This window comes from Nonomuraea sp. NPDC048892 (genome assembly GCF_040649735.1).
Taxonomy (GTDB): Bacteria; Actinomycetota; Actinomycetes; order Streptosporangiales; family Streptosporangiaceae; genus Nonomuraea; species Nonomuraea maheshkhaliensis.
On sequence record NZ_JBEZFZ010000003.1, the window covers coordinates 454,450 to 685,135 of the forward strand.

Consider the following 230,686-nt stretch of genomic DNA (forward strand, 5'->3'; position numbering starts at 1 on the left):
AGCAGGCCCGGCCACGTCTGCCAGTCCTGCGCGACGTAGGAGGACAGGAGCAGGACCACGGTCACCGCGAGCAGCACCGTCGGCCACGGCCGCAGATAGAGCGAGGCCAGCGCCACCCACAGCAGGGCCGCGTCCACCCACGTCGTCGTCATGTCGCTCGTGTGCGGCAGCACCGGCACCAGGGCGGCCGCGCAGGCCCCGCTGACCAGCAGCAGCGCCGACGGCCTCGGCCGGTGTTCGAAGGCCCGCCGCATCAGCACGGGGAAGATGCCGAAGGCGCCCATCAGCAGGAGGACGGCGAACACCGCCCTGAGCGGCGCCAGCCGTCCCTGGACCGTCATCACGACGCTCCAGGACGTGTACATGAGGAAGACCAACGCCATCGAGGCGTCCATCCAGTACAGCAGGAGCTTCTTCGCGGTCTCAGGACGTGTCGCCATCACGCCCTCCCCCGCCGCCTGAATCCTTCCCGGTCAGCGGAATCCTACCTATAGGACGAGGTACGCCAAAGAATGCGGGAAACGTCCGGCTCAGGGGTGACCCCGCGCAACGACAGCCAGGCCAGCCCGTGGTGGGCGGCGTAGGCGGCCAGCTTGCGGGCGTCGAGCTCGCTCAGGTCGTCCCGGCCCGCCAGCACCGGCGTCAGCGCGATGCGCCGCCATGCCTCGCCGGGCTCCGCCAGGCCCTGGGCCCGCGCGATCTGCTCTCCGGCCGCCCGAACGGCGGTGGCCACCCGGCCCAGGCGGGCGCCCCGTGTGGTGCGCGGCTCGATGGGGGCCAGCAGGTTGACGGTGGCGACCTCCGCGCCTGCCTGGCGGGTGGCGCGCAACATGGCCACGTCGCCGGGGGTGAGCCCGTCGTGCCGCAGCGGCAGCGTGAAGCTGACCCGGAGCCGCCGTTCGCGCTGCACGGCCTGGATGGCGCGGGCCCGGCGCAGCACGGCGGCCCTGTCGGCGCTGTCGCGGACCTCGAAGGCGAGCTCGGCGGCGTCGAAGGCCCCGACCACCCGGCGGTAGGCGGCGCTCAGGCCACCAGGCCTGGTGCAGGTGGCGGCCAGTTCGCGGCCTGCCGGGCCGCCGAGCACGGGGGCCGCGTCGCCGCCCATGGCTCTGAGCCTGGCGAGCCGGCCCGCCATCGGGCTCCTGCGGGGGCCGGCCTGGCCGCTCCACCTGGGCGAGCAGCCGTCGCCGCCGGCGACGAGGTGGCCGAGCGCGTACCGGCGGACCCCGGTGCGGCGGGACTCGGCGGGCAGGTCGATGCCCGGCTGCCTGGCCAGGTCCACAAAGCCGACGAACCCGACAAACCCTGCGGGCGGCTCGCCGGCCTGGTCCGGTAAGGGCGCGGGCGTGGCGGGCGGGCGCGCGGCGGGCGGGCGTGACGGGGAGACGGCGCCCGCCGGGAGCATCCTGATCGCCACGGCGGTGGCGGTGGCGAGCAGAAGGGCTCCGAGCAGGGCGAGCGGGCGCGGGAGCGTGCCCGGCTCCCTCTTGTGCCGAGACATGTGGCCACCCCAGGTGGTCGATCGGCTACGGAACGGCGCTGGCGGGTGGAACGCTAGCAACCCCGCGCGGCGGCGCGCGGGCCTTTTCCGGTACGCGTCCGTTGTGTGCGGATAATGTGCACATGAAGTTGCGGATCTTCACCGAACCTCAGCAGGGCTCCACGTACGACGACCTGCTGTCCGTCGCCCAGGCCACCGAACGGCTGGGTTTCGACGCTTTCTTCCGTTCTGACCACTATTCGCGCATCAACCCCGGCGACCCGGGCGCCGGCTCGTCCGACGCCTGGATCACCCTGGCCGGCCTGGCCCGCGAGACGTCCAGGATCCGCCTGGGCACGCTGGTGACACCGGCCACGTTCCGGCTGCCGGGGCCGCTGGCGATCAGCGTGGCCGGGGTGGACCAGATGAGCGGTGGCCGGGTGGAGCTGGGTCTCGGCACCGGCTGGTTCGACGCCGAGCACGCGGCGTACGGCATCCCGTTCCCGCCGGTGGGCGAGCGGTTCGCCCGGTTCGAGGAGCAGCTGGAGATCATCACCGGCCTGTGGACGGCGGAGAAGGACTACTCCTTCGAGGGCAGCTACTACCGGCTGGCCGACTCGCCCGCGCTGCCCAAGCCGGTGCAGTCGCCGCGCCCGCCGATCATCATCGGGGGCTTCGGGACCAAGCGCACGCCCCGGCTGGCGGCCACGTACGCGGACGAGTACAACCTGCCGTTCCACACCCTGGCCGACACCGGCGCGGCCTTCGACCGGGTGCGCGCGGCGTGCGAGCAGACCGGGCGCACGCTGACGCTGTCGGTGGCGCAGACCACCGTGGTCGGGGCCGACGAGGCCGAGATCGAGCGGCGCGCCGCCGCCATCGGCGAGGACGCGGGACGGCTGCGCGAGAACGGCCTGGCGGGCACCCCGGCCGAGGTCGTGGAGAAGATCGGGAAGTTCGCCGAGCTGGGGGCGGACCGGTTCTACCTGCAGATCCTCGATCTGCAGGACCTGGAGCACCTGGAGCTGATCGCCGCCGAGGTGCTGCCGCACGTGGAGTAATCGGTTGGACACTTCGCGGCGTTACGGCAGACTTGGCCCGTGCTGCTGACGATATCGACCACTGGCTCGACCCCTGGCAGGCCCGCGACCGATCTTGGTTTCCTCCTGCACAAGCATCCTGAGCGCGTGCAGGAGTTCGGGCAGTCGTTCGGCACGGCCACGGTGTTCTATCCCGAGGCGGGCGACGAGCGCTGCACGGCCGCGCTCCTGCTGGAGGTCGACCCGATCGCGCTGGTCAGGTCGCGCGGCAAGAACTCGCCCGACTTCACCCTGTCGCAGTACGTCAACGACCGGCCCTACGCGGCCTCCTCGCTGCTGTCCGTGGCGCTGGCCGACGTCTTCAGGACGGCTCGGGCGGGCCGCTGCAAGGCCCGGCCCGAGCTGCCCGGCCGGCCGCTGCCGCTGGAGCTGCGCCTGCCCGCGCTGCCCTGCCGGGGCGGCCCCGAGCTGGCGCGGCGGCTGTTCGAGCCGCTCGGCTGGGAGGTGGACGCCCGGCCGGCGCCGCTGGACGAGGGCTTCCCCGAATGGGGCGACTCCCGCTATGTCGGGCTGACCCTGCGCGGCACCGCACTCCTGTCCGACGCGCTCAACCACCTGTACGTGCTGCTGCCGGTCCTCGACGACGCCAAGCACTACTGGATCGCGCAGGACGAGGTCGACAAGCTCATCAGGGCGGGCGAGGGCTGGCTGCACGGCCATCCGGAGCGCGGCCTGATCTCCCGGCGCTACCTCGGCCGGCGCTGGGCCCTGGCACGTACGGCGCTGTCGCGGCTGGCGGAGCTGGGCGACGAGGTGGAGGAGGAACTGGAGCCCGCGGTCGAGGAGGACGCCCCGGCCGAGACCACCGCCTCCGACGAGGCGGCCGCCGCCGAAGCCGAGGCCGCCGCCTCCGAAGCAGCCACCTCCGGCGAAGCCGCCTCCAGGGAAGCCGGGGCCGCCGTATCGGAAACCGAGACCGCCTCCGTACCGGAAGGTGAGGCCGCAGCGGGCCCGGGGGCCAAACCGAAGCCGCTCAACCTCAAGCGGCGCGAGGCCGTGCTGGCCAAGCTGGAGGAGCTCGGCGCGTCCAGCGTGATCGACCTCGGCTGCGGCCAGGGCGAGCTGGTCGGCGCGCTGCTGTCCCGGCCCAGGTTCACGAAGGTCGGCGGCATGGACGTCTCGCCGATGGCGCTCACCATCGCCGCCCGCAAGCTGCGCCTGGAACGCATGCCCGACGCCAAGCGCGCCCGGCTCACCCTGTTCCAGGGCGCGCTCACCTACACCGACAAGCGGATGACCGGCTACGACGCCGCCGTCCTGATGGAGGTGATCGAGCACGTCGACCCGCCGCGCCTGCCCGCGCTCGAACGAGTCGTGTTCGGCCACGCCAAGCCCCTCCACGTGCTCGTCACCACCCCCAACATCGAGCACAACGTCCGCTACGAGTTCCTGACCGGCCTGCGTCACCCCGACCACCGCTTCGAGTGGACCAGGGCCGAGTTCGCCGCCTGGGCCGCCCGGGTCGCGGACCGCTACGGCTACCAGGTCGCCTTCGAACCGGTCGGCGACGACGACCCCGAAGTCGGCCCGCCCACCCAGATGGGAGTGTTCACCCGTGATCAGCGTTCCTGAGCTCTCCCTCGTGGTGCTCGTCGGTGTCTCCGGCAGCGGCAAGTCCACGTTCGCGAGCAAGCACTTCAAGCCCACCCAGGTCATCTCCTCCGACTACTGCCGCGGCCTGGTCTCCGACGACGTCAACGACCAGTCGGCCACCCCGGCGGCCTTCGACCTGCTGCACCACATCGTCGGCGTGCGCCTGGCCAGGGGCCTGTTCACGGTGGTCGACGCGACCAACGTCCAATACCAGGCCCGCAGGAGCCTGATCGACCTGGCCAAGCGCCACGACGTGCTGGCCGACGCGATCGTCCTCGACGTGCCCGAGGAGCTGGCGATCGAGCGCAACGCCGACCGGCCGGAGCGCGACTTCGGCGCCGGCGTGGTGATCCGGCAGCGCAAGGACCTGCGCCGCTCGCTCGGCAAGATCCAGCGGGACGGGTTCCGCCGGGTGCACATGCTGCGGGGCACCGAGGAGATCGACCAGGCCGTGATCACGTACGAGAAGGCGTGGTCCGACCGGACGGAGCTGACCGGCCCGTTCGACATCATCGGCGACGTGCACGGCTGCCGCTCGGAGCTGGAGACGCTGCTGCGCGAGCTGGGCTGGCGCTTCGACGGGCCGCTGCCGCGCCATCCCGAGGGCCGCACGGCCGTGTTCGTCGGCGACCTGGTGGACCGGGGCCCCGACACGCCGGGCGTGCTGCGCCTGGTCATGGACCTGGTCGAGGCCGGCACCGCGATCTGCGTGTCGGGCAACCACGAGCAGAAGCTGGTGCGCGCACTCAACGGCCGCAAGGTCACCGTCGCGCACGGCTTGCAGGAGTCGCTCGACCAGCTCGCCGCGCAGCCGCCCGAGTTCGTGGAGCGGGCCAGGACGTTCATGGACGGTCTGCTCAGCCACTACCGGCTCGACGGCGGCCGGCTGGTGGTCGCGCACGCCGGCCTGAAGGAGGCCTACCACGGCCGCGCCTCCGGCCGGGTGCGTTCGTTCGCCCTGTACGGCGACACGACCGGCGAGACCGACGAGTACGGCCTGCCGGTGCGCTACCCGTGGGCCGACGAATACCGGGGCCGGGCCATGGTCGTCTACGGCCACACGCCCACGACCAGGCCGGAGTGGGTCAACAACACGATCTGCCTCGACACCGGCGCCGTGTTCGGCGGCCATCTGACCGCGCTGCGCTACCCGGAGCGCGAGATCGTCCAGGTTCCGGCGGAGAAGGTGTGGTACGCGCCGGCCAAGCCGCTCGGCGACGCGGCCCGCGACCCCGGCATGCTCGACATCGACGACGTGATCGGCACCCGGCACGTGGAGACGCGCTTCGCCACCACGGTCAAGGTCAGGGAGGAGAACTCCGCCGCCGCGCTGGAAGTCATGAGCCGCTTCGCGGTCGACCCGCGCTGGCTGGTCTACCTGCCGCCGACCATGGCCCCGCCGGAGACCTCCCGGCTCGACGGCTACCTGGAGCACCCGCGCGAGGCGTTCGAGGAGTTCGCCGGCGCCGGGGTGGGCGAGGTCGTGTGCGAGGAGAAGCACATGGGCTCGCGGGCCGTGGCCGTGCTGTGCCGCACTCCCGAGATGGCCCAGGCCAGGTTCGGGGTGGGCGACGGGAGCGCGGGCGCCCTCTACACCCGTACCGGGCGGCCGTTCTTCGCCGACACCGGACCGCTGATCGACCGGCTGCGTGAGGCGTGCGAGCCGCTCTGGGCTGAGCTGGGCTCCGACTGGGTGGTGCTCGACTGCGAGCTGCTGCCCTGGTCGGCGAAGGCGGGCGAGCTGATCAGGTCACAGTACGCCTCCGTCGGGGCGGCGGCCCGCGCCGCGCTGCCCGAGGCGGTCGCGGCGCTGGAGGCGGCGGCCGGGCGCGGCCTGGGTGTGAGCGAGCTGCTCGACCGCACCCGGCGCCGTACCGGCAACGCTGCCCTGTTCCGCGACGCCTACGCGCGTTACTGCTGGCCGGTCGACGGCCTGGAGGGGATCAAGGTGGCGCCGTTCCAGATCCTGGCCTGCGAGGGGCGGGCCACGGCGCTGGAGCCGCACGCCTGGCACCTGTCCACGCTGGCGCTGCTCGACTCGCCGCTGATCACCACGACCCGGCACGTCTTCGTCACCCTCGGCTCCCCCGAGTCGCGGGCCGAGGCGACCGCCTGGTGGGAGGAGCTGACGGCGGCCGGCGGGGAGGGCATGGTGGTCAAACCCGCCGTGCCCACGCCCGGCCGGGTGCAGCCGGGGGTGAAGGTGCGCGGGCGCGAATACCTGCGCATCATCTACGGCCCCGACTACACCGAGTCGCTCGACGTGCTGCGCCGGCGTTTCCTCGGCAAGAAGCGCTCCCTGGCGCTGCGCGAGTACGCGCTCGGCCTGGAGGCGCTGTCGCGGCTGGCCGACGGCGAGGCGGGCTGGCGGGTGCACGAGCCGGTCTTCGCCGTGCTGGCGCTGGAATCGGAGCCGGTCGACCCGCGCCTGTGATGCGAATACGAGGGTGATCGCAGGGTAGTTCCCCGACCATTCAGGGGAAGGACCGGCATGGCTACTCAGTACACCCATAACGAGCATCTCGGTCATGTCGTGTTCATCACGGCGGCGGCCGCGATCGGCGGGTTCCTGTTCGGCTACGACAGCTCCGTCATCAACGGTGCGGTGGTCGGGATCCAGCAGCACTTCCGGGTGGGCGCGGTCGAGATCGGGTTCGTGGTGGCCATCGCGCTGCTGGGCTCGGCCCTGGGCGCCTGGGCCGGCGGCGGGCTGGCCGACCGGTGGGGGCGTACGCGCTCGATGCAGATGGCGGCGATCCTGTTCGCGATCAGCTCGATCGGCCAGATGTTGCCGTTCGCGGTCTGGGACCTGGCGTTCTGGCGGGTGGTCGCGGGCTTCGCGATCGGTATGGCGTCGGTGCTCGGGCCCGCGTACATCGCCGAGGTGGCCCCGCCCGCCTACCGGGGGCGGCTGGGATCGTTCCAGCAGCTCGCCATCGTGCTCGGGATCGCGGTGTCGCAGCTGGTCAACTACGTGATCGCGCAGCTGGCCGGGGGCAAGGTCAACAACGTGCTGCTCGGTCTTGAGGCCTGGCAGTGGATGCTGGGCGCCTGCGTCGTACCGGCCCTGCTGTATCTGCTGTTCGCCCTGAACATCCCCGAGTCGCCGCGCTACCTGATCATGGCGGGCCGCACCCAGCAAGCGCGCCAGGTGCTGGCCGAGGTCGAGGGCGACGACGTGGACCTCGACTCCCGCATCTCGGAGATCCAGAACGTGCTGCGCACCGAACGGGTCCCCGGGCTGAAGGACCTGCGCGGCAGCGCGCTGGGGCTGCTGCCGATCGTGTGGATCGGCATCGTGCTCTCGGCCTTCCAGCAGTTCGTCGGCATCAACGTGATCTTCTACTACTCGTCCGTGCTGTGGCAGTCGGTCGGCATCAACCAGAGCGACTCGCTGCTGATCAGCTTCTCCAGCTCGATCATCAACATCATCGGCACGTTCATCGCGATCTCGCTGGTCGACCGGATCGGACGCAAGCCGCTGCTCATGATCGGCTCGGCCGGCATGGCGATCTCGCTGGCCACTGCGGCGTGGGCGTTCAGCTTCGCCGGGGGCGCGGGCGAGCCGGTCACCCTTCCCGCCGTGCAGGGCGCCGTCGCCCTCATCGCCGCGAACCTGTTCGTGCTGTTCTTCGCGCTGTCGTGGGGCGTGGTGGTCTGGGTGCTGCTCGGCGAGATGTTCCCCAACCGCATCCGCGCCGCCGCCCTGGGCGTCGCGGCGGCGGCCCAGTGGATCGCCAACTGGCTGATCACCGTGTCGTTCCCGGCCATGTCGGAGTGGAATCTGCCGCTGACGTACGCCATCTACGCCCTGTTCGCCCTGCTGTCGTTCCTCTTCGTGACCAAGTGGGTCAGGGAGACCAAGGGCCGCAAACTCGAAGACATGGGCTAGTCTCCGGCACGTGCTCGACGACGTTCTCGGCCCCTCGCTCGACGTGCTGTTCTGCGGCATCAACCCCGGCCTGATGTCCGAGGCCACCGGCCGCCACTTCGCGCGGCCGGGCAACCGCTTCTGGCCGGCGCTGCACCTGTCCGGTTTCACGCCGCGCCTGCTGGCTCCGTCGGAGCAGCACCTGCTGCCCTCGTACGGGCTGGGCATCACCAACATCGTGCCCCGGGCCAGCGCCAAGGCGTCGGAGCTGACCAGGGATGAGCTGGCGCGGGGCGGGGCCGAGCTGGCCGTGAAGGTGGCCCAGGTGGGCCCCAAGGTGCTGGCCGTGCTCGGCATCTCGGCCTACCGTACGGCCTTCGCCCGCCCCAAGTCGGTCATCGGGCCGCAGGACGAGCTGGTCGGCGGGGTCCGGGTGTGGGTGCTGCCGAACCCGAGCGGCCTCAACGCCCACTGGACGGTCGCCACGATCGCCGGGGAGATGGCCCGCCTGCGCGCGTCTCTGTGACCATGGTTCCGCCTGCCACGTGACGGCGCCTAAGTGACGGCGCTCAGGTGACGGCGGCGCTGCGTGTGGCAGCGCCTTTCGTGACGGCGCGGGCTCGCCGGCGAGGGTCAGGGTGAGGGTGCTGCTTGGTTCCGGCGGGTTGTGCGCCCGCCGGGCCCTGTCCGCGCTCGCCGGTGAGCCCGGCCGTCCGCGCGCGTCCACATCGAGGACGGGCGCGGCGTGCGTCCCCTGTGCGTCAGCGTGCGGCGAAGTCCTGGGTCCAGTAGATCTTGCCCTTGGAGTCCTTCACCGCGCCGACGCCGATGAGGTTGTACTTGCAGTTCATGATGTTCGCCTTGTGGCCGGAGCTGTTCATCCAGGCCTGGACGACCGAGGCGGGGCTCGTCTGTCCTGCGGCGATGTTCTCGGCCCAGCCGGAGCCGCCGGTGAAGCCGGCGCCCTTGATGCGGTCGAGGAAGCTGCGCCCGTCCTGCGAGGTGTGGCTGAAGTAGTTCTTGGCCGCCATGTCGGCGGAGTGCCCGTGAGCCGCCTCGCGCAGCTGCGGGTCGTGCTTGAGAGCCGAGCAGCCGCCCTTGGCGCGCTCGGCGTTGGTCAGCCTGACGACCTCGTTCTCCTCGGCCGAACCCACGCCGCCGGACGCCGGAGGCGGGGTGGTGGGGGTGCGGGTGGGCGTGGGGGTGACCGTGCGGGTCGGCGTGGGGACCGGTGTCCCGGGCGACGTCGCGCTCGGGGAGGGCGTCGGAACGCCGCTGCCCGGGGTGCAGGCCAGCCTGACGGCCCGCGACTTGACGGTGCGCCCGCGGTAGTCGGTCGCGGTCGCGTAGTAGGTGCCGGGGACGCAGGGCAGCGCCAGCGTGAGCCGGCCCTTCCTGGTGGCGCCGCTCTTGACGACCCGGTCGGGACCGGGGACGGCCCGCTGGATGCGAATGCGCAGCAGCGCCGGGGTGAAACAGCCACGGCGGGCGGCCGACGTCTGGATCTTCAAGGTGTCGCTGACGCTCGGCTTGAGCACGCTGACGCGACACCGCGCCGCCTCCGTCGTCGCGGCGGCCTCGGCCGCGCTCACGGGTGCGGCGATCGCGGCCAGGCTGACGGCTGCGGCGAGTACCCCAAGGGGTCTACGCATAGGGGTCTTCCTCCAGTTGCGGTAGACGCTGGATGGCACCGCATTCTGTCGGGACCGATACTGATTTGTCATCAAAACTGGGACATTTTCCTAAAGCGGAAGTAAACCCGAGTGACAGCTGAGGCGTCTGCGCAGTCCACAGGGTGTGGACCGGAACCCCGGCGGGCACGCGTGAAACGGCCCCCGCACCACAGGTGCGGGGGCCGGGGTCACGGCGCGATCACGTGAGCCGAATCACTCGCGGTCGAGCAGCGCCACGCACTCCACGTGATGGGTCATCGGGAAGGCGTCGAAGGCCCGCAGATCGGACAGCGCGTACCCGCGCTCGCCCAGCCAGGCCAGGTCGCGGGCCAGCGTGGCCGGGTCGCAGGAGACGTACACGATGCGCAGGGCCTCCAGCGAGGCGATCCGGTCGACCACGTCGCGGCCCAGCCCGGCCCTGGGCGGGTCGACCACGACGAGGTCGGCCCGTTCGATCTGGAAGCGGTCGAGCGCCTCCTCCACGCGTCCCCGCTCGATCTTGGCCTGCGGCAGGTCGCGCAGGTTGGCGCGGGCGTCGCGGACGGCCGCGGCCTCCGACTCCAGCCCGAACACCGCCCCCTCGGGCCCCACGGCCTCGGCCAGCCCGGCCGCGAACAGCCCGACCCCGCAGTAGAGGTCGAGCGCCCACTCCCCCGGCTCCGGCGCCGCGTACGCCAGCACCGCGTCCAGCAGCGTCTCCGCGGCCCCTGGATGCACCTGCCAGAAGCCGCTGCCCGCGACCCGGAACTCCCGGTCGCCCACCTGCTCGTGCAGCACCCCCGAGCCGCGCCGGGGCACCGTGCGGCCCTTGCCCTGGTCGAGCAGGATCGAGGCGGGCGCCTCCAGGTCGGGCACGGTCACGCTGCGCCGGGGCCTGGGCGCGACCACCACGGCCCGGTCGCCGCCCGAGGAGGCGATGACCTCGACCCCGGCGGCCCCCGGCCACAGGTGCTCCTCCACGCCGACCGCCTCCACCTCGGGGTGGGCGATCAGGCAGGCGTCGACGACCTCGATATCGTGCGAACGGTGCCGGCGGAAGCCCAGCTCACCCCCCGGCGTGGCGGCGAACTGTACCCGCGTGCGCCAGCCGAGCCCGTCCTTCGCGCCCGGCACCTCCTCGACCACGACCTCGCGCTCGATGCCCGCCAGCCGATGCAACTGCTCGGCCACGACCTGCGCCTTCAGCCGCCGCTGTGCCTCGGGCGTGGCGTGCTGCCAGTCGCAGCCGCCGCAGCGCCCCGGCCCCGCGTACGGGCACGGCGGCACCACCCGGTCGGGCGAGGCCTCCAGGATCTCCACGGCGTCGGCCCGCAGGAAGCGGGTGGTCTCCTCGGTCACCTCGGCGATCACCCGCTCGCCCGGCAGGGCATGCCGGACGAACACCACCCGCCCTTCGTGGCGCGCCACACACCAGCCGCCGTGGGCGACCGGACCTACCGTCAGCTCGAGAGATGCCTGTTCCACACCCGACACCCTAGCGTCCACCCGCTATGACCACTTATCCGACTTGGTCCACTACTCTAGGTGACCGTGGACAGGTCGAGGGTGGTGCGACGGCGGCTCGGCTTCGGCGGCACGCTGCTGGCCACGCTGTTCGCCTGCGCCTCGCTGACGCCGTCGCTGCTGCCGCGCACCTGGCTCTACCAGGGCGTGATGGGGGCGGTGACCGGCATCCTCGGTTACGCGGCCGGCGCCGGGCTGGGGGCCCTCGGGCGGGCCGTGATCCCGTACCGGCCGCCGGAGCGGTGGCGGCGGATCGCCTGGCAGGTCCTGCTCGGCGTGTGCGCGGGGCTGATCGTGGTGTCGCTGTCGTACAGCCTGGACTGGCAGCGCGACCTGCGGGCGCTCATGGGCATGGACACGGAGATCGCCTGGTTCCCGCCGCTGATCCTGGGCGTGACGCTGGCGCTGTTCGCGGCGGCCCTGCTGACCGCCCGCCTGGTCCGGCTGGGCGGGCGGCGGCTGAACGCCTGGCTCGACCGGTACGTCCCCGTCTACGTCGGCCACGCCATCGGCGTGCTCGTCATCGGCCTGCTGGTGGCGGTCGTGGCCAACGACGTGCTGTTCAACGGGTTCGTGGCCAGGATGAGCGACATCTCGTCCGTGGCCAACGAGGGCACCCATCCCGGCGTGCGCAGGCCCGTGTCGGCGTACGTGTCGGGCGGGCCTGGCTCGCTCGTCACCTGGGAGTCGCTCGGCAGGGAGGGCCGCCGCTTCACCGGCACCGCCGCGACCCCGGCCCGGCTCACCGCCTTCTCGGGACGGCCGGCCACCGAGCCCATCAGGGTTTACATCGGACTTGACAGCACCACCTCGCCGCGGGCCCAGGCGGCGCTCGCGGTACGCGAACTGGAACGCACAGGAGCCTTCGACCGACCGGTGCTGGCCGTGCTGGGTACCACCGGGACCGGCTGGGTGGACCCGCGCATCGCCGACACCCTGGAGTACCTGTACGACGGGCGCTCGGCCATGGTCGCGCTGCAGTACTCCTACCTGCCGAGCTGGGTGTCGTTCCTGGTCGACCGGGACAAGGCGGCGGCTTCAGGGCGGGCGCTGTTCGAGGCCGTACGCGAGCGGTGGGCCCGGCTGCCCGCCGGGTCGCGGCCGAAGCTGGTGCTGTCGGGCGAGAGCCTGGGGTCGTACCAGATGGAGAAGTCCTTCCGCGACCTGCGCGACCTCGTGGCCAGAGCGGACGGCGCGGTGTTCGTGGGCCCGCCGAACGCCAACCCCATCTGGAGCCACCTCACCGCCGCCCGCGACCCCGGCAGCCCCGTCTGGCGGCCCGTCTACCAGCGCGGCAGGACAGCCAGGTTCGCCCAGTATCCGGTGGATCTGTCCAGGCCGGGTGCACCCTGGCCACCGCCGCGCGTGGTCTATCTGCAGAACGCCTCCGACCCCGTGGTGTGGTGGTCGCCGCGGCTCATCTACCGCAGGCCGGCCTGGCTGGAGGGCCCGCGGGGGCCGGGCGTGAACCCGCAGATGAACTGGTTCCCGCTGGTCACGTTCTGGCAGGTGCTGGTGGACATGGCGGTGGCGCTCGACGTGCCGCCGGGGCACGGCCACCGCTACGGCGCCAACATCGTGGACGGCTGGGCCGCCGTCGCCGCGCCGCCGGACTGGAACGCCGGCGACACACGGCGCCTGCGCGCGTTGATCAGCGCGAGGTGATCTGACCGTCGTCCTTGACAGTCCGGTGCCACGGACGGCGCACGGCCCCGGGCGCGAACGGCTCGGGCCGGCCGAGCAGCCGGTCGGAGGAGTGCAGCTGCCACGGCACGCTGGTCACCATGACCCCCGGTTTGAACAGCAGCCGCGCCTTCAGGCGCAGCGCGCTCTGGTTGTGCAGCAGGTGCTCCCACCAGTGGCCGACCACGTACTCGGGGATGAAGACGGTCACCACGTCGCGCGGCGAGCGCCTGCGCAGGGTCTTGACGTAGTCGATGATCGGCTGCGTGATCTCGCGGTAGGGGGAGTCGAGCATCTTGAGCGGCACCGGGATGCCGCGCCGCTCCCACTCCTCCTGCAGCTTGCGGGCCTCCTCGCCCTCGACGCCGACGGTGATCGCCTCCAGCGTGGAGGGCCGGGTGGCTCGAGCGTACGCGATCGCGCGCATGGTCGGCTTGTGGATCTTCGAGACCAGCACGATCGCGTGGTTGCGCGCGGGCAGCATGGCCGGCTCGTAGTCCTCGGTGAGCTCCAGCTCGGCCGCCACGTTGTCGTAGTGACGCCTGATGCCCTTCATCATGAGGAACAGGATCGGCATGGCGATCACCACGATCCACGCGCCGACCAGGAACTTCGTCAGCAGCACGACGATCAGCACCAGCCCCGTCATCACGCCGCCGAAGAAGTTGATCACGCGCGAGCGGTGCATCTGGTGCCGCGCCTTGGGATCGGTCTCGGTCTTCAGGTGGCGGGTCCAGTGGATGACCATGCCGGTCTGACTGAGTGTGAAGGAGACGAAGACGCCGACGATGTAGAGGTTCAGCAGGCGGCTGACGTCGGCGTCGAACCCCCACAGCAGCAGGCAGGCCGCCGCGGCCAGGATGATGATGCCGTTGGAGAAGGCCAGCCGGTCGCCGCGCGTGTGCAGCTGGCGCGGCAGGTAGCGGTCCTGGGCCAGGATCGAGCCGAGCACGGGGAAGCCGTTGAAGGCCGTGTTGGCGGCCAGGAAGAGGATCAGCGCCGTCACCGCCGAGATGAAGACGAACGGCAGCGAGCCGCCCCCGAACACCGCGTCGGCCACCTGGGAGATGATCGGCTGCTGGTAGTAGCCGGGCCCGACGGGCGTGCCGTCCGGCCGCAGCAGGTCCTCGGCGACCACGGACGGCTCGGCCACCTTCACCCCCGAGGCCAGGCCGAGCGCGATGATGCCGCCGAACATGGTGATCGCGACCAGGCCCATCATGAGCAGCGTGGTGGCGGCGTTCTTGCTCTTGGGCTTCCTGAACGCGGGCACGCCGTTGCTGATGGCCTCGACCCCGGTCAGCGCGGCGCAGCCGGAGGAGAACGCCCGCAGCACCAGGAAGGCCGCGGCGAAGGCGGTCAGGTTGGTCTGCTCGGGCGCGATGCCGAAGTGGGCGCTCGGCGCCCGGATCTCCTCCCCCAGCACCAGTAGCCGGAAGCCGCCCCAGGCGATGAGGAACAGCACGGAGAACATGAACGCGTATGTGGGGATGGCGAAGGCGGCGCCGGACTCGCGGATGCCGCGCAGGTTCACCACGGTGAGCAGGACGACGATGGCGATGGCGACGGCCGGCTTGTGCTGGCCCACGAACGGGATCGTGGCGCCCACGTAGTCGACGCCGTTGGCCACCGACACCGCGACGGTCAGCACGTAGTCGACCATCAGGGCGCTGGCGACGGTGAGCCCGGCGTTCTTGCCGAGGTTGGTGGTGGCGACCTCGTAGTCGCCGCCGCCGCTGGGGTAGGCGTGCACGTTCTGCCGGTACGACGCCACCACGGTGAGCATCACGACCACGACGGCGACCGCGACCCAGGTGCTGAAGGCGTAGAAGGAGACGCCGGCGAGCGACAGGATGACGAGAATCTCCTGCGGCGCGTAGGCCACGGAGGAGAGCGCGTCACTGGCGAAGACCGGCAGGGCGATCCGTTTGGGGAGGAGTTGCTCGTGGAGCTGCCCGCTGCGCAGGGCGCGCCCCACGAGCAAGCGTTTGACAAGATCTGTTACCTTCGCCACGTAACCAGATGCTAGCCCCACGCCGACGACCTAAACGAGGCGCTCCCCCATCGGTCCATACTGGTGTCGAGCAACCGGCCGACCGCGGAAGTGCGGGGGGAAATGCATATAGTGATCATGGGGTGTGGCCGGGTCGGATCGACCCTCGCCCACATCCTCGAAGACAGCGGACATTCCGTCGCCATCATCGACCGTGACCCGCAGGCGTTCCGCCGCCTGCGCGCCGGCTTCCGGGGTCGGCGGGTGACCGGCGTGGGCTTCGATCGCGACGTGCTCACCGAGGCCGGCATCGAGTCCGCCACCGCCTACGTCGCGGTCTCCAGCGGAGACAACTCCAACATCATCTCCGCCCGGGTGGCCCGCGAGACGTTCGGCGTCGACAACGTGGTGGCCCGCATCTACGACCCCCGCAGGGCCGAGGTCTACCAGCGGCTGGGCATCCCCACCGTGGCCACCGTGCGCTGGACCGCCGACCAGATCATGCGCCGCATCCTGCCCGAGGGCGCCGAACCGCTCTGGCGCGACCCCTCCGGCACCGTCGTGCTCGCCGAGGTCACCGTCCACCCGTCCTGGATCGGCACCCGCGTCCACGACCTCGAAGCCGCCGCCAGGGCGCGCGTCGCCTTCATCAACCGTATCGGCGAGGCCGTGACCATCGCGGACGACACCGTGGTGCAGGAGGGCGACGTGCTGCACGTCATCGCCGCAGAGAGCGACATGGATCGGATCAACAAGGTGCTCGCCGCGGCACCGGAAGAGGACCACTGATGCGCGTCGCCATCGCCGGAGCAGGCGCCGTGGGCCGCTCCATCGCGGCCGAGCTTCTGGAGAACGGCCACCAGGTCCTGCTCATCGACGTCGACCCCCGAGCCATCAAGATCGACAGTGTGCCGCGCGCCGAGTGGCTGCTGGCCGACGCCTGCGAGATCGCCTCGCTCGACGAGGCCGGCCTGAACAACTGCCACGTCGTCGTCGCCTCCTCCGGCGACGACAAGGTCAACCTGGTCGTCTCCCTGCTGGCCAAGACCGAATACGGCGTGCCGCGCGTGGTCGCCAGGATCAACCACCCCAACAACGAGTGGCTGTTCAACGAGTCGTGGGGCGTCGACGTCGCCGTCTCCACGCCGCGCCTGCTGAGCGCGCTGGTCGAGGAGGCGGTGAGCGTCGGCGACCTGGTCCGGCTGATGACCTTCCGCCAGGGCCAGGCGAACCTGGTGGAGCTGACCCTGGCGGACGACGCGCCGGTGGTGGGGCAGCGGGCGGGCTCGGTGCCATGGCCGGTGGACTCGGCGCTCGTGGCCATCCTGCGGGAGGGCCGGGTGCTGGTCCCGACGGCGGACGATCCGCTGGAGGCGGGGGACGAACTGCTCTTCGTCGCCAACCAGGAGGTGGAGCAGGAGCTGGCCCACCTCCTCTCGCAGCACTGACTTTCGGAGCGCTGACTTTCGCAGCACTGACTTTCGCAGCACTGACTTTCGGAGCGCTGAGCGAGCCCGGCTCCCCCCCGCTGGGGGAGCCGAACGTGGCGATGCCGGTTCAGGGTTCGGGGTTCAGGCGAAGAAGTCGATCAAGGTGCGGGTCATCCATTCGGGCGCTTCCTCAGGCAGGAAATGCGCCGCACCCGGTGCGATAGCGCCGGTGGTGTTCGAGGCGACCTGCCGCACCGCCTGCTCGACGCCATCGCCCATGCCGTGTTCGCCCCCGATGGCCAGAACCGGAATGTCCAGCGGCCCCTCGGCGGCCAGCGCGACCACCTGGTCCCCGGACTCTCCCGCGCGGTAGAACTCGAAGCTCGCGCGCAAGGCGGCGGGGTCGCGCAGGGCATCGACGTAGACGTCGACCGCAGCTTGCGGGATGGCCTCGGGAGACGCGGCCTTGGTGGCGAACTGGTAACCGAAGTAGATCTCCTCGCGGCCCGACACCATGCGCTCGTTGATCTCGGCCAGGCGGTTGAAGACGAAGTGCCAGGCCAGCTCGTTGACCTCGGGAGGCATGAGCAGCGGGGGCATCGGGGTGAAGCCGGCGAGGACGGCTTCGGCCAGCACCAGCTTGCTCACCCGGTCGCGATGGCGGGCGGCGAGCACGTAGCCGACCATCATCCCCATGTCGTAGCCCGCGACGTGAAAACGGTCGTGGCCCAAGGAGGTCATCAGGCCGGCCATGTCATCGGCCAGCGTGACCGCGTCGTACCCGCTGGCGGGCTTGCTGCTGGCACCCATGCCGCGCATGTCGGCGGCCACGACCGTGAAGTGCTCGGCGAGAGCGGGCATCACCAGCCGCCAGCCGTACCAGAACTGCGGCCACGCCGGCAGCAACAGCAACGCCGGGCCGGACCCGCCGACCACGGCGTGCAGTTCGACGCCTTTGACGTCGACAGTGCGGCTGGTGAAGATCTCGCCGAATCCGGCGGGCAGGTGTGGGACGGCGTCTGTGGTGAAAGGCATCGGTGTCTCCTCGTACCGGACCCAGCCATAAGTGGATGAGTCATCCGTTTCACCGTAGCATAAACGGATAAAGTATCTGTTTATGCCGTGGGTATGACCGCCCCGCCGTCATGGAGCCCGGCCTCAGGCGTGCGGGTCGTCCTTGCCGAGCGACAGGCCGTGCTCGTTCGCGAAGACCCGGCGGCACAGGCCGTGGCAGAACCCGTACACGGTGCCCTCGTGGACGAGCGTCAGGGCGGAGTCGCCGAGCTCGACGCCCATGCCGCAGATCGGGTCGATCACCCTGCCGGGCGGCTGCTCCGGCACGGGGGCACGCAGCGCGGCGCCGTCACGGTAGGGGCGTGAGACCAGCTCCGTGAGGTCCAGGCTGCTCATGGACCGGCCGTAGATCCCGATGCCGCCCTCGGTGACGCCCTCCGTGAGGATGATCGCGTGCGGTTGGCGCCGCACCCGGTCCGGGTCGCGCCCCGCGGCCCGTTCGGTCTCACCGAGGGCCTCGGTGACGACGCGCACGACGTGCTCGCACATGTCCTTGCGCCACGACGCGGGAACGGTCACGCGGACCACGTAGCGCGGCGGGTCCGCTGGGTCCGCCGCCGGCCGCTCGCCGAGCACCCACGTGGCCGGCTCGTGCAGGAGCACCTGCGTGATCGTGCGCTGGGCGTCGATGATCTCGATGGCGTGGCTGTCGTCCTCGACCATCAGCCTGTCGATGAGCCCGCGGCCCAGCGCCTGGCGTTCGTCCTCGCTCAGCGCGTTCCTGGGCACGAAAACCTCGATGAGCAGCATCGCGCGTTCAACCCCTTCAACCGGACGTCCGGACGAACCTCCAGCATGCCCCGTAGGGGTATATGACGGCATCACGCAGCAGATGCATTGATTTTGTACTGCGAGCGAAGTATTCACGGCCCGACCCGCGTCCTCTCTGTCGTGTCTACCGTTTATACAAGCAGATACAACTAGTAGACGTGTGCAATCGACAACGTCTAGTATTCCCATGTGACGCTGCGTCGCTGATCGACCACGAATCACCCATCACTTCACCGCATCCCCGCTTCCCAGCGGTCGGCGGAGCGGTGCCCACAGCCGGGCGCCCCTCCCCCCTGCCGACCGCCGTCCCGCCACGCCCTGCGGCATCTCCGTGCCCGCAGCACGAACGACCTTGGAGGTCGGCTTGGCCATTGAGGAGTACCACGGACTACACGCCGAACCGCCGGAGCGGGGCTCCGAGAAGATCGTCTGGTATCCCGTCACGGCCAGGCATCCCTCGGTGCGGGTCAAGGCCCACACATGCGAGGCGGAGCCGGTGGTGTACGAGCTGTGCGCCGCGGGCGGCCTGATGCACATCCGCCGGACCGACCGGAGGGGCAAGGAGGTCGTGGTCACGGAGACCAACTGGGTCAAGACGGCCGAAGCACTGAAGATGTGGAGCACCCTCGTCCAGGACGACGAACAATGACCAGGCAAGGGGGATCAGGGGAAGGAACTGGAAAGCACCGGCCCGCCGACCGACGCGAGGACGAGGCGCCGTGGCCCAGCACGCCAACCCGGCGTCCGGTCAGGTCAGACCCGCAGGCCCCTGCGGCTGTCGCCGACGATCGCGGGGACCGCGGCCAGCAGGAGGGCGGCGGCGGTCATGGCGAAGGCGGCGAAGGCGCTTCTCAACATGGTGGTGCCTCGATCTGAGCTGAAGTGACCGTTCACCAGCCGTCCTACCCGTGCGACCGGCTCAGGACGGCAACGCCCAGCCCCAGAGCTCTTTACCGCCGCCCGCCGCACTCCGCCCGCCGCCCGAGGGGCCTTACCGCGACCCCCGCTCAGCTCGGGACCTTTCACCACAACCCCCACTCCAGCCGGGGGCTTCACCACAGCTCCACTCAGTTCGAGACTCCTCACCGCAGTCCCACTCCGACCGGAGCTCGCTACCGCAGGCCCCACTCAGCCCGCAGCCCCGCCAGGGCCTCGTGGAAGCCGGGGAAGGTCTTCTTCACGCACCCTGGGTCGTCCAGGGTGATCCCCGGGGTGCGCAGTCCCGCCACGGCGAACGACATCGCGATGCGGTGGTCGCCGTGGCAGGCGATCTCGGCCGGCCGAGGCGTGCCGGGCTGGATCTCGATCCAGTCGCGGCCCGTGCTCACCTCGATGCCGAGGCGGCGCAGGTTCTCGGCGCACGCCTCCAGCCGGTCGCACTCCTTGACCCTGATGTTGTGCACGTCCTCGATTCGTACGGGGCCGTCGGCGAACGGGGCGATGGCGGCCAGCGTCGGGACGGTGTCGGAGATGTCGCGCATGTTGACCGTCACTCCCCGCAACGTGCCCGTACCGGTGACCGTCACCGCGTCGTGCGACAGGTCGACGTCCGCGCCCATCTGCCGCAGGACCTCGGCGAAGCGTACGTCGCCCTGCATCGCGCCGGAGCCCAGCCCCTGGATGGTGACGCTGTTGCCGGTGAGCGCGGCGGCGGCGAGCGGGTAGCTCGCGGTGGAGGCGTCCGGCTCGATCGCGTAGCCGGACACGGCGGTGTACGGCCGCGCGGGCACGCGGAACGTCTCGCCCTCCCACCGCACCTCGACCCCGAAGCTGCGCATCATGGCCAGGGTGATCTCCACGTACGGTGCCGACACCAGATCGGTCACCGTGATCTCCAGCCCCTCGGCGGTGAGCGGCCCGACGAGCAGCAGCGCGGTCAGGAACTGCGACGACAGCCCGGCGTCCAGCGTGATCCGGCCGCCCTTGATCCCGTCGGCCCGCACGGTCAGCGGATGGTGCCCCTCCTCGCCCTCGTGCGTCAGGTCCACCCCGAGCTCGCGCAGCGCCCGCGTGAGCGGCCCGAGCGGGCGCCGCCGCATCTGGGCGGAGGCGTCGAAACAGAAGACGCCGCGGCCGGCCGCGACGAGCGCGGGCAGGAAGCGCGCGGTGGTGGCGCCGTCGCGGCAGAACACGTCCCCCTCCGCCACCGGCGGCCCCTCCGGGCGCCCCTCGATCGTCCACGCCTCCGGCCCGCGCTCCACGCGGTAGCCGAGCGCGATCAAGCCCTCCGCGAAACCTTCCGTGTCGTCGGAGACCAGCGGCCGGCGCAGCACGGTCGTGCCGCTCGCAACGGCGGCGAGGAACAGGGCACGGGCGGTGACGGACTTCGAGCCGGGAACGTGCATGAGGGTCATGGCAAGAAGCCTAGGACCCGCTCGTTCCTGGGCTGCCGCCGGTTAAAGTTCGCCTCGCATTCACCCCCACGACCGAATGCCCGGATTCCTCCGGGTAGGGGCAGGATCATGCGCTACAACGTGCTGGCCTGCGACTACGACGAGACCCTGGCGAAGGGCGGCCAGGTCGCGGAGGAGACGATCAAGCCGCTCGAACGGCTGTCCCGCGCCGGGTTCAAGCTGCTGCTCGTCACCGGCCGTCAGCTCGACGACCTGCTGAACGTCTTCCCGCACCCCGCCCTGTTCGACCTGATCGTGGCCGAGAACGGCGGCCTGCTGTACGACCCGCGCCAGCGCACCCGCGACGTCCTGGCCGCTCCCCCGCCGGCCGAGCTGGCCGACCGGCTGCGCGAGCAGGGCGTGCACCCGCTCGGGGTCGGTGAGGTGCTGGTCGCCACCCGCGAGCCGTACGACGTCCAGGTCCTGGGGGCGATCCGCGAGCTGGGCCTGGAGCTGCAGGTCGTCTACAACAAGGGCGCCGTCATGGTGCTGCCTCCGGGCGTGAACAAGGCCAGCGGCCTGATCGCCGCCCTCGACCGGCTGTCGGTGTCGCGGCACAGCGTGGTCGCGGTCGGCGACGGCGAGAACGACCACGCGTTCCTGACCGCCGCCGAGTGCGGGGCCGCGGTCGCCAACGCCCTGCCCGCCCTCAAGGACGCCTGCGACCTCGCCCTCGACGAACCCGACGGGCACGGGGTCGCCCACCTGGCCGGCCGGCTGCTGGCCGGCGACCTGGACGCCATGGAGCTCCCGCGCCACCACGTCCTGCTCGGGCACGCGGACGGCGAGGAGGTGCGGCTGCCCACGTACGGGATGGGGCTGCTGGTGGCGGGGCCGTCCGGGAGCGGCAAGTCCACGGTCACCACGGCGCTGCTCGAACGGCTCGTCGGCGACGGCTACCAGTGCGTCATCGTGGACCCGGAGGGCGACTATGCCGAGCATCCGGGCGTCACGGTGCTCGGCGACCCGGACCGGGTGCCCGGTGTGGACGAGGTGCTGCACGTGCTGGAGCAGCCCGGTCACAGCGTCGTCGTCAACCTGATCGGGCAGCAGCTGCGCGACCGGCCGGCGTACTTCGCCGAGCTGCTCCCGCGCCTGACCGGGCTGCGGGCCAAGCTGGGGCATCCGCACTGGCTGGTGCTCGACGAGGCGCACCACCTGATGCCCGCCGAGGTACGCGACGTACCGCTGCGGCATCCCGGCGACCTCGGCGCGCTGCTGATGATCACCGTGCATCCCGACGCGCTGAGCCCCGACGCGCTCCGGCTGGTGACCAGTACGGTCGCGGTGGGCAAGGAGCCGCGGAACACCCTGGCCGCGTTCGCCACGGCCCGCGGCCGCGACGTCCCCTCGCTGCCCCCGTCACCGGAGGACGAGCAGGCGGGCGACATCGCGCTCTGGCACGACGCCGACGGGCACGCGCGGCGGCTCACGCTCGCGCCCGCCCGCGCCGAGCGGACCCGGCACCGGCGCAAGTACGCGGCGGGCACCATGGCCAAGGACAAGAGCTTCTACTTCACCGGGCCCGAGAACCGGCTGCGGCTGCGGGCCAGGAACCTGCACACGTTCGTCGAACTCGCCGAAGGGGTGGACGACGACACCTGGCTGCATCATCTGCGGCGCCGCGACTGCTCGGCGTGGATCCGCGAGAGCCTGGGGGACGCCGAGCTGGCGGAGGAGGTGGCGGCGGTGGAACGTGAGGCGGACGGCCTGGAGCCGCGCGAAAGCCGCCGCCGCGTCGCCGACCTCATCGGCGCGCGCTACACCCTCCCGGCCGAACCCACAGCTTTCGACCCCGACCACCAGGACCGCTGATCCACAGCCGCCGGCGGTCGGACAACGGCCGGCGACCGCAGAGGCAGCATGAGCATGGTGTCAGGCGGGTGCGACCGGAGGCTTGATCGGGGTGCGGCCCCGGCCGAGCACCCAGAGCATGGCGCCCAGCGCGGCCACCTGGAGCGGCCAGCCCATGACGATCTTGGCGAACCCGAGCGCCGCCACCGCCTCGTCACCGCCGCCGAAGAGGTAGACCGGCCCCTGCACCGCCACCCGCACCGCGCAGGGCAGCATGAGCAGCCAGGTCAGCCGCGTGCACAGCCGCACGATGCCCTGGTCCTTGTGCCAGGCGGTCGGGTCACCGGTGACCGAGCCGATCAGGAACCCCACGACCGGCCACCGGGCGACGATCGAGATGAGCATGCCGACCATGTACGTGGCATTCCACAGGATGCCGGGCAGGAAGTAGTCTTTCGCGTCACCCGTACGGCTCGCGAAAAATGCCCCGATCGCGATGCCGATCAGGCTGTTGATCACGAACTGCGGCGTAGACCGCTGGATGATCCGTACGAGCAGCAGCAGCACCGACAGCGTGATGCTGATGATGAGCGACAGCTTCAGATCTTCGGACAGGATCCACGACAACGTGAAGGCGATCGTCGGGACCGCCGCCTCGATGATGCCGCGCACCCCGCCGAAGGCCTTGGCGAGCTGGGCTCGCACCGCCGCCTCGACGGTGTCGTGGGCGACCTCTTCAGCCTCAGCACTCACCTGATCAACTCCCTGGGCGCAGCTCGTAACGCGGATTGAACATCACCTTGCGCCCGTCCTGCATGCTGACCAGGCCCTCGGCCTTGACCGTGCGGCCGGGCTCGATGCCGGCGATCTTGCGGCGGCCGAGCCAGACCAGGTCGATCACGTCGGACCCGTCGTAGAGCTCGGCCTCCAGAGCCGGGGCGCCGCCCCTCGGGCGCAATGTCACCGTACGTAGCGTACCCGCCACGCAGAAGCGGCGGCGCCCGCCACACGAGACGATCGGGGTCGCGCCGACCTCGTCGGCGTCCTCCCGCAGCTCCTGGGCCTCGATCTCGGACTGGCTGGTGGCCAGCCGACTGAAGAACCCACGCAATCCCCCGCGTTTCGGGGGCTCTGCCGTACTCATGATGGTTCAGCCTATGTGATATCAGCCCTCAGCGAATCTCGCTGATTTCAGGTCCTCGTTTGAACGGGTTGAGCGCCGGCCGCTCGTCACCCTCGCCGCCCGGCTGCTCGTTGGGCCGGCGCAGCGGGATCGCCTCCTCACGCGCCATCGGCTCGTCCCCGCGCACGACCACGACATCCTTGATGAAGTCGATGTACGCCTCAGCGACGCTCTCGTCGGCCGCCGCCTTGCCGGAGATCACCGCCAGCAGGAACCAGCGCGGGCCGTCGATGCCGAGATAGCGGGCCGGCCGGGTCTCGCCGTCGGTCCGCATCTCGCCGGCCAGTTCGCTGCCGAACGGCCCTTCCCGCTCCTCCAGGTGCTTGGCCTGGGCCAGGATCTTCGTCTTGATCTCGTCCCACAGGCCCGAGCTGCGCGGCGCGGCCAGGGCCTGCAGCTGCAGCGAGCTGTCCTCGTACAGGACGACCACGCCGACGTGCTGGTCTCCCACGGAGGCCAGTCGCACGTCGAAGTCCGCGTTGTGCGGCAGCCGGAGGCCGCCCAGGTCGATCCTGTCGGTCTCCGGGTGGGGCTCGTCGGCGTCCCACGGGCCGGACTCGCGCGTGGGGGCGGCCGACTCCTGCTCGCCCACCTGCTCCGGCTGCTCACGACGACGACGTCGGAACACGTTCCTCACTCTCCCTGCTCATCGGACCGGCTGCTCCCCGGCCCTCTGTCCGTACGGCCGGCGTCCCCGGCCTGATGTTCCGTACAACCGGCTTCCCGGTCTGATGTCCCTATGACCAGTCACTCGGCCTGATGTCCGTACGGCCGCCGTTCTCGGTCTGATGTCCGTACAGCCGATTCCTCGGCCTCAAGCGCGTACGACCACTTCCCCTGCCTGTGTCCGCCGAACCCGGAACCCGGAGCGGACGTGGCACCTCGGCTCAGCGTCCCGTCGAGCCGAAGCCGCCCGTGCCGCGCGCGGACGGCGGCAGGCGCTCGGTCTCGGTGAAGGCCGCGTGTGCCACCCGCTGGATCACGAGCTGGGCCACCCGGTCCCCACGCCGCAGGCTGAACGGCTCCTTGGCGTCGGTGTTGATCACGGTCACCTTGATCTCGCCCCGGTATCCGGCGTCGACCGTGCCGGGGGCATTGACCAGCGTGACGCCGTGTCGTGCCGCCAGCCCGGAACGCGGGTGGACGAACGCGGCATACCCCTCGGGCAGGGCGATCGCCACCCCGGTGCCGACGACGGCCCGCTCACCCGGCATCAGCTCCACGTCCTCGGCCGAGCAGAGGTCGGCGCCGGCGTCTCCCGGATGGGCGTACGACGGCGGCGGCAGCCCGGGATCGAGCCGCTGGATGAGGACCTCTACGTCGCTCAAGGGTTCACCTCGTAGTCCTGATGGTCGGCGGCGGTGGCGGCCAGGTCGGCGTGCTTGGCGAAGTGTTCCATGTTCACCTCGATGAACAGCGCTGCCGCGCGGACGGCGACCGGTCCGTCTGGAGCGCCGATGCGCCCCTCAGCCTCAAGGTACGCCTTTCTGCCCGCGATGCCGTTGCACCAGGCGCGCAGGTGGAGTGTCGTGCCCACGGGAACAGGGAGGAGGTAGTCGGTCTCCAGCCGTCCCGTCACATAGGGCTTGTGCAGCAGGTAGACGGACATTCCGATGACTTCGTCCATGGCGGTGGCCAGCACCCCGCCGTGCGCCAGCCGGGGCGCGCCCTGGTGCGCCTCGCCCACGGTGAACTCCGCCTCGACGGTGGCGCCGTCGGGGGTCCGCGCCGTCAGGTGCAGCCCCGTGGGGTGCGCGGGGCCGCAGGCGAAGCACTGGTCGTAGTGGGAGACCAGAGTGCTGCCCGGCGACGGCGCGCCGGGCTGTGCCTCGGGCAGATTCGCGCCCGGCGGCGGGGTGGTGAGGGAGGAACGCGTCACGGGTGACGAGGTTACTCCGTGTCGCCTCACCGTCCGTCCACTACGAGGCCCTGTCGGCGTCGCGGGCCGGTGGATCTTCCTCCCGTGATGGGCCGTCGTCGCCCTGCGGCGGGCGGTGGTCGTCGCGCCATGGGCGTTCCCCGCCGTGCGGCCCCGGGCCGGCGTCGTGTGCCCCCGGGCCGGCGTCGTGTGCCCCTGGGCCGTCGTCGTAGGGTCTCGGGCCGTCGTCGGGAGGAACGGGAGGCGGGGGGCCGCCTGGTGGGCGGTCGTCGGGGCCTGGTAGCAGGGCGCGGGGTTTGTGTCTCAGCTCGGGCAGCGCCCGGTAGATCACCGCCGCCACCGGGACGGCCACGGCGGCGCCCGCGATGCCGGCCAGGATGCCGCCCACGGCCAGCACCAGGATGATCGCCAGCGGATGGAAGTTGAGCGCCCGCCCGACGATCAGCGGCTGCAGCACGTGGTTTTCCAGCTGCTGCTCGACGACGAGGATGCCGAGGAAGATCAGCGCGTAGACGAGCCCCTTGGCGCCCAGCGTGACCAAGGTCGCGACCGTGCCGGCGAAGAAGATGCCGACGATGGGGATGAAGCTGGCGAAGAAGATCAGCACGGCCAGCGGCGCCCACAGCGGCACCCCCATGCCGGCCAGCACGATGCCCATGATCACACCGTGCACGGCGGCGACCGCCACGGTGCCCTGGACGTAGTGGGAGAGCGTGGCCCACGCGGCCCGGCCCGCCCTGTCGACGCGCGGCGCGACCCCGCCGAAGGCCCGCAGGAACCACGACCAGATCCGGTCGCCGTCCTTGAGCAGGAAGAACGTCACGAACAGGAGCAGCACGATCGACGCCAGCACCTCGACGGCCACGGCGCCGGCGGACAGCACGGTGCCGGTGATGGCCGTGCGCTGCGCGTTGACCAGGGCCGCGATCTCGTCGACGTAGTCGGTGATCTGCGCTTCCCGGAGGTGCAGCGGGCCGGTGATCAGCCACTCCTGCACGGTCCTCGCGGTCTGCTGGACCTGTTTGACCAGGTTGGGGAACTCTTCGCTGGCCCGCGCGCCGACCAGCCACCCCGTGCCGGTGAGCACGGCCAGGGCCACCAGCATGGTGATCCAGGTGGCGTAGATGGGGCGCATGCCCGTGTCGCGCAGGCTTCTGGTCAGCGGGAACAGCAGGGCCGTGAGCAGGAGCGCGATGGCCACGGGCAGGGCCACGAAGGACAGGGCGGCGATGGCCTGGACGAAGTAGTTGACGACCACGCCGATGAGGATCAGGCATGCGCACCACGCGGCCGTCCTGGCCAGGACGGGTGGCACGAGCTTGGTCGGTGGGTCGGGCAGCACGTGTTCAAGACTGGCATGTCCGGGGGCCGGATGCGCGCGGATAACGGGCCGGGCAGCTCAGAGCGTAACAGCGCGGCCCGGTTCCGCCAGGTCCGCCCAGGGACTCCCGGTCCGCGCGGGACTTCCGGTCCGGGCGGTTCGGTCCCGACTGGTCCACGCGGGACTGCGGTTCGGTCCCGGCCGGTCCGCCCGCGGCTCCCGTTCACATGGATCGGTTTGTCCGGGTGAGATCGGGTCTGGGCAAGGGGTGGGGTGCGTGACACCGTCGTGCCCATGAAGGCTGTGGTGGTCCTCACCGTGCTGGCGTCCCTCCTCGCCGCCCCCGCCCCCGCGTACGCCTCCGGCGCCGAGCCGGCGCTGGACGTGCTCTCCAGTGCCGCCGACCAGGTCACCGGCGGCGACGCCCTGATCAGGGTCCGCCAGACTCGCGGCGCGAAACTCAAGGTGCTGCGGAACGGCGAGGACGTCACCTCGGTCTTCAAGCAGACGGGCGACGGGCTGACGGGCCTGGTGACGGGCCTGCGCGACGGCGACAACACGATCACCGCGGTGGCCTGGCCGCACCTGCGCAGCCTGCGGGTGCACAACCATCCGATCCAGGGGCCGGTCTTCTCGGGCCCGCACCAGTACCCGTTCTTATGCAAGACGGAACGAAGCGGGCTGGGGCCGCCGGTCGTGGACAACCAGGACGGCCAGGGCATGCGCGTCAGCGGCGGCTGGAGCAGGGACTGCTTCGCGCCCGTGGTGGAGGACCGCCTCTACCGCTCGACGGACGGCACGTACAAGCCGATGCCGGACGGACGCCCCGCCGACCTGGCGACGACCACGCTGCTGGACGGCCGGACGGTGGACTTCGTGGTCAGGCGGGAGCGGGGCGTCGTCAACCGCTTCATCTACTCGATCGCGATGCTGGAGGACGGCTGGAACGGCCGGGCGATGTACCGCTTCGACGGCGGCGTCGCGATCGGCCACGACCAGGGCACACTGGGCGGCTCCGCCCTCGACCCGTACGGGCTGGGCAAGGGGTACGCGGTGCTGCACTCGTCCGGCACCCGTACCTCCACCCACTACAACCTGATCCTGGGCGGCGAGACGGCCCTGATGGTCAAGGAGCGCTTCATCGAGCGGCACGGCCCGCCGCTCTACACGGTGGGCGTCGGCGCCTCGGGCGGCGCGATCCAGCAGTACGTGTACGCCCAGAACCACGGCACGCGGGTGATCGACGCCGCCGTCCCGCAGTACTCCTATCCGGACATGGTCACCCAGACCATCCACGTGGGTGACTGCGAGCTGCTCGAACGCTACATGGACCGCGATCCACGCTGGGCGAGGTGGGACGACAGGACGGCCCTGATCGGCATGAACGCCAGCGACACCGTGGCCAACCCGTACACCGGCCGGCCCGGCTCCGACGAGTGCGTCAACGGCTGGCGCGGCCTGACCCCGCTGTCCATGAACCCGCTGTGGACCTCGAACGACGACCCCGAGTGGCAGCGGATGGACCCGCCGGGCGTCAAGGACACCGTGCACTGGACCCACTGGGACGACCTCAAGCACGTCTACGGCGTGGACGCCACCGGCTACGCCCGCTCGACCTGGGACAACGTGGGCGTCCAGTACGGGCTGAAGGCGCTCGTGGACGGCGTCGTCACGCCGGAGGAGTTCCTGGACGTCAACGCCGCGGCGGGCTCGTGGAAGGAGTCAGCCGACATGGTGCAGGAGGGTTGCCCGTTCGTCCGCTCCGCCTGCCCGGCCGACCTCGACCCGTGGAGCGCCCGCAACATGAACCTCGGCGACCCGGCCCCGAGGCGCACCGGCGACCCCGTGGCGATCAGGAACGTGGAGCGCAGCGGCCTGGTGTTCCGCGGCGACATCGACCTTCCGGTGATCGACTGGCGCCACTATCTGGAGGACCGGCTCGACATGCACAACGCGCACCAGTCGTTCGCCTCCAGGAAGCGCATGCTGGACCACGACGGCCGGGCGGGCAACCAGATCATCTGGTTCACCGACGCCCGCCCTGACGGGCCGGCGTTCGACCAGACGCCCGAGGCGCTGCGGGTGATCGACGAGTGGATGGCCAACATCAGGAAACATCCGCGCCGCGGGGTACTAGGCAACAAGCCGGCCCAGGCCGTGGACCGCTGCTTCGCCACCGACGGCACCCAGATCGCGGCCGGCTCGCACGTCTGGGACGGCGTGCTCGACCGCCGCTCCCCCGGCGCCTGCACCCGGCGCTTCCCCCTCTACTCGACCACGCGGATCGTGGCGGGCGGCCCGATCGAGGGCGGCGTCTACAAGTGCCGCCTGCAGCCGGTCGACCGTGCCGTCGCCCGCGGCCTGTACGGCTCCTGGCGGCCCACGGCGGACCAGCGGGCCCGCCTGAAGCAGATGTTCCCGACGGGGGTGTGCGACTACTAGACACAGCGCGGCAGGCCGGCGGAGTCTCGTTCGCCACTGATCGGCAGGAGCCGACCGGTTATAGGGTGACCTGCCATGGGCACCCACCGCCGCCCCGCCACCGAGGCAGAGGCCCGCGCGCTGGCCTCCTCCATACGGTTGCGCATCCTGCGGCTCTGCCTCGACCGAGCACTCACGAACAAGGAGATCGCCGGCCTGCTGGACGCCAACCCGGCCACGACCCTGCACCACGTACGCAAGCTGGTCGAGACCGGCTTCCTGGTGGCCGGGCCGAGCCGCCCGGGCCCGCGCGGCTCCACCGAGATCCCCTACCGGGCCACCGGCAAGTCGTGGGAGATGGACGTCCGCGAGGGCGGCGTCACGGGCGCGAACACCGAGCTCCTGGACGCCTTCGTGGCGGAGGCGAGGCTGTCGGAGCACGTCGAGGAGGGCGACGTCGACCGGCTGGCGCTCAGGCTCACCCCCGAGGGGCACACCGAGTTACGCCGGCGGCTGCGCGAGGTGCTGGACGACTTCCGCGCCCGCGTCCCAGCGCCGGACGGGCAGGCGTACACGCTGTTCCTGGCCTTACATCGCGCAGAAGAGCTCTGACGCGCGAGCCGGGCCGATCGGAGGCGATCGACCCGGCCGCACCGGTCAGTCCAGGTGGACCTCGACCTTGAACGCCTCACCCTCCTCCAGGACGAACTCCTCGACGTTCCCCGCCGCGCACAGATCGTCCTGCGCCTGCCGCACCAGCTCCGCCTCCGGCGCCCACACGGTCAGCCGCGAGACCTCGGCCCGCATCGACTGCTTGGCCTCCGACTTGGCCTTGCGCACCTGCCCGAGCACCTCGGAGGCCACGCTCAGCACCGCTGGGTCGCCCGTGCCGCGTTCGGCGACCGGCCAGGAGGCGTGGTGGACGGAGCCGTCGCGCCACCACGACCACACCTCTTCCGTCACGAACGGCAGGAACGGCGCGAACAGCCGCAGCAGCACGTCGAGGGCCTGCCGCAGCGCCGCGTGAGCCGAGGCGGAGGCGGGTCCTGACTCGTACGCCCGCGCCTTGACCAGCTCCAGGTAGTCGTCGCAGAACGCCCAGAAGAAACGTTCGACCGCCTCGATCGCCCGGGTGTGGTCGTAGCCCTCGAACGCCTCCGTCGCCTCCTTGACGACGTCGGCCAGCGCCGCCAGCATCGACCGGTCGAGCGCCTCGGTGACCTCGCCGGCGCCGGAGCCATCCGTGTCCTCGGTGGCCAGCCCGAGCACGAACTTCGACGCGTTGAGGATCTTGATGGCCAGCCGCCGCCCGACCTTGAGCTGCCCGGTGTCGAAGGTGGTGTCGACGCCGTAGCGACCGTTGGCCGCCCAGTAGCGCACGGCGTCGGAGCCGTGCTGCTCCAGCAGGTCGATCGGGGTGACCACGTTGCCCTTGGACTTGGACATCTTCTTGCGGTCGGGGTCGAGGATCCACCCCGAGATGGCCACGTCGCTCCACGGCAGCGTGCCGAACTCGTAGTGGGCCCTGACCACGGTCGAGAACAGCCAGGTGCGGATGATCTCGTGGGCCTGCGGCCGCAGGTCGGCCGGGAAGACCCGCCCGAACAGGTCGTCGTCGCTGCCCCAGCGGCCGGCGATCTGGGGGGTCAGCGACGAGGTGGCCCAGGTGTCCATGACGTCGGGGTCGGCCATGAAGCCGCCGGGCACGCCGCGATGCTCCTCGGTGTAGCCGGGGGGCACGTCGGAGGACGGCTCGACGGGCAGCATGTCCTCGGTGGGCAGGATCGGCGCGTCGTGGACGGGCTGCCCGGACTCGTCGATCGGATACCACACCGGGAACGGCACGCCGAAGAAGCGCTGGCGGGAGATGAGCCAGTCGCCGGTGAGCCCTTCGACCCAGTTGTCGTAGCGGACCCGCATGTGCGGCGGGTGCCAGGTCAGCTCGCGCCCGCGCTCCAGCAGCCGCCTGCGCAGCTCCTCGTCCCGCCCGCCGTTGCGGATGTACCACTGGCGGGTGGTGACGATCTCAAGCGGCTTGTCGCCCTTTTCGTAAAATTTCACCGTGCGCTGCACCGGCCGGGGCTCACCTTCGAGGTCACCGGACTCGCGCAGCAGCTCCACGATGCGCTCGCGGGCGCTGTGGACGGTCTTGCCGGCCAGCTCCTTGTACGGCTCCGCCTCCACGCCGTCGGGCGGCTCGGGCAGCAGCCGCCCGTCCCAGCCGATGACCGGCCGGGTCGGCAGGTGCAGCTCACGCCACCAGGTGACGTCGGTGATGTCGCCGAACGTGCAGATCATCGCGATGCCGGTGCCCTTGTCGGGCTCGGCCAGGCGGTGGGCCAGCACCGGCACCTCGACCCCGAACAGCGGCGTCAGCACCGAGGTGCCGAACAGCTCCTGGTAGCGCTCGTCGTCGGGATGGGCGACCAGCGCCACGCAGGCGGGGATGAGCTCGGGCCTGGTGGTCTCGATGAAGACCGGGCCCTTCTCACCGTAGAAGGAGATCTTGTGGAAGGCGCCGGGCCACTCGCGGTCCTCCAGCTCGGCCTGGGCCACGGCGGTGCGGAAGCTGACGTCCCAGAGGGTCGGCGCCTCGGCGAGGTAGGCCTCGCCGCGCAGCAGGTTGCGCAGGAACGCGCGCTGGGAGACCGCCCGCGACTCGTCGCTGATCGTGGTGTAGAGCAGCGACCAGTCGACCGACAGCCCGACCCGCCGCCAGACCTCCTCGAAGGCCTGCTCGTCGATGGCGGTCAGCTGCTGGCACAGCTCGACGAAGTTGCGCCGCGAGATGGAGATGTCTCGCTTGCCGGGTTTCTCCGGCGGGGTGAAGCCGGGGTCGTAGGGCAGCGAGGGATCGCAGCGCACGCCGTAGACGTTTTGCACACGGCGCTCGGTGGGCAGGCCGTTGTCGTCCCAGCCGATGGGGTAGAAGACGGCTTTGCCGATCATCCGCTGGTAGCGGGCCATGATGTCGGTGTGGGTGAAGGAGAAGACGTGACCGACGTGCAGCGAACCGGAGACCGTCGGCGGCGGCGTGTCGATGGAGTAGACCTGCTCGCGCGGCCTGGACCGGTCGAAGCGGTAGGTGCCCTCTTCTTCCCAGCGAGCTACCCATACCTGCTCCAGGCCGTCGAGAGTCGGCTTCTGGGGCATGGCGGGACTGCGTAGTCGCTGTTGAGTCATGCCTCCTTATGGTACGGCTTCGCGAGCGCGGCAAGCGGTACAGACTAGTGTTCGTTACAAAGGGGAAGGGAGATCGACATGGCGGAGGACAAGCCCGATATCGCCTGGCGTGTCGTGGGCGGCCTGGTGGGGCTGGTGACCGCTTGGGGGGCGCGGAAGATCCTCGCGTTCGCCTGGAAGAAGGCGACCGGCAAGGAGCCGCCCATCGACACGGAATCGCCCGAGGTCAGCATGGGCGAGGCGATCGGTTACGCCGTCGTCATGGGCGTGGGCATGTCGGTGGCGCAGATCGTGGTCAACCGGACCGCCAAGAAGCGCTACGACGCGTGGAAGGCTCTGCGGCAGGTGACTCCAGAGCAGTGAGAAACTCGCTCGCCCAGCGGTCCACGTCGTAGGTGGCGACCCGGCGGCGCATCGTGCGCATGCGCCGGGCCAGCTCGTGCGGCGTGGCCCCCATCGCCGTCAGCATCTGCCGCTTGACGTCCTCCACGTCGTACGGATTGACCAGGTAGGCCTGCCGCAGCTCGTCGGCGGCCCCGGTGAACTCGCTCAGCACCAGCCCGCCGTGCAGGTCGTGGTGGCAGGAGACGTACTCCTTGGCCACCAGGTTCATCCCGTCGCGCAGCGGCGTGACGACCATGACGTCGGCGGCGAGGTAGAGCGCGGCCAGTTCCTCGTGGTCGTAGGACTGGTGGAAGTACCACACCGGCTGGTAGCCGAGCTGGGCGTGCTCGCCGTTGATCCGGCCCACCTGCAGCTCGATGTCGTCGCGCAGCCGCCGGTATTCATCCACCCGCTCCCTGCTGGGCGTGGCGATCTGCACGAAGACGGCCTCGCCCGGACGCAGCCGCCCGTCGTTGAGCAGCTCGCCGAACGCCTCCAGCCGCTGCCCGATGCCCTTGGTGTAGTCGAGCCGGTCCACGCCGAGCAGCACGTGCTCGGGGTCGCCGAGCTCCATCCTGATCTCCTTGGCCCGCGCCACGATGTGCGGCTCGCGCACGAGGGAGTCGAGCTGCGCGAAGTCCACGGAGATCGGGAACGCCTGCGTGGTGACGATCCGGTCGTCGAGGAAGATCTCGTTCCCCTTGTACGGCAGCCCGAGCAGCCGTCGGCACAGCCGGCGGAAGTTGGAGGCGCCGCCGGGCAGCTGGAAGCCGACGAGGTCGGCGCCGAGCAGCCCTTCGACCAGCTCCTTGCGCCACGGCAGCCGCCAGAACAGCTCCGTCGGCGGGAACGGGATGTGCAGGAAGAACCCGATCCGCAGGTCGGGCCTGAGCCTGCGGAGCATGGCGGGCACGAGCTGGAGCTGGTAGTCCTGCACCCACACGACCGCGCCCTCGTCGGCCGCCTCCGCGGCGGCCTCGGCGAAGCGCTGGTTGACCATCCGGTAGGTGTCCCACATCTTCCTGTCGAACACCGGCGTGGCCACCACGTCGTGGTAGAGCGGCCACAGGGTGGCGTTGGAGAACCCCTCGTAGTAGAGCTCGACCTCACTGGCCGACAGCGGCACCGGGATGAGGCTCATGCCGTTCTGCTCGAACGGTTCGAGCTTCTCGTCGGGCGCTCCGTGCCAGCCGGCCCAGGCTCCGTGACGGCGCTGCATCACCGGGGCTATCGCGGTGACGAGTCCTCCGGGGCTCCTGCGCCACGAGGCCGTTCCGTCAGGCGCGAGCGTCCGGTCGACGGGCAACCGGTTCGCCACGATCAGAAACGAGCTACGGCCACTCACGCAGTCCTCCTCTTGGGGGTCACATGTCAGGAGAGCCGCCGATCGCGCGGCTCATGGCGGCCGCCACCGACTCAGGCCCCGCATGGGGGATGATCGCGGCGATATGGGAGTCGGGCCTGATGAGCCATGCCTCATCGGGCCCCGCGCCGAGCCTCTCAGCGAGCGAGCCTGTCCCATCCATCTCCGCGAGCCCGCGTACGGCGAGCGGCGCCCTCATGACCTTGCCCAGGACCTGCACAAACAAACTCGAATCGCACATATCACCCAATAGCACGAGAAATCCATCCCGTGTGAACTGCCGCAACCTCCCCCCGGGCACCATGACGTCGGGCAGGATCACGCCCGGCGCGGGCGGGCACAGCGCGCCCTTCGGTGGGCGGCCCAGGAACGGCCGCGACGGCTCCGGCGTGGTGAGCGGCGAGTCCGTGTACCAGAAGGGCTCGGCGAAGCGGCCGGAGTCGATCTCGGCCACCCGCCCGCCCTCCAGCGCGGCCCGCCGCCGCATGCGCTCCTCCACACTGGCCGGCGCGAGGAAGCGCATCGTGGCGGTCGTCACCTCCAGGTTCTCCAGCGCCGCCGCGTGCCGCTCCACGTGGTACGACTCCAGCAGTTCCTCCCCCGCCCACCCGTTGAGCACGAACGCCAGCTTCCAGGCCGCGTTCTCGGCGTCGGGCACGCCGGAGTTGAGCCCCCGCGCGCCGAACGGCGCCACCAGGTGGGCGCAGTCGCCCGCCAGGAGCACCCGGCCGACGCGCATCCGGGAGGCGACGCGCGAGTGGAAGCGGTAGGTGCTGTGCCACAGCAGCTCGTACGGGCGGTCCCCGACGATCTGCCGGATCTTGCGCGCGATGTCGGCGTCGGCCGGGATGAAGTCCGGCGCGATCTGCCAGTCGATCCGGTACGTACCGCCGGGGCACGGATGGATGAGCACCTGCCTGCCGGGGTTCCAGATCGGGTCGAAGTAGAAGCGCCGCTCGTTCTCCCAGCCCGGCAGCTCGGCCTTGATGTCGCAGATGAGGAACTGGTCCTCGTAGGTCTCCCCGGTGAAGGCGACCCCGAGCGCGCTCCTCAGTGCCTGCGCCCTGGCTCCGGCGCAGGCCAGCACGTAGGGGGCGCGCAGCACCCGCTGCCCGCAGCGCACGGTGACGCCTGAGGAGTCCTGGGTCAGGCCGGTGACCTCGTGGTCCCAGCGCACCTCGATGAGCGGCTGGGCGGCGATGGCCTCGTCGAGGATCTGCTCGGTGCGGGTCTGGGAGATGTTGACGCAGGCCGGCAGCGGCCCCTCGCGCTCGAACGTCCAGGAGAACAGCTCGCGGTCGCGGTAGTAGGTGCGGGCCGTGGTCCAGGCCAGCCCCTCCTCGGCCACCTTGCCCGCCCCGGCGGCGGCCCAGATGTCGAGCACGTCGCGCTGCTGGCAGATGGACTTCGAGCCGCCGCGCGCCCGCCCCGGCCGCTGGTCGAGCACCAGCACCTGGACACCCCAGCGGGCCAGCAGCAGCGCGGCACTCTGCCCGACCGGGCCCGCGCCGACGACGATGACCTGTGCCGCGTCGTTCATGTCTGCAGCTCGTCCCACACCTGCCGGTCGCGCTCCGCGGTCCAGATCCGCGGCCGCTCGACGCCGTGCAGTTCGTCCCACAGCCGGGAGACGTTGAACGGCAGGCAGTGCTCGAAGATCGGCCACTCGCCGTATCGGGGCTCCAGCGCCCGGTGGGTGCGCTCGAACGCCTCCTTCAGCGACCCGGAGGCGCGGCTCTCGTGCAGCATCACGGTGAGGAAGTCGCGCGTCTGCCCGATGGCCGCCGCCACGCCCTCCTCGCCCCTCGCCACCGCGCCCCTGCCGCCGACCAGCGTCTCGGCGCCGAACGAGGCCACCCGGTCGAGCGTCGAGGAGGCCCAGTCGCGGTGGAAGGCGTCGCCGGTGTAGAGGGCGGCCTGCGACTCGACCAGGTCGCCGGCGAACATGATCCGCTGCTGCGGCAGCCAGGCCACCAGGTCGCCCTCGGTGTGGCCGCGCCCGCAGTACTGCAGCACCAGGTCGCCGCGCCCGCCGCCGAGGTCGATGGTGAAGCGGTCGCTGAACGTGACCGTGGGCCAGGTCAGGCCGGGGATCGACTCCGGTTCCTTGAACAGGCGGGGCATCCTGGCGTACTCGCTGGCCCAGTCCTGCTCGCCGCGCTCGGCGATCAGCTCGCGGGTCTTCTCGTGCGTCACGATCACGTCGGCGTCGAACGCCGAGGCGCCGAGCACTCTGACCGCGTGATAGTGCGACAGCACCAGGTATCTGACCGGTTTGCCGGTGTGCTCGCGCAGCCTGGCCAGCCAGGCGCGGGCGGCCACCGGTGTGGCCAGCGCCTCGAAGCAGACGAGGAAGTCCTCGCCCTCGATCGCGCCCACGTTGGGGTCGCCCTCGGCCGTGAGCGCGTACACGCCTGGGGCGAGCACCTCCAGGGACTGCCTCTTCTCGCCGAGGTCCGCCGACGAGGCGAACGGCTTAGCCATCGCTTCTCCTCCCGCTCGGGCGTGACGCGGCCACGCGCGACCCGGACCAGGGTCAGCTCATGGGGAACGCGGTCACCACTCGTAGAACCCCTTCCCGCTCTTACGGCCCAGCTCACCGGCGGCGACCTTGTCCCGCAGCAGCGCCGGCGGCTCGAACCGGGGCCCCAGCCGGGCGTGCAGGTATTCGGCGATGGCCAGCCGCACGTCGAGACCGACCAGGTCGGTGAGCTTGAGCGGCCCCATCGGATGCCCGTAGCCGAGCGTCATGGCCGTGTCGATGTCTTCGGCCGAGGCCACGCCCTCCGCCATCATGCGAATGGCCTCCAGCCCGAGCAGCACGCCCAGCCGGCTGGTGGCGAACCCCGGCGAGTCGTTCACCACGACGCTCGTCTTACCGATGCCCGCCACGATGCCTCTGGCCCGCTCCAGGACCTCGCCGGACGTGGCCTTGGTGACGACGATCTCGACCAGGCGCTGCACCGGGACGGGGTTGAAGAAGTGCAGGCCGATCAGGCGTTCCGGGCGGTCGAGCACGGCGGCCAGCTCGGCGATGGACAGCGAGCTGGTGTTGGTGGCCAGCAGCGCGCCCTCCTGGACGGCCGCCTCGGCCTCGGCCAGCACCTCGGCCTTCAGCGCCGCGTCCTCGGGCACCGCCTCGACGACCAGGTCGGCGTCCGAGGGAACCGGGCCCATGGTGAGCCTGGCCAGCGCCTCGGCCTTGTCGACCGCGCCCTTGGACTCGGCGATGGCCAGCCCTTCGGCGATGCGCCACCTGGCGGCCTCGGCCTGCGGCTCCCGCACGGTGACGCGCTCGCCCGCGACCAGGAAGACCTGCGCGATCCCGGCGCCCATGCGCCCTCCGCCGATCACCGCCACCCTCATGGATTCACCCTCTTGACATGGAAGTCCCGCCGATGATTTGTTTACCGAACATTCGGTCAGTTGACAAGGGAGACCTTCCTTGGAGAGCGCGCGTCGCATGATGGACGCCGACACCGCCTCCGCCGCCCTGGGCATCGAGCTGACGGAGCTGGGCGAGGGCCGGGCGGTGTGCCGCATGCCGGTGACCGAGCGGATGATCAACGGCCATGGCCTCTGCCACGGCGGTTACGTGTTCCTGCTCGCCGACACGGCGTTCGCGTGCGCGTGCAACACCCGCGGCCCCGTCACGGTCGCGGCCGGGGCGGAGATCACGTTCGTCTCCCCCGCGCACGCGGGCGACGTGCTGGTGGCCGAGGCGGCCGAGCGCACCCGTTTCGGCCGCAGCGGCATCTACGACATCACCGTGCGCCGACCAGACGGTCACGTGGTCGCGGAGTTCCGCGGCCGGAGCCGGGAGCTGAAGTGAGACTTGGCGATCCCCCCGCACCCCACGAGCTCGACCCGATCGAGCGGGTGTCCCGCGACGAGTTGCAGGCGCTCCAGCTCGAACGGCTGCGGCACACCCTCGACCACGCCTACCGCAATGTCCCGCTTTATCGGGACAAGTTCGATCAGGCAGGGGTGCACCCGAACGACTGCAAAGAGCTCGGCGACCTGGCGAAGTTCCCGTTCACCACGAAACAGGACCTGCGCGACAGCTACCCGTTCGGCATGTTCGCCGTCCCCCGCGAGCGGGTCGCCAGGGTGCACGCCTCCAGCGGCACCACCGGCCGGCCGACCGTGGTCGGCTACACCCGGCACGACCTCGACGTCTGGGCGGAGGCCATGGCCCGCTCGATCCGCGCCTCCGGTGGGCGGCCCGGCGACATCGTGCACATCGCCTACGGCTACGGCCTGTTCACCGGCGGGCTGGGCGCCCACTACGGGGCCGAACGGCTGGGCTGCACGGTGGTGCCCGTCTCCGGCGGCATGACGCAGCGGCAGGTGCTGCTGATCGAGGATTTCCGGCCCGACATCGTGATGATGACGCCGTCGTACATGCTGGCGCTGCTGGACGAGTTCGCCGCCAGGGGCCTGGACCCGCGGGCCTCCTCGCCGCGCATCGGCATCTTCGGCGCCGAACCGTGGACCGAGCGGATGCGCCTGGAGATCGAGGACCGCTTCGATCTGCACGCCGTCGACATCTACGGCCTGTCGGAGGTGATGGGTCCCGGCGTGGCGAACGAGTGCGTCGAGAGCAAGGACGGCCTGCACGTCTGGGAGGACCACTTCTACCCCGAGACCGTCGACCCGCTCACCGGCGAGCCGGCCGAGGAGGGCGAGCTGGTCTTCACCAGCCTGACCAAGGAGGCCATGCCGGTCATCCGCTACCGTACGCGCGACCTGACCCGGCTGCTGCCCGGCACCGCCAGGCCGGCCTTCCGGCGGATGGAGAAGGTCACCGGGCGTACCGACGACATGATCATCCTGCGCGGCGTGAACGTGTTCCCGACCCAGATCGAGGAGGTCGTGCTGGGCGTCGCGGGCCTGTCGCCGCACTTCCAGCTGCACCTCACCCGCCCCGGGCGGCTCGACGTGATGACGGTCAGGGTCGAGGCGCGCCCCGGGCTCGGCGACGGGCGGGACGAGGCGGGCGAACGGCTGCGCCAGGCGGTCAAGGACACCGTCGGGGTGAGCGTCGAGGTCGAGGTGGTAGACCCCGAGACGCTGGAACGGTCGGTCGGCAAGCTCAGACGAGTCATCGACAAGCGGGATACTTAGGCACATGGCCACTCCGACCCCCACCCGGCCGCGCAGGCGGGGCCATGACCCCGAGTCCGTGCTGGCCACCGCCGTGGGCGTGTTCAACGAGCGCGGCTACGACGGCACCAGCATGGAAGACCTGGCCAGGGCGCTGGGGGTGACCAAGTCGGCCATCTACTACCACGTGCCGGGCAAGGAGCAGCTGCTGTCACGTGCGCTCGACCGGGCGCTCGACGGGCTGTTCGAGATGGTGGCCGACGAGCGCGCCTGCTCGGGGGCGGCGATCGAGCGCCTGGAGTGGGTGGTGCGCCAGAGCGTGCGCCTGCTCATCGACCGGCTGCCGTACGTGACGCTGCTGCTGCGGGTGCGCGGCAACAGCGGGACGGAGCAGGCGGCGCTGGCGCGGCGGCGGGAGTTCGACCGGTTCATCAGCGGCCTGGTCACGGAGGCGGCGGTGGAGGGCAGCATCAGGGCGGACGTCGATCCCGGGCTGGTGACGCGGCTGTTGTTCGGCAGCGTCAACTCGATCACCGAGTGGTATCAGCCGGCGCGTGGCGCCTCGGCGGACGATCTGGCCGACGCGCTGCTCAAGATGACCTTCGGCGGCCTGCGCGTCGATCCGGCCGCTTAGCCGGCCGTTCAGGCGGCTGCTCAGGCGTGGGGGCGCTCAGGCGTCGGGCCGGGCGTTCAGGCGTGGGCCGTTCAGGCGTCGAGCTGGTCGCGGGCCGGTGCGGAGCCGACCGCGCCGGGCACGCCGCCCGGGGGCAGCTTCACGCGCAGGTCGGCACGGATGGCCTCGCCCAGTTTCTTCGTGGCCATGCGGTTGAGCGCGCCGCCGGCGACCGCGCCGGTCAGAAAGGGCCCGAAGGTGGTCAGGTGACGGCCCAGCGTGCGCATGAGCCGGTTGCGCAGGGCGGTCTTGGTGGCGGCGCCGAGCGCCAGGGTGACGGACGCGGGGGCCAGCGGGTCGATGCCGCGCTGTTTCGCCCAGGCGGCCGTGAACGCGATCGCGCGCTGGGTGCCGGTGCCCTGGACGCGTACGCCGTAGACCTCGTGCAGCTCGGCCAGCAGCTTGACCTCGATGGCGGCGACGACGATGGTCTCGGCGACGAGCTGGGCGGGGGCGGAGAGCAGGAGGGGTGGCGCGGCGAACTCTGCCGCTGCCAGTGCTCCGCCGATGGCGCCGACCGTCATCGTGGCCTTCTGGGCGGTGCGCACCAGGTCGTCGGCGAGTTCCTCGCCGGTCAGGCCGTGATGATGCTCGGCGAGGGTGTGCAGGTCCCGGATGGGGATGCGCGGCGCGATGTTGAGGAAGACGTCCGCCAGCCAGCGGCCACGGCCCGCGCCGGTCTCCCGGGCCTTCCTGGCCCCGGTGGACAGCGCCCGGGCTAGTCGGCCGAGCAGCCTGCGCCGCTCGGCCGGTTCGAGCTCACCTGGCGCGGTGAGCCTGCCTACGAGCTCGCCGACCTCGTTATCGGGGTCGGCGACCTCACTGCCTGGTTGACGGTCTTTCTCTGGTACGGCCACGCGATGCCTCCATGTCTCGGTCGCGATCGCTCAGGGACGAACCGATACCGGTCCTCGCCATCTCCCCGAGACCGCTCGCTCCAGATGATCAGGCGGCGCACTCCCGGCAGACCTGCTGACCGTTCCTCTCGGAGGCCAGTTGGCTACGGTGATGCACCAGGAAGCAGCGTGAGCAGGTGAACTCGTCGGCCTGACGGGGGATCACCCGCAGGGACAGCTCCTCGTTGGACAGATCGGCGCCGGGCAGTTCGAGCGACTCGGCGAGATCGGTCTCGTCGATGTCGATACTGCCGGACGACTTGTCCGTGCGCCGCGCCTGAAGTTCCTGGAGGCTGTCCTCCCCCAGGTCGTCATCTGTCTTGCGCGGGCTGTCGTAGTCGGTAGCCATTGTGCTTACTCCATCCCCCTCAGCTATATGTCTTCGCGCTCATCGCGCGTCTTCTAACGTCCGGGAAGCCCATCTTGTGCCCGTTCCGTCGGGGAGATTTCCCATCGGTACCCCGCGGAAACGAACAACGAACCTCCCAACACGTCAGGGCCTGCTGCCGACGGCAATGGTTAGCCAAATATGGCGAAACCCACAGCCTTGGCGTCATGCACCACCGTGTTCGACGGCACATCCAACCACATGTGCGGCGCGAATGAGACGCCCCCCGTGCCTCAACACGCGCATCAACATGCGGACGAACGCGCCGGAACGCCACGGGTGTCAGCGCCTCGGCAGTCTGATGGTCACGACAAGTCCTCCACCATCGCGTGGCACGGCGGTCACATTTCCGCCGTGCGCCTGTACCACCGCACGGACGATGGACAGCCCGAGCCCCGATCCCTTGGCCGATTCCACGCGGTCGGCGTGGAGCCTCCTGAAGGGCTCGAACAGGCTGTTCACCTCGTACGCCGGGACGTGCTGCCCCGTGTTGGCCACCTGAACAACCAAGGCACCGTCCGCCATTCCCGTCCGGATCCATACTTTTCCGTTTTCGGGAACGTTGTACTTGACCGCGTTCTCCAGCAGGTTGCTCACGGAGCGCTCCAGGAGCACGGGATCGCCCACGGTAGGCGCGCTGACCAGTTCGGTGGTGATGGTTACGCCGTGCTCCTCGGCGAAGGGAGTGACCTGTTCCACGGCCGTCTGCGCGACTTCCTGAACGTCGAGCGGTTTACGCACCGCGAGTTCGCGTTCGCTCCTGGCGAGCAGCAGCAGCCCTTCGATGAGCTTCTCGTTTCGCGCGTTGACTTCGAGCAGGGTACGCCCGAGCGCTTTCAGGTCCGCGGACGCCTCGGGATCGGACAGTGCGATCTCCAGGACCGTCCTGTTGATGGTCAGCGGCGTACGCAACTCATGAGAGGCGTTGGCCACGAACCTGCGCTGGGTGTCGAAGGCGACGTTGAGCCGGGCGAGCATGGCGTCGAAGGTGTCGGCCAGCTCCTTCAGCTCGTCGCTCGGGCCCTCCAGGGCGATGCGCTGGTGGGCGAGCGTGCTCTCCGACAGCTTCTTGGCGGTGGCGGTCATCTGCGCGACGGGCTTGAGCGCCCGGTCGGCCACGAAGTAGCCGATGATGAGCGCCAGGATCCCCACGCCCACCAGCGCGAAGGGTGCGCTGCTGAGCAGTCCGTCACGGGCGTTGGCGATGGCCAGTTCCTGGAACTTGCGCCAGCTTCGCTGCAACTGCTCGTTCTCGTACGTAGGGCCCAGCCCGAGATCGATGTCCGGCCAGGCCGTGCTGATGGCCGTGCCGACGATGGCGTAGACCGAGATGAGCAGCATCGCCCCGGCCCCGAACACGAGCGCGCCGTAGGTGATCGTCAGCCGCCACCGGATGCTGACCTTGGCGGGGAGCTCCTTCACACGTTCCATGGTGGAGCGCTGAACGGGCTGGCGCGCCGGCGGAGGGGGGCCGTCCCACGCGGGCGGCCCCGTCGGCGGCGGCGCCTCCTGCACCCGCGTCGCCTTCCGCGCCGAATGCGGGCTGATCATGGGGTGCGTCGGCCCCGCCTCGCGTTCTGGCCTTTCAGTCACAACTTGTACCCAACCCCGGGCACGGTCTCGATCACCTGAGGCTCGCCCAGCTTCTTCCGCAGCGTCATCATGGTCACGCGGACCACGTTGGTGAAGGGATCGATGTTCTCGTCCCATGCCTTGTCCAGCAGGTCCTCCTGGCTGACGACGGCGCCCTCGGCCCGCATCAGCTCTTCGAGCACCGCGAACTCCTTCTTCGTCAGCACGACCTCCTTGCCGTCGCGCTCCACCAGCCGCTTGCCCGGGTCGAGCCGGATGCCGGCGCGTTCGAGCACGGGCGGCAGGGCGGGGGCGGAGCGGCGGCCGAGCGCGCGGACCCGGGCGACCAGCTCGACGAAGACGAACGGCTTGGCGAGGTAGTCGTCGGCCCCGAGGCCGAGCCCCTCCACCTTGTCGTCCACGTCGCCGGACGCGGTCAGCATGAGGATCCGCGAGGCCGTTCGCTGCTCGACCAGCCGCCGGCACACCTCGTCGCCGTGGACGACGGGCAGGTCGCGGTCGAGCACGATGACGTCGTAGTCGATGTAGGAGGTCCGTTCGAGCGCGCCGCCGCCGTCGTAGGCGACGTCGACCGCCATCGCCTCGCGCCGCAGCCCCGTCGCGATCGCGTCGGCGAGCACCCGCTCATCCTCAACCACCAGCACTCGCACGCCTGGCACACCTCTTTCCCGAATTCTGGGCCCTCATTGTGCCCACCACCTCGATAAGCGCACGGTAAGGCATGTTCAGGGCGGGGTGACCCCCCGGAGATGCGGAGCGAGGCGAATTTCATGTTTCGGAGGGCGACGAGCCGGGGTATGCCTGCGGGACACCCATTGCCCAGTCTTCATCCGGCAATGGGGTAACTTCGCCCCCCACACGGATCGAACCCCCAGAGAGTAGGTGAGATGGGCGAGTTCACGACCACGATCGAACACCGCCTCGACCAGGCTTACAAGGGCCTTCGGGAGGCCCGCAGCGTCGGCGACGACTACCTCGCCGACACCCTCACCGCCGAGATCGAGGACCTGCGACGGCTGGCCGACGATCACGGCATCCCGTTGCCCCGCTAGCTGAACGCGAAACGGCCGGAGCCAGGCTCCGGCCGTTTCGCCCATGACACCTTCGCCTGAGGACGTCAGGCGTCGCGTTCGGGGTTGAGCCCGGCCAGCAGGTCGTGCAGCTCCTCGAACAGTCCTGGAGCCGCGCACAGCGCGTAGTCGGGGCTGACCGGCCTGCCGTACAGCCCGCCCAGCCTGGCGCCCGACTCGGTGGCCACCAGCCCGGCCGCCGAGAAGTCCCACTGGTTGACCCCGCGCTCGTAGTAGGCGTCCACCCGGCCCGCCGCCAGCGAGCACATGTCGATGGCGCACGAGCCGCCGCGCCGGATGTCGCGTACGCGCGGCACGACCTGCGCCACCACCTCGCCCTGGACGGCCCGCCGCTCCTTGAAGTAGCCGAACCCGGTGGCGACCAGGGCCTGCGAAAGCGGCACGCCCGTGTTGCAGCGCAGCCGCTCCGGCCCGAGCCAGGCGCCCTCGCCGAGCGCGGCGGTGAAGACCTCGCCGCGCGCCGGCACGTTGACGACGCCCGCCACGATCCGGCCGTCGACCTCCACGGCGATCGACACGGCCCAGTCGGGCAGGCCGTAGAGGAAGTTGACCGTGCCGTCGATCGGGTCGACGATCCAGCGCACGTCGGACTCGCCGGGCGCCTCGCCACCTTCCTCGCCGAGGATCCGGTCGCCGGGCCTGGCCGACAGGATGCGGTCGCGGATCAGCTCCTCCGACGCCTTGTCCAGCGTGGTGACGACGTCGGTGGGGCTGGACTTGGTCTCGATCTCGGCCGACATGGTCGGCCGCTTGGCCAGGATCATCTCCCCCGCCTCGCGGGCGATCTCCTCGGCCAGTCTCAGGAAGTCCGTCATCACGCCACCGAGTCCGGACGCTTCCACTCCTGGCCGAGCACATGCTGGGCGAGGAAGGCGAGCACGGTCTCATACCAGGCGACGGCGTTGCCCGGCTTGAGGATCCAGTGGTTCTCGTCGGGGAAGTAGAGGAACTTCGAGTCCACCTCCGTACGGCGCAGGTCCCACCACAACCGCAGGGCCTCGCCGATCGGCACCCGGTAGTCCTTGTCGCCGTGGATGACGAGCAGCGGGGTGGTGATCTTGTCGAGCGAGAGGTGCGGCGACAGCAGCTGGTAGCGCTCGCCGCCGGGGACGCCGAACTCGCGCTGCCAGTACATGGCCGCGTCGGTGGTGCCGGCGAACTGGTCGAGGTGCCACAGCGAGGCGTGGGTGACGATGGCCTGGTAGCGGTCGGTGTGGCCGGCGAGCCAGTTGGCCATGTAGCCGCCGAACGAGCCGCCGAGCGCGGCGACGCGCTCTCTGTCGATGTCGTCCCTGGCCAGGGCCACGTCCACGATCGCGTCGAGGTCGGCCTGGGTGCGCGGGCCCCAGTTGCCCCAGCCGCGGTCGATCATCTCCTGGCCGTAGCCGGTGGACAGGCAGGGGTCGGGCAGCAGGACGGCGTACCCGTGCTGGGCCATGATCCACGCCTGCCAGCGCCACTGCCAGTCGTTCCAGGAGGCCACCGGGCCGCCGTGGATGAACAGCAGGAACGGCGCCGGGTCGGCGGCGGAGGCCCCCTCGGGCAGGACGAGCCAGCCCCGAATGGTGGCGCCGTCGTCGGCGGTGGCGGAGATCTCGGTCAGCGTGCCGGGCACCTCGGGGCGCGGCGCGGGCGTCGGCAGGTCGGCGATGTCGCCGGTGGCGGCGTCGATCCTGGCCGGCCCGGGCGCGAGGTTGACGGCGCTGCGCAGGGCGTAGACGAAGCGACCGTCGGGGGACGGGCTGAGCCCGAGGTAGGCGGCGTCGTCCTGGGTCAGCCTGACCGTTTCCCCATCGAGGAGAACACGGAAGATCGGGCGACGGCCCTGGTGGTCGGCCACGAGGTAGACGGCGGAGCTGTCGGGAGCCCACTCGACGTCCATCGGGAACAGGTCGGGCGCGTACGCGCGGCCCTCGCCGGTGGCGAGATCGGCGATCCACAGCTCACTGCGCGCCGAGACGTCGTATCCGGTGTGCCGCTCGCGGGAGCAGGCGATCCTGGTCCCGTCGGGAGAGACCGCCATCGGGCCGTTGAAGTCGTGGGCCTCGTCGGTCAGCAGCACGCGCCGCTCGCCACTGGCCACGTCGATGGCCACCAGGTCGGTGCGCCACTGGCCGTCCGGCAGGAACTCGCGCCAGGTGGTGATCACGGTGGCGCCGTCGGGGGTCAGCTCGAACCCGCCCTCGCGCAGCGCCTCGCCCGCGTCGGGGGTCAGGTCGCGTACGTCCTCCAGGCGGTCCGCGCCGAGCCTGGCCGCGAACAGCCGGGGCCGGCCTGGCCCGAGGTCGTGGTCCCAGTAACGGACGGGGTAGCCCTCGTGCAGGATGGCGCTGATCCCGGCGTCCTTGCGGGCCTTGCGCTTGTCCTGCTCGGCCGCCTCCTCGCCGTCGAGCACGTCGGAGGAGAACACGACCACGTCGCCGGCCGTGCGCACGGCGCCGATGCCGCCGGGCCTGGCGGCCACCTGGCGGGCCTCACCGCCCGCACGGGGCAGCAGCCACAACGACGGCACCTCGTCAGTGGAGTCCTTGACGGTCACGTCGGGCCGCGCGGAGGTGAACAGCACGTCCCCGGCCGCGGTGAAGACGGCGGCGGACTCACCCTTGGCCGAGCGCGTCAGCCGGTACGGCTCGCCGTCCACGGGAATGGCCCAGAGCGCGGTGCCGAACGACTTGCCGTCAGGGTTGAGGGACTGGACGGTGGAGACGAGTCTGGAGCCGTCGGGCGATAGCCGCAGCGACAGAACCCGGGGGATGGCCACATAGTCACGTATGTCGTTGAATGCGCTCACTCGATCGAACCTACCTCGCGGCGGAGACCGGAGACACTCCCACATAGGGTTGTCACGTGGGAATTTACGACGCCTTGCTGGTCCTGTCGTTCGGCGGTCCCGAGGGGCCCGACGACGTGATGCCGTTCCTGGAGAACGTCGTGCGCGGGCGGGGCGTGCCCCGCGAACGGCTGCTCGAAGTGGCCGAGCACTACCAGAGCTTCGGCGGGGTCAGCCCGATCAACGAGCAGAACCGCGCGCTGGTCGAGGCGTTGCGCCCGGTCGCCGGGATGCCGGTCTACTGGGGCAACCGCAACTGGCACCCGTTCGGCGAGGACACCGTACGTCAGATGCGGGCGGACGGCGTGCGGAAGGCCGCCGTGTTCGCCACCTCCGCGTTCGCCGGCTACTCCAGCTGCAGGCAGTACTACGAGGACATCGACCGCATCTCCGTCGAAGGCGGCCCTGAGCTGGTCAAACTGCGCCACTACGGCGAGCACCCCGGGTTCGTGGCCGCGATGGCCGACCGCACCCGCGCGGCGCTCGACCGGCTCGGCCGCGACGACGCGCGGCTCGTCTTCACCGCCCACAGCATCCCCGTCTCGATGGCCGAGACGGCCGGGCCGTCCGGCGGACTGTACGAGGCGCAGCTGCGCAGGAGCGCCGAGCTGGTCAGCCGGGCACTCGGCCGCGACCAGCCATGGGACCTGGTGTGGCAGTCGCGCAGCGGCCCGCCGCAGGTGCCGTGGCTGGAGCCGGACGTGTGCGACCATCTGCGCAAGATCGACGCCGGGTCCGTGGTGCTGGTGCCGATCGGGTTCGTCTCCGACCACATGGAGGTCGTCTACGACCTCGACACCGAGGCGAAGGCGGTGGCGGCGGAGCTGGGCCTGCCGATGGAGCGCGCCGCGACGGCGGGCACCCATCCGCGCTTCGTCCAGATGGTGCGCGAGCTGCTGGAGGAGCCGGAGCCGGCGCCGTGCCCGCTCACCTGCTGCCCGCCTCCCCGCCGCCGGCCCCAGGCATAGCGGCGCGTCCGCTCAGGCGTAGGTGCGGGCGCTCAGGCGTGGTGCGGCGCTCAGGCGTAGGTGCGGGCGTACGCCTCGGCGATGCCCATGACCTTGTTCACGTAGTCCCACGAGTGGTTGTAGAACCAGATCGCCTTGCGCAGCCGCTCGCCGCCCTGGCCGGCCTTGTTCGCGCACAGGTAGTTGGCGGCGCCGGGCACGGCGTCGTACGGGCTCCAGATGTCCTTCTTGCCGTCCCCGTCGCCGTCGACGCCGTAGTGCTTCCAGGTGGCGGGCATGAACTGCATCGGCCCGAGAGCGCCCGCGCTCGAAGGGCCGTTGTTGCGCCCGTGGCTGCTCTCCACCTGCCCGATCGCGGCCAGCACCGTCCAGGACAGGCCGGGGCAGCGGGTGGCCGAGGCCTTGTAGAGCTCCAGGTAGCTGCCGGGGCGGCCGACGGTGACCTGCTGCGGCTGGCCCTGGGCGGGCTGGTCCTGGGCGGGCTGCTGCTGGGTAGGCTGGCGCTGCTTGGCGGTGCGGGCGGAGGCGTCCAGCATGACGATCTGGGCGCTCTTGCCGAGCAGCCGGCGTACGCCCGACTCGCGGATCTTGCCCGCCTTGCCGTGCAGCAGCACCGCCACCCCCTGTGCGAACCCCAGCCGCCTGCCCAGATCGGCGCTCACGAGCCCGTCCACGCCGTGCAGCCCGAGCGGGGCCGAGGCCGCGACGCGCAGCCGGGGCCCGCCGTCCACCTGGTACACGGCGCCGAGGATCATGCCGAACTTGCGCATCGCGGCCGCGTCGGTCACGAGCTCGCCCCTGGCCAGCGCCTGCCACACCGCGGGCTGGTCGGCGACGGGCTGCGGCGTCCATGAGCGGAAGTCCGCCGGGTCCACCGCCAGCAGGTTGATCGAGGTGCCCGACACCTTGACCGCGCCCGCGTCCACCACGGTCGCCTTGCGCACGCTCGCGAGCTCGCCGAGGCGGAACCTGGTCTGCTTGGGCACGGTGCCGGGGGCGATGGCCAGCACGCGCGGCGGCGTCGCGGTGACCTTGGTGCCCGCCCGCGCGAGGTCTCTGACCGGGTCCTTTACTGGTGCCGCGGTGGGGACGAGCTGGTCGAGGCGGGGCGCGGGTGACTGACTCGGGCTCGGCTTCCCGCGTACGGGCGGCTCCTGCGTGCTGCCGACCGTGCTGCCGACCACGTCGTCGCTCACGAGCACGACGACCCCGCCGGCCGCCACCGTGGCGGCGAGCACCGCGATGACCATGAGCATGACCGCACGGAACGAGGGAAGACCCGACACCCGGGACACGTTAACTCACCCCACCAGAAACCGACTTGCCATCCGGACATACGGTGCGCAATGGTTAGCTGCTTTTTAGTAAGGGGGAAACAGCGTGGTCGGGCCTTACCGGGGGTTGTTCGACAGGCCCGGCGTCAAAGCGTTCGTGCTGGCCGGGTTCATCGGCCGGATGCCGATGTCGATGCTCGGCATCGGCATCATCCTGCTGATCTCCACCCTGACCGGCTCCTACGCCACCGCCGGGGCGGTCGCCGCCACCACCAACGTGGCCTTCGCCATCGCCGCGCCGCTGTCGGGCCGGCTCGTGGACAGATTCGGGCAGGGGCGGGTGATCCCGCCGTTCGCGGTCGTCAACGCGGTCGCGCTGGCGGCCATGATGGGCTTCGCCGGGTGGGGGCTGCCCGACTGGACGTTCTACGCCAGCGGGCTCGTCGTGGGCGCGACCTCGCTGTCGATCGGCTCGATGGTGCGGGCCCGCTGGTCGGTCATCTACGGCGGCTCCGGCCGGCTGCACACCGCGTTCGCGTTCGAGTCGGTGGCCGACGAGGTCGTCTTCGTCACCGGGCCCGCGCTGGTCACGGTGCTGGCGACCAGCGTGAACCCGTACGCGGGGCTGATCGTGGCGCTGCTGTGCATGCTGGCCGGCAGCCTGGCGCTGGCGACGCAGCGAGACACCCAGCCGCCCGTGCAGGAGATCAGGTCGTCGGCGGGCTCGCCCATCCTGATCCCCGGCATCGCCCTGCTGGCCTGCGTCTCCCTGGCGCTGGGCGCGATCTTCGGGTCGGTCGACCTGATCACGGTGGCCTTCGCCGACGAGCACGGCGTGAAGGGGGTCTCCGGGTTCCTGCTGGCCGCCTTCGCGGGCGGGTCGATGGTGTCGGGGCTCTGGTTCGGCTCGCGGAACTGGCGGATCCCGCTGCGCAAGCGGTTCGTCAGGGCGCTCGGACTGTTCGTGGTGGGGCTGGTGCCGATCATGTTCATCGGCAGCCCGTGGATCATGGCGGGGGCGCTGTTCCTGGCCGGGTTCGCCATCTCCCCGACGCTCATCACGGTCTTCTCGATCACCGAGCGGATGGTGCCGCAGTCGCTGCTCACCGAGGGCATGGCCTGGATCTCGACCGCGATCGGGTTCGGGGTGGCGCTGGGCTCGTGGGCGGGCGGGGCTCTCACCGAGTCGTACGGCGCCTCAAGCGCGTACGTCTTCTCCGTCTGCGCCGCCGCCCTGGCCGTGGCGGTCGGGATCGGAGGTTCGGGTTTGCTGAGACTTCCCGAGGCTCCTTCACCGTCGCAGACGTGATCCGCTACCGTCGGGACATCCCTCGCAACACCCATCACACCGGAAGCATTTGTTATGTCCCGACGAATCACATCACTTCTAGCAATCGCGGCTGTCTGCGTCGCCGTCGCCCCGGCGCCCGCGTCGGCTCAGGCGCCGAAGAAGGAGCCCATCGACTGTTCGCAGGTCAAGTGCATCGCGCTGACCTTCGACGACGGACCGGGCAAGTACGCCGGCACGCTGCTCGACACGCTCAAGAAGTACGACGCCAAGGCGACGTTCTTCCTTGAGGGCCAATACGTGAAGAGCCGCCCCTCCTACGTCAAGCGCATGGCCGCCGAGGGCCACGAGCTCGGCAACCACAGCTACAGCCACCCCGACTTCACCAAGAGCGAGGCCGGGACCATCAAGAGCGAGATCCAGAAGACCCAGGACGCGGTGAAGAAGGCGGCGGGTGTCGAGCCCAAGCTGCTGCGCCCGCCGTACGGGCTGGCCGACCTCCAGGTCTCCGACATCGCCGCCGAGTTCGGCATGCCGATGATCCTGTGGACCGCCGGTTCGCAGGACTGGAGCTCCAAGAACGTCAAGGCCATCCAGAAGCAGACGCTGGCCGTGGCCAAGCCCAACGGCATCATCCTGATGCACGACTGGGTCAAGCAGACCGTGGACGGCATGCCCTCGCTCATCAAGACGCTCAAGCACAAGGGCTACCACCTGGTGACGGTCTCCGACGTGATCAAGAGCCAGAACCTCGAGCCCGGCGACATCTTCCCCGTTCCAGAAGGCTGGGAGAAGTGAGTATCGTTCGCGTCTAACGGAACGATGCTCTTTCCCAAGGGGTGCTCGTGACCTTCGTGAACTGGGCGCGCAACCAGTCGGGCACCCCTGCCGAGGTGCGTACGCCAGCCTCCGTCGAGGACGTCGTACGCGCCGTCCGGGACGCCGCCGCCTCAGGGCGGCGCATCCGCATGATCGGGACGGGCCACTCCTTCACCGGAGTGGCCCTGACCGACGGCATCATGCTCCGCCCCGGCGCGCTTACCGGGATCAGGTCGTACGCCGACGGCCTCGTCACCGTCGCGGCCGGCACCCCGCTGCGCGCGCTCAACGAACTGCTCGCAGAACGCGGCCTGGCCCTGGCGAACATGGGCGACATCACCGAGCAGACCGTCGCCGGCGCCATCCAGACCGGCACCCACGGCACCGGCCGCGACAGCGGCGGCCTCGCCGACCAGGTCGCCGAGCTGGAGCTCGTCCTCGCCGACGGCTCCGTGACCACCGCCGCGCCCGGCGACGACCTCTTCGACGCGGCCCGCGTGGGGCTCGGCGCCCTCGGGGTGCTGACGGCCGTGACGTTCCGGGTCGAGCCCGCGTTCCTGCTGCACCAGCGGCGCCGCAAGCTCGCGCTCAGCGACATCCTGCGCTCGCTCGACGACCTCACCGCGGCGAACGAGCACCTCGACTTCTTCTGGCTGCCGCACACCGACGCCTGCCTGGTCAAGACCAACAACCGCAGCCCCGGCCCGGCCCGGCCGCCCGGCGTGCTGCGGCACTGGCTGGACAACGTGTTCCTGGAGAACACCGTCTTCGGCGCCGCCTGCGCGCTCGGCGCCCGCCTGCCCGGGCTGATCCCGAAGATCAACGCCGTCAGCGCGGCGGCGCTGGGCGACTCCGAGTCGGTGGACGCCTCGTACAAGGTGTTCACGGCGCGGCGGGACGTGCGTTTCCTGGAGATGGAGTATGCCGTCCCGCGCGAGCGCCTGGCCCAGGCCCTGCGTGAGACCGGGGACCTGATCGGGCGGATGGACTGGAGGATCACCTTTCCGGTGGAGGTGCGGGTGACGCCGCCCAGCGACGCGTGGCTGTCCACCGCGTACGGGCGGCCGACGGCGTACGTCGCCTGCCACGTCTACCGGCCGACGCCGAACCCCGCCTACTTCGAGGGCGTCGAGGAGATCATGACCCGCTTCGACGGCCGGCCCCACTGGGGCAAGCTGCACACGCGCGACGCCGCGTACCTGGCCAAGGTGTACCCGCGCCACGCCGACTTCCTCGCCCTGCGCGACCGCCTCGACCCGGGGCGCCTGTTCACCAACGATTACCTGGACACGGTGCTCGGCTAGCCCCAGCGGCGAGCCTCCACGAACCGCCCAGGACCGCCTCCGGGCGGCCATCACCGGCCGGACGGCGGTTCACCGCAGGTCGTCCCGGCCGGCGGGATGATCGTCGGCCTCGTCCTGGCCCGTCTGCGGGGACGGCTCCGCGGTGGCCGTCGGCGTCTCGTCGGTGCCGTCCGGCTGCTCGGGCTGCTCCTGCGGCGGCGCCTCCGTCGTTCCCTGCGACGGCGTCACCGGCTCCGGCCGCGTGGGCGTCGGCTCGGACGTGGGACGCCCGGCCGGCGTCCTGCTCCGCGTCGCACTCGGCGTCGGGGTCGGTGTCGGGGTGAGCGTCGGCGTCTCCGGCTCCGTCGTGAGGGTGTGCGGCGGGTACGCGGGCGCCCGGCTCTCCGGCTCGCGGGTGGCCGGCGTCCTGTCCTCGCGTGCCTTCACCGGCGCCTTGCCGGTGACCTGCTCGTGCACCGTCCGCTCGGCCAGCGCCTGGTAGGCCAGGATGCTCCCCATGCTGACCGCGAACACCGTCGCCGCCGCCACACCGACCTTCGCCCACGGCAGCCCGCGCCCCGGCCCGCGTACGACCGGCATCACCAGCGTGGACCTGCCGTCACCCGAGGTCGCGTCCGGCGTGTCGCCGTCGGCCGGGGTCTCGTGCCGTGCGGCGCCCTCGTCATTCGAGGCCGCGTGCGGAGTCGTCTCCCTGTCGGCGTCGGCCCTGGTCGCGTGTGCGGCGGCGGCCAGCAGGCCCTGTTCTGGGTCGCGTCCCCCCTTTGGCACCAGTGTGTGCTGTTTGACCCGCTCTCCGGTGCGCTTGAGATAGTGCGTGTAGATCGCCGTCGCGACCGTACTGGCGACGCTGACGACCGCCGCCCCGATCACCGTGCCCGCCACGCCGAGGTACGACGCGGCCACCGCGGCCGTCACCGCGGCCAGGGCACTGCCCAGGATCTGTGGGACGCTCAGCTCGAACCCCCGCTGCCCGTCACTCATCCCCCGGTTCAGTCCTCTCTCGCCATGCGTTCGGTGTTGGTAAAGAGCTGTCTCGTGAATAGACGCGAGTGCGTGTCCTGTTGTTCCTGTGACCTGCGCGACAGGCACCCTTATAGCTCGTGCCCCGACGACTCGGCCTGCCCTCCGTTTACCTCGCCGCGGCCGTGGCCACGGCCGCCGCGACCGCCGTACCCTCCGCCATGACGCCCGCCTCGGGTCTCGCCCTGCATCCCTCGCTGTCCGAGCCCGCCCGCCCGTACATCGTCATCGCCCGCAGCCGGGTGGCCGCCCGCGATCTCGTCGGCGAGGTGCGCTGGCGGGTGCGCCGCTACTACACCTCGGCGCTGCCTGGCTTCGCCACCTTCCTCACCGCCGCCGAACTGGCCGACCTGCGCGCCGACCGGCGGGTCCGCTCTATCGAGCCCGACCGCCAGATCCGTCCCATGACCGGCGTCAGACCCTCCCGCCCGTACGCGGTGGAGGCGGACGGCGCGGGCGTCACCGTGTACGTCGTGGACAGCGGCGTGGATACGGGCGCGGAGACGAGCACTGGGACGAGCGCTGGAACGGGCAGAGGGACCGGCGGCGAAACAGACAGGGACACCGGCGACGAGACCGGCTCGACGACCGGTGAAGGGGCTGACCGGCGGGGCTTCGGGGAGCGGGCCTGGCGGGCGTTCGACGCCACCGGCGGCACCGGACGCGACTGCGGCGGCCACGGCACGCAGTCCGCCTCCCGCACACACAGTGTCGCGCCGAAGGCCGGCCTCGCCTCGGTGCGGGTGCTCGGCTGCGGCGGCTCCGGCACGCTGTCCGACGTCCTGGCCGGGCTGGACTGGATCCGCAGGCACGCCAGAGGACCCTCCGTGGCGAGCATGGCGATCGACGGCGCCGGCTCCCCCGCTCTCGACCGCGCCGCACGGTCGCTGGTACGTAAGGGCGTGTTCGTGGTCGGAGCCTCCTCCACCGGCACATGTCACGTCACTCCGGACGGCCGGGCATACTCTCCGCAGACGCCGTACCTAGCCGGGGCCGCCGCCCGTCACCTGGAACTTCACCCCGAAGCCGGCCCCGCCGCGCTCGCCTCATGGCTGAAGTGCACGCCCTCCCGCGGCGCGATTCGCCAGAACCCGCCGACGGGATCTAACCTCCTCATGCGCGATGGCGGGCTCTAGAGTGATGGATTCCACAAATGTGACCGGCGTCACAACGCCTGCGGGCTATCCCAGGAAGGCGATGTTCGGACATGCCGGGTACGGTGCTGGCAGGCAACCGGCACACGCGAGAGACTCAAGGGTCCGGGGGAAGAATGGCGACGCTGACGAAGGGACTCGCATGCAGGAGCTCCGACTCGTCGCGGTAAGTGAGGACGGCACCTACCTCGTGCTGGCTACTGCCGGACGGGGTACGCGCTTCACGCTTCCCGTGGACGACCGGCTCCGTGCTGCCGTCCGCGGCAACTTCTCCCGTCTCGGCCAGTACGAGATCGAAGTGGAGAGCCCGTTGCGCCCCAAGGAGATCCAGGCCCGCATCCGAGCTGGAGAGACGGCGGAGGAGATCGCGGCGACCGCCGGGATCCCCGTCGAGCGCGTCCGCTGGTTCGAGGGGCCGGTGCTGCAGGAGCGGGAGTACGTCGCCCAGCAGGCGCAACGTGTGGCCGTACGGATGCCGGGCGAGTCTGCCCCGGGGCCGACGCTCGGCGACCTCGTCGCGGAGCGGCTGACCAGGCGCGGCGTGCCCACCGACGAGATCGACTGGGACTCCGCCAAGCGCGACGACGGCCTGTGGCGGGTCAAGCTCGGCTACGTGTGGAACGGTCACACGCGCCACGCCGAGTGGCTCTTCGACCCGCGCAAGCGCCACGTGACACCCCACGACGACGAGGCCCTGCGCCTGTCGTCCGCTGACTTCGACCCCGATCCCGCCGTGGTGGAGGACACCACGGTGATGCCGTTCGCGCCGCGGGTGGCCAAGCTGCAGCCGGTGCCGCCGCTCGCCTCCGACGCGCTGCCGTTCCCGTCGGTGGTGCGCCGCGAGCCGGAGGAGCCCGCCGTCGGCTACACCCCGCCGGTCCGGTCGCCGGAGACCGCCTACACGCGGCCGCCCGAGACGCCGCCGCGCGAGGCGCCCTTCGCCCCGCGCCACGACTTCGACCACGGCGAGGAGCCGGCCGCACGCCACGACTCCCCGGCCAGAGACTCCGGCCACCGCGCCGACTCCGGCCACCGTCCCGACCCGGGCCACCGCGCCGACTCCGGCCGCCCGCAGGATCCCGGCCACCGGCAGGACTCCGTACGCGAGCCCTACCGGCCCGAACCTCCGGCCCGCGAAACCGGCCACACCCGCCCCGGCGACACCTCGTCCCGCCGCGGCGGGTCTTCGCCATGGCTGCCCGACTTCGGCGCGGGCCGCTCCGGCGACCGCGAGACCGACTCCATCTACGCCCCCGCCGGGCCGCCGTCCTCCCGCCCTGCCCCTCGGCCGCCCATCGACGACACCCCCACACCCGACCAGCGCTTCACCACCGCCGACGACCAGCGCCCCGCACAGAGGCCCGCGTCCACCGACGACCGGCGCACAGCTCAGGGGGCTACGTCCACCGAGGACCAGCGCACCACGCACAGGCCCGCGTTTGCGGACGACCAGCGCCCCGCGGACGGGCCCGCGTTCGTCGAGGACCGGCCTGGCACGCAGAGGCCCGCCTCTGACGGCCGACCGGCCGGCCAGGAGTTCACGCCCGTCCAGAACCAGCAGGCGGTGCGGCCGGATGCGCCCGCCGACGCGCTCTCGCCGGCCCGGGACCAGCCGGCCGCCGACCTGCACGACACGGCGATCACCCAGTCCGAGTCGCCGTCCGCCCAGCCCACGTCCCCGGCCCACCACCCGGAACCGACCGCCCAGGCCGAGACGAGCATCGCCCAGCCCGAGGTCCAGGCTGCCCAGCCCACGCCGCCGACCGTCCAGGCTGAGCCGAGCGCCCAGGCTGAGGCGAGTGCCCAGGCTGAGACGAGTGCCCAGGCTGAGACGAGTGCCCAGGCTGAGACGGCCGCGCACGCTGAGACGGCCGTTGTCCGGGCCGACGCGCCGCCCGCCACGGGCCCGTCCGTCGTCACGCCCGCCGAGCTCGCGGAGAAGGCCGTCGCCGCGACCGCCGCCGACGCGCAGACGCCCGCCAGGGCCGAGTCCGGGTCCGCCGAGAGCCAGGCCGAGGCAGGCGCAGCCGTTCCCACGACGGAGGACGCCTCCCAGACCGCCACGGAAGCGGCCACCGCATCCGTGGCACCGGCCGCCTCCACCGACGTCACGGTGGAAGTGGTCGGACACCCCACCACCGCAGAGCCCACCACCACGGCCACCCCGGAGACGACGCCCGCTCCCGCCGCGACGCCCACTCCCGCTGCGAAGGCCATGGCCACCGGGACCGAGGCCCAGGCCGAGCTCGGGTCCGGACCCGCACCGGCCCAGCCCGTCGCAAGCGACGAAACCGCCGTCGAGGCCACCGACACAAAGGCCGTCGAAGCCGACAAGCCGGCCGCTACCGTCGAGACCGCCAAGAGCGACGAAACCGCCACGGCCGGATCCCCGGAAACTGCAACCGCCGCCGTCGAGCAGTCGGTCGTCACCGAGCAGCCGGTCAACAGCGAGAAGCCGGTCGCCGGCGAAGTGACCACCGCATCTGGGACGACGCCCACGTCCGAGACAACAGCCGCAGCCACGGCCGAGGGCACGGTCCCGGCGCAGACCACGTCCGCTCCCGCCTCCACAGCCGCAAGCGAAACTGCTAGCAAGCCCGAAGCCGCATCCGAGACCCCGGCAACTGCCGGATCCACGACTGCCGCCGAATCCACGGATGCTCCCGAGGAGGTTGCTCCCGAGGCAGCGACGGCGGCCACTGAGACGAAGGCAGCCGCTGCGTCGGCCGCCGCCGAGACGACTCCGGCAACCGCTGCGGCTCCCGAGGGCACGAGCGCCGCCGAGGCCCCGGCCGCAGCCGCGAAGGTCACCGACGAGGTGCCCACTCCGGAAGTAGCCGCCACCGAAGCGTCCGCAATCGCCGAAACGTCCGCAGCCGCCGAGTCGTCCACCGGTGACGAGACGACGTCGGCTGCTGAGGCCGCTGCCGTCACCGAGACGACGTCGGCTCCTGAAGCGACGCCCGCCCCCGAGGCCGCTGTTGCTCCTGAGACAGTCTCCGTTCCCGAGCCGACGCCCGCTCCTGAGCCCGCACGCGCTCCCGACCCGGCGCCCGCTGCCGAGGCGGCGACCGTTCAGGACGCGACGCCCGCCTCCGAAGACGCGCCTGAGCCGGCGACCGAACCGGAGAGGCCGACCCCGGCGAAGCTGGCGGCGCAGAAGAAGGCAGGTCGGGCCGAGCCCGAGCAGCCGGTTCGGGAGAGCAAGCCCCCGGCGCCCAAGCCGAAGCCCGCTCCGGCGGTACCGGCGGCGCGGGCGGCCAAGGACGAGCCGAAGGAGGACCCGGCCGTGCCGGTGCCCTCTCCGCCGCCCGCTCCGGCCGCCCGTCAGGCGCGCAAGGGTTCGAGGGGCCGCCGGGCCTCGGTGCCGACCTGGGACGAGATCATGTTCGGCGCCCGCCGCCAGGACTGATCAGGACGAGCCAGACCGCTCAGGTCAGAACGGCCGTCACCGGATCACCGGGCCAGGTAACTCGGTCGCCGGGCCAACCGGGCCACGTAACTGGTCACCTGCCAGGGAGCTGGTTCCGAGTCACCGGCCACGGGGGTCCAGGATGAGCCCCCGGTCAGGGTTCGGCGCGTTCCAGGAAGGGGGCGAGCCACTCCGGTGTCACCTCGGCGGGGAAACCCACCGCCTGCGGCAGCGACACGTCGATCGCCGAGTAGCCCCCCTTGCCGGCCCCGACCCCGGCGATCAGCGTGAGGACCCCGGCCTGCCGCTGGAACCACGTCTGCCGCAGCCGCCAGCCCACCACGGCCCGGCGTTCGACCACGGCCTGGGCGCGACGCATCGAGCCCGACCGTACCGACAGGCGTACCCCGTCGTAGCCGTGACCCAGTGAGGCGTAGCGGTCGAGCCCGAGCGGCACCCCGACGCCGGCCATGACCAGCAGGAGCACCAGCAGGACCCACCACAGCACCGCCCCCGTGAGCCAGACGGCGACGGCGGCGAGCAGAGCGGCCAGGAGCCACGGGAAGACGGCGCGGAACAGCCGCCGGCGGCGCGCCACGGGCGGATGGGGCCGCAGGTCCCCCTGGTAGGGGCCGATCGCGTCGGCGGTCACCTGGAAGGCCACGTCGCGGGGCACGTCGGGCAGCAGTTGCCCCCGCGTCTCCGAGTCGCCCAGCCCGGTGACGATGGCCCAGACGCGGGTGACGCCCGCCCACCGTTCGGCCAGGCCGTCCACGATCTCGTAGCCGCGTACCCGCTGCGACTCCAGCGACACGCTGCGCCGGTTGATCAGCCCGCGCTCGGCCACGAGGTAGCCGTCGCGCCGCTTGAGCCTGAAGTCCCAGTTGAAGATCGCGTACATGAGGCCGCCCGCGAACGGCATCGCCACCACCAGCAGCAACGCCAGCGCCAGCAGCAGGTAGGGGTGCTCCCAGAGCCACTCGCCCGCACTCCAGGCGGTGTCCCGGCTGACCCCGAGCTCGTCGCCCCACTGGAACGCCAGCCCCACCAGGCCGCCGGCGAAGGCGAAGGGGGTCAGCAGGTACGCGCCCGAGAGCGGCCCGTACAGCAGCCACCTGCGCGGCACGTCGATGATCGGGCGCTCCCTGGGCCCGGTGGCGGCGGGCGCCGCCTCGCCGGGGGCGTGCGGCTCGGGCTCGGCGGTGCGGCGCAGGAGCACCGCTTTGAGGCGTTCCGCCTCCTCCGGCGTGATGCCGGCGAGCTTCGCCTCCTCCTCGCCGCCGCTCGCCCCAGTGTCGATCTTGAGGATGGTCAGGCCGAGCAGCCGGTGCATGGGCGGGGTGGAGACGTCGACGCCGCGGATGCGTTCCAGCGGGATGGTACGGACGGAGCGGCTGATCAGCGAGCGCTTGGTCTCCAGCCGGTCGCCGACGATCTCGTACGTGAACGTGGCCCAGCGGATGATCGCGAACACCACGGCGCCGATGACGCCCGCGGCGGCGTAGCCGTACGACCTGGCCGAGAAGCCGCCCACGAACAGGACGCCGACCAGGGGGAGGAGGAGGGAGGGCAGCATGCGCACCGGGTCGATGAGCAGCACCTTGGGGCTGAGCCGCTGCGGCACCCGCACGACGGGGGGCTCGGGAAACGGTCCCGCGCCTGGATGGCCCGGCGGCGGGAACCGTTCACCTTCCTGGGCGGCCGGAGGCGGCCCAGACGGCGACGACCACCCGCCGGCCTGAGGAGGCACCGGCGCGTAAGGCTGCCCGTCACCCAGTGGCGGCGGGAACGCGGATGGCTGTCCTTCGTGAGGCGACACCGCGGACGGCTGCCCGTCGTGAGGCGGGGCCGGGGAGACGGCGGGCGGAGGCGGCGGAGCGGTGGGCGGCCGGCCTTCGTCATGCGGGCGTGGCCGGTCGGTGGACGGCCGCGGGCCGGTGGGCTGGGACGGGTCGGTGGAGGGGGACGGGTCGTCGGGACGAGGGCCGGTCATGTCGCGTCGTCCCTCAGCTGTTCGGCCCGCCGGGCCAGCTCCTCGGCCAGCCCGGCCGCCACCCGGTAGTCGAGCCCCTTGATCGTGGACGAGCCCGCGTGGGACGCCGTGCGGATCTCCAGGGTGGCCAGACCGAGCATCCGCTCGAACCACCCTTGCCCCTTGTCGACCGTCTGGATGCGGCTCACAGGCACGAACACCCACTCCCTGGTCAGGAACCCCGACCTGGCGTAGACGACGTCTCCTGACAGCTCCCAGCGATGCACGGCGTACCGTACGAACGGCTCGGCCGCCAGGAACGGCAGCGTCAGCACCACGACCGCGGCGGGCAGCAGCCACGGGTCGCGGGCGAACCAGTCGGGCACCCAGGGCCAGCCGCCCGCCCACCGCGACAGCAGCAGCGAGATGCCGGCGAAGAACACGAAAGCGATCAGCGACTCCAGCAACCACAGCCGTACGGCCTTGGGCGAGACGCGGTTCGCCGGATCGCGCAGCGGGCCAGTAGACGTCACAAAGCCAGCTTAGGGTGCGAACCGCCGGGGCGATCTGCCAGCGGGCCGGTAAAGATCCACCGGACGCTCCGGCGTGTCTGCCGCGAGGCGGCCGTACGCGGGTGCATGCTCGTTGGCGGCCCGGCCGCAGGCTGTCGCGCTTGGCCACGTCGGCGGCGCCACGTTCGTGCCAGCCAGGCTCGGGCAGCGCGGGGACCGCACCACAGCGCGAGCGCCTAACGCAACGTGGCAGCCGCCGTCCGCGCCGCGTTCCCCGAACGTCGCCCCGTTCCCCGATCGTCGCCCCTTTAGTCGAACGACCCGACCTGGCGCACCCGATTTTTCGCCGCGTCCCGTTAATGGAACGATGGCCCCGTCAGCGCCGTCCGAGACCCCGCGCCCCGCCCTCACCCACGGCGGCCGCGAACGCGCAGCCCGGAAATGGTCCGCCGGCCTGCCCGGATCGTCCCCCGGCCTGGCGCTCCCACCGCCTCCGATGTGGCCAAGTTCACTACCCGGATGCCGTCATTCCGGCTGTTTTCGGATCCTTTACCTACCACCGACCATCGAGAAACGGTCTGCGCACCGCCGAGACCCGCGTAGCATCATCCGGCATGGGGCTGTGTAACACGGCATCACGCATGCGACGCATCACTGTCAGTGTGACAGTGGTGGCACTCGCGTTCGCGCTGGCGGGTTGCGGCAGCTTTTTCGGCAGGTCAGAGGCGAAGGACATCGCGGAGATCAACGTCGCGAGCCCCGAGCTGCGCGACGGCGAGCCGCTGCCGCGCGAATACTCCTGCCGGGGTGATCAGGGCAGCCCGCCGCTGCGCTGGTCGAGCCAGCCCCTGTCCGAGGCGGAGTCGATCGCCATCGTGGTCGACAGCCATACGTCGTCCGAGTCGGCCGTGCACTGGGTGCTGTTCAACATCCCGGCCACCACGACCGAGCTCGGCCCCGATGCCGCCGCCGATCCCCCCGAGGGGTCCGGGCAGGCGAAGGTGACCAGCGGGAAGGTGGGCTACGAGCCCCCCTGCCAGGACCGGGCCAGCTACCGGTTCACCGTCTACACGTTGGACGGCAAGGTCGATCTGCCGGGAGGCGCCGAGCTTCCCGAGGTTCTGAAGAAGATCGCGGATCAGACCATCGCCCGCGGCAGGCTCACCGCGGTGAACATTGAGTGAGCAGTCAAATACGACATGTAGTACCGGTGTACCAATTCTTCACGTAGGGTGTGACAACTCTCATAGTGGTCCGACACAATCAGATCCAATCGTTAGGCACTGGTGATCAAAGGGGGCAGGTCGCGTCGATGGCCGCGCGATCTCATCGGTGCCAGAGGGAGGCCATGACTTTGAGGGTGGTGCAATGATCGCGGTCGTCATCAGCTTGGTCGCTGTCGTGCTCGCCGTGCTCGCTGTCGTGGCACTGGGCATGCGCTCCATGAACCGCAGGGAGAGCTCGCTACCTCCGGAACGGCTGAAGGAGATGGCCGAGAAAGAGGAGAACACGCTCACGCGCTCGACGGACCAGTTCGCGGCGCACGAACCCCGCATGGCCAACTTCAGCCCCGACTTCAGCCCGATCGACGAGCCGAAGCCGAAGCCGGTCCGCACCGGCCAGCGCGGCAGGCGCGGCGTCGACGAGTGGGGCAACCCGAGCACGGACGACGACGACGAGGAGTTCTGGGCCAACATCCGCAGCGACGCGGAAGAGGGCGGTTTCGGTGCCGGCGGCACCGTCGCGGCGCGCAAGGGCGCCTCCCGTCCCGTCGAGCGTGAGCGGCCCCCCTCCTCCGAGCGGCCCGCCGCCGAGCGTCCGGCCGAGCGCGAGCGTCCGGCCGAGCGCGAGCGCACCGCCCCGCGTGAGCGGCCCGCCGAGCGCCGTTCCGAGCGGCCCGCCAAGCGGCCGAGCCGTTCCGCCAAGCCGCAGCCCGCGACCGCCGGCGCCGACCCCAACGCCGCCACCGTGCAAGCCCCGCTCCCGCAGCGTCAGCCCGCCGCCGCCAACCTGGCCGACCTGGTCGAGCCGCAGAAGCGCGCCACTCCCGCTCAGTCCGAGCTGGCCGACCAGCGCACCGTGACCTTCGCGGCCCCGACGGCCGACGTGATGAGCATCCTCGGCGCGGGCGCCCAGCCGGTGCCCGCCCCCACCCGTCCTGAGCCGTCGCCCGTGAGCCGGCCCGCGCGGGCCGAGCGCCCCGCGACCAGGCCCACCCCGGTGGCCTCCAACGGGGTCTCCTCCAACGCCTATCCGGCGAACGGCGGCAGCGGCTCGTTCCCCGCCCAGCCCTCCGTGAGCGGCAGCGGCTCGTTCCCCGTGGTGAGCAACCCGGCGAGCCCGGTGAGCCCCGCCTCCAGCGGCAGCTTCCCCGCCGTTCCCGCCGCGCCCATCCACGGCGCGCCGACGAGCGACCCGTTCCCCGCGTACGGCGGCGCCGACGCCCGTGAGTCGACCTACCCGCCCGCGGCGGCGAGCACGTCCGGCTCCTGGCCCGCCTCGCCCGACATCTTCGACGACCCCGCCCCCGCGGCCTCCGCCTATCCCGGCGCGAGCTCGTGGCCGGCGTTCGAGCAGCCCGCCGAGCGTTCCTCCTACCCCGCCTCCTACGAGGTCCGGGCCGGCTGGGCCGTGGCCGACGACTCCGACCCGCTCACCGCCCCCTCCCCCGCGACCGGCACCCCGACCGCGCCCGCCCGTGCGGTCTCCAACTACGACGACGTGCTCTCGGCCCCGACGCCGCCGCAGTCGCCGTTCGGGCCGGGCGCCTACGAGACGGGCGACATCACCACCGCCGCCGCCTGGCCCGAGCCTCCGGCCGCGGGCAACGGCGCCCAGGGCACCTGGCCCGCGTACGGCGGGCAGCCTCCGGCGCAGGACAACAACCGCGGCAACCACCGCCGGGGCCCGGAGCAGGACTATCCGAACGACTACTACCGATGATCTTTAGCGCCCATTAATCCGTAAAACCCGCGTGACGCCCCCCTAAAGCGGGGTCGACGGAGCAATAGGGTTTGCTCCATGTTCCGCGACACGCAGAGTAGCTGGATGAGCACCCTCCGGCACGACGTGCCAGCCTCGCTCGTGGTTTCCCTCGTCGCGGTGCCCCTTTCCCTGGGCATCGCGATGGCCTCCGGCGCGCCGCTGACAGCCGGGCTCATCGCCGCCGTGGTGGGCGGCATCGTGGCGGGCGCGCTGGGCGGTTCCGCCGTCCAGGTGAGCGGCCCGGCCGCCGGCCTGTCGCTGGTGATCGTGGATCTGGTGCACACGTACGGATGGCGCGCCACCTGCATGATCACCCTGCTGGCCGGGGCCGTACAGCTCGTCCTGGGCGTGTTCAAGGCGGCCAGGGCGGCACTGGCGGTGTCGCCGGCCGTCCTGCACGGCATGCTGGCCGCGGTCGGCGTCATCATCGCCCTCTCCCAGCTCCACATCGTGCTGGGCGGCAGCTCGCAGCGCTCCGCCGTCGCGAACCTCATCGAGCTGCCCGGGCAGATCCTGCACCTGCACGGCCACAAGGTCGCCGTGGGCGTGCTCACGATCACCGTGCTGGCGCTGTGGACGCGCCTGCCCCGGCGGATCAAGGCGGTGCCCGCGCCGCTGGCGGCGCTGCTCACGGCGGCGGTGACGGCGTGGGCGTTCGGCTGGGACGTCACGCGGGTGGACCTGTCGGGCGGCGTCAGCGACTGGGCCTTCCCGGTGCTGCCGCAGGGCGACTGGCATCTCGTGGTGGCCTCCGTGCTGCTGGTGGCGCTGCTGGCCGGCTGCGAGTCGCTGCTGTGCTCGGTCGCGGTCGACGGGATGCACGCAGGCCGCCGTGCCGACCTCGACCAGGAGCTGACCGGCCAGGGCGTGGCCAACATGGTCAGCGGCGCGCTCGGCGGCCTGCCGGTGGCCGGGGTGATCGTGCGCAGCACCGCGAACGTGGCGGCGGGCGGGCGTACTCGCTGGTCGGCGATCCTGCACGGGGTGTGGGTGCTGGTGTTCGCGACCGGGTTCGGCTGGTCGATCACGCTGATCCCGCTGGAGGCGCTGGCGGCGCTGCTGGTGTTCATCGGCATGCAGATGGTGAACCTGGGCCACATCAGGAAGGTGCACGGGCACGGCGAGGTGCCGGTGTACGTCGTCACGCTGGTCACCGTCATCCTGCTCGGCCTGGCCGAGGGCGTGCTGGCGGGTCTGGCCCTGGCCGCGCTGCTCGCCCTGCGCCGCCTGACCTGGGTGACCGTGCTCAAGCGGGAGGAGCGCGACGGGCGCCTGCACGTGACGATCTCGGGGTCGCTGACGTTCCTCGGGGTGCCCCGGCTGACGCACGAGCTGCGCACGATCCCGGCCGGCACCGCCGTCGACCTCGATCTGAACATCGACTTCATGGACAACGGCGCCTTCGAGGCCATCCACTCCTGGCGGCTCGACCACGAACGCATGGGCGGCACGGTCGACATCGACGAGCTGCACGACGAGTGGTACGCGCTGGCCGCCAGCGGCGCCCACATGCTGCCCGTGAAGTCGCCGCCGAAGGCGCCGGACCGCTGGTGGCTGCCGTGGGCGCAGCGGCGGCGCCGTCCCGAGCCGTTCCCGCTGGACGGGGCCGTCACGGGCTCGCCCGAGTGCATGCTCACGGCCGGTGCGCGCGAGTATCACCGCAGTACGGCGCCGCTCGTCCGGCCCATCTTCACCGAGCTGGCCCGCAAGCAGCAGCCGACCCACCTGTTCATCACCTGCGCCGACTCCAGGATCATGCCCAGCCTGATCACCGCGAGCGGTCCCGGCGACCTGTTCACCGTGCGCAACATCGGCAACCTGGTGCCGCGCAGGGGCTCGGAGCCGCACGACGACTCGATGGTGGCGGCCATCGAGTACGCCACGCAGGTGCTGGGCGTGCACACGATCACGGTGTGCGGCCACTCGGGCTGCGGCGCGATGGCCGGGGTGCTGAGCGCCGGGGTGCAGGCGGGCAGCCTGCCCGGGCTGCGCAGGTGGCTGCGGCACGGTGACCACAGCCTGGCCACGTTCATCGACACCGAGGGCGACCGGCTGCACAGCGGGGCGCTGGACGTGCTGTGCCGGGTGAACGTGCAGCAGCAGCTGGAGAACCTGCGCACCTACCGCAAGGTGGACGAGCAGGTCAGGGCGGGCAAGCTGGAGCTGGTGGGGCTGTTCTTCGACATCGGGTCGGCGCGGGTGCACATGGTGCCGCCACTGCGCCCCCCGAACACGGCCAGGCCGCTCGGAGTGGCCGCGGGCGAGGCCTGATGCCGAGAACTGATGCCGGGGATTGATGCCGGGGATTGAGGTCCGTTCTGCGTAATCCTCCGCAGAACGGGCGGCAGGGGCGGAGTTAGGGTCGCGGTGCCAGCGAGGTGCTCCCGTTGCCCACGGCGCCCCTCGCGACGCCGGTCCTCACTCCCAGGGGCCGGAGGGGCGGAGGCGCCCGCCGTTCGAGCTATGCCCCCTCTCGGGGCCGCCGATGGTAGCCGGACGGAGCGCGACCCACCTCCGCCCCTCACCCGGCCGGAACGCGCCGAGCCCGGCAAGCTGCTAGAAACAGAACCCGGGGCACAAAACGCAACCCGGGGGACACCATGCCACAAGACTTCCAGAACCCACGCTTCGCGCAGGCGTACGCGCGGATGAGCGTGCTCACCGACCAGCGGGGCGCGTACGAGCACCGGCGGCGGCTGCTGACCGGCGCCGAGGGCCGGGTGATCGAGATCGGCGCCGGGAACGGCCGCAACTTCCCCCACTACCCGGAGACGGTCACGGAGGTCGTGGCCGTGGAGCCGGACGACACGCTGCGCGCGCTCGCCACCACCGCGGCCAGCTCGGCCCCGGTGCCCGTCTCCGTCGTGCCCGGCCACGCCGACGCCCTGCCCGGCCCGGAAGGCGACTTCGACACGGCGGTGGTGTCGCTGGTGCTGTGCTCGGTGCCGTCGCAGCAGCGGGCACTGGCGGAGATCACGCGGGTGCTCGTCCCCGGCGGGCGGCTGTGCTTCTACGAGCACGTACGCTCGGCGAACCCGCTGTTCGCCCTGCTGGAGGACGCCATCACCCCGGCCTGGCGCCGAGCGGCGGGCGGCTGCCACCCGAACCGGGACACCCTGCGCGCGATCAAACGCGCCGGCTTCGAGGTGACGGAGTCCGACAGATTCACCTTCTCCCCGCAGCCCCTCGTCCCCCGCACCGCCCACATCCTGGGCCACGCCCACACGACGAAACACTGACCAGCCGAAGCCTCTACCGGCCGATGACAGCCTTCCACCGGCCACGCTGAAGCGTGATCACCCCGTCCCGCCCGATGGTCGCCCTGGCCCCGCGGAACGGCAGCTCGCCATGGCGAATCCAGTAGTCACGCACGTCGTCGAGGCGATCCCACAGCCGACGCGGCCCGCCCTGATGCACGGTGACCTCACCATCGCGCTCCTCGGCCCGGGCCCACGTGCCGTCTCCGTGCGTCATGACCGCGACACGGACGTCACCCTCTTCCCGGTAGTGGGGCTCTATGCCCGGCGCGATAGTGACGAGCCCACCACTATCCATCACCGACCGCAACGATCTGTACCCATCCGGTACTCCATGCTTGCGCCGCCATCATGAGAGCAGTGACGGCCGGCCGTATTCTGTACTCGCATGAAGGATCTTGGCAGTCAGGTCGCATACTGGGACGGCGTCGGGGCGACGAAGACGTTCACCCATCCTGTCGATTTCAGCTGGCTGGCGAGGGTGAGACCGGACGCTCGGGTCCTGGACTACGGATGTGGGTACGGCCGGGTCATGGCCGAGCTGAGCGAGCACGGGTTCTCCGACGTATCCGGCGTTGACCTGTCTTCCGCGCTGATCGAGCGGGGTCGTCAGCTACGGCCTGACCTGCGCTTCGCCGTCCTGGAGTCCCCACCGGACCTGACCTGCGCGTCGGCGAGCTTCGATGTCGTCCTGCTGTTCGCGGTGCTGACGTGCGTCCCCGACGATGCCGCTCAGCGGGCGATGGTCGCCGAGCTGAGCCGGGTCCTGGCGCCCGGCGGGCTGCTCTACGTCAGCGACATGATCCTCCAGGACGACGAACGAAACCACCGCCGTTACGCCGCCCACGCGCAGCGATTCGGCACACCGTACGGAGTCTTCGCCACTGACGACGGTGCGGTGTGCCGGCACCACGACCTCGCGGAGCTGCACACCCTGCTGTCGGGCTTCGACCTGGTGGACAAGCATCGGATCGAGGTCACCACGATGAACGGCCACCGGTCGCAGGCGGTGCAGTTGCTGGTCCGTAAGCGGTGACGACCACTACCGCTCGTCGCCGGCCACCGCGTACGCGACGGGCGCCACGGACTCCGCGCGGGCGAAGGTGACCAGCGGCTCGCAGGTCATCTCCTTCCCTGGTTCAGGCGGCGGTGGTTCAGGCAACGGCGTGCATCACGGGCTCGCGAGCCGACAATGCCGGACGGTCAGGAGATCGCGTCTCTGCCTTTTTCGGCGAGGTATTCGTTCACCCGGCGCGGGTTGTAGCCGCGCCATACCGTCACGAACTGCGGCCGGTCGGGCAGAGGTTGCGTGTTCGCGGGAGAAGCGTCATCAGCCGGCCGTTCCAACGACGCTATGTAGCTGTCCACGTCGCTCCGGCGGTATCCGCGCATGGTGATCTCAAAGAGAGGACGCCCCTGCGTTTTCTGGGTTCTCATGCGCAAGAGATCACGCACCGTGCCGGCGCACAGCACGACGCCCAGGAGCACGAGGGCCAGGAGCGTCACGAGTTCGAAGCCTGAAGGCCGGACAATGATCAGCCTCGTCACGCTGAAAATCGCGATGCACGGCGGGGCCACGAACACGATGATTTTCTGGGTGACGGGGAGTTCGTCCCACCAGGGCCTGCGGTCGGCCGGGCTCATGGGCTCAATATGCCTGAGCGGGGCCTGCCGGTAAATATCTCCAGGGCGTCAAGGACTCGTGCACGGCGTGACATTTTCGCGAGTGACGCAGCCCATTCAATTCCTCCACGCGGGCCGCGTTTCGGCTCTCGCGTTCAGGCCGTAGATCAGCCCGAGACTTGGCGGACGTCCGTTCCGTGCTCGGCGAATGCCTTGAAGTCCTGCATGTGCTTGAGCGACTGCTTGCGGAAGGCCCCGGGCATCACGAGCCCCATCAGCCGCATCAGCAAGCCGCTGAACCGGTACTCGCTCTCGCTCTCCCAGAGCGTCGTCTCCGGGCCTGCTTCGGTCAGGCGGTCGCGGACCATGCTCCACATGCCGTTGCCGATGATCTCGCGGTCGAAGTGGACGACGGTCTCCCGCGGGATCTCGTGCAGGTCCACCGGTTCCCGGCGCGTGATGGTCTCGGTGGCCTCCATCTGCTGCCGGCCCATCTGCATCACCACTCGCGACTTGGTGCCGACCTGCCCGTGCACCCCGTTCAGCGGCTCGTGCAGCACCAGGCCCCGCAGCCATTTCGACACGTGTTCCGGGTCGGCGAGCAGCTGGGCCACCTTCTCCCGTGGCAAAGCGATCTCGATCGAAACGGTGTACTTCATGGCGGAGTGCTCCAGTTCTCGAGTGAACGGGACGCACGCTAGCAGCATCGCCTTATATTAGTCCATGCTAATGAAGCGGCGCCTTGGTCGAGGCGCCGTCAGGTGCTCGCTCCCCGTGTGGAGGCATGCCTTGCCGAGGGGGCGCGGATTCAGCCCTGGTCAGAGAGGGTGGGTGACGAGTCGGCCTGTAGGCCGGGTTCTGTCCTTCTGGTGAAGGGGCGACCATCCATCTAGGGCCGCCGTTGCCGGCGGTCTCAAGCGGTCTACCCGCGCGGCTCGGGCGGGCAGCCCTCGAACGTCGCGCGCGGAACGCTCCGGAGAGCGTCCCTTCTTGACCTTGCTCCGGGTGGGGTTTACCTAGCCGCCCACGTCACCGTGGGCGCTGGTGGTCTCTTACACCACCCTTTCACCCTTACCTCCCGGCCAGGCCGGAAGGCGGTCTGCTTTCTGTGGCACTTTCCCGCGGGTCACCCCGGGTCGGCGTTACCGACCACCCTGCCCTGTGGAGCCCGGACCTTCCTCGGCGGGCCTGATGAGGCCCGACGCGGTCGCCCGGCCGACTCGTCTGCGGAAGGGTATCAAATTTCGGCCGCTCCCCGGTCGGCCGCCCCCGGTCGGCCGCGCCAGGTGGAGCTCCGGCACGGCGTCCATCAGCGGAGGTGGGAGGTGTCGTTGAAGGACTTCACCACGGACGGGCCGTCCGCGTAGTACTCGATCAGCGACAGGCAGGCCAGGTCGAGGTGCATGCGGTACAGCGACTCCAGCGGCGCCAGCAGGGCCTGCCGCAGGAGCAGTTTGATGGGCGTCACGTGCGAGACCGCCAGCACCGTCTTGCCCTCGTGCCGTTCCGCCAGCCGTTCCCTGGCCGCCTCTACGCGGCGGGCGGTCGTGGCGAAGCTCTCGCCGCCCGGCGGGGCGACCTCCGGGTCGGCGAGCCAGGCCGCGAGTTCGGTGGGCCAGCGGCGCTGCACCTCCGTGAACGTGTGGCCCTCCCAGGCGCCGAAATCGGCCTCCCTGAGGTCTTCGCACACGTCCACGTCGAGGCCGGTGCGGGCGGCGACCGCCTGCGCGGTCTGGCGGGCGCGCTTGAGCGGGGAGGTGACGATCACGTCCAGCCGGTACGGCTCCCGCGACAGCCGCTCCGCTGCTGCGGATGCCTGAGCGAGGCCGGCGGCCGTGAGTTCGGCGTCGCCGAGGCCTGAGAACCTGCGTTCGACGCTCAGTTCGGTTTCGCCGTGACGGAGGAGGAGCAGGGAGGTGGCGACTCGGGTGGGTGGGGCCCAGCCAGTACCGCTTCCGGTTCCGGTGGCCGTCGTGTTCGTGGGTCTGGCTTTCTGCTGGGCGGAGGCCAGGGAGGCCGTGGGGCCGGATAGGCCGGTGTCGAGGAGGTCGGTCTGGCCCGCCGGCTTACTCGATCCCTTTGTGGAGGGCTGGGGGCCTCTGTCGGTCTGCGTCGCCTTCTTGGCTGTGCCAGTACTTCTGGAGGCGCCGTCGTCCCCCAACGTGCCCCCGGCCGTCCAGGTCAGCCCCTTGGCGGCGGCGTCCATGGCCTCGTTGGCCAGGCGGTCGGCGTGCTTGTTGCGTTCGCGCGGGATCCAGGTCCACTCCGTCACGCGCAGCCGCCTGACCAGCGACCCCGCCTGCGCCGCCAGCGGGCGCAGACCCTCGTTCTTGATCTTCCAGCGGCCGGCCATCTGCTCGATGACCAGCTTCGAGTCCATCCGCACGGCCACCGCCGACCCGTCGCCGCCCAGGTCGAGCACGGCCTGCAGGCCCGCGATCAGGCCGCGGTATTCGGCGACGTTGTTGGTGGTGACGCCGATCGCCTCGGCCGCCTCGGCCAGCACCTGGCCGTCGGCGGCGTCCTTGACGACCGCGCCGTAACCGGCGGGCCCGGGGTTGCCCCGCGAGCCGCCGTCCGCCTCGATGACGTAGGAGGTCACAGGCCTGACTCTGCCGTACGGACGAGGATGCGGCGGCACTCCTCACACCGCAGCACCTCGTCGTGGGGAGCGGCCTTGATGCGGTTCATCTCGGCGATGGACAGGGCAACCTTGCAGCCCTGGCACCGGCCGCCGTGCAGCATGGCGGCGCCCACGCCGTACTGCTCCCTGAGCTTCTCGTAGAGCTTGAGCAGGTCGGCGGGGATCTCGCCGGCGACGCCCGTGCGGCGGCCCTGGACCTCGCCCGTCTCCTTCTCGATCTCGGCGAGCGCGGCGTCGCGGCGGTCTTCGGCCGCCGAGAGCTCGGCGCGGACCTCGTCGCTCTTGGCCACCAGGTCGGTCACCTTGGTGTCGGCGGCCTCCCTGCGCTCCATGATCTCCAGCACGACCTCTTCCAGGTCGCCCTGGCGCTTGTGCAGCGAGACGATCTCGGACTGGAGGCTCGCCAGGTCGCGGGGCGAGGTCACGGCGCCGGAGTCGAGGCGCTTCTGGTCGCGGTCGGCCCGGGTGCGCACGGCTTCGACGTCACTCTCGGCCTTGGTCTGCTCGCGCGCCAGGTCGCCCGCCTCGGTCTCGGCCTCGATCACCTGAGTGGCGAGCCTGGCGTGCGACTTCGACTTCTCGTCGATCACGGCCAGCTCGGGAAGGGTGCGGCGGCGGTGGGCCAGCCGATCAATCACGGAGTCGAGCTCTGCCAGGTCGAGCAGTCGCTTCTGGGCCTCGGGGGCTGCTTTCATGATCAATATCCTCTTGTCCAAGCATCGGTGACCGTGGCGGAGACACGCGTCTCAACGGTAACGCCACTGGCGTGCAGGATGGACGCCGCGCTGTCGAGCCAGGGCCACTCGGTGGCCCAGTGGGCGGCGTCGATCAGCGCGGGGCCGCCGGACTCCACGAACTCGCTGGCCGGATGGTGCCGCAGATCGGCGGTCAGGAAGACGTCGACACCTGCGGCGGCGGCCGTGGCGAGCAGCGAGTCGCCCGCTCCCCCGCTGACCGCCACGCGCGCGACCGGGCGGGACGGCTCGCCCGCCACCCGGAGGCCCGCGAACGTTCGCGGCAGGCCCTTGGCCGCCTGTGCGGCGAACTCGCCCAGCGTCATGCCCTCGGCCACCTCCCCGATGCGGCCCAGCCCGCGCCACGGGTCGTCCGGGAACGGCTTGAGCGGCACCAGATCACCCACGAGGCCGACGGCTCTGGCCAGGGCGTCGGAGACCCCCGGGTTGGCGACGTCGGCGTTGGTGTGGGCGGTGTAGAGGGCGACGTCGTTCTTGATCAGGGTGCGGATCAGGCGGCCCTTCGGCGTGGTGGCCGCGACGGTCGTCGTGCCGCGCAGGTAGAGGGGGTGATGGGTGACGATCAGGTCGGCCCCCCAGTCGAGCGCCTCCTCGGCCACGGCGGCGACCGGGTCGACCGCGAGCAGCACCCGGCGCACCTCCTGGGCCGGATCTCCGCTGACCAGCCCCACCGCGTCCCACGACTCCGCCCGGCCGGGCGGGTAGGCCGCCTCCAGCACCTCGATCACGTTCGTCAACGTCACAGCAGCCACCTGCGCAGACTACCGGTCCGCCGGGTTCGCGGGGGTGTCTTCAGAACGGGGTTCGGCGTAACGTAAGTGGATCCTGACTTGAGGCGGGAGGACGGCATGGCACCAAGCGTGGCGATCGTCGGTGCGGGGTTCGGTGGGCTGTGCATGGCGATCCGGCTCGAACGCGCCGGCATCCGGTCGTACACGGTCTTCGAGAAGGCCGGTGATCTCGGCGGCACCTGGCGGGACAACAGTTATCCGGGGGCCGGGTGCGACATTCCCTCACATCTGTACTCGTACTCATTCGAGAAGTACTCAAGCTGGACGCGGCGCTATCCCGAGCAGCCCGAGATCCTCGGTTATCTCGAACACTGCGCGGACAAGTACCGCGTCAGGGAGAAGATCCGGTTCCGTACGGAGGTCAGGCGGGCGGAGTTCGACGGCTCGGGCTGGCAGGTCACCACGGCCACAGAGGACGGCGGCGAGCGGACGGAGCGGTTCGACGTGGTGGTCATGGGGGTGGGGCAGCTCAACCGGCCCCGGATGCCCGACATTCCTGGCATGTCAGATTTTGAGGGCGTCTCGTTCCACTCCTCCCGCTGGAACCACGAGCACGACCTCACCGGCAGGCGTGTCGCGGTCATCGGGAACGGATCGTCGGCGGCCCAGTTCATCCCGCGCGTCGCCGAACGGGCGAGGCACCTCCACGTCTTCCAGCGCACGCCCAACTGGGTCATCCCCAAGCCGGACGCCACGTTCGGGCCGCTGGTCAGGTTCGCCTTCCACTACGTGCCGGGGCTGCAGCGCGCGTACCGCGAATGGATCTACCGCTACGCAGAAGGCACCCTCTACCCCGCGCTCGCCCAGGGCTGGAGCGAGGGGCTGCTCAAGCAGCGGGCGCTGCGCCACCTGCGCGACCAGGTGCCCGACCCCGAGCTGCGGGCCAGGCTCACGCCCGACTATCCGCCCGGGTGCAAGCGGGTCGTCATCGACAGCTCCTTCTATCCGGCCCTGACCAGGCCCAATGTGTCACTCGTCACCGACAAGATCGTCCGGATCACGCCCGGGGGCGTCGAGACCACCGAAGGCTCGTACGAGATCGACACCATCGTCTACGGCACCGGCTTCAGGAGCACCGAGTTCCTCGCGCCGATGGAGGTGGTCGGACGCGACGGGCTCTCCCTGGAAGAGCGGTGGAAGGACGGCGCCGAGGCCTATCTGGGCATCTCGCTGCCGGCCTTCCCCAACCTGTTCATGCTGTACGGGCCCAACACCAACCTCGGGCACAACTCCATCGTCTTCATGATCGAATGCCAGGTGAACCACATCATGGCGTGCCTGCCGTACCTGGCCGGGCACGGGCCCATCGAGGTGCGGCCTGAGGCGATGGCGGCCTGGCGGCGGCAGCTCGACGCGGCCATGTCGCGGATGGTGTGGGGTGAGGGGTGTCAGAGCTGGTACAAGACGGCCGACGGGCGGGTCACGAACAACTGGCCGGGGCAGACGACGCTCTACCGCCGGCTCACGGCCCGGCCGCCGCAGCCGGCGTACCGGAGCGCCGGGGCCACGTAGATCGGGGCCACTGGGCTGAGATCACCCGGCCAAGGTCCCCTGTCGGCTGAGGTCGCCCGGCTGGTCACCTCGTCGGTGGTCCGCCGCCGGCGCGCAGGTGGAAGCAGCGGAGGTCGGCGATCTCCGTGAGCAGGGCGGCGGCGCGGACGGACACCTCGCCGTGCGCGGTGACCGGGGACCGGGCGAGGTCGGCGGCGGTGTCGAGGTCGCCCTGCTCGTATCGGAGGGTGGCCAGGGCGAGTCGGGCGAGGTCGCGGGTGGCCGGGTCGGCGCCGTCGATGACCTCGCCGAACCACCAGGCCGCCTCCTCGACCTCCCCTTGCGCCGAGGCCACCTCCCCCAGCCACAACTTGACCTCCGCCGCCGGCCCTTCCGTCTGCTCGTCGACCGCCTCCGGCACGAGGTCACCAGTGCTGGGACGCGGCGCGGTCTCGTCCGTGGCCGAAAGTGGTGCGGGGGCCGGGTCGGGGACGGTGGCGGGTGGGCGGGCGGTGGAGAGGACGGCGAGGCTGTCGCGGATCTCCGCCGCCGCGTCCTCGTCCCCCGACTCCGCCGTCTCCGCCAACGCCTGTTCCAGCAGCCCCCGCCCCTCCTCGTACGCCCCCGTCACCACCCTGATCCGCCCCAGCAGCGCCATCGCGAACGGCCGGTACTCGGCGTCCCCCTCCCGCACCAGCGGCTCGACCATCTCGGCGGCGGCACTGAGCTTGTCCTGCTTCATGAACAGGCTGGCCAGGTAGGCCCGCGCCATCGGCATCACGTACGGGACGTCCCCGGCCAGCGCCTGCCACAGCAGCGCCCGCGCCTCGTCGAAGCGGCCCTCCATGTACCGGATCCGCCCGAGCCGCGCCTGCGCGGCGGGCAGGAGGCCGGGCTCCAGGGTGGCGGGCGGCCGGGCGAGCAGTTCTTCTAGCAGTTCGCCCGCCGTGTCCATCTCGTTCATGTCGTGCAGGAAGTCGCACGCCCGCAGGTAGGCGAAGCCGGTCCCCTCCGGCAGGCCCAGCTCGCGGGTACGGGACGTCGGCGTGCCGAGGGAGGCCAGCCGTTCCCGCATGGTTTCGAGGCGGGCCACGGCGCGCTGGAGATCACCGTCCCGTACCGCCAGCTTGGCCTGTTCGACCAGCGCCAGCGCGGCGAACTCGGTGAGCGTGGAGCCGGCGGCGGCGCTCAGGTCGGCGCCGGCCTCCTCGGTCCGGCCGGCGTCGAGGAGCAGGGCGGCGCGGCGCAGCAGCGCGACGGCGGAGATCTGCGCGTCGTCCGCCGCGCCGGCCGCTTCGAGCAGGTCCAGGACGCCCTCGTCGCGCCCCTGGTCGGCGCGGACGGCGGCCAGGCCGATCTGAGCCAGCGGCGACCAGTACGGGTGGTCGCGTTCGATGGCCTCCTGGAAGCGCCGCTCGGCCTCGTCCGGGCGGCCGAGCTCGATCATCAGCTCGCCGAGCATCTCGGCGGCGCGCGGGCCGTGGTCGGGGTGCGGCGCCCCCGCCACCTCGTTGAGCAGCGTCTCGACGACGGCCAGCGGCGGCGAGGGGAGCTGGTCGAGCAGGGCGGCGAGGTCGAGCTTGGCCATGGGCGCCCAGTAGTGGTTGCCGGAGTCGATGGCCCGCCGGTACGCCACCTCCGCGCCCGCTGTCTCCCCCAGGCCGCTGAGCAGGTCGCCGAGGAGGTCGGCGGCGCGGGGCGCGTGGTCGGGATGCTCCTCGGCCATCACCTCTTCGAGCAGCAGCCGCGAGCGCGGGGCCTGCTCGGCGTCCTGCTGCGCGAGCAGGACGGCCAGCTCGATCTTGGCCATCGGCGACCAGTAGGCGTTGCCCGCGTCGACGGCCGCCTGGTAGGCGTCCCGCGCGCCGGCGAAGTCCCCTTGCAGGGCGAGCAGGTTGCCGAGCAGGCTGCTCGCGCGCGGGGCGAAGTCGGGGTGGCCCTCGGCCACGATCGCGTCCAGCAGCTCCCGCGTGGTCTCGGCGTCGCCCTCCCGGTAGGCGAGGTCGGCGAGGTCCAGCCGGGCGGCGGGGGCCGCGCCAGGATGGCCGGAGGCGGCCGCCTGCCCGAGCAGCTCCCTGGCGGTGTCGAAGTCCTGCTCCACCAGGGCCAGCCCGCCCATGGCCGCGTGCAGCAGCGGCAGCACGCGCGGGTCCTGCGACTCGGCGACCGACTCCAGCAGCCGGCGCGCGTCGGTCATCTCGCCCCTGCCGACGAGCAGGCCGCTGAGCAGCGTGCGCGCCAGCAGCGGGGCCAGCGACTCCCCCGCGCCGCGCAGCGCCTGGAACATCTCCTGCCGCTCCCCGGAGAGCAGTCCGGGCCCGTCGGGACGGCCCGCGCCGGCGTGTTCGTCGCGCAGCCGCTGGAATCTGCGCTCGCGCTCGTTGCCGGGGCCGTGCTGACGCCCGGGCTCGACGGCCGACTTGCGCACGCCGGTCTCGGCCGGTCGCGGATCGTCCGCCGCGGCGGCCTCCGTCAGCAGCTCGATCGCCTCGTCCTGCCGGCCCTGCCTGATGCGCACCATGGCGAGCTGGACCTCGGCCAGCAGCCCCGGCGGCGCGTCCGGGTCGTCGAAGAGCGGTTCGAGCACCTCGGCCGCGCGGGTCATGTCGCCGATGTTGAGCAGCAGCGGCCCCAGCTCGTACGCGGCCAGCGTCACGACCTCGGCGATCCCCGAGACCTGCGCCTCCTCCAGCAGCTCACGCGCCCGCGCGAAGTCGCCCTCCAGCCCCTCGACCGAGCCGAGCAGCACGGTGGCCCACGCCCTGATCTCCGGCTCGCCCGCCAGCTCCCGCGCCCTGGCGGCCGCCTGCCTGACCACGCCGGACTGCCCCTGGACGAACGCCGTGTACGTGAGCGTCAGCAGGTCCTCGGCCGGCGCGTCCGCCACGGCCCGCTCCCAGGCGGCCTGGGCGATCGGCCGCGCGGCGACCACGTCGCGGTCGCCCGAGGCCAGCGCGACGAGGTAGTTGTGCGGCCGGTACGCGGCCCCGCCGCCGGGCGCCCATACCCGCAGCATGGGGTGGACGTTGCCGTCGAGCTGTTCGAGCGCCCACGCGAGCCCGGCGGCGAAGGCGGCGTCAGGGTCGGCGTTGGGCAGTTCCTCGGCGAGGCGGGCGGCCGACAGCTCGCGCAGCGCCGGCTCGCCGATCGGCGTGCGCACGCCGGTCCTGCTCCAGTCGATCGCGGCCTGGAGCACGGCCAGGCCCTCCCTGGAGTCGGGGTAGCGGTAGTGGACTTCGAGCTGCCGGGCCCCGACCAGCACCTCGCCCACTCCCCGTTCGGTGAAGTCGTCGTCGGGGTAGAGCTCGGCGGCGCGCGGCCGGTCCTCCTCGGCCAGCGCGGCCGGGACCTCCACCTGCGCGGCCCTGGTCAGCACCGCCTCCGTCGTCTTGGCGACGTGGGTGCTCTGGGCGACGAGGGTGCGGTAGACGGTGCCGCGCATGGTCGCGACGACCGTGATCGGCGGGTCGTGCGCGGCGATCCGGTCGAGGCTGGCGGTGTTGAGGCTCTGGGCGCTGAGGAACTCGTCCAGGTTCTCCAGCCACATGACCGCGCCCTGGGGCGGCAGCGGCAGCGTCAGCTTGGACAGCTCGTCGACCGTGCCGGTCCTGGCCCACGGGACGATGATCGCCGCGTCCGGCCGCTCCCGCCGCAGCAGCTCGACGAGTGAGCGGGACTTGCCGGCCGCCGAGGGGCCCATGGCCACCACGAACGGGTGCGCCAGCGCCGCGGCCAGCTCCTCGTCCACCCGCCTGCGCGGCACGTACACGGGTGGGTCCCCGCGGGCGCCGCGCGCCACGGTGACGCCGAGGTCGTGCACGTCGGCGTCGCGCACCCGGGGCAGCTCGCCGCCGGCGCTCAGCGGGAGTGTGGTCAGCGCCTCGACCCGGGCCCGGTCCTGCCTGGTGAACGGCCTGCGCAGCCCACCGGGCAGCCCTGGCAGGCGGGCCGCCAGGTCGTCGGCGGCGATGGCGAAGCCGGTACGCGGATCTCCCGACCTGCGTACCTCCACCCGCCTGACGACCATGCCGATGACGCCGTCGAGCGCGTGGTCGTACACCGGCGCCCCCGAGAAGCCCGCCTCCAGGTTGATGCCCTCGCGGGAGACCAGCGCCAGCCAGCCCTGGCCGGTGACCGCCTGGACGAAGCCGGTGGACGGCACGGCGTCATGGTCGAACCCCCTCGGATAGCCGTGGACGGTGACGTCGTGCCCGCGCGTCCCCCTGGCCGTGCAGAGCGGGGCGGGGACGGCGTCCGCCGGCGGCTCCTCCAGCAGCTCCAGCACGGCGATGTCAGGCCCGGGGAACCAGCCGCCCGGCGCCACCACGGCCTGGATCGGCACGTTGCCGCAGAACTGGAAGCTGACGTCCAGCGGCACCGCCGGCGGCTCGGCGGGCAGCGGCTCGTCCTCCGGCTGACCGGGTACGCAGACGTGGGCGCAGGTCAGGACATGTCGTCCCGCGGCGAGCAGGCCGGCCCCGATCTCGCCCGCCGGGTCCTCGGGGGCGGCGCGGACGCGTACCAGCCAGGGCGGCCGGTCGGGATCGGGCGGGCGTGTCATGGGGCCTGGCTGTTCCAGATGAGCTTGACCGTGAAGTGGCCCTCGATGGCGGTCTTGGCCACCATCACGCCGGCCTGGGCGTTGAGCTTCAGCCCGAACTCGATCTCGTGGGCGTCCGGCGCGAGCCTGCGCACGGCCTCGACCACGGGCTTCACCGTGGTCAGCGTCTTGTCGAGGACCTCCTCCAGGTGCTTGCCCGCGTCGATGATGCCGTCGCCGCGGGAGATCCTGGCGGTGCCGTACGCGTCGTCCTCGACCTCCACCAGCAGCTCGGCCCCCTCGTCGGTGCTGAACCGCACAACTCTGCTCACGCGAACCGTCCCCCTTTTTCGCGGATGCGCCCGGTGGCCTCCGATTTACTATCGCTGGGTGACGGTTGTTCGTAACCCCGATCCGGCGGTGGGGCTCGCCGTGGGCACGGCGTGGACGGCGGCGGCCGTTGACGGCGTGCCGGGTGCGCCGGTGCCGTCGCCCGAGGTGATCGACGGCCGGTTCCTGGCGCAGCTGCTGGGCGGGCTGGGCTCGGCGGGGGCGCTCGTGTGCGCCGTACCTGATCACTGGCTGCACGGCGGGGCGCGGGGCGCGCTGGAGCGGGAGCGGCTGGACGGGCTGCTCGCCGGCTGCGGGCTGCCGCCGCCGGTCTTCCTGGGGCACGGGGAGGCGGTCGTCGCCGGGTGCGAGGGGGTTTTCGCGGTCTGCGACGCCGGCACGGACGCCGTCTGCGTGACGTTGTGCCTGGCCGAGGGCGGTGAGATGGCCGTGGCCGACTCCGAGCGGGCCGGCGTGGAGTGCTATGAGCGGCGGCTGGCGGACGGGCGGCCGGTTGCGGAGTTCGCGCATGCGCTGCGCAGGGAGGTGCTGGAGCGGCCCGAGCGGGCCGGGCTGGTGCTGCCTCGGGCGCGTGAGCTGGACCGGTACCGCGCCACGCTCGTCTACGAGCCGCTGCTGGCCAGGGGGCGGGCCCGGGTGACGGCGGGGCAGGTGCTCGACGGTTTCGAGCCGGTGGCGGCCGCCCTGCGCGACGCCGTGGCCGCGCTGCTGTCCCGTCATCCGGGGCTGGAGCCTGAGGTGGTGGTCGCGGGCGGCGCCGGGGTGCCGTCGCTGGTCCGGGCCGCCGTGGTGGAGGGGGTGTCCGCGGCCGGGCGCCTTCCGCGTGGGGTGCGCGAGGTGGGCGCCGACGCCGTCGCCCGGGGGGCGGCGCTGATCGCGGCGGGGACGGTGCGGGCGCGCGAGCCCGGGCACTCTTCCGTACGGCTGGCCGGGCGGCGGGTCGCCGGGGGGCTGCTGCGGTCGTGGGAGATTCCGGTGGCGGCTAGCGGGCGGGGCGTCAGGGCCGTGGTCGAGGTGCTGTCCGAGGGGCGGGCGCTGGAGGTGGAGAGCACGCCGGAGCCATCGCCGACCGCCCCGGGACCGACGAGGGCCTTCCCGGGGTCCACTGTTCCGGCGGGGCGGTTGGCCGTTGCGGGGCCGGCGGTGCCTGAGGGGCCGGTGGAGGTCACGTACTGGCCGGATCGGCGTGGTGGCGGGGTCGTCGTCGTACGGGGTGACGGGGGCGGTCCGGCGCTGGCGTACGTACTGGAGGAGCGGCACGGCGATGGATGAACTGAGGCGGCGGATCACGGCGGCCGTGGAGGCGGGCGGCAGGGAAGCCGCTCTCGACGCGCTGCGCTGGGCCGCGGCGTGGGCGGTGGCCGAGCTCGAACGCGCGGAGCCCGGCGGCGGCCCGGTGGCGGCGCTGGACGGCGTCATCCGGCTCGACGACGCGATCACCGAGCTCGCGGGCCTGTCCAGCGCGGTGTCTGGGCTGCTCGCCGAGGCGGACGCCGGGCCCGAAGTGGAGGAGTACCTGCGTACCAGGCAGGAGGACCTGGCGGCGCTCGGGGAGTCGCTGTCCGCGTTGCGGGCCCGGCGCGCGGCGCTGGGTGAGCGCGAGGAACGGGTGCGCGCGGCGGTGGACGAGCACGCCGAGCTGTCCGAGCAGGTCACCCGGCTGCGCAGGGCCGAGCGGCTGGCCGGGGCGCTCGGGGAGCTGGCGGCGCAGCGCGCCCTGATCGAGCGGCGGCTGGCCGAGATCGGTCCGCCGGTCGCGGCTGCCGAGGAGGGCGTGTTCGCGGGCTCGGAGGAGCTGCTTCTGCTGAGCGAGGAACGGCGGGCGGCGCTGACGCCACGGGTGCGCGAGTCCCTGGAACGGGCCGCGACGGCGCAGTCCTCACTCCGCGCGGCCGAAGAGGCGATGGCACGGGCCGAGGCCGACGCGACGGCCGCCACCGCCCGCTTCGCCGAGCTGGCCGACCTGCGGGAGCAGCGGCTTGAGTCGGCCAAGGCGTACGCGCGCGCCGACAGGGAGATCGCCGACGCCCTCGCCGGGCTCGGTGCCGGGCTCTCCGGTGCGGAGCGGGCGCGGGTGTTGCTGGACGGGATCGACGAGCGCCTGCGCGAGGTGGACGCGGCCCTGGCGGGCGCGCTCGCCGACCACGAGACCCACGCGCGCCGGCCCCGGGTGCCGTGGGGCGACGACATCACCAGGGCCCGCGCCTGACCCCCACCGATCACGGGCCGGGTCAGGAGATCAGGAGTTCCGCCTCCTCCGCCAGGCGTTCCAACTCCCTGGCGACCAGCTGGTTGAGCTGCCGGGCGATGTCGCCGTCGTCGTCGGCGGCGAACTGGCGGCCCAGGCTGGTGGCGAGGGCCGCCTCGTTGCCCGCCGCCTTCTCGCGCAGCTTCGCCACGAGCTTGTCCTCGCTGCGCAGCTCCCTGACCATGGCGGGCAGGTTGACGTCGCCGATCCGTTCCTTCGCCGCCTCCATACCGACGAACAGCGCCCAGAGGCCGGCCACGAAGGCGATGATCACGCCGAGCGGGCCGGTGGTGGCGATGATGGCCACCCCGCCGCCGAACAACGTCATCGCCAGCACCCCCGCGACCGCCACCCCCACGGTCGCCGCGATGCCGGTCAGCATGCCGGTGGCCGGGCCGACGTCCACGCTGATCCGCCAGTCCTTCGAGCCGCTCAGCCGGATCGGGCTCAGCGCCATCGACGCGGGCGGGACGTGCCAGCGCTCGCACACGGGCCTGGTCAGCTCGTTGATGTCGGGCAGCAGGTCGTTCTGCCAGGCCACGACCACCTTGGTGATCGTCGGGTTGTCGGGGTCGGTCAGCTCGCCGTGCACCCCGGCGGCGACCTCCTTGGCGACGTCGTTCAGCGTCCTGATCGATCCGCTGCGCCAGCGGCGCATCGCGCCGACGATGTGCCGGTCGGTGATGCCGTCGGCCGCCGCCCGCCCGAGCTCGTCCGTCAGCGCGGGCAGCCGGTCGGCGATGAGCGACTCGATCCGGTCGCCCTCGAGCAGCTTCCTGACGTCCTTGCGGAAGCCCTCCGCCCGCACGCTGGTGCGCCCGGCCAGGGCGAGCCCCCGCGCGATGGCCACCTCCGGCTCCGCGCCCAGCAGCACGCGGTCGTCGCCGAAGACCTCGCTGGTGATCTCCTGCACGAACCGCATCCGCGAGGCCCCTCCGGTCAGCAGCACCACGTCGGGGTCCGCCGGCATCTCGTCGGCGGCCTGGATCAGGTCGTCCCGGTACGCCTGCCGCCACGACCGCTGCTCCAGCGCCGGCTGCGGCGTGTCGAGGACCTCCGCCATGTCCGCGCCCGACAGTTCGATCACCACGAGCACCCTGCCGGTCGCGTCGAACACCGGGTGGGTGACCACGACCATCTCCCTGGCGTCGCGGACGAAGCGCTCGGGGTCGGTGCGGAAGAACTGCTCCTTGGCCTGCCGGCAGCGCAGCTCCAGCTTGAGGCGTTCGGTGGTGTCGTCGAGCGCCTCTTCGAGCCGGGCCCGTTCCGGGTGCCGTTCCACGACCCTGGCCAGGATGCTCTTGTCGATCAGGTGCGCGCCCAGCCTGGTGCCGTAGTCGAACGGCCGGGCGCTGCGGCCGATCACGGCGGTGAAGTCGGTGGTGGAGGAGCCGAGGTCGGTGACGAGGACCGAGCCGAGCAGCCGGTCCACGTCCACGCGCACCTCGCCGGCGTCCCTGGCGTACAGGAGGGCGGCGCGCGATTCCGGCACCACGGTCACCGGCCCGCGCACGGCGTCGGCGAGCACCTGGGCGTAGGCGTCCATGGTGTCGCGGTCCCAGCCCGAGGGCGCGCCGAAGACCCATTCGACCCGTTTGGCGGCGGGTACGGTGCGCATGTCGTCGATGTCCTGCCTGATCTTGCCGACGAACAGGTGCACCGGGCGGCGGACCTCCTCCCGGTCGACGTACGGCGACTTGAACGCCAGGTAGAGCCGGTCGACGTCCCTCGCCCACACGGCGTCCTCACCGACCAGCACCGTGCCGGTTCGCCCGGCGTCCGGCGGCTGGGTTTCGGGTGGCAGGGTGGCGACGGCGGTGACGTGCTGGCGGCCGCCGCGGCCCTTTAAGTCGATCACGTTGGGCACGCTGTTCTTGCCCGTGTGCGCCCACGCCACAGCGGTCTCCCCGTGGCCGAGGTCGAAGCCGACGACGACGGCGTCAGACGTCTTGCTCATTTCTCTCCCCCTCCTGGCCGGACTCCGGCCGCACCTCCTGATCGGGCTCCGGGAGCACCGCGAACGCCTCGCCGCGGCGCAGCAGCTCTCCTCGCGTGGTGAGCGCCGGTCGTCTCGTCCGGCCCGAGTCCGCTGGACGTACGCAGTCGTGGATCTCGAACAGCTCGCCGTTGTGCCCGTCGTACGTCACCACGTCGATGCCGTGCCGCTGGCGCAGCGTGGTGCGCAGGTCTCCGACGTAGGCCAGCGCCAGCTCGCCGTCCCCGGTGTGCTCCGCGCCGAGCAGCAGGTGCAGGTGGCCGATCAGCTCGGCGTCGGCGGCCCACGGCTGGATCACCTTCTGCGGTGGTGGCGGCTGGGCGAAGGCCAGGAGCCTGCGGGCCGCCGCGAACGCGCTCTTGGCGGCCTCGCTCAGCGTGGAGACGTGTACGCGCGGCGGCTCCTGAGCGCGTTCCTGGGCCGGAGGCGGCTCCGAGAAGATCGGCAGCCGGATCCTGGGCAGCGGCAGGCCGGGACCCCGTTCCTGCGGACGCCGTTCCTGCGGGCGCCCTCGGCGGGGCTGCGGCGTGCGCAGGGCGGCGAGTGAGGCCAGCAGCGCGGTCCTGAGCAGGGCGATCGTGGCCGCCTGCCGCTCGGTGTCCTGCCCGCCCGGCGGGGTGCCCTCGTGGACGTAGCGCTCGAAGTCGTCGAAGGCCTGACGCAGCGCCTTCTTCGCCTCCTCCACCGTGACCTCCTCGGCCTCCGGCAGGGTGCCGAGCGGGTCGGCCTCCTCCAGCAGCGTCAGGAACTGCTCCTCGTTCACGCCTGTCCACTCCTGCCTGACGATCGGGTGAAGTCGCGGGCCCAGAGCCGGACCAGCCCGTCGGCGCCCGCGCTGAGCAGCCGGTCCGCATGCGAGGCGACCGCCTTGACGGCGGCGGGCGCGTGCGTGCCCACCGCGAATCCGGCGCCCGCCACGGATCCCGAACCCACGGATCCAGCGCCTACCGCGGATGCCGTGCCCACCGCGGGTCCCGTGCCCGCCCACGGGTGGCAGCGGATCAGCCCGGTGTCGTCGCCGGTGACGATCACGCCGTCGTCGCGCAGCGCCACCGTGCGGATCGGCCGGCCGGTCGTGGGGGACGCCACGGGAAGTGCCGTGACGTGGCCGGCGGTCAGGTCGCAGCGGGCGACGGTGCCGTCGACCTGGCCGATCGCCAGCGTCCTGCCGTCCGGGGCGAAGGCGAGGGCGGTGATCCGGCCGGCGGCCTTGATCGCGCGGATGCGGTCGCCGGTGTGGCCGTCCCAGAGGCGGATCGTGCCGTCGGTGCCGCCCGTGGCGACGATCGTGCCGTCGCCGGTCACGGCCAGGGCGCTGGCGGCGGCGATCGTGACGTCCACGTGGAAGGCGTCCCCGCCGGAGTCGGTGGGCGTGCGCCAGAGCGCGCCGGTGCCGTCCAGGCTGAACACGGCGGTGTCTCCGGCATGCACGGCGATGACCCGGTCGAGGTGGGCCACCAGCGGGCGGGGCTCAGTGTCGTCCCCACGCAGGCGCCGGCACAGGACCACGCCCCTGCCGTCGCCGCTGACCACGAGGTCGTCGTTCAGGTCCACGGCGGTCACGCGGGCGGTGTGGCGGGAGTCGAGGGACAGCCGGACGGCGCCGGGCAGGGCCCACGCGGTCACCGACCCGTCCGCGCCACCTGCCGCGACGAAGGCCCGCCCGTCCCTCAGCACGCCGGCCGCACCCGCCGTGATCCCGCCCCGCACCCGCACCATCTCTGAGAGATTGGGCGGCGGCTCCCGGGTGGTGGGAGGGCGGGCGAGCAGGAGGCGGGATCCGGGATGGTGGTGCCGCATGGTCTCGGCGACGGCGTCCGCGAGTGGCCAGCCGGGTAGGCGGTTGATGACGGTCACCTGATCGTCCCGCGTGGCGAGCCCGCTCAGGGTCGGTGCGAACGTCTCCGTCAAGTAGGTGACGGGCCGTACCCCGATCCCGCCCGCGAGCGTGAAGGCCCGTTCCACCGGATCGCCGGATAAATCCGGCACCAGCGACCGCCACTCCACCACACGCAGCTCGGCCGACTCCACAGGCCCGGCTTCGCTGGTCAGGGCGAAGCGGGCAGCGGTGATCCGTTCCTCGGCGATCTCCACGACGACGACCTCGCCGGCCGCCCCGGCCTGTTCGGCTGCCTGGTGTGGGTCGGCGTCGGTGAGGTCCAGCGCCGCCAGCTCCCGCGCCACGTCCTGCTCGGCAGTACGCCGCTCCTCCATCTGGACAGGCCCGGCCCGCACCAGCGCCTCCAACCCCGAGCCCAAGTGGGCGGCGCGGGTGGCGGCCAGCAGGTCGTGGGCGCGTTGGCCGGTTGTCAGTCGTTCGGTGAACTCGCGTTCGTCGGCCGCCGTGAGACGGCCCAGCACGGGTGGGCCGTACAAGGTCCAGCCGCACGTCCGGCAGTCGGGAGGCTCGCCGGCGGCGGTGGTGAGGCACACGGGGCAGCGCGGGGGCGCGTCAGCGGGGGGCATGGGGCACGTCCTCGTGGGTGATCGTGGACAGGTCGTGCGCACCGTTCGCGGTGCGCCTGGCCAGCCCGGTCTCCAGCCGTTCCAGCAGCTTGCGCACCGTCCTGGCGTTGCCGAAGGCCGCACCGCCGGCCTCGCGTTCTGCGGCCAGCCAGTCCGCCGCCTTCTCGACGGCGGCGGCGGTGAGCGTGTAGCCCTGGGCGGCGGCGGCGATCCGCAGGATCTCGGTCAGCTCGCCGGTCGTGTAGCCGGGGAACTCGATCCGTTCGGCGAAGCGGGAGCGCAGCCCGGGGTTGGCGGCGAGGAAGTCGTCCATCTCGCGCGGGTAGCCGGCCGCGATCACCACCAGTTCGCCCCGGTGGTCCTCCATCTCCTTGACCAGGGCGGTGATCGCCTCCTGCCCGTACGGGTCGTGGCCTCCGCCCTCCGACAAGCCGTACGCCTCGTCCACGAACAGCACCCCGCCCAGCGCCGACCGTACGGCCTCGCGGACCTTGACCGCGGTGTGGCCGAGGTACTCCCCGACGAGGTCCGCCCTGGACACCTCGCGGACCGCGCCGGTGCGGAGCAGGCCGAGCGCGGCGAAGACGCGTCCCACGACCCTGGCCACGGTGGTCTTGCCGGTGCCCGGCGGTCCGACGAACAGCAGGTGGGGCGCGATCAGGTCCTGCCCCGTCCGCCTGCGCCCGCGCAGGGCCAGTACCTGGTACAGGTCCCTGACCAGGTCCTTGACGCCGGACAGCCCCACCATCGCGTCGAGTTCGCTCAGCAGTTCGGCGGGATCGGGCGGGCCGGCGGAGGCCGCGTCCGGCAGCAGCCCGGCCAGGTGGGACGGCTCCAGCGGCCGGTCGGGGTCGCCGTCCTCGGCCCACCGGTCGTACAGCTCGCCGGCCAGGTTGCGCATGACCCTGGCGTTGCCGAATTCGGTGCCGGCCTCGTCCCTGACCTTGGTCACCACGGCTCTTAAAGCGGGCTCGGTCTCGGGGGTCCAGGTCAGGCCGCGGTCGGCGAGCATGCCGAGCAGGATCGCGAGCAGCTCGCCCGGCTCGTAGTCGGGGAACTCGATCACGTTCGTACGGGGGAAGCGGCTGCGCAGGCCGGGGTTGGCGTCCAGCAGGCGTTCCATGGGCTCGGGATAGCCGGCCAGGACGGCGACGAAGTCCTCGCGGCCGCTCTCCAGCAGGGAGACGAGCGTGTCGATGGCCTCCTGGCCGTAGCCGGGCCCCTGCTGGACCAGCCGGTACGCCTCGTCGATGAACAGCACCCCGCCCCGCGCCTCCTCGACCCTGGCGGTGACCTCGTGCGCGGTGTTGCCGACGAAACGAGAGACGATCGTGGCCAGCTCCGCCTGCACGACGTGGCCGCTGGGCAGCAGGCCGAGGTCGCGGTACATCTCCCCGACCAGCTCGGCCACGGTGGTCTTGCCGGTGCCGGGGTTGCCGGCGAACACCAGGTGGGGCGAGCCGCGCCCGGGCCCGCCGCGGCCCCGTTCGCGCAGCGCGCGCTCGGCGGCCAGCCGGGCGTTGAGCCGGCGTAAGTGCTGCTTGACCGGGGCCAGGCCGGGCATGCGCTCCAGCCGTTCCCACGGGTTGTCGTCGCCGTGGCCAGGCCGCTCCACCCAGCCGCGCTCGCGCAGCAGGCCGCGCCCGAGCGGCGTCCCCTCGGTGGCCAGGCGGGTGAGCCTGCTCTCCCAGACGCGCAGCGGCAGGCGGGCCGAGGCCAGGTCGCGGGCCAGCCTGGACACCTCGCGCGGGTCGGCCGGCGCCAGGCCCGAGCGCAGCCGCAGCAGGTGGACCAGCCGTTCGAGCTCGGCCGCGTCCGGCGGGCCGACGGCGAAGGCGCCGTGCCGCCCCGGCTCGCGCAGCCGCGTCAGATGGCTCTCCAGCCGGGGGAAGCCGTGCGTCGCGGCCACGGCGTCCTGCACGGCGAGCAGGGTCTGGTGCTTGAACAGCATGACGACGAGGTGGCCGCCGCTCCCGCCGAGCCAGCCGGACAGCGCGGCGGCGGCGTTGCGGACGGCGTTGGAGTGCCTGAGCCACTCGTCCGCCTCCAGGAACACGAGCGCCGTACGCGGCCCGCCCTCGCGCATGAACGAGTCCATGAGCCGCACCGCGGCCTCGTCCCCCAGCCCCTGGACCGGGACCGGCGCGGGAGCCGTGCCGAGGTCGGCGATGATCCCGTTCCCCATGGGCCCGGTGAGGCCGGACCGCATCCGGCGCGGACGGGCCTGGGCGGCCGGCCGGGGGCGGGACGACGCCCTGGAGCGCTCGTCGAGGAAGTAGACGTTCCACTTGACGCCGCTGAAGACGATCCGCTCGAAGCCCTCGGCGAGCAGCACGTCGCACAGCGCCTCGTCGATCCTGACGGCCCGGTAGTCGGCGCCGACGAACACGTCGTCCACGGCCTCGCCGTACAGGACGACGAGGGGCTCTCCCGCGCTGTCCAGCGCGGCCAGCCGGGCCGGCCGCGTCACCGCCCGGCCTCGTCATGGAACGTGCCAGGCCGGCTCGCGCGCTCCTGCCCGGCGGGCCCGCGCAACATCCGCATCTCGCGCAGGACGGGATCGGGCGCGCCGGGCTCGGTCTCGGGGTCGCTCACGTGGACGCCGTTGGCGCGCAGGTGGGCGGTGATCTCGCGGCTGCGGGCCAGCCGCTGGTCCAGCGAGCCGCTCTCCTCGTCGTACGAGATGACGCGCAGCGTGTTCTGGCTGTCGTCCGACTCGGCGGTGACGACCTCGATGACGATCTCGTCGCCGCCCGGGTGGCGCAACTTGGCGTAGAACGCCTCGCGCTGGTCCTGGCCGGCGTACCCGGTCTCGTTCTCCAGCAGCAGGAACCCGGCGAACTGGTCGAGCCTGGTGACCACGAAGTCGGCCAGGTTCACCCGGATCTGGGAGGCGAGCAGCCGCCGCTCGGCGCGCTCGGCGATCTCCGACCAGCGTTCGCGGTAGCGGGGGGCGGTGCTCTCGACGATCTCGCGCAGCTCCTCGACGCCGAGCGGGCCGGCCTCGTCGTGGACACGGTCGCGGACACGGTCGTAGGCGGCGGCCACCTCCGCGCGCAACTGCTCCAGCTCGCCCATCGACCAGTGGCCGAGGTCGAACCGCACGCCCTGCTCGGCCCCCTCCATGCCGGCGACGGACACGTCCATGTCCCGCTCGATCATGGCGCGTACGGTGTCGAGCTCCTGGGCGGCGTCGGAGCGGGCCCCGCTCCACTCGCGGTGGCGCAGCTCCAGGGTGACGCGCAGGTCGCTCAGCTCGTGGTAGACGGTCTGCGCCAGGCCCAGCGCGGCCTCGGGCGTGCCCTGGGCCAGGTTGCGCTCCACGGTGGCGAAGCGCTGCTCCAGGGCGGTCAGCCTGCCGGGCTCGTACCGTTCGTGGGGATAGGTCGCGGCGATGAGGTCGCGCAGGGCGCCCGCCTCGGCCAGCGTGGCGGCGGCGGCCTGGGCCGCCGTGCGCCGGCCGCCTTCGAGGTCGTCCAGGCGGCCCTCGAGCTTGTGCCGCTCGCCGCGTTCGGCGGCGATCTCGGCCCGGAGCGCGCGTTCGCGTTCGGCCAGCCTTCCGCTCAGCTCACGGCGCAGTTCGCGGTCGGCGGAGAGCATCCGCCTGGTCAGCTCCTCGCCGTGCTCGCGCAGCCGCCGGTTCGTCTCCTGCTCCAGCAGCCTGGTCTGCGTGCTGAAGCCGGCCACCACCTGCTCGACCCGCTCCTGCCGGTCGCGCATCTCCCCCAGGCTGTCCTGCGCGCCCTCCATGGCGCGCCGCCTGACCTCCTCCATGACGGAGTCGTCGATCGCCCAGCGGGCCAGCGGCGCGGCCACCCTCGTACGGAACCACTCCGACATGTCGACGTGGTACTGCTTCTTCCCGCTCATCGCATCCTGCCTCCGCCCGGCGTGACGTGCCCGGCCGCGCCGCCGGGCTCTGGTCCGGTGTCGAGCGCGCCGAGCAGGCCAGGGGGCGGGACGCCGACGAGAAGGACCTCCTCGTCGCGCACCCTGAGCTCGGCCTTGCGCGCGCCACCGGTGAAGTCGTGGCCGGCCAGGCGGCCGGTCAGGTGGTGCACCCGCTGGTTGGCGCTGCCGCGCAGGCCCCTGCCGTCGTCGCGGGCGGCCACGTAACGGCCGTCGATGAGGACGTCCAGCGCGGCGAGCAGATCGGGCACGCCGGTGGCGGGCGGGCGGGTGCGCAGGCGTTCGAGGCGGTGGCCGGTGAAGCAGATGACCGTGACGTCACGGACCAGCCGGGCCAGCCTGACCACCTCGGTCAGCCCCCGCGCCTGCTCCATGGGCTCGCCGCCGCTGAGGGTCAGGCCGTCCACCTGGGGGTCGCTCAGCAGTTCGGCGACGAGCGCGGCGGGTTCGACGAGGCGGGCGGGCCGGTCGGGGATCCAGTCGGGCGCCATGCAGCCCCGGCAGCGGAACGGGCACCCCTGCACCCACACCACCGAGCGGCGTCCCGGGCCCAGCACGGATGTGCCGACGCACGTCGCCGCGACGTTGAGAAGCGACCCCCCGTGTGACCGCCCGCAGGGCGGTAACGGTCGCTGGAAAGTGTTGGGCATGACACCCTCGCCAGGTCCAGCGATTCTCCCTGGTGGCAAATGTACACGCCCAGGGCGGGAAAACCGGAGTGCTTTGTGGAGCTGGAACGATCCCCGCGATACCGTCCGTCCCATGACGAACTCCCTGCACGAGCGCGCGATCGTGGCAGACACCCACAATGACCTCCTGATGGCCGTCTCGGCCAGACCGCCAGGTCAGTGGGCCTCGTTCTTCCGCGAGCGCTGGCTGCCCCAGCTGCGTGACGGCGGCGTGAACCTCCAGGTGCTGCCCGTCTTCATCGACGACCAGTACCGGCCCGAGGGCGCGCTGCGGCAGACGCTGCGCATGATCGAGTGTGCTCACGTGCTGGCCGAGGGGAACGCCGAGCACGTACGGCTCTGCCTCGACGCCGCCGACATCGACGGGGCGCTGGCCGACGGCAGGATCGCCCTGGTGCTGGCGATGGAGAGCATGCCGGGCCTCGACGCGAGCGTGGAGCTGATCTCGACCGTGCACCGGCTGGGCGTACGGGTGGCCTCGATCGCCCACTTCGGCCGCACGCCGCTGGCCGACGGCAGCGGCGAGGACGCGACCGGCAGCGGCCTGACCACGGACGGCGTCGCCGCGCTGGCCGAGATGGAGCGGCTCGGCATCGTCTTCGACGTCTCCCACCTGGGCGCCACCGGCGTCGAGCACGTGCTGGAGCTGGCCACCAAGCCGCTCATGGCCACCCACTCCTCCGCCCGCGCCCTGCGCGACCACCACCGCAACCTCACCGACGACCAGCTCCGCGCCGTGGCCGCCACCGGGGGCGTGATCTGCGTCAACTTCTTCGCCCCCTTCCTCGCCGAGGACGAGCGCGACATGACGCTCGACCGGCTGCTCGACCACATCGAGCACATCGCGTCCGTCGCCGGCATCGACCACGTGGGGCTCGGCCCCGACTTCATCCGCGAGGTGATGACCGACCTGACGCCCCCGTGCTGCGAGGACGTGCACATCAGGGGCCTGGACCCGAAGCGGGCCGTCCCCGGCCTGGAGGGCCCGTCCGGGCTGCCCATGGTGACCGAGGGCCTGCTGGCGCGCGGGCTCCCGGAGAAGGACGTCATGCAAATCATCGGCGGGAACGTGCACCGCTTCCTCGGGGAGCGGCTGGCATGAACGACCCCGCAGGCATGATCGAAGACCTCGAAGAGCTGGTCCTGTGCGAATCGTTCTCCAGCGACCTGGAGGCCGTCGCCCGCAGCGCGAAGGTCGTGGCCGCGATGGGCACTCGCCACCTGGGCACAGGGCCCGAGGTGCTGGTGATCGACGGCGTCACGCATCTGCGCTGGTCGTTCGGCACCCCCAGGGTGCTGCTGCTCGGCCACCACGACACCGTCTGGCCGATCGGCACCCTCGTCACCCACCCCTGGTCCCTGGTGGACGGCGTGGCCAGGGGGCCGGGGGTGTTCGACATGAAGGCGGGGCTGGTGCAGACGTTCCACGCCCTGGCGGGGCTCGACTCGCTCGACGGCGTCACGCTGCTGGTCACCGGCGACGAGGAGGTCGGCTCGATCACCTCGGCCCCGCTGATCCAGGAGACCGCGCGCGGGCTGGCCGCCGCCTTCGTCATGGAGGCCGGCGCCGACGGCGGCGCGCTGAAGACGGCCCGCAAGGGCACCTCGCTCTACCACGTCAAGGTGCACGGCAAGGCCGCGCACTCCGGCCTCGAACCGGAGAAGGGGGCGAACGCGGGGATCGAGCTGGCCCACCAGATCCTGGCCATCGCGGCCATGGGGGCTGGCGCGACCACCGTCACCCCGACGGCACTGTCGGGCGGCACCACGCACAACACGGTCCCGGCGGCGGCCCAGGTCGGGGTGGACGTGCGGGCGGCGGAGGTGGCCGAGCAGACCCGGGTGGACGCGGCCATGCACGCGCTGCGGCCGGTGGTGCCGGGCACCCGGCTGGAGATCCTCGGCGGGCCCAACCGGCCGCCGCTGGAGCCCTCGATGTCGGCCGGCCTGTTCGCGAAGGCGCAGGAGCTGGCGGCCGGGCTGGGGCTGGCGCCGCTGACGTCGGCCTCGGTGGGCGGCGCCTCCGACGGCAACTTCACCGCCGGCGTCGGCTGCTCGACGCTCGACGGGCTGGGCGGGGTGGGCGGCGGGGCGCACGCCGACCACGAGCACGTCGTCGTGGCCGAGATGCCAGGCCGCACCGCGCTGCTGCGGGCGCTGATCGAGGCGGTCCGCTAACGCGTGTCGGGGGCCGGCCGAGCCGGCCCCCTTGGTCAGACGAGCGGGCCGAGCCTGCGGTCCATCTCGCAACGGTTGGTGAACGTCTCATGGAACGACGTCGGCCGGCCGTACCAGTGACCCTTCACCTCGACCTTGACCGGGTCGAAGATCAGCGGACATGGGCCCGGGTCGACGTTCAGATCGTCGACGTGCCCGTCCACGCCGCGCAGGGCGTGGCAGGCGGCCTGCGGATGGGGATGGACGCCGCCGTCCGGGTCACAGGTCAGGCGGGTCGCGTAGGCGCCGCCGGAGCGGGGCGTGACCGTGATGAAGAGATCGGCTCCCGCGGCGGCCTGGGCGGGAAGCGCCGTGAACGGCACGGCGAACGTGGCGGCCACGCACAGTCCGAGCGCGGCCATCCTGCGGGCGGCGGTCAGCACGAGCGTCATGAGAACCTCCCTGGTCAGCGGCGTCCCGGGGTGGGACGGCGCACCCGTCATGACTACCGTGTGTAATCATCGCGCCACCATCGATCACGAGGGCATCTGATCGTGGTCGATCGGACACACAATGATGTCCTCGCCGGTCATAGGCAGGATCGCAGCTGATGGCGGGCATGAACGGGGGTGGGTTTCCCGGATCAGGGGGAATATGCGAGGGAAGATTAACTAGCTATTCCACTCACCATTTGGGTCTCTGTAATGTGACGTGCAGGTAAGCCCGAACAAGGAGATCCGCATGGCGGAGTTCACCCCCACCGTTCCTGCGCGAGTCCTGCCCGCCGTCGCCGTCCGCGACCTTCCCGAACCACCCCGATCGACCTGGCGAATCATCGGCCCCGGCCTGGTCGGCGCCGGTGTGGGCCTGGCCTCGGGAGAATTCATCCTCTGGCCCTACATCGCCTCACAGGTCGGCCTCGTCTTCATCTGGGGTGCCGCGATCGGCATCATCACCCAGTGGTTTCTCAACATGGAGATCGAGCGTTACACCCTGGCCACCGGCGAAACCGCGCTGACCGGTTTCAGCCGGATGTGGAAACACTGGGGTCTGGTGTTCGTCCTGATGGCCCTGGCCTCGAATCTCTGGCCGGGGTGGGTCACCACGTCGGCGACCATGGTGACGTACCTGACCGGGTCGGGACAGGGCTCGGTGCGGTGGATCGCGATCGGCATGCTGATCGTGATCGCACTCGGCCTGACGCTGGCACCGGTGATCTACACCGCGCTGGAAAAGGTGATCTTCGTGAAGATCGCCCTGGTGGCCATCCTCGCCGGGGTCGCGATCGTCGTCGCGATCAACGCCGAGAGCTGGCTGCAGCTGGGCCGGGGCCTGAGCGTCGGCGCCCAGTTCCCGGTGCCGCCGCTGGACTTCGCGGTACTGATGGGCGCCATCGCGTACGCCGGAGCGGGCGGCGGCCAGAACCTGTGCCAGAGCAACTGGATCCGCGACAAGGGCTTCGGCATGGGCCTGTACGTCCCGCGCCTGGTCAGCCCGGTCACCGGCCACGAGGAGGCGGCGGCCTCGACCGGCTTCCAGTTCGCCCCGACGAAGGAGAACCTGGAGCGCTGGAAGCAGTGGTGGCGCTTCGCGAACGTGGAGCAGGCGTGGACGTTCGCCATGGTGTCGTTCGTGACGATCGCGCTCATGTCGATGCTGGCCTACTCCACCGTCTTCGGCCGCGAAGGGCTGGAGAACAGCATCGCCTTCCTCGAGGTGGAGGGCCAGGTGCTGCAGGACGTCGTCGGGCCCTGGTTCGGCATCCTGTTCTGGGTGATCGGGGCGCTGGCCCTGTTCGCCTCCGCGATGGGCATCGTCGACTACACCTCGCGGCTGGCCTCCGACACGATCAAGACGGTCTACCTGCGCGACAAGCCCGTCTCGGTGAACCGGGTCTACTTCCTCGTGGTCTGGGCGATGGCGCTGATCGGCACCGGGATCCTGCTGGCGGGCCTGGACCAGCCGCTCATCCTGCTGGTGTTCTCGGCGTGCTTCGCGGCCGTGATGATGTTCGTGTACTCCATCCTGCTGATCATCCTCAACCGGCGGGCGCTGCCCGAGGCCATCAAGGTGCGGTCGTACCGGCTGGGGGCGCTGGTCTGGTCGGTCGCGTTCTTCGGCACGCTGACCGTGATCGTGGTGTTCCAGCAGGCGCAGCGGTTGTTCGGCTGATCGTCTGATCGCACGGCGGGGCGCGGGCGGGATGCCTGTCCGCGCCCCGCCGGTTGACCTCAAGCGGACTTGAGGTTGCAGACTCGGCCGCATGAACGTGGTCGAGGTGAAGAAGTTCGGTGGTCCCGAGGTGCTGGTGGCCGAGCGGGCGCCGGATCCCGTCGCCGGGGCGGGGCAGCTGGTGATCGGCGTGTCGGTGTCGGACGTCATGTCCATCGATGCGCAGTTGCGCTCCGGGTGGGGGCGGGAGTGGTTCCCCGGCGAGCCGCCGTACGTGCCGGGCACGGGGGTGGCCGGGCGGGTCCTGTCGGTGCGTGACGGGGTGGACGCTTCTTGGATCGGGCGGCGGGTCGCCGCGCTGGTGCCCGGCGGCGGGTACGCCGAGCGGGTCGCGGCGAGCGTGGAGACGGTCGTGGCGGTGCCGGACGAGGTGCCCCTCTGGCGGGCGGCGGCACTGATCCAGGTGGGTCCGGCGGCGCTGAGCCTGGTACGGGCTGCCGGCCTGGAGCCGGGGACGCGGGTGCTGGTCACCGGGGCCGGCGGGGCGCTGGGTCTGGCCCTCGTCGGGCTGGCGGCCACGGCCGGGGCCCGGGTCACGGCGGCGGCCCACGGCCCGGCCAAACAGCGGGCGGCCCTGGAGGCGGGCGCGGCGACGACCGTCGACTACCCAGGGCTCGACGCCCCGGGTGAGCGGTTCGACGTCGTGTTCGACGGGGTGGGCGGGGAGGTCGGTGGGAGCGCGTTCCGGCTGCTGGGGCGGGGCGGGCGCTTCTTCGCGTACGGAGTGCCGAGCGGCGCCACCGCCGCGATCGACCCGGCGGAGGCCGACCGGCGCGGGGTGCGGGTTACCGGCATGGAGCAGGTCCAGTTCGCGCCCGCCGAGTTCGGGCGGCTCGCGGCGGAGACCATGCGGGAGATCGCGGCGGGCCGGCTGACGACCGTCGTGGGCCTGGCGGTCCCCCTGGAACGGGCGCGGGAGGCGCACGCGGCGCTGGAGGCCCGCGAGCTGGTCGGCAAGGCCGTCCTGCTCGTCACCGCCCGGGCCGTCCGCTACCGCGAGCACGGCGGGCCGGAGGTGCTGGAGCTGGAGGAGATCCCGATGCCCCGGCCGGGGCCCGGCCAGGTGCGGGTGGCGGTCAGGGCGGCGGGGGTGAACCCCATCGACAGGAAGATCCGCGCCGGTCTCCTCGGCACCGAGATGGACGGCCCGGAGGGGACGGGGATCGAGCTGGCCGGCACGATCGACGCGCTTGGTCCCGGGGTGACCGGGTGGCGGCTGGGCGACGCGGTGTTCGGCCAGGTGGCGTCGGGGGCGCTGGCCACGCACACGATCGCCGAGGCGGACCGGCTGGTGCGCAAGCCGGACGAGCTCACGTACCAGGAGGCGGCCGCACTGCCCGTCGCCGTCGGGACGGCCGTCAGGACGCTGCGCGAGCTCGGCGTCGGCCCGGGCCTGACACTGCTGATCCACGCGGTGGCGGGCGGCGTCGGCCTGGCCGCCGCGCAGCTCGCCCGCGCGCTCGGCGCCCGGGTGATCGGCACCGCCAGTGAGCGCCATCATGGGGTCCTGCGCGGCCTCGGCGTCCATCCCGTCACGTACGGGGACGGCCTGGAGGAGCGCCTGCCCGACCGCGTGGACCGGGTGCTGGACGCCTCCGGCAGGGGCGTGCTGAAGCTGTCGGTCAAGCTGACCGGCGACCCCGCCAAGGTGATCACGATCGCGGATCTGGCCGACGCGGCCGAGTTCGGTGTGCGCTTCTCGTCGGGCCGGGGCACGAACCCGGAAGACGACGTACGGGCCCTGCACGACCCGCTCGCGGCGGCACGAGGCGATCAGGCGCGCGAGGACTCTCCACGGGTGGTGGTGCGGGTGCCGGTCGCCGAGGTGTTCTCGCTGGAGCGGGCCGTCGAGGCTCATCGGCGCAGCGAGGACGGCCACTTCCTGGGCAAGCTGATCATCAACGCGGAAGACTCCTTTCCGCGTTAGCGGGCACACTGGTGCGCATGCTCGACACCTCGGCCCGTCTGCTCAAGCTGCTGTCCCTCTTCCAGACGCGGCGCGACTGGCCGGGCCCCGAGCTGGCCGCCCGGCTCGGCGTCTCGACCAGGACGATCCGCAACGACGTCGAACGCCTGCGCGCGCTCGGCTATCCGGTGCACGCCACCCCCGGCGTGGCGGGCGGCTACCGGCTGGGGGCGGGGGCGGCGCTGCCCCCGCTGCTGCTCGACGACGAGGAGGCCGTCGCGGTCGCGGTCGGGCTCGGCCGGGCCGCCGGAGGCGGGGTCGAGGGCATCGAGGAGTCCTCCGTACGGGCCCTGGCGAAACTAGAGCAGGTGCTGCCGTCCCGGCTGCGGCGGCGGGTCGGCGCGCTGAACAACTACACCGTGCAGATCACGGGCAACTCCCCTGCCGTCGCGCCGGACGTGCTGACCACGATCGCGAACACGGCCCGCGACCACGAGGTACTGCGTTTCGACTACACGGGGCACGACGGCGCGGCGAGCCTGCGGACCGCGGAGCCGTACCGGCTGGCACACCGGCACGGGCGCTGGTACCTGGTGGGCTACGACCTCGACCGGCGGGACTGGCGCACGTACCGGGTGGACCGGCTGCGCCCGCGCACGCCGGCGGGCCCCCGCTTCACGCCGCGCGAGCTGCCGCAGGGCGGGGACGTGGCGGCGTACGTGGAGCGGGGCGTCAGCACGGCGATGTGGCGCCACCACGCCACGGTGCTGCTGCACGCCCCGGCGGGGCGGATGCGGGCGGTGTCGCCGGGGCTGGACGTCGAGCCGGTGGACGAGTCCACCTGCCTGCTCCGGCTGGGCGGCGACGACGTGAACGGGATGGCGGTGTGGATCGGCTTCCTCGGCGTCGACTTCGAGGTGCTCGACCCGCCGGAACTGGCCGAGCACGTCCTGCGCCTCTCCGAGCGCTACCGGCGCGCGGCGGGCGGCCGATCCGGCTCCGACCGGCGCACGCCAGGCGACCGGGGCGGCTCCGACCGGGACAGCTCCGGCCGGCAGGCCGATGGCGACCGGTAGCGGGCGACCAGCAGGGTGCCGACCGGCGGGCCGTCAGTGGCCGGTAAGGGGGTGGTCAGCGGGTCCCGGCAGGGTCGAAGGCATGAAGAACCTGACACACGTCGCGGGCGGCAAGAACGACTTCCAGCTGGTCCGCCACCTGACCCTGGCCGGCGGCCAGGTCGAGATCGGCAGGGCGCTGGCCGAGGAGGCCAGGCGGCTCGGCTGGGCGCCCGCACCGATCGACCCGGTCGTGGGCAGGGCGCGCAGGACCTGGTTCGAGCGCCACTGGCCGCAGCACCAGGCGCGCATGGACGGCGCGGCGGCGGCGCTCGGCCTCGATCCCGACCAGGACGACCTGGCCCTCGACGCCCTCTCCTTCGTCCCCGCGGGCTCCGGCTGCTCGGCGATGTGGATCCCGCCGTCGGCCGCCGCCGACGGGCACGGCCGCGCAGGCCGCAACTACGACTTCTTCCCGACGACGACCAGCGAGATCATGGGCGGCACACCGGGCCCGGACGAGCTGCCGATGGCGTCGCGCCCGTACGTGATCACGACGCTGCCCGACGACGGGCTCGCCTCGGTCGTGCTCACCATGAACGAGCTCGACGGCTGCATGGACGGCGTCAACGCGGCCGGCCTGGCGGTGATGCTCCTGGTCGCCGACTTCGAGCAGGCGGAACCGCCGCAGGGCCCGGCCACACCGCAGGTGGGCCTGGCGAGTGTGCAGCTGCCCAGGTTCCTGGTCGACACCTGCGAGAACGCCGACCAGGCCAAGCAGGCGCTGCTGGGCGCCAAGCACTACGACTTCGGCGTGGCGCTGCACTACCTGGTGGCCGACGCGTACGGGCAGGCGTTCGTGTGGGAACGGGGCAGGGACGGCAGCGAGCACATCATCGACCTCGGCGACGCCCCGCTCTGCGTCACCAACCACCTGCTGCACCGCCATCCTGACCCGGCGAACCTGCCCGAGGACGGCCCGCACAGCTTCGGCACGTTCGAGCGGCTGCGCACGCTGTACGAGCGCGGCCAGAAGTCCGGCTCGATGACCGCGGGCGACGTGCGGGACGGCATGGACGCGGTCCGCCAGCCGGAGACCGGCGACCTGCCGTTCCGCACGCTGTGGTCGACGGTGTTCGACACCGCCGACCGTACCCTGTCGGCCCGCTTCTATCTGGGCGACGGCGGCCGTTACAGCGAGGAGCTGGTGTTCTCAGCGTCGGCCGGGTAGTCCGCCGGATAGTGGGCCAGGTAGTCGGCACGGACCTTCGAGCGCGACAGCTTGCCGGTCGGCGTGCGCGGCAGCCGCTCGCGGTACTCGATCAGCTTCGGCTGCTTGAACCTGGCGATCCGCGGCCCGCAGTGCTCCAGCAGCTCGGCGGTCAGCTCGGGACCCGGGGTGTGCCCGGCGGCGGGCTGCACGAGCGCGACCACGTTGTGGCCCCACTCCTCGTCGGGCACCCCGATGACGGCCACGTCGGCCACGGCGGGATGTTCGAGCAGGGCGGCCTCGATCTCGGCGGGGTAGATGTTCACCCCGCCAGAGACGATGAGGTCGGTGCGCCGGTCGCACAGGAACAGGTATCCGTCGGGGTCGAGGTAGCCAATGTCGCCGGGCGCGTACCACTCGCCTCGCATGCTGGCGGCGGTCTTGCCGGGGTCCTTGCGGTACTCGAACGTGCCCATGCCGGATTTGACGTAGATCAGGCCGGGCTCGCCCGGCGGCAGCTCCTCGCCGGCCTCGTCCAGGATCTTCGCCTCGAACGTGGGCGCGGGCCGGCCCACGGTGCCGGGCCTGGCCAGCCATTCGTGCGGTTTGACGGCGAAGGCGATGGTGGACTCGGTGGAGCCGTAGTACTCGTAAAGGACCGGCCCCCACCAGTCCATGATCTGCTGCTTGACCGCGACCGGGCAGGCGGCGGCGGTGTGGATGACCTGGCGCAGGCTCGACACGTCGAACTTGCCCCTGACGTCCTCGGGCAGCTGCAACATCCGGTGGAACATGGTCGGCACCATCATCGCGTTGGACACCCGGTGCCGTTCGACCAGCTCCAGGATGTTCACCGGGTCGAACCTGGGCGTGATCACCACGGTGTGGCCGAGGTGCAGCGCGAACTGGGCGTGCGCGCAAGGCGCGGAGTGGTACATCGGCGAGGTCACCAGGTGCACCTCGTCGCCCGCCTTGAGGTCCACGACCTGCCCGAAGAACCACGTGTAGAGCGGCACGAGCTGCTCCGGCTCGGCGCCGGCCAGCGGGCGCTGCACGCCCTTGGGGAAGCCGGTGGTGCCGGAGGTGTACCACATGACGGCGCCGGCGGTGCGGTCGGCGGGCGCGTCCGCGGGCTGCCCCTCGGCCAGGCCGTCCGTCCCGATCTCCCCTCCGGGCACGGCGTGCTCGGCGCTGGTGACGACCACCTTGGCGTCGCAGTCGCCCAGGATGTACGCCACCTCGGCGGCCGTCAGATGCCAGTTGATCGGCACGTAGTAGAGCCCGATCTGCCCGGTGGCCATGACCAGGACGAGGGCGTCGACCCCGTTGGGCAGCACGCCCGCGACGACGTCACCAGTGCCGAGCCCGCGTGCCCGCAGGCCGTGCGAGACCTGGTTGACCCGGGCGAGCAGGTCGCCGTAGGAGGTCTCCGAGCCGTCGGCGTCGATCACGGCCGGGCGGCCGGGGTCGGCGGCGGCGATGGCGTAGAAGCCGGGGAGGTCGCTGACGTCCATCACAACTCCAGTAGTTGCGCGAGTCTGGCTCGGTGGATCCTCGGGGGGCCCAGCAGCACCTCGTCCGCCTTGGCCCTTTTGTAGAACAGGTGCGCGTCGTGCTCCCAGGTATAGCCGATCCCGCCGTGGAGCAGAAGGTGGTCGCGGGCCACCTCGAAGCAGGCGCGGCCGACGTACGCCTGCGCGAGCGCGGCGGCCTCGGGCAGCTCGCCGGGCGACTCGTCGGCGGCCCAGGCGGCGTAGCGGACGATCGACTCGGCCTGTTCGAGCTTGCCGTGCATGTCGGCGAGCTTGTGCTTGACCCCCTGGTAGGAGCCGATGTAGCGGCCGAAGGCCACGCGGACCTTGGCGTAGGCCACGATCGACTCCAGTGCCGCCCGCATCACGCCGAGCTGCTCGGCGGCCAGCGCCACGCACAGCCGGTCGCCGACGCCGGCCTGCGGGGCGGGCCCGAGCACCCGCGCGGGCGCGCTCTCCAGCACCACCTCGGCCAGGCCGCGGGTGAGGTCGAGCGGCTCCAGCGCGGTCCTGCGCACGCCGGGGCCGGCCAGTTCGACGGCCAGCAGGACCTTCCCGCCGTCGCCGCTGGGGGCGGGCGCCACGAGCACGTCGGCCTCCATGCCGGTGAGCACCCTGGGCAGGGTGCCGCTCGCGGCGGAGCCGTCGAAGGAGAGCTCGCCCTGGTCGAGGGTGGCGGCGACGCGGCCCTCGGCGATGCCGGTCAGCAGCTCTTTGTCGGGGGTCGCGGTCAGCGCGAGCGCGGTGAAGGCGGTGGCCAGGAAGGGACCGGGCAGCAGGGCGGCGCCGGTCTCCTCCAGCACGACGGCCAGCTCGGACAGACCGGCTCCCGCGCCGCCGTACTCCTCGGGGACGATCAGTCCCGACAGGCCCAGCTCGCCGTTGAGGCGCGCGTACACCTTCGGGTCGTAGCCGTCCCGGGCCTTGGGCAGGGGGGAGGCGGTACGCAGGAAGCCGCGTACGGTCTCGCGCAGTTCGCGCTGTTCCTCGCTGAGTACGAGCTTCACGCCTGCGTCCCCACCTTCAGATCCTTGAACGGCACGGTCTTGTCCACCCGGGGCTCGGGCGGCAGGCCGAGCACGCGGTCGCCGACGATGTTGCGCATGATCTCGTTGGTGCCGCCGCCCAGCGCCATGCCGGGGGCCGTCGAGATCGCGCGGGCGAGGGGATGGTCGGCCAGCATCGCCTCGGGGCCGGCGAGCCGGGTGGCGAGGTCGGCCTGGAACATGGTCAGCTCGGCCAGCAGCAGCTTGGCGGCGCTGCCCCGGGCGCCGGGGAAGATCCCGGCCCTGGTCTCCTGGGCCAGCCGCTGGTTGAACAGCGCCAGCGCGCGGGTGCGGATGTGCAGCTCGACGAGCTCGTCGCGGACCAGCGGGTCATCGGTGTCGACGACCTGGCGCAGCGCTTCGACGGAGGCGGGGTTGTCCTTCTGCCCGCCCATGCCGACGCCGGCCGAGATCGACAGCCGCTCGTGCAGGAGGGTCGTGACGGCCACGCTCCAGCCGTCGTTGACCTCGCCGACGCGGTGCTCGTCGGGAACGGTGACGTTGTCGAAGAAGATCTCGTTGAAGTTGGCCCTGCCGGACATGTCCTTCAGCGGCCTGACCGTCACGCCGGGGTGGTGCATGTCCACCACGAACATGGTCAGACCCTTGTGCTTGGGCACGTCCACGTCGGTGCGGGCGAGCAGCAGACCCCAGTCGGCGTGGTGGGCGACGGAGGTCCACACCTTCTGGCCGTTGACGATCCAGTGGTCGCCGTCGCGCTCGGCCCTGGTCTGCAGGCTGGCCACGTCGCTGCCGGCGCCGGGCTCGGAGAAGAGCTGGCACCAGATCTCCTCGCCGCGCAGCAGCGGCCGGATGAACCGCTCGCGCTGGGCGTCGGTGCCCCGGTCGACGAGCGTGGGCCCGGTCATGCCCAGGCCGATCATGAAGACGTAGGTGGGCAGGGTGTGGTCACGGGCCGCCTCGGCGAACGCGCGCTCCTCGGCCTGGGTCAGCCCCTGGCCGCCCCACTGCTTCGGCCAGGTGATGCCGGAGTAGCCGGCGTCGTAGAGCTTGGCCATGAAGTCCTTGGCGCGGGCGATCCCGTCGGCCTCAGGAGGGTCCTCGGACGGAGCATTGTCCCGCAGCCAGGCTCCGGCCGCACGCCGATAATCAGCAAGGTTCACATCGACTCCTCGGCATCAGTGCTCACTTACTCTAGTCAGCTCGTCCCGGCACGCATAGAGCATTGCTCTGGAGGTCTTTCCCGCGCGGATCGCCCGGCCACACTCCCAGGGACGCCCGTTTCGTCACAAGCGTGGCGAAATAGGGGACTGAGGCGCTTTTGTGACCTCCTACCGAAAGGCGTTCGGCCTTTCCCGATTACCATGATCAACATGACAGTCGGTAAGCCAGGCCGCCGTACCGTACCGGGACATCTCAGATCAGCAGCACTGAACGCCCGGTTTGTCCTATAAATACTAATGATCAGAAGTTAGAGTTACTCGCTGTGACAACAGGTTTCAGCCGATTACGGCGCGAGGATCTACTGAAGACGGCCTGCGAGGTGATCGCGGAGCGGGGATTCGGGCACGCCAGGACCCTGGACATCGCCAGGGCGGCCGGCGTCAGCCAGGCGCTGCTCTTCTACCACTTCGAGACCAAGGAACGGCTGCTCGCCCAGGCCTTCGCGTACGCGGCCCGCCTGCATCTCGAAGCCCTGGCCGACGTGGAGCGTTCGACGGGCACACCCCTCGACCGCCTGCGCTCGCTGCTGCGGCTCTGCTCTCCCGCGATCCCCACCGAGGGCTGGCGGTTGTGGATCGACGCCTGGTCCGAGGCCATGCGCAGCACGGAGCTCGAAGAGATCTCGCGGCGCATCGACGCCAGGGGGCGCACGCTCATGCGCTCGATCATCGAGGCCGGCGTGGCGGGCGGCGAGTTCACCTGCCCGGACCCCGACGGGACGACGTGGCGGCTCTTCGCGCTGATCGACGGGCTGGCGGTGCAGACGCACACCCATCCCAAGGTGTTGTCACGGCGGCGGGTCAACGTGCTGATCCGGACGGCGGCGGCGATCGAGCTGGGGGTGCCCCAGGACAAGTTGTGACCGGAAAAGCTGTGGTCCTCCCTTTCCCGCCTTATTGGATTCTCCGTACAATTAGCGGGCGAGGAGAGGAGTGCACGCGATGACGGACGCACCGAGCTCTACCACCGCCAGGGAACGTGACGAGCAGGTCGCGAGCGGGAGCGCGTACCGAGCGGTCATCGAACGCCTCTCGAAGGCGTCGGTCGACAAGCACTGGGAGCCGTACCGCGACATCCCCTGGGACGACCCGGAGTTCCTCGTGGATCCGGAGGATCCGCGCTGGGAGCTGCCCGAGGTCGACCGGCTGGGCGGCCACCCGTGGTACCGCGGCCGTTCCCCCGAGGAGCGCGCCAGGATCGGGCTGTGGCGGGTGGCCACGGCCATGAAGATCGGGCTGCAGTTCGAGAACCTGCTCAAGCGCGGGCTGCTCAACTACGCCTACCGGTTGCCGAACGGATCCCCCGAGTTCCGCTACGTCTACCACGAGACCATCGAAGAGGGACATCACGGGATGATGTTCCAGGAGTTCGTGAACCGCACCGGGATGCCGATCCGCGGCATGCCCGGCCCGCTGTCGGTGATCGCCCAGGTGGCGCCCTGGATCCCGCTGATCTCGACCGAGCTGTTCTTCATCTTCGTGCTGGGCGGCGAGGATCCCATCGACCACGTCCAGCGCAAGGTGCTCAAGGACGGCCGGGCGCACCACCCGCTGGAAGAGACGATCATGCGCATCCACATCGCGGAGGAGGCCAGGCACATCTCCTTCGCCCGGCACTACCTGCGCAACCGCGTGCCCAGGATGCCCGCACACCGGCGGCTGCTGCTCGGCCTCGTCTCGCCGGTCGTCCTCGGCGTCATGGCGCGCATCATGCTGGCCCCGCCCGGAGCGATGATCCGCCGCTTCGGGATCCCGGCGAGCGTCGTGGCCGAGGTCTATCTCCGCGACCCCGGCGCCCGGCAGAACATCCGCGACTCCGTCGCCAGGACGCGCGAGCTGTGCGCCGAGATCGGGCTGATCAACGCGGTGACCCGGCGCGTCTGGCGGATCATGGGGATCTGGGAGGCGCCGCGGGCCGCCGGGCGACCAGCACCTCGGTGACCGTCACCAGCTTCCACCTGCCCGACGGGTTCGACGCGAGCAGCGCCCGCCTGGCCATCTCGGTGAAGGCGTCCAGCCGGTCTCCGAGGCGGGCCGGAGCGGTGTAGGAGTAGGACAGCTGCAGGCCGATCACGGCCTCCAGGTCGTAGCCGATCCGCACCTCGTAGTGGGCCCGGTCGAGGTCGCGGAACGGCGAGCCGGCCAGCACGTCGTCATGGTGCTCGCCGGTGGCCTGGTAGGAGTTGCTCGCGGTGAAGGTGTTGACGCCGAACGCGTCGCGCACCCGCCGCATGGCCGGCTCCCACGGCTGCTCCTCGCCCGCGCGGGTGGGGCCGACCAACGCCACCACGCCGCCCGGCGGCAGCAGCCGGTCCAGGTCCGCCAGCACCTCGCGCCGGTCCATCCAGTGGAACGACCGCCCCATCACGACGTGGTCGAACGGGGGCAGCCGGTCGAGCGTCGTCGAGTCGCCGCGCAGCCAGCGGATGTTCTCCGCCCGCGCGGCCAGGCGCCTGCCCTCGGCGAGCATCTCGGCGTCCGGGTCGACGGCCAGCACCTCGCGTACGCGCCGGGCCAGCGGGATCGCCACCGTGCCAGGGCCGCAGCCCAGGTCCAGCACCGTCGCCCCGGCGCCGAACGTCATGGCCAGGTGCTCGATCGCCGGGTCGCCGTGGCCGGAGCGGTATTTCGCGTAGTAGGGAGCCGCGCCGCCGAACAGGTCCTCCATGGATGGGACCATATACGGGTTCGCGAATTGTCCGATGGAAGGTTCTGACTTGTGAGGCGGCTACTCACGGTCCTGCTGCTCGCTCTCGCCGCCGTGGGCGTGGCCGGCGCACCGGCCCAGGCGCACAACGTGCTCATCTCCAGCGACCCGCGCGACGGGTCCACGCTGGCGGCCTCGCCCGAACGGGTGACCCTGGTGTTCGACCAGGCGGTCCGGCAGGGATACGCGCAGGTGGGCGTGACCGGGGCCGACGGGTCCTCGTGGGCCGACGGGAGCCCCGAGGTGGCGGCCGAGCGGGTCTCGGTGAAGGTGCGGCCGCTGCCGGGCGGGGGGTCGTACACGGTGGGCTACCGGATCCTGTCGGCCGACGGGCACCCCGTCACCGGGAAGATCAGCTTCACCCTGGCCGCCGGCGCCTCCGCCGTCACCACCGGCCAGGCCGCCCCCGCCGCCCCCACCGGCCAGGCCGCTCCCGCCGGCCAGACCGGTGCCGCCGGCAGTGCTGAGGCCGCCGAGGCGGCGGCCAACGGCGGGGCGGGGATGGCCGTGGTGTGGATCGTGGGGGCACTGCTCGTGCTCGCCGCCGGCACGGCCGTCGCCCTCCGCCGCTCGGGCGCCCCGCGCCCCGCGCCGGCGGTGGCGAGCGCCGAAGGAACCGGTGCCGAGTCGGCGGGGCCCGCGGCGACTGGCGCCGTCGGGACTGGCGCCGAGGAAGCGGGTCCCGAGGAGACGGGCGCTGAGGAGACGGGCGCTGAGGAGACGGGCGCTGAGGAGACGGGCGCTGAGGAGACGGCTGCCGGGACGGTGGCCGCTACGGCGACCGGTGTTCAGGAAGCTTCGGCCGACAGGACGCGTTCGTGACGGCCGTCGCCGCTCCCCCGGTGCCCGGGCAGCGGGTCGGCGGGCGGCTGGTGGCGGGCGCGTTCGGGGTGTGCGCGGTGGTCGCGGCCGTGGCGGCCAGCTCGTTCACCGCTCAGCAGGCCGTCCCCGGCATTCCCATGCCGGGCCCCGTCGTCTGGGTCGGGCTGCCGGTCGTGCGCGTGCTGCTCGACGTGGCCGCCGTGGCGCTGGTCGGGCTCAGCCTGCTGCCCAAGCTGCTCGGCTTCAGGAACCCGGAGCGCTCGGAGCCGGTCCTGCTCAGGGTGCGCCCGCTGGCCGTGATGGCCGCGTGGGCGTGGGCGATCTGCGCGCTGCTCACCATCGTCTTCCAGACCGCCGAGCTCAACCCCGGCGCCGTGCCCACGTTCGGGATGATCGCCGACTACGTGGGCAGCGTCGGCACCGGCCAGGGGCTGCTGTTCAGCGCGGCGTGCGCGCTGGCGGCGGCCGGCATCGGGCTGATGGCGGTGCGGTTCGGCGAGAAGGTGCCGGCCGAGCTGCGGGTGGTCGTGGCGCTGTTCGGGCTGCTGCCGATCCCCGTCACCGGGCACGCGGTGAACTCGGTCTGGCACGACCCCATCATGATCTCGATGGAGATCCACGTCATGGGGGCGGCGGCGTGGACCGGCGGGCTGGCGGCCACGGCCGTCTTCCTGGCCTCGCATCGCGACCTGCTGGCCCTCGTGCTGCCGAAGTTCTCCAGGATGGCGACCGTCTGCCTGGCCCTGGTGGCGCTGTCCGGGCTGATCACTGGGCTGGGCACGATGGCGCTCACCCCCGGCGTGCGGTTGCCCGAGGCCATCGTGACCAGCCACTACGGGCAGTTGGTCGTGGTCAAGGCCGCGCTCGTGGCGCTGCTGGTGCCGCTGGCCGCCCACATCCGCTTCCGGCTCATGCCCGCCATCCGCCAGGGCCGGGCCACCGCCCTGGTCGGGTGGGCGGCGGCCGAGGTGGGCGTGATGGGGCTGGCGTACGGGGTGGCGGTGGCGATCACCAGAGCCTCGATCGCCTAGAGCCCGATCGCCCCAACCGGACTGCCGTTCAGGGGGTCGCGGGCGCGGTGACCGTGGTCGCCGGCGGGGGCGCCGGGACCTGCGCGGTCCTGCTGTGCCCGCGGGCGAACCACTCGATGGCCAGCCAGGCGACCAGCAGCCCGAGCCCGGCCCACCCGGCCGACGCCGTGACCAGCGGCGGCGAGCCCATCAGCCCCTCCTGGCCCTTGAGCGCGCCGTACACCGGACCCATGACCGCGTTCTGGGCGATCAGCGCGCCGTACGCGCCCGCCGTGACGACGGCCGTGCCGAGCACCGCCCGTACGGCGGGGATCCGGACCAGGAACGCGAGGTCCACCAGCAGCCCGCCCGCGACCAGGAAGAACGGCAGCGCCGACGGCGGGAAGCCGGTGTAGGTGAGCAGCGGCCAGACCAGCGTCCTGAACCCCACGTAGGCCCCCGCGACGAGGGTGGCTGAGCCGAACCTGCCGATCAGCAGCCTGGCCGCGACCAGTACCGACAGCCCGGCGACCACGGCGTAGACCGGGTAGAGGTAGTCGGGCACGGGCAGCGTGAACCCGGTGACCATCGTCCGGTCCACCGGCCGCCCCATCTGGTCGGCGGCGAACTGGAGCAGGATCTTCTCGGCGTAGACGACGTTGTTGTCCCAGGCGCCCAGCGACAGGATGCCGTACTCCTGGTGCTGCTCGGGGAAGTGCACGTTCTCCAGGAAGAACGCGAAGAACGCGCCGAGCACGACCACCCGCTCACGTCCCGGAGGCGCGCCCACGAACCAGCCCCGGATCACGCCGGCGATCATGAAGAACGTCCCGGCGTAGAGCATGATGTGGGACGGGCTCCACGAGGTGATGTCGAGCCCGTTGACGCGGTGGTTGATCAGGTCGAGCGGCACCGCGACGAGGAAGATCCCGGTGCCCCACTGGATCAGCCTGAGCGCGGCCTTGTCGACGCCGTAGCCGGTGTAGCCGTGGATGATGACGAGGGCGACGACCAGGGCCGTGCCGGCGGAGTTGAGCAGGTGGGGCGGGGCGAGGTCGTCACGCAGCCACTTGAAGTGCCACGAGACGTCCCAGGCCGAGCCGAGCACCTTGAGCGTGAACGCCACCAGCCACCCGTAGTAGAGCACCCTGAACAGGTCGTGCGGCGTCTCGCGGCCGGCCTCGCCGCGAGTCCAGTAGGGCAGGGCCCATGCGGCGGCCCTCTTGAACGATGCTGGAGACTTCACGGGACTGAATCTTACGGTCATCGGTCGCACTGGCCCACGATGAGTCGTTCGACCTGTTTCGCGATCTTCCCCGGAGGGTCATGGCTTGGGGTACGACGCCCGCATGGAGAACGTGAGCGGTGTCCTGGGCTCCCCCGCCGGGCGCCGGTAGCCGTTCCCGTCTTCGACCAGCGTGCCGAAGCGGCGGAACAGGGTGTGATCGTGCTCGTGCAGGAACTCCATCCGCAGCCCGGCCGCCGCGACCGCGCTGACGATCTCACCGAGACCGTGCCGGAACTGCACGGTGGTCTGGTGCTCCAGGATCTCGGGGCCGGTGTAGGTGTGGGGATATTCCCAGACATGGGGGCCGCGGTCGAAGTAGTCCTCGGTGACCTTGGTGCCGCTCTCGTCGTCCAGGACGTCCATGAACGGGTGGAACTCGGCGACGTACAGGAACCCGCCCGGCTTGAGCAGGGCCTTGACTGTCCGCGCCCAGCGGGTGAGGTCGGGCAGCCAGACCAGGGCGCCGATGCCGGTGTAGACGATGTCGTACGTCTCGCCCAGCGCCCGCTCGGCGTCGTAGACGTCGGCGGTGACGAACCTGGCCGTAAGGCCGCACTCCGCGGCGATCCTCCTGGCCTGCTCGATGGCGGCCTCGGAGAAGTCGAGGCCGGTCACCTCGGCCCCCGCCCTGGCCCAGGAGAGGGTGTCGAGGCCGAAGTGGCACTGCAGGTGGACCAGGCTGCGGCCGGCGACCTCGCCCACCTCGTCGAGTTCGAACGGCCGCAGCGCGTTCCTGCCCGCCTTGAAGCCCTCGACGTCGTAGAAGGCGCTGCCGACGTGGACGGGGACGCGCGCGTTCCAGTTGGCCCTGTTGACCTGGAGATAGTCGTCCATGATCGTGATGCTAGCGGTCGCGGCGGCGCAGGCGTACCGGCAGGTGCTTGAGCCCGTTCTGGAAGTTCGAGGTGAGCCGGTGGGGCGGGCCGGCCGACTCGACGTCCCAGGCGAGCAGTTCGCGCAGCACCGACCGGAACTGGGCGCGGGCCAGGTGCGCGCCGAGGCAGAAGTGCGGGCCGAAGCCGAAGCTGACGTGGTCGTTCGGCGTGCGGGCGACGTCGAACCGGTCGGGATCGGGAAAGACGGACGGGTCGCGGTTGGCGGAGGCGTGGTAGACGACCACCTTGTCGCCCGCCCGGATCGACTGGCCGGCGAGGGTGAGGTCTCGGGTCGCGGTCCGCCTGAAGTGCATGACCGGCGGCCAGAAGCGCAGCATCTCCTCCACGGCGGAGTCGAGCAGGGAGGAGTCGGCGCGCAGGCGAGCCAGCTCGGCGGGGTGCTGGAGCAGCGTGAGCAGGCCGCCGGGGATGCCGTTGCGCAGGGTCTCGTTCCCGGCGACGGCGAAGAGGAAGAACATGTTCTCGAACTCGGCCTCGGTCAGGCCGCCCTTCGGCCCGCCCGTCAGCATCGCGGACATGACCGACTCGCCGTCCACGGGGCTCTCGGCCAGGGCGTGCGCGTATGCGAACATGTCGGTCAGCGCCGCCCTGGAACGCGGGTTGACCCCGGGACGCGGCTCCGGCCTGGCCGCGACGGCGAGCCGGCCCATCGGGGTGAGGGCCTCGGCGTCGGCCGTGGACAGGCCCGCGTAGTCGTCGTCCTGGTAGCCGATCACGCGCGAGGCCCAGTCGTACAGCAGCCGCCTGTCCCGCGCCGGAACCCCCATGACGTGGGCCAGCGTCCACACCGGCAGGTCGGCGGCCACCTCCACGAAGTCGCACTCCCCCGCCTCGAACAGCGCCGCCGCCCGCGCCGCGATCGCCTGCTCCAGGGCCCGCACGGCCCTCGGGGTGAACGCCGCCGCCACGATCCGGCGCAGCCTGGAGTGGTCGGGCGGGTCCATGTTCAGCATCTGCGCCTGGACGAAGCGCAGGTCGGCCGGGGTGTCGGGGTCGCGGATCTGGGTGGCGCCGAGGTGGGAGGAGAAGTCCTCGGGGTGGCGCAGCACGTGTTTGACGTCGGCGTGCCGGAACACCGCCCAGTAACCGGGCCCCTCGCGCCAGGGGCCCAGGGCGGGCTCGGGGATCCAGCAGACGGGAGATTCCTCCCTGAGGGCGGCGAACAGGTCGTACGGGACCGCCGTCTCGTACGTTGACGGCTGGAACACCTCGACCACCGACCGCCGCACCGACCCCATCCCTCCACAATGCGCCCCGCCCCGGCGCCCCGGCAACTCGCCGCACGCGTAACGTGCGCGCGCCCGGTGGGGATGACGGTCACGTGACTCCGGAAAACGCAGAGGCGATTCTGACTCAGTACTTCGCCCCCTGGATCCAGCGGCTCGGACTGCGCGTGGAGGAGGTGGGCGAGCGGCACGCCGTCGTACGGCTGCCCTGGTCCGACGACCTGGCCAGGGAGGGCGGTGGGCTGAGCGGGCAGGCGATGATGGCCGCGGCCGACACCGCGACCGTCGTCGCCATCTCCTCGGCGCGGGGCGGGTTCGTGCCGATGACCACGGTCCAGCAGTCCACGACGTTCCAGCGGCCGGTGGTGGGCAAGGACGTGCTGCTCGACGTCCGGATCACCAAGCTGGGCCGCACGCTGGCCTTCACCGAGATCACCCTCACGGCCGAGGGCGGCGGCGAGGTCGTGGCGCAGGCGAGCACCGTCTACGCGCTCCTGGGCTGAAGACCGGGTAGGCCGCGCCCTTACGTGCGAGGTAATCGCGGTGCCGCGGGAACGAGAGGAGAGTGTGTGACGGCACCACTGAAACCGGACTTGAGGGACAGATCATGACGACTCGCGACACCGTTCAGGAACTGCTGCGCCGGATCGGCGAAGGGGACGCCGAGCGCACCGCCGGGCTGTTCGCCGAGCGCTGCGACTGGAAGTACAGCTGGCCGGAGGAAGGACACCCGGCGGTGCCGTGGATCAAGCCGCGGTCGAGCCGCGACGATGCAGAAGATCTCTTCCGCGCGCTGGCCGCGTACCACGTGCCCGAGCTGAACGGCACGTCGGTGGCGCGCATCCTGGTGGACGGGGACGACGCCGTCGTGCTCGGAGACATCGTCCAGACGGTCGAGGCCACCGGTGAGGCGTACACGTCCCCGTTCGCCCTGCACCTCACGGTCGAGGACGGGCGCATCACCCGCTACCACATCTACGAGGACAGCCTGACCGTGGCCACGGCGCACTCCGCCCGGCGCCGCGCTTCATGATCGTCGTCTCAGGGATCTCTCAGGTGCGGAAAGTAGGCTCTCCGCATGAAGCGTGTGGCCGCTTTGACAGCGGCGCTCGCCCTCATCGGGGTGACGACGTGGCTCGTGTGGCCGTCGGCTCCCGAGGTGCGGGGCCAGGACCAGAGAATCACCGTCGTCGACGGGCCGGCCGGCGACGAGCGGGTCGAGCTCGACACGACCTTCTTCGCGCCGCCCGGCGGCGGGAAGGCGCCGGCCGTGCTGCTCGCGCACGGGTTCGGCGGCAGCAAGCAGAGCATGCGGGACCAGGCGGTACGGCTCGCCGAGCAGGGCTACGCCGTCATGACGTGGTCGGCGCGCGGATTCGGCCGTTCGGGCGGCCAGATCGCACTCAACTCGCCCGACTACGAGGTCAAGGACGTCAAGCAGCTGATCGACTGGCTGGCCCGGCGTCCCGAGGTCCGGCTCGACGCCTCGGGTGACCCGCGCGTCGGCATCGCGGGCGGCTCGTACGGCGGCGCCATCGCGCTGATGACCGCCGCCTACGACCAGCGGGTGGACGCGATCGTTCCCCAGATCACCTGGTCCGACCTGGCCGACGCGCTCTTCCCCAACGCCGCTCGGCCGGCCACGCCGTCCACCGCCGCCCGGTCCACCGCGGGTCCCGCAGAGCAGTCGGACCCGGTGGGCGGGGTCTTCAAGCGCATGTGGGCCGGCATCTTCTTCGGCCAGGGCGTCTCGCTGGACCCCACGTCCCTGCTGGGCCGGCGTGAGGCCGCCCCGCCGCTGACGCCCGAGCAGGCCAGGTGCGGCCGGTTCCTGCCCGCGATCTGCGCGGTCTACCAGCAGGTCGCCGAGACCGGGCGGGCCACGCCCGAGGCCGTCGAGCTGCTGCGCAAGTCGAGCCCGATCACCGTGGCCGGGCAGATCAAGGCCCCGACGCTGCTCATCCAGGGCCAGCGCGACTCGCTGTTCCCGCTCGGTCACGCCGACGCCAACGCCAGGGCCATCGCCGCCGCGGGCACCCCGGTGAGCCTGGCCTGGTTCGACGGCGGGCACGACGGGGGCAACGGCGAGGCCGACTGGCTGTTCGACCAGTCTGCGGCCTGGTTCGCCCGTTATCTGAAGGGCGACGACTCGGCGCCGCGGGTGAGCGCGTTCACGGTGACGCGTGACGGCGGCCGCGACCCCGGCACCCGCCAGCGCATCAGGCTGCACCCGGAGGCGGGCGCCTACCCGGGCCTCGCGGGCACCGGCACCACCGACGTCGCGTTGAGCGGCCCCGCGCAGAACATCGTCAACCCGCCTGGCGGCGCCCCGGCGGCGATCTCCACCGTGCCGGGCATCGGCGGCCTGCTGGCCGGCCAGAACACCGGCGGCGTCTCGCTCGACATGCCGGGACAGTCCGCCGCGTTCGAGTCGGCGCCGCTCACCGCCCCGCTCCAGCTCACCGGCAGCCCCACCGTCAAGATCAAGGTGTCGGGCAAGGGCGAGGCCACGCTGTTCGTGAAGCTGTACGACGTGGCCGACAGCATCCAGCCGCCCGCCCTGCCGGCCGGCCTGGTCGCGCCGGTCCGGGTGAGCATCCCCGAGGGCGCCGGCAGCGCGGAGGCCACCGTCACCCTGCCCGCCGTGGACCACAACTTCGCGGCCGGACACCGGCTGCGCCTGGTCGTGGCCACGACCGACATGGGGTTCGCGACCCCGGCACAGCCGGCCGCGTACCAGGTGGCGCTGGCCTCCCCCGCGCTCGCGGTCCCGACGGTCGGCACGCTGGCCGCCGCGCCGACCGGGATCGTGTGGTGGGTGTGGGCGATGCCGCTGGCCGCCGTCGTGGTCGCCGGCGTCCTGCTGGCCACGGGACGCACCCCGTCCCGCCGCCGTAAAGCCGCAGCCACTGGGACGCCGGACGCCCGCGAGGCCGTCGCCGCCTCCAGCGAGGCCCCGCTCGGCGACGCGGACGTGCCGCTGGAGATCAGCGGGCTGACGAAGGCGTACCGCAACGGCGAGCTGGCCGTGGACGGCCTGTCGTTCCGGGTCGAACGGGGCCAGGTGCTCGGGCTGCTCGGGCCGAACGGCGCCGGCAAGACGACGACGATGCGGATGATGATGGGCCTCATCCACCCGGACGCCGGCGAGATCCGCATCTTCGGCGAGCCGGTGGCCCCCGGCGCCCCCGTGCTGTCGCGGCTCGGGTCGTTCGTGGAGGGGCCCGGTTTCCTGCCGCACTTGTCGGGACGCGACAACATCGCCCTCTACTGGGCCGCCACCGGCCGGCCCGCCGCCGACGCGCACTTCGAGGAGGCGCTGGAGATCGCGGACCTGGGCAAGGCGCTCGACCGGGCCGTACGCACCTACTCCCAGGGCATGCGCCAGCGGCTGGCCATCGCCCAGGCCATGCTCGGCCTGCCCGACCTGCTCGTGCTGGACGAGCCCACGAACGGCCTCGACCCGCCCCAGATCCGTGAGATGCGCGAGGTGCTCAAGCGCTACGCCCGCGACGGCCGTACCGTGATCGTCTCCAGCCACATGCTGGCCGAGGTGGAGCAGACCTGCAGCCACGTCGTGGTCATGCGGCGCGGACAGCTCGTCTCGACCGGCCCGGTGTCACAGCTGCTGGGAACGGCCACCACGGTCAACGGGCACGGGCCGCGCCTGGAAGACGTGTTCCTCGACCTCATCGGAGACAACGCATGACCGCCGCGACCGGCTACGCGCCGAACCGCACGCTGCCGCTGCGGGTGGAGATCGTCAGGCAGTTCAAGCGCAGGCGGACGATCGTCGCGTTCGGGCTGCTGCTGGCGCTGCCGTGGATCCTCGTGATCGCGTTCCAGTTCGGACCGCAGTCGAACGCGCAGGGCCAGTCGGCGCTGCGCATCTCCGACCTGGCCACCGAGAGCGGCCTGAACTTCGCCGCCTTCGCCCTGTCGGTGTCGGCCAGCTTCCTGCTGGTGGTGGCGGTCGCGCTGTTCTGCGGCGACACGGTCTCCAGCGAGGCCAACTGGTCGTCGCTGCGTTACCTGCTGGCGGCGCCGGTCCCGCGCGACCGGCTGCTGCGGGTGAAGCTGATCGTGGCGCTCGGCTACTCGGCCGCGGCGGTGATCTGCCTGCCGCTGATGGCGCTGCTCGCGGGGACGCTGGCGTTCGGCTGGGACGACATCCAGGTGCCGGGGACGGGCGAGACCATCCCGGCCTTCGACGTGCTGCCGCGCTTCGGCATCGTGATCGGGTACGCGCTGGTCAGCCAGCTCGTGGTGGCCGCCGTGGCCTTCCTCGTCTCGACCATGACCGACTCCCCGCTGGGCGCCGTGGGCGGGGCGGTCGGCCTGTGGATCGTGTGCACCATCCTCCAGGCCGTGGAGGCGCTGGGGGTGCTGCGCGAGTTCCTGCCCACGTTCTGGAACAACGCCTGGCTGGACGCCCTGGCGCCCGAGCTGGACTGGAGCGGCATGGCGAAGGGGGCCTCGATCTCGATCACGTACGCGGCGATCCTCATCGCGGTGGCGTTCCGGCGCTTCCGCCGCAAGGACGTGGTCAGCTAGAGCGCGTGGGCGGTCACCCGACCCAGTCGAGGGCCCGGGTGACCGCCTTCTTCCAGCCCGCGTAGCCCTCCTCGCGCTGGTCCTCGCTCCACCTGGGCTCCCAGCGGCGGTCCTCGGCCCAGTGGGCGCGCAGCTCACCGGTGTCGGCCCAGTAGCCGAAGGCCAGGCCGGCGGCGTACGCGGCCCCGAGCGCGGTGGTCTCCGACACGGTCGGCCGGCTGACGGGCACGCCCAGGATGTCGGACTGGAGCTGCATGCACAGGTCGTTGGCCGTCACCCCGCCGTCCACCTTGAGCACGTCGAGCACCACCCCCGAGTCGCGCTGCATCGCCTCGACGACGTCGCGGCTCTGGTAGCAGATGGCCTCCAGCGCGGCCCTGGCGAGGTGGGCGTCGGTGTGGTAGCGCGACAGGCCGACGATGGCGCCGCGGGCGTCGGCGCGCCAGTACGGGGCGAACAGGCCGGAGAAGGCCGGCACGAAGTACATTCCGCCGCTGTCGTCCACCTGCCGCGCCAGCGTCTCGCTCTGGGCCGCCGAGGTGATGATGTGCAGCTGGTCGCGCAGCCATTGGACGGCCGAGCCCGTCACCGCGATCGAGCCCTCCAGCGCGAAGATCGTGGGATTCGCGCCGAACTTGTAGGCCGGGGTGGTGAGCAGGCCGCTCTGCGAGCGCACCGGGGCGGGGCCGGTGTTGAGCAGCAGGAAGTTGCCGGTGCCGTAGGTGTTCTTGGCCTCGCCCGGCGCGAAGCAGACCTGACCGACGGTGGCGGCCTGCTGGTCGCCCAGGATGGCGGTGATCGGCACCTCGCCGGCCATGGGCCCCTGCCTGACCGTGGCGCCGTAGCCGGTCGGGTCGGCGGACGGGCGGATCTCGGGCAGCATCGCGCGCGGGATGCCGAAGAACGACAGCAGTTCGTCGTCCCAGTCGAGGGTGGTCAGGTCCATCAGCATGGTGCGGCTGGCGTTGGTCACGTCGGTGATGTGCACGCCGCCGTTGACGCCGCCGGTGAGGTTCCACAGGGTCCAGGTGTCGGTGGTGCCGAAGATCGCCTCACCGCGCTCGGCGTCCGCGCGGACGCCCTCGACGTTCTCCAGGATCCACTGGATCTTGCCGCCGGAGAAGTACGCCTCGGGCCGCAGTCCCGTGCGGTCGCGGATGACCTGGCCGCGGCCGTCGCGTTCGAGCTCGGCGGCGATCCGGTCGGTGCGGGTGTCCTGCCAGACGATCGCGTTGTAGTACGGGCGTCCGGTGCGGGCGTTCCACACGACCGTGGTCTCGCGCTGGTTGGTGAGCCCGATGGTCACGAGGTCGCCGTCGTGCAGCCCGGCCCGCTGCATCGTGCTCTGGATCACGGCGGCGGTCCTGGTCCAGATCTCGATCGGGTTGTGCTCGACCCAGCCGGACCTGGGCAGGATCTGCTCGTGTTCGAGCTGGTACTTGGCCACCTCGGCCCCATCGTGATCGAAGATCATGAAGCGGGTGCTGGTGGTCCCCTGGTCGACGGCGCCCACGAACTCGGGCATGCGGTTCTCCCCCGGTCTGTCCTCAGTCGGACGGCTTCACGGTGTCGCGGTCCTCGCCCTGGGGGAGAAAGCGGGCGATGCACGCCTGATACAGGCCGGCCCCGATGACGCCGCCGATCAGCGGGCCGACGATCGGGACCCAGAAGTAGAGGTCGCCGTACTGGTCGCGCCACGCGCCGCCGTATCCGGTGAGGAAACTGGCCAGGCGCGGCCCGAAGTCGCGGGCCGGGTTGATGGCGTAGCCGGCGTCGGCGCCGAAGGACATGCCGATCCCGACGATGAGCAGCCCGATCACGAACGGCCCCATGTTCGCGCTCGGCGCCATGTTGGCCGTGTCGGACAGGGCGAAGATGACGAAGAGCAGGATCGCGGTGCCGATGATCTGGTCGCGCAGCCCGCCCCACAGGCCGACGGGCAGGGTGCCGTTGCCGGGCAGGGTGGAGAAGACGATCTGGGTCTTGATCGTGTGCCCGGGGTCGAACATGGTCAGTATTTCGGTGTAGTTCCAGCGCACGATGAGGGCGGCGAGGAAGGCCCCCGCCGTCTGCGCGACCACGTACGGGAGCACCTTGGGCCACGGGAAGCCGCGGAACAGCGCGAACCCGAGCGTCACGGCGGGGTTGAGGTGCGCGCCCGTCGTGCGTCCGGCCACGTAGACGCCCAGCATGACACCGATGCCCCAGGCCCACGCGATGCTGTCGTGGTCGCCGAGCCCGCCCGCGACCACCTGCGCGACCACGCCCGCGCCGAACAGGATGAGCACCGCGGTCCCCGCGAACTCCGCGATGAGCTCGCCCCTGTGCCCCATCCGGATGAGCCGTCCGGCCACCGGTCACCTCCCTCGCACCGCTGTGTGCCATTCCCGATTTCAGCGGATGCATACGGAAAGTACGTAACGCGTTGCGGAAAGTAACGACCAAGCGTCCCGGCGAGCCGCCTCGGCGTGAGCCGCCTCAGATCGTGCGGGAGAAGGTGATCGCGTCCTTGTCGGGCCCGTTGTAGCCGGGCACCGGGCCGGCGACGTCGAAGCCCATGCGGCGGTGGAAGGCGATCGAGGCCGTGTTGACCGGCGAGGTGATCGCCTTGACCACGTGGCGGCCGTGCTCGCGGGCCAGGCCGAAGAAGTGTTCGTACATGACGCGGGCCAGCCCGCTCTTGCGCGCGCCCGGCGCGACGCCGACGAAGTGGATGTAGGCCTCGTCGGGCAGGGACGGGGACGGGAAGCCGACGAGGAAGCCCGCAAGCGCGCCGGCCTCCTCGGCGATCAGGGAGGTGCGGTGGAAGTGATCGAGGAACACCCTGGGCAGGGATGGCAGGATCGGCCGGCCCCACCAGCCGTCGACCACGGCGGCGATGGCGTCGTAGTCGCCGGGCACGGCCGGCCGCAGCGCGGGGATCATGCCGGGTCAGCCCCAGTGGGGCGGCCGGTTGTCCAGGTAGAAGGCGTCGGAGTCGGGCTCGCGCCAGTCGCCCCACGCGAGGTCGGTGTCGTCGGCCGTCTGCTCAGGTAGGAAATCTTCCACGCCGAACATACTACTCGGGTGTACAAACCCATACCGAGCGTGTCCGCAGGTCCAAGGACATGCGGCGATCGCGGCGGTACGATGCCAGTGCAGGTGTCGCCGATCCCCCCGTGAGGCTGCGCATGGCCACCCCGACAGGCTGGCGGCGAGAAGGCAATCTGCCGGCGGAGCTGACCAGCTTCGTGGGCCGGACCCGCCTCCTCACCAACCTCAAACGGCACCTCGGCGAATCCCGCCTGGTGACCGTCACCGGCATCGGTGGTGTGGGCAAGTCCCGGACGGTGCTGCGGCTGGCCCATCAGGTGCGCCCTCATTACCCCGACGGCGTCTGGTTCGCCGACCTGGCCCGGCTGCAGGACGCGGGCATGGTCAGGCACACCATCGCCTCCGCCCTCGGCATCGCCGACCAGTCCTCGCGTGAGGCGTCGGAGTCGCTGTCGGAGTGGGTGGGCGAGCGCGACATGCTGCTCATCATCGACACCTGCGAGCACCTGGTGCAGGGCTGCGCCGAGCTGATCCACGAGCTGCTGGAGGCCGCGCCCAACCTGAAGGTGCTGGCCACCAGCCGCCAGTCGCTGCACCTGCCCTACGAGCACGTCGTCCCGGTGCCGCCGCTGCAGGTGCCCGGCGATGATCCGGCCGAGAGCCTGTTCACCAACGAGTCGGTGCAGCTCTTCGCGGCCAGGGCCGGGGCGAGCGTGCCCGACTTCGTGCTCGACGAGGACAACATCGCCCCGGTGGCCGAGCTCTGCCGCCGCCTCGACGGCATCCCGCTGGCGATCGAGCTGGCCGCGGTGCGGCTGCGGGCGCTGTCGGTCGAGCAGATCCTCGGGCTGCTGGCCGACCGGTTCAGCCTGCTGGCCGGCGCCAGCCGAACGGCGCTGCCCCGGCACCAGACGCTGCGCGCGGCCATCGGCTGGAGCCACGAGTTGTGCGAGCCGGCCGAACGGCTGCTGTGGGCGCGGCTGTCGGTGTTCGCCGGCGACTTCGAGCTCGACGCTGCCCGCTTCGTCTGCTCCGACGGGCGGCTGCCGTCCGAAGACATCACCGACCTGGTGACCGGGCTGGTGGAGAAGTCGATCCTGCTGATCAGGAGCAACCACGCGGGCGTGCGCTACAAGCTGATCGACACCCTGGCCGAATACGGCGAGGAGTGGCTGGAGAAGCTGGGCCAGAAGGAGCGGATGCGCCAGCGGCATCTGGAGTACTACCTGAGCCTGGCCCAGCGCAGCGAGGACGCCTGGTCGGGGCCGCGTCAGATCTACTGGTTCGTCCGCATGCGCCAGGAGCACGACAACGTCCGCATCGCGCTCGAACACGCGCTGCGCTCGTCGGGCAAGTCCCAGCTCGCGCTGACGCTGCTGTCGTCGCTGTGGTTCATGTGGGTGTGCTGCGGGTTCGCCCGCGAGGGCCGTCTCTACCTGGAGCGGGCCCTGGAGGCCAACCCCACCGTGAGCAAGGAACGGTGCAAGGCCCTCTGGGTCCTGTCCTACGTCAAGAGCGCCCAGGGCGACAGCGCGGGAGCGCTGCAGGCGGCCGAGAAGTGCAGCACCGAGGCCGTGCGCGTGGGCGACTCCCGCGCGGTGATCCTGGCCTCCAAGATGCAGGGCACGGCGGCGCTGCTGCAGGGCGACCTGCAGAAGGCCAGCGCGCTGCTGGGCGTGGCGATCGAGTTCAACACCGACAACAAGGAGCTCAACCCGGGCCTGCTGCCCGCGATCGTCGAGCTGTCGATCGTGCTGACCACGCAGGGCGAGCTCTATGAGGCCGAGTCGCTGCTGCAGGACTGCCTTCAGGTGTGCAAGGAGCGCGGCGAGCTGTGGGTCAGCTCCCACGCGCAGTGGGCGCTGGCCAGCACCAGGCTCGCCACCGGCCGCACCGGCGAGGCGCTGCAGAACGTCAGGGAGGCGCTGCGGATCAAGCGCCACTTCCACGACACGCTCGGCACCCTGATGGCCCTGGAGACGGCGGCGCGCATCTTCGCCGCGGCCGCGCAGCCGCCGGTGGCCGCCAAGCTGCTCGGGGCGCTGCAGCAAAACTGGCGGACGGCCGGTCTGCCGCAGCTCGGCGCGCCGTGGATGACCGACGACCACGACCGGTGCGTACGCGAGTGCAAGCAGGCCATGGGCGAGCTGGCCTACAAGAACGCGTTCGAGGAGGGCGCCAGGCTCGATCTCGATGAGGCGTCCGGGCTCGCGCTGGAGGATCCGGACGCCCCCGAAGAGAACTCTGACGGGACCTAGACGGCCTGCGGCCAGCGGGTGCCGTCAGGCCAGGCGTGCACGTATCGGGCACTGCCGAGCGAGAACTCGATGTGGCCGCGCACCCAGTGTTCGAGGCCGCGGACGTACTTGCGGACCGGCAGCGGAGCCCACTGCTCCAGCGCGGCGCGCCGGTGGACGAACGCCGCGATGGCGTCGTTGTGCATCTGCGCGACCTCGCGCAGCGCGTCCTGCAAGGTGAGGGACTTGTGCGTGGCCAGCACGGTCACGAGGTTGTGCCTGGCCTTGTCGTTGCCGCGTTCCTTGGCGTACGACAGGAGGTCGTTGTCCCAGCCGATGAGGTCGCACGCCAGGTCGGAGAGCGTGCGCACGTCGGGGTGGTGCCATTCCTCGGCTTCCAGCCGGTAACCGCCACCGGCGTCGATGAGGGCGAAGCAGGTGTAGGTGGCCCCCGTGATGCGGCGCATCAGGACGTAGTCCTCGGGGGTGGGGATGAGGTCGACCTCGCGGTTGGCCGCCTCCCAGATCTGGGCGAACAGATACTCCTTCACCGTGATCCGCCACCGGTCCACCTGTGCGGGGGTGGCGGCTTCGGTGATGCGGCGGAGGAGCTCGTTGAGTGCGAGGCCGAAGGGGTCGCCGGCGTCCGGCTCGCGCCGCCGGTCGAGGATTTCGAGCAGCGGCGGAAGGGCCCGCGCCAGCGCGGAGGCGCGGTGCCCCATCAACTCGCCTTCGCAGAAGGCGTCGTCGAAGGCGAAGAGCCAGTTGTACCAGTCGTTGATCAGCCTGAGGCTTTCGCGCGGCACGGTGGGGTTGGTACGTGCCGCGAGCAGACCGATCTGTGAGCGCCTGAAGTGATCGATGGTGTCGGCGCCGTTCAGCATTCGTGAGGCGGCCAGCCATGCGTGGCTCTCCGCGTCGACCTCCGAGGCATGCACGTTGATCTCGTTCGGGAACGGACATGGCAGCGGAGGGATGTGGAGCGGTCGCCTACTGAAGGAGTGCGCAGAAGTAGCCACGTCTCCCAGCATGACTAGGGAGTGTTCGAAAGGCCACACTCAGCAACTTCGGGCCCTTTAGTGCTTATTTCATACTATGAATCGCTTTGCGAGAACCATTGGATAAACTGGGCATTCGCGAACATTAGTGCCGTCTCTCGCGCGGACGGCCGCCCGGCGTCGGGATCGGCTCCCCCGTCCAGCAACGCCCTGACCACAGCCGATTCCTTCTTGAACACGGCACCGGCGAGCGGCGTCTGCCCACGGTCGTTGACCCGGTCCACGTCGGCGCCGCTTGTGACAAGCATGCGTACGGTCTCGGCGTGACCGTAATAAGCCGCCAGCATCAGCAAAGTGTCACCTTTGTCGTTGGCCAGGTTGACCGGCAGCCCGGCCGCCACATACGCGCGCAGCGCCTCGGTGTCGCCCGCCCTGGCCAGGCCGAACATCCTGGTGGCGAACTCCACCAGCTCCGGGTCCTCGTCCATGCATCCCTTTTTCCCTCGATAGGGTGCCGTGCACGGAATCGTTCCGGCGCGCCGTAGGTTCTGGTGAAGAGTACCTAGGGAAAGGCTGTCCAACCGTGTTCGACCCGAAGGATCTCTACAAGCTCGCAGACGATGCGCCCGAGCTGACCGATCCGGTGTTGCTGTACCACTTCGACGGCTTCGTCGACGCGGGCGGTGCCGGACGCCTCGCGCTCGGCCACCTGCTGGCCGAGCTGGAGCACCGGGTCGTGGCGACGTTCGACGTGGACCGGCTGCTCGACTACCGGTCGCGGCGGCCCATCATGACGTTCGACACCGACCGGTGGGTGGAGTGTGAGAACCCCGAATTGGCCGTCCATGTGGCCGAGGACTCGACGGGGACCCCGTTCCTGGTGATGAGCGGGCCCGAGCCCGACCGGGAGTGGGAACTGTTCACCAAGGCCGTGCGGGCGCTGGTCCAGCAGCTCAAGGTGAGCAAGATGGTGACCTTGCACGGCATCCCGATGGCGGTCCCGCACACCCGGCCGCTCGGCCTCACCATGCACGCCAGCCGGCCCGAGCTGATCAACGCGCAGACCAGCGCGTTCGGCCGGGTGCAGGTGCCCGGCAGCGTCGCCGCGCTGCTGGAGCTGCGCCTCGGCGCGCAGGGCCACGACGCGGTGGGCTACGCGGTGCACGTGCCGCACTACCTGTCGCAGGCCGAATACCCGACCGCCGCCGTGACGGCCCTGGAGGCCGTGACGCGGGGCACGGGGCTGGTCTTCCCGATGGACGCCCTGCGTGACGCCGCCCGGCGCACCACGACGGAGATCGAGGAGCAGATCCGCGCCTCGGCCGAGCTGTCCACCGCCATCTCGGGGCTGGAGCAGCAGTACGACGCGTTCGCCGGCGGGGCGGAACGCGAGAACCTGATGGCCGAGACGACGCCCATGCCCACGGGCGACGAACTGGCCGCCCAGTTCGAACGTTTCCTGGCCGAGCGCGACGACGAGTGACCGGAGGGCCTCCCCTCGGCCGAGCCCTTCGGCCGAGTCGCCGGAGGCCCCTCGACCGAGTGGCCAGAAACCCCTCCGCTCGGGCCGGGATAGCCTGGCTCGATGAGCGAGATCCGCGTCGGGCTGGTCGGCTACGGCACCGCCGGGGCGTACTTCCACGCCCCTCTCATCCACGCCACCCCCGGCCTGTCCCTGGCGGCCGTGGTGACCGGAAAACCCGATCGCCAGGCCGAGGTGACCGGCCGCTACGGCGCGACCGCCGTCGCCGACGTACGGGACCTGTGGGAGCGGTGCGACCTCGTCGTGGTCGCCTCGCCCAACAGGACCCACGTGAGCACGGCCGCCGCGGCGCTCGGCCACGGCCTGCCCGTCGTCGTGGACAAGCCGCTGGCCGGTACCGCCGAGGAGGGCCGTGACCTGGTGCGGCTGGCCGAGGGGCGCGGGCTCATGCTGACCGTGTTCCACAACCGGCGCTGGGACGGCGACTTCCGCACCGTGCTGCGCCTGGCCGGCGAGGGCCGGCTGGGCGAGGTGCGCCGGTTCGAGTCGAGGTTCGAGCGCTGGCGCCCGGCGCCCAAGGGCGGCTGGCGCGAGACCGGCGCGCCCGAGGAGATCGGCGGCCTGCTCTACGACCTCGGCAGCCACCTCGTCGACCAGGCCGTACAGCTGCTCGGGCCGGTGCGCGAGGTCTACTGCGAGAGCGACGTCAGGCGGGAGGGGGTCACCTTCGACGACGACACGTTCATCGCGCTGACCCACGCCGGCGGGGCCCGCTCGCACCTGTGGGCCAGCTCGGTGGCGGCGCGGCTCGGGCCGAGGTTCCGGGTGCTCGGGTCGCGGGCCGGTTTCGTGAAGTACGGGATGGACGTGCAGGAGGAACGGCTGCGGGCCGGGATCTCGCCCGGTTCGCCCGGCTTCGGGGACGACGAGGAGGAGCGCTGGGGCGTGCTCGGCACCGAGGAGGCCCCAGAGGAGGCCCAGGAGGAGGCCCAGGAGGAGGCGCAGCAGGTCGTGCGCACCGAGGCGGGGGCGTACCTGGACTTCTACCGGGGCGTGGCGGCGGCGCTGCGGGAGGGCGCGGCGCCGCCGGTGGATCCGCGCGAGGCGGTCGAGGTGCTGACCGTCATCGAGGCGGCCCGCCTGTCGGCCACGCGAAGGACCGTCGTCCACCTGGAGTGACCTCAGCGTCACGGGACCCGTCGTGACGGCCGGCACCGTCACGGGCACCGGTGTCCACCTGGACCGGCCGCTGTCAGTCGCGCAGGCGGGCGCGCATGGTCTCCGTGTCGGCGTCCGTCCAGCCGTGCCGGCCCAGCCACCCCAGCACCCCGCCGAACCGGTCGTCGAGCACGCCGAAGAACTGCTCGATGTTGCCGGCCTTGGGCAGATGGTAGTCGGCGGGCCTGGCGTCCAGGTCGTCCCGGTACGTCGCGCTGCCGCGCAGCCGCTTGAGCACCCGTTCCAGCCGCTCCCCCGTGACCAGGTAGTCCTCGACGATCGCCGCCCTGGTCGCCCCGGCGATCTCCAGCGCCATCGCCGACAGCACGCCCGTACGGTCCTTGCCGGCCGCGCAGTGCACCACGGAGGCCCCGTCGTTCAGCGCCATCGCCCGCAGCGCCGCCACCACGGCGTCGGGCCGGTCGCGCAGGTAGCCGTAGTAGAAGCCGGTGACGCGCAGCTCCTCGTCCAGCACCCGCTCGGCCCAGGGCAGCACCCGGTCGGCGTCGATGACGTCGGCGTCCACGTCGGTGTGCCGCCCGCCCTCGGCGAACAGCGTCAGGTGGTGGTGGCTGACCTCGGGCACCCGGGTCAGCGGTCCCGGCCCCTCCAGGCGTACCTCGGGGGTCGAGCGGAGGTCCACCACGTGCCGCAGGTTCAGCTCGTCCACCAGCAGGGACACGTCTCCCGGGGTGAGCCCTTGCAGATTGTCGGAGCGGAAGATCCGCCCGTGACGGGTGCGGCCACCGTCACGAGTGGGCAATCCGCCCAGGTCACGCGCGTTGACCGCGCCTTCCAGGTCGATCCACCTCGTCATCTCGCTCATTATTGCGACCCTATATGTCCGCCAAATATGAGCGGATTCGAGGTTCATAACGCAGCATGAACGTATGGATCCACGAGCTCTGCCTCCACGGCTGGTGATCGATCCATCGCTGCACCCGGAGATCTCGGTCGAGCTGCGCTCGAGTCCCCACCTTCTCCGCATGGCTCGGTCGGGCGCGCGAATGGACACCACGCACAACCCCGCCATGCTCTTCGTCCTGCCCGCCTTCCTGCTCCTCATCTTCATGGTGACCGGCAGCGAGGGCCTGTTCGTCGCGGGCCTGGGAGTCGGCATGATCGTACTGATCAGGTGGATGGCGATGGACAGCACCTATCGGTCCACCCGGCGAAGACTCCGTCTCGCGCAGGCGCACGCCGAGCGGTACATCCTGCCGGAGGATCTCGACTATCCCTGTCAGATGTTGTTGCGCCGGGCGCAGAACGCCGTCGAGGCGATCATGAACTCCAACGTGCACAAGGCCGGGCTGATCGACACCATCGAGAACCGGGTGTCGCTGCCCGAGGAGGTCTGGCAGATCGGCGAGCGGCTGCGGCGGCTGTCGTCCATGCACGCCGAGCACGGCAAGCTCATCCCGCGCGAGCTGCCGCCGGGGATGGAGGACGCCTTCAAGCCGTACACGAGCGCGCTCGACGCCGCCTGGACGTCGCTGTCCCAGCGGGTACGGCACCTGGAGAAGTACGCCAAGCAGGTGCTCAAGGCCGACAAGGTCTACCACGCGCACCAGCGGCTGGAGCGGCTGGCCGCCAAGACGCCCGAGTACCAGCAGCTGCTCGCCGAGACCGTGCGCGACGAGATGGCGCATGAGCGGATCAGGGAGCTGTCCGACCAGGCGGCCCACGTGCGCAAGCTGTTCGAGGAGAGCATCCTTCAAGCAAGGCAGGCGGCGGGTGAGCTGCTGCGGTCCCCGCTGACGTGAAAGCGGTCCTGTCAGGGTTCCCGTTCGTCCGAGGGGGCGGCGCGGCGGAGCAGTTCCAGGGTCCTGCGCATGCCGGCCTCGTTCCCGAGGCTGCGGTAGATGTCCCTGGCCTGCGCCAGCGGCTCCACCGCTGCCCCGTGGCCGCCCCCGTTCAGGTGCGCCTCGCCGAGGTAGCGCAGGCTCTCGGCCATCCACCACCGGTCCTCCAGCTCCTCGAACTCCCGCACCGCCCGCCGCAGCTCCCGCTCCGACTCCTCCAGGCGGCCCAGCCTGGCCAGCGCCCGCCCGGCCGACACGGCGTTGCGGGCCACCCCCCACGAGTCGCCGAGCGCGGCCAGGATGTCATCGGCCCGGCGGACGTAGTCCAGCTCGCGCAGCCCGTTGTCGGGGTCGCCGACCTCGCCGGCCGCACGCAGGCAGCGGGCCTCCTCCCACAGCTCCCCGCGCTGCCTGAACATCTCCGAAGCCCGGTCGAGGCTGTATCCGGCCCTGGTGAACAGCTCGGCCGCGCGCCGGTGGTCGCCGGCCCGGAGCTCGCCGCGCGCCTGCGCCGCCAGCACCTCGCCGTAGACGCGCAGGGTCTGGGCCTCGGAGTAGCGGTTGCCGTCCCGCTTGAAGATCTCCAGAGCGTCTTCGAGCAGCTCCCTGGCCTCCTCCGGCCGCCGCTCTGCCATCCGCATCTCGGCCAGGTTGCGCTGGGTGCGGGCCATCCACCACAGGTCCTCCTCGCCCTTGAACGCGGTGATGGCCTCGATGAGGAAGTCCTGGGCCCGGTCGAGATGGCCGTCGCTGAACAGCGTCATGCCGATCGTGCGCATGGCCCTGGCCGCCCACCAGGACTCGCCCAGGTCGGTGAAGATCGCCAGAGCCCCCTCGGCCTCCTCCAGCCCCCGGTCACGCAGCCCCATGCCGCCGTGCACGGAGGCGGCGTCCAGCAGCGCGATGGCCAGCGAGCGCCGGTCTCCGGTCGCGGCCGCCGCCCGCGTGCCCAGCTCCGCGACGACCGCCCAGTCGGCCCAGTACGCACGCAGCGAGTGGCACAACGAGCAGAACGCCCTGGCCAGTCCCCAGGTCAGCTCCCAGAGCCGGAGCTGATGGGCCTGCTGGATCATGGCGATGAGCGAGAGCCGCTCGGCGTTGAGCCAGTCGCCGGCCCGGCCCTGACCGCCCGCGCTCGACTGCCTGCCGCCCCTGCTCCAGTCCTGCGGCCAGCGGTTCTGCGCGGCCTCCTCGGCGCGGCGGCGGTAGGCGTGCAGGACACGCTCGATCGCCGCGGTGACGCGGTCCTCCTCGTCCTCTCCCGCGAGCTCGGCGGCGAAGACCCGGACCAGGTCGTGCAGCCGGTAACGCATCGAGCCGGTCTGGTCGGTGCCCGAGCACTCGGCGAGCTGCGCGTCCATCAGCGCCTCCAGCTGGTCGGCGCCGTCCAGCCCTGAGACGTCGAGCAGCTCGCCGGCCACCCAGCCCGGCACGTCGGGCGAGTGCAGCGCGCTGAGCAGGCGCAGCAGCCGGCGCTGCACGCCGGTGCAGTCGTCGTAGCTGAGCTGTACGGAGGCGCGCACGCTCTTGTCCACCGTGGGCGCCACTTCGAGCTGGTCGAGCCGGCGGCGGCGGTCGGCCAGCCGGTTGGCCATCTCACGCATGGTCCACTGCTCGCGCGTGGCGAGCCGGCCGCCGCAGATGTTGATCGCCAGCGGCAGGTAGTCGCAGAGCCGCACGACCTCCTTGGCAGCCTCCAGGTCGTCCACGATCCTGGCGCCGCCCGCCAGCCTGGCCAGCAGCTCCACGCCCTGCGGCTCGCTGAACTCACCGAGCCGGGTGTCGTACGTGCCGTTCAGGAACAGCGGCGCGCGGGAGGTGACCAGCACCGCGCAGCCGGGCTCGGCCGGGATCAGCGGTTCGACCTGGGCGGCGTCGTGGGCGTTGTCCAGCCCGATGAGGATCCTGCGGCCCCTGGTCCAGGTCAGCCAGAGCCTGCGCAGTTCCTCCAGCCCGCCAGGGTCGGTGGTCAGCCGGACGTCCAGCGCGCGCAGGAACCCGATCAGCACCTCCTCGGGCCGCACGGGGGCGTCCACGCCGCCGCGCAGGTCGGCGTAGAGGCGGCCGTCGGGGTAGCGGTCGGCGACCTCCTGCCCGAACCTGGCCATGAGCGCCGACTTGCCGACGCCGCCGCGGCCGTACACGGAGACGACCAGCGGCGGGGCGAGGTCGGACGAGCGCCTGCGGGCGGCGAACACCTCGCGCAGCTCGGCCAGCGCCTCGGCGCGGCCGGTGAAGTGCTCGGGCACGGGCGGCCACTGCTCGGGCGCGAACACTCCCGGCTCCAGCGGCGCCCGGCGCCTGGTGTCGCGGGCCTCGGTGGTGGCCCAGGTGGTCAGGCCGACGAGCACGGCCGCCCCGAGCGTCACACCGATCTTGGCGGCGGGCGGGATCTCCCACTCCACGGACGCGGCGAGCACGCTCGCGGCCGCGGCGGCCAGTCCCGCGGAGACGGGCGCGACCCACGGCTTTCTCCGCCGGCGAGGCTTGTCCGGCAATAAGTCCCCGGTCAACGAACACCCCCTTGGGGGTGATTCAAACCGATGGGGTACGCCTCGCGCCAGGCGTACCCCATCGTTCACTCAAATACCGATCACGTGACAGGTGGCCGTCATCGTCTTGGACGGGTCGCTCTCCGAGGTGGCGGTGAGCTTGACCCTGGCCAGCCGGTCGCCGCCGGAGCCACGGACGGCGTTGACGCTCACGAGCGCCTGCTTGCCGAACGCGACGGAGGCCAGGGCGTTGGGCACCTGGGCGGTCCAGCCCTTGCCCTGCACCTCGGCCTTGAGCCGGTAGAGGTCGTGGTTGAGGTAGGCGCTGACGTTCTCCGGGTGCTGTCCCTGCGCGGGAGCGGCCTTGCCGGTGTTGAACAGCGGGAACTTACAGGTGGACAGGTTCTTGCCGGTGGGGATGCCGGCGGCGGGCAGCAGCTTGAGCCCGCGGCGCTGCGGGCCCGAGCCGTCGAGCGAGCGGACGGCGACGGTGTAGGACAGCTCGCCGGCCCGGTCACGCTTGAGGTCGGTGACGTAGAAGTGCAGGCGGTTGGACTCGTCGACGTACTCGTACTCGCTGCCGGAGTCGGTGCCGGCGTGGAAGAGGGCGTCGGAGAGCTGGCGATAGTCGCCGATCGTGATCGGCACCTGGGTCCCGTCGGGCAGGACGTAGTCAGTCATGCCGATGTCGGCCGGGTTGGCGTCGATCACCCATTCGAACGGGGCCCTGTCCTCGTTCTTGGTCTTGGCCAGCAGCACGCCGGAGTCGGGGGTGAAGGAGTCGCTGCCCATGCGGTCCACGACCTCGATCGTGTAGTTCTCGTAGCCGCCTCGGTCGCAGAGCGGGTCGGAGGCCTGGCAGGAGCTCTTGTCACCGGTGTCGAAGGAGATGTTGACGCCCGACAGCTCGTTCTTGCCCGGCTGCGCCACGCGGGCCAGGACCGTAGCCGTGACCAGGCCGGACTCGTCGAGCGCCTCGCGGGAGAGCCGCAGGACGTTCTGCTCGTCCACCATGTTGAGCTTGATCTTGTTGCGCAGCATGTGCTGGGCGCCCATGGACGCGCCGCCGGTGGGCGGGATCAGCCAGCGCGAGTGCGGGCCGCCCGGCCCGTTGAAGCTGCCGCGGCTGAGCATCTCCCAGATGCCCGTGTACGCCCTGCGCGGCGGTTCTGAGTACGGGTTGTTGTAGTTGTCGGCGATGCCCATGATGTGGCTCAGCTCGTGGGCGTAGACCGCCATGCCGGAGCTCTCGGCCTGCACGGAGTCGACGCCGAAGCGGGCGTTGGGCCAGAAGGTGGAGCCGGCCTGCCAGGACGTCCACTCGACGTAGCGGGTGTCGACCCAGTTGGACAGCGCGGGGTCGGGCGGGCCCCACTCGTCGGGCACGTCCTCCTTCGTCGGGAACTTCATCATCCCGAACTCCTGCCAGGTGGACGACTCGTCCTGGCCGGCGCTCAGGTAGAAGACGAAGTCGAACTGCGCGGCCGTCTCCTGGCCGACGTCGGCGAGCCAGGCGGCGTTGCCCTCGGTACGCAGGTTCTTCGTGCACGTGTCGCCGGCCGGGCAGCCGTTGCCCGCCTGGAACTCCATGGCGTACTCGTGGTCCTTGCCGGTCATCTGGTACGGCCCGAACCCGGTCAGCTCCACGCCCAGCCGGCCGCCGGAGTCCTCCATCCAGTACTCGTGGATGGTGTGCCCCTTGTTGAGGGCGTTCGGGGTGTTGAGGAAGTCCTGGTAGAACCGGGCGACCTGGTCGCGCGGCACGTCGTGGGCCTCGGCGCTCGGGTTGGCGAAGATCGTCGAGCCCTGCGGCTGGGTCGCCACGAACGGCTGGTTGGGATAGTCGAGCAGCACCAGCGCGCCCTTGAAGGTGCGCTGCGAGCCCTTCACGGCGGGGTCGTTCCACTTGGTGCCGGGCGGCTTCTTGTAGTCCGCCCACGTCATGTGGTCGGGGTTCTCCCAGTTCTGCGGGTCGATGGGCTTGATGCCCCCAGGGGGGCGGGTGCGCAGGGCCTGCTCACCGGCCGGGGAGCCGGCGGGTGCGTCCAGTTGCCAGGGCTGCGTCTGCGGCCAGTGGTTCTGCCGCCACGGGTGCTCGGGTTCTGTGGGGGGTGCTGCGGAAGCGGGGGTCGCGATCAGGCTCACCGGGATCAGCACGATGGCCGCCAGCAGACCCTTCAGCAGCTTCTTCGGGGCGTTCACGGATTGACGGTATAGACGTTGTTGACGGAGATCACCGAGCAGTTGTAGGGAAGACCTGTAGTCCCGTTTCCGTCAATTGTCGAAATATCCACGTAAAGGTGGCGCTGTGGCGGATCTCCAGCGGGTCGTGGACGAGCTCGCCGCCCGTCTCGACCGCCCCCTGCTCCTTGAGGACCGCGTCCAGAAGGTCGTGGTCTACAGCGAGCAGAGCGGCGCCATGGACGACGTACGCCGCGACTCGATCCTGCGCCGCCGCACCACGTCCGAGGTACGCGGATGGCTGCGCGACGCGGGCATCCACGAGGCCGTCCGGCCCCTGCGCATCCCCGGGGCGCCGCACCTGGGGCTGCTGCCGCGCGTCTGCGTCCCGGTCAGGCACGGCGACAGCCTGCTCGGCTTCCTGTGGTTCATCGACGCCCAGCCGCCCATGCAGAAGGCCCGCGTCGCCGAGGCCGAGGCGGCCGCCCCCGCCCTGGCGCTGGCCCTGTTCCACGAGAGCCTGGCCAGCGGCCTGGCCACGCACCGGGAGCTGGAGGCCGTCACGGGGCTGCTGCTCGGCGAGCCGGACGCCGCCAGGCAGCTCATCGAGGCAGGCGCGTTCCCGCAGGCGCGGCCGGTGACGGTGCAGGTGGCCAGGCCGGTCGCGGCCGCGCCCGACGACGCGCTCAGGCTGGCGCTGGAACGGGGGCTGCTGGCGCTGCGGCGGCGGCTGGGCGGGCATCATCCGCTGCACCTGGTGCGCTACGACCACGCGGTGCTGCTCACGGCGGGGCCGCCGGTCCCCGGTGACGAGCTGCACGCGGCCATGCCGGTGCCGGTGGTGGTCGGGGTCGGGCGGCCCAGGGACACGCTGGCGCGGGCGGCGGAGTCGTACCGGGAGGCCCTGCACGCCGCCGAGGTGACCGCGCGGGTGCCGGGGCTGGGGCGGACGGCCGAGTGGGCCCGGCTGGGCGTCTACCGCGTGCTCACCCAGTTACCCGACCAGGAGCTGCATCCGGGGCTGGAAGGGCTGCTCGGGGACGCCCAGCACCTGACGCTGCTGGAGACGCTGGAGACGTATCTGGACCTGGCGGGCAGCGCCGTGGCCACCTCGCGGGCGCTGCGGCTGCACCGTACGTCGCTGTACTACCGGCTGCAGCGGGTGGAGGAGCTGGCGCGTACGGACCTGAAGGACGGCGGGGAGCGGCTGGCTCTGCATCTCAGCCTCAAACTCGCCCGGCTGTCCGGGCGCTACTCCCCCAGGGACTCGCCCGCCGCGTCGTCCTGATCGCCTGGCACCGGGCTCCGCACCCGCTTGCGGCGATCGGCCGAACCGGCTCTCAGGACGGTCAGCCGAACTGGCTCTCCACCAGCGCCAGTAACTCGGCGAGCTGCTCGCGCTGCTCCTCCGACAGCACCGCGAACAGCTCCTGCCCCGCCTCCCTGCGCGCCTCGCGGGCCTTGTCGGCCATGGCCCGGCCCTCGGCGGTGATCACGACGAGGGTCGAGCGGCGGTTGGCCGGATCGACCTCCCTGCGCACCAGCCCCGCCTCCTCCAGCGCGTCCACGACCGGCGTCAGCGAGCGCGGCACGATGCGCAGCCGGTCGGCCAGCCAGACCATGCGCGGCGGCCGCTCGGCCTCGGCGATGACCCGCAGCGCCCGCGCCTGACCGGGATTGAGCCCGAGCGGCTCCAGCCGGCGGGCGTAGCCGTGACGCAGTCGCCTGCCGGCCAGGAACAAGAGCTCCGAGAGCTCCTTCTCTACCATGGAGGTAAGTTTAGCCGGAACAAATATGAGTTAACCTCTGTTTGAGTCCACATCAGGAAGTCCACATGAGACGGGGGGCTCCACTTGGAGGAGGAACCACGCGCGCCGCTGGGGCGCATCATCAAACTCTTCGGCGCCTACCGCGGCCGGCTGGCCGTCGTGGGCGCGCTCATCGTCCTGTCCTCGCTGGTGTCGCTGGCCTCGCCGTTCCTGCTGCGCGAGGTGCTGGACGTGGCCATCCCGGCCAGGGACGCCGGCCTGCTCACGCTGCTGGCCCTCGGCATGATCCTCGTGGCCGTCGTCACGACCGTGTTCGACACGCTGCAGACCCTCGTCTCCACCACCGTCGGCCAGCGGGTCATGCACGACCTGCGCATCGCCGTCTACGGCCACCTGCAGCGCATGTCGCTGGCCTTCTTCACCAGGACGCGGACCGGCGAGGTGCAGTCGCGCATCGCCAACGACATCGGCGGCATGCAGGCGGTCGTCACCTCCACGGCCGCTTCCATCGTCTCCAACCTCACCACCGTGATCGCCACGATCGTGGCCATGGTCGCGCTCGACTGGCGGCTGACGGTGGTCTCGCTCGCGCTGCTGCCGGTGTTCGTGTGGATCAGCCGCAAGGTCGGCTCCGAGCGCAAGCGCATCACCGCCGAGCGGCAGCGCAAGCTGGCCGGCATCGCCTCCATGGTGCAGGAGTCGCTGTCGATCAGCGGGATCCTGCTGGGCCGGACGATGGGCCGCTCCGCCGAGCTGACCGAGCGCTTCGGCCGCGCCTCCGACGAGCTGGCCGAGCTGGGGGTGCGCACCAGCATGGCCGGGCGGTGGCGCCAGTCGTCGATCCAGCTCGTCATGGCCGCGATGCCGGCGATGATCTACTGGGCCGTCGGCCACACGGGCGCCATCTCCGTCGGCACGCTGGTGGCGTTCACGACGTTGCAGGCCGGGCTGTTCCGGCCGATGGTCTCGCTGCTGCGGCTCGGGGTCGAGGTGCAGACGTCTTTGGCGCTGTTCGGGCGGATCTTCGAGTATCTCGACCTGCCGGTGGACATCCGTCCCGGCACGCGCGAGCTGACCTCCGTACGCGGCGAGGTCCGGTTCGAGAAGGTCGACTTCTCCTACGGCGACGCCCCCACGCTCACCGGCGTCGACCTCACCGTTCCCGCGGGCTCCAGCCTGGCCGTCGTGGGCGAGACCGGCTCGGGCAAGACCACGCTGAGCTACCTGCCGCCCCGGCTGTACGACGCCACCGGCGGGCGGGTCACGATCGACGGGGTGGACGTGCGGGAGCTGACCTTCGACACGCTGAGCGACGCCGTCGGGGTGGTCTCGCAGGAGACGTACCTCTTCCACGCCTCGATCGCCGACAACCTGCGTTTCGCCCGGCCCTCCGCCACGGACGAGGAACTGGTGGCGGCGGCGCGGGCAGCGCGCATCCACGACCACATCGCCGCCCTGCCCGACGGCTACGACACCGTGGTGGGCGAGCGCGGCTACCGCTTCTCCGGGGGCGAGAAGCAGCGCCTGGCCATCGCCCGCACGCTGCTGCGCGACCCGCCGGTGCTGATCCTCGACGAGGCGACCAGCGCCCTGGACACGCAGACGGAGAAGGCCGTGCAGGAGGCGCTCGACGCGCTGGCCAGGGGGCGTACGACGATCACGATCGCCCATCGCCTGTCCACCGTCCGCGACGCGGACCAGATCGTGGTGCTCGATCACGGGCGGATCGTCGAACGCGGCACCCACGCCGAACTGATGGCCCGCGGCGGTCACTACGCGGCGCTGGTGAGCCGCGACCAGCCGCTCGAACTCGTCTGATCCTCCGTGCCCTTCCTCCTCCACAGAGAACTTGCCAGCGTTCCTAGACGGAGGTAACTTGTAACTGAAGTTTGAGGTTACCTCCATCAGAGTCGAGAACAAGGAGGGTGAAAAAATGCTGCTGACCTCGATCGATCCCTTCTTCCAGGAGTTCGAGCGGCAGTTCGACCGGCTGATCCGTCCGACGTTCGGCAACGGGGCCGCCCTGATGCCGATGGACGCGCTCCGGCGCGACGACGATGTGCTGCTGCGCTTCGACCTCCCCGGCATCGACCCCGACTCCATCGAGGTCACCATCGACCGCGGCGTCCTCACCGTCAGCGCCCGGCGCGAGGAGGAGATCACCGACGAGGAGCGGCCGTTCGTCCGCGAGCGCACGATGGGCTCCTTCACCCGTCGCGTCTACCTGTCCGAGCACCTCGACAGCGACAACGTCGACGCGGGTTACGCCAACGGCGTGCTCACCGTCCGCATCCCCGTCCTTGAGCGGGCCAAGCCGCGCAAGGTCGAGATCCAGCGCGGGGAGACCAAGGCCATCAAGGCCTGAGATACGGCCACGGGGGCGGGCGACGGCCCGCCCCCTCGCCATGAGGAGAGCACGACATGCCCGACCTGCCCATCGACAACGAGCACGCCCCCCTCTACTCCCTCGGGCAGGTGGCGGAGATGCTGCAGGTCCAGCACGCCTTCCTGCGGCGGCTCGACCAGCACGACGTCATCAGGCCGAGCCGGTCGAGCGGCGGGCAGCGGCGTTACTCGCGCCGCGACATCGTCATCGTGCAGCACGTCTCCCGGATGGCCGAGGAGGGGATGACGCTCATCGCCATCCGCCGCATCCTGGAGCTGGAGCGGGAGGCGGCCTCGCTGCGCCGCCGGCTCGACGAGGCCCTCGCCAGGCTGGGCGAGCAGGAGTGACCCTGAGCCCGCGCCGATGCGCGGGCTCAGGCGCGTTCGCGGACCGATTCGGGCCGTACGCCCTCATAGAGGGTGCGGGCGGCAGACGCGGGCGTCCGGGGGCGGGCGTTCAGGCGCGTACGCTTCTGAGCGTGCACAACACCAGATACGCGCCCTCCGGCATGGTGTGCAGCGTCGACCACCTGGCCTCGGCGGCCGGGCTGTCGATGCTGGAGCGCGGAGGGTCGGCCGCGGACGCGGCCATCGCGGCGAACGCCGTCCTCACCGTCGTCGCCCCCCACATGTGCGGCCTGGGCGGCGACCTGTTCGCCCTCGTCCACGACGGCGGGGTGAGCGCGCTCAACGCCTCGGGCCGGGCGGGGTCGGGCGCCGATCCCGTCCGCCTGCGCGCCGAGGGCCACCGGCGCATGCCTCATCTGCACGACGTCAGATCGGTCCCGGTGCCCGGCTGCGTGGACGGCTGGGCCGCGCTGCACCAGCGGCACGCCCGCCTGCCCATGGCCGACCTGCTCGCCCCGGCGATCCGGCTGGCGGAGGGCGGCTTCCCCGCCTCGCCGCTGATGGTGGCGGGCGCGCTCAACGCGGCCAGGCGGCCGGGCGGCTCCGACTTCGCCGCTGTACGCGCCGCGGGCGACCGCCTGACCAGGCCCGGTGTGGCCCGCGCGCTGCGGGCGGTGGCCGAGCGCGGCCGTGACGGCTTCTACCTGGGCGAGTTCGGGCAGGGCCTGATCGATCTGGGCGCGGGCGAATACTCCGAGGCCGACCTGGCCGCGCCGGGCGCCGACTGGGTCGAGCCGCTGAAGACGCGCGCGTACGGTCACGACGTCTGGTCGATGCCGCCCAACTCCCAGGGCTACCTGCTGCTGATGTCGCTGGCCATCGCCGACGGCCTCGACCTGCCCGATTCCCCGCACCATCCCGCCTGGGCCCATCTGCTGGCCGAGGCCGCGAGGGTGGCCGGCCACGACCGGCTCGACCTGCTGCACGAGGGCGCCAAGGACCTGCTCGACCGCGACGAGATCGCGCGGCGGCGGGCGCTCATCGACCCCCGTTCCCGGCTGCGGCTGCGCGCTCCCGCCGAGCAGGGCGACACGACCTACCTGTGCGCGGTCGACGGTGACGGCATGGGCGTGTCGCTGATCCAGTCGAACGCGTCCGGGTTCGGCAGCATGGTGTTCGAGCCCCGTACCGGGATCAATCTCCACAACCGCGGCATCGGTTTCTCCCTCAAGCCCGGCCATCCCGCCGAGTACGGGCCGGGCCGACGCCCGCCCCACACGCTCACCCCCGCGCTGATCACCCGCCGCGACGGCACGCTCAGGGCGGTCGCCGGCACGATGGGCGGCGACGCCCAGCCGCAGATCCTGCTGCAGGTCATCACCCGCCTGCTGCGGCACGGCGAGCAGCCGGGCCCGGCCCTGGCCGCCCCGCGCTGGCGGCTCGGCACCGGCGGCACCGGGTTCGACACCTGGGAGGCGCCCGACGACGCCGTGCTCGACCTGGAGGAGGGCGGGAGCTGGGCCGACGGCCTCGGGGCGCTCGGGCACCGGGTGGCGGCGCTGCCGTACGGGAGCTCGTTCGGCCACGCCCACGTGATCGACGTGCGCCCGGACGGCATGCTGGCCGGGGCCGCAGATCCCCGTTCGCTCGTCGGTTCCGCGATTGGACGGTGACCGCCGGGGTAGCGAGCGACCCCATGGCTGACGTCATCACTCTCATCACGCAGGACCACAGGGTCGTGGAAGGTCTGTTCGACCGGCTGAAGAAGAAGGAGGGCGACCGGCACGCCATGGTCGCCGAGCTGCGCGCCCTCCTGATCGCGCACGCGCGCGCCGAGGAGGACCGGGTCTATCCGGGCATCGACGCCCATCACAGCGTCGAGGAGCACAAGGAGGCCGAGATCCTGCTCGACTCCCTGGTCCGGGCCCGGCCCGGCACCGCGGAGTTCGACCAGGCGCTCGACGACCTCGTCGAGTCGATCAACCACCACGTCGAGGAGGAGGAGACCAAGCTCCTGCCCTCGCTGAAGAAGTCGGCCGACGCGGCGGAGCTGGAGCGGCTGGGCACCGCGTTCGAGCAGCGCAGGGCCGAGGAACTGGCCGCGCTCGGCTCCCCCGCCGAGCCCTCCAAGGCCGAGCTGTACGAGCAGGCGCGGCGGGCCGACATCCCCGGCCGGTCGCGGATGGACAAGGAAGAGCTGTCCGAGGCGCTGGGAGAGAACAAGTTCTAGGATTCCGGCCCGTACCCAGGGTAGGGGTCGCATATGACCGAACATCCTCCGGACCGGTACGGATTGAGCGACGAGCAGGAGATCGAGGTCGCGGAATGGACCGACGATCTCGGCCGACGCCACGAGATCGTCGAGGACGACCCCCAGCACCGGGACACCCTCGACGAACGACTGCGGCGTGAGGCCCCGGAAAGGCTGCGCGCGCCTCGCCCCAAGTACCGGCTGACCCAGCCGGACGAGGGGCTCGAACCGGACACGGAAGACGAGGAGATCGGGGAGGACGTGAACGGCGACGCCGACGACCTGTCGGCGGAGGAGCGCGCGATTCGCATCGACCCCGACGAAACCCTCACATGAGCCGCAAGGCGGGCAGGATCGCGTGCAGGTCGTCGGCGATCACGTCGGCGGCCTGCGCCTGCGGGCGCTCGGCGTGCAGGAATCCCCAGGGGCCGCGGCGCAGCAGCGCGGTCCGCATGCCCGCCGCGGCGGCCGGGAGCACGTCGTTGTCGAGCCGGTCGCCCACGTAGAGGATCTCGGCCGGCTCGCGCCCCGCCACCGCCGCCACCTTGGCGAAGAAGCCGGGCTCTGGCTTGGCCACGCCCCATCCGTCGGAGGTGTGCACGGAGTCGACGGGCAGGTCCATGGCCACCAGCGCGTCGAAGGCCCGGCGCGGCTGGTTGCCGGCGATGATCACCTGGTATCCGGCCGCACGGATGGCGGCCAGCGCGTCGCGCACGTCGGGATAGAGGTCGTCGGCGTCGAAGTGGTTACGCAGCCCGTCGGGGTCGTCGCGCTCCCAGGCGGCCTCCTCGGCGACGAGGTCCACGCCGGGGCGGACGAGGTGGAAGGCGTCGCTGTGCGGGCGGTCCAGGGCGGCCATGCCGCCGAGCGCGCCCATCAGCAGGAAGTGGCTGACGCCGAGCCGCTCGGCCCAGCGTGACCAGATGCGCGCCTCGCTGATCAACGTCTCGCCGACGTCGAACACCACTGCCTTGACCATCGTTCCCCCTGATTTCTTCACCAGACAAGTCCGGCAATACATCCAAGCAGGATCATTTCACGTGGTCGGAGCGCGATGCGAAGGCCGGTTCGAGTCGCACGATCCGGCTCTTGATGAAATACTTAGCGTGCCCGTTCGAACACGAAGGGATAGTTCGATGGTAGCCATGATGATCGAATCTCCGGCAATCCAGCCCGAGGAGAGCAGCGAGCACATGCCACAGACCGGAAGAGATTTGTTCGATGTCCTACCCCCCCTCCCCGGCTTCCGGGCCGAGGTCATCGAAGGGAACCTGCTAGTGAGCCCGGCCGGCAGCCCAGAGCACACCTTTGCCGCAGTGCACCTGTACAACGCCTTGTCGCCACTGTGTCGCGAGCGAGGCTGGCTCAGCGCGCCCGGTGGCCTCACCACATGTGTCGAAGGCACCCGAGACGCTTATGTGCCCGACTATCTGGTGGTGCCTGCCGACTGTCCGCGATGGGGCAATGAATACCTGTCATCCAAGGTGATCATGGCAGCCGAGATCGTCTCCCCCGGCAGCGTTCGTATCGACCGCCAGGAAAAGCCACGTCTCTACGCGTTCGGCGGAGTGCCGATCTATCTCCTGATCGATCCCATCGCGAAGACGCCGACGGCCACCGTCTACAGCAATATCACTGACGGCGTCTATCTCAGGATGGCCCCGGTGTCCTTGGGGAAGCCGCTCAAGCTGCCCTCCCCCATCGACTACGAGCTCGACACCTCGCTGTTCATGGGGTGAGCTTCTCCATCGCCTTCGCGATCCGCTTCTCCGACACGGGGGTCGGGGTGCCGAGCGTCTGGGCGAAGAAGCTCACCCGCAACTCCTCGATCATCCACCGGATCTCCACCACGTCCGGATCCGTACGCCGCGCCGGATGCAGTTTGCCCAGCACATCCTGATAGTCGTCCTCGACCTTGTGCACGCGGTCCATCCACTCCCGGTCCCGCCACGGCTCCTCGGGGAGCTTCGACAGGCGGCGGTCGATGGCCCGCAGATAGCGCAGGATGTCCGGCAGCCGGCGGCTGCCCGTGGCGGTGACGAAGCCCGCGAACACGAGCCTGCCGAGCTGGCCGCGTACGTCGTCGGTGGCCGCGCTCGGCCGCAGCGCGTCGAGGCGGGCGCCCGCCTCGTGCCAGACGCTGAGAATCTGCTCCACCCTGGCCAGCACGTCACGTGCCGTGTCGTAGAGGTGGGCGCGCACGTGCTGGTAGAGGCGGTCGAAGCCGACCGGGTCCCAGGCGGGGCCGCCCACGTCGAGCATCAGCTTGTCGACCGCCGCGTTGACCACGTCGTCGAACAGCGCCACCGCGCCGCCGTGCGGGCTGCGTGACAGCGCCAGCTTGGCCTGATTGGACAGGCCGCCGAGCAGGGACTTGGCGGGGTTGGTGACGTTGAGCATGAGCAGGCGGCGCACGCCGGGCCAGTGGGAGCGGCGCTGCTCGGCCTGCGTCTCGAAGATCTTGATGGAGACGGAGTCGCCCGCGTCCACCAGCGCCGGATAGCCCTTCATCCGGCCCTGTTCGAACACCTTGGGCAGGGTGCCGAAGCTCCACGTGTGCAGGCCGGTCTGCTCCAGGTCGTCGCCGGCCTGGGAGAGCGTCTGGCGCAGGCGCGGCGCGAGGCGGCGCTTGAGCGCGTCGAGGTCTTTGTCCTCGGCCACCGTGCGCTTGCGCTCGTCGATCACCCGGTAGGTGATCCGCAGGTGGTCGGGCACCTGGTCGAGCTGCCACGCCTCGCGCGGCACGCGGACGCCGGTGAGGCGCAGCAGCTCGCGCTCCACGGCCGCCAGCAGTGGCTCCCCGCCCTGCGCGACCCCCGCGAGCACCTGCTTGGCGTAGTTGGGGGCGGGGACGAAGTTGCGGCGCAGGTGTTTGGGCAGCGACCGGATGAGCGCGGTGATGAGCTCTTCGCGCAGCCCGGGGATCTGCCAGTCGAAGCCGTCGGAGTTGACCTGGTTGAGCACCTGGAGCGGCACGTGGACGGTGACGCCGTCGGCGTCGGCCCCGGGCTCGAACTGGTAGGTCAGCTTCATCCGCTGGCCGAGCTGTTTCCAGGTGTCGGGGTAGTCGCGGGCGCTGACGTCGGCGCCCTCGTTGACCAGCATCTCGGGCGAGAACGCGAGCAGGTCGGGCTGCTCCTTGCCGGCCTTCTTCCACCAGGAGTCGAAGTGGCGGGCGGAGACCACGTCGGCCGGCACCCGCTGGTCGTAGAAGTCGTAGAGCGCCTCGTCGTCGACCATGATGTCGCGGCGGCGGGCCCGGTTTTCCAGCTCCTCGACCTCGCCGAGCAGCCGGCGGTTGTCCTTGAGGAACTTGTGGTGGGTGTCCCAGTCGCCTTCGACCAGGGCGTGCCTGATGAACAGCTCACGCGACAGGTCAGGGTCGATGCGGCCGTAGTTGACCTTGCGCCCGACCACGAGCGGCACGCCGTAGAGGGTGACCTTCTCCAGGGCGATCACGGCGCCCTGGTTCTTCTCCCAGTGGGGCTCGGAGTAGCTGCGTTTGACCAGGTGTTGCGCCAGCGGCTCGACCCAGTCCGGCTCGATCTTGGCGTTGACCCTGGCCCAGAGGCGCGAGGTCTCGACCAGCTCGGCCGACATGAGCCACTGCGGCTGTTTCTTGGCCAGCGTGGAGCCGGGGAAGACGGCGAAGCGGGCGTTGCGGGCGCCGAGGTACTCCTGGATCGGCCTGCGGCCGTCCTGGCCGCGCTGCTTGTCGATGACGTCCTTGACGCCGATGTGCGACAGCAGCCCGACGAGCAGGGACACGTGCACCTGGTACGGCGGCGCCGGCTGGCTGTTGGGCTGGGCCCCGAGCGACTGGCGTACCTGGCTGTAGATGTCCTGCCACTCGCGTACACGCAGGTAGTTGAGGAACTCGGACTTGCACAGCCGCCGGAACGCGCTGGACGACAGCTCCTTCTGCTTGTCGCGCAGGTAGTTCCACAGGTTGAGGTAGGCCATGAAGTCGGACTCGGGGTCGGCGAAGCGGCGGTGCTTCTCGTCGGCTTGCTGCTGCTTGTCGGCGGGCCGCTCGCGTGGGTCCTGGATGGACAGCGCGGCGGCGATCACCATGACCTCGCGCAGGCAGCCGTTCTTCTCGGCTTCGAGCACCATGCGGCCCAGGCGCGGGTCGACCGGCAGCTGGGCCAGCTTGCGGCCGACGCCGGTGAGGTTGCCGTGGGCGTTGAACGCGCCCAGCTCGTGCAGCAGGTTGACGCCGTCCTTCACCTGGCGGCGGTCCGGCGGCTCGACGAACGGGAACGCCTCGATGTCGCCGAGCCCGATCGAGGTCATCTGGAGGATGACGGAGGCCAGGTTGGTGCGCAGGATCTCGGGGTCGGTGAACTCCGGCCGGGTGAGGAAGTCCTCCTCCTCGTAGAGCCGGATGCAGATGCCGTCGGAGGTGCGCCCCGAGCGGCCCTTGCGCTGGTTGGCGCTGGCCTGCGAGATCGGCTCGATGGGCAGGCGCTGGACCTTGGTGCGGTGGCTGTAGCGGGAGATGCGCGCGAAACCGGGATCGACCACGTATTTGATGCCGGGGACGGTGAGCGAGGTCTCGGCCACGTTGGTGGCCAGCACGACGCGGCGGCCGGTGTGACGCTGGAAGACGCGGTGCTGCTCGGCGGCGCTGAGCCGGGCGTAGAGCGGCAGCACCTCGGTGTTGCGCAGCTGGGCCTTGCCCAGCGCGTCGGCGGCGTCGCGGATCTCCCGCTCGCCCGACAGGAACACCAGGATGTCGCCTGGACCCTCACTGATCAGCTCGCGGCAGGCGTCGACGATGCCCTGCGTCTGGTCGTCGTCGTCGGCCAGCGGCCGGTAACGCACCTCGACCGGGTAGGTGCGGCCGGACACCTCGATGATCGGCGCGTCGTCGAAGTGGCGGGAGAACCGCTCGGGGTCGATGGTCGCGCTGGTGATGATGACCTTGAGGTCGGGGCGCTTGGGCAGCAGCTGCTTGACGTAGCCGAGGATGAAGTCGATGTTGAGGCTGCGCTCGTGGGCCTCGTCGATGATCAGCGTGTCGTACTGGTCGAGCATGCGGTCGTTCTGCAGCTCGGCCAGCAGGATGCCGTCGGTCATGAGCTTGACCAGGGTGCGCTCGCTCGCCTGGTCGGTGAAGCGCACCTTGTAGCCGACCACCTCGCCGAGGCCGGTGCCGAGCTCTTCCGCGATGCGCTCGGCGACCGTGCGGGCGGCGATGCGGCGGGGCTGGGTGTGGCCGATCAGCCCGCGCACGCCCCGGCCCAGCTCCAGGCAGATCTTGGGGATCTGGGTGGTCTTGCCGGAGCCCGTCTCGCCGGCGATGATCACGACCTGGTGGTCGCGGATGGCCGCGAGGATGTCGTCCTTGCGCTGCGAAACGGGCAGGTTTTCTGGATAGGTCACGGTCGGCACGGCCGCGCGTCGCCGTGCCAGCCGTTGTTCGGCCCGCTCCACGTCGGCGAGGATCTCCGCGACGATCTTGTCCCGGGTGTCCCGGGAGCGGACCCGGCGCATGCCGTCGAGCCTGCGCCGCAGGCGCCGCTGGTCGCGGGGCATGAGGTCGGGCAGGCGGGATTGGAGCTCGGCTATCGGAGAGGACAACGAAGGTGTTCCCATACTGCTTTCAGGATATTTGAGCTCCGCATCCTCGGAGCCAACCGCCCATGGTGCCCGACGGGAGCGGCCGCTCGCATCTCAATATCGCCGAGTCTAGCGATCGTGAATGGTGATCACGTAGCCGTCGGGGTCGGCGAAGCTGAACGTACGCCCGAAGGGGCTGTCGGCGGGCGGCGCCACGATCGGCACGCCGGCCGCCTGGAGGTCGTCGTGCAGGCGCTGCGCGTCCCCGGCCGCGGCCGTCCCGAGCCAGAGCACCACGCCCGTGCCGGGGCGCTCGGGCAGCTCCACGCCCGGGAGCGGTTCGCGGACGGCGAAGGGGATGGGCTCGGCGGCGAAGACGACGGCGTTCGGCGGGCCGCCAGGGGCCCGCTTCAGGCTCAGGCGCTTCTCGTAGAACTCGGCGGATTGGGCGAGGTCGCGGACTTGCAGGGCGACGAAGTCGATTCCGGCGACGGACATGGCGCTCCCTTTTCGATGTCAGGACTTTGACATGCAGGAGCATATGTCAGAATGTTGACATGACGCAAGAAGACCTGGGCCGCAGCATCGGCTACCAGCTCAAGCGGGCGCAGGCGGCCCTGCGGGCGGCCATGGACGGCGCGCTGCGCCCGCACGGGCTCACCACGCCGCAGTACTCGTGCCTGGAGCAGCTCAGGCTGTGGCCGGGGCTGTCGAACGCGGAGCTGGCGCGCGGGACGTTCGTGACCCGGCAGTCCATGAACGTGCTGCTGCGGAGCCTGGAGGAGGCGGGGCTGGTGGAGCGGCCCGCGACGGCTCCTTCCGGACGCGCGCTGCCCACGCGCCTGACGGAGGCGGGAGCGCGGGCCCTGGAGGCGGCCAAGGCCGACGTGTCGGCGATCGAACGCCGCATGACGGCGGCCATGGACCCGGCCCAGGCCCAGAGCTTCGTGACCCAGCTCGCCGCGATGGCCGACACCCTGTCGACACCCCCTTGAGCCCGGTCGCTCAGGCGCGGCTGACCGTTTTCTGGCGGGTGGGCGTCTTGGCGGCCGCGGCGTGGGCGGCGCCGATGATGCCGGCCTCGTTCTGCAGGCCCGCGGGCACCACCGGCGTGTCGAGGTGCACGAGCGGCAGGAACTTGTCGGCCTTCTTGCTGACCCCGCCCCCGATCACGATCAGCGAGGGCGAGAAGAGCATCTCGACGTGCCGCAGGTATTCCTGCACCCGCCCGGCCCACTTCTCCCAGCTCAGCTCGTGCTCCTCACGCGCCCGCGCGGAGGCCCGGTGCTCGGCGTCCTTGCCGTGCACCTCAAGGTGCCCCAGCTCGGTGTTGGGCACCAGCACGCCGTCCACGAACAGCGCGCTGCCGATGCCCGTGCCGAACGTCAGCACCAGGACGACCCCGCGCCGGTCGCGCCCCTCCCCGAACCGCATTTCGGCCAGGCCCGCGGCGTCGGCGTCGTTGAGCACCGTGGCCCCGCCGAACAGCCGGGCGGCGTCCACGCCGATCCACGAGCGGTCCACGTTCGCCGCGGACTTGATCACGCCGTCCGCCACGACTCCGGGGAAGGTCACCCCAACGCGCCCCTTCCAGCCGAAATGCTCGACGATCGAGGCCACGACATGGGCCACGGCGTCGGGTGACGACGGCTCGGGGGTCGGGATGCGCAGCCGGTCTTCCAGCAGCTCACCGGCTTTCGTGTCGACCGGGGCCCCCTTGATGCCGGAGCCGCCGATGTCGATGCCCAGGACGTTCATGGTTGTGCATCTCCCCCGCCTGGCGCGGAACACTCCCGTCCGGCCAATTCCGGCCCCGGCTGAACCCGCCTCCCGCCCGCCGCGTATCCCCCGTCACAAGCGCTAACTAGGAGGCTCGGATGCGGCCACGCATCATCACACTCTGCGCTGTTGCGGTCGTCTTGGGAGCGACTCTCACCACTCCCGCACACGCCACCACCAGGACGCGATTCGACGTCATCAACCTTGTGTCGGACGTCAAGGGCAAAGCCCCTGTCACCGACCCCAAGGTCGTCAACCCTTGGGGCCTGGCCATGGGCAAGACACTCTGGGTGTCGAACACCGGCACCGGAAGCGCCACCGTCTACTCCGGCACGGGCCGGAAGGAGAAGACGGAGGTGGCCATTCCGGGCGGAGCCCCGACGGGCCAGGTGTTCAACCCGGGCGAAGGCTTCACCGTCAAGGGCAAGCCCGCCTCGTTCATCTTCTCCAGCCCGAGCGGCGCCATCTCCGGATGGAACGCGGAGGTCGACCCGGCCAACGCGATCATCGCGGCCTTCACCCGGGGCGCCGACTACAAGGGGCTGGAGCTCGTCCAGACTGAGGACGACGAGGCGTTCCTGCTGGCGGCGGACTTCGCCAGCGGACGCATCCACGCCTTCGACGAGGACTTCAGGCGCATCCGCCTGGCCAGCTGGCAGTTCAGGGACCGGGAACTGCCCGAGGGCTACAACGCGTACAACGTCGCGGTGGCCAACGGCAGCGTCTGGGTGTCCTACGCCCTGCGTGACCCGGCCACCGGCAAGCCGGCTTTCGGCAAGGGCAAGGGCTTCGTCAGCCGCTTCAACGCCACCGGCCGCCTGACCGGGCGCATCTCCAGGGTCGGGCTGAACGCCCCCTGGGGCATCACCGCCGCGCCCAAGGGCTGGCGTCAGTACGCCGGCGCGCTGCTCGTCGGCAACTTCGGCGACGGGACCGTGCACGCGTACAAGCGCAACCAGCACCTCGGCGCGCTCACGAACTCCGACGGCAGGCCGATCGTGCTGCCCGGCCTGTGGGACCTCGAACCCGGCACCGCGGCCACCGGCGGCGAGAGCTCGCTGTGGTTCTCCGCCGGCATCGACGGCACCAAGCACGGCCTGATCGGCGTGATCGCGCCGCAGGGCACGAAGGTCAGTTCCAACGGGGCGGCGGGCACGCCGTCGAGCCGCCCGTCGAGCCGCCCGACGCACCCGTCGGGGCACCGGACGAGCGCTCCCGACACCCCGTCGTCCTCCCAGAATCCGTACGGTGGGTACTGACAGGGCGCTCGGACGCCGCCGCCCTCGGCCAGGCGGGAAGCGCAGCTCGCCGGAACACGGCGGGGGGCGGCGGTCACTCGGGGTTTCCGGCGCGGTCGGCGCGAGCCGCGCCGGAAACGACCCCGGCCAAGGCCCGTTACAGTCGGGGCCGTGAGTGAGCGAATCTTCAGCGAGTGGCTCAGGCGGCAGTGCGAGGCCGAGTGGACGGCGGTGGTGACCCACCCGTTCGCGATGGCGATCAACGAGGGAACGGTGCCCGACGAGGCGCTGCGGCGCTATCTGGAGCAGGACTTCCAGTTCGTCGACTCCTTCACGGCACTGCTCGGGGCAGCGGTGGCCGCCGCCGACACGTTCGAGGCCCGGGTGCCGTACGGGAAGTTCCTCGGGCAGGTGGCGACCACCGAGGAGAAGACCTATTTCCACCGGGCGCTGGCCGAGCTGGGCGGGAGCACCGACGCTCCAGCGGAACCGGTGACGGCGGCGTTCGGACAGTTGATGGACGAGGTGCGCGCCTCCCAGGACTACCTGCTCATCGTCACGGTGTTGTGCGTGGCCGAGTGGTGTTACCTGGGCTGGGCCTCGCGGGCCCGTGAGCCGCTGCCCGAGCGTTTCGTGCACCGGGAGTGGATCGAGCTGCACGAGGGCGCGGAGTTCCGCGCCTGGGTGGCCTTCCTGCGCGGCGAGCTCGACCGTCTGGGCGCCGACCTCGCGGAGGAACGGCGCCAGGAGGTGCTCGGCGTGTTCCGCCGGGCCGTGGAGCTGGAGCGCGCCTTCTTCGACATGGCCGCCGACCAGACAGGCTGACCGGCCGGAACGTGACCGCTGCCGGGCCCGTGAGGGCCGCAGGGGCGGGCCGGGGCGGTCAGCCGAGGACCGCCGCCAGGTCGTGGAATGACCGATAGTGGACGCCGGTCATTCCGAGCGCCCTGGCGGCTTCCACGTTCGGCAGCCGGTCGTCGACGAACAGGCAGCGTTCGGGCGCGACCCCCGCCCGCTCGGCGGCGATCTCGTAGATGCGCGGGTCGGGCTTGGCCATGCCGACCCTGGCGCTGCTGACCACGTCGTCGGCGAAGTACGTGAGCCCCAGCCGGTCGAGGTGCTCCTCCAGGGTGTCCATGGCGTTGGTCACGATGATCACCGGCACGTGCTGCTGCGCCCTGGCCAGCAGCTCCCTGACCTGCTCGTCCACCCAGAACTCGACCTGGATGAACTCCGCCACCGCCGCGCGGGCCCGCTCGTCCCCGCCGAGCGCCACGGCGATCGACTCGGCCCACTGCTCCTCGGTGGCCTGGCCGAGCGTGGGCGGCATGATCAGCTCGGGGTCGAAGGCCGTCTTCATCAGCGGCAGGCCGTAACGGGCCTCGATGTCGGCCTGGGCCGCGTGGTCGAAGTGGCGGAGCACACCGTCGAGGTCCGAGAGGACCGCGTCAAAGGGGAACACAGCTCACCATTCTGCCCCGTAAGGGGAGTGATAGGACCTGTCACAGGTGCTGAAGGGACCGTCGGCACTACCATCTCCGAGACAGGGTTCGGTATCGGAACGGTAGGGCATGAGCGATCTCCGGCTGCCACGCGAGCTGTGCCAGCTGTTCGCCGACGGAGGCAAGGGGCGGCGGCTGCCCGTGGAGCTGCCTCCCGGTGACGTCGTCTGGCCTGACCCCGGCTACACCGGGCACGGGGAGGCGTCGCGGCCGGCGTTCTGGATGAGCGACGAGCCGGTCAGCGGCGCCGCGTGGACGCTGATGCGTGAGTGGCATCCGCACAGCGGCCTGTGGCCGCTGCTGCTGGACGAGTCGACGCAACCGTGGGGGATCGGGCAGATCATCCCGGACGATCCCCGTCAGATCGAGCACTTCACCGCCGAGGGGTTCATGACCGAGGTGTGGCAGGAGTGGGTGGCCCGGATGCCGCAGGACGCGCTGGAGGAGCTGGAGCCGTACGGCGCGATCTGCCCGGGACCGGCGGCCCCCGGTGTGCTGAAGGCGGACCCCGAGGCGGTCGCGGACTGGCTGGCGGGCGAGCTGGCGGTCAAGGGGATGCCGCTCGGCCTGGTCGCCGCGGACAGGAGCGCGGACGCGCTGACGATCATGGGCTGGCAGGGGGCGCTGCACCACAACGAGTGGATGGTGCCGATGGCGGCCGTGGTGCGCAGCTGGGAGGACAGGTTCGGGGCGCGGGTGGTGAGCGTCGGCTTCAACACGCTCGACCTGAGCGTGGCGGCGCCACCGGTCGATGCCGAGCACGCGTTACAGGTGGCGGCCGAGCACTGGGCGTTCTGCCCGGACAACGTCGTGCAGGGGCCCGGCGACCTGCAAGGCTATGCCGAGCAGATCATCGGCGCGCACGCCTGGTCCTTCTGGTGGGACTGACCCTCCAACGACTGGCCCTCCGACGACTGGCCCTCCGACGACTGGGCTTCCCACCGGCTGGGCTCAGGGGATCCGCGCCACGGCGCCGTAGCCGCCGGACGCGCCCGGTTGTTCCGCACCCTCGACGTCCTGGCCGTCGGGCCGCCAATCCGGAATCCACACCAACCCCGGATCGACCAGCACGAGACCTCGAAGCAACGCCTCCACCTCCTCCCTGGTACGAATCGCGTGACCGGGAAGCGTCATCGCCAGCAGGTCGTGCACGGCGGGCAGCAGTTCCGGCGGAATGGCGTCGAACGTGGTCTGCAGCAATGACAGGAAGCTGCCTTCCTGAACCGCCTGTCTTATCCGCTTGATCACGTAATGGAAATACTCGTCGTCGTTCAGGCTGTGGGTCGACAGCAGCAGCACGGCCACGGGCCGGTCCCAGTCGAGGAACGTCTGCAGGACCCGGTCGTCAAGCAGTTCGTCGATCTCGCGGATGTCGCCTTCGACGACGCGTACGAGATCGGTGACGGGCTCGATCGTCGCCCGGGCGCCGGCCAGCACCATGGGGTCGTTCTCCACATAGACCACGCGGGGCGCCGAGACGCGCGCGGCGTCACGGGCCACGTCGTGCAACTGCCCGCCCGGCGGCAGGCCGCTCGGGACGCCACTCCCGACGATGACGAACTGGTCCACGCCTGCGCCCGCCAGATGGCGGACCACACGACGCAGATAGCCGAGCACGGCACGCGCGGCCGTCGTCGTGACGGGTGCGGCCAGGTCGTAGCGGCGCACGGCGTCTCGATCCGCCTCGAAGTGGTTCTTCCCACCTGCGGCGGCGTCGAGAATCCGGGTGATCCTCGCTTGGGTCATGTCCAGCTTCGCCAAGTTTCGGATGGCACGCTGACGCATTGAGTGTTGCCCCTTTCCCCTCGCCCACTATCTCGGGAAAAGTTGTCCTTTCGGACCCCACTCGATGACCCAGACCATATGATCCTCGCTACACCGGGAAAGACAACCGGAAAAGCCATTGGTTTTGGGTATATGTGCGTCACCATTCCGACGCATAAATGATCTCCCAAGCGGGAAGCAGATCATTTCCCCAGCGAACGCGAAAGCCTTTCGCGATGGTGGTTGAGCATCTCGAACGTCTCGTCGCGGGTGGTCGTCGTCACCGACAGCTTGGTGAAGGCCTGGTGGTAGGCCTCGACCGCGGCCGAGTCGGTGTGCAGCGTGTCGGACTCGATGCCGTGGGCGCAGGCGACGTCGGGCTCGAACGCCTCGGCGAAGCGCCAGAGGGTGAACGGGCCGGTGCGCGGCACGTAGGCGGGATCCTCCATCGGCACCACGTGCAGCGAGACGTTGGGCCGCTTGGCGTGCTCGATCAGCACCTCAAGCTGGCGGAGCTGCACGTGCAGCCCGACGATCGAGCGCGTCAGCACGCTCTCGTCGATCACGGCCCACACCACTACGCCGCTCTCGCGGGCGACGGCCTCCTGACGGGCCAGTACGAGAGCGAGCGCCTCGTCGACCGTCTGCTGCCCGAGCGTCGCCGGCCCGGCCACGGTGATGGCGGCCCTGGCGTACTCCTCGGTCTGCAGCAGCGGCGGGACGAACTGGTTGTGGTAGGTGCGAATCACGGTGGCCCGCTGTTCGAGCGCGTAGCCGGTGGCCAGCCAGACGGGCACCGACTGGGCGTCGTACCAGGCGGCCTCGCGCTCGCCCCTGGCCAGGGAGAGCACGTATTCGCGGATCGGCGGGACGGAGACGCCGTAGACGGTCAGCAGGCGCTCGACGGTGATCGGCGCGGGCGCGATGCGGCCCTCCTCGATGGCGGGGATCGCCGCCGCGCCCTTGCCGACCGCGGTCTCGACCTGCTCGACGGAGAGCCCGGCGGTCAGGCGCAGCCCGTGCAGCCGCTTGCCCAGCGCCCGCCGCTGCGGCCCGCTCAGCGGCGCGACCGCCTCGGGGATGTCGGACGTGGGCTCGGGCTCCTCGGGCAGCCCCTCGGCCTTGCGGGCCAGCTCGACCACGCCGCGCAGCACGGCGAGTGAGCCCTCCGACAGACCGGAGGCGGACAGGCCGATGGTGGCGGCCCGCAGTTGCAGGTCCTCGACCGAGCCCGACTCGAGGAAGTCGTCGCCGACCAGCCAGCCGACGCTCACCTGAAGGCAGGTGGCCAGGGCCCGCAGCACCTGGAGCGTCGGGTTGGTCTGCTTGCCCGTGCGCAGCTGGCTGACGTAGGCGCGGGTGATCGGGATGCCCGCCTCCGTCAGGGCGGAGGCCACCTGCGCGCCGGTGAAGCCGCGCTTGGTCAGCGCGAGATCGAGCCGCTCGGCGAAGTTCGCCACGGCACACCTCCTACCGCCCGTGAACGTTCTCAGCGTAAGGGACGCGAGCCCCAGTGTCCCCTGCCATGCGGGCAAGCTCTGCCACGCGAGCAGGTATCAACTTATGCGCAAACTGTCAGTTGACATACTCGCACACATAAGCAGACTATCGGAGCACGTGGTAACTGAGGCTTAACAGCCAAAGGGTTCTGAAGAGATCCCCGGCAAGGAGGTGGCCAGACGTGACCATGGATACCCCGGACGCTTCCCGGTTGACGGAAGATCCGGTCTCCACCGGGCAGGAGCTCGTCGTCCAGCGCATCTGCGCGCGGGTCGCCGGGCCACTGGCCGGCGACGGCGTACGCGTCGCGAGCCTGCCGCTGGGCGGGGTCCAGGTCTGGCTGGACGACCCACGTCACCGCTGGCGCTTCTACCACCGGATGGCCCGCGAGCTGCGGCTGTCCGGCTGGCACACGGAGACCGGCCCTGACCGGCTGCTGTTGCTCGGGTGGAGTGCGGTCTGCCTGAGCCACCGGGTCAGGATGCTGGGCGCCGCCCTCAAGGGCCGGCTGGCCGACTTCGACAAGACGGCGTTCACGGCCGTCATGGTCGCCACCCGGCTCCGTCACGACGGGTTCCCAGCCGAGGACCTGCCGGCCGAGGTGGAGGCGCGCTGCGCGGATTCGCTGCGCTGGCCCGCCCGCCTGGCCGATCTCGACGGCCTGGAACGACGGTCGTCGCTCGAGCCCCTGCGACTCCGGCTGGCCCAGGTGGCCGGCCTGGAGGTCAAGGTGAGCCGTCGCTGCGGCGAGCATCTCACGCTCGCCGGCAAGGTCGCACGTACGGTGTCCGGTGGTGCGGGGCCGGCCCGTCCTCGTGCGGCGGGACCGCGGGCGGGACTGACTGAACGCATGGTCTGCGTCAGCGTGCCGAACGTGGCGGGAAGCGCGGTGACGGCGCGATGACGTTGACGCCTCTGTGCGAGCACCCGGTCGCCCCGGTCCCGACGGCCGTGACACGGCCCCGGCGACCGGCTCCGGCGACCGTGGCGCGCCGGAGGCGTCCGGCCGGCTCCCCCGGCCGGCCGAGCGTGCTCGCGCTCGGCCCGGCCCTGAACTGCCCGGACGCGCCGGCGGTCATCACGGCCGCGTCTCGGCAGGCGCCGCGGGGAGAACGGCCGGTTCAGCAGCACACACCGGTGCAGGACCCGCTGTCTCAGGACAGATCGGTCCAGGACGCATCGGTTCCGAACACACCGGTGCAGGTCGTACCGGTGCAGGATGCACCTGTTCAGGACGGACCGGTGCAGGACATGGGCGGCGCGATCTCGTTCGCCGCCTCGCTCGCCGCCATCGCGGGAATGGCGGCGGCGCCCTCAGCGCCGGCCCCGGCGCTATCCCACCCCCCCGGCACCGTGAAGCACGTGCCCGACCTGGTCGGCACGGTGCTGATGGCCAGCGCGGTAGCGGCTGGCGTGCTGGCCATCTCAAGGGATAGCACCTGGGGTCGGCTTTTCTCCCGCCCGCTGGGCCGTGCGGGCGCGTCCGCCGGGCCGCCGCCGGGATCCCCGGAGATCCCGCGGCGGCGCCGCGCAGGCAGCCCCCGGCCGCGGCAGGCCGTGCCGCCGGCCGCAGTTCCGCTCGCCGCCACGGCGCAGGTGCGGGTCGCCGTGGCGTCGGGACGTGAGCAGCGGCCGGCCGCCTCCCAACACTCCTTCCCGTCGACCATCGACCACCAGGAGCCATCATGATCACCGACGAAGTGCCCAGGTCACGACCACACGAAGTGCACGCGCGGGGCGTACGGCCCGGCGCGCCACCCCCGGCCTGGGGCGAAGACCAGGTCGCCGAACCGCCGCCCGCCGCGCCTGCGCGCACCGTGCACCGGCTGCGCCGCATCCGGCAGGTGTCCGTCGAGGCCATCACCGAGATCGACCAGGCGCTGCGGCACCGCGCGTCCTGACCTTGCCCGTCTTCCAGCTCTGCTCGTCTTCCAGCACTGCTCGCCTTCCCAGCACCGCTCGCCTTCCCGCACAGGAGGACATCCATGCGCACCCGTCCGGGGCATCCCGTGAGCCGCGGCAGGGTCGGCGTCGTCGTGGCGCCGGCGAACCCGTCAGCGGAACCCGAGCTGACCCGCCTGCTCGGCTCGCGTGCGGACATGCACGTCGCCCGCTTCCCCGTACGGCCAGGGCTGCCCATGGCAGACCGGCTCGAAAGCTACAACGCGGACCTGCCCTCCATGGTCAACGCCTTCGACGGCCTGCGGCTGGACGCGATGGTCATGGCCTGCAGCGAGCCTCGATATCTGCTCGGCCCCGACGGGGACAAGGAGCAGTGCGACCGGCTGACAGCGGCGACCGGGGTGCCGTTCGCCTCGGCCACGCTGGCCACGCGCGAGGCGATGGAACACGTGATGGTCCACGACATCGTGCTGATCTCACCGCATGAGCCGTGGGTGACGGAGCTGGCCGAACGGTTCTGGAAGACGGCCGGCATGAACGTCACCCAGATCGTCCAGGTACGTGCTCGCGAGGGCTACTCCTCCTACGCGGTCACCCCCGACGAACTGATCACCCAGGTCGAGCTGGCGGAACCGCCGCCCGACGCGGCGCTGCTGTTCACCGGCACAGGACTGGGCACGCTGTCCGTGCTCGGCCCGCTGGCCGACGGCAACGACAGGACCCTGCTCACCTCCAACCTCTGCACCGCCTGGTGGGCGCTGTCCCACGCGGTCGGCCGGCACGTGAAGCTCAGCCGGGTGCCCTACCGCCGTCCCATGGCTTCGCAGGGGAGGCGCACGGCATGAACGGCGTCATCGTGGCCGGAGCCGGTCCCGCCGGGCTGACGGCCGCGCTCTCCCTGGCCAGGGCCGGGATCCCGGTCACCGTGCTGGAGCGGGAGAACGAACTGCCCAGGCAGGCGCGCGCGTGCACGTTTCACCCCGCCACACTCGACCTGCTCGACTCCTTGGGCGTGGCCTCCCGGCTCGTGGCCGGCGGGCGCGTCGTGGACCGGGTGCAGTGGCGCGACCGGTCCGGGATCGTGCTCGCCGAGATGGGCATGAACCGGCTGGACGGCCTGACCCGGCATCCGTTCAGGATCCACGCCGACCAGTCCGCGCTCACCGCGCTGCTGCTGGAGGCGCTGAACGTCTACCCGGACGTGGACGTGCGGTTCGGCACCCAGGTGGACGGCGTCGCCGAGGGCGGCACAGGGATCCGGGTCCGCGTCGGCCACACCTGGACGCGGGCCCGGTACATGATCGCCGCCGACGGCGCCCACAGCACCGTGCGCGGCTCGCTGGGGCTGTCCTTTCCCCGCTCCACCTGTCCCACGCAGGCGCTGCGAGTGTTCACCGACTCGCCGCTCGACCGGCTGCTGCCGAGCCTGGCGCCGCTGACGTACGTACGGGACGTGCAGCAGTCGTGCACCCTGCTCGGGCTGCCCGACCACTGGCGGATCATCTTCAAGATCCCCTGCGAGGCGCACGAGCCGCTGTCGCCGTCGAACCTGTCCCTGCTGGTCCGCCGGGCCCTGCCGGGCGCCAGCGAGCCGATCAGGGTGACCGGCGCCGACCGGTTCGGGCTGTCGAGGGGGGTGCTGACCTCGTACCGGTGCGGGCGGGTGCTGTTCGTGGGCGACGCCGCGCACCTGACGTCCACGATCGGCGGGCTGAACATGAACGCCGGCATCCACGACGCCGCCGAGGCCGCCCAGGTCATCGCGGCCGTGATCGGCGGCTACGCGCAGCCCGCCGCGCTGGAGGCGTGGGCCTGGCGGCGCCGCTCGGTGCTGCTGCACCGGGTGGTCCCGCGCGGCGAGACGCGGCTGGCGGGCGTGCGCGAGCACGACAGCGCCAGGCTCGCGGCGGCCATGGCCGGGCTGCGGGCCATCGCCGGCGATCCCGACGCCACCCGCGCGTACCTGGCGCAGGCGTCACTGCTGGACATCGCGCCGAAACCGGCCGGGAGGACCTGACGACCGAGAGCACGCACCAGTCCGCGTACCGATAGGAGGAGGTGACACCGGATGTGGCGAACCCTGTCCGACGACGCCCGCCAGGCCATCCGAGACCTGTGCGACAAGCACGGAGCCCGCCTCTACGACTACTGCCGCACCGAGCTCGCCGCCGGCGACGCCGAGCAGGCGGTGGCGGGCGCCGTCATGACGGCGCACCTGTACGCGGACCGGGTGGTCGATCCGGCCCTGCGCCGGCCCTGGCTGTACGCGGTGGCCAGGGCACACCGGGCGGTCGTGGCCAAACCGGCCAGCATCGGCTCGTGGTCGCGTCCAGGCCGCATGTCGGAGCTGCTGCCCGAGGCGCTGCTGTCCCTGGATCGGCCGCAGCGCGAGCTGCTCGACCTGTCCGTACGGCACGGCCTGGCCGACCCCGAGCTGAGCGCGCTCTTCGAGCTGCCCGAGGCCGAGGTGCGCGCCATCGTCGAGCGGGCCGCGGCCGGCCTGGAGGAGTGGTTCGCCGCGATCGTCGCGGCGCGCTCCCGCGACGGCTGCCCCGACCTGACGGCACGGGTGGGCGAGTGGGTCACGGCCCCCGGCCGGCGGGCCAGGGCCAGGATCGGCCGCCACATCCAGTCCTGCGCGACCTGCCGGGCCGCGCCCAGGACCATGACGGCGGCGGCACTGCTGCGCCGCCTGCCGATCGCGGCACTGCCCGGCACACTGCCCAACCGGCTGGCGTCAGCGCAGCCTCTGCCCGGCGAGGGGCCACTCTGGCGGGCCGACGGCTTTCCTGTGCAGGCCCGCACACTGGTCGAGACCGGCTCCTCGTCGCCGGCTCCACCGGTCGCTGAGGTCACGCCACCTACCCCGGTCGCCGACCCCACGGCGGCGACCCAGGGAAAGCCCTGGTCGGCGGCGGGCGCGGCCGCCGCCGACCAGGAGCACCCCATCGCACCCGCCGTGCGCGGGCGGCATCCGTTCACGCCGCCGAGCCGTACCAGGGCCTTCCGCGGCGGCGCGAACGGCGACAAGCTCGTCTACTCCTCCGTCGTCAAGGGCGAGAGCAACGGTGTGCACCACGACGACAGCGTGGTCATCCGCTACGGCGGCATCACCTTGTCCGGCGCGGAACGGCTGACGGGCGGCGGGGGCGCGGGGAACGACCCCGGGCAATGGCAGGAGTACTGGCGGGACAAGCCCGAGGACGACGATCCCGATCAGGGCACGCCGATCAGGGCCGTGGCCAGGCTGGGGCTGATCCTCGGCGTGGGCCTGCTGGCGGCGGGCCTGATCTGGGCCGTCATGAACGCCCGCGAGCACCCGGCCACGCTCACCAAGGCCGCGGCGCAGACGAGCGTGCTGCTGGAGGAGCCCTCGCGGTGGGTGGCCGAGGTCACCACGGGCAACGCGGCCGGCGGCTCGCAGGAGAGCACCGCCGGGTCGGCGCTGAAGGCGGTGCCCAGGAAGTCCGCGCTGCCCAGGCCGGATCCGCCGGCGGCCCGGCTGTCGCCGGCGTCGGTGTCGCTGGGGCAGGGGCGTACCGGGTCGTTCGCGCTGGCGTGCACCGGCCGGTGCGAGATCGTGTCGGCCTCGGGCACGGACGGCATCGCCGTGTCGGGGAACCGGTTCCGGATCAAGGAGACGGCCGGGGCGCGCTGCGAGGACGAGTCCGTCGTACGACGCGGGGAGATCGTGGTCAGGTGGGCGGGCAGGACCACCGGGGACGGCCGCCACACCGGCGGGACCACCGCCGGTGGGGGCACGCTGCGCCTGAAGGTGTCCTGGACGGTCGAGCGGGGTGACGGCGTGCTGACGCTCGACGCCCGCGACGGGACCCACTGGCGCGACTGCTGAGGCGGGCCACTTGGGCAGGGGCTTGTGACAGCCCCTGCCCCGCGCCGGTGTTTTGCGCCGGCGTTTTAGAAGAAGTGGAACCCGGGCTCAGGCTCGGGCAGGTCCAGCTTCTCCGGCCCGCGGAACCTGGAGGTGTCCTTGGGCACGTCGGGCAGCGGCGTGCCGAGCACGAACGGCACGGTCACGCTGCTCCTGGCCAGATCGACGGTGACGTTCGCCCCGGTGCCGGTCTCGGAGCTGTACGTCGAGTCGGTGCCGGCCACCACCAGGCCGATCCTGTGGCCCTTCTTGAAGGTGTAGTCCTGCGGCAGGGTCAGCCACTTGACGGTCCCGTACGTGCCAGGAGGCAGCGGCTTGCCCTGGCTGAGCGAGTCGCGGTTGCGCACGTCGATCCAGCCGCGGGCGACGATCTCCAGCGGGCGGGTGGCCACGTTGGTGACGACCTTGCGGTAGCAGGCGTCGTCGTCCGCGGTGCTCTCGCCGTGGCAGTCCTCCTCGGTGAGCGTGGTGATGCCCTGGCCGCGGCGCCAGTCGACGCGGGTGTCGTCGCCGAAGTCCACCAGGAGCGCGGTCAGGTTGGAGGCCGGCTTGTCCAGCTTGACCCGCAGGTCGGCGGTGGGCGTGCCGGACAGACGCAGGCTCAGCGGCAGCTCACCGGTGGTGAACGCCACCCGCCCCGGGTGCGGCTGGCCCACCTCGGCCACCATGTCGGTCTCGCTCATGGCGACGTCGGTGAACGTGGCAGTGCTGTTCCTGGCGGCGGGGCGCAGGCCGAGCGAGCCGTCGGCCGAGGGCCGGAGCGACGCCTTGAGCGCGTACGGGGCCGGCCAGTCGCGCTGCGTGATCCACTGCGCCGGGCCGATCTCGACGTCCGCGCGCGGCTCGTTCGTGATGCCGTTGCGCACGCCGTGCAGCCAGCGGTCGAACCAGCGGTGCAGCGTGTCCACCCACAGGTCCCTGCGGCCCTCGAAGTCGAACGGGTCCACGTGCTGGGTCTGGCCGACCCAGATCTTGCGCGGCACGTTCCTGTCTGCCAGGGCCTTCCACCAGGTGGAGAAGTTGTCGGGCTTGACGTTGAGGTCGTTGACCGTGTGGATGACGAAGACGCTGGCCCTGACCTTGGAGACGTCGCCGAGCAGGCCCTTGATGTAGTCGCGCTCGGCCCAGAACCCGTTGTAGTCGCCGGTGTCGTCGCCGTCCTCGGCGTCCATCTTGTCGCGTACCGGCCGGCACTTGTCCTCGGGGTCGGTGTCGACGTAGTTCGCCAGCCAGGAGGCGTAGTCGTAGTTGTAGATGACGCCGTTGGAGCGCTGGTACTTGTACCAGGAGCTGATCGCCGAGATGGGGACGATCGTCTCCAGGCCCCTGACGCCGGTGGCGGCGACCGCGTTGGCGAGGGTGCCGTCGTACGACTTGCCGATCATGGCGGACTTGCCGGTGGTCCAGTCGGCCACGGCCGGGGTGCCGTCCGGCTTGAAGGCCTTGGCGCGGCCGTTCAGCCAGTCGATGACGGCCTTGCCGCCCAGTACGTCGGCCTTGCCGCCGATGTCGGGGCAGCCCTCGGACCTGGTGGTGCCGAGCATGTCGACGTTGAGGACGGCGTAGCCGCGAGGGACGAAGTAGTTGTCATAGAAGAGCGGAAATTTCGTGACATTTCCGGCGGCGTCGTAGACCTTCCGCTCGCCTTCGTTGCCACGACCCGAGTTGTCGTAGTACGGGCTCTCGTCGATGATCACCGGCACCCTGAGCCTGGGGCCGGACTCCTTGGGCCGGATGATGTCCACCCTGACCTTGTCGAGATTGCCGTCGAGGTCGCTGTCGACGGTCGACTCGACGTACACGTGCTCGCGGACGGCGTCCGCGTAGGAAAAAACGGGCTGTGTCCGGCCGTTCTTGACGGTGATCGCGGGAGCGGCGGCGGCCTGGGCCGGCGTCGCTATCGCGAGGGTGAGCGCGACGGCGAACAGGGCCGGGCGTAATTGTGACACGCGTGACCTCCGTGAGGGTGTGCTGGAGCCAGAACGCAATCTCTCAGACGGTCTGACACGTGGCAAGAGGGCCCAGTCGTGAACGCAGTAGTGAGGGCGGTGGAGAAACCCACCCACGAGCCCAGCCATGGGCGCGATGAAGATCCGAGCCGCCGGGCCCGCTCAGGAAGCGTCTAGGGTGGATGTCCGATCAGCCGTTGAGGAGAGGGTGCATGCGTAACGTCGCTCGGACCTCGCTCGTGGACGCCGCCATCGCCGAACTCCGCAGGGAGATCGCCGAAGGGGTGTGGCCGGTCGGCACCAAGATCCCCTCCGAGAGCCGGCTCGCGGAGAGCCTGGGCATGAGCAGGCTGTCGGTACGCGAGGCTGTGCGGGTCCTCGCCCACGCGGGCCTGCTGCACACCCGGCAGGGCGACGGCACCTACGTGACGGCGACCGACGAGTCCCAGGTCGCGCTGCGCCGCCGCCTCGACACCGCCGCCGCCATGGACATCATCGACGTCCGGCGCGGCCTCGACCTCGTCGCCGCCCGGCTGGCGGCCGGCCGCCGCACGGAGGCCGACCTGACCGCGATGCGCCAGGCCCTGTCCCGCAGAGACGCGGCCGGCCGCGCGGGCGACCTCGACGGCTTCGCCGACGCGGACGTGGACTTCCACCTGCTGGTGGCGGACGCGGCCCACAACGCCCTGCTCGGGGACCTCTACCGGAGCATGAGCGACGCGCTGCGCGACAGCGTACGAGACCAGGAGCAGGCGGCCCTGGAGCCCGACCCCTCCCACGAGGCCCTGCTACGCGCGATCGAGGCCGGCGACCCGGCCCAGGCGGTCGCCGTCTCCATCGCGATCCTGGACCAACAGGAACGCGACCTCTGACCCCTCCGGTTGCGTTCCCGGCACCCGGACGACACGCCACCATAGGCACAAACGTTCGACGCCCTGACTGACGTGACGACGACCGGGACACTACGCTGCGAGGATGAGCAGGTGGTGAGGATGAGCAGGTGGTACGGCAGGGAACGCGCCGCGCTGGTGGCGCTGCTTCGGCGTACCACCACCGAGAAAGGCGAACGTGAGTCCGTGCGGCGGCTCGCCGACGAGACATCGCCCGTGGTCTTGCTGCGCGAACGGCTGGGACCTGACGACCTGTTCTCCGATCCGGTGGAGGAGGCGATCGCCCAGGCGCGGGAGGACATCGCCTCCTGGGAACGAGACGGCATCCAGGTCATCGCCTTGGGAGACGAACGTTATCCGCAGCGGTTGCGCGACGTGTTCGATCGCCCCGCCCTGCTGTTCGCCCGGGGGACGCTCCTCGACGAGGACGACGGCGTCGCCGTGGTCGGTTCCCGGGCGGTCCTCGTCAGAAGGCCGGTCGCTGGCGTCCCAGCTGGCCACCCGACTCGCCGAACGCGGTCTCACGGTGGTCTCGGGCCTGGCGGCCGGCGTCGACACGGCGGCCCACCAGGCGGCACTCCGTGCGGGTGGCCGGACGGTGGCCGTCATCGGCACCGGGATCCGCAGACACTTTCCTCCTGAGAACCGCGACCTTCATCGTGAGGTAGCCGAGCGTGGGGCCATGCTCTCGCCGGAGCCGCGGAGGTCACCGTCGTGGTCATCGCGCGCCGCATCCGTACGGACAATCCAGGGATCGCCGGTGGAAGCATCCCTTCGGCAGGTTCTCGCCGATCGCGAATACTCCGTGGACATCTGTCCGGTCACCGGAGGCGAATGCCGGCAGCCGGGGCCGCCCCATCGGTGAACCGGGATGCGCCCGGATGGGTGCTGCTCGGGGCGCATCCCGGTCGTTCGGGTGGTCAGCCGGGGATGGCGATGGTGTCCGCCTGATCGTTGAGTGGTGGGTCGGGGTCTGGGTTCGGGCGGCGACGGAGGAGATACGGGAGGCGCAGAGCGGTCAGTGCCAGCAGGGCGCCGGCGGACGCGGCGAGGAGCAGGGTCCAGGTGGGGACTGTGCTGCTTTCGCCACTGGACGGGGTCGTGGCGGGTTTCTGGGCGGGTTTCTGGGCGGGTACGGCGGCCGGGGCGTCGCCGAACAGCGGGGCCGGGGGGCGGATCGTGTCCCAGTACTTGTCGGCCTCGGCGCCCAGGTTGGCCACCAGGTCCTTCGGTACGGGGTTGATGCGCAGGGAGCCGGGGACCGTCAGGGTGCCCACCTCGTACGGCTGGAACGGGCCCTGGACGGCCTCCACCTTCCACGTGCCCTCCGCCAGCGCCACGGCCGTCGCGTAGTGCGCGGCCTCGGGCAGGGCCTTTCCGTCGAAGGTCACGCTGGTGCCGTCGGAGCCGGTGAAGCGGAGGGCCACGGGGTTCATGGCTCCCTGGTACGGGTGCGTGCCGTGTTGCAGCACCCAGAAGCCCAGCGTGTACGACTCACCGCCCTCGAAGCGGGCCGGGGACGGATCCAGGTACGTCACCGCCCAGCCACCGGAAGCCGAGGCCGGGACGCCTCCACCGGTCGAAGCCGCGGCCGGGACGCCCGCGACGGCCAGTGCCGTCACCAGGGCCAGTGCCATCAGTGCCCTTCTCATGGGGACCACCTCCGGTCTGCATACACCGCAGGCCGCCCCGAGGTTCCCGCCCCGCCCGGGAAAGCCGTCCCGCGGAACGGCCCGACGCCCGACTCCCAACGCCCAACGCCCAACGCCCAAAAGGAAAGTGCGCTATTTCCCGATAGGGCGCGCACAATGGAAAGAGAAAGGCGAGAATTCGGCGAGGAGCGAGGAGGCTTGCGCCGTGCCCGCCGCCGGACGCGAATATCTGACCGCGATGCTCGACGTGCTCGTCTACGAGAACCTCTTGGTCGCCTGGCGCAGGATGCCGCTCGGCGGGTACATGATCGTCTCGCACGAGGGCGAGGAGATCAGGCTGACGGCGCAGCAGGCGGACATGTGGACACGCGGCGCCTTCGCCGTCTACCTGGCGCTGGTGGATCAGCGCCGCATCCGCCCCCGCATCCCCGGCGACACCGCCCCGAATTGATCCCCCGCCACACCGCCAAAAAACTGCCCGTTCCGCGGCCCGCGTGCCCTATCTTGTAATGCCGATTTCCGACCGGACGATATACCCCGGGTCAGGCAAAGCCGTTTTTCCGCGCGCGCGTCAGGACGCCTGGTTGTTCATGAACTGCGAGATCTTCCACTCCTCGCCGTCCTTACTGAGCAGGAACAGCTCCCGGTAGTCGTCGTCGCCCTGCTTGCTGGTCGAGCGGACGAAGGCGTCCTGGTCGCCGGCCGTACGCGACTGGTCGATCGTGTGCGTGGCCTGCTTCATGTCCTGCGAGCCCTGCAGCTTCTGGAACAGGGCGCGGATGGCCTGGCTGCCCTCCGCCGTGGCCTGCCCGTCCACCGCGACCACCGCGTCGTCGGCGAAGGAGCTGACGACCTGGTCGAGGTTGCCCGACTTGAGGGCGTTGAAGTAGCCCTGGACGGCCGACTCGGCCTGGCTGCCGCCGGCGGTGTCGGACGGCGAAGCGGTGCCGGGCGACATCGAGTCCATGTCGGTGGGCGTGCCGGGGCTGGCCGCCCCCTTCATCGCCTGGGTGTTCGCGGAACAGCCCGCGATCAGGAGTGCGGGCACGACAGCGGCCAGCAGGAGTGCCCTGCGCTGAGAAATCTTGGTCATGGCCGCTTGATGCCCCCGCCGGTCGGCGGCGAATGCGCGGTTTAGGCACTTCGCACAGCCTCTTTACCGGGTCCGGGTATTACTCACGGTAACGCTTCACCGGAATTGGAGAGACCGGTCAGTGCCGCGATCGTTGCCACCTTGATACCCAGTGGGCATGGCAGCGCCGATACCGTCCATTCAGTGCCGCGAATCCAGGCGAATCCTGAGCCTCTCCCCCAGCGCGAAGACGCCGAACGTTGTGACAACGTCGAGTCGGGACGGCGCTGCGTGCTTCCAGCGGCTCACCGCAGCGCACATGTCTACCCCCCGGTAGAGGTGGGCGCCGTGGAGACCAGAGCCTAGCCCGCCGCCCGCACCCGCTGCAGCAGAACGCAGACGCCGGGTGGCGCCAGGACCGTCGTCACGGCCCCGGCGCCACCCGGCGTCCCCTTCTCAAGTTCTCCGGCGCGTCTCCCTAGACGCCGGCCTCCACGAGTACGCCGGCCTCCACGAGTTGACGCACGGTGACCTCGACGTGCCCGCCCTCCGCCCGCACGGCGTAGACCGGCACCGACACGCTCTCGTCATCGAGGCAACGCCCGGTCACGAGCGAGAACACCTGCTTGTGCAGCGGCGAGGCGACCGTCGGCTCGCCGCGCCTGGTGCCGACGATGCCGCGCGAGAGCACGTACGCCCCGCTGAACGGGTCGAGGTTGGACAGCGCGTACAGGTCGCCCTCGTAGGTACGGAAGATCGCCACCTGGACGCCGTCCACCAGGGCGCAGACGCCGCGTTCCGGCAGCAGGGCGTCGTAGGCGCAGATCGGGGTCCAGTTCATGGGGCCATCACCGGCTTGATCTGGCCGCGCTCGCTGCCGAACACGATCGACGGGTCGGGCACGCCGGGGGCGTTGACGAAGCTGACGAACCGGCTGAGCTTCTCCGGGTCGTCGAGCGTGGCCTGCCATTCGTCGGCGTACGTGGCGATGTGGTGGTCCATCTGCGCGTCCAGGTCGGCGCAGATGCCGAGCGAATCGTTCATGATCACCTCACGGAGGTAGTCGAGGCCGCCGTCCAGCGACTCGAGCCAGGTGGCCGTGCGTTGCAGCCGGTCCGCGGTGCGGATGTAGAACATGAGGAACCGGTCGATGGTCCTGATCAGTTCGTCGGTGGTCAGGTCGGTGGCGAGCAGGTCGGCGTGGCGGGGCTTGAAGCCGCCGTTGCCGCCGACGTACAGGTTCCAGCCCTGCTCGGTGGCGATGATGCCGAAGTCCTTCGAACGGGCCTCGGCGCATTCGCGGGCGCAGCCGGAGACGGCCGACTTCAGCTTGTGCGGCGAGCGCAGGCCGCGGTAGCGCAGCTCCAGCGCGATGGCCATGCCCACGGAGTCCTGGACGCCGTAGCGGCACCAGGTCGAGCCCACGCAGGACTTCACCGTACGCAGCGCCTTGCCGTACGCGTGCCCCGACTCGAACCCGGCGTCGACCAGCCGCCGCCAGATCTCCGGCAGCTGCTCGACCCTGGCGCCGAACAGGTCGATGCGCTGCCCGCCGGTGATCTTGGTGTAGAGGCCGAAGTCGCGGGCCACCTCGCCGATCACGATCAGCTTGTCCGGCGTGATCTCGCCGCCGGGGATGCGCGGGACGACCGAGTACGTGCCGTTCTTCTGGATGTTGGCGAGGAAGGCGTCGTTGGTGTCCTGGAGCGCGGCCCGCTCCCCCTCCAGCACGTGCCCGTTGTGCAGCGAGGCCAGGATCGAGGCCACGGCCGGCTTGCAGATGTCGCAGCCGCGGCCCTGCCCGTGCTGATTGATGAGCTCGGAGAAGGTGGTGATGCCGCGCACCCGTACGATGTCGAACAGCTCGGCCCGCGAGTACGTGAAGTGCTCGCACAGCGCCTTGCTGACCTCGACGCCCGACTTCTCCAGCAGCTGCTTGAGCATCGGCACGCAGCTGCCGCAGGTCGTCCCGGCCCGCGTGCACGACTTGATGCCGGGCACGTCGGTGACGCCCTTGTCGGCGATGGCCGAGCGGATGTCGCCCGCGCACACGTTGTTGCACGAGCAGACCTGCGCCTCGTCCGGCAGGTCGAGGCTCGCGCCGGCCCCGCTGAACAGCAGGTCGGACGGCGCGGCGGGCAGTTCCTTGCCGACGAACGGCCGCAGCGAGGTGTACGGCGATGCGTCGCCCACGCAAATGCCGCCGAGCAGCGTCCGCGCGTCGTCGCTGATGAACAGCTTCTTGTACACGCCGCCCACCGGGTCCATGTAGGTGACGTCGAGCGCCCCCTCCATCGCCCCGAACTGGGCCACCTCCACGCCCAGCAGCTTGAGCTTGGTGGACAGGTCGGCGCCCTCGAACGCCGCGGAGCCGCCCATGATCCGGTCGGCGGCCACCTCGGCCATCGTGTTGCAGGGCCCGACGAGCCCGTAGACCATGCCGCCGGACAGCGCGCACTCGCCGACCGCGTAGATGGCGGGGTCGGAGGTCCGCATGGCGGAGTCGACCACGATGCCGCCGCGCGGGCCGACGTCGAGCCCGGACGACCTGGCCAGCTCGTCGCGCGGCCTGATCCCGGCCGAGAACACGACGACCTGCGCCTCCACCAGGGTTCCGTCCGGCTTGCGCAGCCCGGTGACCCGGCCCTCCTCGTCGGCGACGACCTCCTGCACGCCCGCCCCGGCGTGCACGCTGAGCCCGAGCCCCTCGATGTGCGACTTGAGCACCGAGCCGCCGCCCTCGTCCACCTGGCGCGGCATGAGCCAGGGGCTCATCTCGACGATGTGCGCCTTGAGCCCGAGCGCCCGCAGCGCGTCGGCGGCCTCGAGGCCGAGCAGGCCGCCGCCGACGACGACGCCCTCCACGGCGTCCTTGGCGGCCACCCTGATCGCGTCGAGGTCCTCGATCGTGCGGTAGACGAACGCGTGCTCGGCGCCCGGCACCGGCGGCACGAACGGCGCGGAGCCGGTCGCCAGCACGAGCACGTCGTAGGGCTCGGCGCCGCCGTCGGCCATGAGCACCTGGCGGGCGTCCCTGTCGATGCCGGTGACGCGGGTGTTCAGCCTGGTCACGACGCCCGCGGGCACCTCGTAGGTGAGGTCTTCGACGGTGGTGCCCGACAGGTAGGAGGTCAGCGCCACCCGGTCGTAGGCGGGGCGCGGCTCCTCACCGATCACGGTCACGGTACCGGCGAAGCCCCTGCTCGTGAGCGTCTCGACGAGCCGGTGAGCGGTCGGGCCGTACCCGACGACGACGATCCTGTTCACACGGAGATCCCTTCCTGCTCGCACAGCCAGCCGACGATGCCCTCCACGGCGTCGCGGCAGGTACCGCATCCGGTCGTGGCCCTGGTCGCGGCCGCCACTCCGGCCACGTCCCGCGCCCCGGCCTCCCAGCACGCCCTGATCTGGCCCTTGGTCACGTTGTTGCACCGGCAGATCGTGGCCGCGTCGGGCATGAGCGTCGGACTGTCGGTCACGGGCGCCGACGACAGCCCGGGGAACAGCAGCCCGGCCCGGTCTCCCGGTACAGGACCGCCACGGTCGAAGAGCTGGGTGAGCGTGCCGACGGCGTCGCTCTCGCCCAGCAGGATCGCGCCGACCAGGCGGCCGTCGCGGATGACGAGCTTGCGGTAGGTGCCGCGGGCCCGGTGGCTGAAGCGCACCACCTCGGCGTGCTCCTCGCCGAGGTGCGTCTCGCCCATCGCGGCCAGCTCGACGCTCTTGGCCTTGAGCCGGGTGACCAGCCGGGAGCCCCGGTAGCGGGCCTTGCCGCCGGTGATGACCTCGGCGGCCACCACGGCCTGCTCCCAGGCGGGGGCGACCAGGCCGTACACGGTGCCGTCGTGCTCGGCGCACTCGCCGATGGCGAAGATCGACGGGTCGTCGGTACGCATCTCGTCGTCCACGACGACGCCGCGCCGCACCTCCAGCCCGGCGTCGGCGGCCTGCTTGGTCACGGGACGAACGCCGCAGGCGAGCACGACCAGGTCTGCCTCGACCAGCTCGCCGTCGTCGAGCCTGACGCCGCTCTCCTCCACCCCGGAGGCGCTGACGCCGGTACGGATCCGCACGCCGAGCCCGGCCAGCGTCTCCTCCAGCACCACGCCGGCCTCGCTGTCGAGCTGGCGTTCCATGAGGTGGTCGGCCAGGTGCAGGAGCGTGACGGGCAGGCCGCGCCCGGCCAGGCCGCGGGCGGCCTCGATGCCGAGCAGGCCGCCGCCGACGACTACGGCCCCGCGGGCGTGCTCGGCCGCCTCCATGATCCGCTCGCAGTCCTCCAGCGTGCGGAACGGGATCGCCCGCTCCACGCCGGGGATCGGCGGCACGATAGCGTAGCTGCCGGTGGCCAGGACCAGCAGGTCGTACGGCTCGCGCCGCCCGTCCTCGGTCACGACGTGCCTGGTCTCCCTGTCGATGTGAGCAACCGCGCTGCCGAAGGCGGCCGTCACGTCGTGGGCGTCGTACCAGGCGGGGTCGACCAGCCGGACCTGCTCCGGCCTTGAGCTGCCTGCCAGCACGTTCGACAGCAGAATGCGGTTGTAGGGCCGGCACGTCTCCGCGCCGAACACGGTGATCTTCATGTGCGGGTCACGGGCGCGTACCTCGCTGATCAGCCGTGACCCGGCCATCCCGTTGCCCACGACGACGAGCCTCATGAGTCCCTCTCCACCCTGACGGCGCTGACCTTGAACTCCGGCATCCTCGACGTCGGGTCCAGGGCCGGATTGGTGAGCCGGTTGGCGCCCTCCCAGTGGAAGGGCATGAACACGGTGTCCCTCCTGATCGCGTCGGTGATCCTGGCCACGGCCTTGGCCTCGCCGCGCCTGCTGGTGACGCGCACGACGTCGCCCGGGCCGATGTCGAGCTGCTCGGCCAGGTCGGGGTGCAGCTCGACGTACGGCTCGGGCGCGGCCTGGACGAGCGGGGCGATCCTGCGGGTCTGCGCGCCGCTCTGGTAGTGGGCCAGCACCCGGCCGGTGCTCAGGTAGAGGGGGTAGTCCCCGTCGATCTCCTCGGCCGGCGGCCGGTGCTGGACGGGTACGAAGTTGGCCCGGCCGTCCGGAGTTGCGAAGGAGTCGAGGAAGGGCCTTGGCGTACCCGGGTGATCGGGGTCAGGACAGGGCCAGAAGACGCCGGTCTCGGCCGTGATGCGCTCGTACGTGATGCCGGAGTAGTCGGCCGGGCCGCCGGCGCTGGCGCGGCGCAGCTCGTCGAAGACCTGGACCGGCTCGGTCTCGAAGGAGTGGCCGAGCCGTTCAGCGAGGGCGGCGATGACGTCCAGGTCGCTCCTGACGCCCTCCGGCGGGGCGACCGCCTTCTGTCGCAGCAGGACGCGGCCCTCCAGGTTCGTCATGGTGCCGTCCTCCTCGGCCCACTGGGTCACGGGGAAGACCACGTCGGCCAGCGCCGCGGTCTCCGACATGACGAAGTCGCAGGTCACCAGCAGGTCGAGGGCGGCGATGCGTTCGGCCACGTGTTCGGAGGCCGGCGCGGAGATGATCGGGTTCGAGCCGAACAGCAGCAGCGCGCGCGGCCCCTCCCTGGTGCCGAGCGCGTCGAGCAGCGCGTACGCCGACCGCCCAGGCCCCGGGATGTCTTCGGGATCGATCCCCCAGACCCCGGCCACGTGCGCCCTGGCGGCCGGATCGTCGATCTTGCGGTAGCCGGGGAGCTGGTCGGCCTTCTGCCCGTGCTCCCTGCCGCCCTGCCCGTTGCCCTGCCCGGTCACGCACCCGTACCCGGAGCCGTGCCGGCCGGGCAGCCCGAGCGCGAGGGCCAGGTTGATGTACGCGGTGACGGTGTCGGTGCCCTTGGCGTGCTGCTCGGCACCACGCCCGGTCAGGATGTACGCCTTGTCCACCGCCGCCATGGCCCTGACAGCCTGCCGCATCTGGTGCACGGGCACGCCGGTGATCCGCTCGACCCGCTCGGGCCACCAGGCGGACAGCGAGGTGCGCACCTCCTCGAACCCGGTGGTCCTGGCGGCGACGTACGCCTCGTCCACGAGGTCGTCGGCGGCGGCCAGGTGCAGCAGGCCCAGGGCCAGCGCCAGGTCGGTGCCGGGGGCGGGCTGGAGGTGCAGCCAGGCCAGCTTGGCGGTCTGGGTGCGGCGCGGGTCGATCACGATCACCCGCGGGCCCGTCACGTGGCGGACGAAGGGCGGCATGGTCTCGGCGATGTTCGCCCCGGCCAGCAGCACGACGTCGGCCTCGGCCAGGTCGGTGATCGGGAACGGCATGCCCCGGTCCATGCCGAACGCCCTGATGGAGGCGGCGGCGGCCGAGGACATGCAGAACCGGCCGTTGTAGTCGATCTGGCTGGTGCCGAGCGCGACCCGGGCGAACTTGCCCAGCGAGTACGCCTTCTCGTTCGTCAGCCCGCCCCCGCCGAACACGGCCACGGCGTCGGGGCCGTGTTCGGCGCGGATGGCGGACAGCCGGTCCGCCACATAGTCGAGCGCGACGTCCCAGGCCACGGGCTCGCCGTGGAGGAGGGGCGTGGTCAGGCGCTCGCCGTTGGTGAGCAGTTCGCCCGCCGTCCATCCCTTCTGGCACAGCGCGCCCGAGGCGTTGGCGGGAATGTCGGTCCTGGGGGTGATGACCACCCCCGGGCCGATCTCCATGCCGCACTGCAGCGCGCAGTACGGGCAGTGGGTCGCCGTCACGTCAGACCCTGGCATGGGCGAGGCTCGCCACCACGTTGACGCCGACCTTGCGGGTGTAGCACCACCAGGTCAGGGCGAAGCAGGAGACGTAGAAGACGCCGAAGGCGAGGAAGGCGGGGGCCGGGGTGCCGGCCGCGGCGAACGCCATCCCGAACGCCCGATTGATGAGGAACCCGCCGAGCGCTCCGACCGCCGAGATGATGCCGATGGCGGCCGAGGCCTGGCGCTTGCCGTACAGCAGGGCCTCCTCGCCCTCGCCGCGCTCGGCCACCGCCTTGGCCTGGAAGATGGCCGGGATCATCCGGTACGTGGAGCCGTTCCCGACGCCGGAGGTGAGGAAGAGCACCTGGAAGGACAGGAAGAACAGCCAGAAGTTGCCCGAAGTGCTGGCCGCCCAGACCAGCAGCACGCCGCCGCCCATCGCGGCGAAGTTCCACAGCGTGACCGGCGCGCCGCCGAGCCGGTCGGCCAGCCAGCCGCCGACGGGCCTGATCAGCGACCCGATCAGCGGCCCGGCGAAGGCCACCGCGGCGAACGGCGCGCCGGGGAACAGGCTCGCGCTCAGCAGCGGGAAGGCGGTGGAGTAGCCGATGAACGAGCCGAAGGTGCCGATGTAGAGGAACGACATGATCCAGGTCTGGGCCTTGCCCGCCACCGCGAGCTGTTCGCGCGGGTCGGCCTTGGCGCTGGTCAGGTTGTCCATGAAGAACCAGGCGCAGATCGCGGACACGACCACGAACGGCACCCAGAACCAGCCGGCCGCGGCCAGGCCGAGCGAGCCGATCACCAGCGGCATGACGAGCTGGACCGAGCTGACGCCGATGTTGCCGCCCGCCGCGTTCAGCCCGAGCGCGACACCCTGCCTGCCGCGCGGGTAGAAGTAGGTGATGTTGGCCATGCTGGAGGCGAAGTTGCCCCCGCCGAAGCCGGCCAGCGCCGCGATCACCAGGAACAGCCAGTACGGGGTGCCCGGATTGCCCACCGCCACGCCGAGCAGCACGGCGGGGATGAGCAGCAGCAGGGCGCTGACCACGGTGAAGTTCCTGCCGCCGAACCTGGCGGGGCCGAACGTGTAGGGGACCCGCAGCACCGAACCGATCAGGTTGGGCAGGGCGACCAGCCAGAAGAGCTGGTCGGTGGTGAACTCGTACGACCCCAGCTTGGTCGCGACGATGCTCCACAGGGTCCACACGGTGAAGCCGAGGTGTTCGGCAACGATGGAGAAGATCAGGTTGCGCCGTGCGACGCGCTTGCCTGAACTCTCCCAGAATGCTGGGTCATCGGGATGCCACTCGGCGATCCAGCGCGCCATCGACCTCTCCTACGCTCGGCGTTCCGGATTCACCACGGTAGGAAGGGCTCGTTACGCACTTTGACCCTGCGTGGCCGTGAGTTCGTTACGGGTGATTCACCGCGGTAACAAGCTCCGCACAAGCGTCACGTACGAAACATGCCGGTAATGATCGGTTACCTGTCCTCGCCTGGGGTAACAGCACTCACAGCAAGGGGGGAAACATGATCAAAAAGCTGCATCAGATGGGCGTGCGTTCCGGACACGCGTACACCGCGGGGCTGGCGTCGATCGCTCTGTCCTTCGGAACCTGGTTCATGTCCAAGAACACCGAGCGGGCCGGGCTCGACCGGGCCGACCGATGGGGGATCTTCATCGGGGAGTGGGCGCCCACGTTCTTCGCCCTCGGCGTCGCGCTGCGGATCGAGGAGACGCACCGCGACATGCAGGAAGGCGAGATGGGCGTGTTCGAACAGGCTGAGAGCACGCGGAGCCGGTCACACGCCGGCGTTTGAGCGGACGCGTCACGCGGGCCACGCCGTCGTGCGTGACCCGCGTGACGCGCGTCTGTACAGAAGTCTCAGTCGCGAAGAGTCGCCAGGCGGAGCAGCGGCTCGTCGGTCAGCCGGTAGCGGTACCAGTCGTCCTGGTTGACCGCGCCGAGCTTCTCGTAGAAGCCGATGGCCGGGTTCCAGTCGAGGACCGACCACTCCAGCCGCTGGTAGCCGCGCTCGGCGCAGATCTCGGCCAGCCGCCTCATGAGGGCGACGCCGTGGCCGCCGCCCCGGTGCGCGGGGCGTACGTACAGGTCCTCCATGTAGATGCCGTGCACGCCGCGCCAGGTCGAGTAGGTGAGGAACCACAGCGTGAAGCCGGCCACCTCGCCGTCCTGCTCGGCGATGTGGGCGAAGGCGGCGGGGTTGTCGCGGAAGAGCGTGTCGTGCAGCTGTTCCTCGGTCACGCGCACCTCGTGGGCGGCCTTCTCGTAGGCGGCGAGCTCCCGGATCATGCCGATGATCTCGGGGACGTCGGCGGGTGTGGCAGGACGAATCATGTCGTTCAGCGTACGGGCCCTTGAAACGTGCGCGGTTTCTTAGAACAGTATTCGGAGGGCCATGCCGACGCTCAATAAAGGTGACCGACAGGGGAGCGGAATCGTGAGCGTTGCGGAAGGGCTTGGCGTGCGCCCGCCGTGTGCGGAGCTCAGGCTGTCCCTCGTGCTGGGCGAGCGGGCGTTATATGTGAACGGGGACCTGCGCACCGCGCGGCGCTGGTTCGACGCGGCCTACCTCCAGGCGCAGGCGTGCGGGGACCCGCCCGCGCTGGCACGGGCGGCACTGGGGCTGGGCGGGATCTGGGTACGCGAGCACAGGACCGCTGCCGAGTCGGAGATGGTACGCGCCCGCCAGCGGCACGCGCTGTCGCTGATCGACCCCGGCTCCACGCTCGCGCAGCGGCTGCGGGTACGGATGTGCGGCGAGGCGGACTACCACAGGGGCGCCCACGACGAGATCCTGCGCCTGCTGGAGCAGGCCAGGGGCGCCGGGGACGCGGAGCTGCTGGCGGAGGCGCTGAGCCTGGCGCACCACTGCCTGCTCGGCCCCGAGCACGGGCAGCTGCGCAAGGAGCTGGCCGCCGAGCTGATCGGCCAGGCGGCCGTCACCCGGCGCAGGGGCGACCTGCTGATGGGGCTCATGTGGCGCACGGCCGATCTGTACCTGGCCGCCGACCCGCACGCGGAGCGCTGCCTGGAGGAGCTGCGCGGCCTGCTGGACGAGCAGCCCCACCTGGCGGTCGGCTACGTGGCCGCCGCGATGCGGGTCATGCTCGCCATCAGGGCGGGCCGCTTCGAGGAGGCGGAGCGGCTGGCCGGCGAGTGCTACGAGCTCGGCGTGACGGCGGGCGACGTGGACGCGACCGGCTGGTACGGCGGCCAGCTCGGCGCCGTCCGCTGGTACCAGGGCCGCGTGGCCGAGCTGCTGCCCGCGATGGCCGACCTGGCCAGCTCCCCCACGCTCAGCCCCATCGACAACTCCTACCTGGCCGGGCTGGCGCTGGCCGCGGCCGTCTCCGGCGACCGCCGCCAGGCGGCCGGCCACCTCGCCCGGCTGCGCGGCCGGGACCTGGGTGCCCTGCCGAGCTCCAGCACGTGGCTGCTGTCGATGTACTGCGTCGTGGAGACCGCGCACCTGCTCGGGGACGCCGAGACGGCCGCCCGCGCGTACACGCTGCTGAGCCCGTACGCGCATCTGCCGATGGTGGCCAGCCTCGGCGTGGCCTGCTTCGGCTCGACGCACCACTCGCTGGGCATGGCCGCGCTCACCCAGGGCGACCTCGACCTCGCCGTACGGCACCTGCGCGCGGCCGTGCACGACAACCTGGCGCTGAGCCACTGGCCGGCCGCCACGCTGTCGCGCTGCCGGCTCGGACAGGCGCTGGCCCTGCGCGACGGCCCCGCGAGCGAGGCGGCGCGGGCGGAGCAGGCCGCCGCCGCGCGGGAGGCCAGGGAGCTGGGCATGGTGCTGCCCGCCGCCGGGCGGGCCGGCGGCGCAGGCGGCCCGTGCCGGTTGCGCCGCCACGGGCGGCACTGGCAGGTCGAGCTGGGCGGGCGGGTGGCGCTGGTCGATCACAGCGTCGGCATGGGTCACCTGGCCACGCTGGTCGGCAACCCCGGGCGCGAGATCCCGGCCGCCGACCTGGCGGCGGGCGCGTGCCGGCCGGCCGGGCAGGGCGATTCGGCCCAGCCGATGCTCGACGACCTGGCCAGGGACACCTACCGGCAGCGGCTGGCCGAGCTGCAGGAGGAAATCGACGAGCTGGAGTCGATGCACGACCTCGAACGCGCGGCGGCGGTGCGGCTGGAACGCGAGTGGCTGATCAGCGAGCTGGCGGCGGCGACGGGCATCGGGGGGCGGGCGCGGCCGTTCGCGGACGGCGACGAGCGCGCCAGGATCGCCGTCGGCAAGGCGATCAGGCGGGCGCTGGCCCGGATCGAGGCCGTGGACGCGGTGATCGGCGAGGAGCTGCGCGCGTGCGTGCAGACGGGGGTGCGCTGCTCGTACCGGCCGCGATGATCCCTCGTATGGGTCCTGCGTCTGGGTGGTGGATGGAACGCCGGTGGAACGGGATGGCACGCCTGAGGGGAGGGGCCACGTTCCGACATTCACTGGGGGATCATCCATGCGTCATCCGCAAGGGCTCAACTTCGCGATCACTCTCGACCGCGACCTGCCGGAGCCGCTGCAGGAGCAGCTCGCCGCCCAGCTCCGCGCCGCCATCCGGCACGGGCGGCTGGCCGCCGGCGCCCGGCTGCCGTCCACCCGCACCCTGGCCGCCGTACTCGGGACCTCGCGCGGCGTGGCCCTGACGGCGTACCAGAGACTGCTGGCCGAGGGGTATGTGAACGGCCGCCACGGCTCCGGCACCTACGTCGCGCGCCCCGCCGCCGGCCCGCCGGTCCGGGAGCCGGAGCGTTCCACCGAGACGGTCATCGACCTGCGCGCCGACCTGCCCAGCACGCAGGGTTTCCCGCCGGCCGAATGGCGGGCGGCCTGGCGGCGGGCCGGCGAGCGGGCCGCGCTCCTCGGCGAGCCGCCCGCCGCCGGGCTGCCCGCGCTGCGCGCCGCGATCGGCGCCCACCTGCGCGGCACGCGCGGCCTGGTGCTCGACGGCCACGACGTGATCGTCACCGCCGGGACCGCCGGCGCGCTCGCCCTGGCCGTGCGGGCGCGGGGCGGGCCCGATCCCGTCATCGCCCTGGAGGATCCCGCGCCGCCCTGGCTCAGGGGCGAGCTGGCCCGGCTCGGCACCGTGCTGCCCCTTCCCGCCGACGGCTCGGGCGCCCGCCCCGACCTGATCCCCCGCTCCTGCGACATCGTGGTGGTCCTGCCGGAGCGCGGCGTCCCGTACGGCACCCGCATGCCGCTCGACCGCCGCCGTGCCCTGGCCGCGTGGGCCCGCGACAGCGGCGGGCTGGTGGTGGAGCCGGCCTTCGACGGCCGGTTCGGCGCCGCGCCCGACCCGCTGCCCAGCGTGCTGGCGCTCGGGGACCCGTGGTGCACCGCCATGACGGGCTCGTTCCGCGACCTCCTGACGCCGGCGCTCCGGCTGTCGTTCGCGGTGCTGCCGCGCCGACCGGCCGGAGAGCTGGAGCGGGACCTGAGCACGGGCACGGGCGCGGGCGTTACGGGCGTTACGGGCGTTACGGGTGTGAGCATGGCAGGCGCGGGCCCGGCGGGCGCGGGGTGGGAACGGGCGGCGGTCACGTGTCAGCTCGCGCTCACCGAGCTGCTGGCGTCGGGCCGTGTGGCCAGGCGGGCGGAGCAGCTCTCGCTCCTGTACGGCGCCAAACGAGCGCTCGTCCGCCAGGCACTCGGGGCGTACCCGGGCACCCGCCTGCTGGGCACGCACTCCGGCGCCTCGGCCGCGCTCCTGCTGCCCTCCTCCGTCCCGGCCGAGTCGGTGGTCCGGCTGCTGCGGGCCCGCCGGGTCCACGTGGCGGAGCTGGCCGCGTTCCACCATCCCGGGCGCCCGCCCCGCAACGGGATCGCTTTCAGCTTCGGGCGCCTGGACGGGGTCACGCTGCGCCGGGCCGTGCACACGATCGCGCGCACGCTCGACGATCACCGCCTGGCCCGCAGGACTGCCGCCTGACCGGGTCCCGGACGGCCCGGGTACGAGGCAGCACCCACGATCCGCGACACTGGGTGCTGCTCACGTACGAGAAAGGGTGACGACCATGGAACAGCGCGTGTTGGGACGTACCGGACGCCAGGTCGGCGTGGTCGGCCTCGGCGCCTGGCAGCTTGGCGCCGACTGGGGCCAGATGACGGAGGACGAGGCGCTGGCCACGATCCAGACGGCGGTGGACGGAGGCGTCACCCTCATCGACACCGCCGACGTGTACGGCGACGGGCGCAGCGAGCGCATCATCGGCCGCTTCATCAAGGACCACCCGGGACTCTTCGTGGCCACCAAGATGGGCCGGAGGATGGACCAGGTCCCGGAGAACTACGTGCTGGAGAACTTCCGGGCCTGGAACGAGCGTTCCCGCCGCAACCTGGGCATGGACACGCTCGACCTGGTCCAGCTGCACTGCCCGCCCAGCTCCGTGTTCTCCTCTGACGCCGTCTACGACGCCCTGGACACGCTGGTGTCGGAGAAGAAGATCACCGCGTACGGCGTGAGCGTGGAGACCTGCGAGGAGGCGCTGACCGCCATCGCCCGCCCCGGCGTGGCGACGGTACAGATCATCCTCAACGCGTTCCGGCTCAAGCCGCTGGAGCGGGTCATCCCGGCCGCGCGGGCCGCCGGGGTGGGCATCATCGCGCGGGTCCCGCTGGCCAGCGGGCTGCTGTCGGGCAAGTACGACGAGAACACCACGTTCGCCGACAACGACCACCGCACCTACAACCGGCACGGCGAGGCGTTCGACGTCGGGGAGACCTTCTCCGGCGTCGACTTCGCCACCGGCCTGGAGGCGGTGCGCCGCCTGGCTCCTCTGGTGCCCGAGGGCATGACGATGGCCCAGTTCGCGCTGCGCTGGGTGCTCGACCAGGAGGGCGTCTCGATAGTCATCCCCGGCGCGCGCAACCGGGCCCAGGCCGCCGGCAACACCTCCGCCGCCGCGCTGCCGCCGCTGGACGCCGCCACGCTCGACGCGGTGCGCGACGTCTACGACGAGCTGATCCGCCCGCAGGTGCACGACCGCTGGTAGCCCATTGACGCCGTCGCCCACTTTTAGGAAACTTTCCTAAGCATTCTCGCCCGCTCCACCCTTCCCCCCCACGAGGAGCCATCATGCACGCGAGAAGAAGGTGGGCGGCCGGCGCCGCCTCGGCCACCCTGACCACCGCCCTGCTCATCGCGGCCTCCCCCGCCGCCTCCGCGACACCCACCGGATGCACGGCCCAGTTCGCCACCGAGACGCGCGGGGCGTACAGTCTGTGCACCTCGGGCACCGGCGAGCACCGCATCCGCGTCCTGCAGCGCCACTTCCTGCCGGAGGTCGGGCTCATCCCGATCGAGGGCCCGTGGCAGCCCGTCGGCACGGTGTCCTACACGGGCATCACGCCGCACACGACGGTCAGCATGTGGGTGGAGACCCGGGGCTGACCCGCACGGATTGAGATCCGGCCCGGACCAGCAGAGGCACCGTCAAGCGGCGGCAGGTCTGGTGGCCTCTCGGCCACCGCCACCCATCTCGCTGTCCGGGCCGGACCCTCCGCCGGGGAACAGCCGTCCCCGGGGATGCGTACCTCCACATTCGCCCTCCTGAGGCACTCAGGCAAGAGGGGAACAGGGGCCGCTTTACAGAAGTGCCCGCCGCGCTCATGATGAGGCCACGCGCGCGTCTCGGGGCACCTCGGGTGGACGCGCTGCTCAACGGGGTTCCTCTTCGCGGGCGTGCCCGGCGACTTCGTGCTCTGCGCGGGCCGGGGCGTGGTGCCGCCGGCGTTGCGGCAGGTGTACCTGTACTCGATCCGCTCGGGCGCCTCGGTGGCCTGCCCGGTCTGAGAAAGCGAACGGCGGCCGGATGAGTGGTCATCCGGCCGCCGCTCAGAGCGGGCGATCCGTCAGCGGATGCCCAGATCCGTCCACTTGAGGAGATAGCCGGAGTTGACGTTGGCGTTGAGCCAGGCACCGCCGAGGCTGGCGCGGGCGCCGACCCCGTAGCTGGCCTGGATCGAGTGGTTGACCTCCATCTTGTCGTTCACCTCGGCCGAGAGGCCCTTCACGCCGCCGCCGGCGCCGACGAACAGCTCGGGACCGACGTCCACCGATCCGGTGATCCCGTTGTTGACCTCGACGGCGTTCTCCGTGCTCAGCCTGGCGACGACGGCGACGCTGGCTCCGGCGCCGAGCTCCACGCCGACCTTGGCGCCTCCACTGACGGTCACCCCTTGGTTGTCCCAGTTGACGCAGGCGTTGACACCGACCGTGACGATGACGCCCTTCGTCGACTCGACGCACACCGAGCCCGACTGGTATTTCGCCAGGTTCGTGACCTCGATCAGGCCGTGGTCGGCCATCGCCTTCTGGACCCGTTCCGTCTTGCGCTGCTGCGCGAGCCGGGCCGCCTGCCAGCTCGTCAAGCCGCTGGCCGGGCCCCGGCCCGGCTTGTGCAGGCAGCCCCGGTAGCACTCGCCGTCCGGCGCGTTCCTGGTCTTGCCTCGGGCCAGGCCGACCGCGCGGCCGGTGACCCGGCTGGCCGGCCCCCGACCGGGCTTGTACCGGCAGCCGCGGCTGCACTCGCCGTCCGGGGAGTTGGCCGTGCGGCCCGTGGCCGGGGCGTACGGCCGGTAGTGCAGGGTGCTGGCCGGGCCGGTGCCCGGCTTGTACGCGCAGCCCCTGTCGCACTCGCCGTCGGGCGCGTTGCGGAAGGCCAGGCCCTCCGGGTCGCTGAAGGTGACCGGGTTCTGGCCCGCGTAGGCGTACGGGGCGAGCTGCTGCGGGTCGCCCGGGTGCAGCAGCGGGTCGGGGGACAGGAAGACGCCGGTGGCGGTGTCGTAGTCGCGCACGCCGAGCCTGGTCAGCCCGGTGGCGGCCTCCTTGGCGCCGTTGACGAAGGCGCGGTCGCCTGGCCAGGACGGCGGCTGCGCGCCGCGCGGGACGCCGAACGGGTCGAAGCGGCGCTTGGAGGTCGCCCACGTGGCCGCGTTGACGGCCAGCTCGGGTGTGCCGTTGCGGTCGGCCATCAGGTAGCTCACCCCGGCGGCCGTACGTGCCGCCATGGTGCTGTCGCCGTGCCGGTAGAACCGGGTGCCGGTGAGCTTGCCCGACGCGGTGTCCAGGCGGAGCGTGCCGCCGGGCAGGTGGAGCGTGGCGCCCGCCTTGTCCCGGCTGATCAGCAGGCCGCCGTCGGGGGCGTACACGCGGTCCGCGCCGCCGTCCGCCGCGCCCTGCTCGCTCACCTCGGTCATCAGCCCTTCGGCGTCCCAGTCCAGGGTGCGCTCACCCGCGGCGCTCCGCCAGCCGACGACGTTGCCGGCGGCGTCGTGCTCGTAGGTGTCGGTCCTGTTCCCCGCCGGGCCGGTGACCTCGACGGACGTAGGGGCGTGCGGACGGGCCTCGCCCGCGCCGGGGTACTCGGTCCTGCTGACGGTGTCCTGGGCGCCGCCGAGGCCGTGCCTGGTCTCCGTCAGCCGCCTGCCGATGTCGTCGTAGGTGAAGCCGGACCAGTAGGGCGCGGGGCCGCCGGTGGCGCCGGGCCCGGCCGCGCAGTCCGCCGGCGGGGTCCACGCCTCGGTGAGCCGCCGGTAGCGGTCGTAGCGGAAGCACTGGACGTCGCGGGCGGCGCCGGCCAGGGCGTCGTCGATCTTCGTCACGTTGCCGGCCGGGTCGTACTCGTACGTGGTGTCGTCGACCTTGAGCGCGCCTGCCTTCTCCTGCTCCACCAGGGAGCGGGTCAGCCGCCGGGTGGCGGGGTCGTAGTACTGCGAGTGCCAGATCAGCGGCTGGTCCTGGTCGCCGAGGTGTAGCTGGGTGGGCTCGCCGAGCTCGGTGTAGGCCGTCTTGCTCACGTACTTGGCCGCCCCGCTGACGGTGTTGAGAGCCCCCAGGCTGTCGTAGGTGTAGACGAGGGTCTCGGCGCGCAGGTCGCCGATGGCGGGCATGGCGACCGAGGCGGTGCTGCCGTCGGCGAGGAAGGTGCTGGTCGTGGTGTACGTCCCGACCAGGCCGCCCTCCGCCGGGGGGATGACGATCGACTGACCGGTGATGCGGTAACCCGCGTCGTAGCCGGTGATGGCGTTGACGTAGGCGTTCGCTCCCGCGTACCTGGTCACCGAGGTGAGCCGGCCCTTGGCGAGCGTGTCGTACACCCATTCGGCGAGCGTCGGGCCCTGCGGGCCGTCGCGGCGGGTGGCGACGCGGCGGCCGAGGTCGTCGTAGACGTGCGCGATCGTCCGGCCGCGCGCGTCCGTCGTGCTCACCAGCCGGCCCGCCGCGTCGTAGGCGTGCTCGGTGTGCCCCTTGTCGGGGTCGTGGGAGCCGGTCCTGCGGCGCCGCGCGTCGTAGTCGAAGCGCCATTCGTTGCCGTCGTCGTCACGGATGGAGGCGAGGTCGCCTGCCTTCGTGTACGTGTAGCGGGTGGCGGTGTAGGCGCCCGACGGCTTGTCCGAGTCGTACTGGCGCAGCTCGGTGGTCTGCCCGCGCGCGTCGGTGTAGGTCGCCGTGGGCGTGTCGCCCGAGGGCGGCGTCACCGCGACGTGGTCGCCGCCGTACTCCGTCCTCGTCTCGGACTTCTTCTGGTTGAACGCCTCCAGCTTGGCCAGCACCTCGCGCCCGGCGCCGTCGTACTCGGTGACGGTCTGGCTGGGAATGAGCGTGTCGTCCTGGGGCGCGAGCAGCGCGCCGCCGGCCGCGCCCGCCACGTGGTAGGCCGCGTTGGCGCGGGTCACCAGGCCGCGGGCGTTGTAGTGGGTGTCGGTGACCACCCTGCCGCCGCCCCAGGTGGGTTCCTGGGTCTGGCGGGGCCGCAGGAAGCCGTCGTAGAGGGCGTAGGCGGCGACGTGGTTGCCGTTGGCCCGCATGGACTCGGTCGCCACGTAGGTCGCGCCGTCGGGACGGACGACGTAGGTGTGGCGCGTGTTCGGGCTCTGGTTCGCCGCCGCTGACCTGCCGGGCAGCCACACCGCCGCCAGCCGGCCGAGCGCGTCGTAGCGCAGGTCGGTGCGCCGCTGGTTGGGGTCGACGACGGTCTCGGCGACGCCGAGCAGCTGGTGCATGGTCGTGGTCGTCGCGTGTCCCAGCGCGTTGGTCGTGACCACGGTCCGCGGCAGGCCGGTGGTCGGCGTGTAGACGGTCGTGGTCGCGCGGTCCAGCGCGTCGTGTGCGGTGAGCACCCGGCCGTAGACGTCGTGGGTGGCGCGGCTGGTCGTCACCCAGCGCGGCTCCCCGTTCTCGTAGGATTTGACCTCCTCGACCTTGGTGACGTCACCGGCCGTGACCTGGCCGAGGTCCTTGCCGTCGTAGTAGGTCCGCACGTCGGAGATGCCGTCCTCGGGGAAGCGGGGCGTCGCGTCGCACGCCGTCCCGTACGTCCGCACCCGGCTCGGCAGGGAGAGCAGCCACGCGCCGGTGTCGCGGGCGTAGGTGGTCTCGGTGCAGCGGTCGTCCGCGGCGATGGAGGTGTCGCCGCGGTCGTTCACCTTGACGGGCTGCCCCGCGTCGTCGTACGCGGTGCGCGTCTCGGTCTCCCGCCACCCGCCCGCGGCCAGCGCCGTGCGGGTGGTCGTCCGCTCCACCAGCACCCGGTGGGCCTTGAGCGGGCCCTGCGTGGCGGTCAAGCGGGTCAGCGGGTCGTGGATGGCGTGCGCCACCACCGGCCCGCCCGCCCCGTTGTAGGTGGTCTGCTCGCGCAGGAAGCCGGCGAGTTGCGGGTCGTCGGCCAGCGTGCCGCCGCGCGAGTCGGTCACCGACGCCGAGCGGGTGCCGCCGCCCGCGCGCCGGTCGCCGTTCATGCCGCGGAAGAACTGGTAACGGGTGGCGTTCTCCTTCGCGTCGCCGGGGTTACGCGGGTCGCCCTGGCGTACGCGCACCTTCTCGTAGCCGCGCCAGCCGGTCCACGAGCGGTACTCGGCCTTGACGAACGGGTCGTCGTTGTACGCCCAGGCGGCGCCGCCCTCGTAGTCGTAGCTGGTGTACTCGGTCGCCGCGCCGCCGGTCCGATCGATCCTGGCGACGTTCGCCACCACGTACTTGTGGAACCAGTCGTCGATCGGGCCGCTCAGCTGCGGCGCCCACCGTACGGGGAAGCAGCGCTTGCCGTTGTCGTCGGGAACGGGCAGCGCGTTCGCGGCGCACTCGCCGGAGCTGTAGGTGACCACCGTCTGCCCGCCCGACTCGTTGTTGACCGCGTACAGGCGGAACTTCTTCATCGGCGGCAGGCCGTCGGGCGTGGAGTCGACCCGGTTGGGCAGGGCGACGCCGTCGAAGGTGACGGGCGGCAGCGCGGCCTGCCCGCCGGCCAGGCCGGTGCGGGTGACGGAGCTCAGCCACAGGGCCGGGCTGGTGCCGTCGTCGGGCTTGGGGTAGGCGTGCGTGAACGTCCAGCGATCGACGTCACGGTAGGCCGTGCCGTCCCAGACCTGGCTGGTGACGGCGGACAGCCGCTTGGTGGTCCAGAAGGTCGGGGTCCACTGGTCGCGGCAGGTCGCCGCCTCGCAGTTCAGGTCCCAGGGGACGTCCGGCCAGCTCTCCTTGGTACGGGCGGCGCAGTCGGCGCCGGGCAGGCAGCGGTCGGCGGGCGTGAAGACCAGTTGCGCGGGGGCCTTGGTCACGCCGTCGCGGGTGCCGTACTCGATCCTGGCCAGCGTGCCGGCGCGGGTGTAGACCACCTTGTCGGCGCCGAGGTTGGCGCCGTAGGCGTTGTCCTCCTTGGTGTAGAAGTAGGTCATCGTGTTGCCGTGCCGGTCCACGACGCGGTCGAGGTTCCACCGCCACGCCTGCGGGCAGCGCGAGGCGGCGAAGGTGGCCGCCGCGCACGGCTCGCCGGGCTGGTTGCCGTAGACCGGGACCGTCCAGGCCGACTGCGTCTCGGCTCGCGAGCCGAAGAAGTACTGGGTGCCGTCGACGGTCGTGACCTTCCAGTGCTCGCCGTCGTCGTCGCCGTTGGGCGCCCCGGTGAGCCGCTCCACCCGGGTGCCGTCGTCGTCCTTGGGCCGCCAGGCCCGCTGGCCCTCGTCGTAGACCAGCGCCCCTGAGTGGCCGCTGAGCGACATGGTGGCGTTCTGCCCGGCCCAGCACTGGTCGTAGGTGGACGGGCTGCCGCCGCCGGTGTCGTCCGCGCACGTCTTGTAGCGCCGCTCGACGAAGCCCGGCCACAGATTCCAGCCCTCCCCCAGCCAGGACGTCTGGTTGTTGGTGGTGGCCACGCGGCCGTCCACGGCACTGGAGGTGTAGGACACCGACAGGTCCGGCTGGAGGCCGCCCGGCACGTCCGGCGCGGCGAGCGGGTAGCTCCAGGAGAAGTCGCCGGTCTGCAGCGACACGTCCCACGAGCCCGACGGCGCCAGCGAGGTCGCGGCGTAGTCGCCGGAGCCGCCGGACGGCGCGGCGGCCAGGGCCAGCGTGGCGTCCTGCGCCCCGGCCTCGGCCAGGGCGCGCAGCCTGCCGTTCTTCACGTCGTTGCGGCTGCGCAGCGCGGACGGGCGGCACCGCGCGGACCCGGCGTCGGCCGGCGCGCAGTCCGGGATGCGCAGCAGCCGCAGGCGCGAGGCCCAGTCTCCGCCGTACGCCTGGCGGAACGCGGAGTAGTCGACGGTGAGCGCGACCTGGCCCGTCGTGCTCTGCCCGTCGCTGCGCCGTACGCGTAACAGCAGCCCGGGGACGCCGGCCGCCTCGGCCTGCGCCCGGTCGAGCACCTCCACCCGGACGGCGCCCACGCCGCCGGCGGCGCTCTTGCGCGTCGTGCCGGGCACGACCTCGGGGGCGGCCACCGAGACCGGCAGGTCTCCTGCCTGCTGCTCCCCTCCCCCGGCGGCGGGAACGGTGACCTCGGCCGTCCCGGCGGCGGGCCAGGCAACGGGCGGGGTGCCGGTCATGGCGTGCTTGGCGACGTTGTCCTCGCCCACCGGCTTGACCGGCACCGCCACGACGGGGACCGGCGGTTCGCTCTGCGGCGGGGTGGGCTGGAGGTCGGCGCGTGCCCCCACGGCGGACGCCGGCTGCGCCGCCGTGATCGTCAGTGAGGCCGGTAGCAGGAGTAAGGCGGCCAGCGCCGCCCCCGCCCGGCGAAGACGCCGGGCCGGTGACTGAGAGTGAATCATGCTCACGCTCCCCAACGGGTGATGACGTATCCCAAGGTCCGTACGGTGGTCTGGCCTTCGCAGCCCGCGTCGTCGGACTCGAAGCGCTCGCCGGTCTCCGTGTCGCGGCAGGCGTGGATCAGCGTGCTCAGCGCGTTCGGCGGCGGCTCCGACCAGACGTTGCCGATCCAGAAGACGGTGGTCGCGCCCTCGCAGGTGCTGCCCAGGTCGAGGTACTCGTCCTCGCCCGCGCGGCAGCGCAGCAGCCCCCTGGCGCCCGGAGAGTCACGCAGCGTCACCAGGCCGAGCGAGGTGCCGACCCGGTAGGTGGCGCCGGGCGACCTGGCCTCGGCGATCCGGCCGTGGGGCCGGTCCTGCTGGGCGTACTGGTTGAGGTGGGCGTAGGGCAGGGTGTAGCCGAGCAGCCGGTCCACGGTGTTGTTCTCGCAGTTGTCCGCCGAGGAGTCGAAGTACTGGCCCGTGATCGGCGACCGGCACCGGTAGACCGCCATGGTGGTGACGCCGTCCGGCGGGTCGGCGTAGACGGAGCCGAGCTCGGCCAGCGGGGTGCCGTGCTCGCACTCCGGGTCGGTGGAGGTGAAGGTGTCGATGCCGGTGCCGGCGCAGGCGTACAGCTTGTGGGTGCCCGGGGCGCCCTCGGGTGCGAGCGTCCCGAGGGAGATCTCCAGGTAGTAGCCGGGCGGCACCGGCCCGGTGCTGGTCAGGCGCTCGAAGTCGTGGTCGGCGTACCTGCTGAGCTGGCCGGGGTAGGCGGAGTCGCGGCGTACGACCGGGTTGTAGTACTCCTCGCGGATCTGGTCGTCGGTGCGGACGCCGTTGTGGACGCGTACGTTGTCGATGAGCCCGATCCACCGCTCGGCGGGCGCGCCGGCGATCTTGGACCGGCCGATCTGCAGGCCGCCCGACGACGGCCAGCCGCCGGTGAACGGCACGTCGCCGTCGATCTCACCGTTGACGTACAGCCGCAGCCGGCCTGCCGCGGCGTCGCGCACCGCCGTGAGGTGCGTCCACTCGCCCGCGACGGCGGGCCCCGCGGACTCCGCCCGGCTGAACCCCGTGCCGTCGGCGTCCGCGTTCGGCACGCTGATGCTCCACTTGCCGCTTTCGATGCGGTATTTGAGGCCGAAGCCGCTCCCGCGCACGCCGTCCTGGGTGAGGATCGCGCGGGTGCCGTCTCCCGTCCGGTCGAGCCTGACCCACGCCGAGACCGTGTAGCTGGCCTCGGTACGCAGGACGGCGGCCGCGGTGGACAGGTAACCGGTGCCGTCGAGCCGCACCGCGCGCCCGAGCTTGCCGTCCGCCCAGGTGACGCCGCCGGTGGCGGTCATCGAGCGGTGGTTGCCCGACAGGTCCGCGCCGGAGCCCTCCAGCGGCCACAGCCCCTCGTCGGTGGCCGGTGCGGTGGCGAGGTCGTGGATCTCCGCCTCGCCGAGCACCCGGTCGTAGAGCCGGACCTCGTCCACGCCGCCCGGCCAGAAGTCGACCGGCTGCCCGTCGTGCTTGGCCCTGCCGATCTGCACCGCCCCGTCCGCGTGCCACGGCGTGGCGTGCGTGGCCGTGGCGGCCCGCGCGCCGTTGACGTACAGGCGCATCTCCTTGCTCGCCAGGTCGAACACGCCGGTCAGGTGTGTCCAGACGCCGGCGGCGGCCGGGCCCGACGCCACCGCCCGGTCGGCGGGCGGCTGCAGCTCGTCGCGCCGCAACATCGAGAAGGCCCAGTTGCCGCTCATCGTGTACTGCAGGTAGAAGCCGCTGCCCGTCTTGGCGTCCTGGCTGACCGCCGTGCGGTAGCGGCCGTCCGCGTTCTCCAGGCGCACCCACGCCGAGACGGAGAAGCTCTGGTCGGTGCGTACGGCGGAGCCGCCCGAGGCCGCCACGTGGCCGGTCGAGCCGTCCATGCGCAGCGCGTCGCCGTGCCGGCCGACGCCCCACGCCGCGCCCTTCGGCGCCGAGCCGGTGTTGGTGACCGTGCCGTCCTTGCCGCCGCCCGACACGTCGGGCACCCGGACGTCTGAGGTCCTGCCGTCCATCCGCCAGTGGCCGACCGGCGGGGTGCCCCGGCCCACGGCGAAGTGGTACTGCTTGCGGAACTCGACCGCGCCGACGTTCCCCGCCCGGTCGATGCTCTGCACGTACAGGTCGTGCGGGCCGGCGTCGGGCGGCGTCAGCAGGACGGAGGCGCTGCCGCCCGGCCGGTCGGCGTTCGCGAAGGCGGGCGGGGCGTTGTCCAGGCGGTACATGAAGCGGGTGACGTCAGGGACGCCGTTCGCCGACAGGGTGAAGGCCGCCGTCCGTCCGGCCGCTCCGCCGATGTCGTCCTCCGGGTAGGTGGCCGAGCCGACATGCGGCGCCCGGTCGGGCGCGTCCTGGTCCACCGTCACGTCGCACCACTGGCTGAACGGCCCCCAGTCCAGGCCGTCCGAGATCCGGGCCCGGTAGGCGATCTTGCTGCCGTTCGTGAAGGCTCCGGTGGGGAGGGTGATGCTGAACTGGCTGCCGGACGGCTTCTGCAGCGTGGTCGTGTCGCCCTTCTTCCCGCCGAAGCGGACGTACCACTCGAACTGCACCGAAACGGCCAGGCCGTCGGGGTCCGCCGCCGTGGCGCGCAGCGTCGGCGTGGGCGTGAAGACGTACGGCTCGTTCGGCTCGACGGCGCAGGCGCGGTTCTCCGCCGACAGGCCGGCGGGCGCGCCGGGGACCCGGTTGTAGCCGACGACCAGCGTGGCGCTGGAGGCGAACCGCTTCCAGGCCCACCCGTCGTTCTCGTCGCCGGCCACCAGCGCCACCGTGGTCGTGGGGCTGGAGGCCCAGACGGCGTTGCGTACCGCGATGACGGCGTCGAAGCCCAGGTTGCGGGCGGGGCAGGCGGCGCTGTAGCCGTAGGCGACGTTGTGGCTCCCGAGCACGATGCCGCGCCAGGGCTGGTTGTTCCAGGTCAGGCCGCTGTCCACCCGCCCGGCCTCCTGGGCGTGCACCCACCTGGGCTCACAGGAGTAGGAGTGCACCTCGGGGATGTTGAACTCCGCACTGCGGATGACCGCGCCGAACAGCGGCGAGACGTCGAACTGGAAGTAGGCGCGGGCCGCGTCGATGTCGCCACAACGGGAGTCGATGCACCGGCCGATCTTGGCGAAGCCGTCGCCGTCGCCGCCCCAGGCGCGGGTGTTGCCCATCCCCCGGTAGACGTTGCCCCAGCCGGCCGGGCCGCTGCCCCAGTCGGGGTCGATGAACAGCGGGAACTGAGCCTTCGGGTCGGTGAGCAGTTCCTGGTCGGGGGTCAGCGTGAGGTGGTCCGCGCCGGCCTTCACCTCCACCGGGGCCCGCCTGCCGCCGGACTCCGCCATGGCGCGGGCGGTGCCGCCGCCGGAGGCGTCCCACATCGTCGCGGGTGCGGCCTGGAAGGCGACGCCGCCGTCCTTGCCGGTCGCCACCAGCGCGCCGGTGCCGGTCTCGCGTACTTTGACGCCGGCCGTCTTCATCCCGAACCTGATCTCGGCGAGCCGCGGGTCGCGCGCGGCCTCGGCCGTCCTGACCACCAGCACGTGCGTGAAGCCGCGCGGGGTGGCCCGCACGGTGAGGTCCACCTCAGGCAGCACCTCACGGTAGGTGGCGGTGTCGCCGTCCAGCACCGGCTCGGGCAGCTTGCCGGGCCAGGTCAGCTCGACCCTGGCAGCGCTGTCACCGAACCGGACCAGCGGGCCGTCGCCGCCTCCGCTCAGCCGCAGCGGCGTGGCCGCGACCTCCGGGGCCACGTCGCCGTCCTCGGTGACGCGCAGGTCGAGGTCGAGCGGCGCCCATGCGCCGTTCTTGCGGCCTCTGACGGGCTCCGCGGTCAGCTCCGCGGTGAAGGTCCCGTCCGGGTTCGCGTACACCTTGCGGGCCGGGCCGGTCTCCTCCGGCACCTCGACGCGCTTGCCCGAGGCGCGCGCCCGCTCCGCCGGCGACGGGTCACGCGCGATGCTGTCGTGCGCCCTGCCGCCGGTCGCGCCGGCCAGGTCCCCGGCCGCTGCCGGCGGGCCCGCCAGCAGCGCCGGGACCAGTAATAAAGCCAGGACGCCGTGCCATGAAGCCATGTAACCCCCAGGTCATGACCGTTCCGCCGCATGCGGACGGAACGACGAATGGATCGTGGACAGCCGTCCGCTCGTGCACGCCCGCTCAAGGCTCGGCGCGGGCACCGCTCAGCCCCTCAGAACGGTGGTCGTGCGGCGGATCAGCCCGATCATGACAAGCCCTAGAATTGTCCGAAATGCCTGCTGGTCAGGGCCGGACAATTCAATAGCGCAGGTCAGGCGATCGACGCGGGTCATCCACCGCGAGCGCCATGGTGATCGGCTCTGAACGCGGACAGGTCAGTCGAGAAGACAGGGTCGTGGAGCATGAACGCCGAACGACGGGCCGGCCGGCCCGAGAAGACGATCGATCCCAGCGCCGGGCCGATGGAGCGCTTCGCCTGGGAATTACGGCGATTACGGGAAGAGGCTGGTTCGCCCAGCTATCGGAGTCTGGCCAAGCAGGCCCACTACTCCGCCAGCACGCTCGCCGAGGCGGCACAGGGCCGGCGGCTGCCCGGCCTGGAGCTGGCCCTGGCCTACGTCGAGGCGTGCGGCGGCGACCGCGCCGAGTGGACGGCGCGCTGGCAGGCCACCGCCGAGCTGGTGGCCGCGGCCGCGGTGCCGCCGGCGGGCGAGGAGTGCCCGTACCCGGGGCTCGCGGCCTTCCAGGAGCGGGACGCGGGCTGGTTCTTCGGGCGCGGCGAACTCGTGGCCCGGCTCACCCGGCAGGTCACGGGTGAGGCCGGGTCCGGGCTGACCGCGGTGTTCGGGGCGTCGGGGAGCGGGAAGTCGTCCCTGATCAGGGCTGGTCTGCTGCCCGCGCTGCCGCCTGACTGGCGTGCTGTCGTGCTCACGCCCGGTGAGCATCCCCTGGCCGAGCTGGCCAGCGCCGTCGCGCCGCTGACCGGCACGGACGCGGCGACGCTCGCCAAGCGGCTCGCCGAAGCTCCCCAGGAGCTCGAACCACTCTGGCCCGGTGACGGTTTCGGGGGCGGCTCTGGGAACGGATCAGGGGACGACCCTGGGAATGGCCCTTCTGACGGCCCTTCTGACGGCTCTGCGCACGGCTCTGCGGACGGTCCTTCTGGCGGTCTCGCTGATGGTTTTGCCGGGGATGCACGTCTGTTGCTGGTCATCGACCAGTTCGAGGAGGCGTTCACGCTCTGCGCGGACGTCGCCGAGCGCGGGGCGTTCATCCGCGCCGTCGTCCGCGCGGCCCGCACAGGCCCCCGAGTGGTCATCGCCGTCCGGGCCGACTTCTACGCGCACTGCTCCAGCGACCCCGAGCTCGTCGCCGCGCTGCGTGAGGGGACGCAGGTGCCGATCGGCGCGCCCGGCGAGGCCGAGCTGCGCGACATCATCACGGGCCCCGCCGCCAAGGCCGGCCTCACCGTGGACGCAGACCTGGTCACCACGCTGATCGCGGACGCCGCCGGCCGGCCGGGCGCGCTGCCCCTGCTGTCCCACGCGCTGCGCGAGACCTGGCGCCGCCGCCAGGGACCGGCCCTGCGTCTGGCCGACTACCAGGCCGGCGGTGGGGTGCACGGCAGCATCACACAGGCCGCGGAGGCGATCTATCTGGGCGGCGACGCCGTCCGCCGGCGGATGATGCGCACGATCTTCCTCCGCCTGACCGCGCTCGGCGAGGGCACCGAGGACACCAGGCGCCGCATCGCCCGTACCGAGCTGAGCGGCGTCGGACCGCCGTCCGATCTGGACGTCCTGCTGGAGGAGCTGGCCCGCGCCCGCCTGATCGTCCTGGACCGGGACACGGTGGAGGTGGCGCACGAGGCGGTGATCTCCGCCTGGCCCCGATTACGGGACTGGCTGCTGGACGGCCGCGCCGACCTGCGCCTGCATCGCGACCTGACCAGGGCCGCGGCCACCTGGCAGGAGCTCGGGCGCGACCGCGGCGCGCTGATGCGCGGCGGCCGGCTCGCCGCCGTGCGCAGCTGGGCCGACCGGCGGCCGGAGGACCTCAACGAGCTGGAGACCGACTACCTCACCGCCAGCACCGCGGCCGACCGCAGGCGCGGGCGGCTGGCCCGGCTGCTCGTCACGACCATGGCCGTGCTCCTCGCGGTCGCCGTCGCCGCCGCGACGACCGCCCTGCGCGCCCAGGACTCGGTCAGGGATCAGCGGGACGTCGCCCTGTCGGAGAAGGTCGCGGGCGAGGCCGCCGCCCTGCGGAAGGTGGATCCGGCGCTGGCCGCGCAGCTCAGCCTGGCCGCCTACCGCCTGGCGCCGACCGTGGCCGCCCGGAGCAGCCTGATGAGCGGATTCTCCGCCCCCTTCGCCACGAGGACGGCGATGAACGTCAACGCCTTCGCCTTCACCGGGCGCACGATGGCGACCGGCGGCGACGACCGGGTCATCAGGCTGTGGGACGTGAGCGCCCCGCACCGGCCCGTCCTGCTCACCGCTCTGGCCGGCCAGCCCGAGGACGTCGAGTCGATCGCGTTCACCGCCGGAGGCCGGATCATGGTGACCGGGACCTACGACGGCGGGGTGCGGCTGTGGAACCTGGCCGACCCGCGCCGTCCCGCCCTGTTCGCCGCGTTCAAGGCCCACGACGAGGCGGTCTTCCGCGCGATGCCGACCAGGGACGCGCGCACGATCCACACGGTGAGCGCCGACGGGACCGTACGCGTCTGGGACGTGTCGCAGCCCGCCAGGCCGGTCCGGCTGGCCGAGCTCACCGGTCACAAGGCGGGCATCTTCACCGCTGCGCTCAGCTCCGACGACCGTACCCTCGTCACCGGCGACTCCGACGGCAGGACCAGGGTCTGGGACGTCGCGGACCCGCGTCACCCCGCCCCGCTGGCCTGGCTGCCCACGCGGGAGGGCCAGGTCACCGGCGTGGCGCTGGCCCCGGACGGGCGCACGCTCGCCGTGTCCGGCTACGACCACATGACCGCGCTGTGGGACCTCACCGACCGCGACGACCCGAAGGCCCTGACCGAGCTCGCCGGGCACGCCGCGCCCGTCCAGGCGGTGGCGTTCAGCCCGGACGGGCGGACGGTGGCCAGCGGCGGCTGGGACTACACGGTGCGCCTGTGGGACGTCTCCGACCTGCGGCGCCCCCAGCCGTACAGCACGCTCTCGGGGCACACGAACACCATCTGGGGGCTCGCCTTCAGCCCGGACGGGAGCTACCTCACCTCGTCGGCCGCGGATGACATCGTGCTGGTGACGGACGTGCCAGGGCCCGTCCTGTCGGGGCACGGAGGCGCGCTGTCGACCGCCGACCTCAGCCCTGACGGGCGCACGGCCGTGGTCGGCAGCGAGGACTTCTCCGCCCGGCTGTGGAACGTGAGCGACCCCGGCCGTCCCGCGCCGCTGGCCCCGCTGCCCGGCCACACCGGCCAGGTCAAGGCGGTCGCGTTCAGCCACTCGGGCCGGCTGGTCGCCACCGGAGGCATCGACACCCGGGTGGACCTGTGGGACGTCGCGGACCCTTCTCATCCCGTCCTCCTCGACCGTTTCGAGACCGGCGGCGACATACGGGGGCTGGCGTTCCTGCGGGGGGACGCGCTGCTGGCGACCGGCGGCGGCAGCACGCTCGGGGTCGAGCTGTGGCACGTGTCGGACCCGCGGCACGTGCGGCCGGCCGGCACCCTGAAGGAGAACATGGGGGCGCTGGCCATCTCCGCCAGTCCGAGCGGGCCGCTGCTCGCGGTGGTCCAGGACCGTGACGTGCACCTGTGGAGCCTGGCCGATCCGAAGGCTCCGGCGCGGGTGGCGGCCTTCGCGGCGCAGCCGTACACGGTGCAGCGGGCGGTCTTCAGCCAGGACGGGCGGTGGCTGGCGACGGCCGGGCTCGACGGCACCGCTCGATTGTGGGACGTCGCCACGCCCGCGCGCCCCCGCCACCTAGGCACAATGTCCGGACATGTCGGAGGTGTCCAGTCGGTCGCGCTCAGCCCCGACCGGCGCGCGCTCGCGACGGCCGGCATGGACGGGACGGTCCGGCTGTGGGACGTGCCCGGCACGGGGCGGCCTTCGCTGCGAGCGGTGCTGTCCGGGCACGGGGACCGGGTGCACGCGGTCACGTTCGGGCCCGGCGGGCGCACCCTGCTCACGGCCGGCGAGGATCGTACGGCGCGGTTGTGGCCGACGGATCCTGAGCGGGTGGCGGCGCAGGTGTGCGCGCTCGCCCATCCTCGGGTCACCACTGCCGAGTGGGCGCGGTTCCTTCCTGGGATCGACTATCGGCTGCCGTGCGGGGCGCCCGCTTCCTGACGCCCGGATCTTGCTGAGCTCAGGGCCCTCCTGAGCTCAGGCCCCTTCCCGGTAATCCTGCAACCGGTTGCTAGCCGTTTTGGGCCGCTTCCTGGGCGGATGTCCGGCATACGCCTAGATCACTGCAACTGGTTGGCTTATGCTCCGGGTGTTCCGAGCCGGTAGGGAGCCACCCGTGTCCGACCCCGCCACGCCAGACCCGCCTCCATTCCGGGCACCCGGGATCAACCGCCGCGACGCCATGCGCACCATGGCCGCCTCCGCCCTCGCCACCCCGATCCTCCTCACGGAAGCCGCACCAGCCGCCACCCCCGACCCCTGGGCCCGCGCCAACCGGATAGCCGCCCGCGTACGAGGCCCGAAATTCCCCCGGCGCCGCTTCGACATCAGGAACTACGGCGCCGTCGGGGACGGGGTGACGGACTGCACGGCGGCCATCCGTACCGCGATCAGAGCCTGCAACCAGGCCGGCGGCGGCCACGTGGACGTGCCGGAGGGACGCTTCCTCACCGGCGCCGTCCACCTGCTGAGCAACGTGGACCTGCACGTCACCGCCGGGGCCACGCTGCTGTTCAGCACCGACCCGAAGGCGTACCTGCCGCTGGTCCTGACCAGGTTCGAGGGCGTCGAGCTGCTCAACTACTCCCCGCTGATCTACGCCTACGGCCGCACCAACGTCGCGGTGACCGGGTCGGGCGTGCTCGACGGGCAGGCCGGCGACGACCACTGGTGGCCGTGGAAGGGTTCAGGCGACTACGGCTGGGAGCCGGGCGAGCCACGCCAGGCGGAGGCGAGGGCGGCACTGTTCGCCCAGGCCGAGCAGGGGGTGCCGGTCGCGCGGCGGACGTACGGGGAGGGCGGCTACCTGCGCCCGTCGTTCATCCAGCCCTACCGCTGCCGGAACGTGCTCATCGACGGCGTCACGATCGTCAACTCGCCGATGTGGGAGATCCATCCCACCCTGTCGGAGAACATCCTGGTACGGAACGTCACGGTCTCCAGCCACGGCCCCAACAACGACGGCTGCAACCCCGAGTCCAGCCGGATGGTCGTCGTCCGCGGCTGCACGTTCGACACCGGCGACGACTGCATCGCGATCAAGTCGGGCCGCAACGCCGACGGCCGCCGGGTGAACGTGCCCAGCGAGCACATCCTGGTCGAGAACTGCACCTTCCGCGACGGGCACGGCGGAATGACGATCGGCAGCGAGATGTCCGGCGGCGTACGCGAGGTGTTCATCAGGGACTGCGCGATGTCCAGCCCCAATCTCGACATCGCGCTGCGCTTCAAGACGAACTCAGTGCGCGGCGGCTTCGTCGAGGGCTTCCACGCCAGGGACCTCGAGATCGGCGAGGTCGGCGGCTCGGTCATCGACATCAACTTCTACTACGAGGAGGGGCCGGGGCACGGGTTCAACCCGGTGGTGGGCGGTATCGACGTGCGGAACGTGACCGTACGGACCGCCAGACGCGCGCTCAACCTGCGCGGGTACGCCGACGCGCCGATCCGCGGCATCACCCTGACCGACGTGGACTTCGGCACCGTCGCCACCGCGAACGTCATCGAGCACGTCGAGAACCTCGTACTCAGAAACGTCACCGCCAACGGCGCCCCCGTCACGGTCTGACACACCCGCCGCCGTCACGACCCGACGCGCGCCCCTCGTCACGCCCTGACATCCGCCCCCGTCACCGCCTGCCCCCCTCCGCCATCCGTACAATCCGGAAGTCCCTGGCCGCACGACGAAAGAGACCTCCGGCATGGCCGTCATCCACCACACCACCCTCACACCGACCAAGCTGGAACTGCTCACCGCCTGGCTCCCCACCCGGCCGTGGTACCGCGGCGGCCAGGCCGGACCCGACCTGGCCAAAGCGGGCGGCTTCCGGCTGGACGACCCCGAGGGCGCGGTCGGCATCGAGTTCATGGTGGTCAACGACAACTCGGGCGGGCGGGCGACGGCGTACCTGGTGCCGCTCACGTACCGAGGGGCTCCACTCGACGACGCCGGCCACGCACTCATCGGCACCGCCGAGCACGGGGTGCTGGGCCGGCGCTGGATCTACGACGGGTGCCACGACCCCGTACTGATCGCCGAACTGACGGCTCTGATCGAAGGCCACGTCCAGCCCCAAGACCAGAACACCACCGACACCCCCGACCCGCACGTAACCCGCTCCTACACCGCCACCTCGGCAGAAGCTCCAGCAATCGGCACCACGGACGACGCGGAGGGCACCGTCCTACCCGGCCCGCCCGGCACAACCCTCCGCCTGCACCGCGTCCTCCACGAGGCCGCACCTCTCCCACCGGAGGCAACCGGCCACGTCACCGGCGTCTGGTCGAAGCCGGACGGCACCCAGTCCCACGGCCCGTTCCTCACCGTGCACCCACACAACTGAGCCACCACGGCACCGCCGGCGGGCGGCTCGGCGATCGGCCCCGTGCTCCACACCGTGGATCAGATCTAGCGCTGCTTGAGCCGGGCCGCCTCCTTACGCGCCTCGGCCTGAATGGTCCGCTCGCGCTCCAGCCACTCCGGATTCTCCGCCTTCAACTGCTCAATCTCCGCAGTGGTGAGCGGTTCGGTGATCCCGCCCCTGGCCAGTCCGGAGATGGAGACACCCAGCTTCGCGGCGACGACCTGCTTGGGATGCGGACCGTTACGGCGCAGGTCGGCGAGCCAGGCGGGAGGCGCCGACTGCAACGCGTTCAGCTCGTCCCTGGAGACAAGACCCGCCTGGAACTCGGCGGGAGTGGCGGCGAGCAGCACCCCCAGCTTCTTGGCCGCGGTCTCGGGCTTCATCGTCTGAACGGTCTTAGACTTGGACGAGGTCATGGCGTCGAGGGTAGCCAGTCAGAACAGGTTTCATGACATCGATACCCTGAGCCCATGACTGATGGGGAAACCGGCACCGAGTTCCGGCTGGCCTACGCACCCGGGGTGACCCCCGCGAAATGGGTCAACACCTGGACCGAACGCATACCCGACATCCCCATCACCCTCACCTCGGCCCCAGCCGCCGACCTGGTGCCTCTCCTACGCGATGGCTCCGCCGACGCCGCCTTCGTCCGGCTCCCGATCGACCGCGACGGCCTGAGCGTCATCCCCCTCTACATGGAGACCACGGTCGTCGTCATCCCCAAGGACCACGCGATAGCCGCCGTAGACGAGCTCATCCTCGCCGACCTGGCCGACGAGGACCTGTTCCACCCCCTGGACGACACCCTCGACTGGCCGTCCGTCCCCGGCCAACCGGCCTTCACCCGCCCACCCACCACGGCCAACGCCATCGAACTGGTGGCCTCCGGCACCGGCCTCCTCCTGGTCCCGCAATCCCTGGCCCGCCTCCACCACCGCCGCGACCTCACATACCGCCCGGTCCAGGACGCCCCCCAATCCCAGATAGCCCTGGCCTGGCCTGCGGAAGCCACCACCGACCAGGTAGAGGACTTCATCGGCATAGTCCGCGGCCGCACCCCGAACAGCTCCCGAGGCCGCACCCAACCCACCCCCACCAAGAAAACCCCCAAACCCCAACAATCCACCCGCAAGCCCACCCCCCGCCGCACCCCACCCCCACGCCACAACCGCAAGGGCCGCCAGGGCCGCTAATCCGCTCGCATCCGGCTCCCGACACGTACGGCAGGTGGAAGGGGCGGAACCGGCCTCCCCTCAGTAGCAGCGCCAGTCCCAGTCCCAGTTGTGGGAGTCGTACGCCTCGACGATGACCCGGCGCCCACCAGCAGAGTTCACCTCTCCGAAATACACCGAGATCATCGCCTTCTGCTCGACCCCAGCAATCGTGGCACCGTCATAGTGACGGCGTACCTCCTCCGGCGAGAGCGAGGTCTCCAGCGTGATACGAACCCGATAGTCGCAATAGGAGCCACTGCCTCCCACAAAATTCTTCCCAAAGGTCACATCGCGATCCTGAAGAAACGCTTCCCGGCTACCCGGCGGAAGCGGGTAGGCGGCCACACGCTCATAAAAAGCCTCCAGTCGGGCGTCATCACGCCACACCGGATTCATGACCAGCACAAACAACCCGGCCAGCGGAATGACCACACACGCGGCCACAACCACCCACACGACCCGCACCACGCCTCCCGCGACGTCCGTACGCTCACATCGGGTGCCCGTCTATCGGATCACCGCCACGACCGACACCTCGTACCGATGAACACCCTGATCGGCCGCAAGTCCCACGGCTTCGCCAACTCCCTCGATCCCACCTCCCTGCGACCGCACATGACGGCTCGGGCGGCGGCAGAACGCCCGCACGAGGAGCGGCAGAACGCTCACAGAGAAACCGGCAGAACGCTCACGAGACTAGCGGCAGAACGCTCATGCACGTCCTCCACCTGCGATAATCTAAGGGATCATGACGCACACCGACCTGTACCCGCGACGGAGCCAAGCCATGGCCATCGAAGCGCTGTCAGACACTCGCGTGGTGGTCGTGAACGGTGCTCGGCAGGTCGGCAAGAGCACGTTGGCGGGTCTGATCGCCGACCAGACGAGTGGCGCTCGTCAGCTCTATCTGGACGATCCGGCGACCTTGTCGGCAGCCGGGGATGATCCGGTCGCCTTCGTCCGGCACGACGGACTCCTGCTGATCGACGAGATCCAGCGCGCTCCTCAACTTCTCCTGCCGATCAAGCATGAGGTCGACCGGGACCCACGTGCGGGCCGTTATCTCCTCACCGGTTCCGCGCGCCTGTTGGGACTACGCGATCTCCCCGATGCCTTGCCCGGCCGAACGGAGACCATCGAGATATGGCCACTGTCGCAAGGGGAGATTGACGATGCCCCCGACGGCTTCGTGGATCATGTCTTCACGCACGATCTCGACGCCGCTATGCGCCCCTGTGCCCTCCGTAAGCATGACTACGTCGACAGAGCGCTGCGGGGCGGCTATCCGGAAGCCGTTCGACGGGACCCGGGGCGTCGACGCAACAGGTTCTTCGATTCGTACATCACTGACCTGGTGACCCGGGACGTGCGTCAGATCTCCGATATCGAGCGCCCAGCCGAAATGCGCAGGCTGCTGAGCGTCATCGCCGCCCGCATGGGCGGATTGGCAGTGGTCCAATCAATCGCCGGCGCCGTCGGACTTCATCGGGCGACCCTCACACGCTACCTTGACCTCCTTGAATTGGTATTCGTCATCAAGCGAATACCTGCGTGGTCCTCCAATCTCACCCGCCGCGCCATCTCCACTCCCAAATTGATCGTCACGGACAGCGGTCTGGGCGGCCGCCTGATCGGCATGTCATCCGAACGCGCCAGGGATGTCACAGCCCCCGTCGGCCCTTTGCTCGAGAATTTCGCAACCGGCGAGATAGCACGCCAGCTCACCTGGGCCGGCGAGCCCGTCCAACTGTTCCACTACCGAGACCGCGACCAGGTCGAGGTGGACATCGTCCTGGAACACGCGTCCGGCGAAGTGGTCGGAGTGGAGATCAAGGCCGCGGAAACCGTGCGTAGCGACGACTTCCGCGGCCTGCGCCACCTGGCGAACCGGCTCGGAGCAAGATTTCGCGCCGGCATCGTGCTTTACACCGGAGAACAGGCACTGCCCTTCGGCGAAAAACTGCGCGCCCTTCCCATGGCGGCGTTGTGGACGCTCGGGGCCACCACCGGAGACACGTAGAGATCGGACGCGCCCGCCCCTCCGATCATCTTGCGATCCGCTATCGCTTCTCAGCCCGGTAGCGTTTGAGGAGCGTCGTGATTCTGTCGTGGTCACGTGCGCCGTTCAGCTCCTCGAGCAGGCTGTCCGGACATAACTCGTAGAGATCGCCCCACCAGCGGCGCGCCTTGTTGTCCCAGATCCGATATCCACCGGAAACACCCCTGGCGACGTAGCGTCTTCTGCCCATAGTCCGGCACCGTGCCAGCTACCAGTGCAAAGAGCAAGAACGAAGATCAGCCGCGCTGCTCAGTGGGCCGGAGCAAGAAACGACGCCTTGAACCTGTGACCGCTCTTGACCACGTTCGATCGGCCGACCACACCGTGTCGCCCATAGGACCGCGGCAATGCGACGACGTGCCAACCCCTGACCGGCGTGTTGGCTCCGCGCACCAGTACGAGCGTGCGACGCTCCCGCCCGGCGCCCAACCCAATACCGAAACCGCCCTTTCGAACCACACGGCCAAACAGCGGGCGCACGCGGGCAGTAGCTTAGGCTCCTCCCACGGGCATAATCGGCATACTGTCCGCACGGTGATCCCGCCTCCCACGTCGGCTCAAGGCACGCCGACCCTCGACGGCGCGGCCCACCGGACGCCAAGCGGCACGCTCATGGCGCGACGACGCTGGTTCAGGAGATGCGCATGAACGAAGAGGACAGGACGGTGTTCACGCTTCTCCGCGGACGTCGACCCATCGCCGAGTTGGTGGTCGTCGATGACTACTTCCCCCGTACCTACTGCGAAATCCGCGCCCTTCCCGGCTTCGAAGAGGTCCGCCCCATCTTGGAGAAGGCTTGGGAGATGGTCGGGAGCCAAGCGATAATCCGACCACTCCTCCACATATCGCGCGCGCGATTACTGCGATTACGCTTGCAGCCCAGCTATGGCGGCCCCCTGATCAAGCGAGTCATGTTGATCCTCGACGGCGATCGAGCCACACTGCGGTACAGCTACGGACGCTTGGGCGCTTGGCGTCTTCGGCGCTGGCGAAAGCACGTAGACCGCGAGTGAACAAGCGACAGCAACCGCGTTCGTTTTTGATCATCGCACGCATATTGCACGGGCTGACAGGTCAGTTCTGTGGACAACATTCCGGTGGGCACGCGAGGCCACCGCCATACGAGCCACGAGATCGCTCGTCGTCACTCAATACGCAGTACGGGCACTGCCCCAGCGCAGGAGCCCAGACATACTGGTGCTCTGGACGATTGGGGCACTGCTGCACGACGCGATGCGTGACTCCAACAGGCTCAGGCGCCAACGGATCCATACAAAAAGATTAATAAAACGGCGGTTCGATTAACAGCCACCTTGACCAGGCACGCCGAATGTCGGACGCTTCCCCACCTTGGTCAATGCCTGACCGACCAGCACTACACCGGGATGCGTCCGTGGCGCTGAGGTCGACGAGGTCCCCTTGACGAAACGGCGTGGCGCGTCAGACCCTCACCAGAAACCTGAAGGCGAACCGGGTCGGAGACCCTTGTCATGCCGCCCACTCTCGTGGGCATCATGGCGCCATGCCGGAGTTCATCAATCCGAGCGGCACATTGCTGACGTCGTTCCTGGCCGCGGTGGCCGAGTTTCGTGCCGACCATGATTATCCGGTCCCCTGGTTCGTCGACGACGTCGACCCGAAGGCTCTGGTGGACCCGGCGGCCTTCGAGGCGTACACCGCGCGCGTCGTCGCCGAGCGGACGTCATCGGGCACCCGCCCCGGATTCGTGCCGATGACCACCCTGTGGTGGATCGACGGCGAACGATTCCTGGGAAGACTGGCCATCCGTCACCGGCTCACTCCGGCGCTGGAACAGTCCGGCGGCCACATCGGCTATGACGTCCGCCCCAGCGCACGCCGCCAGGGCCACGCGACGGCCATGCTCGCCGCGGCGCTGCCGATCGCCCGGTCCCTGGGCATCTCCGAGGCTTTGGTCATGTGTGACAGGACCAACATCGCCTCGCAACGAGTCATCGAAGCCAACGGCGGCCAATTGCTGAACGTCACCGAGCAGAAGCGTCGCTACTGGGTTCCGACCACGAGGTTCGATCCTCACCATCCCAACTAAGGGCGCGGGGTTCGGCTGTGAGTTGTTCGCGCTTCCCGACCCACGAATGTACCCGTCCAGATACTCACCGTCATGGCGTGTGGGCGCAGAATAGGGCTCGCGCGGAACGCATCGGGGGCCAAGGACTGCGCCGCGCATGATGAGGGGGTACACAGATGAGCGATGCCGAAGTCGCACAAGAAGTGCTGGGCACCTATAAAGCGTTACAGGTCGCCAATCCCATCGGCAAGCCGCCGGACCCGGAGAAAGTAGAAGCCGCGAGAAAGCTCGAGACGAAGATCGCGTTCCGCCAGCCCTCGGACGATCACACCCTGGCCCCGGCCGTGGCGATGAAATGGAAGGAAAGCCCTGAGTACTGGGTCACCGGCGGTGAGATCGTCGCACAGAACCTGAACCGGACGCTGACGTGCATCCTGTTCGCCCACCTGTGCGTCTACGCGCTCAAAAAGGGCGCGCCGAAGTTCACCGTTCCCATCGAGGTCGTCGAACTGAAGAAGGGCGGGTTCGACAACCACTACATTCTCGTCGCCGGCCGGACGACCGGCGCCCTCGGCGACAAGCTCTCCGAATGGAACCAGGACGCCTTCATCATCGACCTTTGGGGCCATAACCAGAATCGCGGCAAGCTGGTGGCCCAGCCTCCCGCCATCATCGTGAGCGACATGGAGGACGCTTCACGTAAGACTGTCGCCACCATTCCAGCCTGGGGCGTCTAGACCCGGGGATCGTCCAGCAGGCGGAATCCGTCAGCGTCGTCCTCCTCCAACCGCTCAACGCTGAAGCGCCGGCCACGCAGTTCGCTGGCGGACAGGCCGGCCTGCTGGGCGATCCGAGCCGCGGGCACATGCGGGCACATTCAGCGGCGCCGTGGCCGGGTGCAACGGTGTGACGAGCTCGCCGACATCGCCGACGACGGTTGATACCGCAATGGTGCCGGTCGTAGTAGATCTCGAACTCGACGATGATTGATAAGGAGGGTGGGATCACGGGATTCTGATGCTCCGAGACGTATCCGGGAGCGGTTCCATACCCACCCTCCCTGAGTTGCGGGCACGAAGGCTCTCAGACCAACTCCAACAACCCAGAGTTTAGATCTTGTGGTTTCGGCGCCACAAGGGATGCACCCTGGCCTGCCTGTATGCCGCCGTCCCACCCACAGGCCGGCGAGCCGGCCGCGGGGCTGCCCCGGCCGCCATCCGGAAGCGATCAGCCCTACGCTGCGCGACTACCTGGCCAGGCCACCGAACCCGAGACGTACGCGCTGATCTACCGGCACAGCACGCCGGAGGCAGATGGCAAGATCGCTGACGCCGTGGAAAGCGAGATCGCAAAGCCCCGACGCTCAAGCCGAAGAGGTCGCCCAAGATCGCCCGCGTCGGCTGATGGCACGTTGACGGCACGAAGCCCCGTTTCCATGATCGGAGACGGGGCTGATGTCGCAGGTGGGCGGTACTGGGTTCGAACCAGTGACCCCTCGCTTGTAAGGCGAGTGCTCTACCGCTGAGCTAACCGCCCCTGATCGGCACTACACCTTACGACACCAACGGCCCCGGTCGCACATCCACCGCCCACCCGGGCCCCAGTTCAGGCCGGCCCGCCGCGCGCCAGCCCAGCAGGGACGCTCCCAGCATGCCGGCGTCCACCCCGAGGGCGGCGGGGATCAGCGGGGGTGCGTCGCGGAAGGCGAGGCGTTTGATGAGGCGGGTGCGCACCGGGTCGAAGAGGGCCGGTCCGGCTTCGGCGAGGCCGCCGCCCAGGACGATGACGGACGGGTCCAGCAGCAGTGTGTACGTGGCCAGCGCCAGCGACAGGGCCTCCACGGCCTCGTCCCAGACCTCTATGGCGATCGGGTCGTCCGAGGAGACCACCTCTTCGGCCTTCACGCCCTCCAGCCCGGCTCGCTGGCTGTAGCGGCGGCCGACCGAGGCCGCGGACGCGTACGTCTCCAGGCAGCCGAACTGGCCGCACGCGCACTCTTCACCGTCCGGGAAGACCGGCGTGTGGCCGATTTCGCCGGCCCAGCCCGAGGAGCCGCCGTACGGTTCGCCGTTGATGATCGTGGCGCCGGCGATGCCCGTGCCGATGGGCAGGAAGAGGAAGTCGGACAGGCCGCGGCCCGCGCCGAGGATGCTTTCCGCGAGTCCGCCGGTGCGTACGTCGTGGCCGAGCATCACCGGGATGTCCAGGGCGGTGAAGTCGGTGGCGGGGACGTCGCGCCAGCCCAGGTTGGCCGCATAGAGAGCGGCGTTCTCCGACACCAGGCCGGGCACGGCGAGCCCGACTCCGGCGGGGATGCCGTCACCCGAGTCGGCGAGGTGGCCGATGAAGTCGGAGATGGCGGTGACGACCGCCTCAGGGCCCTCCGTCCGGGGGGTGGGGCGCCGCTCGCTCAGCAGCACCGCGCCGGACTCGCTGACCAGGCCGCCCTTCATGGACGTGCCACCGACGTCGAGCGCGACGACGAACGAACTCATTGCGGACACGGAAGGAGACGATAGCGCAGCTCAGTAAATGTCCGTCCCAATAGGCTCACGTCCCGAGTAACCGCTTGTGCGTGGATCCCGAGGGTGCAGGCAAGTACACGGGGATCTTGAAAGTGCACGCATGCACGTGGATTCCGAGGGTTCGTGCTTGTGCGTGGATCCCAGTTGGTGCTTGTGCGTGGATCCCAAGGGTGGACGCATGTACGTGGGTTCCGACGGTGCGCGCTTCGCGTGGATCCCAAGGGTGAGCGCATGTGGCTGGGTCCCATGGTGCCCGCCGTCGCCGGTGGACCCGTCCCATGCGTGTACGTCCCTCAGTCGCCCTCACAGCGCCGTACAGCCCCCGTGAGGCCCGTGAGGCGACGAGGACCTAAGCCCGTCCCAGGACCCTGTTGAGCGCCGCCTCGACCTCCGCCGAGAGTCCCGGCGGCGCCGTGACCGGAGCCGGGCCGAGGGTTTCCGAGGAGCGCGCCATCCGCACCGCCCCGCAGGAGCGGCATTCCACCTCTCCCAGCCGGCAGATCAGCGCCGTGGACCCGCACGTCGAGCAGGTGTCGAGGTCGAGGTCGTGCAGCCGTTGACAGTCCGGGCAGATCAGCACCTGAGACTCGTGGCGCACCCCGCGCTGCCACGGGCTGGCGCCGCGCACGGGGTCCGTCTGCCTGGCCCCGCAGCGGTAGCAGGGCATCCTTCCCTCCGAGGTCAAGAAATGTCGGCGAGTGCCTTGATGTAGTCGGCGACGTCACGTGCCGTGGAGATCGGATTGACCACCGACCACCGGATCACGCCCTCGCCGTCGATGATGAAGGTCCCCCGACGAGCAAGCCCCTTCGCCTCATCGAAAACACCGTACGCCTGCGCGACCTGTCCGTGTGGCCAGAAATCGGAGAGCAGCGCGAAGGTGTAACCCTCGCGATCCGCCCAGGCACGGTGGGTGAAGACGGAGTCGACGGACACGGTGAGCACCCGCGCCCCGGCGATCGGTTGATCGCGCAGGGCGGACAGTTCGCCGTGACAGATCCCGCTGAATGCGAGCGGGTAGAAGACCAGCACGACGTTTTCGCCCCGGAACTGAGACAGGCTCACCGGGGTGCCGTGCTGGTCCTGCAGCTCGAAATCCGGAGCCAGGGCGCCGACCTCGGCAGGATGTGCGTTCACAGGCACCATCCTGCCGTACGGCGGGCGCCTCGGGCTCCTACCGGCGGCTGCCCTTCGGCGGGACGAGCCTGGTCCCTGACCAGTCGGGTGCGGCGGAGATGCTGCTGGTCTGCGAGAGACCCGCGGTCGTGGAATCCTCCCCGATGTCGCTCGGCTCCACGTGACCGTCGCGACCGGCCTTGGGAGTCAGCAGCCAGATCTGGCCACCGTCGGCGAGTACTCGCATGGCGCTGGTGAGGACGTCGAAGAGGTCCCCGTCGCCGTCGCGCCACCACAGCAGCACGGCGTCGACGACGTCGTAGCTGTCCTCATCCAGCAGCTCGTTGCCGGTCAGGTTCTCGATCGACGAACGAAGCTCGTCATCGACGTCCTCGTCCCAACCGATCTCCTGCACCACCTGACCCGGCTTGAGGCCGAGTCGTTCGGCCAGGCCGCGCTCGCCCTGCGCCTGACCCGCGGTCGCGCTCACGTTTATCCCTCCTGCTTGAGTGGCCCCGCTTATGCGGTTTATCGCTTCGGCACAGTCCACACGCTGTGACCCTCAGTCGTCAACGGTCGCCACGGGTACGGCCGTAGTCGGCCAGAATCAATCAGACAAAAACGACAGGCGAACCTGGCGTTGCGGGTTGTCGACGTTCAGGTCGACGAGTGCGACGGATTGCCAGGTGCCCAGCGCCATTCGCCCGCCCAGCACGGGGATCGTGGCGTACGGCGGGATCAGGGCGGGCATCACGTGCGACCTTCCGTGGCCGCGCGAACCGTGGGCGTGGGCCCAGCGGTCGTCGGCGGGAAGAAGGTCACGCAGCGCCGCCAGCAGATCGTCGTCGCTGCCCGCGCCCAGCTCGAGCACGGCCACGCCGGCCGTGGCGTGCGGCACGAAGACGTGCAGCAAACCGTCCTCGCCCTGGGCCCGGACGAATTTCTCGCATTGTGGCGTGATGTTGTGCACCGTCTCTCGTGAACCGGTCGTCACGGAGATGATTTCTGATCTCACGGGCAAATCCTACTGATGCATCACCACGGCATCAGGACCCGGAAACACCAGCCCGGTGTGCCCGTCGTCGAAGCGCACCACGTATGGAGGCCCGCCGTCGGGGCCCTGGACCTCCGTGATTACTCCGACCCGGTCCCTTTCGCCGACGGTATTCCCATGCACCAGGAGCCGGTCTCCCACCGTCGCGTTCATATCTCCACATTGGTACGCCGAGGGCCCGAGGAAAAGAGGGCGGCGCAAGTTTTGCCCCTCCTGGTGGGTAAGAGAAAAAGATGACCGGATCGTTACGCTGCCGGGAGGTCACGTTTCGGCCTACGCGGCACACGGCGGCCCCGTCCGTGGCCGCCTCCGCGACCCGCGAGGCTCCCGGTCGGTGATGATCAACCCGCCGAGCCGGGCGACAGGTGGCCGACGGTGCCCGGTCGCTCCCTCTTGAAGGGGTACGGGTCTCCGTCCCGCGTCCTGAGCCGTTGAGCGGACCGCTGAAAGCTCACGGGCTCGGGGCGCCGCGGCCGCGTTCAGGGCCGTTCGACCAGGCACGACAGGCCCGCAGGGGGTGGGCACGAGGCAGGGCGGCTAGACTCGCCCGCCGCGGGTGAGAACCATCTTCCGCGGGGAGATCAAGCCTACGGAGGATACATCTCGGACAGCATGCGGATATGAGCGAAATTTCGTTCGTTTTCCTGTCTTGTTAAATTGCTCCCGCGATGTAACCTTTGGTGGCGATTCGTCCTACCATCGGTGGTCTAGGCCATCGGTAAGCCCCCTGCCAGCGGGGACACTCTGGTTACCGGCTAGTAGAGATGCGTTTTCTACGGCTAGCGACCAGGATGGAAGGCGACCCAGACCAGACATCAGTCCATCTCGGAAGGCGAGACCCAGTGGCTTCCGGACGCCAGCGATTCTCGATCATCAGCGACGGCCTACCCAGCCAGCTGCCTGATGTCGACCCCAGCGAGACCAACGAGTGGCTCGAGTCTCTCGACAACGTCGTCAAGACCGAGGGCCGCACCAGAGCCCGCTACCTCATGCTGCGCATGCTGGAACGGGCCCGCGAGCACCAGGTCGGCGTGCCGGGCCTGCGCAGCACCGACTACATCAACACGATCCCGCCGGAGCGCGAGCCGTGGTTCCCCGGTGACGAGCACGTCGAGCGCCGCATCCGCGCCTACATCCGCTGGAACGCGGCCATCATGGTGTCCCGGGCCAACGCCCGCACCAACGTCGGCGGCCATATCGCCACCTACGCCTCGGCCGCCTCGCTCTACGAGGTGGGCTTCAACCACTTCTTCCGCGGCAAGGACCACGGCGAGTCGGGCGACCAGGTCTTCTTCCAGGGCCACGCGGCCCCGGGCATCTACGCGCGCGCGTTCCTCGAGGGCCGCCTCAACGAGGCCCAGCTCGACGCGTTCCGGCAGGAGCTGTCGCAGGGCTTCCACGGCCTGCCCTCCTACCCGCACCCGCGGCTCATGCCCGATTTCTGGGAGTTCCCGACGGTCTCCATGGGCCTGGGCCCGATCGGCGCGATCTACCAGGCGCGGTTCAACCGCTACCTGCTCAACCGCCAGATCAAGGACACGAGCCGCAGCCACGTGTGGGCCTTCCTCGGCGACGGCGAGATGGACGAGCCCGAGTCGCTCGGCGCGATCGGCCTGGCCGCCCGCGAGGAGCTCGACAACCTGACGTTCGTGATCAACTGCAACCTGCAGCGGCTGGACGGCCCGGTACGCGGCAACGGCAAGATCATCCAGGAGCTGGAGTCCTACTTCCGCGGCGCCGGCTGGAACGTGATCAAGGTCGTGTGGGGCCGCGACTGGGACCCGCTGCTCGCGGCCGACGTCGACGGCGTGCTCGTCAACCAGATGAACACCACGCCCGACGGACAGTTCCAGACCTACTCGGTCGAGTCCGGCGGCTACATCCGCGACAACTTCTTCGGCGGCGACCCGCGCCTGCGCAAGATGGTCGAGCACCTGACCGATGACGACATCCGCAAGCTGTCGCGCGGCGGCCACGACTACCGCAAGGTCTACGCGGCCTTCAAGGCGGCCCGCGAGCACGTCGGCCAGCCGACGGTGATCCTCGCCCAGACCATCAAGGGCTGGACGCTGGGCAAGGACTTCGAGGCGCGCAACGCCACGCACCAGATGAAGAAGCTGACCAAGGCCGAGCTCAAGGAGTTCCGCGACCGGCTCTACCTGCCGATCCCGGACTCGGCGCTCGAGGGCGACCTGCCGCCGTACTTCCATCCGGGCGAGAACGACCCCGAGATCCAGTACATGAAGGAGCGCCGCGCCGCGCTCGGCGGCGTGCTGCCCAAGCGGGTCATCCGCGCCAAGCCGGTCAAACTGCCCGGCGACGAGGTCTACGGCACCTTCAGCAAGGGCTCGGGCAAGCAGCAGATCGCCACGACCATGGCGTTCGTCCGCCTGCTGAAGGACCTCATGCGCGACAAGGAGATCGGCCACCGGTTCGTGCCGATCATCCCCGACGAGGCGCGCACGTTCGGTCTCGACGCGATGTTCCCGACGGCCAAGATCTACTCGCCCCACGGGCAGACGTACGAGGCCGTCGACAGGGAGCTGCTGCTGTCGTACAAGGAGGCCACGCAGGGGCAGATCCTGCACGAGGGCATCAGCGAGTCGGGCTCGATGGCCTCGACGATCGCGGCCGGCACCGCCTACGCCACGCACGGCGAGCACATGATCCCGATCTACATCTTCTACTCGATGTTCGGGTGGCAGCGCACCGGCGACCAGATGTGGCAGATGGGCGACCAGATGGGCCGCGGCTTCCTGCTGGGCGCCACCGCGGGCCGCACCACGCTCAACGGCGAGGGGCTGCAGCACGAGGACGGCCACACGCCGCTCATCGCCTCGACCAACCCGGCGGCCGTCTCCTACGACCCGTCCTGGGCCTTCGAGGTCGCCCACATCGTCAAGGACGGCCTGCGCCGCATGTACGGCGACCGGCCCGAAGACGTCTTCTACTACCTGACCGTCTACAACGAGCCCTACCTGCAGCCGGCCCAGCCCGCAGACATCGACGTGCAGGGCCTGCTCAAGGGCCTGTACAAGTTCGCCGACGGCCCCCAGACGCCGGGCCCGAAGGCCAACATCCTGTCCTCCGGCGTGGCGGGCCCGTGGGCCATGGAGGCGCAGCGGCTGCTGGCGGAAGACTGGGGCGTGTCGGCCGACGTCTGGTCGGCGACGTCGTGGTCCGAGCTGCGCCGCGACGCCCTGGCGGCGGAGGAGTACAACCTGCTCAACCCCGAGGCCGAGCAGCGCGTGCCCTACGTCACCCAGGTGCTGTCCGGGGCGCGGGGCCCGTTCGTGGGCGTCAGCGACTACATGAAGGCGGTCCAGGACCAGATCGCGCAGTGGGTGCCGGGTGACTGGTCCTCGCTGGGCACCGACGGTTTCGGCCTGTCCGACACGCGCTCGGCGCTGCGCCGCCACTTCCACGTGGACGCGGCCTCGATCACGCTGGCCGTGCTGACCAGCCTGGTCAAGCGGGGCGAGCTCGACAGCGAGGTGCTGCGCGAGGCCATCGCCCGCTACCACCTCAAGAACGGCGTCACCGAGGCGGGCGGCGCCGAGAGCAACGACACCCAGTCGATGGGCGTCTGAGTCATCCGCCGACGGCGCTCCCGCGAATTAATCCGCGGGAGCGCCGTCATATTCGGCCGTCCGGGCCGTTGGGCCTGTGAGGCGGCACGTTCAGGAGGGGTACGTGCCGCCTCACCCCCGTATGGTGCGGGGTCACGTATTGTGGGCACTACTTCCCCCTGAAGACATGTGAGGGGAAGTTCGTCATGCGTCGCGTCATAGCCGCCACCCTGCTTCTGGCGGCCGCCGGCTGCTCCACCGCACCGGCCGAGCCCGCCACCGACTCCACGGCGGATCCCAGCAAGATCGCTTGGGGGCCCTGCACCGACATCCAGCGCCCGGACGGCGAGCCGCCGGCCAAGCAGGACGCCTCCGTACGGTGCGGCAAGCTCGCGGTCCCCCTCGACTACGCCAAGCCCGACGGGGAGCAGATCGACCTCGCGCTCATCAAGCTGCCGGCCACCGGCAAGGAGCAGAAGCTGGGCTCGGTGGTGTTCAACTTCGGCGGCCCCGGCGCCTCCGGCGTCGACACGCTCGACCAGGCCGGCAAGGCCCTCACCACGCTGCGCGCCCGCTACGACCTGGTCAGCTTCGACCCGCGCGGCGTCGAGCGCAGCTCCGGCGTGCGCTGCGGCGACGGCGCCGAGATGGACCGGTTCACCTCGCTCGACACGCTGCCGCCGAACGAGGCCACGCACAGGGCGCTGGAGGCGGCCAACAAGCAGTTCGCCGACCTCTGCCAGCGGGAGTCCGGCAAGATCCTGCCCTACATCGGCACCGCGAACGCCTCACGCGACATGGACCGCATCCGCGCCGCCCTGGGCGAGGCCAAGCTCAACTACGTCGGCATGTCGTACGGCACCCAGCTCGGCGGCGTCTACGCCACCCAGTTCCCCAAGAACGTGGGCCGCATGGTGCTCGACGCGCCGCTCGACCCCACGGTGACGTTCGAACAGCGCACGATCGCGCAGACGCGCGGCTTCCAGAAGGCGTATGAGAGCTTCCTGCGCGCCTGCGTCAAGAACACCTGCGACATCGGCAAGGACCAGGCCGCCGCCGACGCGAACGTCGGCCGGCTGATGAACCAGCTCACCGGCAAGCCGCTGCAGGTCAACGGCCGCGAGCTGACCCAGGGGCTGGCCGCGACCGGCGTGGCCGCCGCGCTCTACTCCGAGCTGACCTGGCCCTTCCTTGAGCAGGCGCTCAGCGAGGCGCTGCAGGGCCGGGGCGAGGCTCTGATGTACCTGGCCGACTCCTACACCGGCCGGGCCCAGGACGGCACCTACTCCACGCAGATGACCAGCTTCCCCGCCATCACCTGCGTGGACTCCACCGAACGCCCCGACCCGGCCGCGCTGCGGCGCACCGAGGCGGCGGCGCTGAAGATCTCGCCGCTGTTCGGCAGCGAGGGCTCGGGCGGGCTGTGCCGGGTCTGGCCGGCCAAGGGCAGCGACGAGGCCAGGCACGTGGACGCCACCGGGTCCGCGCCGATCCTGGTCGTGGGCGGCAAGGGTGACCCGGCCACCCCGTACGAGTGGGCGCCGAAGCTGACGGCCCAGCTCAAGACCGCGACGCTGGTCACGTACGAGGGCGAGGGTCACGGGGCGTACCTGTCGGGCAGCAAGTGCATCCAGGGGCTGGTGGACTCGTACCTGATCGACGGCAAGGTGCCGGACAAGGGCGCGAGCTGCCCTGCGGCCTAGTCTTGGCGGGGTGACGGACTACAGAGCACAGATCCAGTCGGAGACCGAGCGCCTCGCGGCCCTGGCCGGCGACCTGTCCGTCCCGGTGCCCACGTGCCCGGGATGGACGCTCGCCGAGCTGGTCACGCACGTCGGGCGGCTGCATCGCTGGGCGACGCACATGCTGCGCGGCCAGGTGCGCGAGCGCCTCTGGTCGCGGCAGGTGTCCGACGGCCTGCCCGAGGGCGCCACCGGTGACGCGGCCTGGCTCACCGCCGGCGCCGCCGAGCTGCTGGAGACGCTGGCGAGCACCGACCCGGACACCGAGGTGTGGACGTGGGGCCCGGACAACCGGGCGTCGTGGTGGCCGCGCCGCATGTTCTTCGAATCGCTGGTGCACCGGGCCGACGCCGAGCTCGCGCTCGGCATCGACCCGGAGATCCCGGCGGGAACCGCGATCGACGGCATCGAGGAATTCCTGCACAACCTGCCGTACGCCGCGTGGGTCACCCGGTCACTGGCCGGGCTCGGCCTGGAGGGGGCCACGATCCACCTCCACGCGAGCGACGCGGACGGCGAGTGGACCATCACGCAGGCTCCCGCCGGGAAGATCGAGTGGGCGCGCGGGCACGCCAAGGGCGACGCCGCCGTCAAGGGACCGGTGAGCGACCTGCTGCTTCTCCTCTACGGCCGCCGCTCCCCCGACGCCCTCACCGTGCACGGAGATCGCGAGCTCCTGGACCGCTGGCTGTCCACGGCCTCCCTCTGACCGCACCACACCACCGCTCCACGCCGCCGTCCGGGGGCGCCGTCCACGCCGCCCGCGCCCGATCAACGCGCCACGTAACCGCAGTGAGTCACCGCACCACATCACCCGGCCCGGGCCGCCGGCTCGCGGTGGCGCGATCCGGTGAGGCCCTGGACGCGCCGCCGCTCGGCGATCGGCGGCGTGTCCAGGGCGCGGGTGAGCCGCCTCCGGGACGTGATCCCGTACGCGGCCCTCTCGCCTGCCGGGTTGTTCGCGGGGAAGGCGCCAGCCCCGGCCGGCGAGACAGGTCGTTCACCTGCGCTCGGAGACTCCTGCGGACCTGCCTGAGCCGCCGCGCGGGCAGCCGGGGCCGGTGCCGGCGCCGTCGTCGATCACCGTATGGTCCATCCTCGTCTCTTTGCTTCTCGAACAAGTCAACGATCTAACGCATGGGCGACAACCCTATGTCGGTGTTTTCGAATCTTTAATCGAGCATCGTGCCGTGCACGACCATCTCGGGCACCTCGGAGGCGAAGCCTTCGAGCGGCCGATCGGGGCAGCGTTCGGCGGTGACGGTGGCGGCGGCGATGCGATCGAGCCTGAAGACCCGGACGTCGTCGCGCAGCCGGCACCACGCCACGAGATACCAGAACCCGCCCCTGCCGCCCAGGAACACCCCCGGCTCCACGTCACGCGAGGTCAGCGCGCCCTTGGCATCGGCGTAGTCGAGCCTGAGCACCCGGCGGCGCAGCAGCGCCTCCTCGATGGCACGCGAGATGCCCTCGCCGCCCAGCGGCCTGATCGGCTCGACGCCCTGCTCGGGCGGCAGCTTGACCAGCTGCACCCGCCGGGCCAGCTCTCTGGCCAGATCTCCCTCGGGGCCCGGCATCGCGGCCACCACCTTGCGTAACGCGCTGCGCGCCTGCCGGCCGAACGGCTGGTCGCCGGCCCGGCTGAGCGCCACCGCGATGGCCACCGCCTCGGCCGGGCTGAAGTTGAGCGGGGGCAGGGACATCTTCTTGTCGATCGCGTAACCGCCCTTGCGCCCCGGCTCGGCGTAGATGGGCACGCCCGACTCCTGCAACGCGGTGATGTCGCGCTCGATCGTGCGCACGCTCACCTCGAACCGCGCGGCGAGCTCGCGGGCGGAACGGTGGCGGGGCGCGATGGCGCGCAGGTCTTCGACGAGCGCGTAGAGCCGGTCGGTACGGTTCACAGCCGAGACGCTACGCGCCGCCACCGACAATCGCGGGCCCGCGGACGGCCCCGGGAACACCCCCGTAACCCCGCGGCCACAGGGATCTCACGCTCCGGCGAGTGCCGGCGACCAATTACGGCGGCACACGATTCGCGCCGCCTTTCCCCCAGCGCAAACGAGGCCCCATTTTCCACGAACCCACCCCCGGCCCGCCCCGAGCCCGCACGAGCCGACCGCACGAGCCAGCCACCCGGGACCAACGCCCGGACAAAGCTCGGCCGGTCAGCCCGCGTCACGCTTCCCCGTCCACTCGATCAGCCGATCGAGCGGCCACGTGTTGACGATCCGCTCCGCTTCGATCCCGCACCGCGCGGCCCGCTCGCACCCGTTCCGCTGCCAGTCGAGCTGCCCCGGCGCGTGCGCGTCGGAGTCGATCGCGAACACGCACCCCATCTCGTACGCCAGCCGCATCAGCCGCTTGGGCGGGTCCAGCCGGTCCGGCCTGGAGTTGACCTCGACCGCGACCCCGAACCGCCGGCACGCCTCGAAGACCAGCTCCGCCTCGAACTCCGACTCCGGCCGCTTCTCGCCCCGCTTCCCGCCCGCCTGCACGACCCGCCCCGTGCAGTGCCCCAGCACGTCGACCAGGGGGTTCGCCACGGCGGTGACCATCCGCCTGGTCATCTCCTCGCCGCCCATCCTGAGCTTGGAGTGCACGCTGGCCACCACCACGTCGAGCCGTTCCAGCAGCTCGGGCCGCTGGTCCAGGGAGCCGTCCAGGTTGACGTCCACCTCGATCCCGGTCAGGATCCGGAACGGCGCCAGCCGTTCGTTCAGCTTGGCCACCACGTCGAGCTGCCGCTCCAGCCGCTCGGCCGACAGGCCCTTGGCCACGGTCAGGCGGGGCGAGTGGTCGGTCAGCGCCCAGTACTCGTGCCCGAGCGCCATCGCCGCCTCGGCCATCTCCTCGATCGGCGAGCCGCCGTCGGACCAGTCGGAGTGGCTGTGCAGGTCGCCCTTGAGCGCGGCGCGCAGCGCCGCCGTCTCCTCGTCCAGCTCCACCCCGGCAGTTGCCCGCATTCGCCGCAAATACGTTGGAACCTCACCGGCGAGAGCTTCGTTGACCACCAATGCGGTGACCTTGCCGATGCCCGGGAGGTCGCCGAGTCCGCCCGTGCGGGCCAGCCGCCCGAGCTCGCCCTCGGGCAGGTCGGCGACGACCGCCGCGGCCCGGCGGAAGGCACGCACGCGATAGGCGGGCTCTCCGGCGCGCTCCAACAGGAAGGCGATCTCGCGCAGGGCATCAACCGGATCCATGCGCTGATTCTTACCCAAACCGATGACAACAGGCAGGCAGTACGGATTGAACGCGTGCAAGGGCCCCCGATAGGCTCTTGGGCCGACGAAAGCAGGAGCTAGATGGCACCACCGCCCCACGAAGAGGCGTCCCCGCGTAAGTCGTCCAAGGCCGTTCCACTGGCCGTGCTCGGCGTGCTGTCCCTGACGCTGGTCGGCATCTGGGCGATCTCGGAGTCCGACGACGACGACGTCACCGCAGACTGCGTCATGCTCGTAGAAGACGACTTCTCCACCACCACGACCCCCACCCCGACTCCGGCCCTGACCGCCACCGACGCCCCGACCGGCAGCCCCACGCCGACGACCAGCACCTCCGCGCCCCCGTCCGGCAGCTACCAGGTCGTCGACGACGACTACTGCGACGACGACTCCAGCCGCTACTACGGCACCGGCCACTCCCGCGGCGCCTACGTCTGGTACTACGGCGGCACGAGGATCGGCAGCCGCGTCCACCGCGGCACCACCTACCGACCCTCCGACGTGAACATCAGCAGCCGCTCCGGCAAGTCGATCCAGCGCGGCGGGTTCGGCAGCCGCACGAGCAGCGGGAGCTGACGTGCGCCGCGAGCACCACCCGCCCAGGGACGGCTGGGAGAAGACGATCGAGGGCCAGGGCCTGGCCTACCACCGAGCCGCCCACCCCTCCGGGCTGAGCCGGCCCTATTGGGACGAGTCCGTGCACTACGTCTTCTCCATGGAGGAGGTCGAGTCGCTGGAGGAGCAGGTCGAGGAGCTCCACCGCATGTGCCTGGACACCGTCGAGCACGTCGTCTCCACCGGCCGCTTCGCCGACTTCGCCCTGCCCGAATGGGTGTGGGAGGACGTGACGCGCTCGTGGGAGCGCCGCGACCCCCATGTCTACGCTCGCTTCGACCTGCGCTACGACGGCACCGGCCCGGCCAAGCTGCTGGAGTACAACGCCGACACGCCGACGGCGCTGGTGGAGTCGTCCGTCGTGCAGTGGTTCTGGCTGCAGGACGTCTTCCCCGGCGGCGACCAGTGGAACTCGGTGCACGAACGGCTCGTCGAGCGCTGGCGCGAGCTGACCCTGCCGCCCGGCCCCACCTACTTCGCCTTCACCAACATGGACGAGACGGGCGAGGAGGGCATGACGGTCGCCTACCTCCAGGAGACCGCCGAGCAGGCCGGCCTGCCGACGATGGCCATCGCCATGGAGGACATCGGCTGGGACGCGCTCAACCGCCACTTCGCCGACCTGGGCGGGGAGATGATCCGCTCGGTGTTCAAGCTCTATCCGTGGGAGTGGATGCTGGACGACGACTTCGGCCGCCACGCCGTACGCCACTCCACCTGGATCGAGCCCCTGTGGAAGACGCTGCTGTCCAACAAGGCGCTGCTGGCGATTCTCTGGGAGCGCAACCCGGGCCATCCCAACCTGCTGCCCGCCTACCTCGACGGCCCCCGCGAGCTGACCTCGTACATCGCCAAGCCGCTGCTCGGCAGGGAGGGCGCCTCGATGCGCATCGTCACTCCCGAGACGACGCACGAGACGCCCGGCGCCTACGGTCAGGAGGGCTACGTGTTCCAAGGGTTCGAGGCCCTGCCCGCGTTCGAGGGGCAGCGGCCGGTGCTCGGCGCCTGGGTGGTCGCCGACGAGTCCGCCGGGCTCGGCATCAGGGAGACCACCGGGCTCATCACCGACGACACCTCTTCCTTCGTCCCCCATCGCATCGCCGACTGACGTCCACCCCCGTGCACACCTCCCGTGATTGGAACCCGACGTGACCCTTCTCGAAACCCTCGCCCGCGGCGCGGGAGCCATCGCCGCCTACGCCGCCGTCGGCGTGATCCTGATGATCGTCGGCTTCTACGTGATCGACTGGGCCACGCCCGGCAAGCTGAGCGAGGTCATCCGCACCGAGCGCAACCCCAACGCCACGCTGCTGGCCACCTCAGCCCTGGCCGCCGTGGGCCTGATCGTGGCCGCCTCCATCTGGGCCTCGGGCGGCCGGCTGACCGAGGGCCTGGCGGGCACCGCGGTGTTCGGCCTGGTCGGCATCGTGGTCCAGACGGTGGCGATGCTGCTGTTCGATCGGATCGTCGGCATCTCCGTACGCGATCTGGTCCAGGAGCGCGAGCTGCAGCCGGGCGCCCGGCTGCTGGCGGTGACCCATCTCGCGATCGGCCTGATCACCGCCGTGGCCGTGATCTAGCCCTGATCCAGACCGGCGATAACCGCCGTTCCGGTCATCCTGAGGGACCTGGCACTCTAGAGGCGTGACAGACCGGACCAGGGAGGACACCACGCGCAGGCTCGAGCGGGCCATGGGCTCGCTCGGCACGGCGGCGATGGCCCGCATGGACGAGCAGTTGCCGTGGTTCCGCGCCCTCAGCGCCGAGGACCGGTCGTGGGTGGGGCTCGTGGCGCAGGCCGGGATCGCCGCGTTCGTCGAGTGGTTCCAGCAGGCGGGCAGAGACACCCCCAGCATCGAGTTCTTCGGCACCGCGCCACGTGAGCTCAAGCGGTCGATCTCGCTGCAGCAGACCGTCGACATCGTCAGGGTCGTCGTCGAGGTGGTCGAGGCTCAGGCCCACGAGCTGGCCGCCCCCGGCGGCGAGGAGCAGTTGCAGCAGGCCATGCTCCGCTACACGCGCGACGTGGCCTTCGCCGCCGCCCACGTCTACGCCCGCGAGGCCGAGGCCAGGGGCTCGTGGGACGCGCGGCTCGAAGCGCTGATCGTGGACGCCCTCGTCCGCGGCGAGGTGGACGACGGGCTCCACTCCTGGGCCGCCGCGCTCGGCTGGACCTCCTCCCCCGTGGTCGTCATCGCCGGCCACGCGCCCGACGACGACCCACGCGCGGTCATCGACGGGCTGCGCGAGAAGGGCCGCCGCATCGGCATGGACCTGCTGGCCGGGGTGCAGGCCGACCGGCTGATCGTGATCGTCGGCGGCGCCGGCAGCGTCAACGACGCGGCCAAGCAGGTGGTGGCCCGCTTCGGCGTGGGGCCGATCGTCATCGGCCCCGAGGTGCCCGACCTGCACGCCGCCGCCAGGTCGGCCAGGGCCGCGCTGGCCGGGCTCAAGGCGTCGTGCGGCTGGCCGGACGCGCCCAGGCCGGTGCACGCCGAGGACCTGCTGGCCGAACGGGCGCTCGACGGCGACATCGACGCCAGGGAGCAGCTCATCGAGAACGTCTACCTGCCGCTGGCGGGCACGCCGCTGCTCGACACGCTGGCGACGTACCTGGAGCAGGGCACCTCGCTGGAGGCGACGGCGCGGCTGCTGTTCGTGCACCCCAACACCGTGCGCTACCGGCTCAAGAAGATCACCGAGCTGACCGGCTACCAGCCGACCGAGGGCAGGTCCGCCTTCACTTTGCAGGTGGGCCTCATCCTGGGCCGGCTCTCGGAAAGTGCCGTAACCTGGCATGCTCTAACGTAATGCCGCCGAAATCCCCACTGTAGGGTTCCTACAAATCACCCCGGACAAAGTTCGTACGGATCTCTATCCGCGTGTCGGAGTTCTACAGGGCAAGGTGGATTTTGTGCTTGTACTCGTCGCCCCGGGCCAAGGTGCCCAAACACCGGGCTTCCTGACACCCTGGCTTGAGCTGCCCGGTCTGGCCGACAGACTCGGCGCCTGGTCGGAGGTCGTCGGGCTCGATCTGGTCTCCTACGGCACCACGGCCGACGCCGACGAGATCCGCGACACCGCCGTCGCGCAGCCCCTGCTCGTGGCCGCCGCGCTGGCCTCCGCCGAGGCCCTCGGCGCGGCCCCCGACGTGCTGGCCGGCCACAGCGTCGGCGAGTTCGCCGCCGCCGCCCTGGCCGGGGTGATCACGCCGGAGCAGGCGCTCGGCCTGGTCCGCGACCGGGCCCAGGCCATGGCCAAGGCCGCCGCCGTCACCGAGACCGGGATGACCGCCGTGCTCGGCGGCGTCGAGGAAGAGGTGCTGGCCGCCCTGGAGAAGCACGGGCTGACCCCCGCCAACATCAACGGCGCCGGGCAGATCGTGGCGGGCGGCACGCTGGAGCAACTGGCGGCGTTCAAGGAGGACCCGCCGGCCCGTGCCCGGCTCATCCCGCTGTCCGTCGCGGGCGCCTTCCACACCTCTCACATGGCTCCGGCCGTGGAGAGCCTGCGCGAGGCCGCCGCCGGCGTCGCGCCCGCCGACCCGGCGATCACGCTGCTGTCCAACGCCGACGGGCAGGCGGTCGCCACCGGCGCCGACTTCGTCCAGCGGCTGGTCAAGCAGGTCAGCAGCCCCGTCCGGTGGGACGCCTGCATGGAGACCATGGCCGGGCTCGGCGTCACGAAGATGATCGAGCTGCTGCCCGGCGGCACACTGACCGGCCTGGCCAGGCGCGGCTTGCGCGGCGTCCAGACCGTGGCGTTGAAGACCCCAGACGACCTCGACGCGGCCAGGGAGCTGATCAAGTGAAGATCCCCGACATCGCCTCCGGCAGCAAGGTGCTGGCGCTCGGCCACTACCAGCCCGCCAACGTGGTCACCAACGACGACCTGGCCAAGACCATGGACACCAACGACGCGTGGATCCAGTCGCGGGTGGGCATCAAGGAGCGCCGGATCGCCCCCGACGGCGAGTCGGTCGAGGACATGGCCACCATCGCCGGAGGCAAGGCGCTGGCCGCCAGCGGCCTGTCCCCCGACGACATCGACCTGGTCATCGTGGCCACCTGCACGCTCGAGAGCCAGATCCCCAACGCCTCCGCCGTCGTGGCGCACCGCCTGGGCATCAACTCGCCCGGCGCGTTCGACGTCAACGCGGCCTGCGCGGGCTTCTGCTACGCGCTCGGCACCGCCAACGCGACCATCCGCGCGGGAGCGGCCAGAAACGCGCTGGTCATCGGCGCGGAGAAGCTGTCGCAGTGGATCGACTGGACCGACAGGTCGACCGCGGTGATCTTCGCCGACGGCGCCGGAGCCGCCGTGGTCGGCCCGTCCGAGACGCCCGGCATCGGCCCCGTGGTCTGGGGCAGCTCCGGCGACAAGTCCGAGGCGATCAGCATCAAGGACCGTCACGACCACCTCTACCAGGAGGGCCAGACGGTCTTCCGGTGGGCGACCACCGCGCTGCACCCGGTCGCGCTCGAGGCCTGCGCCAAGGCGGGCGTGGACCCGTCGGAGCTGGCCGCGTTCGTGCCGCACCAGGCCAACCTGCGCATCATCGAGTCCATCGCCCGTAAACTGGGCGCCGACAAGGCCGTCATCGCCCGTGACATCGTCACCGCGGGCAACACCTCGGCCGCCTCCATCCCGCTGGCGCTCTCGCGCATGCTGGAGCGTGGCGAGGTTCGCTCGGGTGACCTGGCACTGGTGCTCGGGTTCGGCGCGGGTCTGACCTACGCCGGTCAAGTGATCGAGATTCCCTAGAATCCGCTCGCTTCCTTCATGCTTGCGCGGCACCGTCCGCGCAGAACCCAGAAAACCAAAGGAGAACTAGCGACATGGCTGCCACCGAGCAGGACATCCTCGAGGGCCTCGGCAAGATCATCAACGAGATCACGGGCATTCCGGCCTCCGAGGTGACCCCCGAGAAGAACTTCGTGGACGACCTCGACATCGACTCCCTGTCCATGGTCGAGATCGCCGTGGCCGCCCAGGACGAGTTCGGCGTCGAGATCCCCGACGACCAGCTCAAGAACCTGAAGACGGTCAAGGACGTCCTCACCTACATCCAGAACTGATCTCGTCACCACAACTGACCATCTAGCGAGGAGCGCGAAAACGTGAGTGCGAACCGGGTACGTGTCGTCGTCACCGGGCTTGGCGCGACGACGCCCGTCGGTGGAGACGTCACCTCGACCTGGACGGCGCTCCTAGCCGGTCAGTCGGGTGTCGAGACCCTCACCACGGACTGGATCGACACCGTCCCCGTGAAGTTCGCGGGGACGGCCGCGGTCGATCCGGCCGGGGTGCTGCCCCGTCCCGAGGCCCGCCGCCTCGACCGCAGCGAACAGTTCGCCCTGGTCGCCTCCAGGGAGGCCTGGCAGGACGCCGGCGCCCCCGAGGTCGCGCCCGAGCGGCTGGGCGTCGTGGTCTCCAGCGGTATCGGCGGCATCTCGACGACGCTCACGGCGTACGACACCTATCGCGAGCGCGGCTGGAACCGGCTCTCGCCGTTCACCGTGCCGATGCTCATGCCCAACGGCCCGGCCGCCTGGATCGGTCTCGACCTGGGCGCCCAGGCCGGTGTGCACGCCACGGTGTCGGCGTGCGCGTCCGGCGCCGAGGCCATCGGCTACGCGATGGACATGATCAGGGCCGGTCGCGCCGACGTCGTCGTCGCCGGCGGCACCGAGGCCGCCATCCACGGCCTCAACATGGCGGCCTTCGCCGCCGCGCGGGCCATGTCCCAGCGCAACGACGACCCGCAGGGCGCCTCACGCCCGTGGGACCGCGACCGCGACGGATTCGTCCTCGGTGAGGGCGCCGGCATCGTGGTCCTGGAGTCGGAAGAGCACGCCAGGGCGCGCGGCGCGCGCATCTACGCCTACTGCTCGGGCATCGGCTACTCCGCCGACGCCCACCACATCACCCAGCCCGAGCCCGAGGGCCGGGGTCAGATCATGGCGATGACGCAGGCGCTCACCGACGCCGACATCACCGGGCTCGACGTCAAGCACGTCAACGCGCACGCCACCTCGACTCCCGCCGGTGACGTCGGCGAGGTGCAGGCGGTGGCCAAGGCCATCGGCAACCACCCGCTGGTCACCTCGACCAAGTCCATGACCGGCCACCTGCTCGGCGGCGCGGGCGGCATCGAGTCCGTCTTCACGATCAAGGCTCTGCAGGAGCGGATCGTCCCACGCACGATCAACGTCGACAACCTCGACGACGGCATCGACGTGGACCTCGTCTACGGCGCGAATCGCAAGCTGCCGGACGGCGACATCGCCGCGGTCAACAACTCGTTCGGATTCGGCGGGCACAACGTGGCCGTCGTGTTTAAGGGGGCATGAATGACCGTGCTCGACAATCGGGTGGTGAGCGACGGCTCCGAACAGGAGCCCCTCGATCCCCGGCATCCAGTCGTCCGCATGTCGGCGCTCCTCGACGAGGGCTCCCTGCGGCTGATCACTCCTGAGGACAGAAGCGGCGTCTTGGCCGCCATGGGCCGGGTCGAGGGCGTTCCCGTCGTCGTCTTCTGCAGCGACGCGCGCTTCCAGGGCGGCGCGATGGGCAGCGAGGGCTGCGAGCACATCGTGCACGCCTACGACGTGGCGGTCCGCGAGCGGGTGCCGGTCATCGGCATCTGGCACTCCGGCGGCGCGCGCATCCCCGAGGGCGTCGAGTCGCTCCACGCGGTCGGCCGGGTCTTCGCCGCCATGACCAAGGCGTCCGGCGTCGTGCCGCAGATCTCCGTGGTCGTCGGCCCCGCCGCCGGCGGGGCCGCCTACGGGCCCGCGCTCACCGACCTCGTCATCCTGGCCGACTCCGGCCGCATCTTCGTCACCGGTCCCGACGTCGTGCGCAGCGTCACCGGCGAAAACGTCGACAGCGCCTCCCTGGGCGGCCCCGAGCCGCACAGCAAGCGCAGCGGCGTCGTGCACATCGTGACCAAGTCCGAGACCGACGCCTACGTCAGGGCACGCCAGCTCGCCACGCTGCTCGGCCACCAGGGCCGGGTGCGCACGGGCGAGGTGGAGGAGGTCGACTTCTCGACCCTGCTCCCCGAGTCCGCGCGCCGGGCATACGACGTCAAGCCGCTGGTCAACGGCCTGCTCGACGAGCCCGGTCTTGAGCTGCACCCCAAGTGGGCGCCCAACATCGTGACCACGCTCGGCCGGCTCGGCGGCCGGACGGTCGGCGTCATCGCCAACAACCCGATGCGGCTGGGCGGCTGCCTCGACGCCACGTCCGCCGAGAAAGCTGCCCGCTTCGTGCGTATGTGTGACGCTTTCGGGGTGCCGTTGGTTGTCCTCGTGGACGTTCCCGGTTACCTGCCGGGTGTCGGGCAGGAGCACGACGGCGTGGTCCGGCGCGGGGCCAAGCTGCTGCACGCCTTCGCCGAGGCGTCGGTGCCGCGGGTCACGCTGGTCACGCGCAAGGCGTACGGCGGGGCGTACATCGCGATGAACTCCCGCGCCCTCGGCGCGACCAAGGTGTTCGCCTGGCCGACCACCGAGGTGGCGGTCATGGGCGCGGTGGCCGCGGTGCGCATCCTCAAGCGGCGCGAACTCGCCGCCGCGCCCGATGACGAGCGGGCCGAGCTGGAGCAGCGCCTGGCCGATGAGCACACCAAGCTCGCCGGCGGGCTGGAGCGGGCGCAGGAGCTGGGGGTCATCGACGAGGTGATCAAGCCCGCGGAGACGCGCGGCGCCATCGCCAAGGTCCTCGCCCAGGCCACCCCCGCCAGGGGCGCCCACGGGAACATCCCGCTGTAACGACACGTCTCGCACCGCTCGGGCCCGCACCTGTTTCACCAGGTGCGGGCCCGTCGGCGTTCAGGGGGTCGGCGCGTACGACATTTTGGGCATAGACGGCGTGTGTCCGGCGCATACGGCATTTCGGGCGCCGCGTGCAGCCAGCGGACTCAGACGGCCGCGTGCAGCCAGCGGACCGGCGCGCCGTCGCCGGCGTACCTGAACGGCTCAAGCTCCTCGTCCCAAGGTCTGCCCAGCATCTTGTCCAGCTCGTCCTCCAGCACGCACCGCCCCTGCGCCGCCATCATCATCGCGGCGCGCAGCCGGTCCTCGGGGATCATGATGTCGCCGGCCACGCCGATGACCGCCGTGAAGGCGCCGAGCGTCGGCGTGTAGGCATGCCGGGAGCCGTCGACGCCGGGTGAGGCGTCTTCGGTGATCTCGAATCTCAGGCGCTGCCAGCCCATGAGGGAGGAGGCGATGCCCGCCGCGATTCCGGCCCGCCCCTCCCACTCCGCCTGTGCGCGCACGACGTTGGGCGCGGCGGGTTGCGGAGTCCACGTCAGGTCTACGGGCACGCCAAGGACACCCGCGACTGCCCATTCGATGTGAGGGCACAGCGCGGGCTGAGCCGAGTGGACGTAAAGGACGCCACGAGCAGACACCGGACCTCCCGTTTCGGTACGAGGTGCGCCTTCCCCAACGGCCTCGTATCGGGATGATCACAAGTGACTAGGGAGAGACTACCGTCGGTCGCAATCCGACACCAGAGGGGGGCCATACCAAGTTGGTGCGGGAGTGGCGGGTGACAGTTCGCCCTCGGCGGAAAGATAACCGCTCATGGAAATGCAATCTGTCGGCGAGGCGTACATCCGCCCAGGTCAGATCCTGACGGACCGGACCTCCCTCGCCGCCGCGTCGCGCTGGACCCAGGCGGTCTCGGAGGCGGACGGAGTCTGCGTCGTCCACCTGACTCCGGGCTCCGACCCCTGCGAGGTCACCGCCGAACTCCGCGACCAGGGCCTGCGGGCCTCCCCCAACCACGTCCTGCGCGGCCAGCCCCTGTTCTTCGGCGGCCCCGCGTCCAGGCCCTTCCCCGCCGAGCCGATCGGCCTCAAACGGTCCAGATCCCGCTCCGACGTCGTCGTGGGCCTGCTCGACACCGGCGTGGCCAAGCACCCGTGGTGGTCCGGCAGCGACTGGTACGCCCGCCTCTCCCCCGAGGACGCGGACGCCGCCGAGGGCTCGCAGGCCGGGCACGGCACGTTCATCGCGGGCCTGCTCACGCGCCTGGCGCCCGGCGCGGCGCTGAGCGTGCACCGGGTGCTGGACGGCGACGGCCTCGGCGACGAGGCGAGCATCGTGCGCGCGCTGAACCGCCTGCGCGAGCACCCCCCGCACGTGCTCAACCTCTCCTTCGGCGGCCACACCTTCGACGACCGGCCGCCGCCCCTGCTGTCGGACGCCATCGCCGGCCTGACGAACACGGTGACCGTCGCCTGCGCCGGCAACACCGCCTCCGACCGGCCGTTCTGGCCCGCCGCGCTGCCGTTCGTGGTAGGCGTGGCGGCCGTGGACGCCACCGAGCGGCACCGCGCGCCCTACTCCGGCTACGGCACCTGGGTGGACGCGTGCGCCAGGGGCGACTGGCTGACCAGCAGCTATCTGGACACGGGCGAGTACGGCGGGTACGCGGCGTGGAGCGGCACGTCGTTCGCGACGGCGCTGGTGGCCGGCACCATCGCCGAGGCCGCCGCCCGCGAGCCGGCCAAGGAGTGGATCAGGCGCGTCCTCGAGTCCGGGGAGACCCGCGAAATTGCCGATCTGGGGGTTCTCTTCCCGGCGAGTCTGTAGAGTTTACGCTCAGTCCCCGGTCAATCACGAGGAGGCATGATCGCCAATCCGTGCCGGTGGAGAGGAGGCCGTATGCGTGATCCCCGCGAGCCCGCGGAGTTGCTGATGGCCGCCGCCGACGGCGACAGATCGGCCTGGGACGAGCTCGAACACCGGTTCGGGCCGCGTATGTGGGCGGTGGCCCGCGCGTGCGGCCTGGACCCGGCGGACGCGGCGGACGCCGTCCAGGGTGCCTGGCTCCGCCTGCTCCAGCATCTCCACGACCTCAGGGATCCGGCGAGGGTGGGCGGCTGGCTCACGACGACCGTGCGGCGCGAGGCCATGCTGATCCTGAGGAAAGAGCGGCCGGGCGCCTCGTCCTTCGAGATCGTCGACGATCCCGACCCCGCCGCGGCCGTCCTGGAGGCCGACGGCCGGCGCACGCTCTGGCAGACGGTCTCCGCCCTGCACGAACCCTGCCGCTCGCTCCTCCAGTTGGTCGCCATCGATCTGGGAAACCAGCAGGTGGCGGCCCGGCTCGGGCTGCCCACGGGCAGCGTCGGCCCGACCAAGGCCCGCTGCCTGGAAAAACTGCGCACTCTGCTCTCACTACAGGAGACAGCGCAATGATCAACGACGAATACTTTTTGGCGGCCCTCCGGCTGAGCTCGGGCAACGATCCGATCCCCGGCCCGGTGTCCGCCGCCGCCCGCGACGCCTATCGGCTCCGGGTCCCACGGGCGGTGACCGCCGCCTACGCCGAGTCCGCCACGATCCGCGGGGTCCGCGACGACGACAGCTCCCATCTGGTGCGCTTCGTCTCGGCCGGGGTCACCTTCGACCTGGAGGTGACGGAGGGCGACGGGCTCATCGACGTGGCCGGGCTCATCTCCCCCTATCCGGGAGAGGGGGCGCTCGTCGATGTCAGATCACCGCACATGACCCTCACCCGACGCATCGGCCAGACCGGCCACTTCGTCGCCACCGGGCTGCCGCCGGGCTGGCTCAGCATCGTGTGCCACCGGCCCGGTCACGCGCCCATCCAGACGGCCTGGGTACGCATCCGGCCCCGCCCCTAGCCCGTTCCCGATCTTGATCTACCGCAGCCGTACGGCCGGGAAGGCCGCGCCCCTTCTCCGTGCCGGCCACCGACCGAGACCGGCATGAGCGACCGACCGGCCCTGTCAGGCGACCTCCCTCCGCTCGTCGCGGCGGCGGAGGCCGCGATGACGCGTTCCCTGGTCGATCCCGACCACGCCCTGCGCACGGCCCGCGTCGTCCTCGCGGCGGCCCGCCGTACCGGATGTGCCGAGGCGGTGGCCGTGGCGCTGCGGGCGATGGCGCTGGCCTCCCGCGAGCTGGGCGACCTCGCCACCGCCGAGCAGCACCTGCGCGAGGCCATCGGCACGCGCGGCGCCCCGCTCCACCGGATCGCGCAGGCCCGGCTGTCCCTCGTCACCGTGCGCACCGAGCGCGGCCACCCGCGGCAGGCGCTCCGCGTGGCCGCTCTGGCCTGGGCCTACCTCCCGCCGCTCGACCGGGCCAAGCTGGACACGCAGCGCGCCGTGGCCCTCGGGCATCTCGGCCGTCACCAGGAGGCCATCGCCGCCTGCGACCGCGCGCTGCGCGCCCTCGTGGACGCGCCCGGCACGATCGACGACCGCAGGTTCCTGGCGGGCGGGCTGCTCAACCGCGGGCTCATCCACTCCTACCGGGGCGACTGGGACGCCGCGCTGCGCGACCTTTCCGCCTGCCTGCGCATCGCCCACCAGGCCGGGCTGCCGCACCTGGCCCGCCTGTCCGCCGCCAACCTGCCCTTCCTCGCGGTACGCAGGGGCGACCTGGCGGCGGCGTTCAAACACTACCGCGAGGCCGAGGACACCCTGCTCGGCTTCCCCGAGCGGCTGGCCACCATGCGGGCCGACTTCGCCGGGGCGCTGCTCGCCGCGCACCTGCCGGGCGAGGCCAGGGCCATGCTGAGCCTGGCCGTACCCGATCTGGAGGCGTCGGACGCTCACGTGGCGCTGGCCGAGGCGCGGCTGAAGCTGGCCCAGGTGGAGCTGCTGACCGGGGACCCGCACCGCGCCAGGCAGGTGGCCGAGCAGGCCGCCCGCGAGCTGGCCGGCCAGGAGCGGATGTCGTGGCTGCCGCTGGCCGCGGAGGTCGTCCTGCGCGCGCGGCTGGCCCTCGAACCCGTCACTCCTGAGCTGGTCGCCGCGCTGATCGCGTGCGCGGACGAGCAGGAGGACGGGCAGGAGGACGGGCAGGAGGACGGGCTCACCCACCGGGCCGGAGCCGCGGCGCTGCGGCTGACGGCGGCCGAGGCGGCGCTCAGCGTCGGCGACCAGGTGACGGCCGTCACGCAGCTCGACCGGCTCACGCGGGACGCCGTGCGCTCGCCGGCGGATACCGGCCGGACGCCTGCCGGGACCCGGCTGACCTCGCTCGCGTCCGAGCCGCAGGCCCGGCACTTCGCGCAGGCGGCGCAGATCCCCGCCCAGGTGCGCCAGCACGCGCTCGCCTTGCAGGCGGCGCTGCGCGAGGACGTCACCGGCGCCTTCCGCGCGGTCCGCGACGGGCTGGCCGAGGTGAGCGGGCAGGTGGAGGCGTTCGATGACCCGTCGCTGCGCGCCCACGCGGCCAGGGCCGGGGAGCGGCTGGCGGCCTACGGGCTGGAGCTGGCGGTACGCGACGGGTGCGCCAAGGAGGTGTTCGAGTGGGCCGAGCGGTGGCGGGCCGTGGCCGCTCCCGCGCACGAGTGCGCCCTGACCGACCCCGACCTCGTCCGCACCGAGCTGGGGGACGGCGTCCTGGTCGAGTACGTGGCCGACCGGGACGCGCTGCTGGCCGTGATCGTGACGGCCGGACGCCTGACACTGCGCCGGCTGGGCGGCGTGCATCAGGTCAAGGAGGCGATCGTCCAGTTGCGGTACGCCCTGCGCCGCCCCGACCGCCCCGGCGACGTCGAAGCCGCGGCCATGGAGCTCGAACGGCTGGTGCTGCGCCCGCTGGCGGCCGAGCTGGGTGACCGGCCGCTGGTGGTGGTGCCGGTGGGCCCGCTGCACACGCTGCCGTGGGCCGCGCTGCCCGGCCTGCGCGAGCGGCCGGTCAACGTGGCCTCCGGGGCGACCGCCTGGCTGCGGGCCCGCCGGTCACGCGGCCCACGCCCGGCCGCGCCGCCGCTGGTCTCGGCCGCGGCCGGCCCGGCCTTGGCCCACGCGCAGGCCGAGGTCGCTCATGTGCTGGCCTGCCATCCCCGCGGGCGGGAGGTGCCGGGACGCATCGCGCCGGTGCTGGAGGCGCTGAGGACGGCGGACGTGGTGCACCTGGCGGCGCACGGCATGTTCCACGCGCGCAGCCCGCTGGTGTCGGGGATCACCCTGGAGGACGGGTCGCTGATGGCGTACGACCTGCTGGAGGTCACGCACTCGGCCCGGCTTGTGGTGCTGTCGGCCTGCAATTCCGGGATGTCGCGTACGCCGATGGAGGGGACGCCGCTGGGGCTGCCCGGGACGTTCCTTGCCAAGGGGGTGTCCTGTGTGATCGCCGGGATGGTGCCGGTCGGGGACGAGACGGCCAAGGCGATGATGAGCGCGTTCCACGAGCTGCTGGCGGCGGGGCAACCGCCGGACGCGGCGCTGGCGTGCGCGGCGGCGAAGACGGGCGAGTACGGGTTCAGCTGCTTCGGCGCAGGCGACCGGCCCCTGTACTGACGCCCGCGTCGCTGGACGCCTATGTTGTCGGCGGGCTGGCTTGGCGGGCGTCCGGTTCGGCGGGCGTCTGGTTCGCCCAGCGTCTCAATCGGTAGGCGTCCGACCTAGAGGGGCGTCCGGGTTGGGCGGGCGTCCTCCCAAGCAGGCGTTCTACCTGGCGGCGGCGTTCGGATGGAGACCCGGAGACCCGGAGTGGTCAGCCGGTGGCGACGGGGCGGGTGGGGTCGGCGACCCAGTTGGACCACGAGCCCACGTACAGAGCCGCGGGCAGGCCCGCCACCTCCATCGCCAGCACCTCGTGCGCGGCCGTCACCCCGGACCCGCAGTAGGCCCCTGCCTCGACGCCCGCGCCGGCACCCAGCGCGGCGAAGCGGGCCCTGAGCGACTCGGGGTCGAGGAAGCGGCCGTCAGAGCCGACGTTGTCCGTGGTGGGGGCGCTGACCGCGCCGGGGACGTGCCCGGCGACCGGATCGACCGGCTCTACCTCGCCCCGGTATCGCTCACCGGCCCTGGCGTCCAGCAGCACGCCGCCCCGCCGGGCCAGGGCCGAAGCCTCGTCGGCGGTCAACGCCGGCATGCCTCCCGGGCGCGCGGTGAAGTCGCCCTCCTCCGGCTGCGGAATCTCCTTGGTGACCGGCAGCCCGGCCTCGATCCAGGCGGGCAGGCCGCCGTCGAGCACGCGTACGTCCTGGTGCCCGAAGTAGCGCAGCGCCCACCAGGCTCTGGCCGCGACGGTGGAGCCGGCGTCGTCGTACACCACGACCGGCCGCCCGTCCGAGACGCCCAGCCGCCGCATCGCGCGCTGGAAGTCCGCCGCCTCCGGCAGCGGGTGCCGCCCGCCGGGGCCGGGAGGGGCGGCGAGGTCGGTGTCGAGGTCGCAGAAGACGGCGCCCTCGATGTGACCCTCGCGGTAGAACTGCTCCCCGGGCGGGCCGCCGAGCCGCCAGCGGACGTCGAGCACCGTCGCGCCGTCGAGCGCGGCGAGTCCGGCCGGGGTGATCAGCGGGCTGGTCACGTGCGTACCTCCAGGAGCGGGACGTGCTGTTCGGCCGCCGTCAGCGAGCCGTGGTAACCGGTGAACAGGGCCTCGAAGGGGTGAGCCGCGGGAGCGGTGAGCGCCAGGCCGCCGTAGGGCACGGCCACGACGTCGCCGATGCGCCCGAGCCACGCGTCGTGCACACGGGGCCCGAACCAGCCCGAATCGACCGCCTCCTGCCTGGACACCACCCACGCCTTGCCGCTCAGCTTCTCACGCCAGGTCTCCAGCACCCGCTCGGCGGCGCCCGGGTGGGCGTAGACGTGTCGCGCCCTGGCCTCACCGCCGAGCAGCGCCACGCCCTCGGCCAGCTCGGATGTGCCCTCCACGTCGATCTTCTCGGTCGCGTTGACCATGCCGTGGTCGGCGGTGACGTAGAGGCTGGCACCCGGCGGCAGCCCTTCGGCCAGGCGCCGCGCCATGTCGTCGACTATGGCGAGCTGGCGCAGCCACTCCTCGCCGCCCCATCCGACCATGTGGCCGGTGGCGTCGAGGTCGCCGTAGTAGACCGTGACGTGTGCGGGCCGTCGCTCGCGCAGCGCCTCCAGGGCGCGGGCGACGCGGTCGTCCACGGTGTCGGCGGGCAGGTAGCGTACGCCGCGGAAGACGGCCCCGGTCAGGCCGGTGCTCTCGAACTCGGCGGGGGCGACGTAGGCGGGCTCGACCCCGGCACTCGCGGCGCGTTGATAGATGGTCGTCGCCGGCTGCCACTCCTCCGGATCCATGACCAGGCCGTCGGGCAGCTTCCAGCGCAGGCAGTTGAACAGGTGACCGGCGCCCGGCACCGCCAGCAGCATCCCCACCATGCCGTGCTCACCCGGTGTCAGCCCCGTGCCCAGGGTGCACAGGCTCGTGACGGTGGTGGCGGGGAAACCGGCGGTCAGCGTCCTGCTCGGCAGCCCGGCCAGGAACGGGGCGCTCTCGGGGTGGGCCTGGAGCAGCTCGGCTCCCAGGCCGTCGACCAGGAACAGGCACACCCGGTCGGTGGGCTCCAGGGCCAGCGCATTGGGCTCGCGCAGACCGAGGGCGGCCATCAGCGAGCCCGGCACATCCGCCAGCGACCCGCCGCCGTATCCCGGCACCAGCATGCCCCTCAGTGTAGCCCTCCGTGATCGCCACCCCCTGCCGCGCACCCCGGCACCGCATCCGGCCCTTCCGCACCAGCTCCAACCGGGTGCCCGCCCCTGCGCGCGCTACGCGGGGCTACCCGGTGCCGCCCTCCCCACAGCTCGGCACGGTGCTGCCCTCCGCACGGCTCGGCAGAGTGCCAGCCTTCTCTACGCCTGCGCGTCGCGGTTCCGCCGCAATCGTCGCGGTGGGCCCGCTCCCGGTTGGGCCCACGCGAGTGCACGCGGGTGTGCGTGGTGTGCACGGGTGAACGCTGCCCCATGGCTACCTAGGACGCGAGCACCACGACGCCACACCTGGTCAGGGCATCCCTGGACGTCGCAGCGCATCGGGCGTGGCGGCCCTTGGAGGCGCGGGCGGCGGGCGGAGGCGGCCCCGCACGTCGCGGGCATCCGGTCGAGCGCCCCAGTTCATCGCAGGGCGTCGGGCGGCCCGAGGGGTCGAAGGTGTCGGGTGGGGTGTGGGGGTTGGGTGGTCGGAGTGGCGGGTGTTCGTGGCAGGGCGTGCGGGATCGCGGTGGGGGCGGTCGTGGTGGGGTGGCGGGCGAGCCGTGGGCGGGGGCCGCGTCCGGGGTGAGGGAGGGCTGGGGTCAGGTGGCGGCGCGGGCGGTGGCCTCGGACAGGGCCTTGGCGAAGGCGAGGACGTGGGTGACCGCCTCGGGGCCGTCGGCCGCCTCGCTGACCCTGAGCGACAGGTCGTCGGCGGTGATGGCGCCCGTGTAGCCGTGGTCGGCCTCGCAGTTTTCGTCGCCGCACGTGGCCGGCTCAAGGTCCACATGAGAGATGGCGCCCCAGCCGATGGTGAGCGTCACCTCCGTGGGAGGGACGCCGGGGACGTAGGAGGCGGGGTCGGGCACGACGCGGGTGACGGCGACCGACTGGACGCGGCTCAGCCGCACGGCCTCGGTGGTGGTGGAGGCGTGGGACGCCGAGACGCCCTCGACCGCCGGGTGCTCGTCGGTGTGGCAGACCAGCAGCCGGGTCGTCGTCAGCACCAGGACGGTGACGTGCCGGCGCACCTCCATCGCGGGATCGAAGGTCGCCTCGTGGTGCACCACGAACGCCGTCACGGCCTCCTTGCCCAGCGCGGATTCGACCGCATCGGTGACGAGGTCGGGGTAGTAGCCGCTGCGCTCTATCGCTTCACGCAGGCCCGCGGCTGAGACTCGGGTTTCCCTCATGGGTCCATCCTGCCAGGGCCGGGCAGTACACTCACCCGCCGGACATAACGCTCTATAACACCTTCTGCCGGTGCATCACCGGGCACAGGGTCACCTTCATTTCGCTGGGGCAGCCGAGGCATTCGCTGAGGGCGAATGCTGGGGACGAAGGCTGGGGGCGAATCAGGAGAGCCGGCGAGGGCCGCCGTCCAGCCGGGGTCCCGCCGGGGTGCGCAGGGTGGCGCGGGCGGCGAGGATCATGACGTCCGACTCCCCCACGAGCACCTGGTCCAGGTCCAGGCGGGACACCTCGGGCAGGTCGTGGGCCAGGCGGCCGACGCGTACGAGGACCTCCTCCAGGGCGTCCACCGCCACGGGCGGGTAGCCGTACTCGCCGAACAGCAGCGGCGCGGCGCGTACGGACCTGACCAGCTCCGAGGCGTCCTCACCGGTCAGCGGGGCCAGCCGGAAGCTCTGGTCCTGCAGCAGCCGGGCGGTCACCTCGCCGAGCCCGAACGACACCACGGGCCCGAACGCGGGATCCTCGATCATGCCCACCACGGTCGGCACGGCGGGCTGCGGCGCCATCCGCTGGACGGCCAGCTCCACCCGCTCGCCGGACAGCTCGGCGTAGGCGTGGCGGACCATCTCGGGGCCGGTCAGCCCCAGGCGCACGGTCCCGGCCCGGCGCGAGGCTCCCGGATCGGCCACCTTGACCACCACGGGCCAGCCCAGACGTTCGGCGGCGGCCACCGCCTCCTCCGGCGAGCCCACGACCTCGGCGGGCCACACGGTCAGGCCGTAGCAGGCCAGCAGCTCGGCGGCGTCGATCTCGACGGGCGGCCCCGCCTGCGCGAACCCGCCGGGGCCGGTCTCGTGCCTGGCGGCCGCCCCGGACCGAGCGGCCCGCTCCTGCCCGGCGGGCCGGGTGTCGTCTCGCGCCGATCCGGTCGAGGAGGTGCCGTCCGGCGCGGCCTCGTCACCGGCCGGGGTGGAGAGGGCCTGGTGGACCAGGGTCCTGGCGCGGGTCGTGTCGATGCCGTCCAGCTCGGGCGGCAGGGCCGCGGGCTGGGCGCGCCACGTCGCGTAGCGCACCACGTACGCCAGGGCCCTGACGGCCTCCTCCGGCGCCGCGTATGACGGGATCGAGCCCCGCGACGGCGTGGACTCCGTACCGTGAGCTCCTGAGACGCGCAGCGCCGGATGCATCCCCAGATGTCCCCTGAACGTCGTCAGCACCGGTTTGCCGGCGTCCTTGGCGACCCGCAGCAGCTCGGCCGCCACCTCCTCGGCCCGGCCGGGGATGGGCGGCATGTCGATCACGACGGCCGCGTCCACGTCGGGCGAGGCCAGCTCGCCGGCGAGCGCCGCGCCGAACTCGGACGGCCCGGCGGCGGGCCCCAGGTTGACGGGCGGGCGCGGTTCGAGGCCGGCGGCCACGCAGGCGTCGGCGGCCAGCAGGCCGAGCGCGTCGGAGTTGGTGACGAGCGCGACCCTCGGCCCCGCGGGCAGCGGCTGGTAGGCCAGCAACTGGCCCACGTCGAAGAGCTGGATGAGGTCGTCCACCCTGATCAGCCCGGCCT

The 230,686-nt window shown here is 71.3% G+C and carries 192 protein-coding genes, 1 tRNA gene, 1 other RNA gene and 1 pseudogene (2 of these 195 running past the window's edge); 99 read left to right on the top strand and 96 right to left on the bottom strand.

Translation table 11 applies throughout. From position 1 onward, the window contains the following. A protein-coding gene (locus AB0C28_RS11800) for a histidine kinase (RefSeq protein ID WP_357844149.1) crosses the window boundary here: on the bottom strand, nucleotides 1-440 show its 5' end (the start). Its footprint begins 694 nt before the window's first position; only the first 440 of its 1,134 coding nucleotides appear in the window; its start codon is at nucleotides 438-440; its stop codon lies beyond the left edge, outside the window. A gap of 44 nt (nucleotides 441-484) precedes the next feature. Further along, nucleotides 485-1,501: a hypothetical protein gene (locus AB0C28_RS11805; protein ID WP_358073892.1), complete on the bottom strand. Its 1,017-nt coding sequence runs from the start codon at nucleotides 1,499-1,501 to the stop codon at nucleotides 485-487. A gap of 122 nt (nucleotides 1,502-1,623) precedes the next feature. On the opposite strand from AB0C28_RS11805, the gene AB0C28_RS11810 reads away from it, so the two are divergent. From AB0C28_RS11810 to mug, 5 genes are read left to right on the top strand one after another with little or no spacing between them, the layout of a single operon-like run. Continuing rightward, complete coding sequence (locus AB0C28_RS11810) at nucleotides 1,624-2,541, top strand: LLM class F420-dependent oxidoreductase (RefSeq protein WP_357844143.1); 918 nt, start codon at nucleotides 1,624-1,626, stop codon at nucleotides 2,539-2,541. A 39-nt stretch (nucleotides 2,542-2,580) separates the two neighbouring features. Beyond that, nucleotides 2,581-4,152: a 3' terminal RNA ribose 2'-O-methyltransferase Hen1 gene (locus tag AB0C28_RS11815; RefSeq protein WP_358073895.1), complete on the top strand. Its 1,572-nt coding sequence runs from the start codon at nucleotides 2,581-2,583 to the stop codon at nucleotides 4,150-4,152. Continuing rightward, nucleotides 4,136-6,607 carry a polynucleotide kinase-phosphatase gene (locus tag AB0C28_RS11820; RefSeq protein WP_358073898.1) on the top strand — a complete coding sequence of 824 codons (2,472 nt, stop codon included), beginning with the start codon at nucleotides 4,136-4,138 and terminating at the stop codon, nucleotides 6,605-6,607. Before AB0C28_RS11815 ends, AB0C28_RS11820 begins: the two co-directional genes overlap by 17 nt. Before the next feature lie 57 nt (nucleotides 6,608-6,664). Next, nucleotides 6,665-8,065: a sugar porter family MFS transporter gene (locus tag AB0C28_RS11825; RefSeq protein ID WP_357844134.1), complete on the top strand. Its 1,401-nt coding sequence runs from the start codon at nucleotides 6,665-6,667 to the stop codon at nucleotides 8,063-8,065. Nucleotides 8,066-8,075: 10 nt separating this feature from the next. After that, nucleotides 8,076-8,570, top strand: coding sequence for a G/U mismatch-specific DNA glycosylase (mug, locus tag AB0C28_RS11830; RefSeq protein WP_357844132.1), 495 nt, complete (start codon nucleotides 8,076-8,078; stop codon nucleotides 8,568-8,570). 235 nt (nucleotides 8,571-8,805) lie between these two features. Here mug and AB0C28_RS11835 read toward each other — a convergent pair whose 3' ends face one another. Further along, nucleotides 8,806-9,696, bottom strand: a complete 891-nt coding sequence (locus AB0C28_RS11835; RefSeq protein WP_358073901.1) for a CAP domain-containing protein — start codon at nucleotides 9,694-9,696, stop codon at nucleotides 8,806-8,808. A 234-nt stretch (nucleotides 9,697-9,930) separates the two neighbouring features. Further along, nucleotides 9,931-11,181, bottom strand: a complete 1,251-nt coding sequence (locus tag AB0C28_RS11840; RefSeq protein ID WP_357844126.1) for a class I SAM-dependent RNA methyltransferase — start codon at nucleotides 11,179-11,181, stop codon at nucleotides 9,931-9,933. Between the two features lie 66 nt (nucleotides 11,182-11,247). Between AB0C28_RS11840 and AB0C28_RS11845 the strand changes: the two genes are divergently transcribed. Continuing rightward, complete coding sequence (locus tag AB0C28_RS11845; protein ID WP_358073904.1) at nucleotides 11,248-12,885, top strand: alpha/beta-hydrolase family protein; 1,638 nt, start codon at nucleotides 11,248-11,250, stop codon at nucleotides 12,883-12,885. Here the strand turns inward: AB0C28_RS11845 and AB0C28_RS11850 are convergent. Further along, complete coding sequence (locus AB0C28_RS11850) at nucleotides 12,872-14,917, bottom strand: APC family permease (RefSeq protein WP_358073907.1); 2,046 nt, start codon at nucleotides 14,915-14,917, stop codon at nucleotides 12,872-12,874. The two genes, AB0C28_RS11845 and AB0C28_RS11850, sit on opposite strands and share 14 nt — an antisense overlap. A gap of 102 nt (nucleotides 14,918-15,019) precedes the next feature. On the opposite strand from AB0C28_RS11850, the gene AB0C28_RS11855 reads away from it, so the two are divergent. Further along, nucleotides 15,020-15,685 (top strand): TrkA family potassium uptake protein, encoded by a 666-nt coding sequence (locus tag AB0C28_RS11855; RefSeq protein WP_357844117.1) that lies wholly within the window; start codon nucleotides 15,020-15,022, stop codon nucleotides 15,683-15,685. Then, nucleotides 15,685-16,344, top strand: a complete 660-nt coding sequence (locus AB0C28_RS11860; protein WP_346101203.1) for a TrkA family potassium uptake protein — start codon at nucleotides 15,685-15,687, stop codon at nucleotides 16,342-16,344. Before AB0C28_RS11855 ends, AB0C28_RS11860 begins: the two co-directional genes overlap by 1 nt. Nucleotides 16,345-16,467: 123 nt before the next feature. Here the strand turns inward: AB0C28_RS11860 and AB0C28_RS11865 are convergent, their stop codons facing one another. Together AB0C28_RS11865 and AB0C28_RS11870 are read right to left on the bottom strand one after the other, a co-directional pair. Then, entirely contained in the window at nucleotides 16,468-17,361 is an 894-nt protein-coding gene (locus tag AB0C28_RS11865) for an alpha/beta hydrolase (RefSeq protein WP_357844113.1), read from the bottom strand. Nucleotides 17,362-17,484: 123 nt separating this feature from the next. After that, nucleotides 17,485-18,150 (bottom strand): hypothetical protein, encoded by a 666-nt coding sequence (locus tag AB0C28_RS11870; RefSeq protein ID WP_357844110.1) that lies wholly within the window; start codon nucleotides 18,148-18,150, stop codon nucleotides 17,485-17,487. Nucleotides 18,151-18,535: 385 nt separating this feature from the next. Between AB0C28_RS11870 and AB0C28_RS11875 the strand changes: the two genes are divergently transcribed. Then, nucleotides 18,536-18,820: a hypothetical protein gene (locus tag AB0C28_RS11875; protein WP_357844107.1), complete on the top strand. Its 285-nt coding sequence runs from the start codon at nucleotides 18,536-18,538 to the stop codon at nucleotides 18,818-18,820. Between the two features lie 463 nt (nucleotides 18,821-19,283). Here AB0C28_RS11875 and aroA read toward each other — a convergent pair whose 3' ends face one another. Then, nucleotides 19,284-20,525, bottom strand: a complete 1,242-nt coding sequence (gene aroA, locus AB0C28_RS11880) for a 3-phosphoshikimate 1-carboxyvinyltransferase (RefSeq protein ID WP_358073911.1) — start codon at nucleotides 20,523-20,525, stop codon at nucleotides 19,284-19,286. Between the two features lie 108 nt (nucleotides 20,526-20,633). Between aroA and AB0C28_RS11885 the strand changes: the two genes are divergently transcribed. After that, nucleotides 20,634-22,379 (top strand): HAD hydrolase family protein, encoded by a 1,746-nt coding sequence (locus tag AB0C28_RS11885; RefSeq protein ID WP_358073914.1) that lies wholly within the window; start codon nucleotides 20,634-20,636, stop codon nucleotides 22,377-22,379. Nucleotides 22,380-22,439: 60 nt separating this feature from the next. On the opposite strand, the gene AB0C28_RS11890 is transcribed toward AB0C28_RS11885, so the two are convergent. The 6 genes from AB0C28_RS11890 to AB0C28_RS11915 form a co-directional block, all read right to left on the bottom strand. Next, nucleotides 22,440-23,111 carry a DUF3159 domain-containing protein gene (locus AB0C28_RS11890; protein WP_357844098.1) on the bottom strand — a complete coding sequence of 224 codons (672 nt, stop codon included), beginning with the start codon at nucleotides 23,109-23,111 and terminating at the stop codon, nucleotides 22,440-22,442. 4 nt (nucleotides 23,112-23,115) lie between these two features. Further along, complete coding sequence (locus AB0C28_RS11895) at nucleotides 23,116-23,502, bottom strand: OB-fold nucleic acid binding domain-containing protein (RefSeq protein ID WP_043614113.1); 387 nt, start codon at nucleotides 23,500-23,502, stop codon at nucleotides 23,116-23,118. A gap of 28 nt (nucleotides 23,503-23,530) precedes the next feature. Beyond that, entirely contained in the window at nucleotides 23,531-24,169 is a 639-nt protein-coding gene (locus AB0C28_RS11900; protein ID WP_357844095.1) for a DUF3710 domain-containing protein, read from the bottom strand. 259 nt (nucleotides 24,170-24,428) lie between these two features. Further along, on the bottom strand, nucleotides 24,429-24,869 hold the full coding sequence (dut, locus tag AB0C28_RS11905; protein WP_357844092.1) for a dUTP diphosphatase: 441 nt from the start codon (nucleotides 24,867-24,869) through the stop codon (nucleotides 24,429-24,431). After that, nucleotides 24,866-25,420, bottom strand: coding sequence for a PaaI family thioesterase (locus AB0C28_RS11910; protein WP_106234079.1), 555 nt, complete (start codon nucleotides 25,418-25,420; stop codon nucleotides 24,866-24,868). Before AB0C28_RS11910 ends, dut begins: the two co-directional genes overlap by 4 nt. 40 nt (nucleotides 25,421-25,460) lie before the next feature. Continuing rightward, nucleotides 25,461-26,762, bottom strand: a complete 1,302-nt coding sequence (locus tag AB0C28_RS11915; protein ID WP_358073917.1) for an AI-2E family transporter — start codon at nucleotides 26,760-26,762, stop codon at nucleotides 25,461-25,463. 273 nt (nucleotides 26,763-27,035) lie between these two features. Between AB0C28_RS11915 and AB0C28_RS11920 the strand changes: the two genes are divergently transcribed. Together AB0C28_RS11920 and AB0C28_RS11925 are read left to right on the top strand one after the other, a co-directional pair. Continuing rightward, nucleotides 27,036-29,183, top strand: a complete 2,148-nt coding sequence (locus AB0C28_RS11920) for a DUF6351 family protein (protein ID WP_358073920.1) — start codon at nucleotides 27,036-27,038, stop codon at nucleotides 29,181-29,183. Nucleotides 29,184-29,258: 75 nt separating this feature from the next. Continuing rightward, nucleotides 29,259-29,774 carry a winged helix-turn-helix domain-containing protein gene (locus tag AB0C28_RS11925; protein ID WP_357844079.1) on the top strand — a complete coding sequence of 172 codons (516 nt, stop codon included), beginning with the start codon at nucleotides 29,259-29,261 and terminating at the stop codon, nucleotides 29,772-29,774. Between the two features lie 45 nt (nucleotides 29,775-29,819). Here the strand turns inward: AB0C28_RS11925 and valS are convergent, their stop codons facing one another. Beyond that, a complete protein-coding gene (valS, locus tag AB0C28_RS11930; RefSeq protein WP_358073923.1) occupies nucleotides 29,820-32,345 on the bottom strand; it encodes a valine--tRNA ligase in 2,526 nt (841 codons plus the stop codon). 78 nt (nucleotides 32,346-32,423) lie between these two features. Here valS and AB0C28_RS11935 point away from each other — a divergent pair, with 78 nt between their 5' ends. Then, nucleotides 32,424-32,708 (top strand): DUF4235 domain-containing protein, encoded by a 285-nt coding sequence (locus AB0C28_RS11935; RefSeq protein WP_346101217.1) that lies wholly within the window; start codon nucleotides 32,424-32,426, stop codon nucleotides 32,706-32,708. On the opposite strand, the gene AB0C28_RS11940 is transcribed toward AB0C28_RS11935, so the two are convergent. The 4 genes from AB0C28_RS11940 to AB0C28_RS11955 all read right to left on the bottom strand — a co-directional run bounded on the left by AB0C28_RS11940 (nucleotide 32,641) and on the right by AB0C28_RS11955 (nucleotide 37,458). Next, on the bottom strand, nucleotides 32,641-34,074 hold the full coding sequence (locus AB0C28_RS11940) for a trehalose-6-phosphate synthase (RefSeq protein ID WP_357844073.1): 1,434 nt from the start codon (nucleotides 34,072-34,074) through the stop codon (nucleotides 32,641-32,643). The genes AB0C28_RS11935 and AB0C28_RS11940 overlap by 68 nt on opposite strands. Before the next feature lie 19 nt (nucleotides 34,075-34,093). Beyond that, nucleotides 34,094-35,632, bottom strand: coding sequence for an FAD-dependent monooxygenase (locus AB0C28_RS11945; RefSeq protein ID WP_358073926.1), 1,539 nt, complete (start codon nucleotides 35,630-35,632; stop codon nucleotides 34,094-34,096). Then, the gene (locus AB0C28_RS11950; RefSeq protein ID WP_357844067.1) at nucleotides 35,629-36,576 is read right to left on the bottom strand and encodes an MBL fold metallo-hydrolase; all 948 of its coding nucleotides are present in this window, start codon (nucleotides 36,574-36,576) and stop codon (nucleotides 35,629-35,631) included. The genes AB0C28_RS11945 and AB0C28_RS11950 overlap by 4 nt, the downstream gene beginning before the upstream one ends. Before the next feature lie 72 nt (nucleotides 36,577-36,648). Next, a complete protein-coding gene (locus AB0C28_RS11955) occupies nucleotides 36,649-37,458 on the bottom strand; it encodes a 3-hydroxyacyl-CoA dehydrogenase family protein (RefSeq protein WP_358073929.1) in 810 nt (269 codons plus the stop codon). A gap of 97 nt (nucleotides 37,459-37,555) precedes the next feature. On the opposite strand from AB0C28_RS11955, the gene paaI reads away from it, so the two are divergent. From paaI to AB0C28_RS11970, 3 genes are read left to right on the top strand one after another with little or no spacing between them, the layout of a single operon-like run. Beyond that, on the top strand, nucleotides 37,556-37,924 hold the full coding sequence (gene paaI, locus AB0C28_RS11960) for a hydroxyphenylacetyl-CoA thioesterase PaaI (protein WP_346101301.1): 369 nt from the start codon (nucleotides 37,556-37,558) through the stop codon (nucleotides 37,922-37,924). After that, nucleotides 37,921-39,219: a phenylacetate--CoA ligase PaaK gene (gene paaK, locus AB0C28_RS11965; protein WP_358073932.1), complete on the top strand. Its 1,299-nt coding sequence runs from the start codon at nucleotides 37,921-37,923 to the stop codon at nucleotides 39,217-39,219. Before paaI ends, paaK begins: the two co-directional genes overlap by 4 nt. A gap of 4 nt (nucleotides 39,220-39,223) precedes the next feature. After that, nucleotides 39,224-39,832 (top strand): TetR/AcrR family transcriptional regulator, encoded by a 609-nt coding sequence (locus tag AB0C28_RS11970; protein WP_357844058.1) that lies wholly within the window; start codon nucleotides 39,224-39,226, stop codon nucleotides 39,830-39,832. A 71-nt stretch (nucleotides 39,833-39,903) separates the two neighbouring features. On the opposite strand, the gene AB0C28_RS11975 is transcribed toward AB0C28_RS11970, so the two are convergent. From AB0C28_RS11975 to AB0C28_RS11990, 4 genes are all read right to left on the bottom strand, one after another. Continuing rightward, a complete protein-coding gene (locus AB0C28_RS11975) occupies nucleotides 39,904-40,728 on the bottom strand; it encodes a hypothetical protein (protein ID WP_357844055.1) in 825 nt (274 codons plus the stop codon). 88 nt (nucleotides 40,729-40,816) lie between these two features. Next, nucleotides 40,817-41,116, bottom strand: coding sequence for a DUF4193 domain-containing protein (locus AB0C28_RS11980; RefSeq protein WP_090929286.1), 300 nt, complete (start codon nucleotides 41,114-41,116; stop codon nucleotides 40,817-40,819). A gap of 321 nt (nucleotides 41,117-41,437) precedes the next feature. Beyond that, nucleotides 41,438-42,586 carry a HAMP domain-containing sensor histidine kinase gene (locus tag AB0C28_RS11985; protein ID WP_357844051.1) on the bottom strand — a complete coding sequence of 383 codons (1,149 nt, stop codon included), beginning with the start codon at nucleotides 42,584-42,586 and terminating at the stop codon, nucleotides 41,438-41,440. 158 nt (nucleotides 42,587-42,744) lie between these two features. Beyond that, complete coding sequence (locus AB0C28_RS11990; protein ID WP_346101226.1) at nucleotides 42,745-43,398, bottom strand: response regulator transcription factor; 654 nt, start codon at nucleotides 43,396-43,398, stop codon at nucleotides 42,745-42,747. A gap of 237 nt (nucleotides 43,399-43,635) precedes the next feature. Here AB0C28_RS11990 and AB0C28_RS11995 point away from each other — a divergent pair, with 237 nt between their 5' ends. Continuing rightward, the gene (locus AB0C28_RS11995) at nucleotides 43,636-43,800 is read left to right on the top strand and encodes a hypothetical protein (RefSeq protein WP_165974805.1); all 165 of its coding nucleotides are present in this window, start codon (nucleotides 43,636-43,638) and stop codon (nucleotides 43,798-43,800) included. A 65-nt stretch (nucleotides 43,801-43,865) separates the two neighbouring features. Here the strand turns inward: AB0C28_RS11995 and AB0C28_RS12000 are convergent, their stop codons facing one another. Together AB0C28_RS12000 and AB0C28_RS12005 are read right to left on the bottom strand one after the other, a co-directional pair. After that, nucleotides 43,866-44,654 carry an inositol monophosphatase family protein gene (locus tag AB0C28_RS12000; protein WP_358073935.1) on the bottom strand — a complete coding sequence of 263 codons (789 nt, stop codon included), beginning with the start codon at nucleotides 44,652-44,654 and terminating at the stop codon, nucleotides 43,866-43,868. Continuing rightward, a complete protein-coding gene (locus AB0C28_RS12005; protein ID WP_358073937.1) occupies nucleotides 44,654-46,630 on the bottom strand; it encodes a S9 family peptidase in 1,977 nt (658 codons plus the stop codon). Before AB0C28_RS12005 ends, AB0C28_RS12000 begins: the two co-directional genes overlap by 1 nt. A gap of 56 nt (nucleotides 46,631-46,686) precedes the next feature. Here AB0C28_RS12005 and AB0C28_RS12010 point away from each other — a divergent pair, with 56 nt between their 5' ends. Further along, complete coding sequence (locus tag AB0C28_RS12010; protein WP_357844040.1) at nucleotides 46,687-47,637, top strand: ferrochelatase; 951 nt, start codon at nucleotides 46,687-46,689, stop codon at nucleotides 47,635-47,637. Nucleotides 47,638-47,687: 50 nt separating this feature from the next. Here the strand turns inward: AB0C28_RS12010 and AB0C28_RS12015 are convergent, their stop codons facing one another. Continuing rightward, nucleotides 47,688-48,923 (bottom strand): lytic transglycosylase domain-containing protein, encoded by a 1,236-nt coding sequence (locus AB0C28_RS12015; RefSeq protein ID WP_358073940.1) that lies wholly within the window; start codon nucleotides 48,921-48,923, stop codon nucleotides 47,688-47,690. Between the two features lie 94 nt (nucleotides 48,924-49,017). Between AB0C28_RS12015 and AB0C28_RS12020 the strand changes: the two genes are divergently transcribed. Genes AB0C28_RS12020 through AB0C28_RS12030 form a run of 3 tightly spaced genes read left to right on the top strand, consistent with a single transcriptional unit; the run spans nucleotide 49,018 to nucleotide 52,322 of the window. After that, nucleotides 49,018-50,220: an MFS transporter gene (locus AB0C28_RS12020; protein WP_357844034.1), complete on the top strand. Its 1,203-nt coding sequence runs from the start codon at nucleotides 49,018-49,020 to the stop codon at nucleotides 50,218-50,220. Nucleotides 50,221-50,274: 54 nt separating this feature from the next. Further along, nucleotides 50,275-50,997 (top strand): polysaccharide deacetylase family protein, encoded by a 723-nt coding sequence (locus AB0C28_RS12025; RefSeq protein WP_357844031.1) that lies wholly within the window; start codon nucleotides 50,275-50,277, stop codon nucleotides 50,995-50,997. Nucleotides 50,998-51,044: 47 nt separating this feature from the next. Beyond that, nucleotides 51,045-52,322, top strand: a complete 1,278-nt coding sequence (locus AB0C28_RS12030; protein WP_358073943.1) for a D-arabinono-1,4-lactone oxidase — start codon at nucleotides 51,045-51,047, stop codon at nucleotides 52,320-52,322. A gap of 69 nt (nucleotides 52,323-52,391) precedes the next feature. Here AB0C28_RS12030 and AB0C28_RS12035 read toward each other — a convergent pair whose 3' ends face one another. Continuing rightward, a complete protein-coding gene (locus AB0C28_RS12035; protein ID WP_358073946.1) occupies nucleotides 52,392-53,303 on the bottom strand; it encodes a hypothetical protein in 912 nt (303 codons plus the stop codon). Between the two features lie 119 nt (nucleotides 53,304-53,422). Here AB0C28_RS12035 and AB0C28_RS12040 point away from each other — a divergent pair, with 119 nt between their 5' ends. Together AB0C28_RS12040 and sepH are read left to right on the top strand one after the other, a co-directional pair. Next, entirely contained in the window at nucleotides 53,423-54,478 is a 1,056-nt protein-coding gene (locus AB0C28_RS12040) for a protease inhibitor I9 family protein (protein ID WP_358073949.1), read from the top strand. Nucleotides 54,479-54,638: 160 nt separating this feature from the next. Further along, nucleotides 54,639-57,908, top strand: coding sequence for a septation protein SepH (gene sepH / locus AB0C28_RS12045; RefSeq protein ID WP_358073951.1), 3,270 nt, complete (start codon nucleotides 54,639-54,641; stop codon nucleotides 57,906-57,908). Nucleotides 57,909-58,062: 154 nt separating this feature from the next. On the opposite strand, the gene AB0C28_RS12050 is transcribed toward sepH, so the two are convergent. Then, complete coding sequence (locus AB0C28_RS12050) at nucleotides 58,063-59,538, bottom strand: PH domain-containing protein (protein WP_357844016.1); 1,476 nt, start codon at nucleotides 59,536-59,538, stop codon at nucleotides 58,063-58,065. A gap of 359 nt (nucleotides 59,539-59,897) precedes the next feature. Beyond that, nucleotides 59,898-60,413 (bottom strand): PH domain-containing protein, encoded by a 516-nt coding sequence (locus AB0C28_RS12055; RefSeq protein ID WP_358073954.1) that lies wholly within the window; start codon nucleotides 60,411-60,413, stop codon nucleotides 59,898-59,900. Between the two features lie 620 nt (nucleotides 60,414-61,033). On the opposite strand from AB0C28_RS12055, the gene AB0C28_RS12060 reads away from it, so the two are divergent. The 4 genes from AB0C28_RS12060 (at nucleotide 61,034) to AB0C28_RS12075 (ending at nucleotide 66,616) form a co-directional block, all read left to right on the top strand. Continuing rightward, nucleotides 61,034-61,576 (top strand): YbhB/YbcL family Raf kinase inhibitor-like protein, encoded by a 543-nt coding sequence (locus AB0C28_RS12060; RefSeq protein WP_346101239.1) that lies wholly within the window; start codon nucleotides 61,034-61,036, stop codon nucleotides 61,574-61,576. 184 nt (nucleotides 61,577-61,760) lie between these two features. Next, on the top strand, nucleotides 61,761-63,335 hold the full coding sequence (locus AB0C28_RS12065) for a hypothetical protein (RefSeq protein WP_358073958.1): 1,575 nt from the start codon (nucleotides 61,761-61,763) through the stop codon (nucleotides 63,333-63,335). A 105-nt stretch (nucleotides 63,336-63,440) separates the two neighbouring features. Continuing rightward, nucleotides 63,441-65,648 (top strand): bifunctional SulP family inorganic anion transporter/carbonic anhydrase, encoded by a 2,208-nt coding sequence (locus AB0C28_RS12070; RefSeq protein ID WP_358073961.1) that lies wholly within the window; start codon nucleotides 63,441-63,443, stop codon nucleotides 65,646-65,648. A gap of 329 nt (nucleotides 65,649-65,977) precedes the next feature. Beyond that, nucleotides 65,978-66,616: a class I SAM-dependent methyltransferase gene (locus AB0C28_RS12075; protein ID WP_357844001.1), complete on the top strand. Its 639-nt coding sequence runs from the start codon at nucleotides 65,978-65,980 to the stop codon at nucleotides 66,614-66,616. Between the two features lie 13 nt (nucleotides 66,617-66,629). Here AB0C28_RS12075 and AB0C28_RS12080 read toward each other — a convergent pair whose 3' ends face one another. Continuing rightward, complete coding sequence (locus tag AB0C28_RS12080) at nucleotides 66,630-66,851, bottom strand: hypothetical protein (RefSeq protein ID WP_358073964.1); 222 nt, start codon at nucleotides 66,849-66,851, stop codon at nucleotides 66,630-66,632. 171 nt (nucleotides 66,852-67,022) lie between these two features. Here AB0C28_RS12080 and AB0C28_RS12085 point away from each other — a divergent pair, with 171 nt between their 5' ends. After that, nucleotides 67,023-67,670 (top strand): class I SAM-dependent methyltransferase, encoded by a 648-nt coding sequence (locus AB0C28_RS12085; protein ID WP_358073967.1) that lies wholly within the window; start codon nucleotides 67,023-67,025, stop codon nucleotides 67,668-67,670. Between the two features lie 167 nt (nucleotides 67,671-67,837). Here AB0C28_RS12085 and AB0C28_RS12090 read toward each other — a convergent pair whose 3' ends face one another. The 6 genes from AB0C28_RS12090 to AB0C28_RS12115 form a co-directional block, all read right to left on the bottom strand. After that, complete coding sequence (locus tag AB0C28_RS12090; protein ID WP_358073970.1) at nucleotides 67,838-68,278, bottom strand: hypothetical protein; 441 nt, start codon at nucleotides 68,276-68,278, stop codon at nucleotides 67,838-67,840. Nucleotides 68,279-68,424: 146 nt separating this feature from the next. After that, nucleotides 68,425-68,916: an SRPBCC family protein gene (locus AB0C28_RS12095; protein ID WP_357843989.1), complete on the bottom strand. Its 492-nt coding sequence runs from the start codon at nucleotides 68,914-68,916 to the stop codon at nucleotides 68,425-68,427. Nucleotides 68,917-69,088: 172 nt separating this feature from the next. After that, nucleotides 69,089-69,480: RNase P RNA component class A (rnpB, locus tag AB0C28_RS12100), an RNA gene on the bottom strand. An 86-nt stretch (nucleotides 69,481-69,566) separates the two neighbouring features. Then, nucleotides 69,567-70,859 (bottom strand): bifunctional RNase H/acid phosphatase, encoded by a 1,293-nt coding sequence (locus tag AB0C28_RS12105; protein WP_358073973.1) that lies wholly within the window; start codon nucleotides 70,857-70,859, stop codon nucleotides 69,567-69,569. Beyond that, nucleotides 70,856-71,596 (bottom strand): C4-type zinc ribbon domain-containing protein, encoded by a 741-nt coding sequence (locus AB0C28_RS12110; protein ID WP_358073975.1) that lies wholly within the window; start codon nucleotides 71,594-71,596, stop codon nucleotides 70,856-70,858. The genes AB0C28_RS12105 and AB0C28_RS12110 overlap by 4 nt, the downstream gene beginning before the upstream one ends. A 2-nt stretch (nucleotides 71,597-71,598) precedes the next feature. Continuing rightward, nucleotides 71,599-72,399: a Nif3-like dinuclear metal center hexameric protein gene (locus tag AB0C28_RS12115; protein ID WP_358073978.1), complete on the bottom strand. Its 801-nt coding sequence runs from the start codon at nucleotides 72,397-72,399 to the stop codon at nucleotides 71,599-71,601. 105 nt (nucleotides 72,400-72,504) lie between these two features. Between AB0C28_RS12115 and AB0C28_RS12120 the strand changes: the two genes are divergently transcribed. Then, the gene (locus AB0C28_RS12120; protein WP_358073981.1) at nucleotides 72,505-73,959 is read left to right on the top strand and encodes an NAD(P)/FAD-dependent oxidoreductase; all 1,455 of its coding nucleotides are present in this window, start codon (nucleotides 72,505-72,507) and stop codon (nucleotides 73,957-73,959) included. A 64-nt stretch (nucleotides 73,960-74,023) separates the two neighbouring features. Here AB0C28_RS12120 and AB0C28_RS12125 read toward each other — a convergent pair whose 3' ends face one another. Then, nucleotides 74,024-78,499 (bottom strand): tetratricopeptide repeat protein, encoded by a 4,476-nt coding sequence (locus tag AB0C28_RS12125; RefSeq protein ID WP_358073984.1) that lies wholly within the window; start codon nucleotides 78,497-78,499, stop codon nucleotides 74,024-74,026. Next, entirely contained in the window at nucleotides 78,496-78,810 is a 315-nt protein-coding gene (locus tag AB0C28_RS12130; protein ID WP_346101283.1) for a CU044_2847 family protein, read from the bottom strand. The genes AB0C28_RS12125 and AB0C28_RS12130 overlap by 4 nt, the downstream gene beginning before the upstream one ends. Before the next feature lie 58 nt (nucleotides 78,811-78,868). Between AB0C28_RS12130 and AB0C28_RS12135 the strand changes: the two genes are divergently transcribed. After that, nucleotides 78,869-80,101 carry a hypothetical protein gene (locus AB0C28_RS12135; protein ID WP_357843970.1) on the top strand — a complete coding sequence of 411 codons (1,233 nt, stop codon included), beginning with the start codon at nucleotides 78,869-78,871 and terminating at the stop codon, nucleotides 80,099-80,101. Continuing rightward, nucleotides 80,094-81,038 carry a hypothetical protein gene (locus AB0C28_RS12140; RefSeq protein WP_358073987.1) on the top strand — a complete coding sequence of 315 codons (945 nt, stop codon included), beginning with the start codon at nucleotides 80,094-80,096 and terminating at the stop codon, nucleotides 81,036-81,038. The genes AB0C28_RS12135 and AB0C28_RS12140 overlap by 8 nt, the downstream gene beginning before the upstream one ends. A gap of 22 nt (nucleotides 81,039-81,060) precedes the next feature. On the opposite strand, the gene AB0C28_RS12145 is transcribed toward AB0C28_RS12140, so the two are convergent. The 6 genes from AB0C28_RS12145 to AB0C28_RS12170 are packed head-to-tail and all read right to left on the bottom strand — an operon-like array spanning nucleotide 81,061 to nucleotide 90,212. After that, complete coding sequence (locus AB0C28_RS12145) at nucleotides 81,061-83,034, bottom strand: hypothetical protein (RefSeq protein WP_358073990.1); 1,974 nt, start codon at nucleotides 83,032-83,034, stop codon at nucleotides 81,061-81,063. Next, a complete protein-coding gene (locus AB0C28_RS12150) occupies nucleotides 83,018-83,836 on the bottom strand; it encodes a hypothetical protein (protein WP_357843961.1) in 819 nt (272 codons plus the stop codon). The genes AB0C28_RS12145 and AB0C28_RS12150 overlap by 17 nt, the downstream gene beginning before the upstream one ends. Continuing rightward, nucleotides 83,833-85,539 carry a hypothetical protein gene (locus AB0C28_RS12155; protein ID WP_358073993.1) on the bottom strand — a complete coding sequence of 569 codons (1,707 nt, stop codon included), beginning with the start codon at nucleotides 85,537-85,539 and terminating at the stop codon, nucleotides 83,833-83,835. Before AB0C28_RS12155 ends, AB0C28_RS12150 begins: the two co-directional genes overlap by 4 nt. Then, nucleotides 85,526-88,009, bottom strand: a complete 2,484-nt coding sequence (locus tag AB0C28_RS12160) for an AAA family ATPase (RefSeq protein ID WP_358073996.1) — start codon at nucleotides 88,007-88,009, stop codon at nucleotides 85,526-85,528. Before AB0C28_RS12160 ends, AB0C28_RS12155 begins: the two co-directional genes overlap by 14 nt. After that, nucleotides 88,006-89,409: a hypothetical protein gene (locus AB0C28_RS12165; protein ID WP_358073999.1), complete on the bottom strand. Its 1,404-nt coding sequence runs from the start codon at nucleotides 89,407-89,409 to the stop codon at nucleotides 88,006-88,008. Before AB0C28_RS12165 ends, AB0C28_RS12160 begins: the two co-directional genes overlap by 4 nt. Then, the gene (locus AB0C28_RS12170; protein ID WP_358074001.1) at nucleotides 89,406-90,212 is read right to left on the bottom strand and encodes a 4Fe-4S single cluster domain-containing protein; all 807 of its coding nucleotides are present in this window, start codon (nucleotides 90,210-90,212) and stop codon (nucleotides 89,406-89,408) included. Before AB0C28_RS12170 ends, AB0C28_RS12165 begins: the two co-directional genes overlap by 4 nt. Between AB0C28_RS12170 and AB0C28_RS12175 the strand changes: the two genes are divergently transcribed. Continuing rightward, a complete protein-coding gene (locus AB0C28_RS12175) occupies nucleotides 90,211-91,239 on the top strand; it encodes a membrane dipeptidase (RefSeq protein ID WP_358074004.1) in 1,029 nt (342 codons plus the stop codon). The genes AB0C28_RS12170 and AB0C28_RS12175 overlap by 2 nt on opposite strands. Beyond that, nucleotides 91,236-92,315 (top strand): M20/M25/M40 family metallo-hydrolase, encoded by a 1,080-nt coding sequence (locus AB0C28_RS12180; protein ID WP_358074007.1) that lies wholly within the window; start codon nucleotides 91,236-91,238, stop codon nucleotides 92,313-92,315. The genes AB0C28_RS12175 and AB0C28_RS12180 overlap by 4 nt, the downstream gene beginning before the upstream one ends. A 35-nt stretch (nucleotides 92,316-92,350) precedes the next feature. On the opposite strand, the gene AB0C28_RS12185 is transcribed toward AB0C28_RS12180, so the two are convergent. Beyond that, nucleotides 92,351-92,746 carry an SSI family serine proteinase inhibitor gene (locus tag AB0C28_RS12185; protein ID WP_357843942.1) on the bottom strand — a complete coding sequence of 132 codons (396 nt, stop codon included), beginning with the start codon at nucleotides 92,744-92,746 and terminating at the stop codon, nucleotides 92,351-92,353. A 289-nt stretch (nucleotides 92,747-93,035) separates the two neighbouring features. On the opposite strand from AB0C28_RS12185, the gene AB0C28_RS12190 reads away from it, so the two are divergent. The 4 genes from AB0C28_RS12190 (at nucleotide 93,036) to AB0C28_RS12205 (ending at nucleotide 98,718) form a co-directional block, all read left to right on the top strand. Continuing rightward, nucleotides 93,036-94,466, top strand: coding sequence for an Nramp family divalent metal transporter (locus AB0C28_RS12190; protein ID WP_357843939.1), 1,431 nt, complete (start codon nucleotides 93,036-93,038; stop codon nucleotides 94,464-94,466). Between the two features lie 91 nt (nucleotides 94,467-94,557). Continuing rightward, nucleotides 94,558-96,453 (top strand): zinc-binding dehydrogenase, encoded by a 1,896-nt coding sequence (locus AB0C28_RS12195; protein WP_358074010.1) that lies wholly within the window; start codon nucleotides 94,558-94,560, stop codon nucleotides 96,451-96,453. Between the two features lie 17 nt (nucleotides 96,454-96,470). Next, entirely contained in the window at nucleotides 96,471-97,508 is a 1,038-nt protein-coding gene (locus AB0C28_RS12200; RefSeq protein ID WP_357843934.1) for a YafY family protein, read from the top strand. Between the two features lie 82 nt (nucleotides 97,509-97,590). Beyond that, a complete protein-coding gene (locus AB0C28_RS12205; protein WP_358074013.1) occupies nucleotides 97,591-98,718 on the top strand; it encodes a C45 family peptidase in 1,128 nt (375 codons plus the stop codon). Here the strand turns inward: AB0C28_RS12205 and AB0C28_RS12210 are convergent. The 3 genes from AB0C28_RS12210 to AB0C28_RS12220 are packed head-to-tail and all read right to left on the bottom strand — an operon-like array spanning nucleotide 98,679 to nucleotide 102,399. Further along, the gene (locus AB0C28_RS12210) at nucleotides 98,679-100,211 is read right to left on the bottom strand and encodes an AMP-binding protein (RefSeq protein WP_358074016.1); all 1,533 of its coding nucleotides are present in this window, start codon (nucleotides 100,209-100,211) and stop codon (nucleotides 98,679-98,681) included. The two genes, AB0C28_RS12205 and AB0C28_RS12210, sit on opposite strands and share 40 nt — an antisense overlap. Further along, complete coding sequence (locus AB0C28_RS12215; protein WP_357843925.1) at nucleotides 100,211-101,236, bottom strand: acyl-CoA dehydrogenase family protein; 1,026 nt, start codon at nucleotides 101,234-101,236, stop codon at nucleotides 100,211-100,213. Before AB0C28_RS12215 ends, AB0C28_RS12210 begins: the two co-directional genes overlap by 1 nt. Then, nucleotides 101,233-102,399, bottom strand: coding sequence for an acyl-CoA dehydrogenase family protein (locus AB0C28_RS12220; protein ID WP_357843922.1), 1,167 nt, complete (start codon nucleotides 102,397-102,399; stop codon nucleotides 101,233-101,235). The genes AB0C28_RS12215 and AB0C28_RS12220 overlap by 4 nt, the downstream gene beginning before the upstream one ends. A 323-nt stretch (nucleotides 102,400-102,722) precedes the next feature. Between AB0C28_RS12220 and AB0C28_RS12225 the strand changes: the two genes are divergently transcribed. Continuing rightward, nucleotides 102,723-103,322, top strand: coding sequence for a TetR family transcriptional regulator C-terminal domain-containing protein (locus tag AB0C28_RS12225; RefSeq protein ID WP_346115343.1), 600 nt, complete (start codon nucleotides 102,723-102,725; stop codon nucleotides 103,320-103,322). A 79-nt stretch (nucleotides 103,323-103,401) separates the two neighbouring features. Continuing rightward, the gene (locus AB0C28_RS12230) at nucleotides 103,402-104,400 is read left to right on the top strand and encodes a diiron oxygenase (protein ID WP_357843919.1); all 999 of its coding nucleotides are present in this window, start codon (nucleotides 103,402-103,404) and stop codon (nucleotides 104,398-104,400) included. Here the strand turns inward: AB0C28_RS12230 and AB0C28_RS12235 are convergent. Further along, entirely contained in the window at nucleotides 104,348-105,127 is a 780-nt protein-coding gene (locus AB0C28_RS12235; RefSeq protein ID WP_357843916.1) for a class I SAM-dependent methyltransferase, read from the bottom strand. The two genes, AB0C28_RS12230 and AB0C28_RS12235, sit on opposite strands and share 53 nt — an antisense overlap. A gap of 51 nt (nucleotides 105,128-105,178) precedes the next feature. On the opposite strand from AB0C28_RS12235, the gene AB0C28_RS12240 reads away from it, so the two are divergent. After that, nucleotides 105,179-105,988 carry a copper resistance protein CopC gene (locus tag AB0C28_RS12240; RefSeq protein ID WP_358074019.1) on the top strand — a complete coding sequence of 270 codons (810 nt, stop codon included), beginning with the start codon at nucleotides 105,179-105,181 and terminating at the stop codon, nucleotides 105,986-105,988. Further along, on the top strand, nucleotides 105,985-107,019 hold the full coding sequence (locus tag AB0C28_RS12245; RefSeq protein WP_358074022.1) for a CopD family protein: 1,035 nt from the start codon (nucleotides 105,985-105,987) through the stop codon (nucleotides 107,017-107,019). Before AB0C28_RS12240 ends, AB0C28_RS12245 begins: the two co-directional genes overlap by 4 nt. 28 nt (nucleotides 107,020-107,047) lie before the next feature. Here AB0C28_RS12245 and AB0C28_RS12250 read toward each other — a convergent pair whose 3' ends face one another. The 3 genes from AB0C28_RS12250 to AB0C28_RS12260 all read right to left on the bottom strand — a co-directional run bounded on the left by AB0C28_RS12250 (nucleotide 107,048) and on the right by AB0C28_RS12260 (nucleotide 110,411). After that, nucleotides 107,048-108,244 (bottom strand): hypothetical protein, encoded by a 1,197-nt coding sequence (locus tag AB0C28_RS12250; RefSeq protein WP_358074024.1) that lies wholly within the window; start codon nucleotides 108,242-108,244, stop codon nucleotides 107,048-107,050. A gap of 78 nt (nucleotides 108,245-108,322) precedes the next feature. Next, nucleotides 108,323-109,120: a class I SAM-dependent methyltransferase gene (locus tag AB0C28_RS12255; protein ID WP_358074027.1), complete on the bottom strand. Its 798-nt coding sequence runs from the start codon at nucleotides 109,118-109,120 to the stop codon at nucleotides 108,323-108,325. Between the two features lie 10 nt (nucleotides 109,121-109,130). Beyond that, entirely contained in the window at nucleotides 109,131-110,411 is a 1,281-nt protein-coding gene (locus AB0C28_RS12260) for a cytochrome P450 (RefSeq protein ID WP_358074031.1), read from the bottom strand. Between the two features lie 92 nt (nucleotides 110,412-110,503). On the opposite strand from AB0C28_RS12260, the gene AB0C28_RS12265 reads away from it, so the two are divergent. From AB0C28_RS12265 to AB0C28_RS12280, 4 genes are all read left to right on the top strand, one after another. Then, a complete protein-coding gene (locus AB0C28_RS12265) occupies nucleotides 110,504-110,911 on the top strand; it encodes a PaaI family thioesterase (RefSeq protein ID WP_358074034.1) in 408 nt (135 codons plus the stop codon). A gap of 104 nt (nucleotides 110,912-111,015) precedes the next feature. After that, nucleotides 111,016-111,441 carry a nuclear transport factor 2 family protein gene (locus AB0C28_RS12270; RefSeq protein WP_357843895.1) on the top strand — a complete coding sequence of 142 codons (426 nt, stop codon included), beginning with the start codon at nucleotides 111,016-111,018 and terminating at the stop codon, nucleotides 111,439-111,441. A 45-nt stretch (nucleotides 111,442-111,486) separates the two neighbouring features. Next, nucleotides 111,487-114,117: an alpha/beta fold hydrolase gene (locus AB0C28_RS12275; protein ID WP_357843892.1), complete on the top strand. Its 2,631-nt coding sequence runs from the start codon at nucleotides 111,487-111,489 to the stop codon at nucleotides 114,115-114,117. Then, on the top strand, nucleotides 114,114-114,962 hold the full coding sequence (locus AB0C28_RS12280; RefSeq protein ID WP_357843889.1) for an ABC transporter permease subunit: 849 nt from the start codon (nucleotides 114,114-114,116) through the stop codon (nucleotides 114,960-114,962). Before AB0C28_RS12275 ends, AB0C28_RS12280 begins: the two co-directional genes overlap by 4 nt. A 13-nt stretch (nucleotides 114,963-114,975) precedes the next feature. Here the strand turns inward: AB0C28_RS12280 and glpK are convergent, their stop codons facing one another. The 3 genes from glpK to AB0C28_RS12295 all read right to left on the bottom strand — a co-directional run bounded on the left by glpK (nucleotide 114,976) and on the right by AB0C28_RS12295 (nucleotide 117,887). Then, the gene (glpK, locus tag AB0C28_RS12285; RefSeq protein WP_358074037.1) at nucleotides 114,976-116,487 is read right to left on the bottom strand and encodes a glycerol kinase GlpK; all 1,512 of its coding nucleotides are present in this window, start codon (nucleotides 116,485-116,487) and stop codon (nucleotides 114,976-114,978) included. A 22-nt stretch (nucleotides 116,488-116,509) separates the two neighbouring features. Further along, nucleotides 116,510-117,316 (bottom strand): MIP/aquaporin family protein, encoded by an 807-nt coding sequence (locus tag AB0C28_RS12290; protein ID WP_357843883.1) that lies wholly within the window; start codon nucleotides 117,314-117,316, stop codon nucleotides 116,510-116,512. 124 nt (nucleotides 117,317-117,440) lie between these two features. Continuing rightward, nucleotides 117,441-117,887 (bottom strand): GNAT family N-acetyltransferase, encoded by a 447-nt coding sequence (locus tag AB0C28_RS12295; protein WP_357843881.1) that lies wholly within the window; start codon nucleotides 117,885-117,887, stop codon nucleotides 117,441-117,443. Between the two features lie 245 nt (nucleotides 117,888-118,132). On the opposite strand from AB0C28_RS12295, the gene AB0C28_RS12300 reads away from it, so the two are divergent. Then, nucleotides 118,133-120,253 (top strand): AAA family ATPase, encoded by a 2,121-nt coding sequence (locus AB0C28_RS12300; protein ID WP_357843878.1) that lies wholly within the window; start codon nucleotides 118,133-118,135, stop codon nucleotides 120,251-120,253. Here the strand turns inward: AB0C28_RS12300 and AB0C28_RS12305 are convergent. Continuing rightward, nucleotides 120,250-121,170, bottom strand: a complete 921-nt coding sequence (locus tag AB0C28_RS12305) for a hypothetical protein (protein WP_346113551.1) — start codon at nucleotides 121,168-121,170, stop codon at nucleotides 120,250-120,252. The two genes, AB0C28_RS12300 and AB0C28_RS12305, sit on opposite strands and share 4 nt — an antisense overlap. Nucleotides 121,171-121,325: 155 nt before the next feature. Then, nucleotides 121,326-121,718 (bottom strand): ankyrin repeat domain-containing protein, encoded by a 393-nt coding sequence (locus AB0C28_RS12310; protein ID WP_357843874.1) that lies wholly within the window; start codon nucleotides 121,716-121,718, stop codon nucleotides 121,326-121,328. A 95-nt stretch (nucleotides 121,719-121,813) separates the two neighbouring features. Between AB0C28_RS12310 and AB0C28_RS12315 the strand changes: the two genes are divergently transcribed. Continuing rightward, a complete protein-coding gene (locus AB0C28_RS12315) occupies nucleotides 121,814-122,713 on the top strand; it encodes a PAC2 family protein (RefSeq protein WP_346113553.1) in 900 nt (299 codons plus the stop codon). A gap of 102 nt (nucleotides 122,714-122,815) precedes the next feature. Then, entirely contained in the window at nucleotides 122,816-123,892 is a 1,077-nt protein-coding gene (locus AB0C28_RS12320; protein WP_358074040.1) for a Gfo/Idh/MocA family oxidoreductase, read from the top strand. Nucleotides 123,893-123,965: 73 nt separating this feature from the next. Here AB0C28_RS12320 and AB0C28_RS12325 read toward each other — a convergent pair whose 3' ends face one another. Beyond that, entirely contained in the window at nucleotides 123,966-124,757 is a 792-nt protein-coding gene (locus tag AB0C28_RS12325; RefSeq protein WP_358074043.1) for a tyrosine-protein phosphatase, read from the bottom strand. Nucleotides 124,758-124,821: 64 nt separating this feature from the next. Here AB0C28_RS12325 and AB0C28_RS12330 point away from each other — a divergent pair, with 64 nt between their 5' ends. After that, nucleotides 124,822-125,694, top strand: coding sequence for a hypothetical protein (locus tag AB0C28_RS12330; protein ID WP_357843865.1), 873 nt, complete (start codon nucleotides 124,822-124,824; stop codon nucleotides 125,692-125,694). An 11-nt stretch (nucleotides 125,695-125,705) separates the two neighbouring features. Here the strand turns inward: AB0C28_RS12330 and AB0C28_RS12335 are convergent, their stop codons facing one another. Beyond that, nucleotides 125,706-128,246 carry a tetratricopeptide repeat protein gene (locus tag AB0C28_RS12335; RefSeq protein ID WP_357843862.1) on the bottom strand — a complete coding sequence of 847 codons (2,541 nt, stop codon included), beginning with the start codon at nucleotides 128,244-128,246 and terminating at the stop codon, nucleotides 125,706-125,708. 69 nt (nucleotides 128,247-128,315) lie between these two features. Next, the gene (locus AB0C28_RS12340) at nucleotides 128,316-130,427 is read right to left on the bottom strand and encodes a M6 family metalloprotease domain-containing protein (RefSeq protein ID WP_358074046.1); all 2,112 of its coding nucleotides are present in this window, start codon (nucleotides 130,425-130,427) and stop codon (nucleotides 128,316-128,318) included. A gap of 106 nt (nucleotides 130,428-130,533) precedes the next feature. Here AB0C28_RS12340 and AB0C28_RS12345 point away from each other — a divergent pair, with 106 nt between their 5' ends. Further along, nucleotides 130,534-131,694 carry a helix-turn-helix domain-containing protein gene (locus AB0C28_RS12345; RefSeq protein ID WP_358074049.1) on the top strand — a complete coding sequence of 387 codons (1,161 nt, stop codon included), beginning with the start codon at nucleotides 130,534-130,536 and terminating at the stop codon, nucleotides 131,692-131,694. 61 nt (nucleotides 131,695-131,755) lie between these two features. Here the strand turns inward: AB0C28_RS12345 and AB0C28_RS12350 are convergent, their stop codons facing one another. Continuing rightward, entirely contained in the window at nucleotides 131,756-132,175 is a 420-nt protein-coding gene (locus tag AB0C28_RS12350; RefSeq protein ID WP_357843853.1) for a MarR family transcriptional regulator, read from the bottom strand. A gap of 84 nt (nucleotides 132,176-132,259) precedes the next feature. On the opposite strand from AB0C28_RS12350, the gene AB0C28_RS12355 reads away from it, so the two are divergent. From AB0C28_RS12355 to AB0C28_RS12380, 6 genes are all read left to right on the top strand, one after another. Next, nucleotides 132,260-133,993, top strand: a complete 1,734-nt coding sequence (locus tag AB0C28_RS12355; RefSeq protein ID WP_357843850.1) for an ABC transporter ATP-binding protein — start codon at nucleotides 132,260-132,262, stop codon at nucleotides 133,991-133,993. Between the two features lie 115 nt (nucleotides 133,994-134,108). Next, nucleotides 134,109-134,540, top strand: coding sequence for an Hsp20/alpha crystallin family protein (locus AB0C28_RS12360; protein WP_358074052.1), 432 nt, complete (start codon nucleotides 134,109-134,111; stop codon nucleotides 134,538-134,540). 56 nt (nucleotides 134,541-134,596) lie between these two features. Continuing rightward, the gene (locus AB0C28_RS12365; RefSeq protein ID WP_358074055.1) at nucleotides 134,597-134,908 is read left to right on the top strand and encodes a MerR family transcriptional regulator; all 312 of its coding nucleotides are present in this window, start codon (nucleotides 134,597-134,599) and stop codon (nucleotides 134,906-134,908) included. A gap of 131 nt (nucleotides 134,909-135,039) precedes the next feature. Continuing rightward, a complete protein-coding gene (locus AB0C28_RS12370) occupies nucleotides 135,040-136,581 on the top strand; it encodes a gamma-glutamyltransferase (RefSeq protein ID WP_358074058.1) in 1,542 nt (513 codons plus the stop codon). 23 nt (nucleotides 136,582-136,604) lie between these two features. Beyond that, on the top strand, nucleotides 136,605-137,138 hold the full coding sequence (locus AB0C28_RS12375; protein ID WP_358074061.1) for a hemerythrin domain-containing protein: 534 nt from the start codon (nucleotides 136,605-136,607) through the stop codon (nucleotides 137,136-137,138). 33 nt (nucleotides 137,139-137,171) lie between these two features. Beyond that, the gene (locus AB0C28_RS12380) at nucleotides 137,172-137,495 is read left to right on the top strand and encodes a DUF5709 domain-containing protein (protein WP_357843835.1); all 324 of its coding nucleotides are present in this window, start codon (nucleotides 137,172-137,174) and stop codon (nucleotides 137,493-137,495) included. Here AB0C28_RS12380 and AB0C28_RS12385 read toward each other — a convergent pair. Further along, nucleotides 137,488-138,138: an HAD family hydrolase gene (locus tag AB0C28_RS12385; protein ID WP_358074064.1), complete on the bottom strand. Its 651-nt coding sequence runs from the start codon at nucleotides 138,136-138,138 to the stop codon at nucleotides 137,488-137,490. The two genes, AB0C28_RS12380 and AB0C28_RS12385, sit on opposite strands and share 8 nt — an antisense overlap. Before the next feature lie 166 nt (nucleotides 138,139-138,304). Between AB0C28_RS12385 and AB0C28_RS12390 the strand changes: the two genes are divergently transcribed. Further along, nucleotides 138,305-138,898: a Uma2 family endonuclease gene (locus tag AB0C28_RS12390; RefSeq protein ID WP_358074067.1), complete on the top strand. Its 594-nt coding sequence runs from the start codon at nucleotides 138,305-138,307 to the stop codon at nucleotides 138,896-138,898. Here the strand turns inward: AB0C28_RS12390 and hrpA are convergent. Then, the gene (hrpA, locus tag AB0C28_RS12395; RefSeq protein ID WP_358074070.1) at nucleotides 138,888-142,760 is read right to left on the bottom strand and encodes an ATP-dependent RNA helicase HrpA; all 3,873 of its coding nucleotides are present in this window, start codon (nucleotides 142,758-142,760) and stop codon (nucleotides 138,888-138,890) included. The genes AB0C28_RS12390 and hrpA overlap by 11 nt on opposite strands. Nucleotides 142,761-142,853: 93 nt before the next feature. Then, nucleotides 142,854-143,222 carry a VOC family protein gene (locus AB0C28_RS12400; RefSeq protein WP_357843824.1) on the bottom strand — a complete coding sequence of 123 codons (369 nt, stop codon included), beginning with the start codon at nucleotides 143,220-143,222 and terminating at the stop codon, nucleotides 142,854-142,856. 59 nt (nucleotides 143,223-143,281) lie between these two features. Between AB0C28_RS12400 and AB0C28_RS12405 the strand changes: the two genes are divergently transcribed. Next, entirely contained in the window at nucleotides 143,282-143,719 is a 438-nt protein-coding gene (locus AB0C28_RS12405) for a MarR family transcriptional regulator (RefSeq protein WP_357843821.1), read from the top strand. Nucleotides 143,720-143,729: 10 nt separating this feature from the next. On the opposite strand, the gene ppgK is transcribed toward AB0C28_RS12405, so the two are convergent. Then, the gene (gene ppgK, locus AB0C28_RS12410) at nucleotides 143,730-144,482 is read right to left on the bottom strand and encodes a polyphosphate--glucose phosphotransferase (RefSeq protein ID WP_357843818.1); all 753 of its coding nucleotides are present in this window, start codon (nucleotides 144,480-144,482) and stop codon (nucleotides 143,730-143,732) included. Nucleotides 144,483-144,601: 119 nt separating this feature from the next. On the opposite strand from ppgK, the gene AB0C28_RS12415 reads away from it, so the two are divergent. Together AB0C28_RS12415 and AB0C28_RS12420 are read left to right on the top strand one after the other, a co-directional pair. After that, on the top strand, nucleotides 144,602-145,762 hold the full coding sequence (locus AB0C28_RS12415) for a TIGR03118 family protein (protein ID WP_357843815.1): 1,161 nt from the start codon (nucleotides 144,602-144,604) through the stop codon (nucleotides 145,760-145,762). A 150-nt stretch (nucleotides 145,763-145,912) separates the two neighbouring features. Next, on the top strand, nucleotides 145,913-146,566 hold the full coding sequence (locus AB0C28_RS12420) for a TenA family protein (protein ID WP_357843812.1): 654 nt from the start codon (nucleotides 145,913-145,915) through the stop codon (nucleotides 146,564-146,566). A gap of 58 nt (nucleotides 146,567-146,624) precedes the next feature. Here the strand turns inward: AB0C28_RS12420 and AB0C28_RS12425 are convergent, their stop codons facing one another. Beyond that, nucleotides 146,625-147,203, bottom strand: a complete 579-nt coding sequence (locus tag AB0C28_RS12425) for an HAD-IA family hydrolase (RefSeq protein WP_357843809.1) — start codon at nucleotides 147,201-147,203, stop codon at nucleotides 146,625-146,627. A gap of 109 nt (nucleotides 147,204-147,312) precedes the next feature. Here AB0C28_RS12425 and AB0C28_RS12430 point away from each other — a divergent pair, with 109 nt between their 5' ends. Continuing rightward, a complete protein-coding gene (locus tag AB0C28_RS12430) occupies nucleotides 147,313-148,131 on the top strand; it encodes a DUF4253 domain-containing protein (RefSeq protein ID WP_357843806.1) in 819 nt (272 codons plus the stop codon). A 63-nt stretch (nucleotides 148,132-148,194) separates the two neighbouring features. Here the strand turns inward: AB0C28_RS12430 and AB0C28_RS12435 are convergent, their stop codons facing one another. After that, on the bottom strand, nucleotides 148,195-149,004 hold the full coding sequence (locus tag AB0C28_RS12435) for an SAM-dependent methyltransferase (RefSeq protein WP_358074073.1): 810 nt from the start codon (nucleotides 149,002-149,004) through the stop codon (nucleotides 148,195-148,197). A gap of 206 nt (nucleotides 149,005-149,210) precedes the next feature. Next, entirely contained in the window at nucleotides 149,211-150,467 is a 1,257-nt protein-coding gene (locus AB0C28_RS12440; protein ID WP_357843800.1) for a Scr1 family TA system antitoxin-like transcriptional regulator, read from the bottom strand. 221 nt (nucleotides 150,468-150,688) lie between these two features. On the opposite strand from AB0C28_RS12440, the gene AB0C28_RS12445 reads away from it, so the two are divergent. The 6 genes from AB0C28_RS12445 (at nucleotide 150,689) to AB0C28_RS12470 (ending at nucleotide 156,262) form a co-directional block, all read left to right on the top strand. After that, nucleotides 150,689-151,411, top strand: coding sequence for a hypothetical protein (locus tag AB0C28_RS12445; RefSeq protein ID WP_346114870.1), 723 nt, complete (start codon nucleotides 150,689-150,691; stop codon nucleotides 151,409-151,411). A 125-nt stretch (nucleotides 151,412-151,536) separates the two neighbouring features. Further along, the gene (locus AB0C28_RS12450; protein ID WP_358074076.1) at nucleotides 151,537-152,196 is read left to right on the top strand and encodes a hypothetical protein; all 660 of its coding nucleotides are present in this window, start codon (nucleotides 151,537-151,539) and stop codon (nucleotides 152,194-152,196) included. Next, on the top strand, nucleotides 152,193-152,408 hold the full coding sequence (locus tag AB0C28_RS12455; RefSeq protein ID WP_357843794.1) for a hypothetical protein: 216 nt from the start codon (nucleotides 152,193-152,195) through the stop codon (nucleotides 152,406-152,408). Before AB0C28_RS12450 ends, AB0C28_RS12455 begins: the two co-directional genes overlap by 4 nt. An 84-nt stretch (nucleotides 152,409-152,492) precedes the next feature. After that, nucleotides 152,493-153,254 (top strand): hypothetical protein, encoded by a 762-nt coding sequence (locus AB0C28_RS12460; protein ID WP_357843791.1) that lies wholly within the window; start codon nucleotides 152,493-152,495, stop codon nucleotides 153,252-153,254. Further along, nucleotides 153,251-154,426 carry an NAD(P)/FAD-dependent oxidoreductase gene (locus AB0C28_RS12465; RefSeq protein ID WP_346114540.1) on the top strand — a complete coding sequence of 392 codons (1,176 nt, stop codon included), beginning with the start codon at nucleotides 153,251-153,253 and terminating at the stop codon, nucleotides 154,424-154,426. Before AB0C28_RS12460 ends, AB0C28_RS12465 begins: the two co-directional genes overlap by 4 nt. A gap of 51 nt (nucleotides 154,427-154,477) precedes the next feature. Then, entirely contained in the window at nucleotides 154,478-156,262 is a 1,785-nt protein-coding gene (locus tag AB0C28_RS12470; protein ID WP_358074079.1) for a hypothetical protein, read from the top strand. Between the two features lie 65 nt (nucleotides 156,263-156,327). On the opposite strand, the gene AB0C28_RS12475 is transcribed toward AB0C28_RS12470, so the two are convergent. Next, nucleotides 156,328-158,250 carry a Xaa-Pro dipeptidyl-peptidase gene (locus tag AB0C28_RS12475; protein WP_358074082.1) on the bottom strand — a complete coding sequence of 641 codons (1,923 nt, stop codon included), beginning with the start codon at nucleotides 158,248-158,250 and terminating at the stop codon, nucleotides 156,328-156,330. Nucleotides 158,251-158,462: 212 nt separating this feature from the next. Here AB0C28_RS12475 and AB0C28_RS12480 point away from each other — a divergent pair, with 212 nt between their 5' ends. The 3 genes and pseudogenes from AB0C28_RS12480 (at nucleotide 158,463) to AB0C28_RS12490 (ending at nucleotide 160,005) form a co-directional block, all read left to right on the top strand. Further along, entirely contained in the window at nucleotides 158,463-159,122 is a 660-nt protein-coding gene (locus AB0C28_RS12480) for a FadR/GntR family transcriptional regulator (protein WP_357843781.1), read from the top strand. A 120-nt stretch (nucleotides 159,123-159,242) separates the two neighbouring features. After that, nucleotides 159,243-159,587 (top strand): annotated as a pseudogene (locus AB0C28_RS12485) (hypothetical protein); the annotation flags it as partial. A gap of 46 nt (nucleotides 159,588-159,633) precedes the next feature. Then, complete coding sequence (locus AB0C28_RS12490; protein WP_358074420.1) at nucleotides 159,634-160,005, top strand: DNA-processing protein DprA; 372 nt, start codon at nucleotides 159,634-159,636, stop codon at nucleotides 160,003-160,005. Between the two features lie 55 nt (nucleotides 160,006-160,060). On the opposite strand, the gene AB0C28_RS12495 is transcribed toward AB0C28_RS12490, so the two are convergent. Further along, a complete protein-coding gene (locus AB0C28_RS12495; protein WP_358074085.1) occupies nucleotides 160,061-160,792 on the bottom strand; it encodes a hypothetical protein in 732 nt (243 codons plus the stop codon). 205 nt (nucleotides 160,793-160,997) lie between these two features. Between AB0C28_RS12495 and AB0C28_RS12500 the strand changes: the two genes are divergently transcribed. Beyond that, on the top strand, nucleotides 160,998-161,243 hold the full coding sequence (locus tag AB0C28_RS12500) for a hypothetical protein (protein WP_357843775.1): 246 nt from the start codon (nucleotides 160,998-161,000) through the stop codon (nucleotides 161,241-161,243). Nucleotides 161,244-161,363: 120 nt separating this feature from the next. On the opposite strand, the gene AB0C28_RS12505 is transcribed toward AB0C28_RS12500, so the two are convergent. From AB0C28_RS12505 to AB0C28_RS12530, 6 genes are all read right to left on the bottom strand, one after another. Further along, the gene (locus AB0C28_RS12505; protein WP_346114546.1) at nucleotides 161,364-161,885 is read right to left on the bottom strand and encodes a nuclear transport factor 2 family protein; all 522 of its coding nucleotides are present in this window, start codon (nucleotides 161,883-161,885) and stop codon (nucleotides 161,364-161,366) included. 457 nt (nucleotides 161,886-162,342) lie between these two features. After that, nucleotides 162,343-162,705: a nitrite reductase small subunit NirD gene (gene nirD / locus AB0C28_RS12510; RefSeq protein ID WP_358074088.1), complete on the bottom strand. Its 363-nt coding sequence runs from the start codon at nucleotides 162,703-162,705 to the stop codon at nucleotides 162,343-162,345. Continuing rightward, a complete protein-coding gene (gene nirB, locus AB0C28_RS12515) occupies nucleotides 162,702-165,131 on the bottom strand; it encodes a nitrite reductase large subunit NirB (protein ID WP_357843766.1) in 2,430 nt (809 codons plus the stop codon). Before nirB ends, nirD begins: the two co-directional genes overlap by 4 nt. Further along, nucleotides 165,128-166,522 (bottom strand): FAD-dependent oxidoreductase, encoded by a 1,395-nt coding sequence (locus AB0C28_RS12520; RefSeq protein WP_357843763.1) that lies wholly within the window; start codon nucleotides 166,520-166,522, stop codon nucleotides 165,128-165,130. The genes nirB and AB0C28_RS12520 overlap by 4 nt, the downstream gene beginning before the upstream one ends. Next, entirely contained in the window at nucleotides 166,519-168,531 is a 2,013-nt protein-coding gene (locus AB0C28_RS12525) for a molybdopterin-dependent oxidoreductase (RefSeq protein ID WP_358074091.1), read from the bottom strand. Before AB0C28_RS12525 ends, AB0C28_RS12520 begins: the two co-directional genes overlap by 4 nt. Before the next feature lies 1 nt (nucleotide 168,532). Beyond that, on the bottom strand, nucleotides 168,533-169,843 hold the full coding sequence (locus AB0C28_RS12530) for an MFS transporter (protein WP_357843757.1): 1,311 nt from the start codon (nucleotides 169,841-169,843) through the stop codon (nucleotides 168,533-168,535). 203 nt (nucleotides 169,844-170,046) lie between these two features. On the opposite strand from AB0C28_RS12530, the gene AB0C28_RS12535 reads away from it, so the two are divergent. After that, nucleotides 170,047-170,337: a hypothetical protein gene (locus AB0C28_RS12535; protein ID WP_357843755.1), complete on the top strand. Its 291-nt coding sequence runs from the start codon at nucleotides 170,047-170,049 to the stop codon at nucleotides 170,335-170,337. A gap of 65 nt (nucleotides 170,338-170,402) precedes the next feature. On the opposite strand, the gene AB0C28_RS12540 is transcribed toward AB0C28_RS12535, so the two are convergent. Next, on the bottom strand, nucleotides 170,403-170,876 hold the full coding sequence (locus tag AB0C28_RS12540; RefSeq protein WP_357843752.1) for a GNAT family N-acetyltransferase: 474 nt from the start codon (nucleotides 170,874-170,876) through the stop codon (nucleotides 170,403-170,405). Between the two features lie 103 nt (nucleotides 170,877-170,979). Here AB0C28_RS12540 and AB0C28_RS12545 point away from each other — a divergent pair, with 103 nt between their 5' ends. From AB0C28_RS12545 to AB0C28_RS12560, 4 genes are all read left to right on the top strand, one after another. Further along, entirely contained in the window at nucleotides 170,980-172,896 is a 1,917-nt protein-coding gene (locus AB0C28_RS12545) for a hypothetical protein (RefSeq protein WP_358074094.1), read from the top strand. Nucleotides 172,897-173,002: 106 nt separating this feature from the next. Continuing rightward, the gene (locus AB0C28_RS12550) at nucleotides 173,003-174,475 is read left to right on the top strand and encodes a PLP-dependent aminotransferase family protein (protein WP_358074097.1); all 1,473 of its coding nucleotides are present in this window, start codon (nucleotides 173,003-173,005) and stop codon (nucleotides 174,473-174,475) included. A gap of 85 nt (nucleotides 174,476-174,560) precedes the next feature. Further along, on the top strand, nucleotides 174,561-175,538 hold the full coding sequence (locus AB0C28_RS12555; RefSeq protein ID WP_357843742.1) for an aldo/keto reductase: 978 nt from the start codon (nucleotides 174,561-174,563) through the stop codon (nucleotides 175,536-175,538). A gap of 83 nt (nucleotides 175,539-175,621) precedes the next feature. Further along, nucleotides 175,622-175,936: a hypothetical protein gene (locus tag AB0C28_RS12560; RefSeq protein WP_181306868.1), complete on the top strand. Its 315-nt coding sequence runs from the start codon at nucleotides 175,622-175,624 to the stop codon at nucleotides 175,934-175,936. A 461-nt stretch (nucleotides 175,937-176,397) separates the two neighbouring features. On the opposite strand, the gene AB0C28_RS12565 is transcribed toward AB0C28_RS12560, so the two are convergent. Next, nucleotides 176,398-182,592 (bottom strand): RHS repeat-associated core domain-containing protein, encoded by a 6,195-nt coding sequence (locus tag AB0C28_RS12565; RefSeq protein ID WP_358074100.1) that lies wholly within the window; start codon nucleotides 182,590-182,592, stop codon nucleotides 176,398-176,400. 2 nt (nucleotides 182,593-182,594) lie between these two features. Then, nucleotides 182,595-186,665, bottom strand: a complete 4,071-nt coding sequence (locus AB0C28_RS12570; RefSeq protein WP_358074103.1) for a LamG-like jellyroll fold domain-containing protein — start codon at nucleotides 186,663-186,665, stop codon at nucleotides 182,595-182,597. A 306-nt stretch (nucleotides 186,666-186,971) separates the two neighbouring features. Here AB0C28_RS12570 and AB0C28_RS12575 point away from each other — a divergent pair, with 306 nt between their 5' ends. The 3 genes from AB0C28_RS12575 (at nucleotide 186,972) to AB0C28_RS12585 (ending at nucleotide 193,291) form a co-directional block, all read left to right on the top strand. Further along, the gene (locus tag AB0C28_RS12575; protein ID WP_358074106.1) at nucleotides 186,972-190,889 is read left to right on the top strand and encodes a hypothetical protein; all 3,918 of its coding nucleotides are present in this window, start codon (nucleotides 186,972-186,974) and stop codon (nucleotides 190,887-190,889) included. A 175-nt stretch (nucleotides 190,890-191,064) separates the two neighbouring features. Further along, a complete protein-coding gene (locus tag AB0C28_RS12580; protein WP_358074109.1) occupies nucleotides 191,065-192,516 on the top strand; it encodes a glycoside hydrolase family 28 protein in 1,452 nt (483 codons plus the stop codon). 133 nt (nucleotides 192,517-192,649) lie between these two features. Continuing rightward, on the top strand, nucleotides 192,650-193,291 hold the full coding sequence (locus AB0C28_RS12585) for a 1,4-alpha-glucan branching protein (RefSeq protein WP_358074112.1): 642 nt from the start codon (nucleotides 192,650-192,652) through the stop codon (nucleotides 193,289-193,291). 65 nt (nucleotides 193,292-193,356) lie between these two features. On the opposite strand, the gene AB0C28_RS12590 is transcribed toward AB0C28_RS12585, so the two are convergent. Then, complete coding sequence (locus tag AB0C28_RS12590) at nucleotides 193,357-193,695, bottom strand: DUF5997 family protein (protein ID WP_358074115.1); 339 nt, start codon at nucleotides 193,693-193,695, stop codon at nucleotides 193,357-193,359. A gap of 87 nt (nucleotides 193,696-193,782) precedes the next feature. Between AB0C28_RS12590 and AB0C28_RS12595 the strand changes: the two genes are divergently transcribed. Beyond that, nucleotides 193,783-194,505, top strand: coding sequence for a LysR family substrate-binding domain-containing protein (locus AB0C28_RS12595; RefSeq protein ID WP_357843722.1), 723 nt, complete (start codon nucleotides 193,783-193,785; stop codon nucleotides 194,503-194,505). Between the two features lie 60 nt (nucleotides 194,506-194,565). Here AB0C28_RS12595 and AB0C28_RS12600 read toward each other — a convergent pair whose 3' ends face one another. Beyond that, entirely contained in the window at nucleotides 194,566-194,994 is a 429-nt protein-coding gene (locus AB0C28_RS12600) for a hypothetical protein (protein WP_358074118.1), read from the bottom strand. A 319-nt stretch (nucleotides 194,995-195,313) separates the two neighbouring features. Here AB0C28_RS12600 and AB0C28_RS12605 point away from each other — a divergent pair, with 319 nt between their 5' ends. The 3 genes from AB0C28_RS12605 (at nucleotide 195,314) to AB0C28_RS12615 (ending at nucleotide 199,369) form a co-directional block, all read left to right on the top strand. Further along, complete coding sequence (locus AB0C28_RS12605) at nucleotides 195,314-196,546, top strand: ATP-binding protein (protein WP_358074121.1); 1,233 nt, start codon at nucleotides 195,314-195,316, stop codon at nucleotides 196,544-196,546. A gap of 1,561 nt (nucleotides 196,547-198,107) precedes the next feature. Beyond that, a complete protein-coding gene (locus tag AB0C28_RS12610; RefSeq protein ID WP_358074124.1) occupies nucleotides 198,108-198,653 on the top strand; it encodes a GNAT family N-acetyltransferase in 546 nt (181 codons plus the stop codon). 155 nt (nucleotides 198,654-198,808) lie between these two features. After that, a complete protein-coding gene (locus AB0C28_RS12615) occupies nucleotides 198,809-199,369 on the top strand; it encodes a hypothetical protein (protein WP_358074127.1) in 561 nt (186 codons plus the stop codon). Here the strand turns inward: AB0C28_RS12615 and AB0C28_RS12620 are convergent. The 8 genes from AB0C28_RS12620 to AB0C28_RS12655 form a co-directional block, all read right to left on the bottom strand. Continuing rightward, nucleotides 199,366-199,497, bottom strand: coding sequence for a hypothetical protein (locus AB0C28_RS12620; protein WP_358074130.1), 132 nt, complete (start codon nucleotides 199,495-199,497; stop codon nucleotides 199,366-199,368). The genes AB0C28_RS12615 and AB0C28_RS12620 overlap by 4 nt on opposite strands. A gap of 599 nt (nucleotides 199,498-200,096) precedes the next feature. Further along, nucleotides 200,097-200,168 (bottom strand) — tRNA-Val (locus AB0C28_RS12625). Nucleotides 200,169-200,185: 17 nt separating this feature from the next. Beyond that, nucleotides 200,186-201,127 carry an ROK family protein gene (locus AB0C28_RS12630; RefSeq protein WP_358074423.1) on the bottom strand — a complete coding sequence of 314 codons (942 nt, stop codon included), beginning with the start codon at nucleotides 201,125-201,127 and terminating at the stop codon, nucleotides 200,186-200,188. A gap of 379 nt (nucleotides 201,128-201,506) precedes the next feature. After that, the gene (locus AB0C28_RS12635) at nucleotides 201,507-201,824 is read right to left on the bottom strand and encodes a hypothetical protein (RefSeq protein WP_106233884.1); all 318 of its coding nucleotides are present in this window, start codon (nucleotides 201,822-201,824) and stop codon (nucleotides 201,507-201,509) included. Nucleotides 201,825-201,838: 14 nt separating this feature from the next. Beyond that, complete coding sequence (locus tag AB0C28_RS12640) at nucleotides 201,839-202,303, bottom strand: peroxiredoxin (protein ID WP_358074133.1); 465 nt, start codon at nucleotides 202,301-202,303, stop codon at nucleotides 201,839-201,841. 28 nt (nucleotides 202,304-202,331) lie between these two features. Next, the gene (locus AB0C28_RS12645) at nucleotides 202,332-202,763 is read right to left on the bottom strand and encodes a DUF3052 domain-containing protein (RefSeq protein ID WP_346111814.1); all 432 of its coding nucleotides are present in this window, start codon (nucleotides 202,761-202,763) and stop codon (nucleotides 202,332-202,334) included. A 117-nt stretch (nucleotides 202,764-202,880) separates the two neighbouring features. Continuing rightward, nucleotides 202,881-203,288: a secondary thiamine-phosphate synthase enzyme YjbQ gene (locus AB0C28_RS12650; RefSeq protein WP_346111813.1), complete on the bottom strand. Its 408-nt coding sequence runs from the start codon at nucleotides 203,286-203,288 to the stop codon at nucleotides 202,881-202,883. Nucleotides 203,289-203,297: 9 nt separating this feature from the next. Beyond that, on the bottom strand, nucleotides 203,298-203,480 hold the full coding sequence (locus AB0C28_RS12655; RefSeq protein ID WP_346111812.1) for a DUF1918 domain-containing protein: 183 nt from the start codon (nucleotides 203,478-203,480) through the stop codon (nucleotides 203,298-203,300). A 689-nt stretch (nucleotides 203,481-204,169) separates the two neighbouring features. On the opposite strand from AB0C28_RS12655, the gene aceE reads away from it, so the two are divergent. From aceE to AB0C28_RS12670, 3 genes are all read left to right on the top strand, one after another. Next, nucleotides 204,170-206,917: a pyruvate dehydrogenase (acetyl-transferring), homodimeric type gene (gene aceE, locus AB0C28_RS12660; RefSeq protein ID WP_357843700.1), complete on the top strand. Its 2,748-nt coding sequence runs from the start codon at nucleotides 204,170-204,172 to the stop codon at nucleotides 206,915-206,917. A gap of 185 nt (nucleotides 206,918-207,102) precedes the next feature. Continuing rightward, nucleotides 207,103-208,599 (top strand): alpha/beta hydrolase, encoded by a 1,497-nt coding sequence (locus AB0C28_RS12665; protein WP_358074136.1) that lies wholly within the window; start codon nucleotides 207,103-207,105, stop codon nucleotides 208,597-208,599. Nucleotides 208,600-208,609: 10 nt separating this feature from the next. Further along, nucleotides 208,610-209,347 carry a maleylpyruvate isomerase family mycothiol-dependent enzyme gene (locus tag AB0C28_RS12670; protein ID WP_358074138.1) on the top strand — a complete coding sequence of 246 codons (738 nt, stop codon included), beginning with the start codon at nucleotides 208,610-208,612 and terminating at the stop codon, nucleotides 209,345-209,347. A gap of 463 nt (nucleotides 209,348-209,810) precedes the next feature. Here the strand turns inward: AB0C28_RS12670 and AB0C28_RS12675 are convergent, their stop codons facing one another. Together AB0C28_RS12675 and AB0C28_RS12680 are read right to left on the bottom strand one after the other, a co-directional pair. Then, nucleotides 209,811-210,542 (bottom strand): YafY family protein, encoded by a 732-nt coding sequence (locus tag AB0C28_RS12675; protein ID WP_346111808.1) that lies wholly within the window; start codon nucleotides 210,540-210,542, stop codon nucleotides 209,811-209,813. 264 nt (nucleotides 210,543-210,806) lie between these two features. Further along, nucleotides 210,807-211,841: a PHP domain-containing protein gene (locus tag AB0C28_RS12680; protein WP_358074141.1), complete on the bottom strand. Its 1,035-nt coding sequence runs from the start codon at nucleotides 211,839-211,841 to the stop codon at nucleotides 210,807-210,809. A 102-nt stretch (nucleotides 211,842-211,943) separates the two neighbouring features. Between AB0C28_RS12680 and AB0C28_RS12685 the strand changes: the two genes are divergently transcribed. From AB0C28_RS12685 to AB0C28_RS12725, 9 genes are all read left to right on the top strand, one after another. Continuing rightward, nucleotides 211,944-212,438: a hypothetical protein gene (locus AB0C28_RS12685; protein ID WP_357843687.1), complete on the top strand. Its 495-nt coding sequence runs from the start codon at nucleotides 211,944-211,946 to the stop codon at nucleotides 212,436-212,438. 1 nt (nucleotide 212,439) lies between these two features. Beyond that, complete coding sequence (locus AB0C28_RS12690) at nucleotides 212,440-213,585, top strand: glutathionylspermidine synthase family protein (RefSeq protein ID WP_357843684.1); 1,146 nt, start codon at nucleotides 212,440-212,442, stop codon at nucleotides 213,583-213,585. 40 nt (nucleotides 213,586-213,625) lie between these two features. Further along, nucleotides 213,626-214,057, top strand: coding sequence for a DUF350 domain-containing protein (locus tag AB0C28_RS12695; RefSeq protein ID WP_357843682.1), 432 nt, complete (start codon nucleotides 213,626-213,628; stop codon nucleotides 214,055-214,057). A gap of 112 nt (nucleotides 214,058-214,169) precedes the next feature. Further along, nucleotides 214,170-215,288 carry a helix-turn-helix domain-containing protein gene (locus AB0C28_RS12700; protein ID WP_357845269.1) on the top strand — a complete coding sequence of 373 codons (1,119 nt, stop codon included), beginning with the start codon at nucleotides 214,170-214,172 and terminating at the stop codon, nucleotides 215,286-215,288. A 103-nt stretch (nucleotides 215,289-215,391) separates the two neighbouring features. Then, nucleotides 215,392-216,288 (top strand): ACP S-malonyltransferase, encoded by an 897-nt coding sequence (locus tag AB0C28_RS12705; RefSeq protein ID WP_357843679.1) that lies wholly within the window; start codon nucleotides 215,392-215,394, stop codon nucleotides 216,286-216,288. Next, nucleotides 216,285-217,241 (top strand): beta-ketoacyl-ACP synthase III, encoded by a 957-nt coding sequence (locus AB0C28_RS12710; protein WP_357843676.1) that lies wholly within the window; start codon nucleotides 216,285-216,287, stop codon nucleotides 217,239-217,241. The genes AB0C28_RS12705 and AB0C28_RS12710 overlap by 4 nt, the downstream gene beginning before the upstream one ends. A 74-nt stretch (nucleotides 217,242-217,315) precedes the next feature. Next, nucleotides 217,316-217,555 carry an acyl carrier protein gene (locus AB0C28_RS12715; RefSeq protein ID WP_106233862.1) on the top strand — a complete coding sequence of 80 codons (240 nt, stop codon included), beginning with the start codon at nucleotides 217,316-217,318 and terminating at the stop codon, nucleotides 217,553-217,555. A 42-nt stretch (nucleotides 217,556-217,597) separates the two neighbouring features. Further along, entirely contained in the window at nucleotides 217,598-218,830 is a 1,233-nt protein-coding gene (fabF, locus tag AB0C28_RS12720; RefSeq protein WP_357843672.1) for a beta-ketoacyl-ACP synthase II, read from the top strand. Then, nucleotides 218,831-220,255 carry a carboxyl transferase domain-containing protein gene (locus AB0C28_RS12725; RefSeq protein WP_357843670.1) on the top strand — a complete coding sequence of 475 codons (1,425 nt, stop codon included), beginning with the start codon at nucleotides 218,831-218,833 and terminating at the stop codon, nucleotides 220,253-220,255. A 149-nt stretch (nucleotides 220,256-220,404) separates the two neighbouring features. Here AB0C28_RS12725 and AB0C28_RS12730 read toward each other — a convergent pair whose 3' ends face one another. Beyond that, nucleotides 220,405-220,899, bottom strand: a complete 495-nt coding sequence (locus AB0C28_RS12730; protein ID WP_357843667.1) for a DUF3145 domain-containing protein — start codon at nucleotides 220,897-220,899, stop codon at nucleotides 220,405-220,407. Between the two features lie 175 nt (nucleotides 220,900-221,074). On the opposite strand from AB0C28_RS12730, the gene AB0C28_RS12735 reads away from it, so the two are divergent. From AB0C28_RS12735 to AB0C28_RS12750, 4 genes are all read left to right on the top strand, one after another. Next, complete coding sequence (locus AB0C28_RS12735; protein WP_358074144.1) at nucleotides 221,075-222,088, top strand: S8/S53 family peptidase; 1,014 nt, start codon at nucleotides 221,075-221,077, stop codon at nucleotides 222,086-222,088. Nucleotides 222,089-222,160: 72 nt separating this feature from the next. Beyond that, complete coding sequence (locus AB0C28_RS12740) at nucleotides 222,161-222,697, top strand: sigma-70 family RNA polymerase sigma factor (RefSeq protein WP_357843661.1); 537 nt, start codon at nucleotides 222,161-222,163, stop codon at nucleotides 222,695-222,697. Further along, on the top strand, nucleotides 222,694-223,146 hold the full coding sequence (locus AB0C28_RS12745) for a hypothetical protein (RefSeq protein ID WP_357843658.1): 453 nt from the start codon (nucleotides 222,694-222,696) through the stop codon (nucleotides 223,144-223,146). Before AB0C28_RS12740 ends, AB0C28_RS12745 begins: the two co-directional genes overlap by 4 nt. Nucleotides 223,147-223,230: 84 nt before the next feature. Further along, on the top strand, nucleotides 223,231-225,780 hold the full coding sequence (locus tag AB0C28_RS12750; protein ID WP_358074146.1) for a CHAT domain-containing tetratricopeptide repeat protein: 2,550 nt from the start codon (nucleotides 223,231-223,233) through the stop codon (nucleotides 225,778-225,780). Nucleotides 225,781-225,976: 196 nt separating this feature from the next. Here AB0C28_RS12750 and AB0C28_RS12755 read toward each other — a convergent pair whose 3' ends face one another. From AB0C28_RS12755 to AB0C28_RS12770, 4 genes are all read right to left on the bottom strand, one after another. Continuing rightward, nucleotides 225,977-226,795: a sulfurtransferase gene (locus AB0C28_RS12755; protein WP_357843652.1), complete on the bottom strand. Its 819-nt coding sequence runs from the start codon at nucleotides 226,793-226,795 to the stop codon at nucleotides 225,977-225,979. Beyond that, entirely contained in the window at nucleotides 226,792-227,904 is a 1,113-nt protein-coding gene (locus AB0C28_RS12760; RefSeq protein ID WP_358074149.1) for a nucleotide pyrophosphatase/phosphodiesterase family protein, read from the bottom strand. Before AB0C28_RS12760 ends, AB0C28_RS12755 begins: the two co-directional genes overlap by 4 nt. A 629-nt stretch (nucleotides 227,905-228,533) precedes the next feature. Then, nucleotides 228,534-229,124, bottom strand: coding sequence for a DUF5998 family protein (locus AB0C28_RS12765; protein WP_346111983.1), 591 nt, complete (start codon nucleotides 229,122-229,124; stop codon nucleotides 228,534-228,536). Nucleotides 229,125-229,286: 162 nt separating this feature from the next. After that, nucleotides 229,287-230,686: the 3' portion of a GNAT family N-acetyltransferase gene (locus tag AB0C28_RS12770; protein WP_358074152.1), read on the bottom strand. 1,366 nt of this gene lie beyond the right edge of the window; the window shows 1,400 of its 2,766 coding nt (coding positions 1,367-2,766); the start codon falls outside the window, past its right edge — the gene reads right to left on this strand; the stop codon is at nucleotides 229,287-229,289.

Coding starts and splice junctions, on each gene's coding strand:
- sepH (WP_358073951.1), top strand. CDS start 54,639: ATGCAGGAGCTCCGACTCGTCGCGGTAAGTGAGGACGGCACCTACCTC.
- AB0C28_RS12065 (WP_358073958.1), top strand. CDS start 61,761: ATGATCGCGGTCGTCATCAGCTTGGTCGCTGTCGTGCTCGCCGTGCTC.
- AB0C28_RS12655 (WP_346111812.1), bottom strand. CDS start 203,480: ATGAACGCGACGGTGGGAGACCGGCTCCTGGTGCATGGGAATACCGTC.
- AB0C28_RS11945 (WP_358073926.1), bottom strand. CDS start 35,632: ATGAACGACGCGGCACAGGTCATCGTCGTCGGCGCGGGCCCGGTCGGG.
- AB0C28_RS12630 (WP_358074423.1), bottom strand. CDS start 201,127: ATGAGTTCGTTCGTCGTCGCGCTCGACGTCGGTGGCACGTCCATGAAG.
- AB0C28_RS12405 (WP_357843821.1), top strand. CDS start 143,282: ATGACGCAAGAAGACCTGGGCCGCAGCATCGGCTACCAGCTCAAGCGG.
- glpK (WP_358074037.1), bottom strand. CDS start 116,487: ATGCCCGAGTTCGTGGGCGCCGTCGACCAGGGGACCACCAGCACCCGC.
- valS (WP_358073923.1), bottom strand. CDS start 32,345: ATGACTCAACAGCGACTACGCAGTCCCGCCATGCCCCAGAAGCCGACT.
- AB0C28_RS12555 (WP_357843742.1), top strand. CDS start 174,561: ATGGAACAGCGCGTGTTGGGACGTACCGGACGCCAGGTCGGCGTGGTC.
- AB0C28_RS12550 (WP_358074097.1), top strand. CDS start 173,003: ATGCGTCATCCGCAAGGGCTCAACTTCGCGATCACTCTCGACCGCGAC.
- AB0C28_RS12365 (WP_358074055.1), top strand. CDS start 134,597: ATGCCCGACCTGCCCATCGACAACGAGCACGCCCCCCTCTACTCCCTC.
- AB0C28_RS12280 (WP_357843889.1), top strand. CDS start 114,114: ATGACCGCCGCGACCGGCTACGCGCCGAACCGCACGCTGCCGCTGCGG.
- AB0C28_RS12120 (WP_358073981.1), top strand. CDS start 72,505: ATGGCACCAAGCGTGGCGATCGTCGGTGCGGGGTTCGGTGGGCTGTGC.
- AB0C28_RS11925 (WP_357844079.1), top strand. CDS start 29,259: ATGGGCACCCACCGCCGCCCCGCCACCGAGGCAGAGGCCCGCGCGCTG.
- AB0C28_RS12025 (WP_357844031.1), top strand. CDS start 50,275: ATGTCCCGACGAATCACATCACTTCTAGCAATCGCGGCTGTCTGCGTC.
- AB0C28_RS12465 (WP_346114540.1), top strand. CDS start 153,251: ATGAACGGCGTCATCGTGGCCGGAGCCGGTCCCGCCGGGCTGACGGCC.
- AB0C28_RS12095 (WP_357843989.1), bottom strand. CDS start 68,916: ATGAAGTACACCGTTTCGATCGAGATCGCTTTGCCACGGGAGAAGGTG.
- AB0C28_RS12415 (WP_357843815.1), top strand. CDS start 144,602: ATGCGGCCACGCATCATCACACTCTGCGCTGTTGCGGTCGTCTTGGGA.
- AB0C28_RS12180 (WP_358074007.1), top strand. CDS start 91,236: ATGAACGACCCCGCAGGCATGATCGAAGACCTCGAAGAGCTGGTCCTG.
- AB0C28_RS12610 (WP_358074124.1), top strand. CDS start 198,108: ATGCCGGAGTTCATCAATCCGAGCGGCACATTGCTGACGTCGTTCCTG.
- AB0C28_RS12540 (WP_357843752.1), bottom strand. CDS start 170,876: ATGATTCGTCCTGCCACACCCGCCGACGTCCCCGAGATCATCGGCATG.
- AB0C28_RS12455 (WP_357843794.1), top strand. CDS start 152,193: ATGATCACCGACGAAGTGCCCAGGTCACGACCACACGAAGTGCACGCG.
- AB0C28_RS11950 (WP_357844067.1), bottom strand. CDS start 36,576: ATGGCTAAGCCGTTCGCCTCGTCGGCGGACCTCGGCGAGAAGAGGCAG.
- AB0C28_RS12635 (WP_106233884.1), bottom strand. CDS start 201,824: ATGCCCTGCTACCGCTGCGGGGCCAGGCAGACGGACCCCGTGCGCGGC.
- AB0C28_RS12185 (WP_357843942.1), bottom strand. CDS start 92,746: ATGACGCTCGTGCTGACCGCCGCCCGCAGGATGGCCGCGCTCGGACTG.
- AB0C28_RS12765 (WP_346111983.1), bottom strand. CDS start 229,124: ATGAGGGAAACCCGAGTCTCAGCCGCGGGCCTGCGTGAAGCGATAGAG.
- AB0C28_RS12680 (WP_358074141.1), bottom strand. CDS start 211,841: ATGGATCCGGTTGATGCCCTGCGCGAGATCGCCTTCCTGTTGGAGCGC.
- AB0C28_RS12175 (WP_358074004.1), top strand. CDS start 90,211: ATGACGAACTCCCTGCACGAGCGCGCGATCGTGGCAGACACCCACAAT.
- AB0C28_RS12750 (WP_358074146.1), top strand. CDS start 223,231: ATGAGCGACCGACCGGCCCTGTCAGGCGACCTCCCTCCGCTCGTCGCG.
- AB0C28_RS11860 (WP_346101203.1), top strand. CDS start 15,685: ATGCGCGTCGCCATCGCCGGAGCAGGCGCCGTGGGCCGCTCCATCGCG.
- AB0C28_RS11870 (WP_357844110.1), bottom strand. CDS start 18,150: ATGCTGCTCATCGAGGTTTTCGTGCCCAGGAACGCGCTGAGCGAGGAC.
- AB0C28_RS12310 (WP_357843874.1), bottom strand. CDS start 121,718: ATGGACGAGGACCCGGAGCTGGTGGAGTTCGCCACCAGGATGTTCGGC.
- AB0C28_RS12060 (WP_346101239.1), top strand. CDS start 61,034: ATGCGACGCATCACTGTCAGTGTGACAGTGGTGGCACTCGCGTTCGCG.
- AB0C28_RS12110 (WP_358073975.1), bottom strand. CDS start 71,596: ATGAAAGCAGCCCCCGAGGCCCAGAAGCGACTGCTCGACCTGGCAGAG.
- AB0C28_RS12605 (WP_358074121.1), top strand. CDS start 195,314: ATGGCCATCGAAGCGCTGTCAGACACTCGCGTGGTGGTCGTGAACGGT.
- AB0C28_RS12255 (WP_358074027.1), bottom strand. CDS start 109,120: ATGGACGACTATCTCCAGGTCAACAGGGCCAACTGGAACGCGCGCGTC.
- AB0C28_RS12615 (WP_358074127.1), top strand. CDS start 198,809: ATGAGCGATGCCGAAGTCGCACAAGAAGTGCTGGGCACCTATAAAGCG.
- AB0C28_RS12155 (WP_358073993.1), bottom strand. CDS start 85,539: ATGCCCCCCGCTGACGCGCCCCCGCGCTGCCCCGTGTGCCTCACCACC.
- AB0C28_RS12380 (WP_357843835.1), top strand. CDS start 137,172: ATGACCGAACATCCTCCGGACCGGTACGGATTGAGCGACGAGCAGGAG.
- AB0C28_RS12585 (WP_358074112.1), top strand. CDS start 192,650: ATGGCCGTCATCCACCACACCACCCTCACACCGACCAAGCTGGAACTG.
- AB0C28_RS11855 (WP_357844117.1), top strand. CDS start 15,020: ATGCATATAGTGATCATGGGGTGTGGCCGGGTCGGATCGACCCTCGCC.
- AB0C28_RS12715 (WP_106233862.1), top strand. CDS start 217,316: ATGGCTGCCACCGAGCAGGACATCCTCGAGGGCCTCGGCAAGATCATC.
- AB0C28_RS12745 (WP_357843658.1), top strand. CDS start 222,694: ATGATCAACGACGAATACTTTTTGGCGGCCCTCCGGCTGAGCTCGGGC.
- AB0C28_RS11970 (WP_357844058.1), top strand. CDS start 39,224: ATGGCCACTCCGACCCCCACCCGGCCGCGCAGGCGGGGCCATGACCCC.
- AB0C28_RS11805 (WP_358073892.1), bottom strand. CDS start 1,501: ATGTCTCGGCACAAGAGGGAGCCGGGCACGCTCCCGCGCCCGCTCGCC.
- AB0C28_RS12725 (WP_357843670.1), top strand. CDS start 218,831: ATGACCGTGCTCGACAATCGGGTGGTGAGCGACGGCTCCGAACAGGAG.
- AB0C28_RS12665 (WP_358074136.1), top strand. CDS start 207,103: ATGCGTCGCGTCATAGCCGCCACCCTGCTTCTGGCGGCCGCCGGCTGC.
- AB0C28_RS12275 (WP_357843892.1), top strand. CDS start 111,487: ATGAAGCGTGTGGCCGCTTTGACAGCGGCGCTCGCCCTCATCGGGGTG.
- AB0C28_RS12190 (WP_357843939.1), top strand. CDS start 93,036: ATGGCGGAGTTCACCCCCACCGTTCCTGCGCGAGTCCTGCCCGCCGTC.
- ppgK (WP_357843818.1), bottom strand. CDS start 144,482: ATGAACGTCCTGGGCATCGACATCGGCGGCTCCGGCATCAAGGGGGCC.
- AB0C28_RS12295 (WP_357843881.1), bottom strand. CDS start 117,887: ATGATCCCCGCGCTGCGGCCGGCCGTGCCCGGCGACTACGACGCCATC.
- AB0C28_RS12740 (WP_357843661.1), top strand. CDS start 222,161: ATGCGTGATCCCCGCGAGCCCGCGGAGTTGCTGATGGCCGCCGCCGAC.
- AB0C28_RS12505 (WP_346114546.1), bottom strand. CDS start 161,885: ATGACCAAGATTTCTCAGCGCAGGGCACTCCTGCTGGCCGCTGTCGTG.
- AB0C28_RS11895 (WP_043614113.1), bottom strand. CDS start 23,502: ATGAGTACGGCAGAGCCCCCGAAACGCGGGGGATTGCGTGGGTTCTTC.
- AB0C28_RS12300 (WP_357843878.1), top strand. CDS start 118,133: ATGGCCACCCCGACAGGCTGGCGGCGAGAAGGCAATCTGCCGGCGGAG.
- AB0C28_RS12595 (WP_357843722.1), top strand. CDS start 193,783: ATGACTGATGGGGAAACCGGCACCGAGTTCCGGCTGGCCTACGCACCC.
- AB0C28_RS12145 (WP_358073990.1), bottom strand. CDS start 83,034: ATGAGCAAGACGTCTGACGCCGTCGTCGTCGGCTTCGACCTCGGCCAC.
- AB0C28_RS12640 (WP_358074133.1), bottom strand. CDS start 202,303: ATGGTGCCTGTGAACGCACATCCTGCCGAGGTCGGCGCCCTGGCTCCG.
- AB0C28_RS12140 (WP_358073987.1), top strand. CDS start 80,094: ATGGATGAACTGAGGCGGCGGATCACGGCGGCCGTGGAGGCGGGCGGC.
- AB0C28_RS11825 (WP_357844134.1), top strand. CDS start 6,665: ATGGCTACTCAGTACACCCATAACGAGCATCTCGGTCATGTCGTGTTC.
- AB0C28_RS12085 (WP_358073967.1), top strand. CDS start 67,023: ATGAAGGATCTTGGCAGTCAGGTCGCATACTGGGACGGCGTCGGGGCG.
- AB0C28_RS12165 (WP_358073999.1), bottom strand. CDS start 89,409: ATGAGCGGGAAGAAGCAGTACCACGTCGACATGTCGGAGTGGTTCCGT.
- AB0C28_RS12205 (WP_358074013.1), top strand. CDS start 97,591: ATGAAGAACCTGACACACGTCGCGGGCGGCAAGAACGACTTCCAGCTG.
- AB0C28_RS12000 (WP_358073935.1), bottom strand. CDS start 44,654: ATGACGGACTTCCTGAGACTGGCCGAGGAGATCGCCCGCGAGGCGGGG.
- AB0C28_RS12565 (WP_358074100.1), bottom strand. CDS start 182,592: ATGATTCACTCTCAGTCACCGGCCCGGCGTCTTCGCCGGGCGGGGGCG.
- AB0C28_RS11995 (WP_165974805.1), top strand. CDS start 43,636: ATGGGCGAGTTCACGACCACGATCGAACACCGCCTCGACCAGGCTTAC.
- AB0C28_RS12735 (WP_358074144.1), top strand. CDS start 221,075: ATGGAAATGCAATCTGTCGGCGAGGCGTACATCCGCCCAGGTCAGATC.
- AB0C28_RS12210 (WP_358074016.1), bottom strand. CDS start 100,211: ATGGACGTCAGCGACCTCCCCGGCTTCTACGCCATCGCCGCCGCCGAC.
- AB0C28_RS11935 (WP_346101217.1), top strand. CDS start 32,424: ATGGCGGAGGACAAGCCCGATATCGCCTGGCGTGTCGTGGGCGGCCTG.
- AB0C28_RS12090 (WP_358073970.1), bottom strand. CDS start 68,278: ATGAGCCCGGCCGACCGCAGGCCCTGGTGGGACGAACTCCCCGTCACC.
- aroA (WP_358073911.1), bottom strand. CDS start 20,525: ATGACCCTCATGCACGTTCCCGGCTCGAAGTCCGTCACCGCCCGTGCC.
- AB0C28_RS12330 (WP_357843865.1), top strand. CDS start 124,822: ATGGATCCACGAGCTCTGCCTCCACGGCTGGTGATCGATCCATCGCTG.
- AB0C28_RS12125 (WP_358073984.1), bottom strand. CDS start 78,499: ATGACACGCCCGCCCGATCCCGACCGGCCGCCCTGGCTGGTACGCGTC.
- AB0C28_RS11810 (WP_357844143.1), top strand. CDS start 1,624: ATGAAGTTGCGGATCTTCACCGAACCTCAGCAGGGCTCCACGTACGAC.
- AB0C28_RS12170 (WP_358074001.1), bottom strand. CDS start 90,212: ATGGGACGGACGGTATCGCGGGGATCGTTCCAGCTCCACAAAGCACTC.
- AB0C28_RS12320 (WP_358074040.1), top strand. CDS start 122,816: ATGAGCGAGATCCGCGTCGGGCTGGTCGGCTACGGCACCGCCGGGGCG.
- AB0C28_RS12520 (WP_357843763.1), bottom strand. CDS start 166,522: ATGAGGCTCGTCGTCGTGGGCAACGGGATGGCCGGGTCACGGCTGATC.
- AB0C28_RS11835 (WP_358073901.1), bottom strand. CDS start 9,696: ATGCGTAGACCCCTTGGGGTACTCGCCGCAGCCGTCAGCCTGGCCGCG.
- AB0C28_RS12400 (WP_357843824.1), bottom strand. CDS start 143,222: ATGTCCGTCGCCGGAATCGACTTCGTCGCCCTGCAAGTCCGCGACCTC.
- AB0C28_RS12570 (WP_358074103.1), bottom strand. CDS start 186,665: ATGGCTTCATGGCACGGCGTCCTGGCTTTATTACTGGTCCCGGCGCTG.
- AB0C28_RS11980 (WP_090929286.1), bottom strand. CDS start 41,116: ATGGCTACCGACTACGACAGCCCGCGCAAGACAGATGACGACCTGGGG.
- AB0C28_RS11955 (WP_358073929.1), bottom strand. CDS start 37,458: ATGAGGGTGGCGGTGATCGGCGGAGGGCGCATGGGCGCCGGGATCGCG.
- AB0C28_RS12235 (WP_357843916.1), bottom strand. CDS start 105,127: ATGGAGGACCTGTTCGGCGGCGCGGCTCCCTACTACGCGAAATACCGC.
- AB0C28_RS12560 (WP_181306868.1), top strand. CDS start 175,622: ATGCACGCGAGAAGAAGGTGGGCGGCCGGCGCCGCCTCGGCCACCCTG.
- AB0C28_RS12590 (WP_358074115.1), bottom strand. CDS start 193,695: ATGAAGCCCGAGACCGCGGCCAAGAAGCTGGGGGTGCTGCTCGCCGCC.
- AB0C28_RS11920 (WP_358073920.1), top strand. CDS start 27,036: ATGAAGGCTGTGGTGGTCCTCACCGTGCTGGCGTCCCTCCTCGCCGCC.
- AB0C28_RS12325 (WP_358074043.1), bottom strand. CDS start 124,757: ATGAGCGAGATGACGAGGTGGATCGACCTGGAAGGCGCGGTCAACGCG.
- AB0C28_RS12195 (WP_358074010.1), top strand. CDS start 94,558: ATGAACGTGGTCGAGGTGAAGAAGTTCGGTGGTCCCGAGGTGCTGGTG.
- AB0C28_RS12390 (WP_358074067.1), top strand. CDS start 138,305: ATGATGATCGAATCTCCGGCAATCCAGCCCGAGGAGAGCAGCGAGCAC.
- AB0C28_RS12470 (WP_358074079.1), top strand. CDS start 154,478: ATGTGGCGAACCCTGTCCGACGACGCCCGCCAGGCCATCCGAGACCTG.
- AB0C28_RS12760 (WP_358074149.1), bottom strand. CDS start 227,904: ATGCTGGTGCCGGGATACGGCGGCGGGTCGCTGGCGGATGTGCCGGGC.
- AB0C28_RS12360 (WP_358074052.1), top strand. CDS start 134,109: ATGCTGCTGACCTCGATCGATCCCTTCTTCCAGGAGTTCGAGCGGCAG.
- paaI (WP_346101301.1), top strand. CDS start 37,556: ATGATGGACGCCGACACCGCCTCCGCCGCCCTGGGCATCGAGCTGACG.
- AB0C28_RS12530 (WP_357843757.1), bottom strand. CDS start 169,843: ATGGCGCGCTGGATCGCCGAGTGGCATCCCGATGACCCAGCATTCTGG.
- AB0C28_RS12700 (WP_357845269.1), top strand. CDS start 214,170: ATGGGCTCGCTCGGCACGGCGGCGATGGCCCGCATGGACGAGCAGTTG.
- AB0C28_RS12080 (WP_358073964.1), bottom strand. CDS start 66,851: ATGACGCACGGAGACGGCACGTGGGCCCGGGCCGAGGAGCGCGATGGT.
- AB0C28_RS12350 (WP_357843853.1), bottom strand. CDS start 132,175: ATGGTAGAGAAGGAGCTCTCGGAGCTCTTGTTCCTGGCCGGCAGGCGA.
- AB0C28_RS12230 (WP_357843919.1), top strand. CDS start 103,402: ATGACGGACGCACCGAGCTCTACCACCGCCAGGGAACGTGACGAGCAG.
- AB0C28_RS12480 (WP_357843781.1), top strand. CDS start 158,463: ATGCGTAACGTCGCTCGGACCTCGCTCGTGGACGCCGCCATCGCCGAA.
- AB0C28_RS12460 (WP_357843791.1), top strand. CDS start 152,493: ATGCGCACCCGTCCGGGGCATCCCGTGAGCCGCGGCAGGGTCGGCGTC.
- AB0C28_RS12385 (WP_358074064.1), bottom strand. CDS start 138,138: ATGGTCAAGGCAGTGGTGTTCGACGTCGGCGAGACGTTGATCAGCGAG.
- AB0C28_RS12075 (WP_357844001.1), top strand. CDS start 65,978: ATGCCACAAGACTTCCAGAACCCACGCTTCGCGCAGGCGTACGCGCGG.
- nirD (WP_358074088.1), bottom strand. CDS start 162,705: ATGAACTGGACCCCGATCTGCGCCTACGACGCCCTGCTGCCGGAACGC.
- AB0C28_RS12070 (WP_358073961.1), top strand. CDS start 63,441: ATGAGCACCCTCCGGCACGACGTGCCAGCCTCGCTCGTGGTTTCCCTC.
- AB0C28_RS12430 (WP_357843806.1), top strand. CDS start 147,313: ATGAGCGATCTCCGGCTGCCACGCGAGCTGTGCCAGCTGTTCGCCGAC.
- AB0C28_RS12575 (WP_358074106.1), top strand. CDS start 186,972: ATGAACGCCGAACGACGGGCCGGCCGGCCCGAGAAGACGATCGATCCC.
- AB0C28_RS11885 (WP_358073914.1), top strand. CDS start 20,634: ATGCGCTACAACGTGCTGGCCTGCGACTACGACGAGACCCTGGCGAAG.
- AB0C28_RS11985 (WP_357844051.1), bottom strand. CDS start 42,586: ATGGAACGTGTGAAGGAGCTCCCCGCCAAGGTCAGCATCCGGTGGCGG.
- AB0C28_RS12200 (WP_357843934.1), top strand. CDS start 96,471: ATGCTCGACACCTCGGCCCGTCTGCTCAAGCTGCTGTCCCTCTTCCAG.
- AB0C28_RS12685 (WP_357843687.1), top strand. CDS start 211,944: ATGGCACCACCGCCCCACGAAGAGGCGTCCCCGCGTAAGTCGTCCAAG.
- AB0C28_RS12535 (WP_357843755.1), top strand. CDS start 170,047: ATGATCAAAAAGCTGCATCAGATGGGCGTGCGTTCCGGACACGCGTAC.
- AB0C28_RS12035 (WP_358073946.1), bottom strand. CDS start 53,303: ATGAGTGACGGGCAGCGGGGGTTCGAGCTGAGCGTCCCACAGATCCTG.
- hrpA (WP_358074070.1), bottom strand. CDS start 142,760: ATGGGAACACCTTCGTTGTCCTCTCCGATAGCCGAGCTCCAATCCCGC.
- AB0C28_RS12495 (WP_358074085.1), bottom strand. CDS start 160,792: ATGAGAAGGGCACTGATGGCACTGGCCCTGGTGACGGCACTGGCCGTC.
- AB0C28_RS11865 (WP_357844113.1), bottom strand. CDS start 17,361: ATGCCTTTCACCACAGACGCCGTCCCACACCTGCCCGCCGGATTCGGC.
- AB0C28_RS12270 (WP_357843895.1), top strand. CDS start 111,016: ATGACGACTCGCGACACCGTTCAGGAACTGCTGCGCCGGATCGGCGAA.
- AB0C28_RS12375 (WP_358074061.1), top strand. CDS start 136,605: ATGGCTGACGTCATCACTCTCATCACGCAGGACCACAGGGTCGTGGAA.